General features: G+C 70.1%; 195 protein-coding genes, 1 tRNA gene and 3 rRNA genes (2 of these 199 cut by a window edge). 62 read left to right on the top strand and 137 right to left on the bottom strand.

Going from position 1 to position 230,686, the window contains the following annotated elements:
• Nucleotides 1-739, top strand: the 3' portion of a protein-coding gene (locus QNO14_RS02055) for a response regulator transcription factor (RefSeq protein WP_257506572.1). It extends 308 nt beyond the left edge of the window; 739 of the gene's 1,047 nt are visible here — the last part of the coding sequence; its start codon lies beyond the left edge, outside the window; its stop codon occupies nt 737-739.
• Nucleotides 740-933: 194 nt separating this feature from the next.
• Here the strand turns inward: QNO14_RS02055 and QNO14_RS02050 are convergent, their stop codons facing one another.
• From QNO14_RS02050 to QNO14_RS01995, 12 genes are all read right to left on the bottom strand, one after another.
• A complete protein-coding gene (locus QNO14_RS02050; protein ID WP_374113995.1) occupies nt 934-2,391 on the bottom strand; it encodes a glycosyltransferase family 2 protein in 1,458 nt (485 codons plus the stop codon).
• Nucleotides 2,392-2,393: 2 nt separating this feature from the next.
• Complete coding sequence (locus QNO14_RS02045) at nt 2,394-3,170, bottom strand: fructose 1,6-bisphosphatase (RefSeq protein WP_257506571.1); 777 nt, start codon at nt 3,168-3,170, stop codon at nt 2,394-2,396.
• A 756-nt stretch (nt 3,171-3,926) separates the two neighbouring features.
• Nucleotides 3,927-4,625 carry an endonuclease/exonuclease/phosphatase family protein gene (locus tag QNO14_RS02040; protein ID WP_257506570.1) on the bottom strand — a complete coding sequence of 233 codons (699 nt, stop codon included), beginning with the start codon at nt 4,623-4,625 and terminating at the stop codon, nt 3,927-3,929.
• Between the two features lie 145 nt (nt 4,626-4,770).
• Nucleotides 4,771-5,637, bottom strand: coding sequence for a tRNA pseudouridine(38-40) synthase TruA (gene truA / locus QNO14_RS02035; protein ID WP_257506569.1), 867 nt, complete (start codon nt 5,635-5,637; stop codon nt 4,771-4,773).
• 34 nt (nt 5,638-5,671) lie between these two features.
• Nucleotides 5,672-6,517, bottom strand: coding sequence for a universal stress protein (locus QNO14_RS02030; protein WP_257506568.1), 846 nt, complete (start codon nt 6,515-6,517; stop codon nt 5,672-5,674).
• A 201-nt stretch (nt 6,518-6,718) separates the two neighbouring features.
• Entirely contained in the window at nt 6,719-7,741 is a 1,023-nt protein-coding gene (locus QNO14_RS02025; RefSeq protein ID WP_257506567.1) for a GNAT family N-acetyltransferase, read from the bottom strand.
• A 335-nt stretch (nt 7,742-8,076) separates the two neighbouring features.
• A 5S ribosomal RNA gene (gene rrf, locus QNO14_RS02020) occupies nt 8,077-8,193 on the bottom strand.
• A 106-nt stretch (nt 8,194-8,299) separates the two neighbouring features.
• Nucleotides 8,300-11,405 (bottom strand): 23S ribosomal RNA (locus tag QNO14_RS02015).
• Between the two features lie 428 nt (nt 11,406-11,833).
• Nucleotides 11,834-13,355, bottom strand: a 16S ribosomal RNA gene (locus tag QNO14_RS02010).
• Together the 16S, 23S and 5S rRNA genes form the textbook arrangement of a ribosomal RNA operon.
• Nucleotides 13,356-13,864: 509 nt before the next feature.
• Entirely contained in the window at nt 13,865-14,707 is an 843-nt protein-coding gene (locus QNO14_RS02005) for a DUF4184 family protein (RefSeq protein ID WP_257506839.1), read from the bottom strand.
• Between the two features lie 28 nt (nt 14,708-14,735).
• Nucleotides 14,736-16,049 (bottom strand): tyrosine--tRNA ligase, encoded by a 1,314-nt coding sequence (tyrS, locus tag QNO14_RS02000; RefSeq protein ID WP_257506840.1) that lies wholly within the window; start codon nt 16,047-16,049, stop codon nt 14,736-14,738.
• Nucleotides 16,050-16,103: 54 nt separating this feature from the next.
• Nucleotides 16,104-16,445 (bottom strand): VOC family protein, encoded by a 342-nt coding sequence (locus QNO14_RS01995; RefSeq protein WP_257495822.1) that lies wholly within the window; start codon nt 16,443-16,445, stop codon nt 16,104-16,106.
• A gap of 92 nt (nt 16,446-16,537) precedes the next feature.
• On the opposite strand from QNO14_RS01995, the gene QNO14_RS01990 reads away from it, so the two are divergent.
• Nucleotides 16,538-17,134, top strand: a complete 597-nt coding sequence (locus tag QNO14_RS01990; protein WP_257506841.1) for a hypothetical protein — start codon at nt 16,538-16,540, stop codon at nt 17,132-17,134.
• Between the two features lie 269 nt (nt 17,135-17,403).
• Here the strand turns inward: QNO14_RS01990 and rplQ are convergent, their stop codons facing one another.
• The 6 genes from rplQ to infA form a co-directional block, all read right to left on the bottom strand.
• Nucleotides 17,404-18,003, bottom strand: coding sequence for a 50S ribosomal protein L17 (gene rplQ / locus QNO14_RS01985; RefSeq protein WP_257506842.1), 600 nt, complete (start codon nt 18,001-18,003; stop codon nt 17,404-17,406).
• A 77-nt stretch (nt 18,004-18,080) separates the two neighbouring features.
• Complete coding sequence (locus QNO14_RS01980; RefSeq protein ID WP_257495819.1) at nt 18,081-19,070, bottom strand: DNA-directed RNA polymerase subunit alpha; 990 nt, start codon at nt 19,068-19,070, stop codon at nt 18,081-18,083.
• Nucleotides 19,071-19,233: 163 nt separating this feature from the next.
• Nucleotides 19,234-19,632, bottom strand: coding sequence for a 30S ribosomal protein S11 (gene rpsK, locus QNO14_RS01975; RefSeq protein ID WP_023954078.1), 399 nt, complete (start codon nt 19,630-19,632; stop codon nt 19,234-19,236).
• Between the two features lie 41 nt (nt 19,633-19,673).
• Entirely contained in the window at nt 19,674-20,048 is a 375-nt protein-coding gene (gene rpsM, locus QNO14_RS01970) for a 30S ribosomal protein S13 (RefSeq protein ID WP_257495818.1), read from the bottom strand.
• A gap of 149 nt (nt 20,049-20,197) precedes the next feature.
• Complete coding sequence (gene rpmJ / locus QNO14_RS01965) at nt 20,198-20,314, bottom strand: 50S ribosomal protein L36 (protein ID WP_138174654.1); 117 nt, start codon at nt 20,312-20,314, stop codon at nt 20,198-20,200.
• Between the two features lie 70 nt (nt 20,315-20,384).
• Nucleotides 20,385-20,606 (bottom strand): translation initiation factor IF-1, encoded by a 222-nt coding sequence (gene infA, locus QNO14_RS01960; RefSeq protein ID WP_017201569.1) that lies wholly within the window; start codon nt 20,604-20,606, stop codon nt 20,385-20,387.
• A gap of 414 nt (nt 20,607-21,020) precedes the next feature.
• Here infA and QNO14_RS01955 point away from each other — a divergent pair, with 414 nt between their 5' ends.
• Complete coding sequence (locus QNO14_RS01955; RefSeq protein WP_257506843.1) at nt 21,021-21,989, top strand: hypothetical protein; 969 nt, start codon at nt 21,021-21,023, stop codon at nt 21,987-21,989.
• A 140-nt stretch (nt 21,990-22,129) separates the two neighbouring features.
• On the opposite strand, the gene QNO14_RS01950 is transcribed toward QNO14_RS01955, so the two are convergent.
• From QNO14_RS01950 to QNO14_RS01760, 39 genes are all read right to left on the bottom strand, one after another.
• Nucleotides 22,130-22,807: a DsbA family protein gene (locus QNO14_RS01950; protein ID WP_257506844.1), complete on the bottom strand. Its 678-nt coding sequence runs from the start codon at nt 22,805-22,807 to the stop codon at nt 22,130-22,132.
• 9 nt (nt 22,808-22,816) lie between these two features.
• Nucleotides 22,817-23,647 carry a type I methionyl aminopeptidase gene (gene map / locus QNO14_RS01945; protein ID WP_257495814.1) on the bottom strand — a complete coding sequence of 277 codons (831 nt, stop codon included), beginning with the start codon at nt 23,645-23,647 and terminating at the stop codon, nt 22,817-22,819.
• Between the two features lie 5 nt (nt 23,648-23,652).
• Nucleotides 23,653-24,243, bottom strand: a complete 591-nt coding sequence (locus QNO14_RS01940) for an adenylate kinase (protein WP_257506845.1) — start codon at nt 24,241-24,243, stop codon at nt 23,653-23,655.
• Nucleotides 24,240-25,565, bottom strand: coding sequence for a preprotein translocase subunit SecY (secY, locus tag QNO14_RS01935; protein ID WP_257495811.1), 1,326 nt, complete (start codon nt 25,563-25,565; stop codon nt 24,240-24,242). The genes QNO14_RS01940 and secY overlap by 4 nt, the downstream gene beginning before the upstream one ends.
• Nucleotides 25,566-25,664: 99 nt before the next feature.
• On the bottom strand, nt 25,665-26,174 hold the full coding sequence (rplO, locus tag QNO14_RS01930) for a 50S ribosomal protein L15 (protein ID WP_257495810.1): 510 nt from the start codon (nt 26,172-26,174) through the stop codon (nt 25,665-25,667).
• A complete protein-coding gene (gene rpmD, locus QNO14_RS01925) occupies nt 26,174-26,359 on the bottom strand; it encodes a 50S ribosomal protein L30 (protein WP_023954062.1) in 186 nt (61 codons plus the stop codon). The genes rplO and rpmD overlap by 1 nt, the downstream gene beginning before the upstream one ends.
• Entirely contained in the window at nt 26,359-27,039 is a 681-nt protein-coding gene (rpsE, locus tag QNO14_RS01920) for a 30S ribosomal protein S5 (RefSeq protein WP_374113662.1), read from the bottom strand. The genes rpmD and rpsE overlap by 1 nt, the downstream gene beginning before the upstream one ends.
• Nucleotides 27,036-27,395 (bottom strand): 50S ribosomal protein L18, encoded by a 360-nt coding sequence (rplR, locus tag QNO14_RS01915; protein WP_257495808.1) that lies wholly within the window; start codon nt 27,393-27,395, stop codon nt 27,036-27,038. The genes rpsE and rplR overlap by 4 nt, the downstream gene beginning before the upstream one ends.
• Before the next feature lie 2 nt (nt 27,396-27,397).
• Nucleotides 27,398-27,934 (bottom strand): 50S ribosomal protein L6, encoded by a 537-nt coding sequence (gene rplF, locus QNO14_RS01910; RefSeq protein WP_257495807.1) that lies wholly within the window; start codon nt 27,932-27,934, stop codon nt 27,398-27,400.
• A 5-nt stretch (nt 27,935-27,939) separates the two neighbouring features.
• Nucleotides 27,940-28,338 carry a 30S ribosomal protein S8 gene (gene rpsH, locus QNO14_RS01905; protein WP_257495806.1) on the bottom strand — a complete coding sequence of 133 codons (399 nt, stop codon included), beginning with the start codon at nt 28,336-28,338 and terminating at the stop codon, nt 27,940-27,942.
• A 134-nt stretch (nt 28,339-28,472) separates the two neighbouring features.
• On the bottom strand, nt 28,473-29,063 hold the full coding sequence (gene rplE, locus QNO14_RS01900) for a 50S ribosomal protein L5 (protein ID WP_257495805.1): 591 nt from the start codon (nt 29,061-29,063) through the stop codon (nt 28,473-28,475).
• Nucleotides 29,064-29,065: 2 nt separating this feature from the next.
• The gene (gene rplX / locus QNO14_RS01895; RefSeq protein ID WP_257495804.1) at nt 29,066-29,425 is read right to left on the bottom strand and encodes a 50S ribosomal protein L24; all 360 of its coding nucleotides are present in this window, start codon (nt 29,423-29,425) and stop codon (nt 29,066-29,068) included.
• Nucleotides 29,426-29,427: 2 nt separating this feature from the next.
• The gene (gene rplN, locus QNO14_RS01890; protein ID WP_191719471.1) at nt 29,428-29,796 is read right to left on the bottom strand and encodes a 50S ribosomal protein L14; all 369 of its coding nucleotides are present in this window, start codon (nt 29,794-29,796) and stop codon (nt 29,428-29,430) included.
• 34 nt (nt 29,797-29,830) lie between these two features.
• Nucleotides 29,831-30,151 carry a 30S ribosomal protein S17 gene (rpsQ, locus tag QNO14_RS01885; RefSeq protein WP_257495803.1) on the bottom strand — a complete coding sequence of 107 codons (321 nt, stop codon included), beginning with the start codon at nt 30,149-30,151 and terminating at the stop codon, nt 29,831-29,833.
• Nucleotides 30,151-30,465, bottom strand: coding sequence for a 50S ribosomal protein L29 (gene rpmC / locus QNO14_RS01880; RefSeq protein ID WP_257495802.1), 315 nt, complete (start codon nt 30,463-30,465; stop codon nt 30,151-30,153). The genes rpsQ and rpmC overlap by 1 nt, the downstream gene beginning before the upstream one ends.
• Nucleotides 30,465-30,884, bottom strand: a complete 420-nt coding sequence (rplP, locus tag QNO14_RS01875) for a 50S ribosomal protein L16 (protein ID WP_029145865.1) — start codon at nt 30,882-30,884, stop codon at nt 30,465-30,467. Before rplP ends, rpmC begins: the two co-directional genes overlap by 1 nt.
• Complete coding sequence (gene rpsC / locus QNO14_RS01870; RefSeq protein WP_257495801.1) at nt 30,884-31,645, bottom strand: 30S ribosomal protein S3; 762 nt, start codon at nt 31,643-31,645, stop codon at nt 30,884-30,886. The genes rplP and rpsC overlap by 1 nt, the downstream gene beginning before the upstream one ends.
• Nucleotides 31,645-32,043, bottom strand: a complete 399-nt coding sequence (gene rplV / locus QNO14_RS01865; RefSeq protein WP_257495800.1) for a 50S ribosomal protein L22 — start codon at nt 32,041-32,043, stop codon at nt 31,645-31,647. The genes rpsC and rplV overlap by 1 nt, the downstream gene beginning before the upstream one ends.
• Before the next feature lie 26 nt (nt 32,044-32,069).
• The gene (gene rpsS, locus QNO14_RS01860) at nt 32,070-32,351 is read right to left on the bottom strand and encodes a 30S ribosomal protein S19 (RefSeq protein WP_135063327.1); all 282 of its coding nucleotides are present in this window, start codon (nt 32,349-32,351) and stop codon (nt 32,070-32,072) included.
• Nucleotides 32,352-32,363: 12 nt separating this feature from the next.
• Nucleotides 32,364-33,203, bottom strand: coding sequence for a 50S ribosomal protein L2 (rplB, locus tag QNO14_RS01855; RefSeq protein WP_257495799.1), 840 nt, complete (start codon nt 33,201-33,203; stop codon nt 32,364-32,366).
• A gap of 25 nt (nt 33,204-33,228) precedes the next feature.
• On the bottom strand, nt 33,229-33,540 hold the full coding sequence (rplW, locus tag QNO14_RS01850) for a 50S ribosomal protein L23 (protein WP_257495798.1): 312 nt from the start codon (nt 33,538-33,540) through the stop codon (nt 33,229-33,231).
• Nucleotides 33,537-34,199, bottom strand: a complete 663-nt coding sequence (gene rplD / locus QNO14_RS01845; protein ID WP_257495797.1) for a 50S ribosomal protein L4 — start codon at nt 34,197-34,199, stop codon at nt 33,537-33,539. Before rplD ends, rplW begins: the two co-directional genes overlap by 4 nt.
• Nucleotides 34,200-34,201: 2 nt before the next feature.
• Nucleotides 34,202-34,861, bottom strand: a complete 660-nt coding sequence (gene rplC / locus QNO14_RS01840) for a 50S ribosomal protein L3 (protein ID WP_257495796.1) — start codon at nt 34,859-34,861, stop codon at nt 34,202-34,204.
• Between the two features lie 8 nt (nt 34,862-34,869).
• Nucleotides 34,870-35,178 (bottom strand): 30S ribosomal protein S10, encoded by a 309-nt coding sequence (rpsJ, locus tag QNO14_RS01835; protein WP_022895514.1) that lies wholly within the window; start codon nt 35,176-35,178, stop codon nt 34,870-34,872.
• Nucleotides 35,179-35,567: 389 nt separating this feature from the next.
• A complete protein-coding gene (locus QNO14_RS01830; RefSeq protein ID WP_257506847.1) occupies nt 35,568-43,433 on the bottom strand; it encodes a prealbumin-like fold domain-containing protein in 7,866 nt (2,621 codons plus the stop codon).
• A 261-nt stretch (nt 43,434-43,694) separates the two neighbouring features.
• Nucleotides 43,695-44,081 (bottom strand): Rv0909 family putative TA system antitoxin, encoded by a 387-nt coding sequence (locus QNO14_RS01825; protein WP_257506848.1) that lies wholly within the window; start codon nt 44,079-44,081, stop codon nt 43,695-43,697.
• 114 nt (nt 44,082-44,195) lie between these two features.
• Nucleotides 44,196-45,389, bottom strand: coding sequence for an elongation factor Tu (tuf, locus tag QNO14_RS01820; RefSeq protein ID WP_257495793.1), 1,194 nt, complete (start codon nt 45,387-45,389; stop codon nt 44,196-44,198).
• Between the two features lie 155 nt (nt 45,390-45,544).
• The gene (gene fusA / locus QNO14_RS01815) at nt 45,545-47,659 is read right to left on the bottom strand and encodes an elongation factor G (protein ID WP_257495792.1); all 2,115 of its coding nucleotides are present in this window, start codon (nt 47,657-47,659) and stop codon (nt 45,545-45,547) included.
• Between the two features lie 101 nt (nt 47,660-47,760).
• On the bottom strand, nt 47,761-48,231 hold the full coding sequence (gene rpsG / locus QNO14_RS01810; protein ID WP_257495791.1) for a 30S ribosomal protein S7: 471 nt from the start codon (nt 48,229-48,231) through the stop codon (nt 47,761-47,763).
• Nucleotides 48,232-48,236: 5 nt separating this feature from the next.
• Nucleotides 48,237-48,605: a 30S ribosomal protein S12 gene (gene rpsL, locus QNO14_RS01805; protein WP_257495790.1), complete on the bottom strand. Its 369-nt coding sequence runs from the start codon at nt 48,603-48,605 to the stop codon at nt 48,237-48,239.
• Nucleotides 48,606-48,843: 238 nt separating this feature from the next.
• The gene (locus QNO14_RS01800) at nt 48,844-50,472 is read right to left on the bottom strand and encodes a DUF5684 domain-containing protein (protein ID WP_257506849.1); all 1,629 of its coding nucleotides are present in this window, start codon (nt 50,470-50,472) and stop codon (nt 48,844-48,846) included.
• 120 nt (nt 50,473-50,592) lie between these two features.
• On the bottom strand, nt 50,593-51,255 hold the full coding sequence (locus tag QNO14_RS01795) for a spermidine/putrescine ABC transporter substrate-binding protein (RefSeq protein WP_257495788.1): 663 nt from the start codon (nt 51,253-51,255) through the stop codon (nt 50,593-50,595).
• Nucleotides 51,256-51,331: 76 nt separating this feature from the next.
• Entirely contained in the window at nt 51,332-51,805 is a 474-nt protein-coding gene (locus tag QNO14_RS01790) for a DUF6121 family protein (RefSeq protein ID WP_257506850.1), read from the bottom strand.
• Nucleotides 51,805-52,896: an MFS transporter gene (locus QNO14_RS01785; protein ID WP_257506851.1), complete on the bottom strand. Its 1,092-nt coding sequence runs from the start codon at nt 52,894-52,896 to the stop codon at nt 51,805-51,807. Before QNO14_RS01785 ends, QNO14_RS01790 begins: the two co-directional genes overlap by 1 nt.
• 113 nt (nt 52,897-53,009) lie before the next feature.
• The gene (locus QNO14_RS01780) at nt 53,010-53,606 is read right to left on the bottom strand and encodes a hypothetical protein (protein WP_257506852.1); all 597 of its coding nucleotides are present in this window, start codon (nt 53,604-53,606) and stop codon (nt 53,010-53,012) included.
• Nucleotides 53,607-53,742: 136 nt separating this feature from the next.
• Nucleotides 53,743-57,618, bottom strand: coding sequence for a DNA-directed RNA polymerase subunit beta' (locus QNO14_RS01775; RefSeq protein WP_257506853.1), 3,876 nt, complete (start codon nt 57,616-57,618; stop codon nt 53,743-53,745).
• Nucleotides 57,619-57,689: 71 nt separating this feature from the next.
• The gene (gene rpoB, locus QNO14_RS01770) at nt 57,690-61,190 is read right to left on the bottom strand and encodes a DNA-directed RNA polymerase subunit beta (RefSeq protein ID WP_257506854.1); all 3,501 of its coding nucleotides are present in this window, start codon (nt 61,188-61,190) and stop codon (nt 57,690-57,692) included.
• Nucleotides 61,191-61,759: 569 nt separating this feature from the next.
• The gene (locus QNO14_RS01765; RefSeq protein WP_257506855.1) at nt 61,760-63,403 is read right to left on the bottom strand and encodes a 5-oxoprolinase subunit B/C family protein; all 1,644 of its coding nucleotides are present in this window, start codon (nt 63,401-63,403) and stop codon (nt 61,760-61,762) included.
• Nucleotides 63,400-64,155: a LamB/YcsF family protein gene (locus tag QNO14_RS01760; RefSeq protein WP_257506856.1), complete on the bottom strand. Its 756-nt coding sequence runs from the start codon at nt 64,153-64,155 to the stop codon at nt 63,400-63,402. Before QNO14_RS01760 ends, QNO14_RS01765 begins: the two co-directional genes overlap by 4 nt.
• A 128-nt stretch (nt 64,156-64,283) precedes the next feature.
• Between QNO14_RS01760 and QNO14_RS01755 the strand changes: the two genes are divergently transcribed.
• Nucleotides 64,284-66,062: a dipeptide ABC transporter ATP-binding protein gene (locus tag QNO14_RS01755; RefSeq protein ID WP_257495780.1), complete on the top strand. Its 1,779-nt coding sequence runs from the start codon at nt 64,284-64,286 to the stop codon at nt 66,060-66,062.
• Nucleotides 66,063-66,111: 49 nt separating this feature from the next.
• Here QNO14_RS01755 and QNO14_RS01750 read toward each other — a convergent pair whose 3' ends face one another.
• The 3 genes from QNO14_RS01750 to QNO14_RS01740 all read right to left on the bottom strand — a co-directional run bounded on the left by QNO14_RS01750 (nt 66,112) and on the right by QNO14_RS01740 (nt 69,840).
• Nucleotides 66,112-67,071 (bottom strand): ABC transporter permease, encoded by a 960-nt coding sequence (locus QNO14_RS01750; protein ID WP_374114013.1) that lies wholly within the window; start codon nt 67,069-67,071, stop codon nt 66,112-66,114.
• Nucleotides 67,068-68,072 carry an ABC transporter permease gene (locus tag QNO14_RS01745; RefSeq protein WP_257495779.1) on the bottom strand — a complete coding sequence of 335 codons (1,005 nt, stop codon included), beginning with the start codon at nt 68,070-68,072 and terminating at the stop codon, nt 67,068-67,070. The genes QNO14_RS01750 and QNO14_RS01745 overlap by 4 nt, the downstream gene beginning before the upstream one ends.
• A gap of 91 nt (nt 68,073-68,163) precedes the next feature.
• Nucleotides 68,164-69,840, bottom strand: coding sequence for an ABC transporter substrate-binding protein (locus QNO14_RS01740; protein WP_257506857.1), 1,677 nt, complete (start codon nt 69,838-69,840; stop codon nt 68,164-68,166).
• A 162-nt stretch (nt 69,841-70,002) separates the two neighbouring features.
• Here QNO14_RS01740 and QNO14_RS01735 point away from each other — a divergent pair, with 162 nt between their 5' ends.
• The 3 genes from QNO14_RS01735 to QNO14_RS01725 all read left to right on the top strand — a co-directional run bounded on the left by QNO14_RS01735 (nt 70,003) and on the right by QNO14_RS01725 (nt 72,390).
• Nucleotides 70,003-70,866 carry a spermidine synthase gene (locus QNO14_RS01735; protein WP_257495777.1) on the top strand — a complete coding sequence of 288 codons (864 nt, stop codon included), beginning with the start codon at nt 70,003-70,005 and terminating at the stop codon, nt 70,864-70,866.
• 481 nt (nt 70,867-71,347) lie between these two features.
• On the top strand, nt 71,348-71,872 hold the full coding sequence (locus tag QNO14_RS01730) for a hypothetical protein (RefSeq protein ID WP_257495776.1): 525 nt from the start codon (nt 71,348-71,350) through the stop codon (nt 71,870-71,872).
• 29 nt (nt 71,873-71,901) lie between these two features.
• Nucleotides 71,902-72,390 carry a SprT-like domain-containing protein gene (locus tag QNO14_RS01725; protein WP_257506858.1) on the top strand — a complete coding sequence of 163 codons (489 nt, stop codon included), beginning with the start codon at nt 71,902-71,904 and terminating at the stop codon, nt 72,388-72,390.
• 11 nt (nt 72,391-72,401) lie between these two features.
• On the opposite strand, the gene QNO14_RS01720 is transcribed toward QNO14_RS01725, so the two are convergent.
• Nucleotides 72,402-73,040, bottom strand: a complete 639-nt coding sequence (locus QNO14_RS01720) for a 2-phosphosulfolactate phosphatase (protein ID WP_257506859.1) — start codon at nt 73,038-73,040, stop codon at nt 72,402-72,404.
• 9 nt (nt 73,041-73,049) lie between these two features.
• Entirely contained in the window at nt 73,050-75,530 is a 2,481-nt protein-coding gene (locus tag QNO14_RS01715) for a glycoside hydrolase family 3 protein (protein ID WP_257506860.1), read from the bottom strand.
• A gap of 66 nt (nt 75,531-75,596) precedes the next feature.
• On the opposite strand from QNO14_RS01715, the gene QNO14_RS01710 reads away from it, so the two are divergent.
• Nucleotides 75,597-76,115, top strand: a complete 519-nt coding sequence (locus QNO14_RS01710) for a hypothetical protein (protein WP_257506861.1) — start codon at nt 75,597-75,599, stop codon at nt 76,113-76,115.
• Nucleotides 76,116-76,119: 4 nt separating this feature from the next.
• On the opposite strand, the gene QNO14_RS01705 is transcribed toward QNO14_RS01710, so the two are convergent.
• The 4 genes from QNO14_RS01705 to QNO14_RS01690 form a co-directional block, all read right to left on the bottom strand.
• Nucleotides 76,120-77,613: an ABC transporter permease gene (locus tag QNO14_RS01705; protein WP_374114014.1), complete on the bottom strand. Its 1,494-nt coding sequence runs from the start codon at nt 77,611-77,613 to the stop codon at nt 76,120-76,122.
• Complete coding sequence (locus QNO14_RS01700) at nt 77,610-78,398, bottom strand: ABC transporter ATP-binding protein (RefSeq protein ID WP_257506862.1); 789 nt, start codon at nt 78,396-78,398, stop codon at nt 77,610-77,612. Before QNO14_RS01700 ends, QNO14_RS01705 begins: the two co-directional genes overlap by 4 nt.
• A gap of 82 nt (nt 78,399-78,480) precedes the next feature.
• Nucleotides 78,481-79,137: a response regulator gene (locus QNO14_RS01695; protein ID WP_257495770.1), complete on the bottom strand. Its 657-nt coding sequence runs from the start codon at nt 79,135-79,137 to the stop codon at nt 78,481-78,483.
• On the bottom strand, nt 79,134-80,294 hold the full coding sequence (locus QNO14_RS01690) for a sensor histidine kinase (protein ID WP_257495769.1): 1,161 nt from the start codon (nt 80,292-80,294) through the stop codon (nt 79,134-79,136). The genes QNO14_RS01695 and QNO14_RS01690 overlap by 4 nt, the downstream gene beginning before the upstream one ends.
• 501 nt (nt 80,295-80,795) lie before the next feature.
• Here QNO14_RS01690 and QNO14_RS01685 point away from each other — a divergent pair.
• Entirely contained in the window at nt 80,796-82,289 is a 1,494-nt protein-coding gene (locus QNO14_RS01685; protein WP_434543513.1) for a CoA-acylating methylmalonate-semialdehyde dehydrogenase, read from the top strand.
• A 21-nt stretch (nt 82,290-82,310) separates the two neighbouring features.
• On the opposite strand, the gene QNO14_RS01680 is transcribed toward QNO14_RS01685, so the two are convergent.
• The gene (locus QNO14_RS01680; protein WP_257506864.1) at nt 82,311-83,261 is read right to left on the bottom strand and encodes a diacylglycerol/lipid kinase family protein; all 951 of its coding nucleotides are present in this window, start codon (nt 83,259-83,261) and stop codon (nt 82,311-82,313) included.
• A gap of 126 nt (nt 83,262-83,387) precedes the next feature.
• Here QNO14_RS01680 and QNO14_RS01675 point away from each other — a divergent pair, with 126 nt between their 5' ends.
• Nucleotides 83,388-84,827 (top strand): DUF6421 family protein, encoded by a 1,440-nt coding sequence (locus QNO14_RS01675; RefSeq protein WP_257506865.1) that lies wholly within the window; start codon nt 83,388-83,390, stop codon nt 84,825-84,827.
• Nucleotides 84,828-84,897: 70 nt separating this feature from the next.
• Here QNO14_RS01675 and QNO14_RS01670 read toward each other — a convergent pair whose 3' ends face one another.
• Entirely contained in the window at nt 84,898-86,259 is a 1,362-nt protein-coding gene (locus QNO14_RS01670) for an MFS transporter (RefSeq protein ID WP_257506933.1), read from the bottom strand.
• A 307-nt stretch (nt 86,260-86,566) separates the two neighbouring features.
• Here QNO14_RS01670 and QNO14_RS01665 point away from each other — a divergent pair, with 307 nt between their 5' ends.
• On the top strand, nt 86,567-87,634 hold the full coding sequence (locus tag QNO14_RS01665; RefSeq protein ID WP_257506866.1) for a threonine aldolase family protein: 1,068 nt from the start codon (nt 86,567-86,569) through the stop codon (nt 87,632-87,634).
• Here QNO14_RS01665 and QNO14_RS01660 read toward each other — a convergent pair whose 3' ends face one another.
• The 12 genes from QNO14_RS01660 to QNO14_RS01605 all read right to left on the bottom strand — a co-directional run bounded on the left by QNO14_RS01660 (nt 87,635) and on the right by QNO14_RS01605 (nt 99,366).
• On the bottom strand, nt 87,635-88,081 hold the full coding sequence (locus QNO14_RS01660; protein ID WP_257506867.1) for a GNAT family N-acetyltransferase: 447 nt from the start codon (nt 88,079-88,081) through the stop codon (nt 87,635-87,637). It abuts the gene before it with no gap.
• A 225-nt stretch (nt 88,082-88,306) separates the two neighbouring features.
• Nucleotides 88,307-89,548, bottom strand: coding sequence for a four-carbon acid sugar kinase family protein (locus tag QNO14_RS01655; RefSeq protein ID WP_257506868.1), 1,242 nt, complete (start codon nt 89,546-89,548; stop codon nt 88,307-88,309).
• The gene (locus tag QNO14_RS01650; RefSeq protein ID WP_257506869.1) at nt 89,545-90,432 is read right to left on the bottom strand and encodes an NAD(P)-dependent oxidoreductase; all 888 of its coding nucleotides are present in this window, start codon (nt 90,430-90,432) and stop codon (nt 89,545-89,547) included. Before QNO14_RS01650 ends, QNO14_RS01655 begins: the two co-directional genes overlap by 4 nt.
• 62 nt (nt 90,433-90,494) lie before the next feature.
• The gene (locus tag QNO14_RS01645; RefSeq protein ID WP_257495761.1) at nt 90,495-91,868 is read right to left on the bottom strand and encodes an MFS transporter; all 1,374 of its coding nucleotides are present in this window, start codon (nt 91,866-91,868) and stop codon (nt 90,495-90,497) included.
• Between the two features lie 154 nt (nt 91,869-92,022).
• Complete coding sequence (locus QNO14_RS01640; RefSeq protein WP_257506870.1) at nt 92,023-92,793, bottom strand: SDR family NAD(P)-dependent oxidoreductase; 771 nt, start codon at nt 92,791-92,793, stop codon at nt 92,023-92,025.
• A gap of 10 nt (nt 92,794-92,803) precedes the next feature.
• Complete coding sequence (locus QNO14_RS01635) at nt 92,804-93,781, bottom strand: 3-hydroxyacyl-CoA dehydrogenase family protein (protein WP_257506871.1); 978 nt, start codon at nt 93,779-93,781, stop codon at nt 92,804-92,806.
• 26 nt (nt 93,782-93,807) lie between these two features.
• Nucleotides 93,808-94,761, bottom strand: coding sequence for a sugar phosphate isomerase/epimerase family protein (locus QNO14_RS01630; RefSeq protein WP_257506872.1), 954 nt, complete (start codon nt 94,759-94,761; stop codon nt 93,808-93,810).
• A 122-nt stretch (nt 94,762-94,883) separates the two neighbouring features.
• Nucleotides 94,884-95,612: a GntR family transcriptional regulator gene (locus tag QNO14_RS01625; RefSeq protein ID WP_257495757.1), complete on the bottom strand. Its 729-nt coding sequence runs from the start codon at nt 95,610-95,612 to the stop codon at nt 94,884-94,886.
• Complete coding sequence (locus QNO14_RS01620) at nt 95,609-96,406, bottom strand: triose-phosphate isomerase family protein (RefSeq protein WP_257506873.1); 798 nt, start codon at nt 96,404-96,406, stop codon at nt 95,609-95,611. The genes QNO14_RS01625 and QNO14_RS01620 overlap by 4 nt, the downstream gene beginning before the upstream one ends.
• Nucleotides 96,399-96,854 (bottom strand): ribose-5-phosphate isomerase, encoded by a 456-nt coding sequence (locus tag QNO14_RS01615; RefSeq protein ID WP_257506874.1) that lies wholly within the window; start codon nt 96,852-96,854, stop codon nt 96,399-96,401. Before QNO14_RS01615 ends, QNO14_RS01620 begins: the two co-directional genes overlap by 8 nt.
• Nucleotides 96,854-98,581, bottom strand: coding sequence for a dihydroxyacetone kinase family protein (locus QNO14_RS01610; protein WP_257506875.1), 1,728 nt, complete (start codon nt 98,579-98,581; stop codon nt 96,854-96,856). Before QNO14_RS01610 ends, QNO14_RS01615 begins: the two co-directional genes overlap by 1 nt.
• 119 nt (nt 98,582-98,700) lie before the next feature.
• Nucleotides 98,701-99,366 (bottom strand): NUDIX hydrolase family protein, encoded by a 666-nt coding sequence (locus tag QNO14_RS01605; RefSeq protein WP_257495753.1) that lies wholly within the window; start codon nt 99,364-99,366, stop codon nt 98,701-98,703.
• Nucleotides 99,367-99,416: 50 nt separating this feature from the next.
• On the opposite strand from QNO14_RS01605, the gene QNO14_RS01600 reads away from it, so the two are divergent.
• Nucleotides 99,417-100,082 (top strand): alpha/beta hydrolase, encoded by a 666-nt coding sequence (locus QNO14_RS01600; protein ID WP_257506876.1) that lies wholly within the window; start codon nt 99,417-99,419, stop codon nt 100,080-100,082.
• Here the strand turns inward: QNO14_RS01600 and QNO14_RS01595 are convergent.
• On the bottom strand, nt 100,067-100,420 hold the full coding sequence (locus QNO14_RS01595) for a hypothetical protein (protein ID WP_257506877.1): 354 nt from the start codon (nt 100,418-100,420) through the stop codon (nt 100,067-100,069). The two genes, QNO14_RS01600 and QNO14_RS01595, sit on opposite strands and share 16 nt — an antisense overlap.
• A gap of 291 nt (nt 100,421-100,711) precedes the next feature.
• On the opposite strand from QNO14_RS01595, the gene QNO14_RS01590 reads away from it, so the two are divergent.
• The gene (locus QNO14_RS01590) at nt 100,712-102,394 is read left to right on the top strand and encodes an ABC-F family ATP-binding cassette domain-containing protein (RefSeq protein WP_257506878.1); all 1,683 of its coding nucleotides are present in this window, start codon (nt 100,712-100,714) and stop codon (nt 102,392-102,394) included.
• 153 nt (nt 102,395-102,547) lie between these two features.
• Here QNO14_RS01590 and QNO14_RS01585 read toward each other — a convergent pair whose 3' ends face one another.
• Nucleotides 102,548-102,961 (bottom strand): GreA/GreB family elongation factor, encoded by a 414-nt coding sequence (locus QNO14_RS01585; protein ID WP_257495749.1) that lies wholly within the window; start codon nt 102,959-102,961, stop codon nt 102,548-102,550.
• A gap of 251 nt (nt 102,962-103,212) precedes the next feature.
• Here QNO14_RS01585 and QNO14_RS01580 point away from each other — a divergent pair, with 251 nt between their 5' ends.
• Both QNO14_RS01580 and QNO14_RS01575 read left to right on the top strand, forming a co-directional pair.
• Nucleotides 103,213-108,033 carry an Lhr family ATP-dependent helicase gene (locus tag QNO14_RS01580; protein WP_257506879.1) on the top strand — a complete coding sequence of 1,607 codons (4,821 nt, stop codon included), beginning with the start codon at nt 103,213-103,215 and terminating at the stop codon, nt 108,031-108,033.
• Complete coding sequence (locus tag QNO14_RS01575; protein WP_257506880.1) at nt 108,026-108,799, top strand: DNA-formamidopyrimidine glycosylase family protein; 774 nt, start codon at nt 108,026-108,028, stop codon at nt 108,797-108,799. Before QNO14_RS01580 ends, QNO14_RS01575 begins: the two co-directional genes overlap by 8 nt.
• A 7-nt stretch (nt 108,800-108,806) precedes the next feature.
• On the opposite strand, the gene QNO14_RS01570 is transcribed toward QNO14_RS01575, so the two are convergent.
• The gene (locus QNO14_RS01570) at nt 108,807-109,439 is read right to left on the bottom strand and encodes a YitT family protein (RefSeq protein WP_257495746.1); all 633 of its coding nucleotides are present in this window, start codon (nt 109,437-109,439) and stop codon (nt 108,807-108,809) included.
• A 97-nt stretch (nt 109,440-109,536) separates the two neighbouring features.
• Here QNO14_RS01570 and QNO14_RS01565 point away from each other — a divergent pair, with 97 nt between their 5' ends.
• Genes QNO14_RS01565 through QNO14_RS01555 form a run of 3 tightly spaced genes read left to right on the top strand, consistent with a single transcriptional unit; the run spans nt 109,537 to nt 111,474 of the window.
• Nucleotides 109,537-109,944, top strand: a complete 408-nt coding sequence (locus QNO14_RS01565; RefSeq protein ID WP_257495745.1) for a transferase — start codon at nt 109,537-109,539, stop codon at nt 109,942-109,944.
• Nucleotides 109,945-109,993: 49 nt separating this feature from the next.
• Nucleotides 109,994-110,728: a LysR family substrate-binding domain-containing protein gene (locus QNO14_RS01560; protein WP_257495744.1), complete on the top strand. Its 735-nt coding sequence runs from the start codon at nt 109,994-109,996 to the stop codon at nt 110,726-110,728.
• A gap of 20 nt (nt 110,729-110,748) precedes the next feature.
• Nucleotides 110,749-111,474, top strand: coding sequence for a glutamine amidotransferase-related protein (locus tag QNO14_RS01555; RefSeq protein ID WP_257506881.1), 726 nt, complete (start codon nt 110,749-110,751; stop codon nt 111,472-111,474).
• Nucleotides 111,475-111,502: 28 nt separating this feature from the next.
• Here the strand turns inward: QNO14_RS01555 and QNO14_RS01550 are convergent, their stop codons facing one another.
• From QNO14_RS01550 to xylA, 9 genes are all read right to left on the bottom strand, one after another.
• Nucleotides 111,503-112,336, bottom strand: coding sequence for a TspO-related membrane protein (locus QNO14_RS01550; RefSeq protein WP_257506882.1), 834 nt, complete (start codon nt 112,334-112,336; stop codon nt 111,503-111,505).
• Between the two features lie 57 nt (nt 112,337-112,393).
• Complete coding sequence (gene treZ, locus QNO14_RS01545) at nt 112,394-114,154, bottom strand: malto-oligosyltrehalose trehalohydrolase (protein ID WP_257506883.1); 1,761 nt, start codon at nt 114,152-114,154, stop codon at nt 112,394-112,396.
• Complete coding sequence (gene treY, locus QNO14_RS01540; protein ID WP_257506884.1) at nt 114,151-116,520, bottom strand: malto-oligosyltrehalose synthase; 2,370 nt, start codon at nt 116,518-116,520, stop codon at nt 114,151-114,153. Before treY ends, treZ begins: the two co-directional genes overlap by 4 nt.
• On the bottom strand, nt 116,517-118,727 hold the full coding sequence (gene glgX, locus QNO14_RS01535) for a glycogen debranching protein GlgX (protein WP_257495739.1): 2,211 nt from the start codon (nt 118,725-118,727) through the stop codon (nt 116,517-116,519). Before glgX ends, treY begins: the two co-directional genes overlap by 4 nt.
• 69 nt (nt 118,728-118,796) lie before the next feature.
• Nucleotides 118,797-119,291, bottom strand: a complete 495-nt coding sequence (locus QNO14_RS01530) for a glutaminase (RefSeq protein ID WP_257506885.1) — start codon at nt 119,289-119,291, stop codon at nt 118,797-118,799.
• Entirely contained in the window at nt 119,288-120,142 is an 855-nt protein-coding gene (locus QNO14_RS01525) for a transposase (RefSeq protein WP_257506886.1), read from the bottom strand. The genes QNO14_RS01530 and QNO14_RS01525 overlap by 4 nt, the downstream gene beginning before the upstream one ends.
• A 33-nt stretch (nt 120,143-120,175) precedes the next feature.
• A complete protein-coding gene (locus QNO14_RS01520; RefSeq protein ID WP_257506887.1) occupies nt 120,176-120,859 on the bottom strand; it encodes a GTP pyrophosphokinase in 684 nt (227 codons plus the stop codon).
• Between the two features lie 178 nt (nt 120,860-121,037).
• Complete coding sequence (gene xylB / locus QNO14_RS01515; protein ID WP_257506888.1) at nt 121,038-122,360, bottom strand: xylulokinase; 1,323 nt, start codon at nt 122,358-122,360, stop codon at nt 121,038-121,040.
• Between the two features lie 88 nt (nt 122,361-122,448).
• Nucleotides 122,449-123,636: a xylose isomerase gene (xylA, locus tag QNO14_RS01510; RefSeq protein ID WP_257495734.1), complete on the bottom strand. Its 1,188-nt coding sequence runs from the start codon at nt 123,634-123,636 to the stop codon at nt 122,449-122,451.
• 165 nt (nt 123,637-123,801) lie between these two features.
• Between xylA and QNO14_RS01505 the strand changes: the two genes are divergently transcribed.
• Nucleotides 123,802-124,938, top strand: a complete 1,137-nt coding sequence (locus QNO14_RS01505) for a DUF916 domain-containing protein (RefSeq protein WP_257506889.1) — start codon at nt 123,802-123,804, stop codon at nt 124,936-124,938.
• Nucleotides 124,939-125,066: 128 nt separating this feature from the next.
• On the opposite strand, the gene QNO14_RS01500 is transcribed toward QNO14_RS01505, so the two are convergent.
• Together QNO14_RS01500 and QNO14_RS01495 are read right to left on the bottom strand one after the other, a co-directional pair.
• Nucleotides 125,067-127,223, bottom strand: a complete 2,157-nt coding sequence (locus QNO14_RS01500) for an endo-1,4-beta-xylanase (RefSeq protein WP_257506890.1) — start codon at nt 127,221-127,223, stop codon at nt 125,067-125,069.
• 197 nt (nt 127,224-127,420) lie between these two features.
• Nucleotides 127,421-127,585, bottom strand: a complete 165-nt coding sequence (locus tag QNO14_RS01495) for a hypothetical protein (RefSeq protein ID WP_257506891.1) — start codon at nt 127,583-127,585, stop codon at nt 127,421-127,423.
• Nucleotides 127,586-127,741: 156 nt separating this feature from the next.
• Here QNO14_RS01495 and QNO14_RS01490 point away from each other — a divergent pair, with 156 nt between their 5' ends.
• Together QNO14_RS01490 and QNO14_RS01485 are read left to right on the top strand one after the other, a co-directional pair.
• Nucleotides 127,742-131,986 (top strand): endo-1,4-beta-xylanase, encoded by a 4,245-nt coding sequence (locus QNO14_RS01490; protein ID WP_257506892.1) that lies wholly within the window; start codon nt 127,742-127,744, stop codon nt 131,984-131,986.
• A 104-nt stretch (nt 131,987-132,090) separates the two neighbouring features.
• On the top strand, nt 132,091-133,260 hold the full coding sequence (locus QNO14_RS01485; protein WP_257506893.1) for an ROK family transcriptional regulator: 1,170 nt from the start codon (nt 132,091-132,093) through the stop codon (nt 133,258-133,260).
• Here QNO14_RS01485 and QNO14_RS01480 read toward each other — a convergent pair.
• Nucleotides 133,257-133,976, bottom strand: coding sequence for an NRDE family protein (locus tag QNO14_RS01480; RefSeq protein ID WP_257495728.1), 720 nt, complete (start codon nt 133,974-133,976; stop codon nt 133,257-133,259). The two genes, QNO14_RS01485 and QNO14_RS01480, sit on opposite strands and share 4 nt — an antisense overlap.
• A gap of 53 nt (nt 133,977-134,029) precedes the next feature.
• On the opposite strand from QNO14_RS01480, the gene coaBC reads away from it, so the two are divergent.
• Complete coding sequence (gene coaBC / locus QNO14_RS01475; RefSeq protein ID WP_257506894.1) at nt 134,030-135,262, top strand: bifunctional phosphopantothenoylcysteine decarboxylase/phosphopantothenate--cysteine ligase CoaBC; 1,233 nt, start codon at nt 134,030-134,032, stop codon at nt 135,260-135,262.
• On the opposite strand, the gene QNO14_RS01470 is transcribed toward coaBC, so the two are convergent.
• Complete coding sequence (locus tag QNO14_RS01470; protein ID WP_257495726.1) at nt 135,259-135,396, bottom strand: hypothetical protein; 138 nt, start codon at nt 135,394-135,396, stop codon at nt 135,259-135,261. The two genes, coaBC and QNO14_RS01470, sit on opposite strands and share 4 nt — an antisense overlap.
• A gap of 110 nt (nt 135,397-135,506) precedes the next feature.
• Here QNO14_RS01470 and QNO14_RS01465 point away from each other — a divergent pair, with 110 nt between their 5' ends.
• Nucleotides 135,507-135,845 carry a DUF7882 family protein gene (locus QNO14_RS01465; RefSeq protein WP_257495725.1) on the top strand — a complete coding sequence of 113 codons (339 nt, stop codon included), beginning with the start codon at nt 135,507-135,509 and terminating at the stop codon, nt 135,843-135,845.
• 4 nt (nt 135,846-135,849) lie between these two features.
• Here the strand turns inward: QNO14_RS01465 and QNO14_RS01460 are convergent, their stop codons facing one another.
• From QNO14_RS01460 to QNO14_RS01445, 4 genes are all read right to left on the bottom strand, one after another.
• Nucleotides 135,850-136,167 (bottom strand): DUF7882 family protein, encoded by a 318-nt coding sequence (locus QNO14_RS01460; RefSeq protein ID WP_257495724.1) that lies wholly within the window; start codon nt 136,165-136,167, stop codon nt 135,850-135,852.
• Between the two features lie 4 nt (nt 136,168-136,171).
• Nucleotides 136,172-136,501 (bottom strand): DUF7882 family protein, encoded by a 330-nt coding sequence (locus QNO14_RS01455; protein ID WP_257495723.1) that lies wholly within the window; start codon nt 136,499-136,501, stop codon nt 136,172-136,174.
• Nucleotides 136,502-136,569: 68 nt separating this feature from the next.
• Nucleotides 136,570-136,809: a hypothetical protein gene (locus tag QNO14_RS01450; RefSeq protein WP_257495722.1), complete on the bottom strand. Its 240-nt coding sequence runs from the start codon at nt 136,807-136,809 to the stop codon at nt 136,570-136,572.
• A gap of 85 nt (nt 136,810-136,894) precedes the next feature.
• Nucleotides 136,895-137,404: a MarR family winged helix-turn-helix transcriptional regulator gene (locus QNO14_RS01445; RefSeq protein WP_257495721.1), complete on the bottom strand. Its 510-nt coding sequence runs from the start codon at nt 137,402-137,404 to the stop codon at nt 136,895-136,897.
• Nucleotides 137,405-137,534: 130 nt separating this feature from the next.
• Between QNO14_RS01445 and QNO14_RS01440 the strand changes: the two genes are divergently transcribed.
• Complete coding sequence (locus tag QNO14_RS01440) at nt 137,535-140,012, top strand: MMPL family transporter (RefSeq protein ID WP_257506895.1); 2,478 nt, start codon at nt 137,535-137,537, stop codon at nt 140,010-140,012.
• A 61-nt stretch (nt 140,013-140,073) separates the two neighbouring features.
• Entirely contained in the window at nt 140,074-141,546 is a 1,473-nt protein-coding gene (locus QNO14_RS01435) for an alanine/glycine:cation symporter family protein (protein WP_257495719.1), read from the top strand.
• A 1-nt stretch (nt 141,547) separates the two neighbouring features.
• On the opposite strand, the gene QNO14_RS01430 is transcribed toward QNO14_RS01435, so the two are convergent.
• Nucleotides 141,548-142,249, bottom strand: coding sequence for a DUF899 domain-containing protein (locus QNO14_RS01430; protein ID WP_257495718.1), 702 nt, complete (start codon nt 142,247-142,249; stop codon nt 141,548-141,550).
• Nucleotides 142,250-142,322: 73 nt separating this feature from the next.
• On the opposite strand from QNO14_RS01430, the gene QNO14_RS01425 reads away from it, so the two are divergent.
• Together QNO14_RS01425 and QNO14_RS01420 are read left to right on the top strand one after the other, a co-directional pair.
• Nucleotides 142,323-142,970 (top strand): TetR/AcrR family transcriptional regulator, encoded by a 648-nt coding sequence (locus QNO14_RS01425; RefSeq protein WP_257506896.1) that lies wholly within the window; start codon nt 142,323-142,325, stop codon nt 142,968-142,970.
• A gap of 197 nt (nt 142,971-143,167) precedes the next feature.
• On the top strand, nt 143,168-145,603 hold the full coding sequence (locus tag QNO14_RS01420; RefSeq protein ID WP_257506897.1) for a LuxR family transcriptional regulator: 2,436 nt from the start codon (nt 143,168-143,170) through the stop codon (nt 145,601-145,603).
• A 1-nt stretch (nt 145,604) separates the two neighbouring features.
• Here the strand turns inward: QNO14_RS01420 and QNO14_RS01415 are convergent, their stop codons facing one another.
• Genes QNO14_RS01415 through QNO14_RS01400 form a run of 4 tightly spaced genes read right to left on the bottom strand, consistent with a single transcriptional unit; the run spans nt 145,605 to nt 149,899 of the window.
• The gene (locus QNO14_RS01415) at nt 145,605-146,147 is read right to left on the bottom strand and encodes a YaeQ family protein (protein ID WP_257495715.1); all 543 of its coding nucleotides are present in this window, start codon (nt 146,145-146,147) and stop codon (nt 145,605-145,607) included.
• A gap of 37 nt (nt 146,148-146,184) precedes the next feature.
• Nucleotides 146,185-147,351 carry a thiolase family protein gene (locus tag QNO14_RS01410; protein WP_257495714.1) on the bottom strand — a complete coding sequence of 389 codons (1,167 nt, stop codon included), beginning with the start codon at nt 147,349-147,351 and terminating at the stop codon, nt 146,185-146,187.
• A gap of 59 nt (nt 147,352-147,410) precedes the next feature.
• Nucleotides 147,411-149,258 (bottom strand): YhgE/Pip family protein, encoded by a 1,848-nt coding sequence (locus QNO14_RS01405; protein ID WP_257495713.1) that lies wholly within the window; start codon nt 149,256-149,258, stop codon nt 147,411-147,413.
• Nucleotides 149,255-149,899, bottom strand: coding sequence for a P-loop NTPase family protein (locus QNO14_RS01400; RefSeq protein ID WP_257495712.1), 645 nt, complete (start codon nt 149,897-149,899; stop codon nt 149,255-149,257). The genes QNO14_RS01405 and QNO14_RS01400 overlap by 4 nt, the downstream gene beginning before the upstream one ends.
• Nucleotides 149,900-150,081: 182 nt before the next feature.
• Here QNO14_RS01400 and QNO14_RS01395 point away from each other — a divergent pair, with 182 nt between their 5' ends.
• On the top strand, nt 150,082-151,803 hold the full coding sequence (locus tag QNO14_RS01395; protein WP_257506898.1) for an FAD-dependent oxidoreductase: 1,722 nt from the start codon (nt 150,082-150,084) through the stop codon (nt 151,801-151,803).
• Nucleotides 151,804-151,873: 70 nt separating this feature from the next.
• On the opposite strand, the gene QNO14_RS01390 is transcribed toward QNO14_RS01395, so the two are convergent.
• The 5 genes from QNO14_RS01390 to QNO14_RS01370 all read right to left on the bottom strand — a co-directional run bounded on the left by QNO14_RS01390 (nt 151,874) and on the right by QNO14_RS01370 (nt 158,447).
• Nucleotides 151,874-153,274 carry an HNH endonuclease signature motif containing protein gene (locus QNO14_RS01390; protein ID WP_257506899.1) on the bottom strand — a complete coding sequence of 467 codons (1,401 nt, stop codon included), beginning with the start codon at nt 153,272-153,274 and terminating at the stop codon, nt 151,874-151,876.
• A gap of 108 nt (nt 153,275-153,382) precedes the next feature.
• A complete protein-coding gene (locus tag QNO14_RS01385; RefSeq protein WP_257506900.1) occupies nt 153,383-155,017 on the bottom strand; it encodes an MFS transporter in 1,635 nt (544 codons plus the stop codon).
• A 62-nt stretch (nt 155,018-155,079) separates the two neighbouring features.
• Entirely contained in the window at nt 155,080-156,648 is a 1,569-nt protein-coding gene (locus QNO14_RS01380) for an MDR family MFS transporter (protein ID WP_257506901.1), read from the bottom strand.
• Nucleotides 156,649-156,750: 102 nt separating this feature from the next.
• Nucleotides 156,751-156,972 (bottom strand): putative acetyltransferase, encoded by a 222-nt coding sequence (locus QNO14_RS01375; protein WP_257506902.1) that lies wholly within the window; start codon nt 156,970-156,972, stop codon nt 156,751-156,753.
• Complete coding sequence (locus tag QNO14_RS01370; protein ID WP_257506903.1) at nt 156,966-158,447, bottom strand: SDR family NAD(P)-dependent oxidoreductase; 1,482 nt, start codon at nt 158,445-158,447, stop codon at nt 156,966-156,968. The genes QNO14_RS01375 and QNO14_RS01370 overlap by 7 nt, the downstream gene beginning before the upstream one ends.
• Nucleotides 158,448-158,496: 49 nt before the next feature.
• Here QNO14_RS01370 and QNO14_RS01365 point away from each other — a divergent pair, with 49 nt between their 5' ends.
• On the top strand, nt 158,497-158,907 hold the full coding sequence (locus QNO14_RS01365; RefSeq protein WP_257506904.1) for an NUDIX hydrolase: 411 nt from the start codon (nt 158,497-158,499) through the stop codon (nt 158,905-158,907).
• A gap of 48 nt (nt 158,908-158,955) precedes the next feature.
• Here QNO14_RS01365 and QNO14_RS01360 read toward each other — a convergent pair whose 3' ends face one another.
• Nucleotides 158,956-159,150, bottom strand: coding sequence for a hypothetical protein (locus QNO14_RS01360; RefSeq protein ID WP_257506905.1), 195 nt, complete (start codon nt 159,148-159,150; stop codon nt 158,956-158,958).
• Nucleotides 159,151-159,314: 164 nt separating this feature from the next.
• Here QNO14_RS01360 and QNO14_RS01355 point away from each other — a divergent pair, with 164 nt between their 5' ends.
• Nucleotides 159,315-160,862 (top strand): apiosidase-like domain-containing protein, encoded by a 1,548-nt coding sequence (locus QNO14_RS01355; RefSeq protein ID WP_257506934.1) that lies wholly within the window; start codon nt 159,315-159,317, stop codon nt 160,860-160,862.
• On the opposite strand, the gene QNO14_RS01350 is transcribed toward QNO14_RS01355, so the two are convergent.
• Genes QNO14_RS01350 through QNO14_RS01340 form a run of 3 tightly spaced genes read right to left on the bottom strand, consistent with a single transcriptional unit; the run spans nt 160,846 to nt 164,188 of the window.
• Nucleotides 160,846-161,946 (bottom strand): glycosyltransferase, encoded by a 1,101-nt coding sequence (locus QNO14_RS01350; protein WP_257506906.1) that lies wholly within the window; start codon nt 161,944-161,946, stop codon nt 160,846-160,848. The genes QNO14_RS01355 and QNO14_RS01350 overlap by 17 nt on opposite strands.
• The gene (locus QNO14_RS01345; protein WP_257506907.1) at nt 161,943-162,965 is read right to left on the bottom strand and encodes a hypothetical protein; all 1,023 of its coding nucleotides are present in this window, start codon (nt 162,963-162,965) and stop codon (nt 161,943-161,945) included. The genes QNO14_RS01350 and QNO14_RS01345 overlap by 4 nt, the downstream gene beginning before the upstream one ends.
• Nucleotides 162,966-163,021: 56 nt before the next feature.
• Nucleotides 163,022-164,188, bottom strand: coding sequence for a glycosyltransferase family 4 protein (locus tag QNO14_RS01340; protein WP_257506908.1), 1,167 nt, complete (start codon nt 164,186-164,188; stop codon nt 163,022-163,024).
• A 178-nt stretch (nt 164,189-164,366) separates the two neighbouring features.
• On the opposite strand from QNO14_RS01340, the gene QNO14_RS01335 reads away from it, so the two are divergent.
• From QNO14_RS01335 to QNO14_RS01310, 6 genes are read left to right on the top strand one after another with little or no spacing between them, the layout of a single operon-like run.
• On the top strand, nt 164,367-165,959 hold the full coding sequence (locus QNO14_RS01335) for a tyrosine-protein kinase domain-containing protein (RefSeq protein WP_257506909.1): 1,593 nt from the start codon (nt 164,367-164,369) through the stop codon (nt 165,957-165,959).
• A 53-nt stretch (nt 165,960-166,012) separates the two neighbouring features.
• A complete protein-coding gene (locus QNO14_RS01330) occupies nt 166,013-167,488 on the top strand; it encodes a sugar transferase (RefSeq protein ID WP_257495698.1) in 1,476 nt (491 codons plus the stop codon).
• Nucleotides 167,489-167,534: 46 nt separating this feature from the next.
• Entirely contained in the window at nt 167,535-168,383 is an 849-nt protein-coding gene (locus QNO14_RS01325) for a sugar phosphate nucleotidyltransferase (protein ID WP_350338822.1), read from the top strand.
• Between the two features lie 10 nt (nt 168,384-168,393).
• Entirely contained in the window at nt 168,394-169,410 is a 1,017-nt protein-coding gene (locus QNO14_RS01320) for an NAD-dependent epimerase/dehydratase family protein (RefSeq protein WP_257495825.1), read from the top strand.
• A complete protein-coding gene (locus QNO14_RS01315; protein WP_257506911.1) occupies nt 169,407-169,979 on the top strand; it encodes a dTDP-4-dehydrorhamnose 3,5-epimerase family protein in 573 nt (190 codons plus the stop codon). Before QNO14_RS01320 ends, QNO14_RS01315 begins: the two co-directional genes overlap by 4 nt.
• A complete protein-coding gene (locus QNO14_RS01310; RefSeq protein WP_257495695.1) occupies nt 169,976-171,280 on the top strand; it encodes an NAD(P)H-dependent oxidoreductase in 1,305 nt (434 codons plus the stop codon). The genes QNO14_RS01315 and QNO14_RS01310 overlap by 4 nt, the downstream gene beginning before the upstream one ends.
• Before the next feature lie 27 nt (nt 171,281-171,307).
• Here QNO14_RS01310 and QNO14_RS01305 read toward each other — a convergent pair whose 3' ends face one another.
• Entirely contained in the window at nt 171,308-172,408 is a 1,101-nt protein-coding gene (locus QNO14_RS01305; RefSeq protein ID WP_257506912.1) for a glycosyltransferase family protein, read from the bottom strand.
• A gap of 123 nt (nt 172,409-172,531) precedes the next feature.
• Here QNO14_RS01305 and QNO14_RS01300 point away from each other — a divergent pair, with 123 nt between their 5' ends.
• The 7 genes from QNO14_RS01300 to QNO14_RS01270 all read left to right on the top strand — a co-directional run bounded on the left by QNO14_RS01300 (nt 172,532) and on the right by QNO14_RS01270 (nt 183,391).
• Nucleotides 172,532-173,005, top strand: a complete 474-nt coding sequence (locus QNO14_RS01300) for an acyl-CoA thioesterase (RefSeq protein WP_257506913.1) — start codon at nt 172,532-172,534, stop codon at nt 173,003-173,005.
• Nucleotides 173,002-174,195: a MalY/PatB family protein gene (locus QNO14_RS01295; RefSeq protein WP_257506914.1), complete on the top strand. Its 1,194-nt coding sequence runs from the start codon at nt 173,002-173,004 to the stop codon at nt 174,193-174,195. The genes QNO14_RS01300 and QNO14_RS01295 overlap by 4 nt, the downstream gene beginning before the upstream one ends.
• A gap of 192 nt (nt 174,196-174,387) precedes the next feature.
• Nucleotides 174,388-176,331 carry an N-acetylglucosamine-specific PTS transporter subunit IIBC gene (nagE, locus tag QNO14_RS01290; RefSeq protein ID WP_257506935.1) on the top strand — a complete coding sequence of 648 codons (1,944 nt, stop codon included), beginning with the start codon at nt 174,388-174,390 and terminating at the stop codon, nt 176,329-176,331.
• Nucleotides 176,332-176,489: 158 nt separating this feature from the next.
• Nucleotides 176,490-177,959, top strand: coding sequence for a DUF3375 domain-containing protein (locus QNO14_RS01285; RefSeq protein ID WP_257495690.1), 1,470 nt, complete (start codon nt 176,490-176,492; stop codon nt 177,957-177,959).
• Complete coding sequence (locus QNO14_RS01280) at nt 177,952-178,695, top strand: DUF4194 domain-containing protein (RefSeq protein WP_257506915.1); 744 nt, start codon at nt 177,952-177,954, stop codon at nt 178,693-178,695. The genes QNO14_RS01285 and QNO14_RS01280 overlap by 8 nt, the downstream gene beginning before the upstream one ends.
• On the top strand, nt 178,692-182,051 hold the full coding sequence (locus QNO14_RS01275) for an ATP-binding protein (RefSeq protein ID WP_257506916.1): 3,360 nt from the start codon (nt 178,692-178,694) through the stop codon (nt 182,049-182,051). The genes QNO14_RS01280 and QNO14_RS01275 overlap by 4 nt, the downstream gene beginning before the upstream one ends.
• Before the next feature lie 65 nt (nt 182,052-182,116).
• Nucleotides 182,117-183,391 carry a phosphotransferase gene (locus QNO14_RS01270; RefSeq protein ID WP_257506917.1) on the top strand — a complete coding sequence of 425 codons (1,275 nt, stop codon included), beginning with the start codon at nt 182,117-182,119 and terminating at the stop codon, nt 183,389-183,391.
• A gap of 33 nt (nt 183,392-183,424) precedes the next feature.
• On the opposite strand, the gene QNO14_RS01265 is transcribed toward QNO14_RS01270, so the two are convergent.
• From QNO14_RS01265 to QNO14_RS01230, 8 genes are all read right to left on the bottom strand, one after another.
• Nucleotides 183,425-183,901, bottom strand: coding sequence for a MarR family winged helix-turn-helix transcriptional regulator (locus QNO14_RS01265; RefSeq protein ID WP_257506918.1), 477 nt, complete (start codon nt 183,899-183,901; stop codon nt 183,425-183,427).
• Complete coding sequence (locus QNO14_RS01260; protein WP_257506919.1) at nt 183,882-185,588, bottom strand: DHA2 family efflux MFS transporter permease subunit; 1,707 nt, start codon at nt 185,586-185,588, stop codon at nt 183,882-183,884. Before QNO14_RS01260 ends, QNO14_RS01265 begins: the two co-directional genes overlap by 20 nt.
• A 140-nt stretch (nt 185,589-185,728) precedes the next feature.
• Nucleotides 185,729-188,023, bottom strand: coding sequence for a maltose alpha-D-glucosyltransferase (gene treS, locus QNO14_RS01255; protein WP_257506920.1), 2,295 nt, complete (start codon nt 188,021-188,023; stop codon nt 185,729-185,731).
• A gap of 106 nt (nt 188,024-188,129) precedes the next feature.
• Nucleotides 188,130-188,276: a hypothetical protein gene (locus QNO14_RS01250; RefSeq protein ID WP_257506921.1), complete on the bottom strand. Its 147-nt coding sequence runs from the start codon at nt 188,274-188,276 to the stop codon at nt 188,130-188,132.
• 157 nt (nt 188,277-188,433) lie between these two features.
• Complete coding sequence (locus QNO14_RS01245) at nt 188,434-191,154, bottom strand: TIM barrel protein (RefSeq protein ID WP_257506922.1); 2,721 nt, start codon at nt 191,152-191,154, stop codon at nt 188,434-188,436.
• A 22-nt stretch (nt 191,155-191,176) separates the two neighbouring features.
• Nucleotides 191,177-192,940 carry a thiamine pyrophosphate-binding protein gene (locus QNO14_RS01240; protein WP_257495682.1) on the bottom strand — a complete coding sequence of 588 codons (1,764 nt, stop codon included), beginning with the start codon at nt 192,938-192,940 and terminating at the stop codon, nt 191,177-191,179.
• A complete protein-coding gene (locus QNO14_RS01235; protein WP_257495681.1) occupies nt 192,937-193,833 on the bottom strand; it encodes a citryl-CoA lyase in 897 nt (298 codons plus the stop codon). Before QNO14_RS01235 ends, QNO14_RS01240 begins: the two co-directional genes overlap by 4 nt.
• The gene (locus QNO14_RS01230) at nt 193,830-195,281 is read right to left on the bottom strand and encodes an aldehyde dehydrogenase family protein (protein ID WP_257506923.1); all 1,452 of its coding nucleotides are present in this window, start codon (nt 195,279-195,281) and stop codon (nt 193,830-193,832) included. Before QNO14_RS01230 ends, QNO14_RS01235 begins: the two co-directional genes overlap by 4 nt.
• Nucleotides 195,282-195,540: 259 nt before the next feature.
• Here QNO14_RS01230 and QNO14_RS01225 point away from each other — a divergent pair, with 259 nt between their 5' ends.
• The 3 genes from QNO14_RS01225 to QNO14_RS01215 are packed head-to-tail and all read left to right on the top strand — an operon-like array spanning nt 195,541 to nt 197,964.
• On the top strand, nt 195,541-196,197 hold the full coding sequence (locus QNO14_RS01225) for a TRAP transporter small permease (RefSeq protein ID WP_257495679.1): 657 nt from the start codon (nt 195,541-195,543) through the stop codon (nt 196,195-196,197).
• A 3-nt stretch (nt 196,198-196,200) separates the two neighbouring features.
• Complete coding sequence (locus tag QNO14_RS01220) at nt 196,201-197,481, top strand: TRAP transporter large permease (RefSeq protein WP_257506924.1); 1,281 nt, start codon at nt 196,201-196,203, stop codon at nt 197,479-197,481.
• Between the two features lie 9 nt (nt 197,482-197,490).
• A complete protein-coding gene (locus QNO14_RS01215) occupies nt 197,491-197,964 on the top strand; it encodes a type II 3-dehydroquinate dehydratase (protein WP_257506925.1) in 474 nt (157 codons plus the stop codon).
• Between the two features lie 7 nt (nt 197,965-197,971).
• Here the strand turns inward: QNO14_RS01215 and QNO14_RS01210 are convergent, their stop codons facing one another.
• Nucleotides 197,972-199,066, bottom strand: coding sequence for a Gfo/Idh/MocA family protein (locus QNO14_RS01210; protein ID WP_257506926.1), 1,095 nt, complete (start codon nt 199,064-199,066; stop codon nt 197,972-197,974).
• 300 nt (nt 199,067-199,366) lie between these two features.
• Here QNO14_RS01210 and dctP point away from each other — a divergent pair, with 300 nt between their 5' ends.
• Nucleotides 199,367-200,422 (top strand): TRAP transporter substrate-binding protein DctP, encoded by a 1,056-nt coding sequence (gene dctP / locus QNO14_RS01205; RefSeq protein ID WP_257495675.1) that lies wholly within the window; start codon nt 199,367-199,369, stop codon nt 200,420-200,422.
• Nucleotides 200,423-200,495: 73 nt separating this feature from the next.
• On the opposite strand, the gene QNO14_RS01200 is transcribed toward dctP, so the two are convergent.
• Together QNO14_RS01200 and QNO14_RS01195 are read right to left on the bottom strand one after the other, a co-directional pair.
• Nucleotides 200,496-201,230 (bottom strand): IclR family transcriptional regulator, encoded by a 735-nt coding sequence (locus QNO14_RS01200; protein WP_257495674.1) that lies wholly within the window; start codon nt 201,228-201,230, stop codon nt 200,496-200,498.
• 36 nt (nt 201,231-201,266) lie between these two features.
• Nucleotides 201,267-202,025 carry an IclR family transcriptional regulator gene (locus tag QNO14_RS01195; protein ID WP_257506927.1) on the bottom strand — a complete coding sequence of 253 codons (759 nt, stop codon included), beginning with the start codon at nt 202,023-202,025 and terminating at the stop codon, nt 201,267-201,269.
• Nucleotides 202,026-202,275: 250 nt separating this feature from the next.
• On the opposite strand from QNO14_RS01195, the gene QNO14_RS01190 reads away from it, so the two are divergent.
• Together QNO14_RS01190 and QNO14_RS01185 are read left to right on the top strand one after the other, a co-directional pair.
• Entirely contained in the window at nt 202,276-203,190 is a 915-nt protein-coding gene (locus tag QNO14_RS01190) for a shikimate dehydrogenase (protein WP_257506928.1), read from the top strand.
• Nucleotides 203,183-203,836 (top strand): TetR/AcrR family transcriptional regulator, encoded by a 654-nt coding sequence (locus QNO14_RS01185; RefSeq protein ID WP_257495670.1) that lies wholly within the window; start codon nt 203,183-203,185, stop codon nt 203,834-203,836. The genes QNO14_RS01190 and QNO14_RS01185 overlap by 8 nt, the downstream gene beginning before the upstream one ends.
• Here the strand turns inward: QNO14_RS01185 and QNO14_RS01180 are convergent.
• The 3 genes from QNO14_RS01180 to QNO14_RS01170 form a co-directional block, all read right to left on the bottom strand.
• Nucleotides 203,825-205,195: a DUF916 domain-containing protein gene (locus QNO14_RS01180; protein ID WP_257506929.1), complete on the bottom strand. Its 1,371-nt coding sequence runs from the start codon at nt 205,193-205,195 to the stop codon at nt 203,825-203,827. The two genes, QNO14_RS01185 and QNO14_RS01180, sit on opposite strands and share 12 nt — an antisense overlap.
• A gap of 92 nt (nt 205,196-205,287) precedes the next feature.
• A complete protein-coding gene (locus QNO14_RS01175) occupies nt 205,288-205,893 on the bottom strand; it encodes a hypothetical protein (protein ID WP_257495668.1) in 606 nt (201 codons plus the stop codon).
• Nucleotides 205,894-205,975: 82 nt separating this feature from the next.
• Nucleotides 205,976-208,954, bottom strand: a complete 2,979-nt coding sequence (locus tag QNO14_RS01170; RefSeq protein WP_257506930.1) for an outer membrane protein assembly factor BamB family protein — start codon at nt 208,952-208,954, stop codon at nt 205,976-205,978.
• A gap of 338 nt (nt 208,955-209,292) precedes the next feature.
• Between QNO14_RS01170 and QNO14_RS01165 the strand changes: the two genes are divergently transcribed.
• The 3 genes from QNO14_RS01165 to QNO14_RS01155 all read left to right on the top strand — a co-directional run bounded on the left by QNO14_RS01165 (nt 209,293) and on the right by QNO14_RS01155 (nt 212,865).
• Nucleotides 209,293-211,320, top strand: coding sequence for a ThuA domain-containing protein (locus QNO14_RS01165; RefSeq protein ID WP_285184366.1), 2,028 nt, complete (start codon nt 209,293-209,295; stop codon nt 211,318-211,320).
• Nucleotides 211,321-211,450: 130 nt separating this feature from the next.
• Complete coding sequence (locus tag QNO14_RS01160; RefSeq protein WP_257495427.1) at nt 211,451-212,191, top strand: IclR family transcriptional regulator; 741 nt, start codon at nt 211,451-211,453, stop codon at nt 212,189-212,191.
• A complete protein-coding gene (locus tag QNO14_RS01155; protein WP_257507028.1) occupies nt 212,191-212,865 on the top strand; it encodes an IclR family transcriptional regulator in 675 nt (224 codons plus the stop codon). The genes QNO14_RS01160 and QNO14_RS01155 overlap by 1 nt, the downstream gene beginning before the upstream one ends.
• Nucleotides 212,866-212,888: 23 nt before the next feature.
• Here the strand turns inward: QNO14_RS01155 and QNO14_RS01150 are convergent, their stop codons facing one another.
• Entirely contained in the window at nt 212,889-213,332 is a 444-nt protein-coding gene (locus tag QNO14_RS01150) for a MarR family winged helix-turn-helix transcriptional regulator (protein ID WP_257507094.1), read from the bottom strand.
• A gap of 104 nt (nt 213,333-213,436) precedes the next feature.
• On the opposite strand from QNO14_RS01150, the gene QNO14_RS01145 reads away from it, so the two are divergent.
• On the top strand, nt 213,437-214,354 hold the full coding sequence (locus QNO14_RS01145) for an alpha/beta fold hydrolase (RefSeq protein WP_257507029.1): 918 nt from the start codon (nt 213,437-213,439) through the stop codon (nt 214,352-214,354).
• Nucleotides 214,355-214,377: 23 nt separating this feature from the next.
• Here the strand turns inward: QNO14_RS01145 and QNO14_RS01140 are convergent, their stop codons facing one another.
• Both QNO14_RS01140 and QNO14_RS01135 read right to left on the bottom strand, forming a co-directional pair.
• Entirely contained in the window at nt 214,378-215,274 is an 897-nt protein-coding gene (locus QNO14_RS01140) for a DUF808 domain-containing protein (RefSeq protein ID WP_257507030.1), read from the bottom strand.
• A 254-nt stretch (nt 215,275-215,528) separates the two neighbouring features.
• Nucleotides 215,529-215,948, bottom strand: a complete 420-nt coding sequence (locus QNO14_RS01135; protein ID WP_257495423.1) for a glycosyl-4,4'-diaponeurosporenoate acyltransferase CrtO family protein — start codon at nt 215,946-215,948, stop codon at nt 215,529-215,531.
• A 246-nt stretch (nt 215,949-216,194) separates the two neighbouring features.
• Here QNO14_RS01135 and QNO14_RS01130 point away from each other — a divergent pair, with 246 nt between their 5' ends.
• Entirely contained in the window at nt 216,195-216,686 is a 492-nt protein-coding gene (locus QNO14_RS01130) for a GNAT family N-acetyltransferase (RefSeq protein WP_257507032.1), read from the top strand.
• A gap of 63 nt (nt 216,687-216,749) precedes the next feature.
• Here QNO14_RS01130 and QNO14_RS01125 read toward each other — a convergent pair.
• Nucleotides 216,750-216,840, bottom strand: a tRNA-Ser gene (locus QNO14_RS01125).
• 106 nt (nt 216,841-216,946) lie between these two features.
• On the opposite strand from QNO14_RS01125, the gene QNO14_RS01120 reads away from it, so the two are divergent.
• The 5 genes from QNO14_RS01120 (at nt 216,947) to radA (ending at nt 222,292) form a co-directional block, all read left to right on the top strand.
• Nucleotides 216,947-217,450 carry a MarR family winged helix-turn-helix transcriptional regulator gene (locus QNO14_RS01120; RefSeq protein WP_257507033.1) on the top strand — a complete coding sequence of 168 codons (504 nt, stop codon included), beginning with the start codon at nt 216,947-216,949 and terminating at the stop codon, nt 217,448-217,450.
• A 41-nt stretch (nt 217,451-217,491) separates the two neighbouring features.
• Nucleotides 217,492-218,292: an SDR family oxidoreductase gene (locus QNO14_RS01115; RefSeq protein ID WP_257507034.1), complete on the top strand. Its 801-nt coding sequence runs from the start codon at nt 217,492-217,494 to the stop codon at nt 218,290-218,292.
• 150 nt (nt 218,293-218,442) lie between these two features.
• Entirely contained in the window at nt 218,443-219,840 is a 1,398-nt protein-coding gene (locus QNO14_RS01110; protein ID WP_257507035.1) for an MFS transporter, read from the top strand.
• A 63-nt stretch (nt 219,841-219,903) separates the two neighbouring features.
• On the top strand, nt 219,904-220,857 hold the full coding sequence (locus QNO14_RS01105) for an L-lactate dehydrogenase (RefSeq protein WP_257507036.1): 954 nt from the start codon (nt 219,904-219,906) through the stop codon (nt 220,855-220,857).
• Nucleotides 220,858-220,927: 70 nt separating this feature from the next.
• Complete coding sequence (gene radA / locus QNO14_RS01100) at nt 220,928-222,292, top strand: DNA repair protein RadA (protein WP_257507037.1); 1,365 nt, start codon at nt 220,928-220,930, stop codon at nt 222,290-222,292.
• A gap of 6 nt (nt 222,293-222,298) precedes the next feature.
• Here radA and QNO14_RS01095 read toward each other — a convergent pair whose 3' ends face one another.
• The 3 genes from QNO14_RS01095 to QNO14_RS01085 form a co-directional block, all read right to left on the bottom strand.
• Entirely contained in the window at nt 222,299-222,718 is a 420-nt protein-coding gene (locus QNO14_RS01095) for a dehydrogenase (protein WP_257507038.1), read from the bottom strand.
• A gap of 258 nt (nt 222,719-222,976) precedes the next feature.
• Nucleotides 222,977-223,654, bottom strand: a complete 678-nt coding sequence (locus QNO14_RS01090) for a hypothetical protein (protein WP_257507039.1) — start codon at nt 223,652-223,654, stop codon at nt 222,977-222,979.
• A 49-nt stretch (nt 223,655-223,703) separates the two neighbouring features.
• Entirely contained in the window at nt 223,704-224,204 is a 501-nt protein-coding gene (locus tag QNO14_RS01085) for an amino-acid N-acetyltransferase (protein WP_257495414.1), read from the bottom strand.
• Between the two features lie 138 nt (nt 224,205-224,342).
• Here QNO14_RS01085 and QNO14_RS01080 point away from each other — a divergent pair, with 138 nt between their 5' ends.
• Nucleotides 224,343-226,853 (top strand): circularly permuted type 2 ATP-grasp protein, encoded by a 2,511-nt coding sequence (locus QNO14_RS01080; protein WP_257495413.1) that lies wholly within the window; start codon nt 224,343-224,345, stop codon nt 226,851-226,853.
• Nucleotides 226,850-227,731: a transglutaminase family protein gene (locus QNO14_RS01075; protein WP_257507040.1), complete on the top strand. Its 882-nt coding sequence runs from the start codon at nt 226,850-226,852 to the stop codon at nt 227,729-227,731. Before QNO14_RS01080 ends, QNO14_RS01075 begins: the two co-directional genes overlap by 4 nt.
• A gap of 66 nt (nt 227,732-227,797) precedes the next feature.
• On the opposite strand, the gene QNO14_RS01070 is transcribed toward QNO14_RS01075, so the two are convergent.
• Nucleotides 227,798-230,323 (bottom strand): ATP-dependent Clp protease ATP-binding subunit, encoded by a 2,526-nt coding sequence (locus QNO14_RS01070; protein WP_257495411.1) that lies wholly within the window; start codon nt 230,321-230,323, stop codon nt 227,798-227,800.
• A 185-nt stretch (nt 230,324-230,508) separates the two neighbouring features.
• Between QNO14_RS01070 and QNO14_RS01065 the strand changes: the two genes are divergently transcribed.
• A protein-coding gene (locus QNO14_RS01065; protein ID WP_257507041.1) for a DUF2975 domain-containing protein crosses the window boundary here: on the top strand, nt 230,509-230,686 show its beginning. Its footprint extends 446 nt past the window's final position; only the first 178 of its 624 coding nucleotides appear in the window; it begins with the start codon at nt 230,509-230,511; its stop codon lies beyond the right edge, outside the window.

Below are 230,686 nucleotides of genomic sequence, written 5' to 3'. Positions count from 1 at the left end.
CGAGTACATCAACAAGCCGTTCCGCCCCCGCGAGCTGCGCGCCCGCATCGAGGCGCTCCTGCGCCGCCCGCGGATCGGCGGCAACGCGCCCGCCGCACCCCGCCAGGACCAGGTGGGCCCGTCGTTCCCCGGAGCCCGGCGGGCGCCCTCGACGGGCGCGGCGATGCGGCCCGCGCCGCCGGAGACGATGGTCGAGTACAGTCCGCATCCGGGCGCCCTGGTGGGGTCGGGTGTCGGTGCCGCGGCGGGATCCGCGACGGGGGCGGCATCCGCTCATCCGGTGCAGCCGGAGCGCTCCCGGCTCGGCGCCGCCGGCGATTCCCGCCCGGTTGTCGTCGCGGCCACGGAGGGCCCGCAGTCCGGCGACGCCCTGGCCACGCAGCAGACGGTGGCGGCGCGGGGCGCCGAGACGCTGGTCCACCGGGACCTCGAGCTCGATCCGTCGACGCGCATCGCGGTGGCAGCCGGCCTGCAGCTGGAGCTCACCCGTACCGAGTTCGACCTGCTCTCGACGCTGATGGAGTCGAAGCGGCGCGTCCGCAGCAAGGCCGATCTGACCCTGGTGCTGCGCGGGGAGTCGTACGTGACGAGCTACTACGTCGGCGAGGCCGACAAGCGGGCCATCGAGGCGCACATGACGAACCTGCGCCGCAAGCTCGGCGACAACCCCTCGAACCCGCGCTACATCGAGACCGTGCGCGGCGTCGGCTACCGCATGACCTCGGAGGCCATGGCCTGACCCGTGCGGTGCCCGCGCGCCGTGCGGTGCGCGGCCCACCCACGGCCCACGCCCCGGTGAGACGAATGCTGGGCGCCGAGACGATGGTTGTTTCCCACTGTCTCGGCGCCCAGCATTCGTCTCAGCGACTTCTGGGTCGCGCGGTCGTAGTGCGGGCCGCGCCGCGACGGCCGCGCGCGGCGCAGGGAGACGCGTCAGACGGCGTAGCCCTGGTGGCGCCGCAGCAGCTTGAACACCATCCCGAGGGTCTGCAGCACCGTGACGATGCCGACGACCGGCCAGCCGATCCACAGGATCGTCGACTGCACCCCCGGTCCCAGCATCGACCAGATCGCGCCCATCGCGACGATCACCGCGATGAGCAGCACGAGTGGCATCCAGTGGGCTGAGCCGCCGCCGCGCTCCGCGCGCGCCTGCATGGCCCAGTTGTCCACCCTCTTACGGGAGAGGAACCGGGTCCACGACCGCAGGAAGTGGCTGATGCGGATCCACATGAAGATCTCCGCGGGAAAGAGCAGCGCGGCGAACGCGATGTCGCGGCCGTTGCGGTTCTTCATCGAGTAGGCGACACGCAGGTTCAGCAGCGTCGCGACGACCGGCGGGATCAGCCACAGCGGCGAGAAGATGAAGGCGCCGATCGACAGCGATCCGGCGAGCAGCGACAAGAAGGCCACGCGCACGAACAGATTCGTCAGCATGCCGAGGTTCTCCCACCAGCGCAGCCGCAGGTTCGGATGGAACGGCTGCCCCTTGGTGTCGCCGCGCTGCCCTGGCCACATGAGCTCGATCGATCCGTAGGTCCACTTCACCTGCTGGGCGTCGTACCCGCGCAGGGTGGTCATGCCTCCGACGTCGGCGCGGGCGAAGGGGCTGATCTTGGTGAGGTAGCCGGCGCTCTTGATCTGCAGCGACAGCAGCGAGTCCTCGACCTCGCTGTCCTTCACCCAGGGGCTCGTCTGGTGGTTCGCCGTCATCACCTGCCGCAGGGCCGTGGTGGAGAAGATCGAGAGCTGTCCCCCGAGCACCGCCATGTTGCGCCCCCGCAGCAGGTTCTGCAGGTTGAAGGCGGCGAACTGGGTGCGCTGACCGGCGATGAGGAACTTCGCCACGAGCCCCTTGATGGGACGGTCATCGATCGAGTAGATCGCCGAGATGCCGCCGATGCGCGAGTCCGACATCGCTTCGGTCTCGAGGTACTCCACGGCGTGCGGGTCGGCCATCGTGTCGCCGTCGACCCCCAGCAGGTAGTCGTACCCCTCGACCAGCGCGTAGCCGTAGTTCAGCGCGCCGACCTTCTTGTCGGGGTTCTGACCGATGTCGTGCACGAACACCTCGGTGAACTGCTGACCCAGATCGGTCGTGATCTCGTGCGGGCCGGCGAACTGGGAGGCGATCTTGACCGTGGCATCCGTCGTGTTGTTCACGACGACGTGGATCACGTCCGGCACACGCGTCTGCGCGAGCAGCGACTGCAGCACCGCGCTGATCGACTCCTCCTCGTTGTAGGCGGGGATCACGCAGCCGATCGTCGAGCGGTGACCCGTCGCGTTCTCGAGCACCGCGGCGAAGTCGTCGGCGAGCGCCGACGGTCCGGCCGGCAGCGGAGCGGACAGCTCGGTGGATGCCGACGGCCGCTGGCCGCTGTACGCCAGGGTCACGGCGTGGGGCCTTCGCTGGAGCCCCCGGCGCCGGAGCCGGTGCTGGTTTCGGCGTCGGCCTCGGCCTCGGCCTGCGGGAAGATCGTAATGGGGAGCTGGTGGTAGACCGTCTGCTGCGCGAACGACGTGTCGTCGTCGGCCGATCCCTCGACCCAGACCGACAGCTGGAACTGCAGGGTCACCCCGAACGTGTCGGGCGGCAGCTGGTTGATCGTCGTCTCGGGCACGTGCAGCCCGCCCTGGTAGCTGTTGAGCAGCAGCCCGCGCTCGGAGCGCAGCGTGTCGCTCGGCACGAGCGTGCGCGGGTCGGCCGCGAACTGGAAGGGCGTCGACACCTGGCCTCCGCTCTGCGCGGTCTGCGAGGTGATCGCGATCTGCGAGATGTAGACGCGGCGCTTCTGGGTGAGCACGGCCTTGTCGTCGACGCGGTGGTCGTACACATTGACGGCGAAGCCGAAGGTCTTCTCCCCCATCGGCATCCACTCGCGCGTGCGCTTGGGATCGGCAGCCCACACGTCGAGCCGCACCTCGAGGTCCTCGGCGACGTCGGAGGTAAGCGAGACGGAGCCGTCGTCGGTGAACAGCGACTCGAACGCGGTCTCGGGGTCTGCTGAGGGCACCGACACCTGCGACACGCTCTCGGTGCCGCCGGACGGGGCGCCGTTGAACGCCTCGAGCAGCGGGGTGCACCCGACCAGGGGCAGCGTGACGGCGAGCGCGAGGGCGAGCGCGGTGAGCGGACGGGCGGGACGGATTGAGCGGGGGGTAGCCATACGAGACCGTTCTGAGCGGGGCGCGGGGGCGCGCGTCGAGAGCCGACCGCGCACGGTTTCGGGTTCGTGGGGGGTCGGTGTCTGAAGCCTAGGTTCGCGCGTCGCCGCAGAATCGGCCGATGGCGGAGCCTTGCCCGTTTCTTGCGGCGTTCTTGTGGGAGCGATTCCAGGTCCTCGGCGCCGAAGGCAGCGGATGCCAGGGGGCGTTGTCCTACGCGTCTGTCGCCGTCAGCGCGGCGTGCGGGGCCAGGTCGGCGCGTCCGCCGCGCAGCGAGACGCTGATTGCCGGTCCCATCCGCGTCATCCGCGATGCGGAGTGCGCACCAGAACGGTCGTGACGGCCCCTGCCGGCCCCGTGAAGCCTCGAAAAGCCGGGTCCGACCTCAAGCCCCGCTCAACGAGCATGGCGGTGCCTGCGGCCCGCGGATGGCCGCACAGCGCCGATCGTCTCCCCGCAGACGCGCGCGTTTCCTGGGCGGCGGGGCGAAGTGCGGCGGAAACGAGCGGCCTGGGTGCGGTGGTTAGCTGAGATCCCCGCAGTTCTAGCGCAACTTTGGCGCAAGACGCTCAAGCGTCCTGCGGGGGCCGGTTCAATGGCGGAGTGGCGACGTGGGGATCGTCCCACAGGGGGAATGCTGTCAGCCGGCCGCGAAGGTGGGGGGTCCGGTCGGCTGCGGCATCCACGTGCGCGAGCGTGGCGTCGGGGGGCGCCACGCCGCGCACGTCAACACCCCGAACGACAACGGCGTCGCGCGCTCAGGCGGCGCCTTCGCTGGCTCGCGCCACCGCCGACGGCGTGGCCGTCACGAGGATCGGCAGGTGGTCGCTGCGGCCCTGCGGCAGCGTCGTGACCCGCTCGATGTCGAGGCCGACCGACGTGGCGAAGTCGTAGTGACCACGGAAGAACTTGTACCGCGTGTAGGTGCGCACGTCGCTGAGCGTCAGCTCGTAGCCCGCCTCGCGCACCCGCTGGCCCAGGTGCTCTTTGAACACCGGGTAGTTGTAGTCGCCGACCATGAGGATCGGCAGCGATTCACCGAGGTTCGCGAGCTCCGTCAGCGCCGCCTTGATCTGGTGACGGCGCAGCGAGTTGAGCGCCGTCAGCGGGGCGGCGTGGAACGACGCGACGATGAACTCGCGGTTGTTGTCGATGTCGCGCAGGCGCACGCCCAGCATGCGCTCCTCCGCGGGCTTCAGCACCCGATCGTGCAGCGACTTCTTGAGCGACATCGACCGCGCCTCGAGGGCGTGGAAGGTGTTGGCGCGGTAGTAGACCGCCAGCCCCAGCCGATTGCGGTGCGTGGAGCCGGCCAGCTTCAGCCCGCCGATCTGCGCGGGCAGCTCCGCCGTCACCGCTTCCTGCAGGCAGAGCACGTTGGCGCTGTGACGTTCGACCAGGTCCGCCAGCTCGCCGGCGGCACGATGTTTACGCAGGTTGTACGAGATCACTCTCATGGTGCTTCCAGCGTAGGCCTGCCGCCTGGCCTCCCGGTGACGGTTGCGCGTGCGTCGGCTGAGAGGTAACCCGCGCGGGCGGCGCCGGCGGGCGGGCGGGGTGCGCGCGCGGGCGGCGGCGGGCGGCGTGCGGGCGCTGCGGCCGCTACTCGGCGTCGCGGCGGTTGCGGGTCTGCGCGGCGCGGGCGGCGAGCAGGTCATCGGCCGGATACCCGACCTCGGTGAGCGTGAGCCCGCGCGCGGCGAGCACCTTGAACTCGCTGGTGCGCACGCCCTCGTCGCGCAGCTCGACGACGTCGGCCGGGCTCAGGCGTCCCTCCCCCACCGCGACGCACGCCCCGACGAGCGCGCGCACCATGCTGTGGCAGAAGGCGTCCGCCTTCACGTGTGCGATGAGCACGCCGGCGCCGTCGCGGCGCCACTCGAACTCGAGAAGCGTGCGGATCGTCGTCGCCTCGTCGCGCGGCTTGCAGTACGCCGCGAAGTCGTGAAGGCCGACGAGCGAGCGCGCGGCGGCATCCATCGCCGTCACGTCGAGGCCGGCGCGCACCGTGGTCGTGCGATGCCGCTCGAGCGGGTCGTACCCGGTGACCGTGTCGGCGATGCGGTACTCGTAGCGACGGCTCGTCGCCGAGAACCGGGCGTCGAATCCCTCCGGGGCGATGCTGGTGCGGCGCACCACGACGTCGGGGTACTGGCCCAGCACGCCCCCGATGCGGCCGGCGAGCGCCGCCACGCGCGCGGAGTCGTCGGCGCCGCCCTCGACGCCGTCGCCGCGGCCGCGACGGGCCTGCAGCCGGGCGACCTGCGCGTCGGTCAGATCGAGGTGCGCCACCTGACCGGTCGCGTGCACGCCGGCATCCGTGCGTCCGGCCACCACGAGCCGCGGCTCGCCGCCGAGGATGCGCGTGATCGCCTCTTCGATCGTCCCCTGCACGGTGCGCAGCTGCGGCTGCCGGGCCCACCCGCGAAAGTGCGTGCCGTCGTAGGCGATGTCGAGACGGATGCGCACCACGACAGCCTACTCAGCCGTCCCCGCGCCCCGCTCAGCGGGTGACGACGGTCACGGTCGCGAGGCGCTGCAGGACCTCGTGGCTGACGGATCCGAGCAGGAACCGCGCCAGCGCGTTGCGCCCATGCGTGCCGATCACCGCGAGCTTGGCGGTGGCCGCGAGGTCGTTGATGACCTCCGAGGGGTGGCCCTCGACCGCCTTCTCTTCGATGACGAGGTCGGGGTACTGCGACCTCAGACCCGCGAGCGACAGCGCCAGGCGCTCCTCGGCCGCGCGCTGCATGTTCGCGAGGTACAGGTCGGGATAGACCATGGGCGCCGTGCGCGGCGTGACGACGGGCGTCCAGACGCACACGGCCGTGAGCGGCTCACCCAGCCGGTCGGCTTCTGCGGCGGCGAAGCGGATCGCCCCCTCGGACACCGGCGAGCCGTCGACGCCGACCACCACGCCGCTGCGGTCGTGGATCTCGATGTCGGGCACGACCACCACGGGGCAGTGGGACCCCGCCACGATGCGGATGCCGTGCGCCCCGCGAGCAGGCCCCGACTCCGGCCCTCGGTAGTCGCTGCCGATGACCAGCAGCTCCGCCTTCTCGGATGCCGCCGCGAGCGCGGTGACGGGATTGCCGGCATCCACCCGCGTCGTCACCTGCACCCCCGAGCCGGCCACGCGCGCGGCCTCGTCTTCGAGCATGCGGTTGGTCGCGTCGAGCACCACATCCATCACGGCGCCTTCGCCGACGGTGCCGACGGCGCCGCCCACGACGCTCAGCAGCTCGACCCGGTGGCCGCGATGATGCGCTGCGCGGTCCACCGCCCAGTCGACGGCTCGGCGGGCGGCGGGAGCTCCCGTGACGCCCACGACGATCGTTTCGCTCATGTCAGCCTCCATCGGATCGCTGCGCCTGCCTCCATCGGACCGGTGCGCCTGCGGCCAGCCTACGGCGCGACACCCCCGCGCGTCCCGGGGTCGGCCGTGGATATCCTCGGCCGGCCCCGTGGCGCGGTGTGCTGGTGACCGCGCGGCAGCGCTGGGGCTGGTGCTGGGGGCTGGCTCCGCTGGGGCGCGGCATCCGCCCCTCTAGAACTCGCGCACGAGCACGCGCTCGCGTTCGGTCGCGACGAAACCCAGACTCTCGTAGAGCGAGTGGGCGCCGGTCGGGCTCTCGGTGTCGACGTCGAGCACGGCCTTCTCGAGGCCCGCGGCCGCCGCCGCGCGCAGCGACTCGGCGATGACGAGCGGTGCGAGGCCCCGCCCGCGGTGCGAGCGCACGACACCGATGAGGTCGATGTACACGTGGGACGCGCCGAGCGCGGCCCAGTCCTCCTCGTTCACGGAGCCGAGGCAGAACGCGACGATGCGATCGCCGTCGAGCACGAGGGTCGACAGGTCCGGGCGCAGGAACGGGCCGCCCACGAACTTCTGCCAGGTCTCGGGAGCGCTGGGGAGGCTGCCCCAGTGGTCGCGGAAGGCGTCGTTGCGGGCCTCGAGAGCGTCCAGCGCACGCTCGGAGCTGTACGGGACGAGCACGAAGCCGTCGGGGGTCTCCCGCGCCGGGATCGGTTCGGAGAGGTCCCGCTGCATGGTCGTGAACCAGCGTTGCACCCGCAGCCCGTGGCGCTCGAGGAGCGCGGCCGCGTCGTCGTTGGCGCCCTCGGCGTAGGCGCGGACGGTGCCGGGAAGGGTGGACCCGGATTCGGCCAGCCGGCGCACCGCCTGGGCGTACTGCCACTGCACCACCTGGGTGCCGACCCCGCGCCGCCGCCATTCGGGGTGCACCTCGCCGGCGATGTCGACCTGCACGCGGACGTCGCGCGAGGGGTGCACGAAGGCGCTGCCGTAGGCCACCGGCGTGCCGTCCGCGGCGAACCCGATGACGGTGTCCCGGCTGTGGTCGATGTGCGACATCTCGAAGGTGTCGGCGATGTCCTCGCGGGGCATGCTCCACGTGGGGTGGTCAACGCGACCGGCCGCGGTCGAGATGCCGTGCATCGCGTCGATGTCCTCGGGGGTGGCCATGCGCCAGGTCGGCACGTCGGGATGCTGCGGCATCGCCGGCTCCGGTGCGAGGCCGATTCGGTCGGCAAGAGTCTGCTCAGTCACCACCTCACGCTATCGTCCCCGCGCCGAGTGAGTATTCGTGGACGCGAGTGAGTATTCGCGGGCGCGAGTGAGTATTCGTGGACCCGAGTGAGTATTCGTCGCCGCGAGTGAGTATTCGTCGCCGCGAGTGAGTACCGGACTGCGGCCGCGGCATCCGCTCGGTGGACGCAGATGGCGCCCTCCGCGCCGCGGATGGGTACAACTGCGGCGACCGCGGTCAGTGGATGCCGCGGGGCGCAGCGGGGCCCAACGCAACGCGGCGCGCGGGGCATCGCAGAAACGACGCGTTAACGAGAGAAAGCCACCCAACATTGGGTGGCTTTCTCACGGAAGAAGTCCGGCGGTGTCCTACTCTCCCACAGGGTCCCCCCTGCAGTACCATCGGCGCTGAGAGGCTTAGCTTCCGGGTTCGGTATGGGACCGGGCGTTTCCCTCTCGCTATGGCCGCCGAAACACTATTGATGTTTCAGTCTGCACACAACAAAAGATTGTTGTTATGCGGTTCTCGACCGTACATCGAGAACCACTCAGTGGACGCGTAGCACCTCAAACGGGTGTGTTATCAAGTCATCGGCTTATTAGTACCAGTCAGCTGCATGCATTGCTGCACTTCCACATCTGGCCTATCAACCCAGTAGTCTGGCTGGGAGCCTCTCGCCCGAAGGCATGGAAGTCTCATCTTGAGGCCGGCTTCCCGCTTAGATGCTTTCAGCGGTTATCCATCCCGAACGTAGCTAATCAGCGGTGCTCCTGGCGGAACAACTGACACACCAGAGGTTCGTCCAACCCGGTCCTCTCGTACTAGGGTCAGATCCTCTCAAACTTCCTACGCGCGCAGCGGATAGGGACCGAACTGTCTCACGACGTTCTAAACCCAGCTCGCGTACCGCTTTAATGGGCGAACAGCCCAACCCTTGGGACCTACTCCAGCCCCAGGATGCGACGAGCCGACATCGAGGTGCCAAACCATGCCGTCGATATGGACTCTTGGGCAAGATCAGCCTGTTATCCCCGAGGTACCTTTTATCCGTTGAGCGACAGCGCTTCCACAAGCCACTGCCGGATCACTAGTCCCGACTTTCGTCCCTGCTCGACCTGTCAGTCTCACAGTCAAGCTCCCTTGTGCACTTACACTCGCCACCTGATTGCCAACCAGGTTGAGGGAACCTTTGGGCGCCTCCGTTACTTTTTGGGAGGCAACCGCCCCAGTTAAACTACCCACCAGGCACTGTCCCTGAACCGGATTACGGTTCGAAGTTAGATATCCAGAGTGACCAGAGTGGTATTTCAACAATGACTCCACACGAACTGGCGTCCATGCTTCAAAGTCTCCCACCTATCCTACACAAGCCACACCGAACACCAATACCAAGCTGTAGTAAAGGTCACGGGGTCTTTCCGTCCTGCTGCGCGTAACGAGCATCTTTACTCGTAATGCAATTTCGCCGAGTTCGCGGTTGAGACAGTTGGGAAGTCGTTACGCCATTCGTGCAGGTCGGAACTTACCCGACAAGGAATTTCGCTACCTTAGGATGGTTATAGTTACCACCGCCGTTTACTGGGGCTTAAATTCTCAGCTTCGCCTTGCGGCTAACCGGTCCTCTTAACCTTCCAGCACCGGGCAGGCGTCAGTCCGTATACATCGTCTTGCGACTTGGCACGGACCTGTGTTTTTAGTAAACAGTCGCTACCCACTAGTCTCTGCGGCCTCCAAACGCTTTCGGAGCAAGTCCTAATACGTCGAAGGCCCCCCTTCTCCCGAAGTTACGGGGGCATTTTGCCGAGTTCCTTAACCACGATTCTCTCGATCTCCTTGGTATTCTCTACCTGACCACCTGAGTCGGTTTGGGGTACGGGCGGCTAGAACCTCGCGTCGATGCTTTTCTTGGCAGCATAGGATCACCCACTTTTTATCCGCATCGTGTCTCAGCCTTAATGAGTGACGGATTTGCCTATCACTCGGCCTACGCACTTGCCCCGGGACAACCATCGCCCGGGTTGGGCTACCTTCCTGCGTCACACCTGTTAATACGCTAACCGCACCAGCATGGGGTCGTGCGCTAGCTCCAACGTTCTCACCCCGAAGGGATCGAATCAGAGGAATTCGGGCACTTAGCACCACTGGATTAGCTTGGGCGGTTCTTCGCCGGTACGGGAATATCAACCCGTTGTCCATCGACTACGCCTGTCGGCCTCGCCTTAGGTCCCGACTTACCCAGGGAAGATTAGCTTGACCCTGGAACCCTTGGTCTTTCGGAGGACGTGTTTCTCACACGTCTTTCGCTACTCATGCCTGCATTCTCACTCGTGTAGCCTCCACGGCTGGTTCACACCGCCGCTTCGCTGGCCACACGACGCTCTCCTACCCATCAACACGGCTGGACCACGAAGGCCTACCAATAATGTCAATGCCACAACTTCGGTGGCGTGCTTGAGCCCCGTTACATTGTCGGCGCGGAATCACTTGACCAGTGAGCTATTACGCACTCTTTCAAGGGTGGCTGCTTCTAAGCCAACCTCCTGGTTGTCTAAGCAACTCCACATCCTTTCCCACTTAGCACGCGCTTTGGGACCTTAGATGGTGGTCTGGGTTGTTTCCCTCTCGACTATGAAGCTTATCCCCCACAGTCTCACTGCTGCGCTCTCACTTACCGGCATTCGGAGTTTGGCTGACGTCAGTAACCTTGTAGGGCCCATCGGCCATCCAGTAGCTCTACCTCCGGCAAGAAACACGCAACGCTGCACCTAAATGCATTTCGGAGAGAACCAGCTATCACGAAGTTTGATTGGCCTTTCACCCCTATCCACAGCTCATCCCCTCAGTTTTCAACCTAAGTGGGTTCGGTCCTCCACGACGTCTTACCGTCGCTTCAACCTGGCCATGGATAGATCACTTCGCTTCGGGTCTAGGACATGCGACTGAATCGCCCTATTCAGACTCGCTTTCGCTACGGCTACCCCTCACGGGTTAACCTCGCCACATATCGCTAACTCGCAGGCTCATTCTTCAAAAGGCACGCTGTCACCCCTACTAAGGAGGCTCCAACGGTTTGTAAGCAAACGGTTTCAGGTACTATTTCACTCCCCTCCCGGGGTACTTTTCACCTTTCCCTCACGGTACTTGTCCGCTATCGGTCATCTGGGAGTATTTAGGCTTATCAGGTGGTCCTGACAGATTCACACGGGATTTCTCGGGCCCCGTGCTACTTGGGATACTCTTCGCGTCAAGAGAGGCATTTCGACTACGGGGTTCGCACCCTCTATGACCAGGCTTTCAATCCTGTTCGTCTATACCTTCTTGTAACGCCGACAGATCGGCAGAACTGTCTGAAAAGTCCCACAACCCCGAATACGCAACTCCTGCCGGATATCACACGTACTCGGTTTAGCCTGTTCCGGTTTCGCTCGCCACTACTAACGGAATCGCGGTTGCTTTCTCTTCCTGTGGGTACTGAGATGTTTCACTTCCCCACGTTCCCTCTACCCGCCCTATATATTCAGGCGGGAGTCACTGGGTCGGCACGCCGCCCAGCGGGGTTTCCCCATTCGGAAATCCTCGGATCAAAGTGTGCTTATCCACTCCCCGAGGCTTATCGCAGATTGCTACGTCCTTCTTCGGCTCCAGATGCCAAGGCATTCACCGTTTGCTCTTAAAGACTTGAAAATCACATGAGTTTGAATCAAAACTCGAAACCCAGACTCAAAAGAGCCTGGATCGAAATTGACTAATGATCTTTAAGATCATCGATCGAAACAATCCCGAAGGATCATCTCGAAGATGCTCGCGTCCACTGTGTAGTTCTCAAAGTACGGGCGGTACCCACCCCGCCTGCCGGCAAGCCGACAAACAAAAGCAGGTCCAGAGGATTCGTCTGGCACTCAACCCGAAGGTCAGTGCGCATCCGGTCCCTCAGGACCCAACAGCGTGCATGTACCGGCAACTCCCCCCGAACCGTTCCAGCCGCAAGCGGCGTACTGAGTCCAAAGATCATCACTGGCACCAAGTCAAATGTTCCACCCATGAGCTACCGGCGAGAACGTATGTCTCGATCCGGCGCCTGGACACCCCAAAGGGTGCCAGATGCTCCTTAGAAAGGAGGTGATCCAGCCGCACCTTCCGGTACGGCTACCTTGTTACGACTTAGTCCTAATTACCGATCCCACCTTCGACGGCTCCCTCCACAAGGGTTGGGCCACCGGCTTCAGGTGTTACCGACTTTCATGACTTGACGGGCGGTGTGTACAAGACCCGGGAACGTATTCACCGCAGCGTTGCTGATCTGCGATTACTAGCGACTCCGACTTCATGAGGTCGAGTTGCAGACCTCAATCCGAACTGGGACCGGCTTTTTGGGATTCGCTCCACCTCACGGTATTGCAGCCCTTTGTACCGGCCATTGTAGCATGCGTGAAGCCCAAGACATAAGGGGCATGATGATTTGACGTCATCCCCACCTTCCTCCGAGTTGACCCCGGCAGTATCCCATGAGTTCCCACCATTACGTGCTGGCAACATAGAACGAGGGTTGCGCTCGTTGCGGGACTTAACCCAACATCTCACGACACGAGCTGACGACAACCATGCACCACCTGTTTACGAGTGTCCAAAGAGTTGACCATTTCTGGCCCGTTCTCGTATATGTCAAGCCTTGGTAAGGTTCTTCGCGTTGCATCGAATTAATCCGCATGCTCCGCCGCTTGTGCGGGTCCCCGTCAATTCCTTTGAGTTTTAGCCTTGCGGCCGTACTCCCCAGGCGGGGAACTTAATGCGTTAGCTGCGTCACGGAATCCGTGGAATGGACCCCACAACTAGTTCCCAACGTTTACGGGGTGGACTACCAGGGTATCTAAGCCTGTTTGCTCCCCACCCTTTCGCTCCTCAGCGTCAGTTACGGCCCAGAGATCTGCCTTCGCCATCGGTGTTCCTCCTGATATCTGCGCATTCCACCGCTACACCAGGAATTCCAATCTCCCCTACCGCACTCTAGTCTGCCCGTACCCACTGCAGGCCCGAGGTTGAGCCTCGGGATTTCACAGCAGACGCGACAAACCGCCTACGAGCTCTTTACGCCCAATAATTCCGGATAACGCTTGCGCCCTACGTATTACCGCGGCTGCTGGCACGTAGTTAGCCGGCGCTTTTTCTGCAGGTACCGTCACTTTCGCTTCTTCCCTGCTAAAAGAGGTTTACAACCCGAAGGCCGTCGTCCCTCACGCGGCGTTGCTGCATCAGGCTTTCGCCCATTGTGCAATATTCCCCACTGCTGCCTCCCGTAGGAGTCTGGGCCGTGTCTCAGTCCCAGTGTGGCCGGTCACCCTCTCAGGCCGGCTACCCGTCGACGCCTTGGTGAGCCATTACCTCACCAACAAGCTGATAGGCCGCGAGCCCATCCCAGACCGAAATTCTTTCCAGCTGCTGACCATGCGGTCGCAGCTCGTATCCAGTATTAGACGCCGTTTCCAGCGCTTATCCCAGAGTCCGGGGCAGGTTGCTCACGTGTTACTCACCCGTTCGCCACTGATCCACAGAGCAAGCTCTGCTTCACCGTTCGACTTGCATGTGTTAAGCACGCCGCCAGCGTTCATCCTGAGCCAGGATCAAACTCTCCGTAAAAGAAATTTGCCGACACAACCGGAATAAGGTCGTGTACAGCGAGTTTGAACTGACCAAATGGATGTCATTACTGACTTATCCGTTGCCGACCCCCATAAAGGGAATCGGACTTTGATCCAAAGGAATCTCACCCGGTAAAAACCGGGACGAGGTTATTTGGCATTTGACAAGTGCACGCTGTTGAGTTCTCAAGGATCGGATGCTCCTCCGGTCAGGCCTGTTGAGCCGTACCCGAAGGGCGTGTGATCGTGTTGTGTGATTCGAAGTGCCAGGTCGGCGCTTCGCCCGGCTTTCGCCGAGCAGTGGTCCCTGACCTGGTTCCTGCGAACCGGAGTCCCATACTAGCACAGCCTCAGCGAGGTGAACCAGTGTGGGGGATGTTGACTGCATGAGAGGAGCGGGGCCTTCTCGGCCTCTTCGCTTTCCCCTTTGGGGCCAACAGAGAAAACATTACGCCGGATCCGGGGGTCCGGCAAATCGGGCCCGCCTCCCGGGCGTGTCGCCCGGAATCACGCGGAAGTCGGCCCCACCCCTACAGGCGCCGAACCGCGCCTGCGCACCCGCGCCCGCAGCATCTGGACGACGACGGCGAGCACCAGCGTGACCGCTCCCCACAGCCCGCAAGCCGGCGGCAGCACCCGGTACGCGAGGTGCGCGACGGTGAAGTCCTCGGAAAACGGGCCGTAGCGGGCGAGTCCGATCCCCCACGCCGAGAGGAGCGTGACCGGCAGCGACAGCCACCACGCCCATCGAACGAATGCAGGGAGCACCGATGCGCCGGGCATCACCGCACGGCGGCGGCGCAGCCAGAGCAGCGCCCACACCCCGATGACCGCGAGCCCGACCACACCCGAGACGTACTGGATCCACCGGAACCCGGTGAACGGTCCCCATACGCCATCCAGACCCGGGATCAGGCCGACGCCCCAACGGCCTCGGTGCGTGAAGGCATCCCACACGATGTGGCTGACGACGCCCAGCAGCAGCGATGCCACGAGCAGCAGCGGGTAGCCCCTCCCCCGTGAGCTGCCGGGGAGCAGTCCCACGGCGTCCCGGGCAGCGGACCCTGCCGGCATGTCCCACTCCGCCGGCAGCCGGGCGGCGAGCCACCGGGGCGACAGCTCGCGCACCGCCGGACGCAGCAGGCACCGCCACACCAGCAGCAGCGCGAAGGCGACGAGCACGGTCGCGGCGAGCCCGGTCCACGAGTGCGTGGCGGCGTAGGTCAGTGGCGTCCCCCGCAGGAAGAGCGGCAGGTCGGGGGTCATCGCCCCGATGGCGATCGCCGCCGGGACGAGCGGCGTGCGCACGAACGGCAGCGCGACAAGGGCATGGCTCGGCGTGAACGGCATCCCTCGACCAGCCCCGTCGCCGCCGCGCTCAGCCGGCGGTCGGGGAGACGAAGAGCCCGGCGAGCGTCTTCTTGCCGCGTCGCAGCACCGACACCCCGCCCGGCAGACCGCCGGTCACCGGCGTCCCCTCGTCTTCGACGCGGATGCCGTCAAGCGTCACCCCGCCCTGTGCGATCGCACGACGCGCTTCCGAGAGACTCGCGGTGAGCCCGGTCTCGACGAGCGCCTGCGCCACCGTCGTCTCCGCCGGGACCTCGGCATTCGGCAGCTCTTCGAGGGCGGATCGGAGGGTTGCGGCATCCAGCTCCGTCAGATCGCCCTTGCCGAACAGCGCCTCGGATGCCGCGATGACCGCGGCGGTCGCGTCCGGTCCGTGCACCAGGGTCGTCACCTCGAGCGCGAGCCGCTTCTGGGCAGCCCGGCGGAACGGCTCCTCGGCCACCAGCCGCTCGTACTCGGTGATCTCGTCCCGGGTGAGGAACGTGAAGATCTTGAGGCGGTTCACCACGTCGGCGTCGTCACTGTTGAGCCAGAACTGGTACATCCGGTACGGGCTGCACATCTCGGCGTCGAGCCAGATGGCGTTGCCCTCGCTCTTGCCGAACTTGGTCCCGTCGCTGTTGGTGATCAGCGGCGTGCCGATGGCGTGCACCGAGACGCCCTCCACGCGGTGGATGAGATCCGTGCCGCTGGTGAGGTTGCCCCACTGATCACTGCCGCCGGTCTGCAGCACGCAGTCGTACTGGCGGTAGAGCTCGAGGTAGTCCATGCCCTGAAGGATCTGGTAGCTGAACTCGGTGTAGCTGATGCCGGCATCCGAGTTCAGCCGCGCCGCGACCGCGTCCTTCTTGAGCATGGTGCCGACGCGGTAGTGCTTGCCGACCTCGCGCAGGAAGTCGATCGCCGACAGCGGCGCCGTCCAGTCGAGGTTGTTGACGATGCGCGCGGCGTTGTCGCCCTCGAAGCTCAGGAACCGCTCGACCTGGCCGCGCAGGCGCGTCACCCACTCGGCGACCACCTCGGGAGTGTTCAGGGTGCGCTCCGCACTGGGACGCGGGTCTCCGATCAGCCCTGTCGAGCCGCCGACGAGTCCGAGCGGGCGGTGCCCGGCCAGCTGGATGCGCCGCAGCACCAGCAGCTGCACGAGGTTTCCGAGGTGCAGGCTCGGGGCGGTCGGGTCGAACCCGCAGTAGTAGGTGATCGGGTCGCCGGCGAGCAGGTCGCGCAGCGCCTGCTGATCGGTGGACACGTGCACGAGCCCTCGCCAGACGAGCTCATCCCACACGTTGTCGAACGAGGGGTCGATCGCGGGTTCGGCGATCGTCAAGGCTTCGGTGGACACGCGTTTCAGGCTACCAGCGCCGGGGCGCCGGGCCGGGCCGGTCAGCCGGGCCGGTCAGGCCGCCGACACTTCGTCGTACAGGCCGATCAGGTTTCCCTCGCTGTCGCGGATGTACGCCCACCGCGACGTCTCGTCGAGCGGTTGGATCGCCCCCAGCAGCTCGCCGCCGCGGGCCACCGCGAGAGCCACGGTGTCCTCGATGCGGTCGACGGTGAAGACCACGGTCGGATGCGGGGCGGTGCCGCGCTGATGCAGGTCGCCGTTGACGCCCTCGCCTTCGGGCTGTCGCAGCACGCCCATGTCGTCGCCCCACGGTTCGTACTCGAACCCGAGGACCTCCCGGTAGAACGCCTGCGCGCGGCCGATGTCGTCTGCGGGGATCTCGAAATGCTCCATTTTCGCCATGGTCAGAGAATGGCCACACCGACACGTCGGGGCAAGAGGCGATTCTCGCGGGCGTGCGGGAGGTGCGTGCGAGACTGTGCGCCATGCCGGTCGTCTTCCCCGAAGCCCTCGTCGCCGCGTTCATCGCGATCTTCCTGTTCGTCGCGCTCGGGGCGGCCCTGGCCCTGGTCGTCGTGAACCTGCGCCGGCCGAGGAACACCACCCTGGCCATCGCCGCCGGCATCCTCGTGCTGTGCCTGCTGGTCGTCACGGTGCTCCCGTGGAACGTACCGGGGCTCTTCGGGCTCGTCGTCGCGCTGCCGGCGGTCGTGCTGGCCGTGCTCGGCGGCGACCCGGTCGTGCGCCGGGTGCTGGCGATCGCGACGCACGGCACCGTGCGGGAAGGCATTGCCGGCGGCATCCTCGTCTCAGCCCGGCCGGATGCCGGGGACGATCCGGAGGCGGTACACGAGATCCTGCGCGGCGGCACCACGATCGGCTACCTCGAGCGGCTGGGCGTCGTGCTCGGCATCATCGCCGGATTCCCCGAAGCCATCGCGGTCGTGGTGGCGCTCAAGGGCATCGGCCGGTTCTCCGAGCTGGCGACACCGGCCGCGCGCGAGCGCTTCATCGTGGGCACCCTGGCCAGCCTCCTGTGGGCCTGCGTCCTCGGCGCGATCGTCCGTCTCGCGATCTGGTGAGGCCCGGCGGCTGACGGGCTCGCGGGTGCTGCTGACACGGCAGGCGCCGAGGCCCGCGTGCGCCGACTCCTCACGAACCGCTCCAGAACGGGCGGAACGACCGCGTACCCGCGCCGCCCGCACCGATCTTGAGGAGTTACGACGACCGACCGCCGCGCACCCGGCCCGCGGATGCCCCGACGAAGGCCCCGGGAACGCCGCGAGGCCCGCTCCTGACGGACCAGGGGCGGGCCTCGACGTGCACGGCCGGCGCGAACCGGCCTACGCGGTCACTCGGACTTCGCGGGAGCCTCGACAGCGTCCTCGGCGGCGGCCTCAGCGGCAGCGCCCTCCTCGGGCGACTCGGCGCCGGCCTCGGCGGCCGGGGTCTCCTCGGCGGCGGTCTCCTCGGCGGCGGTCTCCTCGGCCGGAGCCTCCTCGACGGCGGCGTCCTCAGCCGGAGCCTCGGTCTCGGCGGCCGGAGCAGCAGCGGCAGCGCCCGACTTCTTCGCCGACTTCGGCTTCGGGTTCACCGGCTCGAGCACGAGCTCGATGACGGCCATGGGGGCGTTGTCGCCCTTGCGGTTGCCGATCTTGGTGATGCGGGTGTAGCCACCCTCGCGCTCGGCGACCTGGGGTGCGATCTCGGTGAAGAGCGTGTGCACGACGGTCTTGTCGCCGATGACCGACAGCACCCGGCGACGGGCGTGCAGGTCGCCGCGCTTGGCGAACGTGATGAGGCGCTCGGCCAGCGGACGCAGGCGCTTGGCCTTGGTCACGGTGGTCGTGATCGAACCGTGGGTGTACAGCGCTGCGGCGAGGTTCGCGAGAAGCAGACGCTCGTGGGCGGGGCCGCCTCCGAGGCGGGGACCCTTGGTGGGCTTGGGCATGTCAGTTACTCCAGTAGGAAAGAAGAGGGGGTCGGATGCCGCGACCCGGCGTCACGCCGAGCCGCGGTCTCCGCTAATCAGATGTTCTCGTCGTCGTATCCGCCGTAGAAGTGCGCACCGTCGAACCCGGGGACCGAGTCCTTCAGCGACAGGCCGAGCGAGACGAGCTTGTCGCGCACCTCGTCGACCGACTTCTGACCGAAGTTGCGGATGTTCATCAGCTGCGTCTCCGACAGCGCGACGAGCTCCGAAACCGTGTTGATGCCCTCACGCTTCAGGCAGTTGTACGAGCGCACCGAGAGGTCGAGGTCCTCGATGGGCATCGACAGCTCGTTCGAGAGCACGGTCTCGACCGGCGCGGGGCCGATCTCGATGCCCTCGGCCTCGACGTTCAGCTCGCGGGCGAGGCCGAACAGCTCGGTCAGGGTGCGACCGGCCGAAGCGACGGCGTCGCGCGGGGCCATCGAGGCCTTCGTCTCGACGTCGAGCACCAGCTTGTCGAAGTCGGTGCGCTCACCGGCACGCGTGGCGTCGACGCGGTAGCTGACCTTGAGCACCGGCGAGTAGATCGAGTCGATCGGGACGACCCCGGCCTCGGCGTACTCGTTGCGGTTCTGCGTGGCCGAGACGTAGCCGCGGCCGCGCTCGATCGTCAGCTCCAGCTCGAACTTGGCGGTGTCGTTGAGGGTCGCGATGACCAGCTCGGGGTTGTGCACCTCGACACCGGCCGGAGCGGAGATGTCCGCCGCGGTGACCTCGCCGGCACCCGTCTTGCGCAGGTACGCGGTGATGGGCTCATCGCGCTCGCTCGAGACGACCAGCTGCTTGATGTTGAGGATGATCTCGGTGACATCCTCCTTGACGCCGGGGATCGTGCTGAACTCGTGCAGCACGCCGTCGATGCGGATGCTGGTGACGGCCGCGCCGGGAATCGACGACAGCAGGCTGCGGCGCAGCGCGTTGCCGATCGTGTATCCGAACCCGGGCTCCAGCGGTTCGATGATGAACCGGCTGCGGAACTCGCCGATCTTCTCCTCGGTCAAAGTGGGACGCTGTGCGATGAGCACGATGTGTTCCTTTCAATCACGTGACCGCTATATGACACGTGTGTGTGGTGAGGTGTTGAGTTGTCGTCGGATGCCGCGCGTCGCGGCATCCGGGAAGCGTGCGTGCCACGGGGTCGGAGCGGGACCGCGCATCTGCGGGTCCCGCTCCGGAGTCGGTCGTGGATCAGACGCGACGGCGCTTCGGCGGACGGCAGCCGTTGTGCGCCTGCGGGGTGACGTCCTGGATGGACCCCACCTCGAGGCCGGCGGCGGTCAGCGAGCGGATCGCGGTCTCGCGGCCCGAGCCCGGACCCTTCACGAAGACGTCGACCTTCTTGACGCCGTGCTCCTGAGCCTGGCGCGCAGCCGACTCCGCAGCCATGCCGGCGGCATAGGGGGTCGACTTGCGCGAGCCCTTGAAGCCCACGCCACCGGACGAGGCCCAGCTGATGACAGCGCCGGACGGGTCGGTGATCGAGACGATCGTGTTGTTGAACGTCGACTTGATGTGGGCGTGGCCCAGCGCGATGTTCTTCTTCTCCTTGCGACGCGGCTTGCGCGCGGCGCTCTTGGCCTGTGCCATGTTTCTGCGTTCTCCCTAAATCCTGGGGCGCCGGCGGAGGCCTAGCGCGCCTTCTTCTTGCCGGCGACCGTGCGCTTGGGGCCCTTGCGGGTACGCGCGTTGGTCTTGGTGCGCTGGCCGCGCACCGGCAGGCCGCGGCGGTGGCGCAGGCCCTCGTAGGAACCGATCTCCACCTTGCGGCGGATGTCGGCGGCCACCTCGCGGCGAAGGTCACCCTCCACCTTGTAGTTGCCCTCGATGTAGTCACGGAGCGCGACGAGCTGGTCGTCGGTGAGGTCCTTGACGCGGATGTCTCCGCTGATGTCGGTCGCCGCGAGGATCTCGAGCGAACGGGTACGGCCAACGCCGTAGATGTAGGTCAGGGCGATGACCACGCGCTTATCGCGCGGGATGTCGACGCCGGCAAGACGTGCCATGCGGCTCTCCTAGGAGTGAGTGGAGGTGTGGAGCAGGATCGGTGCCCGGGCCTCCGCCCCGAGGTGTCCCCTCTTGCGAGGTTCTGATCCTGCCGTGTGTGTTGTTCAGTTGTACGTCTGGTGGAAGGGATGCCGCGGCATCCCCTCGATCAACCCTGGCGCTGCTTGTGGCGCGGGTTGGACTTGCAGATGACCATCACGCGACCGTGGCGGCGAATGATCTTGCAGTGGTCGCAGATGGGCTTGACGGAGGGGTTGACCTTCATGATTTTTCCTGTTCGCTGTCTTCGCCGGGCAGGGCACAGGCATGCCCTGGGGCGTTACTTCTCGACCGGTCTAGCGGTAGCGGTAGACGATGCGACCGCGTGTGAGGTCGTACGGGCTGAGCTCGACGACAACGCGGTCCTCGGGGATGATGCGGATGTAGTTCTGCCGCATCTTGCCCGAGATCGTTGCGAGCACCTTGTGTCCGTTGCTCAGCTCCACGCGGAACATCGCGTTCGGGAGAGCCTCGGAGATCACACCCTCGATCTCGATGACACCGTCTTTCTTCGCCATACGCTCGCTTACAGTTATGCGGACCGGTCGGTCTGCGGTGGATGGGATTCGGTGCGGCGACACGCCAAAGCGGGCGCAACGCACCAAACGTCAAGCATACGTGGTAGTGCCGCGCGCGGCAACTCGGGCGTGTCGTCCGGCGCGTCGCGGGGCGCGGTCTGTGCCGGGTCTGCCGGCGTCGCCGCCCGGGCGGGGGCGGTTGCGGCATCCGGACCTCCCCCCTCCGCGAGAAACCACTTTTCGGACGAGACACCACGCAATGCACGGTTTCTCGTCCAGAACGTGGTTTCTCGATGCACGGCCGGCGTCGGGCGGTTCGCGGCGTCTCCTCCACAGGCCGCAGGGGCGCGAGTTGTTCACGGAACGGGGATGCCGCGGTGAGGGCGGATGCCGTCGGTGCGCATTCTGGGGAGCATGACATCGCCGCAGGTCGCGCCCTCCCCCGTGCTCCTGACGCTGCAGTCCGACGCGCTGCGGGCCGGCCTGCGGGTGCGGGACGGTGCCGGCTACGTGCGGGTGCGCTCCGGCGTGTACGCGCCGCGTGACGCGTGGGGGTGCCTCACACCCTGGGAGCGGTATCGCGCTCGCGTACACGCGTTTCATTGCAAGCATCCGGATGCCGTGCTCGCGCTCGAATCCGCCGCCGCCGTGCTGGGGCTGCCGGTGTTCGGAGAGCCTCGAGACATTCACGCGTACGACCCCGCACGCGCCAGCTCGCGACGCTTCGGCGACGTCTGCGTGCATACCAGCACGGAGAGCAAGCCCGTCGAATCCAGGGACGGCATGCTCATGACATCGACGGCGGCCACGGCCGTGGACCTCATGCGGGTGCTTCCCCCGGCGTTCGGCCTCGCGGTCGCCGATGCCGCCGTTTCCGCGCAGCGCGCCGATGCGGCATCCGTCGATCTGCTGCGGGAGTTCGCCGGGTCACAGGCGAACCGCCGCGGGAGCGCACGGCTGTCGCTCCTGTTCCCGCTCGTGGATCCGCGCGCCGAATCGGCCGGCGAGACCGTCAGCCGCGCCGTCATCGTCTGGCTCGGCTACGAGCATCCTGAGCCGCAGGTCGTCTTCGTCGCCGAAGGTGCACGCGATCGCGTGGACTTCTTCTGGCGCCGCGCGAGCGTGATCGGCGAATCCGACGGCTACGGCAAGTACCTCGGCACGGACGAGGCCGAGATCGTCAGGCGGGTGATCGACGAGAAGCAGCGCGAAGACCGTCTGCGCCGCCAGGTTCGCGCCTTCGCGCGCTGGGATTGGCGGGCCACGATGCTGGTGGACCCGCTGAATGAGCGCCTCGGCCGCGCGGGCGTGCCGCGGCAGCGCCCTGCGCAGCGTGCGTTGCTGGCGACCCTGCGCCGCAACCCGCGGTCACTGCCGCGGTGACAAACCACTTTTCGGATGGGAAACCACGCAATGCGCGATGTCTCATCCAAAACGTGGTTTCTCGACGATACGAGGCCGCGAGGCCGCGAGGCAACGAGGCAGCGAGGCCGCGCCGGCGCCGGGCCGGACGCGCCCGCGCGTCAGCCCAGGCGGTCCGTCAGGTCGGCGGCCACGTCACCCGTGATGGTGACGTATTCGCCGTTGACCAGCATGCTCGGGGTGCCGGCCTGGCCCTGGTCGTTGGCCGGAAGGTTCTCCGCCTGCGACAGCGCGAACTTCGCGTGCGTCTGATCGGCGATGCAGTCCCCGGCGTCGGGGGCACCGGCATCCTCAGCCAGCTGAGTGAGCTTCTCGTTGGTGAGCCCCTGGCCGGTCGGGTGCAGCGCGAACACGGAGGTCATGAAGTCGTACGCGGCCTGGCCGCCGGCCTCTTCGGCGACGCAGTACATCGCGCTGGCCGAGCGGGCCGAGAACTGCGTGCCGGATGCCGCGTTCAGGCTCGCCAGCGCCACCGGCTGCAGCCGCAGCGTGATCTCGCCGGAGTCGACGAGCTCTGAGATCGCGGGACCGTACAGGTCCTCGAAGTCCTGGCAGTGGGGGCAGTAGAAGTCGGCCCAGACCTCGACCTCGTCCGGACCGTCGCCCACGATGATCGCACCGGTCTCGGACTCGACCGCGGCGGACTCGGGCGCTGCGGCCGGCGACGTGGCGGAGCTGTTCATCCACCACACGAGAGCGCCGACGCCGACGAGCACGACGACGACCGCCACACTCACCCAGATCGCGAACCAGTTGGTCTTGTTGCCTGCCGCTGCCACGAGCTGCCCCTATCCGATCTCGCGCGGGACCACGCCGAACGGCGCCAGACCCGCGGCTCCTCCATCGGGCGCCGTGAGCACCCAGATGCCTCCATCATGCACGGCCACGCTGTGCTCCCAGTGGGAGCCGGCGGAGCCGTCGACGGTCGAGACGGTCCAGTCGTCGTCCTCGACGAAGGTCTCCTCGCTGCCGGCGACGACCATCGGCTCGATGGCGAGACACAGTCCCGGCTTCACCTCGGCGCCGCGGTCGGCGACGCGGTAGTTGAACACCGACGGCGCCTCGTGCATCTTGCGGCCGATGCCGTGGCCGACGTAATCGCGCAGGATGCCGTAGCCCTCGCCCGACCGCTCGATGTAGCCCTGCACCGCGTCGCCGATCTCGCCGACGTGCTTGGCATGCGCGAGCGCGGCGATGCCCGCCCAGAGCGATCCGCGCGTGACCTCGGAAAGGCGCTCGCGTTCGGCCACGAGCTCGGGCCGCGACGGGTCGGGCACGACGACGGTGATCGCCGAGTCGCCGTTCCAGCCCTGGTACTGGGCGCCCGCGTCGATCGAGACGATGTCGCCGGGCTCGAGCACGCGGTCGCTCGGGATGCCGTGCACCACCTGCTCGTTGACCGACGTGCAGACGGTGTGGCGGTAGCCGCGCACCAGCTGGAAGTTCGACTCCGCACCGCGGGCGCGGATGACCGCGCTTGCGGCGGCATCCAGCTCGAGCGTCGTCACCCCGGGGGCGACCAGTGCGCGCACGGCATCGAGCGCCGCGGCGGTGATGCGGCCGGGTTCGACCATGGCCCGCAGCTGTGCGGGGGACTTGTAGATGGAGCGGCGCAGCACGTCGGTCAGGCGCCGACGAGGTCGCGCGCGGCCAGCGCGGCGCGGATCCGCTCGGTGATCTCGTCCAGCGTGCCGACGCCGTCGATCGTGTCGACGATGCCGCGATCGCGGTAGACGTCGAGGATGGGCGCGGTCTCGCGCTCGTAGATCGACAGGCGGTGCGCGATGACGTCTTCGGTGTCGTCGGTGCGGCCCTGCTCGGCGGCGCGCAGCGTCAGCCGGGAGATGCTCTCGTCGCGCGGGACGTCCAGCTGGATGACGCCGGTGAGCTCCTCGCCGCGGCCCGAGAGGAACGCGTCGAGGTCTGCCACCTGACCGAGGTTGCGCGGGTAGCCGTCGAGCAGGAAGCCGCCGGCGGCGTCGTCCTGCGCGAGGCGGTCGCGCACGATGGCGCTGGTCAGCTCGTCGGGCACCAGGTTGCCGGCCTCGATGATGGCCTGCACCTGCTTGCCGAGGTCGGTGCCCTCCTTGACGTTCGCGCGGAACACGTCGCCGGTGGAGATGACGGGGATCCCGAGCGACTCGGCGATGCGCACGCCCTGCGTGCCCTTGCCCGAGCCCTGCGGTCCGACGATGAGAAGACGGGGCGTTGTCATCGGAGAAGCCCTTCGTAGTGGCGCTGCTGCAGCTGAGCGTCGATCTGCTTGACCGTCTCGAGACCCACACCGACGATGATCAGGATCGACGCACCACCGAACGGGAAGTTCTGGTTGGCACCGACGGTCGCGAGGGCCACGAGCGGGATGAGGGCGATGAGGCCCAGGTAGATCGATCCCGGCAGCGTGATGCGGGTGAGCACGTAGTCGAGGTACTCGGCGGTGGGACGGCCGGCACGGATGCCGGGGACGAAGCCGCCGTACTTCTTCATGTTGTCCGCCACGTCGACCGGGTTGAACGTGATGGCGACGTAGAAGTACGTGAAGCCGACGATGAGGAGGAAATACACCGCCATGTACAGCGGGTGGTCGCCGGTGGTGAAGTACTGCTGGATCCACGCCACCCAGCCGGGGACGTTCCCCTCGGCATCGGGCGTCTGGTTGAACTGCGCGATGAGGGCGGGGATGTACAGCAGCGACGAGGCGAAGATGACGGGCACGACGCCGGCCATGTTGACCTTGATGGGGATGTAGGTGTTGGTGCCGCCGTAGGTGCGGCGCCCGACCATGCGCTTGGCGTACTGCACCGGGATGCGCCGCTGGGACTGCTCGACGAAGACGACGAGCGCGACGGTCAGGATGCCGACCGCGAGCACCAGCAGGAAGATCTCGAAGCCGCGGGCCTGCCAGATCGACCACATGGCCGAGGGGAACGTGGCGGCGATCGAGGTGAAGATGAGCAGCGACATGCCGTTGCCGACGCCGCGCTCGGTGACGAGCTCGGCGAACCACATGATGAGGCCGGTGCCGGCGGTCATCGTGATGATCATCAGCAGCTGCGCCCACCACGCGTCGTTGGTGAGCACCTGCTCGCACTCGGCGATGCCGGTGATGCCGAAGAGCTGACCGCTACGGGCCACCGTGATGAGCGTGGTCGACTGCAGCAGGGCGAGGGCGATGGTCAGGTAACGCGTGTACTGCGTCAGCTTGCCCTGGCCGGCCTGACCCTCCTTGTAGAGCGTCTCGAAGTGCGGGATCACCACGCGCAGCAGCTGCACGATGATCGTGGCCGTGATGTACGGCATCACACCCAGCGCGAAGATCGACAGCTGCAGCAGTGCACCGCCGGAGAAGAGGTTCACGAGGGACAGCAGGCCCTCGGTGTTGCCGGACTGCGCAAGGCAGGACTGCACGTTCGGGAAGTCCACGAACGGCGTCGGCACGTGGGCGCCCAGGCGATAGACGGTGATGATCGCGAGCGTGAAGCCGATCTTCCGCCGCAGGTCGGGTGTGCGGAAGACCCGCGCGATGGCGCTGAACAAGTCGGATTCCTCCAGTGAGATCGGCGGCGGCTACGAGGCGCGCCGTCAACCAGAGTACGGCACAGGGGCCGGAGCATCGCTCCGGCCCCTGTGGCGTGATTACTTGATGGTGCCGCCTGCTGCGACGATCTTCTGCTCCGCGGAGCCCGAGACCTTGTCGACGGAGACGTTCAGCGCAACGGAGATGTCTCCGGTGCCGAGCACCTTGACCTTCTCGTTCTTGCGCACGGCGCCCTTGGCGACCAGGTCGCCCACGGTGACGTCGCCACCCTGCGGGTACAGCTCGGCGAGCTTCTCGAGGTTGACCACCTGGTACTCGACGCGGAACGGGTTCTTGAACCCGCGCAGCTTCGGAGTGCGCATGTGCAGCGGCATCTGGCCGCCCTCGAAGCCGACCTTCACGCTGTAGCGGGCCTTCGTGCCCTTGGTGCCACGACCCGAGGTCTTACCCTTCGAGCCCTCACCACGACCGACACGGGTCTTCGCCGTGTTGGAGCCGGGGACCGGACGCAGGTGGTGGACCTTCAGCACGCCGGGGCGCGATGCCGCGGCATCCTTGGCGGGCGCAGCCTTCGCGGCCGTGCCCTTCTTCTCGGCCTTCTCAGCCATTAGTCGATCTCCTCAACCTTGACGAGGTGGGCGACGGTCTTGACGTAACCGCGCGTCTGCGCGTCGTCGGGACGGACGACCGAGTCGCCGATCCGCTTGAGACCGAGGCTGCGCAGCGTGTCACGCTGGTTCTGCTTCTCGCTCACCTTGGACTTGACCTGCGTCACCTTCAGACGGGCAGCCATCAGGCACCTACCTTCTTCGCCGCAGCGGCCTTGGCCTCGTTGCGGATGATGATCGCCGGAACGACCGCGTCGTAGTCCAGCCCACGACGGGCGGCGACGGCACGGGGCTCCTCGAGGCTCTTCAGAGCAGCGACCGTCGCGTGCACGATGTTGATCGTGTTCGACGAGCCCAGCGACTTCGACAGCACATCGTGGATGCCGGCGCACTCGAGCACGGCACGCACCGGACCACCGGCGATGACACCGGTACCGGCGGCAGCCGGACGCAGCAGCACGACACCGGCAGCGGCCTCACCCTGCACGGGGTGCGGGATGGTCGAGCCGACGCGGGGCACGCGGAAGAAGTTGCGCTTGGCCTCTTCGACACCCTTCGAGATCGCCAGGGGGACCTCGCGGGCCTTGCCGTAGCCGACGCCCACGAGACCGTTGCCGTCGCCGACCACCACGAGGGCGGTGAAGCTGAAGCGGCGGCCACCCTTGACGACCTTCGACACGCGGTTGATCGTGACGACGCGCTCGAGGAACTGGCTGTCGTTGCGGTCGCGCGAGTTGCGGTCGCGGGTCTGGCTGCGCTCGCGACCACCGCGGCGGGGCTCGCGCTCCGCCGCTGCCGTCTCGGGCGCGGCCGCGGCCGCAGCCGGAGCGGTTTCGGTCACTTCGTTCTCCTTGTTCTCGCTCACAGGTTCAGGCCTCCCTCGCGGGCGCCGTCGGCGATCGCGGCCACACGACCCGCGTAGCGGTTGCCGCCGCGGTCGAACACGACGTCGACGACGCCGGCTGCCTTCGCGCGCTCGGCGACGAGCTCGCCGACCTTGCGGGCCTTGGCGGTCTTGTCACCGTCGAAGCCACGCAGCTCGTTCTCGAGCGTCGAGGCGGATGCCAGGGTGTGACCCTTGCTGTCGTCCACGAGCTGGACGAAGACGTGACGGGCCGAACGGGTGACAACGAGACGCGGACGCGCCTCGGTGCCGACGACCTTCTTGCGCAGACGCGCGTGACGACGCGCGCGTGCGACGGACTTGGAAGTCACAGCCATGGTTACTTACCAGCCTTTCCGGCCTTGCGCCGAACGACCTCGCCGGCGTAGCGCACACCCTTGCCCTTGTACGGCTCGGGCTTGCGGATCTTGCGGATGTTGGCGGCAGCCTCACCGACGGCCTGCTTGTCGATGCCGCTCACGGTGAGCTTGTTGTTGCCCTCGACCGTGAACGTGATGCCGGCCGGCGGGTCGACCAGCACGGGGTGCGAGAAGCCGAGGGCGAACTCGACCGAGCTGCCCTTCTGAGCGACGCGGTAACCGGTGCCGACGACCTCAAGGCCCTTGGTGTAGCCCTGGGTGACGCCGATGATGTTGTTGTTGATGAGCGTGCGGGTCAGGCCGTGAAGCGACCGCGACTCGCGCTCGTCGTCGGGACGGGAGACCAGAACCTGGTTCTCCTGCACCGCGATCTCGATGGGGCGCGCCACGGTGAGCTTGAGCTCACCCTTGGGGCCCTTGACGGAGACATCCTGTCCGGAGACCTCGACGGTCACGCCGGCGGGGATGTCGATGGGAAGACGACCGATGCGGGACATTCAGATCACCACACGTAGGCGAGGACTTCCCCGCCGACGCCCTTCGACTCGGCCTGGCGGTCCGTGAGGAGGCCAGAGGAAGTGGACAGAATAGCGACGCCGAGGCCGCCGAGCACCGTGGGGATCTCGGTCGAGCGTGCGTACACGCGCAGACCCGGCTTCGACACGCGCTTGATGCCGGCGATCGACCGCTCGCGGTTGGGGCCGTACTTGAGCGTCAGCGTGATGGTCTGGCCCACGCGCGCGTCGGTGACCTCCCAGCCGGCGATGTAGCCCTCCTGCTGGAGGATCTCGGCGATGTGAGTCTTGAGCTTGGAGCTCGGCATGGACACGGAGTCGTGGTGCGCCGAGTTCGCGTTGCGCAGACGGGTCAGCATGTCTGCGACCGGGTCTGTCATTGTCATGAGTTGTTCCTTTGTTCACGAGGTTTCGGATGCCGTTACGCGACAGCCGACCTTCGATGACGGGCGGTGTTCAGTTGTGAGGGCGTTTGGCCCCGGACCGCAGGGTCCGAGACCAAACGCCCAAGCTTATCCGATTACGCCTGAGCGTCGTCGGTGCGGAAGGGGAAGCCGAGCTGACGCAGCAGCGAGCGGCCCTCCTCGTCCGTCTTCGCCGTGGTGACGACCGTGATGTCGAAGCCGCGGACGCGGTCGATCTTGTCCTGGTTGATCTCGTGGAAGACCGACTGCTCCTGAAGGCCGAACGTGTAGTTGCCGTGGCCGTCGAACTGCTTCGGGGACAGCCCGCGGAAGTCGCGGATGCGGGGCAGCGCGAGGTTCACGAGGCGGTCCAGGAACTCCCACGCACGGTCACCGCGGAGGGTGACGTGCGCGCCGATGGCCTGACCCTCGCGCAGCTTGAACTGCGCGATGGACTTGCGGGCCTTGGTGACGACCGGCTTCTGGCCGGTGATCTTGGTGAGGTCGTCGACCGCACCATCGATCACCTTGCTGTCACGCGCAGCCTCACCGACACCGGTGTTGACGACGACCTTGACGATCCCGGGGATCTGCATGACGTTCGCGTAACCGAACTCCTCCTGCAGAGCCTTCTGGATCTCGTTCTTGTACTTCTGCTTCAGGCGGGGCTGGATCTTGCCAGCCTCCACGGCAGGTGCAGTGCTCATTCTCAGAGGTCCTTGCCTGACTTCTTCGCGTAGCGCACGCGGACCGTGCGCTTGACGCCGTTCTTGGTCTGCTCCTCGACGCGGCTGCCGATGCGGGTCGGCTTCTTCGTCTCGGGGTCGACCAGGGCGACGTTCGAGATGTGGATGGGGGCTTCGAACGTCTCGAGGCCACCCGTCTTGGTGCCGCGCTGGGTCTGGCCCACGCGGTTGTGCTTGGTGACGTAGTTCACGCCTTCGACGATGACGCGGTTGCGCTCGACAAGGACCTCGAGGACCTTGCCCTGCTTGCCGCGGTCTCCGCCGCGCTCGGGCTTTGCGCCCGAGATGACCTGAACCAGGTCGCCCTTCTTGATCTTCGCCATGATCAAATGACCTCCGGGGCGAGCGAGACGATCTTCATGAACTTCTTGTCGCGAAGCTCACGACCGACGGGACCGAAGATGCGGGTGCCGCGGGGCTCCCCGTCGTTCTTCAGGATCACGGCGGCGTTCTCGTCGAACTTGATGTACGAGCCGTCGGGACGACGGGTCGACTTGACGGTGCGCACGATGACGGCCTTGACGACATCACCCTTCTTGACGTTTCCGCCGGGGATGGCATCCTTCACCGTGGCGACGATGATGTCGCCCACGCCGGCGTACCGGCGAGCAGAGCCGCCGAGCACACGGATCGTGAGCAGCTCCTTGGCGCCGGTGTTGTCGGCCACCTTGAGTCGGGATTCGTTCTGAATCACTTGTTACTCCTTGGATTCCAAGAAGGCCGAAGCCTTACTTGGCCTTCTCGAGGATCTCGACCAGGCGCCAGCGCTTGGTGGCGCTCAGCGGGCGGGTCTCGTTGATGAGCACGAGGTCGCCGATGCCGGCGGTGTTGCCCTCGTCGTGGGCCTTGACCTTCGACGTGCGGCGGATGACCTTGCCGTAGAGCGGGTGCTTCACGCGGTCCTCGACCTCGACGACGATCGTCTTGTCCATCTTGTCGCTGACGACGTAGCCGCGGCGGGACTTGCGGTACCCGCGGGCGTTCTCGTCACGCACGTCGTGCGCGGACGACTCGTGGCCCTTGGGGGTGTTCTCGGTGGTCTCAGCCATCACTCGGCCTCTTCCTTCACGGCCTCGTCAGCGGCATCCGCCTTCTTGGCCTTCGTCTTCTTCGCCTTCGTCGCGGTCTCGACGGGTGCGGGCGTGGCACGAATGCCGAGCTCGCGCTCGCGGATCACGGTGTACAGCCGCGCGATGTCGCGCTTGACCGCACGGATGCGGCCGTGGCTGTCGAGCTGGCCGGTGGCCGACTGGAAGCGCAGGTTGAACAGCTCTTCCTTGGCCTTGCGCAGCTCCTCGACGAGGCGCTGGTCTTCGAACGTGTCGAGCTCGCTGGGAGCGAGCGTCTTGGTACCGACGGCCATTACGCGTCGCCCTCCTCGCGCTTGATGATGCGTGCCTTCAGGGGCAGCTTGTGGATGGCACGGGTGAGTGCCTCGCGAGCAAGCTGCTCGTTGACGCCGGCGACCTCGAAGAGGACACGACCCGGCTTGACGTTTGCGACCCACCACTCGGGCGAGCCCTTACCGGAACCCATGCGGGTTTCGGCCGGCTTCTTGGTCAGCGGACGGTCGGGGTAGATGTTGATCCACACCTTTCCGCCACGCTTGATGTGACGGGTCATCGCGATACGAGCGGACTCGATCTGACGGTTCGTCACGTAGGCCGGGGTCAGGGCCTGGATGCCGAACTCGCCGAAGGAGACCTTCGTGCCGCCGGTGGCCTGGCCGGAACGGCCCGGGTGGTGCTGCTTGCGGTACTTGACCTTGCGGGGGATAAGCATTACGCCGATGCTCCTTCTGCGACGGGGGCGTCGTTGCGCGGACCACGACGGCGGTCGCCGCCACGGTCGTCACGGCCACGAGACGCCTTCGGGGCGTTGGCCTGCTCGCGAGCGAGCTCCTTGTTGGTCAGGTCGCCCTTGTAGATCCAGACCTTCACGCCGATGCGGCCGAAGGTGGTCTTCGCCTCGTAGAACCCGTAGTCGATGTTCGCGCGCAGCGTGTGCAGGGGCACACGACCCTCGCGGTAGAACTCCGAGCGGCTCATCTCGGCGCCGCCGAGGCGGCCGGAGACCTGGATGCGGATGCCCTTGGCGCCGGCACGCTGAGCGCCCTGCAGGCCCTTGCGCATCGCGCGGCGGAACGCCACACGTGCGGAGAGCTGCTCGGCGATGCCCTGCGCGACCAGCTGAGCGTCGGCCTCGGGGTTCTTCACCTCGAGGATGTTGAGCTGGATCTGCTTGCCGGTGAGCTTCTCGAGGTCCGAGCGGATGCGCTCGGCCTCGGCGCCACGGCGACCGATCACGATGCCCGGGCGGGCGGTGTGGATGTCCACGCGGACACGGTCACGGGTGCGCTCGATCTCGATGTTGCTCACGCCGGCGCGGTCGAGCTGCGTCAGCAGGAGCTTGCGGATCTTGATGTCCTCGGCGACGTAGTCGGCGTAGCGCTGGCCCGGCTTGGTCGAGTCGGAGAACCACCGCGACACGTGGTCGGTGGTGATGCCGAGGCGGAAGCCGTACGGGTGAACTTTCTGTCCCATTACTTGCTCGCCTTCTTGCTGGTCGTGGCGGGGGCAGCATCCTGGACCTCGGGGGTCGCCAGCTGCACCGTGATGTGGCTGGTGCGCTTCTTGATCTGGAAGGCGCGGCCCTGAGCACGGGGGCGGAAACGCTTGAGCGTCGAACCCTCGTCGACGTACGCGTTCTTCACGTACAGGTCCTGGTCATCCAGGTACTCGCCGTTCTTGTCGGCAGCGACGCGGGCGTTCGCCATCGCGGAAGCGACGAGCTTGTAGATCGGCTCGGACGCACTCTGCGGCGCGAACTTCAGGATGGCCAGGGCCTCCTGAGCCTGCTTGCCCTTGATGAGAGCGACGACACGACGAGCCTTCTGAGGGGTCACGCGGATGTGTCGCACGCGGGCGATGGAATCCACCATCTCTCTCTCCTCTCTGCGCCACCGCGTCAGCGGCGGCGGCCCTTCTTGTCGTCCTTCACGTGGCCGCGGAAGGTGCGGGTGGGCGCGAACTCGCCCAGTTTGTGGCCGACCATGGTCTCGGTCACGAACACGGGGATGTGCTTGCGACCGTCGTGCACGGCGATGGTGTGACCCAGCATTGCCGGGATGATCATCGAACGGCGCGACCAGGTCTTGATGACGTTCTTGGAACCGGCTTCGTTCTGCGAGACGACCTTGCGAAGCAGGTGCTCGTCGACGAAGGGGCCCTTCTTGAGGCTACGAGGCATCTTCCTCTACTCCTACTTGCGCTTCTTGCCGGCGTTGCGACGGCGGACGATGTACTTGTCGCTTTCCTTGTTGGCGTGGCGGGTGCGACCCTCAGCCTGGCCCCAAGGAGAAACGGGGTGACGACCACCGGAGGTCTTACCCTCACCACCACCGTGCGGGTGGTCGACAGGGTTCATCGCGACACCGCGGACGGTCGGGCGGATGCCCTTCCAGCGGTTACGGCCTGCCTTGCCCCAGTTGATGTTCGACTGCTCGGCGTTGCCGACCTCGCCGATCGTGGCGCGGCAGCGTGCGTCGACGTTGCGGATCTCACCCGACGGCAGACGAAGCTGCGCGTAGGGGCCGTCCTTGGCGACGAGGCGCACCGAGGTGCCCGCCGAACGCGCCATCTTCGCGCCGCCGCCGGGGCGGAGCTCGATGGCGTGGATGACGGTACCGGTGGGGATGTTGCGCAGCGGCAGGTTGTTGCCCGGCTTGATGTCAGCGCCGGCACCCGACTCGACGATGTCGCCCTGCGCCAGCTTGTTCGGCGCGAGGATGTAACGCTTCTCGCCGTCGAAGTAGTGCAGCAGCGCGATGCGTGCGGTGCGGTTGGGGTCGTACTCGATGTGAGCGACCTTGGCGTTGACGCCGTCCTTGTCATTGCGACGGAAGTCGATGACGCGGTACTGGCGCTTGTGGCCACCGCCGATGTGGCGGGTGGTGATGCGGCCCTGGTTGTTGCGACCACCGGTCTTGGAGAGCGGGCGGAGGAGCGACTTCTCAGGCGTCGATCGGGTGATCTCGGCGAAGTCGGCCACCGACGAGCCGCGGCGACCCGGGGTCGTGGGCTTGTACTTGCGAATAGCCATGTTCTCTAGTCCTCTGTCCCGACCGTCAGCCGACTGCCGTGAAGATGTCGATGGTGCCCGACTTGAGCGTCACGATGGCGCGCTTGGTGTCCTTGCGCTTGCCCATCCCGAAGCGGGTGCGACGTGCCTTGCCGGGGCGGTTCAGGGTGTTGACCGAGGCGACCTTGACGTTGAAGATCTTCTCGATCGCGAGCTTGATCTCGGTCTTCGACGCACGGGGGTCCACGAGGAACGTGTACTTGCCCTCGTCGATGAGCCCGTAGCTCTTCTCGGAGACGACCGGCTTGAGGATGATGTCGCGCGGGTCCTTGTTCACTGCGATGTTCGCGGTGGTCATGCCGAGACCTCCTCGGTGTTGGCCTTCTTCGACGCGACGAACGCGTCGTAGGCGGCCTTGGTGAAGACGATGTCGTCGGAGACGAGCACGTCGTAGGCGTTGAGCTGGTCGAAGGTCAGCACGTGGACGTACGCGAGGTTGCGCACGCTCTTGACGGTGATCTCGTCGGTGCGGTCGATGACCACGAGCACCCGCTTGGTGGCGGTCAGCCCCGAGAGCACCGCAGCAGCGGCCTTCGTGGAGGGAGCACCGTCGATCGCGAACGAGTCGACGACGTGCAGACGCTGCCCGCGAGCGCGGTCGCTGAGCGCGCCCAGCAGGGCGGCGGCGACCATCTTCTTGGGGGTGCGCTGCGAGTAGTCGCGCGGCTTCGGGCCGTGCACGATGCCACCACCGGTCATCTGGGGTGCGCGGATCGAGCCCTGACGGGCGTTACCCGTGCCCTTCTGCTTGAAGGGCTTGCGGCCGGCACCGGAGACCTCACCGCGACGCTTGGTCGAGTGGGTGCCCTGGCGTGCCGCGGCGAGCTGCGCGACGACGACCTGGTGGATCAGCGGGATGTTCGTCTTGACGTCGAACAGAGCGGCGGGCAGCTCCACGGAGCCGGCCTTCTTGCCGTCGGCCGTACGGACGTCGAGCGCGAGAGTCGAGTCAGCCATGATCAGGCACCCTTCACTGCGTTGCGGACGTAGACGATGCGGCCACGAGCACCGGGGACGGCGCCCTTGACGAGCAGCAGACCCTTCTCGGCGTCGACGGCGTGCACCGTGAGGTTGAGGACGGTCACGCGCTCGCCACCCATACGGCCGGCCATGCGCATGCCCTTGAAGACGCGGCTCGGGGTCGACGATGCGCCGATGGAGCCGGGCTTGCGGTGGTTGCGGTGCGCACCGTGAGACGCCGAGACGCCCTTGAAGTTGTGACGCTTCATGACACCCGCGGTGCCCTTGCCCTTGCTGGTGCCGACGACGTCGACCAGCTGGCCGGCCTCGAAGGTGCCATCCACCGTCAGTTCCTGACCGAGTGAGTAGTCAGCAGCGTCGGCGGTGCGCACCTCGGTGAGGTGGCGACGGGGGGTCACGCCGGCAGCCTCGAAGTGGGCCGTCTGCGGCTTGTTGACCTTGCGGGGGTCGATCTGGCCGTACGCGATCTGAACAGCCTTGTAGCCGTCCTTCTCGGGCGTGCGGACCTGGGTCACCACGTTGGGTGCGACCTCGATCACGGTGACGGGAACGAGCTTGCCGTTCTCGTCCCAAACCTGGGTCATGCCGAGCTTCGTGCCCAGGAGACCCTTCGAAACCTTGTTGTTGATGTCAGCCATGTCGGACCTCAGAGCTTGATCTCGATGTTGACGTCGGCCGGCAGGTCGAGACGCATCAGCGAGTCGACGGCCTTGGGCGTCGGGTCGATGATGTCGATGAGGCGCTTGTGGGTGCGCATCTCGAAGTGCTCGCGGCTGTCCTTGTACTTGTGGGGCGACCGGATGACGGCCACGACGTTCTTCTCGGTCGGCAGGGGCACCGGGCCCACGACCGTCGCGCCCGCACGGGTCACGGTGTCGACGATCTTGCGTGCCGACGTGTCGATGACCTCGTGGTCATACGACTTCAGGCGAATGCGGATCTTCTGTCCCGCCATTGTCTGCTCACTCTCTTTCTCGCGTCTTACGTCTCACGGGTCATGAGCGCATTGGACGCACGGTGGCGCGGAATTGCGCCTGGCACTTGTCACCACGCGAGGTGGGGATGCTGCACCGCTGTTCTGCTGTCAAACCGCACGCCGATCGGCCTGCGGCTCCTCACTCCCCCGTGCGCATGGAATGCGACCCGCCGGAGCGGGTCGGGTTTGTGGGATGTGGTGTTCTGCTGCCCGCGGCCTAGGACCCTGCGCGTATCGCGCCGCCTATGCACTGCCGTGACAGTGATCCGGGGCACGCAGAGCGACCACCGGAATGTGGAACTTCACTAGTGTACGCGTCGCCCGGGCGTGTCGCAAACTCGGGCGTGTCGGCGAACCCGCCCGACAGGTCAGGCCTCGTGGCGTCTGCGGCGAAGGAGCATCAGCAACAGGATGCCACTGATCAGCGCCGTCCCACCCAGCCAGGTGGCGGCAACAGGGAGGGTGCCGCCGGTCCCGGCGAGTCCGGGTCCGGGTGCCGGTGCGGGACGGAGGACCGGCACCGCACAGCCGCTGTCGGAGACCACCCCGCCGGGGTGCGTCGCGATGGCGGTGTTGAAGAATCCGCCGCCGTCCTCGGTGCACACCAGCGCGCTGGAGGGCAGCGGGTCAGCGACCGAAGCGGCATCCACCCGGTAGGTGTAGGTGTCCACACCGCCCGCCGGGATCTGCACGTCGGCGACGTTCGGGGACCCGACCCAGCCCTGCGCGATGATGGTGAACGCCGCGTCGAACTCCGGTGCGTCGGCGAGGGTGTAGGTCGTCGGCTGCAGCCCCGGGTTCGTGACGGTCACGACGTAGTCGATGCGCCACCGCCCATCGCCCAGATCACTCACCGTGCCGTCGGACTTCTCCAGCTGCACCGGCACGACGACCAGTTCGCTGCAGTCCTCGTCCGACGACTCGAATGCGCCGTTGTCCACCCTCGCGGTGTTCCAGACGCCGCCTTGCTCGGGCGTCTCGCCGCAGATGAGCGCATCGGGATCGGCACTCACGACGCTCACCTGACCGCTCACGGTGTAGGTGTGGGTCGCCCCGTCGGGAAGCAGGCCCGTCGCAGCCGTCGGCTGCTGCGCGCCGTCCCAGTCGGCGGCGAGCGCTGCGGTGCCTGCACCGGCCGGCTCGACCGTCGGACCGGTCACGGTCCACGGCGTCACGAGGGCGATCCCGCCGCTGAGCGGCTCGGGACGATCCTCCAGCGTGTACGCGACCGTCACACCGCTGGTGTTCGACACCTCAACCGCGTAGGAGACGATCCAGATGCCTGCGCCGAGCGGGGTGGGAGCCTGGGCGGTCTTGGTGACCGTGGGGCCGCCCGGCTCGGCGCAGCCGTCGTCCTGGTCCGTGCCGCCGGGGAAGACGACCGTGACGCCGTTGAAGAAGGCTCCGCCCTCGCCGGGTTCGCACGTCAACGACGGGTCCTCGGCGTCGGGGTCGATGGATGCCACGACCCGGAAGGTGTACTCGGCGCTCCCTCCCGCGGCAAGCGGGCTGTTCTCCGCCGGGGCGGTGCCCACCCACTCCCCGGAGACCAGGACGATGCCCTCGCCCAGGTCGGGGGTGTCGGTGAGGGTGTAGACCGTCGCGACGGTGTCGCTGGTGTTGGTGACGGTCACGACGTAGTCGATCTGCCACTGGCCGTCGGGCAGCTGCTGCGCGGCCCCGTCGCTCTTGTCGACGGTCACCCCGGCGGTCCTCACCGTGACGCAGCCTTCGGCATCCACCACGATCTCGCCCGAGGTGACGCCGGCGGTGTTCACGATTCCGCCGCCCGTCGCGCACTCCCCCGGGTCCGTCACTTCGACGGTCGGGCGCAGCACGCCGTTGACGGTGTACTCCAGGGATGCCGCAGGCTGCAGCTCTCCGGTGAACACCTCCGCGGTCTCGCCCGGCGCCGCGGTCGCGGTCGTCGGGGCCGGCGCCTCGCCGACGGCGGCGATGGTCCACACGTCGCCGTCGAGCTCCCAGCCGCCGGGGACGCTCGGGAGCGTATCGGTCAGCGCTGCCTGCACCGCCACCGCACCCGGGTTGCTCAGCGTCAGCGTGTACGACACGTTCCACGAGGCGTCGGGGTTCTGCGTGGCGGGGTCGACGCCGGTCTTCACCAGGGTCGGGAACGCCGGCTCGCCGCAGCCGAACACGGTCTGGTCGTCCTCGCCGGTGGCCGACAGCGTCGCGGAGTTGAGGAATCCGCCCGCCGTGGGCACGCCGGGCGCGGTGTCGCACCGCCAGGCGTCGCCGTCCTGGGTGCCGTCGGCGATCGTGGCTGTCACTGTCACCGTGTAGGTGTGGGTCGCGCGCGCCCCCGGGTCACCGCTGGTCGGCAGCGAGACGTCGGTGGCAAGGGTGGCGGTCCCGGCCGGCAGCGTGAACTCGCCCGAGGTGCCGTCGGGGCCGGTCCAGCTGGCCGCTGTCGGCGTGATCCCTTCGCCGTACTGCAGCGCGTCGGCGAGGCTGTAGATGAACGTCGAGGTATCGGAGTTGTTCGTGACCACGATGTCGTAGGAGATGGTCCACGTGCCGTCGGCGTTCTGCACCGGCGAACCGTCCGTCACCTGCTTGTCGATCGTCCCCTCCGCCCGGATCGCCGTGTTGACGATCTCGCAGGTGACGTCGACGCCGAGGCTGAGTCGCACGACTCCGGCCGAGACGAGCGGGTAGGCGGCACCGCCGTCGGTCTCGACGCAGGCCCAGTCACCGGCGGTGTATCCGGATGGCCCGAACGTCTCCGACAGTGCGTAGTCGACGTCGGCGGCGACCTGCCCGGACACCGCGGCGGTGGTCGTCCCGGTGCGGGTGCCTTCGCCCGACAGCAGGGGGTCGCTCTCGCCCGCGACGGCGTTGAGGGTCCACAGCTCGGGCGTGGCCGTGCCGACCCCGTCCAGGTTGTCGACGTTCTTCACGAGCGTGAGCGTCGGGGCGATCGCCGCGTTGGTGAACGTGCACGTGACGGCCTGACCGTTGGCGATCGTGACCACAGGCGAGTCGAGGGTCACTCCGCCGGTGTCGCAGGACAGCGCGGTCCACGCGTAGTCCTCGATCTGGTCGATCTCGTTCAACGTGTAGCTGCCGGCAGGCACGGCCTGGGTCTGGGCGTGGTCGAAGGCGATCACCTCGCCGGTGGCGTGCTCCGCGGTGAGCCGCTGGTCCCAGTCGGACGGTACGGCGCTGCCTCCCAGCGTGTTGTCGACGTCCTTGACCAGGGTGAGGGAGCCGGGCACGTCGGTGTTGCCGAACGTGCAGGTGACGTCCTCGGCCAGGCCCAGGGTGAGCGTCGGCTCCTCCGGGGACGTGGTCGCCCCGTTGTCGCAGACGAGCGATGTCCACTCATAGCCGTCCGGGCCGCCGGATTCGGCGAGGGTGTACTCCGCGCCGGCCGGGACCGCGACGGCGGTGACGGCGGGCGTGCCGGTGACGCCGCTGAGTGCGGGCCCGCCGGGGGTGCTCGCCGCGAGCGTCCACTCGGTGGGCTCCGCAGTGCCACCGTTGGCGTTGGTGACGGTCTTCACCAGCGTCAGCGTGGGTGCGACATCGTCGTTGGTGAACGTGCAGATCACGGCGTCGCCGTTGGCGACGGTCACGGTGGGCGATTCCGGCGTCGCCGACCCGGAGCTGCAGCCCAGGTCCGTCGGCTCATAGCCGTCCGGTCCGCCCGTCTCGGCGAGCGTGTACTCGCCGGCTGCCACCTGCTGGGACACATCGTGGTCGAAGGCGATGGCCGCGCCGTCGGTGGGCTGGGAAACCAGGGCCTGGTTCCAGTCGGTCGGCACGGCGGTGCCGCCGTCGTCGTTCACGACCTGCTTGAGGAGCGTGAGCGTTCCCGGCACGTCGTCGTTGACGAACGTGCAGGTGACGTCCTCGTCCAGCGCCAGGGTCAACGTCGGGTCGGCCACCGAGGCATCGGCCCCGTTGTCGCACGAGAGCGAGGACCAGTCGTAGCCGTCCGGTCCGGTCTCGGCGAGCGTGTACTCGCTGTTGGCGGGGACGGTGACCGCGGTGACCGCCGCGGCGCCGGTCGCACCCGACAGGTCCGGTCCGCCCGGGGTCGTCGCCGACAGCGTCCAGTCGGTCGCGGCCGCGGTGCCACCGTCGTCGTTGGCGACGGTCTTGACGAGGGTGAGCGTGGGCGCGATGTCGTCGTTGACGAAGGTGCAGGTGACGTTCTCGCCGTTGGGTACGGTGACCGTCGGCGAGGTCAGGGAGGTCTGGCCCGTGGTGCAGGACAGGCCGGTCAACTCGTAGCCCGCGAGCTGGTCGGTCTCGGCGAGGGTATACGTTCCGCCCGGCACGCCGATCGTCTCGCTGTGGTCGAAGACCAGGGTCTCGCCGGTGGCGGGCTGCGCGGTGAGGCGCTGATTCCAGTCTTCCGGCGCGGCCGTGCCCCCGTCGTCGTTGACGATCTCCTTGACCAGGGTGAGACTGCCGGCGAGGTCGGTGTTGCTGAAGGTGCACGTGACGTCCTCAGCGAGACCGAGGGTCAGCGTCGGGCTCTCCGGAGAGATCTCGGCGCCGTTGTCGCACGAGAGCGCGACCCAGTCGTAGCCGGTGGGCCCACCGCTCTCGGCGAGCGTGTAGGTCGCGCCCGCCGGGACGGTGACGCCGGTGACGGCAGCGGCTCCCGAGACGCCCGTGAGGTCCGGCCCCCCGGGGGTGGTCGCCGACAGCGTCCAGTCCGTCGCCACGGCCGTCCCGCCCTGGGCGTTCGTGACCTCCTTGACCAGCGTGAGGGTGGGGGCGACGTCGTCGTTGACGAACGTGCAGGTGACGGCCTCGCCCACCTCGAGGGTCAGCGTCGGGCTCGACGGCGACACGGCCGCCCCGTTGTCGCACGTGAGCGACTCCCACGTGTAGCCCTCGGGACCCGTCTCGGCGAGGGTGTACGGGACGCCGCCGAAGACGGGCGCCGCGGTCACCGCCTCCGTGCCGGTGACGCCGGTGACCTCGGGCTCACCCGGACTGGTCGCCGACAGCGTCCAGTCGGTGGCGGCGGCGGTTCCGCCGTCGTCGTTGGTCACCGTCTTGACGAGGGTGAGCGTCGGAGCGACGTCGACGTTGACGAAGCGGTAGGTGTTCGTGCCGAGCGCCGGCACGGTCACCGTTGGGTCCACCGTGACCCACGCCCCCGCCACCAGCTGCTCCAGTGCGAACTGGCGGTACCCGGGGCCGCCGCCGGCTTCGGAGAGCGTGTAGCTCTGGCCGGGCCTGACGGCGAAGGCGTTGTCCGCGGTCGCGCTCGGGGCGCCGGTGACGGTCGTCGGCGTCAGGCCGGACACGCCCTCACCGGGGTCGGCGGTGAGGTCCCAGGCGTCGGCGGTGAGAGTTCCCCCCTCGTCGTTGATCACCTGCTTGAGCAGCACCATCGTGGCGGTCTGGTTCGTCGCCGTGCAGGTGACTTCCTGCCCGAGCGACACGGTGACACCGCCGTCCGCGCCGTCGTAGTCACCGCCGCCCTCCACGACGCAGTCCCAGCTGCCGGTGGCCCCCTCGATCAGCGTGGCCCCCTCCTCGACGGTCTGCACGTACGTGGCCGGCCCGGTCTCGGCGAGCAGGTACCGCACGCCCGGGGTCACCGGCGCGGTCGTCCCGCTCACGCCCGACGGGCCATCGAGGCCGGTGCCGCCGATCGGCGATGCGGTGAGCGTGAAGCCCTCGACGGTCGCGTCGCCGTTCTCGATGGACTTCACCAGCGTGAGCGACGTGACGCACGTGACGGTGTTCGTCACGGTCACCACGTTCGGGTCGTCGGCGGTGATGACGTGATCGCCGGCGCCGCTGGAGACGTTGGTGCAGCCTGAGGGCAGGCCACTCACCTCCTCGCCGATGACGACGGTGTCGCCGACGGTGTACTGCGGGTAGGTGGTGCCGAAGGTGCGCGGCTGGCCGTCGAGGGTCAGGTCGGCGTTTCCGACCGGCTGCGTGCCGTCCTCATAGGGCACGCCGTCGACGACCCACGCCTTGTCCACACGCAGCGACACCGTGGGATCCGGCGCCCGGTTGTACACGGTGCACGTGACGATGCCGCCCTGCAGTGCGGCGGTCGTGAACCCCAGCTCGCCGGCGTTGGTGACGGGCACAGCTGTGCCTGCGTTGTCCGTACAGGCGGCGTTGGCGCCGTCCTGCTGGACGAGTTCGAATCCCGCCTGCTGGGTCTCGGTGACGGTGACGTCCGCGGTGCCGCCGGCGGCGATGCCGTTGGCGGCGAAGCTGACAGCGCCGGTTTCGTTGGTCTCAGCGGATGCCGGGTCGACGGTGACACCCTCGGCCTCGGTGGTCGCATCGAAGGTCCATCCCGGAGTCGGGACGGCGTCGGAGATGTCGCCTTCTGCGGGAATCACGAGCTTGGTGACGTTGACGGTGCCGGCGCACTCGCCCAGCGCCCTCTCCTCGAGGAACGCCCGCAGATCCTCGTACCCGTCGACCAGGAAGTAGTCCTGCCCGACGGTGGGTCCTGAGATCGCCTGCAGGTTCTGCTCCTCGCCGGCCGACGCCGGTCCGATGCCCACGCCGACCACGCTGGTGCCGCGTTCGATCTTGAGCGCGTTGGCAGAGGCGACCGCATTCTCCATCTCGACGAAGCGGGTGCGGTTGCCCGGACCGGACGGCGCACCGCCGGTGCCGGTTCCGGGCGCGCTGTAATAGGTGGGGCTGCCGTCGGTGAGCACGAGCAGCACGTCGAGCGTGTCGGCCGTGCTGGCCCCGGCGACCTGCCAGAGCCCCTGGTCCCAGTTCGTTCCCTGCTCCCACCCCCCGGTATTGACGACGGTCAGAGCGTTCGCCTTGGCGCGCACCGTGGCAGCCCCCGCGGCGGTCGACACCGGCGTGAGCGGCAGGGTGGTGTTCGCGGCGCCCACGGCCGGCGCGCCGCCGGCGAAGGTCCAGATGCCGATCGAGGACGGAGTCCCCTCCAGGGTGTCGACGAACCCCGCCGCCGCGTCACGCAGGTCCTGCTGGGAGCTCGCCAGGGAGTTGGAGAGGTCCACGAGCAGCCCCACGCGCAGCCCGCAGGTCTGTGCCAGCGTCGGGTTGATCGCGGCGTTGGCCCATTGGCTGCCCCGCGCCTGCAGGTTGGTGTTGCCGCCGGCCTGCTGCGGATAGGTCACCGTCTCTCCTGCGGGGATCACGGCGGTTCTCAGCCGGTACGGCTGCTGGGTGGCCGACGCCGAAGTGCCGACGTCGAAGCTGTCGATGATCCGATAACCCTCAGGTGCCGCCGTCTCGACGACCCAGTACTGGGCACCGGAGGGCACGCTCACCTCGCAGAGCCCGTCCGCGCCCGTCTCGCAGGTGCCCACGAGGTTGGCCGGGTCGGTGTCCGGCTCGGTCTCCGTCCCGCCGCTGTAGACAGAGAACGTCGCGCCCGCCAGCGGCGCGACGGTCTGAGCGCCGGTGCGCTCGCCGCCCTTGCTCAGCACGAGCGTGCCCGGCGCGGTGGAGGTGTGCGTGAAGGTGCACGAGGCGACGAGCGATTGGTTCGCCGTGCCGATGTACTGCACCAGCGCCTCGGCCTCGGTGAACTGCAGGCGGGTGCCTCCGCTGGTGTCGTTGAGGAAGCAGCTGAGCGTGGTGGTGTAGTCGTCGGTGACGCCGGGGGTTCCGATGGCCTCGAGCGTGTACGAGCCGGGCTTGGCGACACGGCGCGTCTGCCCGCTGGTGAAGTCGTACCAGTCGGCGGAGCCGACGATGTTGGCGCGCAGCGCCCAGTCGGCGGGCGTCGCCGAGCCGCCTTCGACGACGTTGACGATGTTGAGGGTGCCGCAGACGGAGTTGCCCCCCGCACAGTCGCTGACGGCCGCCAGCGGTGTGACGATCCCGGGTTCCTCCGCGAGCGGATCCGCCTCTTCGGGAGCGGCCGGCGATTCCGTGGCCGGCGGGTCGGTGGTCCCGGGCTCGGCCGGCGCGGGCGCCTCGGGCTCGGGCTCGGGAGCGGGCTGCTCCGGGGCGGGCTGTTCGGGGGTGGGAGCGGGGGCCTGCGGGGCAGGTGCCTCCGGCGTGGGTGGTGCGGGAGTCGGCTGTTCGGGCGCGGGCGACTCCGTCGGCGTCGGCGGGGTCGGGGGCACGACCGCGGCCACCGCTGCGCCCGCGGGCGCGTTCGCGAAGGCCAAGGTGGCGATCAGCAGCGCGGTCAGCGTGACGCGCGCGCTCCGCCCCGCAGGTCGCTGCCACAGCGCCCGTCGTTCTGCCCGCTGCTGATTCCGGACACGCCGAATACCGCTCATCCCAGACCCTCGTCGCTCTCGTCGACGTACGGGCAGCCCCGAAGCGGACTCCCAAGACACGTGTTCCTCTGCGACATGTGGCCCCCCAGGACCGCCTGCAGCACGAGCTCATGCACAAGCTACAAACCGCCTTTGAGACCGTCAAGGCCCCTAGTTGATCGTGGCTGCGCACGACGACGCCCCCGGGAGGATCCCCCGAGGGCGGCCGACGAGAACGGGGATGCCGCATCGCCGCGGCATCCCCGTCCGGGTGAGTGGTCGTCAGGCGATGCCTGCTGCCCCCGGCGCGTCCGCCGTGGGATTGTCGTCGGCGGCGGGCTTGTCTGTGGCCGGCTTGTCCGCGGCGGGGGCGGGGCTCTGCGCGTCCTTCGCAGCCGCGTCGGCCGAGGAGGCCGCTTCGGCACCGCTGCCGCCCTCGCTGGCGCCGCCCGCGTTGCCGCCGCCCACGGCGCCGTCCACCTTCTCCCGCACGCTGTCGACCTTGGCGTGGGCCGACTCGGGCGTGATCTTCTTGACGAACTCCGCCGCCGCGTTGATCACACTGTCGCTGACGTGCTCGGCCTTGTCCGAGCGCAGCGCCTGCTCGATCTTCTCCTTGTTCTGCTCGAGGAATTCCTTGCTCTTGTTCACCACGTCGTCGATGCCCATGGGTTCCCCCTGTCGGTGCGCGGACGGTCCGCTCGCGTTCATCATGTCCCCGCCCCCGGACGCACGAAACCCCCCGGATCGCTCCGGGGGGTTTCGTGAAGGAACTCGGAAGAGTTACTTGATGATCTTGGTCACCGTGCCGGCGCCGACGGTGCGGCCACCCTCACGGATCGCGAAGCCGAGGCCCTCTTCCATGGCGATCGGCTGGATCAGCTCGACCGTCATGTCGGTGGTGTCGCCGGGCATGACCATCTCGGTGCCCTCGGGCAGCGAGATGACGCCGGTGACGTCCGTGGTGCGGAAGTAGAACTGCGGGCGGTAGTTCGTGTAGAAGGGGTTGTGACGGCCACCCTCCTCCTTGGAGAGGATGTACGCGGTGCCCTCGAAGTCGGTGTGCGGCGTGACCGAACCCGGCTTCACGATGACCTGGCCACGCTCGACGTCGTCACGCTTGGTGCCACGCAGGAGCAGACCACAGTTCTCGCCGGCCCAGGCCTCGTCGAGCTGCTTGTGGAACATCTCGATACCGGTGACGATCGTCTTCTGCGTCGGGCGCAGACCCACGATCTCGACCTCGGAGTTGATGGCCAGCGTGCCGCGCTCGGCGCGACCCGTGACGACCGTGCCACGGCCGGTGATGGTGAAGACGTCCTCGACGGGCATGAGGAACGGCTTGTCCTTGTCACGCACCGGGTCGGGGATGGACTCGTCGACGGCCTCCATGAGCTCGACGATCGACTGCACCCACTTCTCGTCGCCCTCGAGAGCCTTCAGGCCCGAGACGCGAACGACGGGGGCGTTGTCGCCATCGAAGTCCTGCGAGGAGAGAAGCTCGCGCACCTCGAGCTCGACGAGCTCCAGGATCTCCTCGTCGTCGACCATGTCCGACTTGTTCAGCGCGACCAGCAGGTACGGCACGCCGACCTGCTTGGCGAGCAGCACGTGCTCACGCGTCTGGGCCATCGGGCCGTCGGTCGCCGCGACCACGAGGATCGCGCCGTCCATCTGAGCGGCACCGGTGATCATGTTCTTGATGTAGTCGGCGTGACCGGGCGCGTCGACGTGCGCGTAGTGGCGCTTGGGGGTCTCGTACTCGACGTGCGAGATGTTGATCGTGATGCCGCGCTGACGCTCCTCGGGGGCCGAGTCGATCGACGCGAAGTCGCGCTGCACGTTGGTGGCCGACGGGTACTTGTCGGCGAGCACCTTGGAGATCGCCGCGGTCAGCGTGGTCTTGCCGTGGTCAACGTGACCGATGGTTCCGATGTTGACGTGCGGCTTGGTCCGCTCGAACTTGGCCTTAGCCACTGGGTCCTCCTCAGGACAGTCGTGTAGTGCAACGGGCGCTGGATTGCGACCGGGGCGCTACGGGGATTTGTTCAGTCTAGTAGACGGGTGGATATTCAGTTGGGTGGATGCCGGGAGCTCACCGCGAAGGTGAGGCGAGCTCCCGGCCCCCAGGGTTATTCGCCCTTGTTCTTCTGGACGATCTCGTCGGCCACCGCGCGAGGAACCTCGGCGTAGCTGTCGAATTCCATCGAGTAGACGGCACGGCCCGAAGTCTTCGAGCGCAGGTCGCCGATGTAGCCGAACATCTCGGACAGCGGAACGAGCGCCCGCACGACCTTGACGCCTGCGGCATCCTCCATCGACTGGATCTGGCCGCGACGCGAGTTCAGGTCGCCGATGACGTCGCCCATGTACTCCTCGGGCGTACGCACCTCGACGCTCATGAGCGGCTCGAGGATGACGGGGTTCGCCTTGCGCAGCGCCTCCTTGAAGCCCATGGAGCCGGCGATCTTGAACGCCATCTCCGAGGAGTCGACGTCGTGCGACGCGCCGTCGAGCAGGGTCGCCTTGACACCCACGATGGGGTAGCCGGCGAGCACGCCGACGTTCATGGCGTCCTGGAAGCCCTGGTTGGTCGGCTCGATGTACTCGCGCGGGATGCGGCCACCGGTGACCTTGTTCTCGAACTCGTACGTCTTGTCGGCCGTGACCTCGAGCGGCTCGATCGCGAACTGGATCTTCGCGAACTGACCCGAGCCACCGGTCTGCTTCTTGTGGGTGTAGTCGTGACGCTCGACGGCCTTGCGGATCGTCTCGCGGTACGCCACCTGCGGCTTGCCGACGTTCGCCTCGACGCGGAACTCGCGCTTCATGCGGTCCACCAGGATGTCCAGGTGCAGCTCGCCCATGCCCTTGATGACCGTCTGGCCCGTCTCGGGGTTCAGCTCGGTGCGGAAGGTCGGGTCCTCTTCGGCCAGCTTCTGGATCGCGAGACCCAGCTTCTCCTGGTCGGCCTTGGTCTTCGGCTCGATCGCGACCTCGATGACGGGCTCGGGGAACGTCATCGACTCCAGCACGACGGGCTGCGCCGGGTCGGCCAGGGTGTCACCGGTGGTGGTGTCCTTGAGGCCGATGACGGCGTAGATGTTGCCCGCGGTGACCGAGTCGACCGGGTTCTCCTTGTTGGCGTGCATCTGGAAGATCTTGCCGATGCGCTCCTTCTTGCCCTTGGTGGAGTTGACCACCTGAGCGCCCGAGTCCAGGTGACCGGAGTACACGCGGATGTAGGTCAGGCGACCGAAGAAGGGGTGAACCGCGACCTTGAACGCCAGCGCGGCGAACGGGTCGTTGGCGTCGGGGTGGCGCTCGATGATCTTCTCTTCGTCCTTGGGGTCGTGCGCCTCGATGGCGGGCACGTCCAGGGGCGAGGGGAGGTAGTCCACGACCGCGTCGAGCATCGGCTGCACGCCGCGGTTCTTGAACGCCGAGCCGCAGAGCACGGGGTACAGGTCACCGTTGACGGTGAGCTTGCGGATCGCACCCTTGATCTCGGCGAGCGTGAGCTCCTCGCCGCCGAAGTACTTCTCCAGCAGGACCTCGTCGGTCTCGGCGACGGTCTCGAGCAGCTTCTCGCGGTACTCGGCGGCACGGTCGGCGAGGTCGGCGGGAATCTCCTGCACCTCGTACTTGGCGCCCATGGTGACGTCACCCTTGGAGTCGCCGGGCCACACCAGAGCACGCATCTCGACGAGGTCGATGACGCCGACGAAGTCGTTCTCCGCACCGATCGGCAGCTGCAGCACGAGGGGCTTGGCGCCCAGGCGCTTGATGATGGTGTCGACGGTGAAGTAGAAGTCAGCACCCAGCTTGTCCATCTTGTTGACGAAGCAGATGCGGGGGACGTCGTACTTGTCGGCCTGACGCCAGACGGTCTCGGACTGGGGCTCGACGCCCTCCTTGCCGTCGAAGACGGCGACGGCACCGTCGAGCACGCGCAGCGAACGCTCGACCTCGACCGTGAAGTCGACGTGGCCGGGGGTGTCGATGATGTTGATCTGGTTCTTGTTCCAGAAGCAGGTCACGGCGGCAGACGTGATCGTGATGCCGCGCTCCTTCTCCTGCTCCATCCAGTCGGTGGTCGACGCGCCGTCGTGCGTCTCGCCGAGCTTGTGGTTGACGCCCGTGTAGAAGAGGATGCGCTCGGTCGTCGTCGTCTTGCCGGCATCGATGTGGGCCATGATGCCGATGTTGCGGACCTTGTTGAGGTCGGTGAGCACGTCTTGTGCCACGGGGTGTCCTTACGTTTCGTTGCGGATGTCGCGGGGTGCTGGCCCCACCGACGGGCCCAGGGGCCGGATCTTCATCCGACCCCCGGACCGTCGACGGAGGTTTACCAGCGGTAGTGGGCGAAGGCGCGGTTCGACTCGGCCATCTTGTGGGTGTCCTCACGGCGCTTGACCGCGGCACCCAGGCCGTTCGAGGCATCCAGGATCTCGTTCTGGAGGCGCTCGGTCATCGTCTTCTCACGACGACCCTTCGCGTAGCTGACGAGCCAACGCAGCGCCAGCGTGTTGGCGCGGTGAGGCTTGACCTCGACCGGCACCTGGTAGGTCGAGCCACCGACGCGGCGGCTCTTGACCTCGAGGGTGGGGCGCACGTTGTCGAGCGCCTTCTTGAGGGTGGCGACGGCGTCCTGGCCGTTCTTGGCCTCGACACCGCGCAGGGCGGTGTACACGATCGACTCGGCGATGGACTTCTTGCCATCGACGAGGATCTTGTTGACGAGCTGGCTGACGATCGGTGCGCCGTAGACCGGGTCGTTGACGACCGGGCGCTTCGGGGCGGGTCCCTTACGAGGCATCTAACTCAACCCTTCTTCGCGCCGTAGCGGCTGCGGGCCTGCTTGCGGTTCTTCACGGCCTGGGTGTCCAGGGCGCCACGGACGATCTTGTAACGGACACCCGGAAGGTCCTTCACACGACCGCCGCGCACGAGCACCAGCGAGTGCTCCTGCAGGTTGTGGCCCTCACCGGGGATGTAGGCGGTGACCTCGGTGCCGTTGCGGAGCTTGACACGGGCGACCTTGCGCATCGCCGAGTTCGGCTTCTTGGGCGTGGTCGTGTAGACGCGGGTGCAGACCCCGGCCTGCTGCGGGTTCGACTTCAGGGCGGGAGCCTTGGTCTTGACGACCTTCGGCGAGCGACCCTTGCGAACCAACTGCTGAATGGTTGGCACGTTCTCTCCTTGTAATGCTGCACGGTGACAGCGTCGTGGTTTCACCACAGATCCACCGGCGCGGCGCGAGTCGGCCGAGCGTTTGTGAGTGGATATGCCGTGGGGGTGGCCTGTTCGCAGACCGGTCCCTCAGGTGCGGCGCGTTCCGTGCCCGTCCCGTACCACGGCACGACACAGAGCGCGCAATGCGCACACCCGCTCCATGATACGCGCGCGGGGCCAAGCGGTCAAACGGCCGTCACCCGTCGGTGCGCACGAGCCGGTAGGCGGCGTCACCGAGCAGGAACCGCTCCCCCGGCGCGAGCTCCGCTCCGGGCTCCGCCTCGACCTCGGTGCCCATGAGCGTCGGCAGCATGACGCCGTTCGTCGAGCCGAGGTCGCTGATGCTCCAGCGATCGCCGCGCAGCTCGAGCCGCGCGTGGGTCTTGGAGACCGTGCGGGTGTCGTCGGGGACGGCGACCAGCTGGGCACCGCGGTGATCGGGGTCGGACGCCGGCTGGCGCCCGAGGATGACGACGTCGGCGGTGAGGTCGATCGCCGGTCCCGATGCCGGCTGCAGCGCCCAGACCACGCGACGGCGGCGGGCGATCACGGTCTGGTCGACGAAGTCCTCGGGCTCCCCGGCACGCGTCACGTCGCCCCGCGCCGCGCGGGGTGCGCCGGCCACCGGGGCGCCGGCGACCGCCGAGACCTCGTCGGCGGTGTCGAGCGGGAACTCCGGCCCCGGCAGGGCGGCGTCCCGCCGGGGTGCGGCGGGCGCGCGCGTGACGCGCAGCGCGGGGTCGATGTCGACGGGGGCGGTGCGCAGCCGTGCCCGGGCGGCCGGTGCGGCCACGGGGGCCGGCTTCTCGGCGACATGCGGCGGCGCGGTGTCACCGGTGCGCGAGCGCTCGGGACCGGTCGCGCCGTCGTCGACCAGAGCGGGCAGGCCCGTCGCCACGGGGCGGGCTGGCACGGGCTGGCCCTCGGGCGGCTGGGAGATCGCAGACACCTCGTCGAACCCACTCGCCCACCGCTGGTCGAACGACGTGGGGGCGGGGGCGGCGGGATCCGCTGAGGGAGCGGGTGCGGGGGCAGGCGCCCAGGGAACCGGATCGGACGACGGCGCATCGGGCACTCGTCGTGCGGGGGCGGCGTCCGCAGCCGGGTCGGACGCCGCGGCGTCGAGAGCGACCGCTGCCACGGCGACCCGCGTGACGGGGGCGGTCGGCACCCGCGTCGGCGGCGGCGCCCATGCCGAGGGCGCCGCGACCGCGGGGCCCGCTTCCTGCACTGCTGACGCCTGCTCGCCCGACGGCGCGTCCGGCGCCGACGGCGCGTCCGGCACCGACGGCACCGACGGCTCGTCACCGGCGACGGCGGCCGCCGGCAGGGCGACCGGCACCGCGACGGCGGGCCGCGCACGGGCATCGTCGGCAGCGCCCGATCCGGCGGAGACGGCGTCGTCGTGGCGGCCGGTACGGGCGTAGGCCGGTGCGCTCACGGCATCCGTCTTGCGCCAACGCGCGACGCCGAACCCGACGACGCTCGCCCAGACCGGGAACAGCACCGCAGCGAGCACCGTCATCCCGCCGCCGAGCCCGAAGGCCCGGTTGATGCGATGCACGGCGATGACGGTGGCGACCCAGAACGCCACCACACCCACTCCCGGGATCAGCACGAGCAGGAACAGCCACCCGGACATGCCGGCGACCATGAGCAGCGTCACCTGGTTGACGATCGGGACCCAGGCCCGCCAGGTCTCCTGGCCGATCTTGCCGAACACGGCCGACAGCGCCAGGGCGGTCCACACGTACACGGCGACGATGGGGATCACCCCGAGCAGCAGCACGAGCACGAGGGGGGCGGTCGAGAAGCTATCGGACACGATGATCTCGGACGCGACGCCGCGCCCACGCCTCCTCCCAGACAAGCCGCGCGGAAAGCCCCGCGACGCACGATGCCTCCACCCTAGAGCCCGCGACAGCCCCGTCGTGACGCGGGTTCGTCACGATGGCTCCGCGCCGCCCAGCTCCGGGCCGAAGGGTGCGTCGAGCGAGCGGGTCAGTTCATCGAGCATCGCGGCGATCTGGGGTTCGACGTACTGCGCCACACCCGCCTGGATGCGCAGGCGGTGGCGCAGCAGCACGGCGCAGATCTCCCGGCCGATCATGTTGGCGTAGTCGTCGGCCAGGCCCACCTCCTGCCGGAGCGCCGCCTTGGCCTCGGGACTGAGAGGAGGCAGCTCGGGCACGTTCGCCTCGGCCTCCTCCGCCATGCCGGCGATGGTGAACAGGAACGGGGCGCCGGGGACGGGCTCGGGATCCAGCGGCAGCCCTTCGAACTCGGGCTCCAGGTTCTCGGCGGGGCGGTAGCTGCGCGCGCGGTTGCGGGCCGCCTGGTGGTCGAGCTCGGCCTGCAGCATCGGCAGGTTCTGCGAGGTGTACTCGGCGACGGCGTGGTCGACGATGGTCTTGATCCGCGTGGAGAGCCCGTGCTGCACACCGTGCGGGACGTCGGAGCCCAGACCCGCGGCCGAGAGCACGGGCGAGCCGAAGCACCGCCGGCACGGGGCGATGCGGCCGCGGTGCGTGGCCGGCTCCCAGCGCGGCAGCCAGCGCAGCCAGGCATCGACGGCCTGGCTGACCTGCGTCTCGAGCGAGCGCTCCACTGTCACATTCTCGCCTGCCGCGGCCCGCGACGCACGGTGCGCCCCGCCGCGACCCTGCTGCGGATCTGCGCGGCGATCACTCGTCCTCGTCGTTCTCCCAGGGCCAGCGGGGCCGTTCGGCCCGCGTGCGCACCAGCGCGACGGCGACCCAGCCCGTCACCGCTCCGACGGCGGCGACCACCACGGCGAACCACGACAGCACGAAGCTCCCCGTCAGCGCCGCGAGGATCCCCGCGTCGACACCGGCGATAACGACACCGACGACGAGACCCACGACGTAGCCGAGGAAGGCCATCAGGGCCGTCAGCAGCGCAGCGCCGCCGTACGACGGACGGGGCACCCGCAGCAGAAGGGCCAGCACGAGCGCGACCGCCGCGACCGAGACGGTCGCCCCCACGACGCCGGGGATGACCCCGGCGCCCGGGGCGACGAGCACGTTGCGATCGGTGACGAGGCTCGTCACCCCCAGCCCGCAGACGAGGAGTGCGAAGTACCCGACCAGCGCGAAGACGATGGCCGTCGCCGGCGGCATCCCTTCGCGCTCGGGCATCAGGGGCGGTAGAGCTGCGGACCGGCTTCGAGCGTGCGCTCGTACTCGCGCTGCGCCTCGGCGTTCAGCTCGGTGACCCGGCGGCCGCGCGCGGCGACCCAGGCGCCGAACCAGATGGTCAGCTCCCGGCCCAGGATGAAGGCGGTGGCCGCCAGCGGCACCAGCAGCTGCTCATCGACCAGCTGACCGGCCTGGCTCGGAGACAGCAGCCAGAACGGTGCCTGGAAGAGCTGCCCCAGCAGGTGTCCGCCGTACGAGGCGACACCCACCAGCAGGCCGAAGATCACCCAGTGACCCCAGCGACCGCGGTTGATGACGGCGCCCAGCAGCCAGAACGCGAGGAAGAACACCACAACGGGCACCCAGAACGCCCAGGTGGCGAGGGTGGCCAGGGTCACGTCCACGAGGTTCTCGCTCGTGACCTCACCCTCGATCGCACCGAAGCCGAGCCACGCGGCGAGATACAGCACGGCGAAGGCGACGGCGGCGACGAGGCCGATGGCGCCCGCCGCGCCGCGGTTGCCACGGAGGCGCGGCGCCTCGGGGGCCTGCACGAAGATCGGCTGCGGGGCGGACGGGGCGGCGGAGCCACCGGTCGGCTCGCTGCGGGTGAGGACGGGCGAGTCGTACGGCACGGCGGCGGGCGGCTCGTACGCGTCGGTCGCGGCAGAGCCGGAGGTGGCCGCCGGCGCGTCGTAGGTCGCGACACGCTCGGTCGAGGCGCCCTCGGAGACGTCGTAGACGGGGCTGGTGGCGGCGGCATAGCCCGAGGAGCTGGCCGGCTGCGCGTCGGTCATGTCGCGCACCGGGACCACCGGCTCTGCCGGGTCGTAGCCGGCGGCGGCATAGTCGTCGTCGCTGGGCTCGTAGTCGGGCGACAGCGGGTCGCGGGTGGTGGGTGCTTCGGTGGGCTCCGCCACGGAGGCGGCCGACGACGCGGACGGCGCCGACGCGGGGTCGGTGGGGTAGCCCTCGGCGGTGGCATCGCGGCCGGCGGCTTCGGCCTCGGCCAGACCCTCGTGGGCGCGTCCGACGACGTCGTCCACCGAGGTGGGTTCCTCCACCGGCTCGCCGTACTTCGGGTCGGTCATGGGATGCACTCCTCCTGCGGGGGCACGTGCCACCGCAGTGCCGAGGCTAACGCGCACACCGCCCGGGGCGGCGCAGGCGTGCCGTCGTGTGTCGTACTCGTGCCGCGATGCGCTCAGCCGTGCCAGACCGCCTCGGCCACGCGGGAGGCGTAGCGCTCGGGATGCCACGCGGTCTCGACCGTCGACAGCCACCGGCCAGCGTCGAGCTCCAGGGTCTCGAAGACCTCGCCCTCGGCCCGGGTGCAGCGCAGCCGCTCCCCGGCCACCGGGCCGCAGCCGTATCCGAGACCGGGCAGCATCGACTGGGCGAGCGCCCCGGCATCCTCGGCGGTGTCGGCGAGCGTGGTGACGATGGTGCCCGTCTCGGAGGTCCAGGTGCACGTGAAGCGCACCTGCGGAGCGAGCGCCTCCACGAGCTCGACGGCCGCGACGGCCGGGGCGGACCGGTCCTCGTGGAGCTCGGACCCCGGCTCCCACGACAGACCCGCCCAGAGGGCGTCGGAGTACAGCCGGCGGCAGTCGACGGGCCCGTCCATCGGATCGGCGTCGCCGCCGGGATCCGCGGCCGACCCGCGCAGGGTGTCCCCGGCGGCACCCACGACGACCGGGAACATCGGCCACGCGAGCCACACGAGGGCCGCCACCACCCCGACGCTCAGGATGCCGAACGTCCACGCCAGCCAGGGACTGCGCTCACCGATCCGGGACATCGCTCACCTCTGCGCCCCACGGTAGTGGGCGGCGGGGGCCCGGCGCCACGGCGCGCGCACGACGAAGCGCCCCCGGGTGACCGGGGGCGCTTCGTGTCACTGCGGGTGCGGGGCCGCCGGAGCGGCCCCGCACGCATCAGTTGTAGGTGCCGGGCGTGAAGTCGTCCGTCGAGAAGCTGTCGAAATCGACGTAGCTCAGGTCGGCATCGCTGTACGTGCCGTCCGAGGCGAAGATGCGGTTGGGGTACCGCTCGCTCTTGGCCTCTTCCGTCGCCTCGACGGCGACGTTGCGGTACTTCGCAAGTCCCGTTCCGGCGGGGATGAGCTTTCCGATGATGACGTTCTCCTTGAGACCGACCAGGGGGTCGCTGCGACCCTCCATCGCCGCCTGCGTGAGCACGCGGGTGGTCTCCTGGAACGAGGCGGCCGACAGCCACGATTCGGTCGCGAGCGACGCCTTCGTGATACCCATCAGCTCGGGGCGACCCGATGCGGGACGCTTGCCCTCGGCCACCGCTTCGCGGTTCATGTTCTGGTAGCGCTTGAAGTCCACCAGCTCACCCGGAAGCAGCGTCGTCTCACCGTGGTCGACGACCGTCACCTTGCGCAGCATCTGGCGCACGATGACCTCGATGTGCTTGTCGTGGATCGGCACACCCTGCGAGCGGTAGACGCCCTGCACGCCGTTGACGAGGTACTTCTGCACCTCGCGGGCACCCATGACGCGCATGACCTCCTTGGGGTCGAGCGTGCCGACCTGCAGGGGCTGACCGACCGTGACGTGCTGGCCGTCCTCGACCAGCAGCGTCGCGCGCTTGAGCACGGGGTAGACGTGCGGCTCGTCGCCGTTGTCGGGCGTCAGGATGACCTTCTTGGCCTTGTCCGTCTCGTCGATCGTGATGCGTCCGGCGGACTCTGCGATCGGCGATGCGCCCTTCGGGGTGCGCGCCTCGAACAGCTCCTGCACGCGGGGCAGACCCTGCGTGATGTCGTCGGCCGAGGCCGAACCACCGGTGTGGAACGTACGCATCGTCAGCTGCGTGCCGGGCTCACCGATCGACTGGGCGGCGATGATGCCGACCGCCTCGCCGATGTCGACGATCTTGCCGGTGGCCAGCGAACGGCCGTAGCAGTTCGCGCAGACGCCGACAGCCGAGTCACAGGTGAGCACCGAGCGGACCTTGATGGTCTCGACACCGGCCTCGACCAGCTTGTCGATGAGCACATCGCCCACGTCGTCACCGGCAGAGGCGACGACCGTGCCCTGGGCGTCGACCACGTCGGCGGCGAGGGTGCGGGCGAACACGGAGTTCTCCACGTTCTCGTCGCGGCGCAGCGCACCGTCGGCACCGGGAGCCGCGATGGTGAACTCCAGGCCCTTGTTCGTGCCGCAGTCCTCCTCACGGATGATGACGTCCTGCGAGACGTCCACCAGGCGTCGGGTCAGGTAACCCGAGTCGGCGGTACGCAGGGCGGTGTCGGCCAGACCCTTACGGGCACCGTGGGTGGCGATGAAGTACTCCGCCACCGACAGGCCCTCGCGGTACGAGGAGATGATCGGACGCGGGATGATCTCACCCTTGGGGTTGTTCACCAGGCCTCGCATACCCGCGATGTTACGGATCTGCAGCCAGTTACCACGGGCGCCCGAGCTGACCATGCGGTTGATGGTGTTGTCGGCCGGGAAGTTGTCCCGCATCGCCTTCTGCACCTCGTCGGTGGCCTCGGTCCAGATCTTGATGAGCTCCTGACGACGCTCGGCGTCGGTGGTGAGGCCCTTCTCGAACTGCGCGGTGACCTTCGCGGCCTGCTTCTCGTAGCCGGCGACGATCTCGGCCTTGTTCGGCGGGGTCAGGATGTCGCTGAGCGCGACGGTGACACCGGAACGGGTGGCCCAGTAGAAGCCGGCATCCTTGATGCGGTCCAGCGACGCTGCGACCTCGACCTTGGGGTACTCCTCGGCCAGCTTGTTGACGATCTGCGACAGCTTGCCCTTGTCAGCCTGCTCGCGAACGAACGGGTAGCCCTTGGGAAGGGTGTCGTTGAAGATCGCCTGGCCGAGCGAGGCGTCCACGAGACCGTGACGCTCGTAGCCGTCGGGCGCTTCGCCCTCGAGGAACGACAGCCCGCGGATGCGGATGCGCACCTTGGCCTGCAGGTCGAGGGTGCCCTCGTCCTTGGCCAGGATCGCCTCGCCGACGGAGCCGAACACGCGACCCTCGCCGGTGGCGCCCTCCTTGACCGTGGTCAGGTGGTGGAGGCCGATGATCATGTCCTGCGAGGGCAGGGTCACCGGACGGCCGTCGGACGGCTTCAGGATGTTGTTCGACGCCAGCATCAGGATGCGGGCCTCGGCCTGGGCCTCGACCGACAGCGGCAGGTGCACGGCCATCTGGTCACCGTCGAAGTCGGCGTTGAACGCGGCACACACCAGCGGGTGGAGCTGGATGGCCTTGCCCTCGACGAGCTGCGGCTCGAACGCCTGGATGCCGAGGCGGTGAAGCGTCGGCGCACGGTTCAGCAGCACGGGGCGCTCGCGGATGATCTCCTCGAGCACGTCCCAGACCTCGGGACGCGTACGCTCGACGGCGCGCTTGGCGGCCTTGATGTTCTGGGAGTGACCCAGGTCGATCAGGCGCTTGATGACGAACGGCTTGAACAGCTCCAGCGCCATCTGCTTGGGCAGGCCGCACTGGTGCAGCTTGAGCTGCGGTCCGACGATGATGACCGAACGGCCCGAGTAGTCCACGCGCTTGCCGAGCAGGTTCTGACGGAACCGGCCCTGCTTGCCCTTGAGCATGTCGGACAGCGACTTCAGCGCACGGTTGCCGGTGCCGGTGACGGGACGACCGCGGCGGCCGTTGTCGAACAGCGCGTCGACGGCCTCCTGCAGCATGCGCTTCTCGTTGTTGACGATGATGTCGGGGGCACCGAGATCGATCAGGCGACGGAGGCGGTTGTTGCGGTTGATCACGCGGCGGTACAGGTCGTTCAGGTCGCTGGTCGCGAAGCGGCCACCGTCCAGCTGCACCATGGGGCGCAGCTCCGGCGGGATCACCGGGACGACGTCCAGCACCATGGCGGCCGGGCTCATGCCCGTCGACAGGAAGGAGTTGACGACCTTCAGGCGCTTGATCGCGCGGATCTTGCGCTGACCCTTGCCCTCCGAGATCTGCAGGTGCAGGTTCTCGGCCTCGGCGGCCAGGTCGAAGTCCTCCAGGCGGCGCTTGATGGACTCGGCGCCCATGTGGGCCTCGAAGTACTGGCCGAAGCGGTCCTGCAGCTCGTAGAAGACGTCGTCTTCCTGCTTCAGGTTTCCGACCTCCAGGGTGCGGAACTCCTCCCAGACCCGCTCGAGCTTCGAGATCTGCTCGTCGAAGTTCTTGCGGATGGATGCCATCTCCTTCTCGGCGGCATCCTTGACCTTCTTCTTCTGGTCGGCCTTGGCGCCCTCCGCCTCCAGGGCGGCGAGCTCCTCTTCCAGCTTCGCGAGGCGCGCGGCGACCCGGGAGTCGCGGCGGTCGCCGAGGTTCTTCATCTCCAGGCGCAGGTTCGACTCGTGCGTCGGCAGGTCGCGGTGACGCGCCTCCTCGTCGACCGAGATGACCATGTAGGCGGCGAAGTAGATGACCTTCTCAAGGTCCTTCGGCGCCATGTCCAGCAGGTACCCGAGGCGCGAGGGAACGCCCTTGAAGTACCAGATGTGGGTCACGGGCGCGGCGAGCTCGATGTGGCCCATGCGCTCGCGACGGACGGAGCTCTTGGTGACCTCCACGCCGCAGCGCTCGCAGACGATGCCCTTGAAGCGGACCCGCTTGTACTTGCCGCAGGCGCACTCCCAGTCCCGGGAGGGACCGAAGATCTGCTCGCCGAAGAGGCCGTCCTTCTCCGGCTTCAGCGTGCGGTAGTTGATGGTTTCGGGCTTCTTGACCTCGCCGAAGGACCAACGGCGGATGTCGTCGGCGGTGGCAAGACCGATCCGAAGCTCATCGAAAGATGTTGCGTCGAGCACTAGTTCTCCTGTGTCTCAGAAAGTTTTCGGTGATCGGGTGGCCGCAGGGCGGCCACCCGTGATCGTCCGGGTCAGATCTCGTCGATCGACGTCGACTCGAACCGGGTGGAGATGTTGATTCCGAGCTCCTCCGCGGCGCGGAACGCCTCGTCGTCGCCGTCGCGGAGATTGACCGCCGTGCCGTCGGCCGAGAGGACCTCGACGTTCAGGCAGAGCGACTGCATCTCCTTCATCAGAACCTTGAAGGACTCGGGGATGCCGGGCTCCTGGATGTTCTCGCCCTTGACGATGGCCTCGTAGACCTTGACGCGGCCCACGATGTCGTCGGACTTGATCGTGAGGAGCTCCTGGAGCGCGTATGCGGCGCCGTAGGCCTCGAGGGCCCACACCTCCATCTCACCGAAGCGCTGGCCACCGAACTGCGCCTTACCACCCAGCGGCTGCTGCGTGATCATCGAGTACGGACCGGTGGAGCGCGCGTGGATCTTGTCGTCCACGAGGTGGTGCAGCTTCAGGATGTACATGTACCCGACCGAGATCGGGGCCGGGAACGGCTCGCCGGAGCGGCCGTCGAACAGCAGCGTCTTTCCGGTGGAGTCGATCAGACGCTCGCCGTCGCGGTTGACCAGGGTCGAATCCAGCAGACCCGCGATCTCCTGCTCGAACGCACCGTCGAACACCGGGGTGGCGACCTTGGTGCCGGGGGCTGCCTCGAAGGCCTCCTGCGGCAGGTTGCCCGCCCACTCCGGAGTGCCCTCGACCTTCCAGCCCTGCTGGGCGATCCAGCCGAGGTGGAGCTCGAGCACCTGCCCGAAGTTCATGCGACCGGGGATGCCGAGCGGGTTCAGCACGACCTGCACGGGCGTGCCGTCCGCGAGGAACGGCATGTCCTCGACGGGCAGGATCTTCGCGATGACGCCCTTGTTGCCGTGACGGCCGGCGAGCTTGTCGCCCTCGGTGATCTTGCGCTTCTGAGCGATGTAGACCACGACCCGGCGGTTGACGCCGGAGCCGAGCTCGTCGTCGCCGTCCTCGGCGTTGAACTCCTTGACGGCGATGATGGTGCCCTGCTCGCCGTGGGGGACCTTCAGCGACGTGTCGCGCACCTCGCGGCTCTTCTCGTTGAAGATCGCGCGCAGCAGACGCTCCTCGGCGCTCAGCTCGGTCTCACCCTTGGGCGTGACCTTGCCGACGAGGATGTCACCGGGGCGGACCTCGGCGCCGATGCGGACGATGCCGCGCTCGTCGAGGTCCTTCAGCAGCTCGGGGCTGACGTTGGGGAGGTCACGGGTGATCTCCTCCTTGCCGAGCTTCGTGTCGCGGGCGTCGACCTCGTACTCCTCGATGTGGATCGAGGAGAGGGTGTCGTCCTTCACCAGGTCCTGGCTGAGGATGATCGCGTCCTCGAAGTTGTGACCCTCCCACGTCATGAACGCGACGAGGAGGTTCTTGCCGAGCGCGAGCTCGCCGTTCTCCGTCGCCGGGCCGTCGGCGATGACCTCGCCGGCCTCGATGCGGTCGCCCGCCGAGACGATGACGCGCTGGTTGTAGCTGGTGCCCTGGTTGGAGCGGTCGAACTTGCGCAGGAAGTAGTCCTGCGTGCCGCCCTCGTCCAGCTGCACGGTCACGACGTCTGCCGAGACCTCCATGACGACGCCGGACTTCTCAGCGGTGACGACGTCACCGGCGTCGATGGCCGCGTAGCCCTCCATACCCGTGCCGACGACGGGCGACTCGCTGCGCAGCAGCGGGACAGCCTGACGCTGCATGTTCGCACCCATGAGGGCGCGGTTCGCGTCGTCGTGCTCGAGGAAGGGGATGAGCGAGGTCGCGACCGACACCATCTGGCGCGGCGAGACGTCCATGTAGCCGATCTCGTCGGCGGGGAAGAGGTCGACCTCGCCACCCTGGCCGCGACGGGCGAGCACGCGCTCGTCGGCGAAGGCGCCGTCTTCCTTGAGCTCCACACCGGCCTGAGCGACGATGTAGTCGCTCTCCTCGCTGGCGGTGAGGTAGTCGATCTGATCGGTGACCCGGCCGTCGACGACCTTGCGGTACGGCGTCTCGATGAAGCCGAACGCGTTGATGCGGGCGAACGACGCGAGCGAGCCGATCAGGCCGATGTTCGGGCCTTCCGGGGTCTCGATCGGGCACATGCGGCCGTAGTGCGACGGGTGGACGTCGCGGACCTCGACGCCGGCACGCTCACGGGACAGACCGCCGGGGCCCAGCGCCGACAGGCGGCGCTTGTGGGTGAGCCCCGCGAGCGGGTTGTTCTGGTCCATGAACTGCGACAGCTGCGACGTGCCGAAGAACTCCTTGATCGCGGCCACGACGGGGCGCACGTTGATCAGGGTCTGCGGCGTGATCGCCTCGATGTCCTGCGTGGTCATGCGCTCGCGGACGACGCGCTCCATGCGCGACAGACCGGTGCGGACCTGGTTCTGGATGAGCTCGCCGACCGCGCGGATGCGACGGTTGCCGAAGTTGTCGATGTCGTCGATGTCGAGACGGATCTCGGCGGGCTGTCCGTTGCGGACGCCGTCGAACGTGGCGTCGCCGCGGTGCAGGCGCACGAGGTACTTGATCGTCGCGACGATGTCGTCGACGGTCAGGACCGAGTCGCTCAGCGGCTTGTCCAGGCCCAGCTTCTGGTTGATCTTGTAGCGACCGACCTTCGCCAGGTCGTAGCGCTTGGAGTTGAAGTAGAAGTTGTCCAGCAGCGCGCGGGCGGCCTCGGCGGCGACCTGCTCGCCCGGACGGAGCTTGCGGTAGATGTCGCGGAGCGCGTCTTCCTTCGTGAGGATCGTGTCCTTCGACAGCGTCTCCTCGATGGAGTCGAACCCGGCGAACTCCGCCATGATGTCCTCGCTGGAAAGGCCGAGGGCCTTCAGGAACACCGTGACGGACTGCTTGCGCTTGCGGTCGATGCGCACGCCGACCTGGTCGCGCTTGTCGATCTCGAACTCGAGCCACGCACCGCGGCTGGGGATGACACGAGCGGAGACGATGTCCTTGTCGGACGTCTTGTCGGGCGTCTTGTCGAAGTAGACACCCGGCGAACGCACGAGCTGCGAGACGACGACGCGCTCGGTGCCGTTGATGATGAACGTGCCCTTGCCGGTCTGCAGGGGGAAGTCGCCCATGAAGACGGTCTGGGTCTTGATCTCACCGGTGAGGTGGTTCATGAACTCGGCCTCGACGTACAGCGGGGCGGCATACGTCTTGCCGCGCTCCTTGCACTCCTCGATCGAGTACTTCTCGGGCTCGAGATACGGGTTCGTGAACGACAGCTGCATCGTCTCGCCGAGGTCCTCGATCGGCGAGATCTCCTCGAAGATCTCCTCCAGACCGCTGATCTCGGGGACATCGGTGCGGCCCTGGGCCTGCGCCTCGGCGACGCGTGCCTTCCAGGCGTCGTTGCCGACGAGCCAGTCGAAGGACTCCGTCTGCAGCGCCAGGAGGTCGGGGACCTCCAGCGTGTCGGAGATCTTCGCGAACGACAGGCGTGATGCGCCGCGTCCGTTCTTGAGGTTGGTGGTGGGGTTGGATGCGTTGCGCGCAGCAGCCAAGGGGATTACCTCCGTGGGCCCGGGAAGGGCTCGTTTTCCTTGTCGTCAGGTGGAGTGCTCCCCTCGAATCCCGAAGCCTGACGACCGCACGCCGCCGTGAAGCGGGGGAACGCAGGCACAGCCGACCACCATATGAGGGCAAGGGGAAGGGAGCGCAAAGAACAACTATATGCCGAACGACGCGCCATGTCCAGCCTGATTCTTGACGAGGTCTGGATGCTGCGGTATAACCGCGCGGCATCCTCTGATTCTGGGGGGTGAACCTGGTGTCCGGCTGGGCGCCGGGCGCGCTTGTGCCCGGAACAGGAGATATCGCGGAGACAGGACGTTCCGGCGGCGTGCGTCCTGTGCCGGTGACATCTCCTGTGGCGGAGGGCGGGGCGTGGCCGGTGGGGTGGCCGGTGAGGGGGTGGCCCCGGGTGGCTGGCCGGTGAGGGGTGGCCGGTCTGGGGTGGTGCCAGGCATGGCATCCCCGGAACAGGAGAAATCGCGGGTACAGGACGATCCGGCCGGGTTTGGTCCTGTGCCGGGGAGATCTCCTGTTGCGGGGGCGGGCGGGGAAGCGCCCGTCAGCGGACGGGGCGGGCGTGGCGGAACCGCACCTGCCGGCCTGGCAGGGCCTGCGCGAGTGCGTCGAGGGCGGCATCCGTCGCGACCGCGATGACGGGGTAGCCGCCGGTGACCGGGCCGTCGGCGCACAGGATCGTGGGGCGCCCGCCGGGAGGCACCTGCAGGGCGCCGGGCACCATGGCCTCGCTGGGCAGCTCCCCCGTGCGGATGCGGGTCAGCGCAGGACCGTCGAGGCGGATGCCGACGCGGTCGGCGTCGGCGGTGACGGTCCAGGTGGACCCGTAAAGGGTGTCAAGCGCCGCCGGCGCGAACCAGTCGGCGCGGGGGCCGGGCGCGAGGTCGAGGTCGAGCACGCCCTCGGGCGGCGGTCCCCACGGGTGCAGCCCCAGCGCCGGGATGCCGCCGGCGGTCGCCGCCGCAACGCCCAGCACGTCGCCCGTCGCCAGGGGCGCAGGGCCCAGGCCGGCCAGCACGTCGGTGGCACGCGACCCGGCCACGACGTCGCCGTCGAAGCCACCCCGGACGGCGACGTAGGCGCGGGCGCCGCGCGCGAACGGCTCGAGGTGCAGCTCGGCGCCCGCGGGCCAGGAGAAGGGGACGTACGGGTCGGCAGCCCGACCGTCGACCGTGACCACGCCCCAGGCGCCGGTCACCACGCCGACGAGATCGCGGGTCGCGCGCAAGCGGCATCCGCCGACGGTGACCTCGATGGCCGCGGCGTGCTCGTCGTTGCCGACCAGGCGGTTCGCGGTGCGCAGGGCGCCGCGGTCCAGCGCGCCGGAGCGGGCGATGCCCTCGGCGGCGTGCCCCGGTCGCCCGAGGTCCTGCAGGGTGGCGAGCGGGCCCGGCGCCACGACCTCGACGGACGTGCGCGCCGCGGGGCGCGCCGCGGGGCGCGCCGCGGGACGTGTCGCGGGGGCGGCCCGCGCCGCGGGGCGCGCCGCGGGGCGCGCCGCGGGACGTGTCGCGGGGGCGGCGTGACCCGTGCCGGCGCGAGCCGGCGTGGGTTCCGGCGCGGCAGCGTGGCCGGCCGCAGCGAAACGCACGCGGCTGCCGGGGGTCAGCAGCACCGGCGACGCCGCGGCGGGGTCGAACAGCGGCGCGTCGGTGTGGCCGATGATCCGCCACCCGCCGGGCGTCGCGCGGGGGTAGGCCCCGGTGAAGCCGCCGGCGAGCCCCACGCTCCCGGCGGGCACGCGCGTGCGTGGTGTCGGCAGCCGCGGCACGTCGAACGGCCAGTCGGCGCTCACGAGGTACCCGAAGCCGGGCGCGAAGCCGGTGAAGGCGACCGTCCACACCGCGTCGCGGTGGCGGCGCACGAGCGCGTCGACGGTGACGCCCAGCGCCTCGGCGGTGTCGGCGAGGTCCGGGCCGTCGTATCGGATCGGCACCACGACGTCACCGGCGCCCGCGGTGGTGTGCGGAGCCGGCGGCGCGTGGAGGATCCACGTGCGGGCAGCCGTGACGGACAGCACCGCCGGATCGACCTGCACGAGCACGGTGCGGGCGGCCGGAACGATGTCGACGACGCCGGCGGGGCGGGAAGCCCGCAGCCGGGCATGCAGATCGCGGGCCTGGTCGAGCGAATCGGCCTCCGCCAGCAGCGCCGTCGCGCCGAACGGAAGGATGCGCGGCGCGCTCACCACGGCGCCCGCACCGCGACGCCCTCGGCGGTGAGCGCCCGGCGCGCGGCGAGGGCCATGGCCACCGCTCCCGGGGAATCCCCGTGGACGCACAGCGAGGCGGCATCCGTCACGAGCACCGTGCCGTCGACGGCCACGACCTCGCCCTGGATCGCGAGGCGCACCGCACGCTCGGCGACCTCCGCGGCGCCCTGCAGCAGCGCCCCCGGCTCGCCCCGCGGCACGAGGGTGCCGTCGGCGCGGTAGCCCCGGTCGAGGAACGCCTCCCGCACGAAAGAAAGCCCTGCGGCCGCCGCGGCCGCGGCGATCTCACCGTCCAGGCCCAGCACCGGCACGGCCCGCCCCAGTCGCGCGGAGAGCTCGGCGACGGATGCCGCCACCGCCTCGGCCGCGCCGCGCTCGGCGGACACCGCGTGGTACAGGGCGCCGTGGGGCTTCACGTAACGGATGTCGGCCCCGGCCGCGGCGAGCGCGTCGAGCTGCGCGGTGACGTCGGCACGCAGCTGGGCGGCGCCGACGGTAATGCGCACGCGGCCGAAGTTCGCCGTGTCACGGAAGGACGGATGCGCCCCCACCGCGACGGATCCCGCCGCGGCCGCGGCCACCGCCACGCGCATCGAGGCGTCGTCTCCGGCGTGGCCGCCGCACGCGATGCTGGCGCTGGAGACCACGGCGAACATCGCGGCGTCGTCCGCCGTGGGCTCGCCCCGGACCGTCTCGCCGAGATCGGCGTTGAGGTCGATCGCGTGCATGCGACCACGGTAGTGCGCGGGGCGGCCGGCCCGCCCGGCCCGTAGGGACTGCGCCGCACGTTACGAGTCCGTAAAGCCTGCCGCGCGGGCGGTGCGCCGCACCCCCGCGGCACGGCAGGATGGACCGCATGCCCCAGGATGCCGCGCCGCTGCTGCAGGTCCGCGATCTCGCCGTCGACTTCCGCACCATGGACGGATCCGTCCGTGCCGTCGAGAACGTCGAGTTCGACCTCGCCGCCGGTGAGACCCTCGCCATCGTCGGTGAATCGGGTTCGGGCAAGTCGACGACGGCCATGGCGGTCATCGGGCTGCTGGCGGGCAACGGTCGCGTGGCGGAGGGCAGCATCCTGCTCGACGGCGAGGATCTGGTCGGCGCCACCGAGTCCCGGATGCGCTCGATCCGCGGCGAGTCCATCGGGCTCGTCCCGCAGGACCCGATGTCGAACCTCAACCCGGTGTCGAAGATCGGCACCCAGATCGCCGAGACCCTGCTGGCGCACGGCATGGCGACCCGCGGCGACGTCGACCGCAAGGTCGTCGAGACCCTCGCGGCGGCCGGCCTTCCCGATGCAGAGAAGCGCGCCAAGCAGTACCCGCACGAATTCTCCGGCGGCATGCGCCAGCGCGCCCTCATCGCGATCGGCCTGGCCTGCAACCCGCGCCTGCTGATCGCCGACGAGCCGACGAGCGCGCTGGACGTCACGGTGCAGAAGACGATCCTCGATCAGCTCGGCCGCATGACCGGCGAGCTCGGCACCGCCGTCATGCTCATCACCCACGACCTGGGCCTCGCGGCCGAGCGGGCGTCGCGGGTGATCGTGATGCACCGCGGCCGCATCGTCGAGCAGGGACCGGCGCGACAGATCCTCGAGGACCCGCAGGCGGAGTACACCAAGGCCCTCGTCGCCGCCGCGCCTTCGGTGGCCGCCGTGCGCCTGCGGCCGCAGGTCTTCCGGCGCCCGGATGCCGCAGGCTCCGATCCCGCGTCGGCCACCGGCGCCGCGTCCACCGGACCGGCACCGATCCCGACGGCGCGGCCGGCGGCCGTCCCGAGCGGGACCAGCGCCCCGGCCACCACGGCGCCGCGCACCCCGGCGTCCGATGGAGCGCCCGCCCCGGCCGACAACATCCTCGAGGTCGAGGGACTCACGAAGGTCTTCCCGGTGCGCGGGAGCAAGGACGACTTCGTCGCGGTGAAGGACGTGTCGTTCGCGATCCCCCGCGGCGAGACGGTGGCCGTGGTGGGCGAGTCCGGGTCGGGAAAGACCACGACGGCGCGCATGGTGCTGAAGGTCGTCGAAGCGACCTCGGGGTCCATCCGGTTCGACGGCCAGGACGTCGCGTCGTTGAAGGGGCGCGAGCTGCGCACCTTCCGGCAGCGGGTGCAGCCGATCTTCCAGGACCCGTACTCGTCGCTGAACCCGATGTTCACGATCGGGCGCATCATCGAAGAGCCGCTGACCTTCTACAAACGCGGCTCCGCGAAGGACCGCGCCGCCCGCGTGCGACAGCTCATGGACGATGTCGCCCTCCCCCAGTCGATGCTGCGCCGCTACCCCGCGGAGCTCTCCGGCGGTCAGCGCCAGCGCGTCGCGATCGCGCGGGCACTGGCCCTGTCGCCCGACCTCATCGTGTGCGACGAGCCGGTCTCGGCGCTGGACGTGCTGGTGCAGGCTCAGATCCTGACGCTGCTGGGCGACCTGCAGCGCGAGTACGGGCAGAGCTACCTGTTCATCTCCCACGACCTCGCCGTGGTGCGCCTGATCAGCGACTACGTCTGCGTCATGAAGGACGGCGCGCTGGTGGAGGCCGCCAGCTCCGAGGAGATCTTCACCAACGCCCGCGACCCCTACACCCGCAAGCTGCTGGCATCCATCCCGGGCAACGAGCTGGACATCGCCGTCTGACCCGAGCGGATGCCGCGCCAGGCGGCGCCAGTCCCGGCCCCGGCCGGGCTCAGCGTGCGCGGGTGCGCGGGTCCATCGCCTCACGCAGCGACTCGCCCAGCAGGGTGAACCCGAGCGCCGTGACGGCGATGCAGATGCCGGGGAGGAACGCCAGCCACGGCGCGATGGCCAGCTCCGCCTGGGCGTAGGTGAGCATGCGGCCCCACTCCGCCGTCTCGGGGCGCCCGCCGCCGAGGCCGAGGAACGACAGCGCCGCGGCGTCGATGACGGCCGTCGCGAGGGTGAGCGTCCCCTGCACGATGACCGGGCCGACGCTGTTGGGCAGCACGTGGCTCATCGTGATGCGACCGCGGCCGAGGCCGAGGGTCTGGGCGGACAGCACGTAGTCGCTCGAGCGCTGCTGCAGCATCGAGGCACGCAGGAGCCGCGCGAAGATCGGCACCTGCGACGCTCCGATGGCGACCATCACCGCGAGCTGCGACTGACCGAGCACGGCGGCGATCGACACCGCGAGCAGCAGGGTCGGCACGGACAGCAGGATGTCGACGAAGCGCATCACGATGTTGTCGACCCAGCCGCCGAAGGTGCCGGCGATGAGCCCCAGCAGCGCGCCGCCGGCGAGGCCGATGGCGGTGGAGATCACGCCGATGAGCAGTGACGCCTGCGCACCCCAGATGAGCTTGGAGAGCACATCGCCGCCGAAGCGGTCGAGCCCGAGCGGGAACTCCGCGATCTCTCCGGGGCCGGGGATGGAGGTCGGTGTGATCGAGCGGGCGCCGGGAAGCGCCGTCTCGGGGTACGGGGCGAGCCACGGCGCGAGCACCGACACCGCGACGAAGAGGAAGATGATCGCCGCGCCGATCCAGGCGGTGGGGTTGCCCCGCAGCCGCCGGAACACGTCCCGCCAGAAGCCGCCCTGGGTCTTGGCGGCGAGCAGTTCGTGGTCGACGACGAGGTTATCGTCGACGGGTCCGCCGCTCGGGGCGGGGGGCAGGATGGCGGAACTCACGAGACCCTCACTCTCGGGTCGATGAAGCTGTACGAGATGTCCACGAGCAGGTTGATCAGCGCGTACGCGATGGCGATGAAGATGATGAAGCCCTGCAGCACGGGGAAGTCCCGGGTGAAGATCGCGCGGGAGAGGAACGACCCGATGCCAGGGAAGGCGAACACCGTCTCGGTGAGGATCGCCCCCGACAGCAGCAGGCCGACCTGCAGACCCACCGTGGTGATCACCGGGAGCATGGCGTTTCGCAGGATGAACCGGTCGCGCAGCGTCTGCCGCGACACGCCCTTCGCCTTGCCGGTGCGGACGTAGTCGGCGTTCTGCACCTCGAGCACCGAGGCCCGGGTGATGCGCACGATGATCGCGAGCGGAATGGTGCCGAGCGCGATGGCGGGCAGGAGCAGATGCAGCAGAGCGTCGCCCGCGGCATCCCATTCGCCCGTCAGCAGCCCGTCCAGCACGTAGAACCCGGTGTAGTGGGTCGCGTCGATGCGCGGGTTCTGCCGCCCGTCGCTGGGGAGCCAGCCCAGCTGCACCGCGAAGACGTACTTGAGGATGAATGCCAGGAAGAACACCGGGATCGTGATGCCGACCAGGCTGAACACGACCGCCGCGTGGTCGGTGAACTTTCCGTGGCGGCGCGCCGCCCAGTACCCGAGCGGAATGCCGATGCCGACCGCGATGATCAGCGCCAGCAGCGACAGCTCGATGGTCGCCGGGAAGCGGCGGAAGAACTCCTCGGTCACCGGGCGCGCGGTCTGCAGCGAGACGCCGAAGTCGCCGGAGAGGAGCCGCCCCATCCAGATGAGGTACTGCTCGAGGATCGGCCGGTTGAAGCCGTAGAGCTCGTTGATGCGATCGACGGCCTCAGGCGTGGCCCTCTCGCCGAGGAGGGCCACCGCGGGGCCGCCGGGCAGCGCCCGGACCCAGAAGAACAGCAGCAGGCTCAACCCGAAGAGGGTGGGGATCAGAAGCAGCAGCCTCTTACCGATGGTGCGCAGCAAGGCGTGGGTCCTTCGTCGTTTCGGCGTCGGAGTGCGGTGCGGGAGGAGGGGATGCCTCATCCCGCACCGCACATTACGGCACAGGCCGCGCTTACTCGGTCAGGACGATCTCGCTGAAGACCTCGTCGTTGACCGGGCTGGCCGGGTAGCTCTCGACCCGCGGGTCGAAGGCAAGCGTCGGCGCCGGGTGGGCCAGGGGCACGCCCGGGATGAAGGTCGCGACCATCTCGTTGATGTCCTCGTAGAGAGCCGACTGCTCCTCGAGGCTCGGGATGCCACGGGCCTCCTGCAGCGCCTGGAACAGCTCCGGGTTGTCGAAGCCCCACTCGGCCGACTGCGCTCCGAAGAACACGCCCACGAAGTTGTCGGTGTCGTTGTAGTCGCCCGTCCAGCCGAGCAGGTGGATGCCGTGCTCGGTGCCGCCGGTGATGAGGTCGAGGTAGTCGCCCCACTCGTTGGAGACCGGGTTGGTGACGACGCCGACCTCACCCAGCTGAGCCGAGAGCACGGTGAAGATCTGCTCCGGGTCCGGCATGTAGGGGCGCGAGACGTTGACGGGGTAGTTGAACGTCAGCGTGAGCGGGTTCGCCTCGGTGTAGCCGGCCTGCGCGAGCAGCTCCTCGGCCTTCGCGGGGTCGTACTCGTAGGTCGTGACGTCGCTGTTGTAGCCGTTGACGGTGTCGGGCATGAACTGCGTCGCCTTCTCGGTGCCCTCAGGGAGCACCTGGGAGATGAGCGCGTCCTTGTCGATCGCGTACGACAGCGCCTCGCGCACGACCGGGTCCTGCAGCTCGGGCACGGCCTGGTTGAAGGCGAGGTAGAGGATCGTGAACGGCGGCCGCGAGACCATCGTGAAGCCGTCCTCTTCGAGGGCGGCGGTGTCGGCGGGCCCGACGAGGTCGTAGCCGTCGATCGAGCCGGCCTCGAGCGCCTGACGGCGAGCGGTCGGGTCGTCGATCACGCGGAAGATGATCTCGTCGATCTGGCCGGTGTCACCCCAGTAGTCCTCGTTGGCGGTGAGGGTGAGCTGCTCGCCCGGCGCCCATTCCGAGAAGACGTAGGGTCCGGTGCCCGACGGGTGCCCCATGGCGTACTCCGACAGGCTCGGGGCCTCGGCGGTGCCGCCGACCTCGTCGGCTGCGAACTCCTCCATCGCGGCAGGGCTCTGCATCGAGAACGCGGGGAGCGACAGCGCGGGGATGAATCCGGCGAAGGGCTGGTTGAGCGTGACGGTCGCCGTCGTCTCGTCGTCGGCCGTGCAGGAGGCGTAGACCGCCTCTTCGGGGCTCGACGCGTAGCCGCGGAACAGCTTGTTGTAGTAGTAGCCCAGCGCTTCGCTCGCGGCCAGGCCCTCCCAGTTGTACCAGCGGTCGAAGTTGGCGCAGACGGCCTCGGCGTTGAACTCCGTGCCGTCGTGGAAGGTCACGCCCTCCTTGAGCGAGAACGTGTGCGTGAGGCCGTCCTCGGAGGACTCCCACGACTCGGCGAGCAGGGGCGCGGGGTCGGCGGTGCCGGGTTCGGTGCCGACGAGACCCTCGAAGATCTGGCGCGAGACCCGGAAGGTCTCACCGTCCTGCGCGAAGGCGGGGTCGAGGCTGGCCGGGTCGGCGGATGCGCCGAAGACGAACGTGCCGTCGACCTCGGCGTCGGTGGCGGCGTCGTCCGTGCCGGCGTCGCGCTGGCTCGAGCAGCCCGACAGCACGAGCGCGGCCAATGCCACGCCGGCGGCGGCCGTCAAGGCTCCGCGTCGGTTACGTGAATGGAGCATGGGTGGTGCACCTTCCTGGAGGCAGGGCCGCCGAACCGTTCTGGGCGACGGGTCGGCAGGTGATGATCCTCGACGCTACCGGTGCAGCGCATCCCGGTTGATTACACCTTTGTCTCGATCCTGTTTCGGCGGCGGCGGGCCGGGCGCCGGTAGCGTGGAGGCATGGCGCGCGCGAGCATCGAGGAACCGGCCCCGCAGGCACGCCTGTCCGACGGCACGATCGCCCGCATCGTGCCGTCGCGGTATGTCTCGGGCTTCGAGCTCGACGTCGACGGCACCCCGCAGTCCCACGTGGACCTCGACGATCCCACGCACCTGCATTTCGAGTACGTCGCCCGGATGGGTGCCGTGATCGACAGGCTGCGGATGCCGGGGCAGCCCCTCTCGGCGGTGCACCTGGGCGCGGGCGCGCTGACCCTCCCCCGGTACATCGAGGCGACCCGCCCGGGGTCGCGGCAGCAGGTGATCGAACTCGAGCAGGCCCTCGTCGACCTCGTGCGCGCGGAGCTGCCCCTCCCCCGTGGGGCCCAGGTGCGCGTGCGCATCGGCGACGCCCGCGCAGGTCTGGACCGGCTCCCGCCGGCCCTGCGCGGCAACGCCGACCTGCTCATCTCGGACGTCTTCGCGGGCGCCCAGACCCCCGCACACCTGACGACGGTGGAGTTCTACCGCGCGGCATCCGCCGTGCTCGCCCCCGACGGCGTGCTGCTGGTGAACGTCGCGGACGGGTCGGGCCTGGCCTTCGCCCGCCGTCAGGTGGCGACCGTGCGGGAGGTGTTCGCACACGTGATCGTGCTGGCCGAGGTGCAGCTGTTCAAAGGCCGCCGATTCGGGAACCTCGTGATCGCGGCATCGGCGTCGCCCCTTCCCACCGAGTGGCTGCCGCGGCTCATGGCCGCGGGTCCGCACCCCGCCAAGGTGGCCGAGGGCGCGGAGCTGGACGAGTTCGTCCGGGGAGCGCGGGTGGCCACCGACGCCGATTCCACCCCGTCGCCGAAGCCCGCGGCATCCGTCTTCGAGCGCTGAGGGGCTCGCGGGGGGGGGCGCTCGCCACAGCTTCGGAGAAAGCCGGTTCCTCGGAGCCAAACCGCCATCCGTCTCCGGAGACACGGAGATCTCCGAAGAACGGGCGGCGCGGGCGGGGGGGGCGGCCTCAGCAGCAGCATCCACACCACAGCTTCGGAGAAAGCCGGTTTCTCGGAGCCGAACCGCCATCCGCCTGCGAAGACACGGAGATCTCCGAAGAACGGGCGGCGCCGGCGGGGGGCGGCATCAGCAGCAGCATCCACACCACAGCTTCGGAGAAAGCCGGTTCCTCGGAGCCAACCTGAGATCCGGGCCCGAGAAAGCGTAGATCCCCGAAGAACGGGCGGGCACCGCACGCCGGGCGGGGGTCGAAACGGGCGGATGCCGGGACCGGATGCCGCGCGCGCGGCGTGCCCTCGGGCGGCTTTCGCCTCGGCGGGTGACACTGGACAGCGCGAGCCGCGCACGGAAGGAATCGATCGTGAGCTACATCCTCGGATACGACCCGGACACGCTGCGCGAGCAGGTGGATCCGGACCGCTGCCAGGAGCGCCTCGACGAGATCGGCGAGCAGCGGAGCCTGGCGGCGCTGCTGGAGCGCGTGTGGCTGCTGAAGGTGCTCGACCGCCTCGACGAGGCGCTGCTCATCTCCGAGCAGTCAGTGCGACTGGCGCGCATGGCGGGCACCCGCAAGGACCTGTTGCGCGCCCGCGTGCTGCATGCGACGGTGCTGCAGTTCCGGGGCGCCTACGCCGCCGCCGAGCAGGAGCTGACGACGTGCGCCCAAGAGGCGGACGGGCAAGGATGGGCGGCGGTCGGCGCCTTCGCCTACCAGCACCGCGGCAAGGTGCACTTCGACGCCGGGGACTTCGTCTCGGCCCGCGCGGACTTCAAGCGCGCCCTGTTCCTCCGCCAGGAGGCAGGAGCCCCCGAGGACCAGCTCGAGTCCACACTCCTGGCGATCGACGCCGCAGAGCGACGCCGCGGCCGGGTGCTCACGGCCTGAGTGTCGTAGGTACGTTCTACTCTTCGGTCATGTCGGACCTGCAAGACGTGCGCCGCATGGCGCAGCAGCTCATCGCCCTCCACCTCGACGACTCGTGGTCGTTCGTGTTCGACCACGCGAAGCGACGAGCGGGGCTGTGCAACTACGGCGAGAAGCGCATCAGCGTCTCGCGCTACCTCTCCGCCCGCTATGACGACGAGACCAACCGGCAGACGCTGCTGCACGAGGTCGCCCACGCCCTCGCCGGCGCGGCGGCCGGTCACGGTGCGACCTGGCGGCGCACCGCCCGGCACATCGGCTACTCCGGCGGCACCACCCACCACGGTGAGCCCGCGAACGACCTGGCCCCCTGGGTCGGAGTGTGCCCGGCCGGCCACACCGCCTACCGGCACCGGCGCGTCACCCGCGCCACGTCGTGTGCGAAGTGCGCGCCGACCTTCGACGAGCGGTTCCTGTTCCAGTGGCGGCGGCGGGAGATCACCCCCGCCACGCGACTCGCGGCGCTCACGCCGCGCTGACCCGGCGGCGCTCAGTACCGCTCGAAGACGCCCGCCCGCAGCACGGGCACGACGTCCACGGCGTCCAGTTCGGCAGCCCCGCGCACCTCGTCGCCACGGCCGCGCTCGAGCAGCTCCTGCCCTGAGCCACTGGCCGTGAGAAGGTGACGCACGGCACCGCGCAGGCCCCGCAACGCCTCGCAGGCGGCCGCCGCCTCGGGCGAGGAGTGGTCGAGCCCCCGCAGGGCCAGGGCGTCGATCACGGCGCCCGCCCCCAGCTGGTCCTCGACCGCGAAGCGCAGCGGCGCCCCCGGATCGGCGCCCGCGAGCTCTCCCGCCGCGAGCACGGCGACGCTCGTCCGCGCGCCCCGGCGCATCTGCTCGGCCAGCACGGCATCGGCCACCGCCGACGCGTTGCGCAGGCACCCGAGCAGCACCGTGGTGCCGGTCGAGGCCAGCGCACCGGCGAGCGCCGCCCCGTTCCACGAGCCCGCGTGCGCCGCCTCGGCGAGGGATACGGACTCCCCCGCCGCCACCCGATCGGCGACGGTGGTGCAGAACCGCAGCACGTCGACGACGACGGTGACGTCCGCCGGCTCCAACCGCCGCCGCCCGGCATCCCCCCACTCGAAGCGCACCTGGTAGCGGGACTGGTCGAACGGGTTGGGCATCGCTCCAGGCTACGCGTCGGTGCGACGCCCCAGCACGGGCGCGAGCGCCAGCGCGAGGCCCAGCACGTTGCGCGCGCCCCGCTGCAGCTCGCCGATCGTGAGCCCGTCGGGGCGGGCGAGCGACTGCAGGATCGTCTCGTCCGCATACGCCTGCGGGCCGTCTGCCGTCTTCACGCCGCCGGGCATGAGCACGTCCACCTGGGCGCGCACCCGGTAGGCGTTGTCCTCGAGCGCGGGGAAGTCGGGATCGACGGCATCCTCCATCCACCAGTCGGTGATGACGCAGCCGGTGTAGCCCCACTCATCGCGCAGGATCGTCGTCACCAGGTCGTGGTGGTAGTGCGACCACACGCCGTTGACCTTGTTGTACGAGGTCATGATGGTGCGCGGCTCGGCCTCGGCGACGCACAGCTCGAAGCCGCGCAGGTAGATCTCCCGCAGCGCCCGCTCCGACACACGGGAGTCGTTGCGGGTGCGGTTGGTCTCCTGGTTGTTGGCGGCGAAGTGCTTCGGGCACGCCGAGACGCCGACCGACTGCACGCCCTGCACGATGGCGGCACCGAAGCGTCCGGTGACCAGCGGATCCTCCGAGAAGTACTCGAAGTTGCGGCCGCACAGGGGGTCGCGGTGGATGTTCATGCCGGGGCTCAGCAGCACGTCCGAGCCCTTCTGCAGCATCTCCTGGCCGTGCAGGGCCGCGAGCTCGCGCACGAGCGGGGCGTTCCACGTCGACGCGAGCGCGGTGCCCGAGGGCAGCAGCGAGGCGTAGGCCGACAGGCGCAGGCCGCTCGGACCGTCGGTGGTCGTGATCGGGGGCACGCCCTTGGCGCGGAGCGACTCGGACACCCCACCGAGCACGCCCGCGTTGCCGGGGGCACCCAGCGGGCTGTGCATGGTCACGTCGCCGCGGGCGAGGAGCGACAGCTCCTCTGCCGTCAGCTGCGCGATGAAGTCGTCGAGGGTCGCCGTGCCGCCCGCGACGTCGTCGAGGGTGATGCCGCGGTCGCCCGTCATGGGGATCTCGGCGGGCAGACCCGCGAGCACCCGCTCGCGGCGGTCGACGGCCGCCAGCGGCACGTCCTCCCATGCCACGACGGCGGCGCCCGACGCGTCACGGGCGAGCGTCATGCGCGAGAACGGCTCCCGGGCGGCGGCGGCCTCGGCCACCTGCCGCACGACCCGCAGGTCGTCGATCGGCACGGTGAGGGCGAGGGATGCCGAGCGCACGTCGGTGCCGACGAAGACGCCGTGATCGCCGGGTTCCAGCACGAAGGCGCTGCGGTGACCGGTGACCCCGGAGTCGTCGTACGACGCCACGTCGGCGAGGCGGAATTCCAGCGTCAACCGCTCGGACTCCCCCGGCGCCAGCAGGCGCGTCTTCGCGAACGCGGCGAGCGACCGGGCGGGCTTGCCGAGGCGCCCGTCGGGAGCGGCGACGTAGGCCTGCACCGTCTCCTTGCCACTGAAGGTCGCATCGGTGTTGCGCACCTCGACGGTCACCCGCACGGGCGCGGCATCGCTCGTCGCGGCATCCGTCGTCGCTTCGACGACCGTGACATCGAACGCGGCGTAGCCGAGGCCGAACCCGAAGGGGAACTGCACCCGGTCCTGGGCGAACGTCTCGAAGTAGCGGTAGCCGACGAAGACATCCTCGGCGTAGACGTTGACGTCGGGGTCGCCGAAGTAGGGCGCGCTGGGGTAGTCCTCGTACGAGAGGGCGATCGTGTCGGTGAGCTTGCCGCTGGGGGCGATCTCGCCCGCCAGCACGGCCGCGACGGCGCGCGCACCTTCCATGCCACCCTGCCAGGCGTACAGCACGGCGCCGATGCGCTCGCCGTAGCCGTCCAGCCACGACAGGTCCATGACGTTGCCGGCGTCGATCACCACGACCGTGCGGGCGAACGACGCCGTGACGAGGTCGAGCATCGTGCGCTCGTCGTCGGTGAGGTAGAAGCTCCCCGGCTCCCGCACGCTCTCGCGCGCCTCGCCGGCCGCGCGGCCGATGACGACGACCGCGGTGTCGGCGCGCGTTGCGGCGGATGCGACGACGTCGGCATCGAGCGGCATCTCGGGGAAGTGGTGGGGCCACTGGCCCCACGTGCCCTCGTACGAGGGCCGGTTCGCCGCCGTCCACGCCGCGTAGTGGTCGGCGACCTCGCCGTCGACCTGCACCCCCGCATCGCGCAGACCCGCCAGGAGGTTCCAGACGTAGGGCACCTTCACGTCGCCGCCGGAGCCGTAGCCGACGGCGAACCAGTCGATCTGCACGCGACCGAACACCGCGACCGAGCGCTCGGCACCGAGGGGCAGCACGCCGTCGTTGCGCAGCAGCACCACACCCTCGGCCGCGGCCTGGCGGGCCACACGCGCAAGCTCCGGGTCGAGCGTCGGATCGGTGTCCAGCAGCAGCGCCGAGATCTGGGCGACCGACTCGACGGGGGGCTGCGCGTGGGAGCGGTCGCCGGACTCGGTGGCGGGATTGGTGGGCATCAGTGTCCTCAGGATCGCATCATGGCGTGGGAGCGCTCCCACAACGTCTGGTGGAAGACTACCCGAATGCGCATCATGTTGAAGGTGATTCTGGACTGCGACGCCGACGCCGCGTGGCGGGCGCTGCACTCCCCCCGGGCGGTGGCCGAGCTCTACGGCCCGCTCCTCGAGATGACGCCGATGGATGCCGGGGGCCTGCCGACCCGGCTGGAGTCGGGAGCCGACGTACCGGTGCAGCTGCGCGCGGCCGGGGTGGGCCTCGGGCAGCAGCTCATCCACGTGAGCGATCGCCGTGCGGAGGACGCGCGGGGCGAGGTGCGGATCCTGCGCGACAGCGGCATCCCCCTCACCGGACCCCTCTCGGCCCTGGATGTCTGGGACCACCAGATGGCGGTCTCGCCGGCACCCGGCGACCCCGACCGCACGCTCTGGCGCGAGCGCCTGGTGATCGGGGGAGCGGCTGCTCCCGCGCTCTGGCCGGTGCTCTGGACCGTCTGGCAGTGGCGGGCGGCGCGCCTGCGCACGCTGGCGCGCACGTGGGCCTTCGACCCGCCCGCGGCCGAGGCCCCCGCCACCGAGGCCTGACGCCTTACTCCGCGAGGGCGGCGACGGGCGCCACGCGGGTGGCGAGGCGCGTGGGCACCACGGCCGCCACGAGGGTCAGCACGGCGGTCGCGGCCACCACCACGAGCACCGGCAGCAGCGGCACCGCCGGGGCGATGAAGGTCGGCGCCTCCCACGCGGGCGGGATCCGCACCGAGCCGAGCACCGACTGGGCACCCACCCAGCCGTAGGCCACCCCGAGCAGCAGCCCGAAGGCCAGCGCCGTCACCGTGACATGGGCGGCCTCCAGCAGCACCATCCGCCGCACCTGGCCGGCGCTGAGGCCCAGGGCACGCAGCAGCCCCAGCTCCCGCCGCCGCTGCACGACCCCGATGGTCAGCAGGTTCACCAGGCCCACCCCGGCGATCACGGCACTGACCCCCACCAGCGCCATCATCACGGCCGCGAACGAATCCATCATCCCCGCGAACGCCGGATCCACCTCGCCGCCGGCCGAAACGGCGACCAACGTCTTCACGGACTCGGCCGCCACCGCGAACATCGTCACGAGCGCCACGCCCATCACCACGCCGATCGCCATGCGGCTGGAACGCTCGGGGTACCGGAGCGCATTCTCGGCAGCGAGCCGTGCGGGCACCGACCGCCCGAACGCTCGCGCGCTCAGTCGCAGGAGCGGTGGCATCACCGCAGGTGCGGCGAGGGTGAGCCCCGTGAACGACAGCAGCCCGCCGGCGAAGGACACCACGACGCCCAGCGGCGTGACGAACCCGGTGACGACGCCGAGTGCCAGCAGCGCCGCGCCCAGGCCCAGCAGAGTGAATGCCGCGACGCTGCGGCCGCGTCGGCGGGCGACCTGCTCGCGCGTCGCCTCGACCGATCCGCCGAGCGCCTGCAGCGGCGTGACCGCCAGCACACGACGGGAGCCCGCCCACGCCGCCGCCCAGGTGGTCAGCGCCACCGCGATCGCCGGGAGCAGCAGTACGGGCTCGGCAACGACGTAGGAGCTGTCGACGCCGACCAGCCGGTCGAGCACCGGCACCGCCGCGATGCACGCGGCCGTCCCGAGCACCAGTCCGGCGAACGCGCCGAGCGCGCCGACGATGAGGCCCTGTCCGGCCACCTCCGCGCGCTGCGCGCGTGCCGAGGCGCCGATCAGCCGCATCAGTGCGATGGAGCGCGTGCGGCCCGCCACGATCGTCGCGAACGTGTTGGCGGTGACCATCGCGCCCACATACACCGCCACGCCCGTCAGCAGCACGCTCAGGATGCCGATGACGATCGCGAGCGTCTCGGAGTCGCCGAAGTACGGGTCGGAGCGCAGCACCGCGGCGAGGTACCCCGTGGCCGTCAGCAGCGCGACGCCGAACGCGGCCGAGATCGCCGCGACCAGCACGGTGGCGCCCATGCCCCGCTCCCGCAGCCAGGCCAGACGACCGGATGCCGGCCGCGATGCGGGCGCGATCCCGCGTCCTGCGGCCGGGCGATCCGCCACGCCTGCGGGCTCGACGAGCGCGGTCATGACCGCACCCCGGCGCCGGCGCCGGCGCCGGCGATTTCGGCGGCCAGCATGAAAGCCGAGATCTCCTCGGCGGTCTGCCGGGGCTTGTCGGCGACGATGCGGCCGTCGGCCAGGTGCAGCACGCGGTCGGCGTGGGAGGCTGCGACGGGGTCGTGCGTCACCATGGCTATCGACTGACCGTGCGAGCGCGCGGCCGTGGCCAGGAGCGCCAGCACCTCGCGGCCGCTGCGCGAGTCGAGGTTGCCGGTCGGCTCGTCGGCGAAGACGAGATCGGGGGCGGTCGCCAGCGCCCGCGCAATGGCGACGCGCTGCTGCTGACCGCCCGAGAGCTCATGCGGGCGGTGGCCGAGTCGGGCGCCGAGCCCGAGCGTCTGGACAAGGCCGTCGATGCGGGCACGCTCGACGGCGCTCGGCCGCCGGCCGTCGAGGTCGAACGGCAGCAGGATGTTGCCGATGGCGTCGAGGGTGGGAACCAGGTTGAACGCCTGGAAGACGAAGCCGACGCGCCGGCGGCGCAGCACCGTCAGCTCCAGGTCGCTCAGCCCGGTGATCTCGGTGTCGCCGATCCAGGCGCGCCCGGCGGTCGCGGCATCCAGCCCCGCCATGATGTGCATGAGCGTGGACTTGCCCGAGCCGCTCGGGCCCATGATCGCGGTGAACTCGCCCCGGCGGATGCCGACGTTCACGCCGTCGAGGGCGCGCACCGCAGTGCCGCCCTCGCCGTAGGTCTTGGTGAGGCCCTGCACGCGGGCGGCGAGCCCGAGCTCTGTCGTGGTGATCTCCATGCCATCGACGCTACGGACGCGCTCCCCTGCGCCGCGTCGGCCGCGCGGCTGCTGCCGCATACATCGCGAGGATGATCCGGCGTCAGACCAGACCGTGCTCGAACGCGAAGACCACCAGCTGCACGCGGTCGCGCAGGCCCAGCTTCGCGAGGATGCGACTGATGTGGGTCTTCACCGTCGCCTCGGAGAGGAACTCCCGACCGGCGATCTCGGCGTTGCTGAGCCCCCGGGCGGCGAGCGCGAAGATCTCCTTCTCGCGATCGGTGAGCGAGGCGAACTGCGGCGGCACGGGCCGCGTCGGCTCGGCGAAGTGGGCGAAGAGGTCACGCGTGGCCGAGGCCGCGATGACGGCCGAGCCGGCGTGCACCGAGCGGATCGCGGCGAGGAGGAACTCCGGCTCGGCGTCCTTCAGGAGAAAGCCGCTCGCCCCCTGCCGGATGGCGCGCGCTGCGGCCTCGTCGAGGTCGAAGGTCGTGAGCATGACGATCCGCGGCGGCTCGCCGTCGAACACCGGGTCCACCAGCAGCTGCGCGGTCGCCGTCAGCCCGTCCATCACCGGCATCCGGATGTCCATCAGCACGACGTCCGGCCGCGTGTGCCGGATGATTCCGATCGCTTCCTGCCCGTCGGAGGCCTCTCCGACGACCTCGAGGTCGGGCTGGGAGTCGACGAGCATGCGGATGCCGGCGCGGAACAGCGCCTGGTCGTCGACGAGCACGACCCGGATGGGCGCGCTCATGACGCGCGGCCGATCGGGATCGTGGCGCTCACCACGAAGGATCCGTCTTCGGCGGCGGCGTCGAGTGTGCCGCCGACGAGCAGCGCGCGCTCGCGCATGCCGATCAGACCGTGCCCGCGGACCGGTTCGTCGGGTGCCACCGAGTCGGGAAGGGGATTCTGGACGTGCAACGTCACCCGGTCAGGATGCCACGCCAGCCGCACGGTCACAGAACCGCCGCTGCCATGGCGCAGCGCGTTGGTGAGGGCCTCCTGCAGAATGCGGTACACCGCCAGCTGGATCGCCGCGGGCGGAATGCCCTGCGGCGTCGGCTCCACGTCGACACGCAGGTCGACACCCGCCGAGCGCACCTGGGCGTACAGCTCCTCGAGGTCGGCGATCGTCGGCTGCGGCCCCTCGCCCTGGCTGTGACGCAACTGCGTCAGCAGCAGGCGCACGTCCGACAGCGCCGAGCGGGCGGTGGTCGCGATGGTGCCGAGCGCTGCGGTGGCCGCCTGCGGATCGGCCGCGGCGGCGTAGCGGGCGCCGTCGGCCTGTGCGATGACGACGGCGAGCGAGTGGGCGACGACGTCGTGCATGTCGCGGGCGATGCGCACCCGCTCCTGCTCGGTGACGGTCTCGGCCTCGGCCGCTTCCTGCGCCTTGCGGTTCTCGCGGGCACGGATGCCGGTGCGCACCAGGGCGCCGATGGTCCACCACAGTCCCAGCCCGAACGCCGCAGCGATGAGCAGGGCGACGGCGGTGGGCAGGTTCGACCAGCTGAGGGTGTTGAACCCCGGCAGCGGGCCGAACAGGTAGACGGTGATCACGACGGCGCCGAGGATCGACGAGGCGAGCCCGGCCCAGAACACCCGCCGCGACCCATAGGCGGCGGTGGCGTACAGGACGGCGAAGATGGCGATGTCGGCGAAACCCGGCGGGCGCAGGAACCCCATCTGCAGGATGGCGCCGGCCCAGGCCACGCCCAGCGCGAGGGCGGGCGAGATTCGGCGCACCGCCAGCGCGGTCGCCATGAGCAGGACCAGCAACGTCGAGGACAGGGTCGCGTACGCGTCGGTCGAGGAGCTCACGAGTTCGTACGGCAGCGCGACGAGGGCGAAGAGCCCCGCGACGATGACGTCGACGACGATCTGATAGGGCTTCAGGACTCGGAACACCCCTCGACGCTACGGGAGGCGCGGGGGCCTCGCGTCCGCCGCGGGATGTATCCCGCCGCCCCCACCCCGCGCTGCTCGAGTGTCACGAATGGCGGATGCCGCGGACGAGGACTGTGCGCACGCGACACCGGAACAGCGCGATGGGGTCGACGCGGGCACCAGCCGCCGCCCGTGGCCCCGCGCTGCTCGAGTGTCACGAATGGCGGGTGCCGCGGACGAGGACTGTGCGCATGCGACACCGGAACAGCGCGATGCGACACCGGAACAGCGCCACGCGACACCGGAACAGCGCGACGCGACACCGGAACCGCGCGGTGCGGGCGGGGCAGCGTCCAGTAGCATCGCCGTACCGGAGACCGGTCGACGAGGACCGACGCCCCGGCACAGCACGCGCTGCGCCGGCATCCGTCCGTCCCCTCGCCGCCGCCGGCCCGTCGAAGCCGACAACGCGGCTCCGACCCGACGCGGATGCCACACCCCGGCATCCGGAAAGGACAGGACGTGACCGACATCCTCGACCACTGGGTCTCCGGCAGCACCTGGGCGGGCACCGCCACCCGCACCGCCCCCGTCTACGATCCCGCCCGTGGAATCGTGCGCCGCGAGGTGCGCCTGGCCACCGCCGCCGACGTCGACGCCGTGGTCGCCGCGGCATCCGACGCCTGGCAGGACTGGCGGGATGCCTCGATCGCCCGGCGTACCGCCGTGATGTTCGCGTTCCGAGAGCTGCTGAACGCCCGCAAGGACGAGCTGGCGCACATCCTGACCGCCGAGCACGGCAAGGTGCTCTCCGACGCGCACGGCGAGATCGCCCGGGGCATGGAGGTCGTGGAGTTCGCGTGCGGGCTCGGGCACCTCACCAAGGGCGCGTACTCGGAGAACGCCTCCGGCGGTGTCGACGTCTACACGCTCCGCCAGAGCCTCGGGGTCGTCGGCATCATCAGCCCTTTCAACTTTCCCGCGATGGTGCCCCTGTGGTTCTTCTCGGTGGCGATCGCCGCCGGCAACGCCGTCGTGCTCAAGCCCAGCGAGAAGGACCCGACGGCGGCGAACTGGCTGGCCGCGCTGATGCGCGAGGCCGGCCTGCCCGACGGCGTCTTCAACGTCGTGCACGGCGACAAGGAGGCCGTCGACGCGCTGCTCGTGCACCCCGACGTGCGGGCGATCTCCTTCGTCGGCTCCACCCCCATCGCGCAGTATGTGTACGAGACCGCGACGGGCCAGGGCAAGCGGGTGCAGGCATTCGGCGGCGCCAAGAACCACATGCTCGTGCTCCCCGACGCCGACCTCGACCTCGTCGCCGACGCGGCCGTCAACGCCGGGTTCGGCTCTGCCGGCGAGCGCTGCATGGCCGTGTCGGTGGTGCTGGCGGTCGACTCGGTCGCCGACGACCTCGTGGACAAGGTGCGCGAGCGCATGGCGACGCTGCGCACCGGCGACGGGCTGCGCGGCTGCGACATGGGTCCGCTCATCACCGGCGCCCACCGCGACCGCGTCGCGTCATACATCGAGCGCGCCCCGGCCGACGGCGCCACGGTCGTCGTCGACGGCCGCGGCGTCGAAGCCGACGGCGATCCCGACGGGTTCTGGCTCGGGCCCACCCTCATCGACCGCGTGCCGACGACCTCCTCGGTGTACCGCGACGAGATCTTCGGCCCGGTGCTGTCGATCGTGCGCGTCTCCGGCTACGAGGAGGGACTCGAGGTCATCAACGCCAGCCCGTACGGCAACGGCACGGCGATCTTCACCAACGACGGCGGTGCCGCTCGGCGCTTCCAGCGTGAGGCCCAGGTGGGGATGATCGGGATCAACGTGCCGATCCCGGTGCCGGTGGCCTACCACTCCTTCGGGGGATGGAAGGCGTCGCACTTCGGGGATGCCAAGGCGTACGGCCCGCACGGGTTCGACTTCTTCACCTCGGAGAAGGCGATCACCAGCCGCTGGCTCGACCCCTCCCACGGCGGCCTCAACCTCGGGTTTCCGCAGCACGACTGACCGTGCCGCGCGGATCGGGCGTCAGGGGGCGTAGACGCGCAGGCCGGCGGGGACGGCCCGCACCTCGAGTGTGAAGCCGGACTGCGGGGCCTGTTCGAGTTCGCCGTCGTGCACGTACGAGCCAGGGGCCTTCCCCGGCTGGACGCGCGCCTTCCAGCGGCCCGTGACCTGCCGCTCGAAGTGCGATGCCGGCGGCACCACGTGCAGCAGCCGCAGCAGCCGCAGGGTGCGGCGCCCGAACGCCAGCGACGCCATGGCGCGCAGCCGCGAGCCGCGAGCATGGTGCAGGCGCACGTCGAGCACCGGGTCGTCCAGCGTCACGCGCTGCATCATGGCGTGCCGATGCGGGTTGTTGCGCCCCACCCCGACGAACACCGACCACACCGTGGCGGTGCGCCCCTCGTGGGTCACGCGCACGGGGCGCGCGTGCCGCAGGGCGGCGACGATCGCGGCCACCCCGCCGAGCCACTTGCCGAGGCTCGCGCGCTCGGTGCGCTCGGCGAGGAACTGCGGGTAGTTCCCCAGCGACACCGCGTTGAGCACCGTGATCGGGTCGCCGTCGTCGACACAGACCTCCGCCACCACCACCTCGCGCAGCCGCCCGGCGGTGAAGGCCGCCAGCGCGGCATCCACGTCGTCGATCCCGGCGGCGCGGGCGAAGTGGTTGTAGGTGCCGCCGGGGACCACCAGCAGGGGCACGCCGTGACGCCGGGCCAGATGCGCCATCCGCGAGACCGATCCGTCCCCGCCGAGCACCCCCAGCGCCCGCGGCCGGTCGTCGCCGGCCATCGCCGCGTCCACAGCGTCGGCGAGGTCGTCGTCGGGACCGAGCTCGACGAACCGCGCCCGTGGCAGGCGCCCACGGATCACCGGCAGCGGATCGGCGCGCAGCACCGCCTCGCCGGCGCCGCTGTTCGCCATCAGCAGCAGCCCCTCGCCGTCGGGACGGGCGGGGGAGGTGTGGTCGGGCATGCCCGCGACGCTACCGGTGCCGCACGGTCGACGAGGCCACTTGACAGCGCATGGATAGGCTGGGCCGCACCCTGACACACACCGGCGCGCCGATGCGCCGGCCGACCCCGAAGATCGGAGGTTCCCATGTCCATCAAGGCCGCCACCACCCGTGAGCGCAAGGCCATCGTCGGCGAACCCGAGGTCGTCGAGGACGGGCGGGCCGTCGGGGTCGAAAGCTCGACCGAGTGGCTCGCGCTCAAGCGCGCCGCCACGGCGCTGCAGAGGCTGCAGGCGCAGGACGGATCGGTCCCGGACCCGGCCGACCACGCCGCAGCCGAGACACTCGTCGCCGAGATCGCCGACGCGATCGACGCCCTCGCGCCGCGGTTCCCGCACGACGCGGAGTACCTCTCCGCCGCCGTGGCCGACTTCGACCGGTGGGCCGCCGGCGGATTCGGCGTGCCGGACTTCCTCGACTCGCTGGTGGCGTTCCAGCCGCAGCGCCGGCGGGTCGACGGCATCCGCCATCTCGTCGTCTTCCCGATGTACACCCAGAACGGCTCGCGCAGCCGGTTCGTCGAGGCGGTGCTGGCGGAGGTCATCTGGCCGGAGTTCATCGCCGACCTCGAGACCCGGTACACCAACGGCCTCTTCGTCTCGCTGCGGCTCGTGGACTTCACCCCGGGGTACGACACCAACTCGGCGGTGCTCTTCCCCGAGACGGTCGCGATGCGCGAGATCCCGGCGTTCACGTGGGGCGCGATCTTCCAGGACCGTGAGGCGGCACGCTACCGGCGCGTCGTGCGCGCGGCATCCGAGATCACGAAGCTCGACCTGCCCGCCGAGGCCGCCCGGCTGCTCGAGGATCAGCAGCTGGCGGAGGAGACGTTCGTCATGTGGGACCTCATCCACGACCGCACCCACATGCGCGGCGACCTGCCGTTCGACCCGTTCATGATCAAGCAGCGGATGCCGTTCTTCCTCTACTCGCTCGAGGAGCTGCGCTGCGACCTCACCGCGTTCCGGGAGTGCGTCGGCATCCAGCAGGAGCTGCAGGCGCGGGTGGATGCCGGAGAGCACCTCTCCGCCGCCGAGGCCGAGACCCTGCAGCACGCGGGCCTGGTGCAGTACGCGGTGATCTTCGACCGGATCTTCCGGTTCGCGATCACCGGCGGCCGGGTGCGCAACTACGACGGGCTGGGCGGCCAGCTGCTGTTCGCGTGGCTGCATCAGCGGGGCGTGCTGCACTGGACCGACACGGCGCTGGCCTTCGACTGGGACGAGGTGCCGGCGGCCGTCGTGGCGCTCGGATCTGCGATCGACGAGCTCTACTGGCAGTCGATCGACCGGCCCAAGGTCGCGCACTGGCTCGCCGCGTACGACCTCGTGCGCGCCGTGCTGACCCCGCACCCCGCCTCGGCGTGGGCGCGGGGGCTGCCCCACGAGGTGCTCGCGGGTGCGCCGAAGGGCTACACCGACGCGGTGCTGGACGACGAGTTCCCGCTGTCGATGTTCTACGAGGCGCTGGAGAAGAAGATGCGCGACGTGATCGCCTCGACCTCCGGCATCCGCGGCACGGACTGACGCCGCCCGGGTCGCCTGCCCCGCCCGAGAAACCACTTTTCGGATGAGAAACCGCGCAACGCGGTGTTTCTCATCCGGATTGTGGTTTCTCGGCGGGCTGCGGCGCGGCGGGCGCGGCGGGGTCGGGCACGGTGGCGGTGGGCTCACCGGCGTAGAACGCCGACAGGCGCCGATACGAGCGGGACGCGAACGCCAGCACACCGGCGATCACCATGATCACCCCCGCGACGAGGAACACCAGGGCGATGCCGCGGGCCTCACCGTCACCGAGCACCGGCCGCCATGCCTGGGCGCCGGCATCCGTCGCCAGGTGCGGGATGATCCAGAACTCCGCGATCGGCGCGATGAGAAAGGCCGTGACGGGGGCCGAGGCCGACTCCAGCGCCTGCGCGAACCCGAAGACGCGCCCCTGCCGCTCGAACGGCACGACCTTCTGGATCACCGTCTGCTCCGCCGCCTCGGCCGCGGGGATCAGCGCCATGTAGAGCAGGATGCCGGCGGCGTAGAGCCACCACCACTCGCGGATCGTGAAGAGCGCCCCCAGCACCCCCATCGCGATGACCGCGAGCAGGAGGGTGCGCACGGGATTGCGTCCGAGCCCGCGCGCGGCGATGACGATGCCGCCCAGGATGAACCCGACGGAGCTCACCCCGAGCACGACGCCCCACACCTCCACGGGGAAGAGCGTGAGGCCGTACGGGTCCATCAGCGCCATGTAGACGCCGCCGATGAGGTTGTTGAACGTCGAGAAGAGGATGAGGGCGAACAAGCCTGGCACCCCCGCGATCGCGGCGATGCTGCCGCGCAGATCGACCTTCGGCGCGTGGCCGTCGACGGGGGCGGGCTCGTTCTCCGGGATGCGCAGGAAAACCAGGTGCACCAGGGCCGCGGCGGTGACCGCGATGGCGAGGAGGATCGTCCACCCCATGCCGAGCAGGCCGATCGACAGACCCGAGAAGACGCTCGTCACGATGAACGCGATCCCCTGCACCGTGCCGACCATGCCGTTGGCGTTCGCGTGCCGCTCGGTGGGCACGAGCAGGGTCACCGTCGTCGACAGCGCGATGTTGCGCATGTTCTCGATGACGCCGCCGAACAGCACGATCGCCGAGAACACCCAGAACCAGGGCCTGCCGAGGTCGATGAGGGTGGATTCGGGGAAGAGCAGATACAGGATGCCGGCGACGATGAACGCGGTGAGGGTCACGAGGCTCGAGCCGATCATGACGCGGTGCTTGCGGTGCCGGTCGACGAGGGTTCCGAAGGGGATGGAGAGCGCCGCGACGAAGAGCATGTACGCGCCGCCGATGAGGCCGGTCGCCAGCACCGACCGGGTCTCGAGGTAGGCCCAGAAGACCAGCGCGAACCAGAGGAAGCTCGTCGTGATGTTCGCCACCGCGGTGTTGACGAGCACCTGCACGAACACGCGCATGCCGCCGGGCGGCGCGAGCGGTGAGGCGTTCCCGGCGGCCCCAGCCGGGACGGCGTTCTCGGCCATGGGGGCGAGGGTAGTCACCGGCGCCGACGTATGCCAGGGGAACGCGTACACAACGTCGCTGTTTCGGCGGGCGCCACGACACCGAGGCCGGATTCGGCGATGCCGCGCGCGGATTGGCGACGTTGTGCACGCGGCATCCGTCCCCCGGCCTTGGCGGGACCGATCACACGGCTGTCGGGGACGACAGTGTGATCGCGCGGCTGGCCGGCGCGGCGGCAGCGCCTCACTAGGCTGAGGGACCGTGACGACCCTCCACGACACCGCCGTCCGCGGCTTCGCCAGCGACAACTACTCCGGCGTGCACCCCGAGGTGCTCGCCGCCATCGCCGCGGCGGGCGGCGGCCACCAGATCGCCTACGGCGACGACGACTACACCGCTGCCCTGCAGCAGGTGTTCGCGCGGCACCTCGGCGACGGCGTCGAGGCGTTCCCGGTGTTCAACGGCACCGGCGCGAACGTCACCGGCCTGCAGTCGATGCTCCCCCGCTGGGGTGCGGTCATCGCGGCATCCACCGCGCACATCAACGTCGACGAGGGCGGGGCGCCGGAGCGGGTCGCCGGCATCAAGCTGCTCACCGTCCCGACCGACGACGGAAAGCTCACCCCGGAGCTGGTCGACCGCGAGGCGTGGGGCTGGGGCGACGAGCACCGCGCCCAGCCGCTGGTCGTGTCGATCACGCAGTCGACCGAGCTCGGCACCCTGTACACCCCGGACGAGATCCGCGCCCTCGCCGACCACGCGCACGCGCGCGGCATGCGCCTGCACCTCGACGGCGCCCGCATCGCCAATGCCGCAGCCGCGCTGGACCTGCCGCTGGCGGCGTTCACCCGCGACGTCGGTGTCGACGTGCTGAGCTTCGGCGGCACCAAGAACGGCGCCATGATCGGCGAGGCCATCGTGGTGCTCGACCCCGCGGCATCCGAGGGTCTGCGCTACCTCCGCAAGCTCAACATGCAGCTGTCATCGAAGATGCGCTTCATCTCCGCCCAGCTGATCGCGCTGCTCGACGGCGACCTGTGGCTGCGCAACGCGCGCCACTCCAACGCGATGGCCGCACGCCTGCGCAGCGCCGTCGAGGCGGGGATCGCCGACGGCACGATCCGGGGCGTGGAGTTCACCCAGCCCACCCAGGTCAACGGCGTCTTCGCGACGCTGCCACCGGGGGTCGCCGACCGGCTGCGCGAGCGCTTCCGCTTCTACGACTGGGATGCCACGCGTCGCGAGGTGCGCTGGATGTGCTCGTTCGACACCGAACCGGCCGACGTCGACGCGTTCGTCGCGGAGCTGTCCCGCCTCACCCGCGGCTGACTACGCGCTGACTCCGGCGGCCCGGGTCATCGGGACGTGCGGAATGCCGTCTTCGACGAAGACCTCCCCGGAGCGGGCGAAACCGAACCCCTCGTACCAGCGCTCGAGCTGCAGCTGCCCGTCCAGGACGATCCGCTGTCCGTCGGATGCGGCGATCGCGCGCCGCATGAGTTCCGCGGCGAGGCCACGACCGCGAGCCGCCGCGGCGGTCGCGACACGTCCGATGCGTGAGCCGTCCGCCTCCTTCAGGAGCCGCAGCGTCGCGAGGACGTCGCCCTCGTCCTCTGCCCAGTACAGGCGAGCGCCCGGCTCGACGTCCCTGCCGTCGAGTTCTTCATACGCCGCCCCCTGCTCGACGACGAACACATCCACTCGGAGCTTGAGGATCGAATACAAGCGGACGGGATCCATCTCGGCAGGGGATGCCTCATGGAAGCTGACGGGCACGTCGAAGACTCCTTCTTCACCGGGGGACGCCCCCGATTATTTCAGCTCTGCTCCGGGGGCCGCTTCCCGCACCGGCCGAGACGCCCCGAGAAACCACGTTTCGGGCGGGAAACACCGCGTTGCGTGGTGTCTCATCCGAGAAGTGGTTTCTCGACGCGTGGGGGGGGCGGCGGGCGGGCGGGGGCGGGGCGGGCGGGCGGATGCCGCGGCGGGCGGAGCCGGGCGTCAGCGGCCGAGGGCCTCGACCACGTCGACCAGGGTCGACGGACCGCCGACGTTGCCGGGGACGACGACGTACAGACGGTCCTCCCCCTCGGCCGAGACGAGGTCCCACACCGACACCCCCGGCAGCACCTGCCCGCGCACGCGAGCGCGGGTGGCACCCACACCGGTGCGGGCGAGCTCTGCCGACGTGATGCCGCCCTTCGCGACGACCGCCTCGACCTCGGGCACGAGTATCCGCACCGCGGTGGTGAGGGCGCGCATCACCAGCTGGCCGTGACGAAGCGTGTTGTGCTCGGGCCGCCGCTGCCGCTCGGTGGAGATCAGCGCCAGCCCCGTCTCGGCGAGGCGCTGACGGGCCTCGGCAGCGGCGGCGCGCCCGGCGGCGTCGGGATCGGCGAACGCGTCGGCGGTGGCGATGACCACCGCCGGACCGTGACGCACCTCGAGCCGGGCGAGCTGGGCCGACGCGCCGGCGGTGTGCGAGCCGCAGGCCACGAGGGTGGGAGCGGGACCGGCCACGAGCGGGGTCGGCAGCAGGCCGTGCGAGGCGACGCCGGCGAGCGAGGCGGCGAGGGGAGCGGCGCTGCGCACGACGACGTCCCTCCCGGCCGCGCGGGCATCGCGGATGCCGGCGGCGATCAGGTCGATGTCCGCATCGCTCTCGGCGTCGGGAACGATGACCCCGCCGGCGGGCGCCGCCGCGATCGCACGGGCGACCCCGCCCGCCCGCACCTCGGCCAACGGCACCGAGACGGCGGTGCGCCCCGACTTCTCGGCGACGTAGTCGACCAGCACCCCGGTGGTGAACGGGAACACCGGGTCGTCGGCGTACTCGGTCTCGTGCGCGGGCACGACGTCGTCGCCGATGCGCACGAGGTGCACGCCGTCGACCGTCGTGCGGCCGCCCGCGGGGAAGGCGGGGCAGAACACGATGACCGAGTCGGGTTCGACGAACTGCTCGGTCTCGGCGAACACGTGCCCGCGCAGGGTCGAATCCCCTCGCAGCACGAACTGCATCTCCTCGCCGAGGGCGGCCGCCGCGGCAACGGCGGCATCGCGCACCTCGCGGACGAGGGCGACGGCGGCATCCTCGTCGATCGCCCGCGAGTTGGTCTGGACGTAGACGCTGTCGGCTTCGGCGAGCGCCGACCGGATGCCGTCGGCGTCGATGTCCAGCAGCACGTCGACCCCCGACGCGGACTGCGTGCCGGTGGGGTCGTCGTCGAGCACGACGGTCTTCATCGCTCGCCCTCCGACCCGGCGGCGACGCGGTAGGTCTGGATGACGCTCGAGTCGTCGTGGGTGGTGAGCCCCAGATCGGCGGCGGCCAGAAAGCGGCCCCGGGCCGCCTGCAGCACGGGCAGGTCGATGCCGGCGGCTTCGGCCGCGTCGGCGACGAGCCCGGTGTCCTTGACGAAGATGCCGACCTGGCTGAGCACCGGGGCGTCGTCGGCGAGCATCCGCGGACCCCGGTCGCCGAGCATGAAGGATGCCGCCGCTCCCCCGCCGACGACGTCGAGCACGAATGCGGGGTCGAGCTCCAGCCGCTCGGCCAGCGCGAGCGCTTCGGCGGCGGCGGCGATGTGCACGGCGCACAGGTGCTGGTTGACGACCTTGACCGACTGCCCGGCGCCGGGTTCCGCGCCCACGACGCGGGCGGTGCCCAGCGCCTCGAGCACGGGGCGGGCAGCGGCGATCGCGGCATCCGAGCCGGAGACGAACAGCACGAGGTCGCCGCGGCCGGCGCGGGCGACCCCGCCGCTGACGGGGGCGTCGACGACGGCGCCTCCCGCGGCGGAGATGCGCTCTGCTTCGGCGCGCACCGCGTCGGGGCCGACCGTGGACGAGACGACCCAGGTGCGGTCTGCGACGACGCCGGCGGCGAGCGCGGCATCCACGACCGACGCCAGCTGCGCGGCAGTGGCGACCATGACGACGACGACCGACGAAGCACCGATCCCGGTGACGTCGGCGACGGTCTCGATGCCTGCCGCCGCGGCGCGCTCCCGGCCGGCGGGGGCGGGTTCGACGCCGACGAGCGGCATGCCCGCCCGGACGATGCTCTGGGCCATCGGCAGGCCGATGGCGCCGAGACCGACGAAGGCGACCTGCGAGTGCGTGTCCATGCGCTCGATCCTCTCTGTGAACCAGCGCGGGGTGCGCAGGAACGCGCACCCCGCGGGTGGTGTCAGTGGCCCAATACCGTGGGCTCGTCGTGCAGCAGGTCATCCGCCTTGGAGCGGAAGAACCGGGTGCAGAGCATCATGATCGCGGCCAGGAACGCGAACACACCCAGCGACACGACGCCCCACGCACCGGACTCGGTCGGGACCGCCTCGTTGATCGCGTTGCGCATGATCGGCGCCACGAACCCGCCCAGGTTGCCGAGCGAGTTGATGAGGCCGATACCGGTGGCCGCGGCCGCGCCGACGAGGAACGCGGTCGGGAAGGACCACGTGATCGGACCGGTCGAGAGGAACGAGGCGACGGCGACGGTGATCGCGGCGATGCCCAGCAGGGCGTGACCGTTCGCGCCGGCCCATGCCGAGACGAAGATGGCGAGGCCGGTGATGACGAAGAACGACGCGCCCCACGTGCGGCGGCGCCGCAGGGTGTTGGCGTGCTTTCCGACGTAGTAGCAGGCGAACAGGCCCACCGCCCACGGGATCGCCGTGACGAGTCCGACCTCCCAGCCGACGTCCCGGCCGATGAGTCCGGCGACCTGCTGGGGGAGGTAGAACGTGGTGCCGTAGACCGCGATCTGCAGGCAGAAGTAGATGACGGTGAAGTACCAGACCTTCCAGTTGATCAGCGCCGAGCCGATGCCGCGGGGACCGTCGTTGTGCTTGATCGCATCCTCGTGTTCCATGACCGCCTTCATGGCGGCCTTCTCCTCGACGTCGAGGAACTTCGCCTTCTGCGGCGAATCGACGAGGAAGAACACCGCGGCGATGCCGGCGACGACGGCCAGCATGCCCTCGACGAAGAACATCACCTGCCAGCCGGCCCACGGCGTGAACTGCTCGCCGAAGCTGATGAGGCCGCCTGACAGCGGTGCGCCGATCATCTGCGAGAACGGCTGGGCGAGGTAGAACAGCGCGAACATCTGCACGCGGCGCTTGTTGGGGAACCACTGCGCCAGGAACATGATGACGCCGGGGAAGAGCCCCGCCTCGGTGACGCCGAGGAGGAAGCGCAGCCAGACGAACATCGTGTCGTTCGTCACGAAGGCGAACGCCGACGCGACGATGCCCCAGGTGATGGCGATGCGGGCCAACCAGAACCGGGCGCCGAACTTGTCCAGCAGCAGGTTCGAGGGGATCTCGAAGATCGCATAGCCGATGAAGAAGATGCCGGCGCCCAGCGCATAGGCTCCGGCGGTGATGCCGCGGTCGACCGACAGGGCCTCCTCGGCGAACCCGACGTTCGTGCGGTCCAGGAACGCGACGAAGTACAGGATGATGAGCATCGGCATCAGGCGATAGGTCGCCTTCTTGATACCGCTGTCCAGATGAGGGTTGTCGAGCAAAGCGCGCGCGGCGGCGCTATCTGAGGTGGACACGGACGACTCTCCTTCGAGCAGTGGTGTGCGGCGGTGGGTCCGGCTCAGCCGATGAGGCCGGGCAGGATGAGCGCGACGCCGACGGCGACGCAGACGACCCCGATGACGAGGTAGGCGATGCGGCCTTTCGACCAGGAACGTGACATGGAATGCCTCAGTGCATGTACAGGCCGCCGTCGACGTTCAGGGTCTGGCCCGTCACGAATCCGGCGTCTTCGCTGATGAGATACGCCACCGCGGCGGCGATGTCGCGGGGGGTGCCGATGCGCGCCAGCACACCGTCGGCGGCCATGGCCTGCTTGCGCTCCTCGGTGAGCGTGCCGCCCATGATGTCGGTGTCGATGGGGCCGGGGGAGATCACGTTGGCGGTGATCCCGAGCGGCCCGAACTCGCGCGCGATGGAGCGCATGAGCCCGATGACGCCCGCCTTCGATGCGGAGTAGGGGGTCTTCGAGAAGGTGCCGCCGCCGCGCTGGGCCGACACCGACGAGATGCCGACGATGCGGCCGACGCCGGAGGAGACGAGGGATGCCGCGACGCGCTGGGTCACCCAGTGCACGCCCTCGAGGTTGACCCCGAGCACCCGGTGCCATTCCTCAGGCGTCACCTCGAGATAGGGAACGGGCGACGAGACGCCGGCGAAGTTCACGAGCGCCACCAGCTGCGGGAGCTTTGCCTCGAGCTCGTCGACGGCGGCGATCGCCTGCTCGCGGTCGGCGAGGTTCGCGCCGACACCCACGGCCTTGACCCCGTGTTCGTCGGCGACGTCGGCCGCGGTGGCCGCCGCCGCCTCGCCGTCGACGTCGATGATGCCGACGTTCCATCCCAGCTCGGCAAGGTGGTAGGCGGTCGCCCGGCCGATGCCGCGGGGGCTCGCGGCGCCGGTGAGGATGACCGTGCGGTCAGCGGGGAATGCGGATGCCATGGGGATCCCTTCAGCGGCTCTCGGCGGCGGGGTGGATCGGGGCGGGCCCGAGCTCGTCGACCAGCTTCTTCATCGCGACGTACGCCTTGTTGCGGTAGGCGATGAGCTCGGGGGTGCGCTCGGCGGGCACGTCGAGGAACCCGCCGCCGGACTTCGTGCCGAACTTGCCTGCGGCGACGAGGTCCTCGAGGATCTGCGGGGTCGCGAAGCGCTCGGGGAACTCCGTCTGCAGCGATGCGTAGCAGAAGGCGTAGACGTCGAGCCCGGCCATGTCGGCGATGGCGAAGGGGCCGAAGAACGGCAGGCGGAAGCCGAACGTGGTGCGGACGATCGTGTCGATGTCCTCGGGCGTCGCGACCCCCTCCTCGACGAGCTGCGTCGCCTCGTGGAACAGCGCGTACTGCAGCCGGTTCAGCACGAAACCGGTGGCGTCCTTGACGCGGGCCGTCTCCTTGCCGGTCGCGGCGACGATCTGCTCGACGACGGGGATGACGGCGGCATCCGTGCCCGCATGCGGGATGAGCTCGACGCCGGGGATGAAGGGGGCGGGGTTGGAGAAGTGCACGCCGAGGAAGCGCTCCGGGTGGCTGACGGCCTCGGCCAGCTTTCCGATGAGGATCGTCGAGGTGTTGCTGCCGATGATCGCGTCGGGTGCGGCGGCGTCGCTGATGCGGCGCAGTGTCGCGTGCTTGATCTCGATCTTCTCCGGCACGGCCTCTTCGATGAAGGAGGCGCCGGCCACGGCATCCTCGATCGTCGCCGCCGTGACACGCTCGGCGATCACCGCAGCCGCATCGGCGGGGAACAGTCCGTCGGCGGTGAACTGCTCCGCCTCGGCGATGAGTCGGTCGCGGTTGCCCTGCGCGATCGCGATCTCGACGTCGGCGATGCGCACGTCGGCGCCCGAGAGCGCGAGCACCTGGGCGATGCCGCCGCCCATGTAGCCACTGCCGATCACGGCGTAGACGGGGCGAGAGATTTCGGTCATATCGGTCTCCTTCGTCACTGAAGCGGTCAGTCGCCTGCGGGCTGGGGCAGCAGCGACTGCAGATAGGTGCGGTTGGCGGCGCACACCCCGAGGCTGTCGCCACCGTACTGCTCCATGAGGAACGGGCCGCGGAAGCCGACCTCGATCGCGAGCGAGACCATGGCGCGGTAGTTGATGAGGCCCTGCTCCATCGTGGTGGGGACCGACGTGAACCAGCTGCCGTCGAGGGCCTCGTCGCGGGTGTAGTTCTTCACGTGCCAGTAGTTGGCGTACGGCAGCGTCTTCTCGTGCATCTCGCGCCAGTCCTCGATGGGCCGGTGCAGGCGGATGAGGTTCGCGATGTCGGGATTGAGGCCGACGTTGTCGAGGCCGATCTCCTCGATGAGGCGCACGGCGCTGTCGGCGGTGCCGAGATAGGTGTCCTCGTACATCTCCAGCGACATCGGCAGGCCGACGGATGCCGCGTGCTCACCGAGCTCGCGCAGCCGCCGCACCGCGAGGGCGCGGGTGTCGGCGTCGTCCGGGTCGACCGGGCCGGGAGCGGTCCAGAACCACAGCGCATCGCGCTGGGCCTGGGTGAAGGGCTGGTGCAGCCCCGTCGAGAAGACCTGCAGCCCCAGCTCCGCGGCGGCGTCGATGGTGCGGTGCGCGTAGGCGAGGTTCTCCTCGCCGCGGCCCGGCTGAATGACGCTCTGCCGCTGGACGTGCACCGAGATGGGCGTCACACCGTACGAGCGGGAGATCTCGAGCAGCTCCTCACGCCGGGAGGGCGTCAGATCCGCCGGACGGATGTGGCTGTCGGCGAGTTCGATGGCGGTGAAGCCGAGCCGGGCGACCTCGGCGAACAGCCGGTCCCACACCTCCGGGGCCGCGTCATGCAGCGCCGTGCCCTCACGATCCACCGGGGAGAACCCGTGCATGCAGACGGCGATGGGCCAGGTCTGGCTGTCGAGGGTGCGGGGAGAGGAGGAATCTGTCATGACGGCTCCGTTGACGCGTCGGCGCGACTTCGTTGTGCGTTTCCTCGATCCTACAGGAAAGAGGGTGGGTGGGGAAGAGCGGCTTTCCCCCGTCCGACGGCTCCGCGGAGATCTCTCGGGCGTCAGCCCGCGCGCTCGACATCGAGCGACCGCGAGCGCACCAGCTCGATGTGCCGGCGCATCGCCTGCTCCGGTGCGCGGGCGTCGTCGCCGGCGAACGCGTCGACGATGGCCGCGTGCTCGGCGATGGCCTCGCGCACATCGGTGACACCGTACAGCGCCGCCTGCCGCATGCGGTGCAGCTGAGCGCCGAGGGTCTCCGACATCTCCGTGAGGTAGTGGTTGCCGCAATGGTCGAACACGACCCGGTGGAAGGCGGCATCCGCGGCGAAGTACGCCGTCATCAGGGCCACGTCGGTGTCGCCGACGGACATCGCCTCGATCACCCGCTCACCCGTCTCGCGATGGTGCGCCTGCGCGCGGCGCAGCTCCTCGAGCATCGATGCGGGGGCGGGCGTGGCGAGCCGGGCGGCCGTGGACTCGAGCATGAGACGCGCGTCGAACAGCTCCGCGAGCTGGGAGGGACGCAACGGCGGGGCGACCCGGTAGCCCTTCAGCGCCTCGCGCGTCACCAGACCGGTGCGCTCGAGCTGCACCATCGCCTCTCGCACCGGCGTCGGCGACACGTGCAGCTGGCGCGCGATCGTGTCGATCGACAGCCGTGCACCCGGCGCCACGTCGCCGCTGAGCAGCAGCTGCAGGATGCGCTCGTAGACGTGGTCGCGAAGCCCTCGCCGTTCGATCGTCCCGGTGAGGCCGTCGAGGCCCCCGGTCTCCTGCTCCATCGTCATCGTGCTTCCTCCAGACGCCGTGCCGCGAGGGGCGCCGCCTCGTCGAGTATCGCGCCGAACGCGCGCGGGTCATGGGCGAAGCGCCCCAGGAACAGTCCGTCGACCGCATCGGCGACGTTCCCCAGCAGGCCCGGTCCCGCGCTTCCCCCGTAGATCACCGAGGCCTTCTCCGGGGCGCCGGCCAGGTGGCTGCGCAGCGCCGCGCAGACCCGGCGGATGTGGGGGGCGCCGGCCGGCTCGGCTGCGCCGATCGCCCAGAGCGGCTCGTAGGCGATCACCACCTCGCCGTGAAGGCCTGCGGCGCGCGCCGCGGCGAGGCCGGACTCGATCTGGCGCACCACCTCGGCCACGGCGTCCGTGGCATCCTGCCGGTCCGCCTCCCCCACGCACAGGATCGGCACGAGGCCGTGGCGCTGGGCGGCGAACACCTTGGCCGCGACCACGTCGTCGGTCTCGCCGAAGAGCCGGCGCCGCTCGGCGTGCCCGACTTCGACGAAGCGGCATCCGAGCTCCGCCAGCACGGCGCCGCTCACCTCCCCCGTGAAGGCGCCCTCGTCCTCGGTGGCGATGTCCTGCGCGCCGACGGCGAGTCCCACCGGCGCGCCGATCTCGACGCAGGCGGGGATGGACGGGTACTGCGGGATGACGAACGCGGTCACCCCGGTGGCCGGTTTCGCACGCAGCAGGTCCGCCACCTCGCGCGCCCACGCCACGGTGCGGGCGTGGGAGAAGTACATCTTCAGGCTCGAGCCGACGAGCATCGGCACCCCTTCCGCAGTCGGGGAGTCAGACACCTTCGTAGGCGCAGATCTCCTGCACCTTCTCGGCCGAGGCGCCTTCGGCGTCGAACGTGTACGTCAGCCACTCGCGGACCAGGCGCCGGGCGAGCTCGAGACCGACCACGCGCTGCCCCATGCACAGCACCTGGGCGTTGTTCGAGAGCACCGCGCGCTCGACGCTGTAGGGGTCGTGTGCGGTCACCGCGCGGATGCCGGGCACCTTGTTCGCCGCGATCGCGACCCCGAGCCCGGTGCCGCAGATCAGCAGCGCCCGGTCGGCGTCACCGGCGGCGACGCGCTCGGCCGCGGCGATCGCGATGGCGGGGTAGTTGGTGTGCCCGTCGGCATCCACCCCCACGTCGACCACGTCGGCGACGAGGTCGTTGGCCTCGAGGTCGGCCTTGAGACGTTCCTTGTACTCGAAGCCCGCGTCATCCGAGCCGATCACCAGTCGCAGAGCCATCAGTTGTCCTCCTTCAGGACGTCCAGAACAGTATGTGTCACCAGCGCGAACGACACCGCGCCGGGGTCGGGGGTGCCGAGGCTCTTGTCGCCGTGCGACCGCGCCCGCCCCAGTTTCGCCGTCATCTCGGACGTGCGCTCGGCCGCGGTGGTGGCGACCTCGGCCGCGTGCGCCCAAGCGACCGCAAGCGCATCACCTGCGGCTACGCGCTCGGCGAGGTCGTCGGCGAACGGCACGATCGCATCGACCATCGTCTTGTCGCCGGGGCGTGCCTTGCCGAACGCCATGACGGCATCCTTCATTCCCGTGACGCCCGCGACGACCTGGGATCCGGTCACGGCGTCGTCGTCGCCGAGCGCGCCGCCCAGCGCGATGAGCATCTCGCCCCAGATGGCTCCCGAGGTGCCGCCGCCCTTGTCCGCCCAGGCGTCGCCGGCGTGCTGCAGGGTCGTGCGGGCGCCCGCCCCGGCATCGGCCGCCGCGGCCGCAGCCTCGGCCGCGGCGCGGCTGCCCCGCTGCATGCCGATGCCGTGGTCGCCGTCGCCGGCGACGCGGTCCAGCCGGCCGAGCTCATCGGCGTGCGCGTCGAGCATCGACGCCACCCCCGTCACGACGCGGGAGATCACCGCCGCGGCCCGCCGCGAGGCGTCGCCGGCCGCGCCGATCTCGCGCGTCTCGTCGAGCGCCGCGAGCTCGTCGTCGGTGACGGCACGGCGCTCCCCCACCGTGCCGCGGCGGAATGCCGGGGTGTCGCAGGGCGCCAGCCAGAAGCGCTCCAGCTCGTCGTCGAGCCACACGAGCGTGAGCGAGGCGCCGGCCATGTCGAAGCTCGTGCAGAACTCGCCCACCTCGGGGGAGACGACGGTGGCGCCGGCGTCGGCCAGCAGTCGGGCCACCGAGCGGTAGACGACGAAGAGCTCCTCGTACTTGACGCTGCCCAGCCCGTTGAGGATGGGCACGACGCGAGCACCCGGCAGGGTCACCCCGTCGGGAAGCTCGTCCAGGAGCTTGTCGAGGAACATCTCGGCAAGTCCCGCTGCCGTCGGCACGTCGACCTCGTCGATGCCCGGTTCGCCGTGGATGCCGAGCCCCACCGCCATGCGCCCCTCGGGCACGTCGAACAGCGGCTCGTCCGCGCCGGGCAGCGTGCAGCCGCCGAAGGCGACGCCGAAGGAGCGGGTGCGGGCGTTGGCGTGGCGCGCAAGCCGTTCGACGTCGTCGAGGTCGAGGCCGGCCTCGGCGGCCGCGCCGGCGACCTTGAAGACGACGAGGTCGCCCGCGATGCCGCGGCGACGGTCGAGCTCGTCCTTGGGCGCGCTCCACACGTCGTCGGTCACGACCACGGTGCGGCAGTCGATTCCGGCCTCCCGCATGCGCTCCTGCGCCTGCCCGAAGTGCAGCACGTCGCCGGCGTAGTTGCCGAAGCTCAGCAGGACGCCCCGGCCCTCATGGGCTGCGGTGGCCACGGAGTGCACCTGGTGCGCCGACGGCGAGGCGAAGAGGTTGCCCATGGCCGCGCCGTGCGCGAGCCCGGGCCCCACGAGCCCGCCGAACGCGGGGTAGTGCCCGCTGCCGCCCCCGATGACGACCGCCACGGTCGGCTCGGCACCTCGGGTGGCCCGCACCACGCCGCCGACGACGGGGCGCACCCACCGCGACGATGCGGCGGCGAAGCCCTCGATCATCTCGGCGGCGAAGTCGTCCGGGTCGTTGAACAGGCGCGTCATTGCGTACTCCTCTGGCGGGACGGAACCATCGCGTCGATCCTATTGGAAATGGGATCGATCGGCCAGGGATGTTCCGGCATCCCCCGCCCTGCCCGTCAGGCGCCCGCGCGCGCCGCGCCTCAGCGCAGAGCGCCCACCGAGGCCAGTGCCAGCCGCACGAGGGTGCCGCGGCCGCCCTCCATCTCGGCCGACACTGCGTCGCTGGCGGCCTCCTGCGGCGTCATCCAGGTCACTTCGAGGGCGTCCTGCCGGGGCTCGCAGGTGCCCGACACCGGCACGACGAACGCCAGCGAGACCGCGTGCTGGCGGTCGTCGTGGAAGGCGCTGACGCCGGGGATCGGGAAGTACTCCGCGACCGTGAACGGCACCGGCTGCGGTGGCAGCAGCGGAAAGGCCATCGGCCCCAGGTCGTTCTCGACGTGACGGAACAGGGCGTCGCGCACCGTCTCGCCGTATCGCACGCGGCCGGAGACGATCGTGCGGGTGATCTCGCCGAGCGGGGTGGCCCGCAGCAGGATGCCGACCTCGGTCACCGCGCCCACACCGTCGGTGCGCACCGGCACCGCCTCGACGTAGAGCATCGGCAGGCGCCGGCGCGCCTCGGCCAGCTCCACCTCGCTCAGCCAGGCGGGATTCTGCGCGGAGCCGGAGACGGGCGACCCGAAGCTGCTGCCGCCGAGCGGATGACCCGGACGGTCGAAGGGCGCACCCCCCTCGCGGAGAGGGTCGCGCGGCGAATCGTCGTCGCGGTCACCGGGTTCGGGGTCGGGGGTTCGGACGGCCATGCCTCATGTATACCAACCCGGTGTCGGTGCGCCCTGTCAGGATGGAGGGCATGGTCGCCATCCCCGCCCTCGATCCCGACGCCGTGCGCTGGTCGGTGGGCCCCGCCGAGCGCGCCGGCCGTCCCCTGCTGGTGCTGCTGCACGGGTACGGATCCAACGAGGACGACCTGTTCTCGTTGGCACCGCACCTGCCCGCCGACTTCGTCGTCGCGGCCGTGCGCGCGCCGTTGCCCCCGCCCTTCCCCACGCCGGGCTACTCGTGGTACCCGATCGAGGGGCTCGAGAGCCGTCGGCCCGACGATGTCACGGCGGCGGCCGAGCGGTTCGTGCAATGGCTGGATGCCGAGACCGACGCGGCATCCGTCGGTCTTCTGGGGTTCTCGCAAGGCGCGTCGGTCGCGCTGCAGGCGCTGCGGCTGCGCCCCGACCTCGTGTCGTTCGCGGTGAACCTCAGCGGGTACGTCGCGCCCGGCTCGCTCCCGGGCGACGCGCGCCTGGCCGAGCTGCGGCCGCCGGTGTTCTGGGGACGCGGCACCGGTGACGACGTGATCCCGCCCGCGCTCATCGACCACACGGTGCAGTGGCTCCCCGATCACGTCGATCTGAGCGGCCGGGTGTACACGGGCCTTGCCCACAGCGTCTCGCAGGAGGAACTGGACGACGTCGTGACCTTCCTGCGCAAGCGCCTCGAGGCCGCAGCTCACTCCCCGTCGTAGCGGTCGGGGTCGACGTCCAGCCTGTCCCCCGGTCCGATCGCGCCGTTCCCATCGACCACGTGCCGGTCGCCCATGATGAGGCGCTCCTCGCGCTCCTCGCGCGTCTCGCGCGTCTCCCGCGTCTCCCGCGTCTCCGCGGAAAGCGGGGAAGCCGCCGGCGCGGGGCTGCTCTGGGCCACCTCGCCGGGGTCGAGGTCCACCGACGGTGCGAACGCGACGGCGAACACCACCGCGAAGCACAGGCCCAGGCCGACCCCGAGCGGCACGCTCGCCAGCGTCGCCCCCATCGCGGCGCCGATCGCGGCGCCGATGACAGCGGCGAATGCCCACGCACGCACGGCGGCCGCCCCTTCCCCCTGCCGCGCGTCCCCCATGCCGGGAACAGTAGCCCGCTCCGGGCCGCGGGGCTATGCTGTCCGCGTCCCTGTCCCCCAGGTGAGGAATGAAATGACGGAGATCGTCGCGGCCGCGCAGTTCGCGCGCTGACCGTCGATCCCTTCGACGAGGAAGCGCATCCCTGCGCTGACCCGTCGATCCCGTCGCCCCCGGCATGGAGCCTCCGCCCGCCGTGACCGCGACCTTCGTGTCAGCGCGCCCCTGCATCGCAGGGCTGGCACCGAAGGATCCTCATGCACCTCCCTCTCCCTTCCCCATCGGTCCTCCTGGACCGCGTCTCGTTCGCCTGGCCGGACGGCACCCCCGCGCTCACCGAGATCTCCGGCGCTTTCAGCACCGGCCGCACCGGGCTCGTCGGGCGCAACGGCTCCGGCAAGTCCACGCTGCTGCGGCTGATCGCCGGCGCTGCGGCTCCGACGAGCGGTCATCTCGCCGTGAGCGGCGACGTGGCCTGGCTGCCGCAGACCCTCACCCTTGCCGTCGACCGGCCGGTCGTAGATCTGCTGGGCGTGGGCTCGGCGCTGCGGGCGGTGCGGGCTATCGCATCCGGCGACGTCGACCCGGCCCACTTCGACGCCGTCGGCGATGACTGGGACGTGGAGTCCCGCGCCGTCGCGGCCCTGGCCGACGCCGGGCTGCCCGCGGACGCGCTGGAGCGCCGGGTCGGGGAGCTGTCGGGCGGCGAGGCCGTGCTCACGGCGGTCGCCGGCATCCGCCGACGCCGTGCGGCGGTGACGCTGCTGGACGAACCCACGAACAACCTGGACCGCGACGCCCGGGCCCGGCTCACGGCGATGGTGCGCGACTGGCCGGGAGCGCTCATCGTCGTGAGCCACGACACCGCGCTGCTGGAGACGATGGACGAGACCGCAGAGCTCTACGCCCAGACGCTCTCGACGTTCGGCGGACCGTACTCGCGGTGGCGCGAGGCGAACGAGCGCGAGCAGGCCGCCGCCCGACAGGCCGAGCGGGCCGCCGCCCAGGTCGTCCGCCGTGAGAAGCGCGACCGCATCGGGGCCGAGTCCACGCTCGCGTCGCGGGCGGCGATGGGGAGCAAGGCCCGGCGCGAGAAGCGCGTGCCGGGGATCGTCGCGGGCAACCGCGCGCACGCCGCGCAGGTGTCGGCGGGAAGACTGCGCGGCATGGTCGCCGACCGCGAGGCCGAAGCGCGCGCGGCGCTGGATGCCGCGGGGCGCCGGGTGCGTGACGACGCCTCGGTGCACATCGATCTGCCCGATCCGGGGGTCCCCGCCTCGCGGCGCATCGCCACCCTCGGCGACGGCGAGCGGTCCTGGGTGCTGAAGGGCCCCGAGCGCACGGCGCTCGTGGGGCCGAACGGCGCAGGCAAGACGACGCTGGTGGAGCAGCTCGTCGTGGCCGGCGATGCGGCCGGCGCCGTGCACAACGTCGGCATCCCGCGCCAGATCGCGCCCAACCCGGCCGCATCCGACCACCCGCCGCCGCATCGGCGACGTTGTGCACACGCCGCCGCGCACACCGACCGCATCGGCTACCTGCCGCAGCGCATCGACGGCCTCGACGACGCCGCGTCGGTGCTCGACAACGTGCGGGCGGCGGCGCCGGGCGTCGCTGCGGCGGAGCTGCGCAACCGGCTCGCCCGCTTCCTCATCCGCGGCGCGACCGTCGGCCGCCCGGTGGCGAGCCTCTCAGGCGGTGAGCGCTTCCGCGTCGCCCTGGCCAGACTGCTGCTGACCGAACCGCCGCCGCAGCTGTTGATCCTCGACGAGCCGACGAACAACCTCGACCTCGACACCGTCGACGCGCTCGTCGAGGCGCTCGCCGCCTATCGCGGCGCCGTGCTCGTGGTGAGCCACGACGACGCGTTCCTCGAGAGGCTGCACCCCGACCTGGTGCTGCAGCTGAACGCCGACGGCGCCCTCCGCGAACGCGGGTGAGGCCGCACACGCGGCCGCCGCCCGCCGACCCGGGCGTGCACAACGTCGCCAATCCGGGGCCGCAAGCGGCCGGGACCGCCCCGTTGCGCACGATACGGCGCGCAACGGCGACGTTGTGCTTGCGTCCGCCGCTCGGCGGGCGCGAGACCGGGCTCAGGCGAAGGGAACGGCCGAGACGACCGCGACCTCGAGGGTCGAGCCGTTCGGCGCGGCGAAGCTGACGGTGTCGCCGACGTAACGGCCGGTGATGGCCGTTCCCAGCGGCGACGACGGGGAGTAGACGTCGAGGTCGACCTGCCCGCCCTGCTTCACCAGCTCACGACTGCCCAGCAGGAACGTCTCCTCCGAGCCGTCGCGCGTGAAGCGCACCGTCACCGTCATACCGGGCTCGACGAGTCCGTCGTCGGGCTTCGTGCCGACCTCGGCGCGGCGGATCAGGCTGCGCAGCTCGACCTGGCGCGCCTGGTCGGCGTCACCCTCGGCCCGCCGGCTCAGTTCATCCAGCTCGCTCTGCAGCGCGGCGAGCGCCGCCGCGGTCATCCACACGGTTTCCTGCTCGTTCGACATGACTGTCCCTTTCCGCACTGACAAAGATCTTCCAGCCTATCGCCCCGGCGCTCGGAAAACGAACGCGGAGCCGGGGGTTGCTCGCCGCCGACCGGCCGCAGAACAGGAGGACTCCCCGCGACAGGTCGTTTGCGGCGGAATCGTCCTGTGCCGGTGAGATCGCCTGTGCTGCGGCAAGCGCCACACCCCGTGGCGGACGCCGCGGCGTCAAGACCTGCCCGATTGTCGGTGGTCGGGGAGAGGATAAGAGAGTGGACGACGTGCTCGCGCGATTCGGTCCTGCCACGCAGGACTGGTTCCGCAGCGCCTTCCCCCGGCCGACCGACGCGCAGATCGGTGCATGGGACGCGATCTCGCACGGCAAGCACGCGCTCGTCGTGGCCCCGACCGGCTCCGGCAAGACGCTGTCGGCGTTCCTGTGGGCCATCGACCGCGTCTTCCACGAGAAGCCTCCACCGGCGGATGCCGGCAACGGCGCTTCCCCCGCGCCGCGCGGCCGGCGTGCCCGGCGGGAACCGTCGACCGGCACGAGCGTGCTCTACATCTCGCCGCTGAAGGCGCTCGGCGTCGACGTCGAGCGGAACCTCCGCTCCCCGCTCGTGGGCATCGGGCAGTCCGCCCGGCGGCTGGGCCTCACCGTTCCCGAGGTGACGGTGGGCGTGCGCTCCGGCGACACGCCGTCGAGCGACCGCCGCAAGCTCGTCGCCGACCCTCCGGACATCCTCATCACCACCCCCGAGTCGCTGTACCTCATGCTCACCAGCCAGGCCGGGCTGACGCTGCGCAACGTCCACACCGTCATCGTCGACGAGGTGCACGCCGTGGCAGCCACTAAGCGCGGTGCGCACCTGGCGGTCAGCCTCGAACGCCTCGAGGCCCTGCGACGGGAGCACGCCGAGGATGCCGCGACCCTCGCCCCCGCCCAGCGCATCGGCCTGTCGGCCACGGTGCGCCCGATCGACGAGGTCGCCCGGTTCCTCGGGGGCTCGGCGCCGGTGGAGATCGTTGCGCCGCGGGCGACGAAGGCGTTCGACCTGCGCGTCGTGGTGCCCGTCGACGACATGCTGAACCCGCCGCCTCCCCCCGGCGCGGCCGAGCCGCCCGACGCCGCCGCCGACGACGACGCCGCCAAGACCGACGCGGGCGGCGACGGCGACTGGTTCGCGCCGTCGGCCCGGCCCCGGCCGACGGGGGAATCCACCGAGGCGACCGGGTCCGTCTGGCCCCACGTCGAAGAGGCGATCGTCGACCGCATCCTGGCGCACCGCTCGACCATCGTCTTCGCCAACTCCCGGCGCCTCGCCGAGCGCCTCACCGGGCGCCTCAACGAGATCTACGCGGAACGGCTGGGCCTCGAGCCGCCCGCCCCCGCCGTCCCCGCGCAGATGATGGCACAGGCGGGCTCGACCGCCGGGGTCGAGCCGGTGCTCGCGAAGGCGCACCACGGGTCGGTGTCGAAAGAGGCGCGCGCCCAGGTCGAGGACGAGCTGAAGTCCGGGCTGCTGCGCTGCGTCGTGGCGACGAGCTCCCTCGAACTCGGCATCGACATGGGCGCGGTGGATCTCGTCATCCAGGTCGAGGCGCCGCCGTCGGCGGCATCCGGTCTGCAGCGAGTGGGTCGCGCCGGCCACCAGGTGGGCGAGGTGAGCCGGGCGGCCCTCTTCCCCAAGCACCGCGGCGATGTGCTGCACACCGCGGTGGTGACCGAGCGCATGCTCGCCGGTCAGATCGAGGCGATCGCGGTGCCGCAGAACCCGCTGGACATCCTGGCCCAGCAGACGGTCGCCGCCTGCGCCATCGGCCCGATAGACGTCGAGGGCTGGTTCGACACCGTTCGCCGCAGCGCGCCGTTCCGCACGCTCCCCCGCTCGGCATACGAGGCGACCCTCGACCTGCTGGCGGGGCGCTTCCCCTCGGACGAATTCGCCGAGCTGCGGCCCCGCATCGTCTGGGACCGCGACCACGGCACGCTCACCGGACGCCCGGGAGCCCAGCGCATCGCCGTGACGAGCGGCGGCACGATCCCCGACCGTGGCCTGTTCGGCGTGTTCGTCGCCGGAGAGTCCCGCAACGCCCGCGTCGGCGAGCTCGACGAGGAGATGGTCTACGAGTCGCGCGTCAACGACGTGTTCACCCTCGGCACGACCAGCTGGCGCATCGTGGAGATCACCCACGACCGCGTCAACGTGGTCCCCGCGTTCGGGCAGCCCGGCAAACTGCCGTTCTGGCACGGCGACGGCCTCGGTCGTCCGGCCGAGCTGGGCGAAGCCCTCGGCAGGTTCTCGCGCGAGGTCTCGGCGGCACCGCACGACAAGGCCGTCGCACGCCTGACCGAGTCGGGTCTCGACGACAACGCCATCGGCAACCTGCTCGGCTACCTCGCCGAGCAGCGCGAAGCCACCGGGAGCCTGCCCACCGACCGCACGCTCACCGTCGAGCGCGGCCGCGACGAAGTCGGCGACTGGCGCATCATCCTGCATTCCCCGTACGGCATGCACGTGCACGCGCCGTGGGCGCTGGCGGTCAACGCCCGCATCCGTGAGCGCCTGGGCGTCGAGGGCGCGGCGGTCGCGAGCGACGACGGCATCATCGCGCGTGTGCCGGATGCCGCGACCGAGCCGCCCGGCGCCGACCTCTTCGTCTTCGACCCCGAGGAGCTCGAGCAGATCGTCACCGACGAGGTCGGCGGCTCGGCCCTGTTCGCCTCGCGCTTCCGCGAGTGCGCGGCGCGGGCCCTGCTGCTGCCGCGCCTGAATCCGCAGAAGCGCGCGCCACTCTGGCAGCAACGCCAGCGGTCGGCCCAGCTGCTGGAAGTCGCGCGGCGGCATCCGACGTTCCCGATCATCCTCGAGACCCTCCGCGAGGTGCTGCAGGACGTCTATGACCTCCCCGCCCTGCTGCGCATCGCCCGGTCGATCGGCGACCGCCGCATCCGTCTCGTCGAGACGGACCCCGCCTCGCCGTCGCCCTACGCCCGCGATCTGCTGTTCGGCTACGTCGGCGCGTTCATGTACGAGGGCGACTCGCCGCTGGCCGAGCGGCGCGCCGCCGCCCTGTCGGTCGACCCGGCCCTGCTGGCGGAGCTGCTCGGCAAGATCGAGATGCGGGAGCTGCTCGACCCCGACGTCATCGCGCAGTTCGAACGGGAGGTGCAGCGGCTCGACCCCGAGCGTCGCGCCCGCGGTGTCGAGGGCGTCGCCGACCTGCTGCGGCTACTCGGCCCCCTGGACGCCGCCGAGGTCGCCGACCGGCTCGACGTCGAAGGCGCCGGCGACGGCGCCGCTGCCGCCGAAGCCACCGGCCACCTCGAGTCGCTCGTGCAGACACGGCGGGCGATCCGCGTCACGATCGGCGGGGCGGAGCGGGTGGCGGCGATCGAGGATGCCGCGCGCCTGCGCGACGCCCTGGGCACCGCCCTGCCCGTCGGGCTCCCGACGGCGTTCCTCGAGCCCGTCGCCGATCCGCTGGCCGACCTCGTCGCCCGGCACGCCCGCACGCACGGGCCGTTCCGCGCGTCCGACGTCGCCGTGCGGCTCGGGCTCGGGCAAGCCGTCGCCCGGCAGGCACTGCAGCGACTGGAGTCGCAGGGCCGGGTCCAGAGCGGCTTCTTCCTCCCCGACCCGGGTGGACGCGGCACGACGTCCGCGGCGGCGGACGAGGGCGAGTGGTGCGACACCGAGGTGCTGCGGCGGTTGCGCATGCGATCGCTCGCCGCGATCCGCGGCAGCGTGGAGCCGGTCTCGCCCGAGGCGTATGCGAGGTTCCTGCCGGTATGGCAGCACGTCACCCGCCCCCTCGAAGGACTCGACGGGGTCGTCGCGGTCGTCGAGCAGCTCGCCGGCGTGCCCATCCCCGCCAGCGCCTGGGAGTCCCTCATCCTGCCCTCGCGGGTGCGCGACTACGCCCCGGGCATGCTCGACGAGCTGACCGCGACCGGTGAGATCCTCTGGTCGGGTCACGGATCGCTTCCCGGACGCGACGGCTGGATCGCCCTGCACGTCGCCGACACGGCGCCGCTGACCCTGCTCGCGCCGGACGACGACGCGGAGACGGGCGAGGCGGATCCCGACGCCCTCGCCGAGCGCATCGTGGCCGCTCTGACCAGCGGCGGAGCCTACTTCGCGTCGCAGCTGCGTCAGCTGACGGATGCCGAGAACGAGCAGTCCGTCATCGAGGCGCTCTGGGATCTCACGTGGCGGGGCCGCGTGACCAACGACACGTTCGCCCCGGTGCGCACCCTCCTCGGCGGCGGCTCGCAGGCCCACCGCACCGCCCGCCGCACGCCGCGCGCGCGGCTCTATCGCGGCATGGCGCTCCCCCGCCCCGGCGCCACCCCGCCGCGTCCGCCCGCGCTCGGCGGCCGGTGGTCGCTGCTGCCCGAGGCCGAGCCGGATGCCTCGGCGCGTGCGACCGCCACCGCGAGCCTGCTGCTGGACCGGTACGGCGTCGTCACCCGCGGCAGCGTGCAGGCCGAAGGGGTGCCCGGCGGCTTCGCGCAGACCTACCGGGTGCTGGCGGGCTTCGAAGAGGCGGGCCACTGCCGCCGCGGCTACGTCATCGAGAAGCTCGGCGCGGCCCAGTTCGCCGCCTCGGCGACCGTCGACCGCCTGCGGGAGTTCGCCGGCCTCTCCGATCCCGCGCCGCTGAAGGCCGTGACCCTGGCCGCCACCGACCCCGCCAACCCCTACGGCGCGGCACTGGCGTGGCCGCCGCTGGACGGCGTCACCCACCGGCCCGGCCGCAAGGCGGGGGGCCTCGTCGTGCTCGTCGACGGGGCGCTCACGCTGTACCTCGAGCGCGGCGGCCGCTCGGCGCTGGCCTTCACCGACGACGAGGCGCAGCTCGCCGCCGCCGCCGCCCACCTCGCCGAGACATCGCGCACGCGACGGCTGGACACCCTCACGATCGAGCAGGTGAACGGCGAGTTCGTCTACGGCACCGCCGTCGGCCGTGCGCTGCGGTCCGCCGGCTTCGTCGAGGCGACCCGCGGACTCACCCTGCGCAAGGTCACCGCGGGCACGGCGCTGCGCCAGCCGCAGGCCACCGCGCACACCGGGGCCGCGGATGCCTGAGGGCGACACCGTGTACCGCACCGCACGGGCGCTGAACGAGGCCCTCGCCGGCCACGAGATCACACGGTTCGACATCCGGGTCCCCGGCAGCGCCACCGTCGACCTCCGCGGCGAGACGGTGAGCGAGGTGGTGCCGCGCGGCAAGCACCTGCTGCTGCGCGCGGGCGGGGCGACGCTGCACTCCCATCTCAAGATGGAGGGCGAATGGCACGTCTATCCCGCGGGCGGCCGCTGGCGGCGGCCCGGGCACACCGCGCGCGCGATCGTCGGCAACGAGCGGGCGGATGCCGTGGGGTTCGACCTCGCGATGGTGGAGGTGCTGCGCACCGCCGACGAGGCACGCGTCGTCGGCCACCTCGGTCCCGACCCGCTCGCTCCGGACTGGGACGCGGCCGAGGCGGCACGACGCGTGGGCGGCGACCCCCGGCCGGTGCATGTGGCGCTGCTGGATCAGCGCAACGTGGCGGGTCTCGGCAACGTCTACGCCAACGAGGTGCTGTTCGTCCGGGGCATCCTGCCGGCGACGCCGGGGACCGAGGTCGACGCGCCGGCGCTCATCGACACGGCCGCGCGCATGATCCGCGCGAACCGCGACCGCTCCCGCCGGGTCTTCACGGGCGACGCCCGGCCGGGCCGCGGCATGTGGGTCTACGGTCGCGAGGCGAAGCCCTGTCGCCGCTGCGGCACGCCGGTGGGGGCCGGGACCCTCGGCGCGCGACCGACGGCCGAGCGCAACGTCTTCTGGTGTCCCGTCTGCCAGCGCTGACCGCAGGTCACCGCCCGATGTAGCGCCCCGGCCGGTGGTTCAGCGCCAGCACGAGGTTCAGCAGCACGGCCCCCGCCGCACTCATCACGACGTTCGGCCACGGCACCACCAGCAGCGCTGCCAGCACGACGAGCAGGTCGAAGATCATGAGGGTCCAGCCGGCACGGAAGCCGGTGGCATCCTGCACGACGAGGGCGACGATGTTGAAACCGCCGAGGCTCCCGCCGTGGCGGAAGACGATGAGCAGGCCGATGCCGGCCATGAGGTTGCCGGCGAGTGTGCCGTACACCGGGTTGAGCTCGCCGATGACGAAGAACGTCTCGTGCACGACCGAGAATCCCGAGACGAGGGCGATGGCGACGAGGGTGCGCAGGGTGAAGTCCCACCCCTTCTTCCAGACCGCCAGCACCGCGAACGGCAGGTTGATGACGGCGAACAGCACCCAGAAAGGCACCTCCGACGCGAACCCGAGCAGCAGCGACAGTCCCGCGGTTCCACCGGTCACCGCGTGCGAGGCGTTCAGCAGGAACAGCCCGAAGGATGCCGTGAACGTACCGGTCAGCATGCCGAGCACGTCCTCGCCCACGCTGTGCCTGGTGGTCTTCTCGTCGAACACCAGCGAGGGCCCCGTATCGGTCACCCCCACATCATCGCAGGACGACCAGGTGGGGGAATGAATCCGGGCCGGGCCGGGTTGTCTCTAGTCCGGCGCCAGACGGGTGTCGCAGGAGGGGATTGTGGGCAAGAACTACATCGACATCGAGAACGACCGTGGCGAGACGCTGCGCTATCGCAAGCACGTGAACGGGCGCGGGTTGATCGCGCACGGAGCCAAGGTGCACGCGACCGCGCTGGTCGAGGCGGGCGCATATGTCGAACCCGGCGCGGAAGTCGCCGCGGGCGTACGCATCCGCCGCGGGGCGTGGATCGAGCCCGACGCGGTCATCGGGCCGAACTGCGAGATCGCAGAGCTCGCGCACGTCGGCTCAGGCGCCGCAATCGGCGCGGGAGCGAAGATCGGCATCCGCACAACGGTCGGCGCGCACGCGCAGGTCGCCACCGGGTCGCTGATCGGCGACGGCGAGATCGTCGGCGACGGCGAACGGGTCGCCACCGACCGCCGGGGACTGCGCCTGGCCGCCTGACCAGGCTCTCAGCCCCGTGGTCGCCCTCCGCGGCGGCTACGCTCGGACCATGGCACGAAGCGGCGGTCCCCGATCCGGCGGGGCTCCCAGGCGCCCCGCGAGGCGACCACTGAAGGGTCAGCCGCAGAGCCCGCCGAAGCGCTCGCGCACCCCGTCGTCGTCTGCTCCCCCCGTCGCGCCACCGCCGGAACGCGGCCCGTTCCGGCTCGGCGCGATCCCCGGCGCCACCCCTGGCAAGTGGATCGATGTGTGGTCGGAGCGCATGCCGCACAACCCCCTGGAACTCGTGCCGCTGACGGTGGCCGGTCAGGCGGCGGCTCTCGCGACCGGCGAGGTCGACGCCGCCCTGGTGCGCGTTCCCGTCGACGCCGACGGGATCTCGCTCATCCCTCTCTACGAAGAGCGCCCGGTGGTCGTGTGCGCCGCCGACTCGCACCTCACAGCGGCTGACGAGCTGACGCTCGACGACCTCGCAGGCGAGATCCTGCTCATCCCCCGTGACGCCGTCTTCGACATCGCGGTTCCCGGCGCGGTGTCCCCGGCATTCGCCCCGCCCGCTGACACCGCGGAGGCGGTGGAGACCGTGGCCGCCGGCGTCGGCATCCTCATCGTGCCGATGTCGCTGGCCCGACAGCACCGGCGTCGCGACGTCACCTCGCGACCGCTGCGCGACGGGCCGGTGTCGCCGGTGGCCCTGGCCTGGCCGACCGAGGCGACCACGCCGCTCGTCGAGGCGTTCATCGGCATCGTGCGCGGCCGCACCGCGAACTCCTCCCGCGGCTGAGGCCGCCGTAGAATCGTCGCATGGCCCCGCTCGCATACGTCTGCGTGCGTCCGCAGGCGGGCGCGGCGGCCGGTGAGTTCGCGTCGTTCCGCTCCGCGATGCGCCGCGACGACCTCGCCCAGCTCGATCTGGTGCGAGGCCCCCTGCCGGACGACGTCTTCGACCGGTACGCCGGGTTCGTCGTCGGCGGCAGCCCGTTCAATCTGACCGACCCCCGCTCCAGCAAAACCGACGTGCAATTGCGGGTGGAGGCGGACCTCGAGCGCATCGCCGAGCGCGCGGCCGCCGCCGGCACGGCGGCGCTGTTCACCTGCTACGGCATCGGCATCGTCACCCGCATGCTCGGCGGCGAGGTCACCCGCGCGTATCCCGAGGACACCGGGCCCAGCTCGGTGCGGCTCACCGACGAGGCCGCGCAGGACCCGCTCTTCGGCATGCTGGCGGATCGGTTCACCGCCCTCACCGCCCACAAGGAGGGTGCCGGCGTCACGCCGCCCACGGCGACCCTGCTGGCGACGAACGAGACGTGCCCGGTGCAGGCCTACCGTGTGGGGGACCGGCTGTACGCGACGCAGTTCCACCCCGAGCCGACCGGGCCGGCCTTCACCGAGCGCATGGCCGTCTACCGTGACGACGGATACTTCACCGCCGGCGATTACGACGCGATCGCTGCCCGCGTGATCGCGGCCTCGCTCTCGGAGCCCACACGGCTGTTGCGGTCCTTCGCCGCCCGGTTCGCAGGCTGACGCCCGGGACGGACGCGCACGGCGACGATCAGGCGCGGTTGCGGGCGAAACGGACCGCGGTGATGACGATCGGGGCGAGCACCACGACGGCAGCGGCGATCCATGCGCCGATCGCGATCGGCTCGCTCATCGGCTCGTCGCTCCAGCGGCCGATCCCGATCCAGGTGAGCCCCCAGCCCATCGCCAGTCCCGGGGCGAGGCGACCGCGCCCGCCGAGGGCGATGCCGATGCCGACGAGCGCCACCACGGAGATCACCGCGATCGCGACGGGGTCCGCAGCGTCCGCCCACGACGGCGGCGCGATGGAGGTGAGCCAGGCCGCGGAGTTCGCCACGGTCGCCAGCGCCACCCAGCCGAGGTGGAGCCCCACGGTGATGTCGGTGAAGAGCGCCTGCCGCACGCCGCGCGGCGGTCGGCGCACGGCGAGGCGGAATGTCCACGCTAGGGCTGCCAGGAGCAGCACGATGACGAGCACCGTGAGCGGCAGGGTGGTGAACTGTGCGGCGACCAGCCACAGGCCGTTGAGCACGGCGGTGACGGCGATCCACCAGCCGAGCAGCCGCTGGCGGTCGTCCGCGCGCTGCGAGGGCAGCGCCTGCCACACCGCGTAGGCGACCATCAGCACGTAGATGACGCTCCAGATCGAGAACGCCTGGCTCGCGGGGGCGAGGTAGGAGGCGTCGGAATCGAGGGCACCCCCCTGCAGGTCCTCGACCGGTCGCCCTCCGAGAGCCCCCACGCCCACGACCGCGGCGATGAGCATGAAGCTCACGGCGCTGATCACGCCGATCTGCCGACCGAGGTCGGCAGGCCGGGTCTGGGGAGGCGGGGCGGTCGTCCGGGAAGCCGTGTGAACGCTCATCGACCCAGGCTAAGCGCCGCTGCGCCCGACGGCGGAGGGGTTGACAGCGTCAGCCTGTCAGCCTTGCGGCGGACCGATCACGACAGCCGCCTCCGGCGCCACCGTCACGACGCCCGCAGCCGGCGCCACGGCGCCCTCACCGGGGTCCGTGGCGAGCAGCACCGTGTCATCGGGTCCGGTCGACGCGTGCCAGGGCTCCGCCGACAGGTTGACCAGCACCGTGAGCGGCCCCCGGCCCAGGCGGAACCGGCGACCGCCGGCGATCTCCACCGCATCGGCGGTGAGGGCACCGAACGAGGGGTCGGTGAGCTCGGGCCGCTCCCGGCGCAGGCGCGCGAGGTCGCGGTACAGCTGCAGCAGTCGGCGGTGCGGCCCGGACGCGGCGTCGTCGGGGTCGATCTCGGACCAGTCCAGCTTCGAGCGCTCGAACGTGGCCGGCTCGTTGGGATGCGGGACCAGCGACTCGTCCCACCCCATGCGGGCGAACTCCTCGGTGCGCCCCTTCGCGGTGGCCTCGGCCAGCTCGGGCTCGGGGTGCGACGTGAAGAACTGCCACGGGGTGCTCGCCCCCCACTCCTCCCCCATGAACAGCATGGGTGTGCCGGGTGCGGTGAGGGTGAGCACGGCGGCGATCGCGAGTCGCTCGGGCGACAGCGTCGCGGTCAGACGGTCGCCGGCCGCCCTGTTGCCGATCTGGTCATGGTCCTGGGCGAAGGTCACCAGGCGCCACGCGGGCACCTCTTCGGGGATCGGGTGCCCGTGGCCGCGGCCACGGAACGACGAGTGCGTGCCGTCGTGGAAGAACCCCCGCGTCCACACCTTCGGCAGGGCCTCGAGCGCGGCGAAGTCCTCGTAATAGCCGGCCGTCTCCCCCGTGAGGGCGACGTGCACGGCGTGATGCCAGTCGTCGCTCCACTGCGCGGTCAGACCGTAGCCGGCCGCCTCGCGCGGCAGGATCAGGGTGGGGTCGTTCATGTCGGACTCGGCGATGAGCGTGAGCGGGCGCCCGACGTGGGCCGACAGCGCGTCGGCGGACTCGGCGAGTTCGCGCAGGATGTGCTTCGGGCCGTCGTCCAGCAGGGCGTGCACGGCATCCAGTCGCAGACCGTCGACGTGGTGGTCGCGCAGCCACATCAGCGCGTTCTCGACGATGTACGCGCGCACCGCGGGCTGGTCGAGGGCGACGCTGTCGCCCCAGGTGTTGCGGCTCGCGTCGCGCAGGTACGGACCGAACTCCGGCAGGTAGTTGCCGCTGGGACCCAGGTGGTTGTAGACGACGTCCTGGATGACGGCCAGACCCGCGGCGTGCGCGGCATCCACGAATCGCTGGTAGGCCGCGGGCCCGCCGTACGCCTCGTGCACGGTGTACCAGAGCACGCCGTCGTAGCCCCAGTTGTGCACGCCGGTGAAGCCGTTGACCGGCAGCAGCTCGACGTGCGTGACGCCGATGTCCACGAGGTGCCCGAGGCGGCCGATCGCGGCATCCAGGGTGCCCTCGGGCGTGAAGGTGCCGATGTGCATCTCGTAGATGACCCCGCCGGCGAGCTGCCGCCCGGTCCACGCGGAGTCGGTCCACTCGAACGTGGTCGGGTCGAAGTAGGCGGACGCCTCGTGCACGCCGTCGGGCTGCCGCCGCGACCGCGGGTCGGGGCGCAGGTCATCGCCGTCCCCCAGCACGAACCCGTACCGGTCGCCGTCGGCCAGTTCCACATCGGCGGTCCACCAGCCGCCGTCGCCGACGGCCAGCTCCACATCGGACGATCCCGGCCGGCGCAGGCGAACCCGCTCTGCCCTCGGCGCCCACACGTCCACGCTCATCGCGTATCCCCTCTCAGCAGCGCGACCGGGTATGTCCCCAGCAGGTCGCGCAGTGGCACCTCGCCCCCGGCGAGGGTGCGTCCGGTGATCTCATCGCGCCACGTGCCCGACGGCAGCAGCACCGCGGTGTCGCCCCAGCCGCCCCGGGCCGCGAGGCCCACCGGAAGCCGGGTCGCGACCGTGATCGCCCCACCGCGGTCGAACGCGACGACGTGATCGGATGCCGCGCCGACCGCGACCACCGGACGGTACCGCGTGAACAGCTCTCGCCGGTCCCGGCGCAGTCGCAGCGCCCGCGACACCACGAGCAGCTTCGCCGCGCCGGATTCGTCGACCGGCGGCATCCACCCGCCGTCGATGCGGCCGAGCAGCGCCCGGCGAGTGGAGAAGTCCACGGCGCGCCTGTTGTCGGGATCCACGAGCGAGGTCTCCCACAGCTCCGACCCCTGGTAGACGTCCGGGGCGCCCGGTGCGGTGAGCTGCACGAGCTTCGCCGACAGCGAGTTCGACCACCCGGGCCCGGAGACCTCGGCGACGAATTCCTCGACGAGCGGCCGCGCGGCTCCGAAGGCGGCATCGACCACAGCGTGCATCCGCTCCTCGAAGGCGGGATCAGGATCCCACCATCCGGTGCGCTCGGCCGCTTCGCGGGCCGCCTTCTCGGCGTAGGCGTGAAGGCGCTCAGGGGTCGCCGGCCACGAGCCGACGACGGCCTGCCACAGCAGGGAGTCGAAGGGTCCGTGACCGCTGGATGCCACCGCCCGCAGCCGCTCGAGCACCTCGGCCCAGCGGTCGGGCATCTCGGCGAGCACCGACAGGCGCGCCCGCACGTCCTCGCCGCGCTTGGTGTCGTGCGTCGACAGCGACGTCATCGCGTGGGGCCACTGGGCGTGGCGCCTGGCCTGGGCGGTGTGGAACCCGTCGACGTCGAGCGAGAACACCGACGGGTCCCCGCCGACCTCGGTGAGGGTGCCCAGCCGCGTCATGCGGTAGAACGCGGTGTCCTCGACGCCCTTGGCCATGACGGGCCCGGTGGTCTGCATGAACCGACGCGCCAGCTCGGTGCCCGGTTCGGCGAGGCGCTCGACGAGCAGCTGCGCGAGGTCGGCCACCTCGGGTCGGCGTCGCGCCGTCTCGGCGAAGGCATGGTCGAGGTGCTCGCGGCCTGCCGGCAGGTACGAGCGGTAGACCGGGAAGTTCGTCAGCAGCTCCGCGAGGGTGTCGACGAGCTCGGCGTCGTCGGCATCGATCGCAGGGCCGGGCGAGCCGCGCAGCACGCGCACCAGCCGCGCGATCTCGGCCCGCTGGATCGTGTCGGCGATCATGCGCTTGGTGTCGTGCATGAGATCGGCGTACCCGGTGAGCGCGCCCAGCCCCGTCTCGGCGCGCAGGGTCGCATCGAGGGCGTCCAATCGCGCTTCGCCGGCCGGATCGATGAGCAGACGGTCCACCTCGGCCATGGCGTCGTATCCGGTGGTGCCGGTCGTGCGCCACCATGCCGGCAGGGCCTCGGGATGCTCGGTGGCGGCGTGCTCGAGGATCTTCTCCACGAGCACCGGAAGGCCGCCGGCTGCCTCCGCCAGGCGATCCAGGTACGCGCCGGGGTCTGCCAGGCCGTCGGGGTGGTCGATGCGCAGTCCGTCGACGAGCCCCTCCCGCACCCAGCGGAGGATCTCGGCGTGCGCCGCGTCGAAGACGTGCGGCAGCTCGACGCGGACGCCCGCCAGGGTCGTGACGGCGAAGAAGCGGCGGTAGTTGAGCTCGGCAGCCTCCCGTCGCCAGAACATCAGCTCCCAGTGCTGGCGCTCGAGCACGGCGGCCACGTCCGCAGGGTCGATGCCGTCGAGGGACCCGGGGGCGAGGGGCAGGGCGTGGTCGAAGTAGCGCACGAGCCCGGCATCCGCGTCGACGACGAGGTCACCCGCGGCCAGCACCTCGTCGAGCTCGGCGCCGAGGATCGGCACGCGCACGCGGCCGCCGCCGTACTCCCAGTCGATGTCGAACGCGTCGGCGTGGGCGCTTGCCTGGCCGTTGCGCAGGACATCCCACCACCAGGGGTTCTCGGCGGGCTGCGAGATCCCCATGTGGTTGGGGACGATGTCCACGAGGATGCCGAGGCCGGCAGCCCGCGCTGCGTCGACGAATCGCTGCAGTCCCGCGGCGCCGCCGCGTGCCGGGTCGACCTGCGAGGGGTCGACGACGTCGTACCCGTGGTCGGAGCCGGGGGTCGCCCTCAGCAGCGGCGACAAGTAGGCCCAGTCCACCCCGAGGTCGCGCAGGTAGTCGGTGACACCGGCCGCCGCATCGAGGTCGAACGACTCACGGATCTGCAGTCGGTACGTCGAGACGGGACGCCGCTCGGTCACCGGCCCGCCTCGTCCTTCGGCGAGGCGGCGGGGACCTCGTCGATCACGCCGGTGTTGGTCGCCAGCGACGCCGCGACGGAGTGATCGACCTCCTGCTCGGGGCCGGAGTGCTCGCGCAGCACGACGAGCGCCTTGCCCTGCACCTGCACGGTGGCACCCGGGTCGATGGGAGCGCTGTCCGCCAGCTCGCCGGCCGTGTCGACCATGATGTCCCAGTGCGGGGCGAACTCGGGGTCCGGGATGAAGAAGTCCACGGCCTCGTCGCCGGCGTTGAACAGCACGAGGAAATGCTGGTCGCGGATGGGTTCACCGCGCCGGTCGCGCTCGCGGATGCCGTTGCCGTTGAGGAACATGCCGATGGCGCGGCCGAAGCCGGAGTCCCAGTCGTCGGGCTGCATGCGCGTGCCGTCGGGGCGCAGCCAGACGATGTCGGGGATGGGCGCACCCTCTTCCTGGCGCACCGGGCGGCCGTTGAAGAACCGACGGCGCCGGAAGGCGGGGTGCTCGCGCCGCAGCCGGGCGAGGGCGGAGGTGAACTCCACGAGCGGCTGGTCCACGGCATCCCAGTGCACCCACGTCAGCGCGTTGTCCTGCGCGTAGCCGTTGTTGTTACCCTGCTGCGTGCGGCCGAGCTCGTCGCCGTGCAGCAGCATCGGCACGCCTTGGCTCAGCAGCAGCGTCGCGATGAAGTTGCGCTGCTGACGCGCCCGGGCCGTGAGGATCTCTGGGTCGTCGGTCGGGCCCTCGACGCCGAAGTTGGACGAGCGGTTGTGCGATTCGCCGTCGCGGCCGTCCTCGCCGTTGGCGTCGTTGTGCTTGTCGTTGTACGACACCAGATCGCGCAGGGTGAAGCCGTCGTGGGCGGTGACGAAGTTGATGGATGCCACCGGGCGGCGACCGGAGTGCTCGTACAGGTCGGCGGAGCCGGTGATGCGCGACGCGAACTCGGCCAGGGCCTGCGGCTCGCCGCGCCAGAAGTCGCGCACCGTGTCGCGGTACTTGCCGTTCCACTCCGTCCACTGCGGGGGGAAGTTTCCCACCTGGTAGCCGCCGGGGCCGATGTCCCAGGGCTCTGCGATGAGTTTGACCTGCGAGACCACCGGATCCTGCTGCACGAGCTCGAAGAACGCCGCCAGCCGGTCGACGTCGTAGAACTCGCGGGCGAGGGTCGCCGCCAGGTCGAACCGGAACCCGTCGACGTGCATCTCGAGCACCCAGTAGCGCAGCGAATCCATGATCATCTGCAGGGTGTGGGGGCTCCCGACGTTGAGGCTGTTGCCGGTGCCGGTGTAGTCGGTGTAGTACCGCTTGTCGTCGTCTTCGAGCCGGTAGTAGGCCTCGTTGTCGATGCCGCGCATCGACAGCATGGGTCCGAGGTGGTTGCCCTCTGCGGTGTGGTTGTAGACGACGTCGAGGATGACCTCGATGCCGGCCGCGTGAAGGGCCCGCACCATGCCCTTGAACTCCTGCACCTGCTGGCCGCGCTGACCGGTGGCGGAGTAGGTGTTCTGCGGGGCGAAGAACGAAATGGTGTTGTAGCCCCAGTAGTTCGACAGCCCCTTGTCCTGAAGGGTGGAGTCGTTGACGAACTGGTGCACCGGCATGAGCTCGATCGCCGTGACCCCGAGCTTCTTGAGGTGCTCGATGATGACCGGGTGCGCAATGGCGCTGTAGGTGCCGCGGATGTCCTCGGGGATGTCGGGGTGCAGCTGGGTGAGCCCCTTGACGTGCGCCTCGTAGATGAACGACTCGGCATACGGCGTCTTGGGCTGCCGGTCCCCCGACCAGTCGAAGAAGGGGTTGACCACGACGCCCTTCATCATCTGCGCGGCGGAGTCCTCGTCGTTGCGGCCGTCCGGGTCGCCGAAGGGGTAGCTGAAGACCTCCTGGCCCCACTTCACCTGCCCGTCGACGGCCTTGGCGTAGGGATCGAGCAGCAGCTTGTTCGGGTTGAAGCGCTTGCCCGATGCCGGGTCGTACGGCCCGTGCACGCGGTAGCCGTAGCGCTGGCCCGGCTGCACGTTGGGCAGATACGCGTGCCACACGAAGGCATCGACGTCGACGAGTTCGACGCGCGTCTCCTTGCCCCGATCGCCGAAGAGGCAGAGTTCGACGCGCTCGGCGCCTTCGCTGAAGAGCGCGAAGTTCGTTCCGTTACCGTCGAACGTCGCGCCCAGTGGATACGCAGAGCCTGGCCATGAATGCACGGGGCAACACTAGACCGACGAAAACTCCCCCCGGAGGACTTGACAAACGCGCCGCGCACCCCGGTTTGCTCAGGACGCGCCCTGCGGAGGCTGCCGCAGCAGGTCGATGCGTTCGCCGAGATAGTCCGCCAGGGGCCGGTACCCGCCTGCCGCGCTCCAGCGCACGCTCGGCACGCCGTCGCGCAGCGCCAGCGGACCGGATGCCTCGCCCCGCGCGACCGCGTCGAGGTCGAGCACCCGCCATCCGATGTGCACGACCTCCCCCTCGGCGAACCCGCCGCGGAAGGCCGCCGCCTGCCGCTCCGCCCGCTCGCGCTGGGACTGCGCGGTGTAGCCGCGCCGCGCCTCCTGTCGGGCACGCACGATCTCTCCGGTGGCGAGCACCGCGTCATCGGTCACGAGCAGCACGCCCAGGTGCCAGCCGTCGCCGACCGGGGTGATGCGGGGCGCGCGGGCGAAGCCGAGCAGGCGCCGCACCGTGAGGGGAGATCCCAGTCGTTCGCGCGGGGCGCCCACCAGACGGCGACGGGCATCGGCGAAGACGTCGTGGAGGGAAGCGGTCATGACGGCCTGGCGCCCGTCTCGTCGAGTGCTGCGTGCGCCGTGTCGACACCGCGCTGCGCGGCGCGCGCCGCGGCGGCCGCCTGCTCGCGCTCGGTCTCGGCCGCGGCCACGGCCGACTCCGCCGTGGCCGCCTCGGCGCGGACGCGCTCGAGGTCGGCACGCAGGTCCGCCTCGCGCTCCGCGAGGTGATCCGCGCGCTCCCGCGCCTTCTGCACCGTCGCCTCGACGCGGGCGAGGCGACGGCTCGCCTCGGATGCCTCACGCTCCGCCTCGCGCACCGCCTTCTCGGCGGCGCGGCGCGCACGGCGCTGGGCCAGGTCGTCGCGGGGAGGTGCCGGACGCTCCGCCACGCCCGGGATCGAGCCGCCCACGGCGTCGGTCAGGTCCACCGGATCCACCCCGGTCGCTACCAGTGGGCGCACGAGACGCCCCGTCATCACGGCAGCGGCCGCCGCCGGGTCGCGCACGGCGGCATCGATGGTCGATTCGACGTCGGAGGCGGCGGCGTCGCTGACCGAGACCCCGCGATCGCGCGCCAGGTCCACCGCCTGCCGTGACAGCGCGGCGACGAGGGCCCGGCGCTGCCGGCTCAGCCGCGTCATCTCTGCGGCATCCAGGTCGTCCTGCGCCTCGCGCAGCGCCGCGGCGAGATCCAGGGCCTCCCCCAGCTGCCCCTCCTGCACGAGCAGGTCGACGGCGTACGCCGACACGATCGGCTTGCGCAGCGCCCGCACCGCCTTCGCGAGCTTCGGCTCGGCGGCGGCGGCGCGCGCGTTGCGGGCGGCGGTGAACTCCGCCGGCGGCAGGGCGTACAGCTGCGCCGCCACGTCGTCGAGGTCCTCGTGCGCCACCCGCCCATTCTGCCCGGCCGCGGGCGGCGACGCTCAGACGGCGCGCATGTGCGGCGGGCGCGCCGGGCCGTGCAGCTCTTGGTGCAGCCGCTGCATGCGCGCATCGAGCGCCGAGGCGGAGTCTGCGGCATCCTTCAACTCCGCCAGCAGGGAATCGGGCACCTGCTGGTCGTACTTGTAGTAGATCTTGTGCTCGAGGCTCGCCCAGAAATCCATCGCGATCGTGCGGAACTGGATCTCCACCGGCACCTGCACGGCGCCGGTGGACAGGTACACCGGCACCGAGACGATGGCGTGCAGACTCTTGTAGCCGTTGGGCTTCGGTTCGGCGATGTAGTCCTTGACCGCCATCACCGTGATGTCGGGCTGCGCGGTGAGCAGGTCGAAGAGGCGATAGGCGTCGGCGCGGAAGCTGCAGGTGATGCGCACTCCGGCGATGTCGGTGATGTGCGCACGGATGCTGTCGAAGTCGGCCTCGACGCCCTTGCGCACGACCTTCGCCACCAGGCTGTCGGGGGACTTCACACGGCTGGTGACGTGCTCGATCGGGTTGTAGTCGTGCATGTGCGAGAACTCCTCGCGCAGGATCGAGATCTTCGTCTCGACCTCGTGCAGCCCGAACCGGTACTCCAGCAGGAACCGCTGCAGGTCGTCGCGCAGCTCTCGCAGCTGCTGCGCCGAGAAGGAGACGGGCTGCTCGCCCACCGGGGTCGCCATACCCCGACCCTATGCCGCCGGCTGAGGTGTCTGCTGTGAACCGCCGCCGTCGGTGGCGCGCGCCGTGCACAACGTCGCCGGTCGGGCGGGAGGCCCGGCCGGATCACGCCGTCGGCACGGTCGCCGGCCCGGATCGCCGACGTTGTGCACGCGCCGCCGGCGGGCCCCCGACCCGGGATCAGCCGGTGACGAGCCCGGCGGCCTGCCGCGCGGCGCCGAGCGCGACGTACTCGCCCGGCTCCGGAGCCTCCACCGGAATGCCGAACACCAGCGGTGCGATCTCGCGCACCGCCTGCGACCGCGCACCGCCGCCGATGAGCAGCGCGCGCTGCGGCTCGACGCCGAGCCCGCGCAGGGCATCGAGCCCCGCGGCCAGGCCCGAGAGCATGCCCTCCACCGCGGCCCGCGCCAGGTTCTCGCGCGTCGTGGATGCCAGCGTCATGCCGGTCAGCGACGCCGTGGCGTCGGGGAGGTTCGGGGTGCGCTCGCCCTCGAAGTACGGCACGAGGGTCAGTCCTCCCGCTCCCGGGGCCGCTGCCAGCGCCAGTCGCGACAGCTCGGCGTGATCGACGCCCAGCAGCCGGCCGATCGCGTCGAGCACGCGCGCGGCGTTCATCGTCGCGACGAGCGGCAGGAAGTGCCCGTCGGCCGAGGCGAAGCCGGCCACCGTGCCGGTGGGGTCCACGGTGCGCTCGGGCGTGACGGCGAACACCGTGCCACTGGTGCCGATGGACACGACCACGTCGCCGGTGCGCGCGCCCGCTCCCAGGGCGGCCGCGGCGTTGTCGCCGGCACCCGCACCCACGAGGCGGCCATCGCCGTCGGTCACGCTCTCGCGCGGCCCCAGCACCCGGGGCAGCACAGCGTCGTGCCCGAGCGCCGCGACCAGCAGCTCGCGGTCGTAGTCGCCCGTCTCGGGGTTCCAGTAGCCGGTGCCCGAGGCGTCGGAGCGGTCGGTCACGAGCTCGTCGAGCACCGGGCCTCGCGGCGACTCGCCCTCGGGCCCGAAGCCGCGCAGGCGCCACGTGAGCCAGTCGTGCGGCAGGGCGACGGCCGCCACGCGGGCGGCGTTGTCGGGCTCGTTGTCGCGCAGCCAGCGCAGCTTGGTGATGGTGAAGGATGCCACCGGCACGAGGCCGGTGCGCCGGGCGAGCTCGTCGGCGCCGAACTCGGCGATGAGGTCGGCCGCGGCGCCCGCCGAGCGGGTGTCGTTCCACAGCAGCGCGTCGCGGATGACCCGCCCGTCGGCGTCGAGGGCGACCATGCCGTGCTGCTGGCCGCCGACCGCCCACGCCGCCACGGCGTCGGCGGCGCCGGGCACGCCCAGGCCCCCGGCGTCGGCGATGGCCGCCTGCAGGGCCTCCCACCACGCGGCCGGGTCCACCGAGGTGCCGTCGGGGTGCGCGGCGCGCCCCTCGCGCACGATCGCACCGGTTGCGGCGTCGGTCACGACGACCTTGCACGACTGCGTCGACGAATCGACACCCATCACCAGCGTCATGCCGGCATCCTCTCTCTGGTGCCCCACGGCACGGACGAAAGGGACGGATGCCGCCTCACGCGGCATCCGTCCCCCTTCGGGATCTGCGTCAGCGAGCGCCCATCAGGTGCTCGGTGGCCAGCTGCTGCAGCCGCACGAAGCCGAAGCCCTTGCCGCCGAAGTACACCTCGGGGTCGAACTCCTCGTATGCGGAGCGGTCGGCGAGGAAGTCGTCGTAGGACTCGCCCTCGTTCAGCGTGGGCACCGACAGTTCGTCGACGCGCGACGCGGCGAGCGCCTCCTGCACCTCGGGGTCGGCGCGGAAGGCCGCGGCGCGCTCCTTGAGCAGCAGGTAGGTGCGCATGTTCGCGGCAGCCGAATCCCACACGCCGTTCTCGTCCTCGGTGCGCGACGGCTTGTAGTCGAAGTGACGGGGGCCGTCGTAGGCGGGCACGCCGCCGGGGCCGCCGTTCTCGAGCAGGTCGACGAGGGCGAACGCGTTGTGCAGGTCGCCGTGACCGAACACGAGGTCCTGGTCGTACTTGATGCCCCGCTGGCCGTTGAGATCGATGTGGTAGAGCTTGCCGTGGTACAGCGCCTGCGCGATGCCGGCGGCGAAGTTGAGCCCGGCCATCTGCTCGTGCCCGACCTCGGGGTTGAGGCCGACGAGCTCCGGACGCTCGAGCGAGTCGATGAAGGCCAGCGCGTGACCGAGGGTCGGTAGCAGGATGTCGCCACGAGGCTCGTTGGGCTTCGGCTCGATCGCGAAGCGGATGTCGTAGCCCTTGTCGGTGACGTAGTCGCCGAGCAGGTTCACGGCCTCGCGGTAGCGCTCGAGGGCGGCGCGGATGTCCTTCGCGGAGTCGTACTCCGCACCTTCGCGGCCACCCCACATCACGAACGTCTTCGCGCCGAGCTCCGCACCGAGGTCGAGCTGGCGGAAGACCTTGCGGAGGGCGAAGCGGCGGACGGCCCGGTCGTTGGAGGTGAAGCCGCCGTCCTTGAACACGGGGGCGGAGAACAGGTTGGTCGTCACCATGGGGACGATGAGGCCGGTGTCGTCCAGCGCGCCCTTGAGGCGGTCGATCTGCGTCTGACGCTCGGCGTCGCTGGAGCCGAAGGCGAACAGGTCATCGTCGTGGAACGTGAGGCCGTAGGCGCCGAGCTCCGCGAGCTTCTCGACGGCGTGCACGACGTCGAGGGCGGGCCGGGTGGGGCCGCCGAAGGGGTCGGCGCCGTTGTAGCCGATCGTCCAGAGGCCGAACGAGAACTTGTCGTCGCGGGTGGGGGTGGGCATGACGCTCCTTCGTTGGTGGCGCTAAATGTTGCTGACGACAACGTATACCGGAACGGATGCCGCGTCCAGCCCATCGGCCCGCATCGCGGACCCCGAACGTTGACCATGGCGGCAGGCCACCCTAGGGTCGCGTTTACATCGCGCACTCCCGATCGAAGGGCACCTGTGAACAAGACCGTGTCGCTGCTCGCCGCGACGGTTCTGGTGGCTCTCGCCCTGGCTCCCGCCGCCGGCGCCGTTGCCGCCACCGAGGGCACCGACGGCGCGACGACCTGGTCGATCCAGCCGGCGGGGGCCGACGGCGCGGACGCGCGGGTCTCGCTGCGGCACACCATCGATCCCGGCTCGAGCGCACAGGACTCCGTGACGGTGACGAACTTCAGTGAACAGCCGGCCGCGTTCAACGTCTATGCGAGCGACGGGATCATCTCGGACAGCGGCGACTTCGATCTGCTTCCCCCCGGCGAAACGCCCGTCGACGGCGGGTCATGGGTCAGCGTCGAGCCCGTCGAGGGCTCCACCCCGCGCGCCGAAGGCGGACAGGTCATCGCGCTGGATGCCGGAGCCGCCGTGACCCTTCCCGTCACCATCGCGGTCCCGGCGGATGCCTCCCCGGGCGACCACCCTGCCGGCATCGTCGCCGAGCTCGTGCAGGAAGTCGGCGACGCCGTGCAGATGACAAGCAGGGTCGGCGTGCGCGTGCACCTGCGCGTCGCGGGCGATGTCGTTGCGGCGATCACCCCCGAGGAGGTGACGGCGGCGTGGCAGCCCTCGTGGAATCCCTTCGCCCCCGGCGTGGTGCAGGTCGGATACGCGCTCGTGAACGACGGCAACGTCAGACTCGGCGCCTCGACGGTCGTCGACGTCGCGGGATCCTTCGGGCTCGGCGCCGCCAGCGCGACGGCGGAGACCCGCGAGATCCTGCCTGGCCGCCGCGCGGTGTCGAGCGTGGAACTGACGGGCTGGCCGCTCGTGTTCGGATGGGGCGAGGTCACCGTCACCCCCCTGGTGGTGGGCGAGGACGACATCGCCGCTCCCACCGAGACGGCATCCACGACCTTCACCGTCTGGACGATCCCCTGGGCGCAGCTCGCCCTCCTCGCGCTGCTCGTGGTCGCGTTCTTCGTGATCCGCCGCCAGCGGCGCCGATCGCGCGCGCTGATGCAGGCGCGCATCGACGCCGCCGTGGCCGAGGCCGTGGCATCCGCTCCCGCTTCCGCATCCGGATCCAGCCCCGCCGAACCGGAGGAGGCTGCAGGCCCCACGACCGCCGGCGCAGCGCGCGGCGGCGCCGCAGACTGACGGAGTCGGCGCGCGACAGCAGGCCGCGCGCGGCCGTCCGGTGGAATCGCGGATGGCCCACCGACGGCACGCGAAAGGGGGGTGGATGCCGTCGGGCCGGCTTCCACCCCCCTTTGCGTGTCCCGGTGTCAGTCCACCGGGAACAGCGACACCGTGAGGGTGCCGCGGTAGGTGCCCGGCGCCGTGCCGACGGGCACGTCGAGCACGAGGCCGGCGCTGAGCTGCGTCGACCCGTACCGACCGTCCGCCGTGGCTGCGGCCAGGCGCTGCGCGGTGGCCAGACCCGGCCCGTTGCTCAGCACCGTCGGGACCCATGCGCCGGCGGTGACGCCGGGGCGCGGGGTGAGCACCTTGGGCGTCCAGCCGAGGTGGTCGGCCGTCAGCGTGCGCTCACCGGAGACGAGGGAGGTCGACTGGCCGGAGGTCGACCACCCGCCGTCGCTCGCCTGCTCGTCGTTGCGGGAGTCGGTGACGGTGATCGTCGGCAGCGAGCCGGTGAAACGCAGCCGGTCGCCGGCGTTCTGCGCGGAGTCCAGCTTCACCCCGTCCCCGTAATCGGCCACCGTGAGCGACAGGCTCCCGGGCTCCGAGGCCTCGGGCACGGTGGCTTCGATCGGGATGCCGTCGCCGTCGGCCGCATCGCGGTCGTACCAGCCCTGCGGGTCGGACACCGCCCACATCGCCAGCTTCTCCGACCAGTCGCCGTTCAGCAGCAGCGGGTTGTGCGTCGCACGCCAGCTGCGCTGGTCGTTCAGGCCCCAGAAGGTGACCCGGTCGATGGCGTCGGCGTACTTCGTGTAGACGGAGAAGTACTCCGCGAACCGCTGCGCCTGGATCTCTTCGAGCTCGGCGCGATGCGAGATCTTGTCGACCCAGTAGGTGAACTCGCCACGCGAGATGCGGTCGCGCACCTCCGGGTCGTTCAGGTCCCGGTAGTTCGCCGCGTTCGAGGTCTCGGGCTCGGCGTTCCACGCCTCCCAGACCATGAGGTCCAGCTCACTGATGGCGACCTTGAGGCCGGCATCGATGATCTGCTGGATCGTCGCCTCGACCGACGCGGCGTTCGAGCAGGCGCCCGCCTGCCACGACTCGGCGTCCTCGTCGACGAGCCCGCCCAGCTGTGTGCGGTCCCCGCACGCGAAGGCCGGGGTCTGGTTGATGTAGTTGTGCGACTGCATGCCGATCGTCTCGATGAGCGGCCGCGGGTCCTCGGGGTACTCGGCGGCGTACCGGGCGTTGAGGTCTTTGGCCATCGTGACGGCCGCGCGGCCCTTGCCCGCCGACTGGAACATGTTGAAGTCGTTGTACTGCAGGTTGACCTCGGGGCCGTACTGGCGCGCGAACACGAACGCGTCGTAGATGAAGTCGCCGGCGCTCTCCCCCGCGTCGACGTCGGCACCCTCGGAGTACACCGTGTACCAGTTCGACTGTCCGCCGTTCGGGCCCCCGCGCAGGAAGTCCTCCCAGTTCTGCGTCTCGGGGTCGAAGGATTCCAGCCCGTCGACGAAGGCCTCGTTGACGACGTCCCAGGTCGGCACGCGGCCGCTGAAGTGCGTGAGCACCTCTTGGATGTAGCGACGCATGTTCTCGCGGGCGAGCTCGCGCGTCCCGCCGGTCGTGCCGGAGTTCAGTTTGGGCGGCGACTGGCCGTGCCACACCAGCACGTGCCCGTGCACGGTGGAGCCGCGGGCGATGGTCTCGTCGACGAACCGGTCGGCCTCACCCCAGTTGAACGTGAACGCCCCGGTGGTGTCGTCGATGTTGGCGTTGGGAAGCAGCGACTCGGGCTTCATGGCGTTCTCGGCCGTCATCACCTCGAAGTCGCGCTCGATCCGCTCCGACGCCGGCGAGCCCGCCTCGTAGGTCTGCGGTCCCGACCAGATGTTGCCCATCTGGAACAGCCCGTCGTAGACCTCCTTCAGGGGGCGCGCCTGCGGCCGGAACGACGTGTCGATGACGACGTCGGATGCCGGCATGGTGAACGAGTCCAGGCGCGCTCGGAGCCAGTCCAGCTGCTCCGAGGTCCAGCCGCCCCAGACGTTGCCGGCTGCCGGCATGGCGTCCAGCTGCACGGTCTCGCCCGCAGCGTAGGTGCCGGCGCCGGTGGTCTGCCCCTCCCCCGTCACGCGGATCTCCACGTCATACGTCTCGGCGGCCTGAGCCGGAACAGCCAGCCCGGTCAGGGCCAGCGCCAGCGCGGCCGCCGCGGCGACCCCGCCCGCTGGGCGCCGCAGGCTGCGGCGGTCGGTTCCGGCGCGAGCGCGGCGGAATGGTGGATATTGCATCGTGCGACCTCTTCCTTGAGTCCCGATGAGCGGGGTGTCACCCCCCGCGAGGTCGTCCGAACGTAACCACGGGCTCGCGCCTCGTCAAACGTTTTCGACACCGTCGAGCGCCCCGTTGACGCGGTTCCCTGGCGGGCGTAGCCTCTCGTGTCCTTACTCGCCCGCAGCGACGAACGACACCGTGACGTCGGCCGTCATCACCACGGCGTTGACAGCGCGAACGCCGCGAAGAGCACCGCCACGTGTGCCAGCACGACGTCGGTGGTGAACGTGACGACCGGCACCGCGAGAACGAGGTGCGACAGCGCCCCGAAGGTCACCAGCGGGCGGGCGGCGGCGAGCCGCGATGCCGACGGCCGCATCTCGCCGCTGTACTACTGCCACGCGTCCCCGGGAGATGTGGCCGTGTTCGAAAACCCGGGCGGGGTTTCGTAACGGTTCGATAACGCCCTGCCGCGCCGTCACGGGATGCGGATATGTTCGGCCGCACCACAAATCGATGCGCAAAGGAGCGCCCCGTGTCGCGACGTCCTCTTCGGTCCACTATCGGTGCAGCCGTGGCGGCCGCCCTGGTGTTCACCCCGCTCCTCCCCGCCGCTTCCGCCACGGCCGCACCGACGGTGGTGTTCGCCAGTGACTTCGAGTCCGGAGCCGTCGCGCCCTGGACGGGCCGCGGCAGCGCCATGCTCGCCGTGAGCGACGATGCCCGCAGCGGCGCCCAGGCGCTCAGCGTCACCGGGCGCACCGAGGGCTGGCACGGGCCGCAGGCGCCCGCCGCGAGCGTCTTCACGGCGGGCACCGTCGCCTACACCGTCTCGGCGTGGGTCAAGCTCGTCGACGGGCAGCCGGCCGCCGACCTCAACCTGGGCGTGCAGCAGCCGAACGTGACGCAGGCACCCGACTGGAACGAATACCCCTGGGTGGGCGGCCGCGTCACCGCGACCGACGCCGAGTGGGTCGAGCTGACCGGCACGTACACCCCGACGGAGGGGAACCCCCCGGCGGCGCTGTACATCGAGTCCGCCTCGGCGGACGTGCAGTTCCTCGTCGACGACGTCGTGGTTACCGCGGCCGCGCCCGACGACGGCTCCGCGGTGGCGCCGGGCGGTGCGGTGAACCCGACCACGACCCCCGTCACGCGCGCCGAAGGCACCGGCAACGTCTCGGCGCTGACCTTCGACGACGGCCCCAACGGCGCGACGACCGCGGCACTCCTGGACTACCTGCGCGACAACGACCTCCCCGCGGTCTTCTGCGTCATCGGTCAGAACATCCAGCAGCCCGGCGGCGCCGAGCTCGTGCGCCGCATGGTCGCCGAGGGCCACACCCTGTGCAACCACACCACGAGCTATGCCGACATGGGCAGCTGGAGCGCTGCCGCCATCCGCACCGACCTCGAGGAGAACCTGCGCATCATCCGCGCTGTGCTGGGCGACCCGGCAGCGCCCGTGCCCTACTTCCGTGCCCCCAACGGCAGCTGGGGCGCGACCCCGGGCGTCGCCGTCGCGCTCGGCATGCAGCCCCTCGGCGTCGTCAACACGATCAACGACTGGTCGGAGACCAACGCGGCCGTCCTCACCGAGAACCTGCGCGCGGCGATGAAGCCGGGCGAGCTCGTGCTCGTGCACGACGGCGGCGGGAACCGCGAACCGTCGCTGCAGGCCGTCACCACCGTCGTCGACGAGCGCCTCGCGGCGGGCTGGACCTTCGCCCTTCCCGCCGCCGCCCCCGCCGCGCCCCCGGCCGGCACCCTGATCGCGGCCGACTTCGAGGACGAGGACCTCTCCGGATGGACGCCTCGCGCCGGCTCCGGCGCCTCCGCGCCGACGGTCGCCGTCGTCGCGGGCGGCGCGGCAGACACCGCATACGCCGCCCAGGTCTCGGACCGCACCCACGAGGGCGACGGCATGCAGATCGATGTGACGGACGTGCTGCAGGCCGGCGCCACCTACGCCTTCGAGGCGCAGATGCGCTTCGCCCCTGGCGGCGACCCCGGCCAGGGCCTGTCGGTGTCGATGCGCACCGTCAACGGCGCCGACACGACGTACACCAACCTGATCCAGGCCGAAACGGTGACCGCGACCGGGTGGACCACCGTCGCCGGCCAGTTCACCGTGCCGGCATACGACACCGCCGCCGAGCTGTACGTCGAGGCCCGCTACAACAGCGGCAACACCTCGAGCTTCCTCGTGGACGAGATCACGGTGACCGCCCCGCAGCCGAGCGCCGTCGACACGTCGCTCACGCCTCTGAAGGACACCGTCGACTTCCCCGTCGGCGTCGCGATCGACTCCCGCGAGACCACCGGCGACGCCGCCACCCTGCTGACCCACCACTTCTCGCAGATCACCGGCGAGAACCACATGAAGGTCGAGGCCTGGTACGACGACGAGCAGAACGTCGGGCGTCACCCGCAGGCCACGGCGCTGCTGGACTTCGCCGTCGCGAACGACCTGCGCCTGTACGGTCACGTGCTGCTCTGGCACTCGCAGACCCCGGACTGGTTCTTCCAGCAGGACGGGCGCGATCTCACCTCGTCCGAGGCCGACAAGCAGGTGCTGCGCGAGCGGCTGGCCACGCACATCGACGCAATCGCGCGCTCGATCGCCGATGACTACGGCCTGTTCGGTTCGGCGACGAACCCGCTCGTCGCGTGGGACGTCGTCAACGAGGTCGTGGCCGACCAGGAGACTCCGGACGGCCTGCGCACGAGCCGCTGGCACGACGTGCTGGGCGAGGAGTACATCCACCTCGCGTTCGAGCTCGCCGACGAGGCGTTCAACGAGACCTACGCCGCCCCCGGCACCGACCGCCCGGTGAAGCTCTTCATCAACGACTACAACACCGAGCAGGACCGCAAGGGCGCCCAGTACGAGGCGCTGGTGCGGCGCATGGTGGATGCCGGCACGCCCCTGGACGGCGTCGGGCACCAGTTCCACGTCTCGCTGAACACCACGGTCGCGTCCATGGAGGCCGCTCTCGCGCGCTTCTCGGGGATGGGGCTCCTGCAGGAGGTCACCGAGCTCGACGTCACCGTGAACCCGGCGACCGAGGCCAACCTCGTGCGGCAGGGGCACTTCTACCGCGACGCGTTCGGGCTGTTCCGCGACTATCACGCCGCCGCACCCGCCGACGAGAAGCTCTTCGCGGTGACGGTCTGGGGTCTGACCGATGACCGCTCGTGGCGCTCCGAGCAGATGCCGCTGCTGTTCGACGCGCAGCTGCAGGCCAAGCCCGCCTACTACGGCGCGATCGGCGACGACGAAGGCCTGCCCGGGCTCATCACCAACGCGAACGTCTTCGCCGGTGACGTGCCGCTCGCCGACGGCTTCGAAGACGCGGCCGAGTGGCGGAACCTCCCCGAGAACCCTCTCACCGGCGACGCCGGTGGATTCCAGACCCGATGGAGCGACGACCACCTGACGGTCCTCGTGCGCAGCACGGTCGCACCCGAGCGGGTGGAGTTCACCTACCGCGGTGAGGAGTCGGCCTACACGCCGGGTGCCGCGTCGGGCCCGGCCGGACGCACGGTCGAGGTCGACGGCATCCACTACACCGTTGTGCATCTTCCGCACAGCGGGGTGACGGTCAACTCGACCGCGGCGTTCGACGTGCGCGTCGTCGCCGACGGCGGCGTCGCGGGCGGGTGGAACTCCCCCGGCTCCACCGGCCAGCTGACGTTCTTCGGCCCGCTCGCGACCCTGCAGGTTCCCGAACTGCCCGCCCCGGTGGTGAACGCGCAGATCGACGACGTGTGGCAGCGCGCGGCGGCGGCGACGACGGCGACGACCGTGGAGGGCAGCCCCGACGGCGCGACCGCCGAGGTGCGCACCCTCTGGAACGGCAACACGCTCTACGCCCTCTTCGAGGTGACCGACCCGGCACGGGACGCCACCAACAGCGACCCGTGGAACCGCGACGGCGTGGAGCTGTTCCTCGACCTCGGCAACAACAAGAACGGCACGTACGGGCCCAACGACACGCAGATCCGCATCACCGCGGACAACCAGCTGTCGTTCGGCTCCGGCAACGCCGCCGGCCAGCTCGCACGGGTGACCGCCAGCGCCACAGCCGACACCGAGACCGGCTACATCGTCGAGGTCGCCATCAACCTCGTCGGGCAGTCGGGCGGGCAGAGCGATGTGCCGCTCGGCGGGCTCGGCACGTTCCACGGCATCGACTTCCAGGTCAACGACGGCCGCGCCGGTTCCCGGTACGCCGTGCACACGTGGGCCGAGCCGACCGGCACGGGGTACCAGAACACCGCCCGCTGGGGCGTCGCCGAGCTGGTCGCGGCTCCGACCGACCCGATCGACCCCGGCACCGACCCCGGCGAGCCCGGCACCGACCCCGGCACCGACCCCGGCACGGGCACGGACTGGGCGACCATCGACGTCCCGACGTCGGTCACCCAGGGCGGAACCCTGCCGGTGACGGTCTCGGGCCTGACCCCGGGCCAGCGGATCTCGGCGACGCTGTTCAGCGACCCGATCGTGATCACCGGCATTCCGGCAGCGGATGCCGCGGGACGGACGTCGTTCTCGGTGGCGATCCCGCGGAACCTGGCGCTCGGCGAGCACACCCTGGTGATCGAGTCGGCGGGACTTCAGCCCCTCTCGACGTCGGTGCTGGTGGTGGCGCCGCGCCTGGGTGACACGGGCGCCGAGGTGCCGTGGGGCATCGCCCTCGCGGTGGCCTTGGGCCTCGTCCTTGCCGGACTCGTCGCGATCCGCCGGCCCCGTCGCGGCCCCGCCCGGGCCTGAACCCGACGCGGGCCCTCGAGGAGCTTCCTCGGGGGCCCCGCGTCGTTTTCGGGTACGCCGCAACAAAAGCCGGCGCGCGTGGCGCCGTCACCTAGGGTGGTGCCGTGACCGACTCCCACACACCCGGCGACGGCGTGCGGCAGCGCAACCTGTCCCGCCTCCTGCGCCTCGTGCATCAGGGCGGCCCGCTCTCCCGTGCGACCCTCACCGAGGCGACCGGACTCAACCGCTCCACCATCGCCGACCTCGTGTCCGAACTCGCCCGCCGCGAGCTCGTGGTCGAGCAGGCACCCGCCGCCGCCGGACGGGTGGGCCGGCCCTCACCCGTCGTGGCGGCATCCGCCGACATCGTGGCGATCGCCGCGAACCCCGAAGTCGACGCGCTCGAGATCGCCGCCATCGGCCTGGACCGGAGCGTCCGCCTGCGGGAGCGCATCGACCTCGACCACCTCGCGACTCCGGAAGAGATCGCGGACCTGCTCGCCGAGCGCATCGCCCGCTGGCGTGGTGACACCCTGGCATCCGCCCGGACCGTCGCCGTCGGGCTCGCCGTGCCCGGTCTCGTCCGCACCCTCGACGGACTCGTGCGCACCGCACCGCACCTCGGGTGGACCGACGCGCCCGTGCGAGACCTGGTGTCCCAGGCCACGGGGCTCCCCACCGCCGTCGGCAATGACGCCTCGCTGGGCGTCATCGCCGAGCACCTCTTCGGCGCCGGCCGCGGGGTGGACGACCTCGTCTACCTCAACGGCGGCGCGAGCGGCATCGGCGGCGGTCTGATCGTGCAGGGGATGGCCGTGGGCGGCGCGGGCGGCTACGCCGGTGAGTTCGGGCAGAACCGCCCCGGCATCGCCACCGTCACCGATCGCCGCGCCGGCGCGGGCGTGCTCGAAGACGAGGTCAGCCGTGCGCGGCTGCTCGCGGTGGCGGGCCTCGCCTCGGCCGATGAGCCGACACTCGCGGCGGTGCTCCACACCAGCACCTCGCCGTCGGTGACCGAGGAGGTGGCGCGTCAGCGCCGCATCCTTTCGACGGCGCTGGCGAACGCGGTCAACGTGCTGAACCCGTCGGTGGTCGTGCTCGGCGGCTTCCTCGCCACCCTCGCGGGACCGGATCTCGACGGGCTGCTGCAGGCAGTGCGTGCGCAGGCGATGCCGGCGTGCGCGGAGGATCTGGAGATCCGCCCCGCCCTGCTGGCCGAGGACCGCCTGCTCGTCGGGGCGGCGGAGGCGGCGTTCGACGGCCTGCTGCGCGACCCCACGACGCTCGCCTAACCCCGCCCCTCGAGCGCCTCGCGCCGCCAGACCCCCGGACGGTCGAACGCCCCGTAGCGCACCTCCACGCCGTCGGTTCCGACGGTCGCCGTGCACAGCAGCAGCGAGAGCGTGGCGTACCCGAACGGGCGGTTGTCGCGGATGATGGCGCGGTCGTCCTGCGGCGCGAGGGCCGCCGACTCGTCGAGCACCGCGAGCCACCCGTCGAACCCGCCCGTCGGCGGCCCGGCCGCACGGAAGTGATCGAGCCAGGCGTCGACGCGGGCGGTCGTGCGGTCGTCGACGTCATCGTGGGCGACCATGTGGATGCCGGGCGCAAGCGGCTGCTCGCGTCGCACCAGGCCGTCCCACGACACGACGCGCACTCCCTCGGGGTCGACCTCGACGAGGTTGAACCCGCGCGTGGTCGGCACCGCTTCGGGTGGGTGTCCCCCGATCGACTCGAGCACCAGGGTGCCGCGGGTCGTCACCTCGTCGTCGGTGCGGTCTGACCGGTCCTCGCGATTGAGCACGACGGCCAGCCGTCGGCGCTGCGGATCGGCCGCGAGCCATGCGCCGCCGGCGCGGCGATCCCTCACCCCGATCGCGCCCGGGTGCGATGCCGGCCACCACGGTCCGGGGCGGTCCCATGCCCTCGCCGGATCCTCATCGCGCACGGCGATCAGCCGCACCGGTTCGTCTGACGTCTCGGGTACCGCGACGATCACCGTGCACATCCGTGTGTCTCCCTTCGCCGCCCCGCGTGCCGCGCACGTGCAACAATCGAGCCGTGTTCGTCGTGGTCGGAGTGACCGGTGGCATCGCCGCCTACAAGTCGGTGCATCTCGTGCGTCTCCTGGTCCTGGACGGTCACGACGTCCATGTGCTCCCCACCGACGCCGCGCTGCGCTTCGTCGGCCGTCCCACGTGGGAGGCCCTCAGCCGCAACCCCGTGACGACCTCGCTGCACGACAACGTGGCTCAGGTGCGCCACGTCGCGCTCGGTCAGCGCGCCGACCTGATCATCATCGCACCCGCCACGGCCCACACGCTCGCGAAGATGGCGGCGGGCCTCGCCGATGATCTGCTGGGCACCACCCTGCTCGTCACCCGGGCGCCGGTCGTGGTCGCCCCGGCAATGCACACCGAGATGTGGCAGCACCCCGCGACGCGGCACAGCATCGCGGTGCTCCGGGAGCGCGGGGTGCATGTCGTGGGCCCCGGTTCGGGCGCGCTGACGGGAACGGACGCGGGCGAGGGACGCATGAGTGAGCCGGACGAGATCTTCGCGTCCGCAATGGCCGTGCTGCAGGCGCATGCCGACCTCGCCGGGCTGCGGGTCGTCGTCAGTGCCGGGGGCACGCGCGAGCCGCTGGACCCCGTGCGCTTCCTCGGTAACCGCTCGAGCGGGCGGCAGGGCGTCGAACTGGCGTTGGCGGCCGTGGCGCGCGGCGCCGACGTGACTCTGGTGACCGCGCACGTCGACGGCGACGCGCTGTCGCCGGCATCCGCCGACCCTCGCATCCGCATCCGCGCGGTCGGTACGGCGCGCGAGCTGCAGCACGCCATGGACGACGAGTCCGAAGGCGCCGATGTGCTGGTGATGGCGGCGGCGGTGGCCGATTACCGTCCGTCCCAGGTCGCGACCGCCAAGCTCACGAAGGAAGACGGCGACGGCACGCTGACGCTGCGGCTGGTCGAGAACCCCGACGTCGTCGCCGGCCTTGCGGCACGCCGCCGCGAGGGGCAGACCGTGGTGGCGTTCGCCGCCGAGACCGGGTCCGACGCCGCCGAGCGGCTCGAACGTGCGCGCCGCAAACGGGAGCGCAAGGGCGCCGACCTCCTGGTACTCAACGAAGTGGGCTGGGAGCAGGGTTTCGAGGCGACTTCCAACGCCGTGGTGATCGTCGGCGAGAACGGCGACATCGTCGGTGAGGCCGCGGGGACCAAGCGCATGACGGCGGACGCGGTGTGGGATGCGGTGGTGGCCCTGCGCCGAGACCCCGGTTCGCAACCCGGTTAGCGGTCCCGCGGGCGGCGGCGCACCCGCGGAAGCAATTCGCCGTCGACCACGTCGAACTCGGGAAGGTCGGCGAACAGCGCTTCAGCGCTGGCCTGCGTCTCGGCCGGGCTCGGCTCGTCTGCGGGATCGCGCATGGGGGACACCTCCTCGGTCACTCCACCATGCCCCGCGACAGGATCACCGCGTGCGGTCTTGACAAACAGCGGCACGTGCCTGACGCATCCGCGTTGGGTACTCTGGCGCCGTGGGCACCATGTTCTACGGCGGCGAGATGACGCCGATCCGCATCGATGACCGCGCGCTGGCGCACCTGAAGGTGGTCATCGCGACCAAGCTGCGACGTGGCGAGAGCTTCACCGTGTCGTGGCGCCACGCCGCCGACGAGCCGCCCGGCCGCAGCACCATCTGGGTGCACCCGTCGATCCCGTTGCGCTTCGTCTTCGACGATCCGGAGCCCGCGGTCCTGAGCCGCGCCTGGGTGGAGGAACTGGCCAACTCCGCGAACTCGTCCGGCGGAATCATGCTCGTTCCGGAGCAACTCGACACGAGTCCGGCCGCGCCCGGGGCGACGCCGCAGCGCTGAGCCGTCAGCCCTCTTCGACCAGCGAATCCTCGCGCGGCTCGGGCACCACACTGAGACCGCTGGGGCCGCTGGCTGCCTGCATGAGGGCCTCCACCCACGCGCGGTTGATGCGCGGGGAGCGGCTGCCGTGGAAGAGGAACTGCAAGGGCACCGCGGGGTGGATCCAGAAGCTGCGGCGGTCGCTGCCGGTTCCTGCGTCGACGTCGAACATGAACGGCTCGCCACGGCGCAGCTTGTTCATGAACACGATCCGCAGGTGCGCGAGGGTGCGGTCCTCAACCTCCACCGAGTTGCTGACCGTGTCGTAGATGAATCGCCCCATGCGGTCAGCGTACCGGCCCGATCACCGGCTCCGGGACCGTGTCGTCCAGGGCGACGGACAGCCCGCCGGACGAGTTCGCCGCCGTGGCGAGATCGCGGATGACGTCGGGGTTGAGTACCTCGGGGTCGTCGGAATCGAAGACGAAGCGGAGCGGAATCGAGGGCTCCAGCCAGATCGTGCTGCGTCCGCCGCGTTCCTCGGGGGCGTGCTGCCACGACAGGGTGAAGCTCTCACCACGCCTCAGCTTCGTCGCGATGACGACTTTCAGGTGAGCGAGAAGACGGTCGGGAATCTCCACGCGTGCCGCGTTCATGCCGTAATACAGGTCACCCATGGTGTGCCTCGTCCCCCGTTTTGCTTGAACGCCAGATTACTAGGTTGTCTAGCGAAATGGCGAGCGTATCAGGCAGGGACGTCGCCGAGCATCTCACGCGCGCCGTCCTCCACCGCGGTGGGGATGACGAGCGGCCTGCCCGCGCAGAACGCGTCCCATTCCCGCACGAGCAGCGCCTCGATGCGGGCCGTGGCGACCCCCGGGAACTCGGCAGCCAGGCGAGAGGCGGCGGCGGCGAACGACACCACGGCGATACCGTCGACCTGCAGCAGGGCGCCGTCGGTGGGAGCGGATCCAGCCTCGTTCACCAGCCCATGGTTTCACGCCGGGCCGGAGCAGTCGAATATCAATTCGACGGGTAACTCCGCTGCCGAGTTACTAGTCGGAATCGGCCTATTCCTGCGGTTCCACCTGGTCCACGGCGTCCTGCAGCCGAGCGAGGCACTCGATGACGGTGCGACTCTCGTCGGGCGTCATGTCGCGCACGGCATCCATCATGCGCGCGTGCATCGTGCCGAGCGTTTCGCGCACTTCCTGGTCGGATTTCTCGGTGGCGATGACGTGGATGCTGCGGCGGTCCGTCGGGTGAGGACGACGCACGATGTGACCGGACTTCTCGAGACGGTCGATGATCGCCGTCGTCGACGCGGTGGACACCGCGAGGTAGCGCGCCAGTTCAGACGGGGAGACGCGGCGGTCCTCGGCCTGGGCCTTCAGCAGGTAGCGCAGCACGAGCAGCTCGTTCTCGCCCATCGACATGGCCTCGCGAGTGCGCCGGCGCATCGCCAGTTCGGCGGCTCGGTAGACGCGGAAGGCCTGCAGCACCTCCACGGCACGACGCTGACGGTCGTCGTCGCCGTCGCGGTACCAGTAGTGAGCCGTCGCGGCATCGGGGTTGGGCACGTCGGAATCTTATTGCACGGGTTCCCGGCGGGGAATCGACGGCCCCCGCGGCCGTGGCCTCCTCCCCAGCGCCTAGATTGGAGTCCGGCCCGCTGCCGCGCCTCCTGTCCTCTGTCGAAAGGCTCCCTCCGTGGCCAATCTCCTCTTCCGGCTGGGTCGCTTCAGCGCTCGACGCGCCTGGACCGTCATCGTGGGCTGGCTTGTCGTCCTCGGCCTCGCCGGCGGGGCCTTCCTCGCCTTCGGCGGCTCGCTGGCATCCAGCTTCGGCATTCCCGGCACCGAGACCGAACGCGTCAACGACCAGCTCTCCGACACCTTCCCCGACCTGACCGGCGCGAGCGCGACGGCGGTGTTCACCGCCATCGACGGCGCGGAACTGACCGGCGAGCAGCAGCGAGAGGTGTCGGCGCTGCTGCAGGAGGTCGCCGACATCGAGGGCGTCGCCGCCGTCACCGACCCCTTCGAGGTCGAGGCGGAGCGCGCGACGCAGGCCGAGCAGCTCGAGACCGGCCGCGACCAGCTGCAGGACGGCATGGCCGCGCTCGACGCCGCCCAGGCGCAGCTGACGGCCGGTCAGCAGCAGCTGGATGCCGCCATCGCGCAGGCCCAGGCGGCGGGCTTCTACGACATGGCCGCCGCGCAGTTCGACCAGCAGCAGGCGCAGCTGGACGCCGCCGCCGCAGAGATCGAGGCGGGCCGCACCCAGATCGCGGAGCAGACGCAGCAGCTCGACGAGGGCGCGGCCCTCATGAGCCTCGCCGATGAGATCCGAGTCGTCTCCGCCGACGGCGCGACCGCGCTCGCGGCGATCCAGTTCGACCAGACGATGTTCGACCTGCCCGAGTCGACGAAGGGTGAGGTCGCCGACCTGCTCGACGGCGCCGACATCCCCGGCGTCGAGGTGGACTACTCCTCGACGATCGCCGCGACGACCGAAGGGCTCATCGGGGTCGGCGAGATCGTGGGCGTCGCCATCGCGGGCCTCGTGCTCCTCATCATGATGCGGGCTCTGCTCCCGGCCGTCACGCCGCTCATCAGCTCCGTCGTGGGCGTGGGCGTCGGCGTCGCCGGTTCCCTCGCCTTCTCGGACGTGGTCGAGATGGCATCGGTCACGCCCATCCTGGGTGTCATGCTCGGCCTCGCCGTGGGCATCGACTATTCGCTGTTCATCATGAACCGGCATCGCCGGCAGATGCTGGCGGGCATGTCCGTTCCGGAGTCGGTGGGGCTGGCCAACGGCACCGCGGGCAACGCCGTGGTGTTCGCCGGGTCGACCGTGATCGTGGCGCTGGCGGCGCTGCTGGTCACCGGCATCCCGTTCCTCGGCGTCATGGGCATCGTCGGCGCAGTGTGCGTGCTCATCGCGGTGCTCGTCTCGGTCACCCTGACCCCCGCGCTCCTCGGTCTCATCGGCATGCGGGTGCTGACCCGCAAGGCGCGTGCGACCGTGGGGCACCCCGACCACACCAGCCCCGAGATCACGCCCATGCGCACCTCCCGCGCGGTCGGGGCCGCGGCGCTCGCCGTCATCGCGCTCCTCATCGTGGCGATCCCGGCGCTGTCGATGCGCCTGGGACTGCCCGACGGCTCCAGCGAGGCCACCGACACCCCGCAGTACCGCGCGTACACGACGGTGGCGGAGGAGTTCGGCGCGGGACAGAACGGCCCCCTCCTCGTCGTGGCCGAGACCCCGGAACCGGTCGCGGAGGCTGATGAGGTCGCGACGCAGGTGAAGCTCGGAACGATCCTCGCCGACCAGGACGACGTGGTGGCGGTGGCCCCGGTCGCCGTCTCGGACGACGGGCGGGTGTTCGCGTTCCAGGTCATCCCCGCCGAAGGCCCCAACAGCGAGAGCACAGAAGAGCTCGTGCACGAGCTGCGCGACATGTCGCCCGTGGACGGCGGGGTCACCCTCGGCGTTGCGGGCCAGGCCTCGGGCAACATCGACGTCTCGCAGAAGCTCGCCGACGCGCTGCCGGTCTACCTCGCCGTCGTCGTTGGCCTGTCCCTCCTCATCATGATCCTCGTCTTCCGCTCGCTGCTGGTGCCGCTCATCGCCACGGCGGGGTACGTCCTGTCGCTGTTCGCGGCGCTGGGCGCGGTCACCGCGATCTACCAGTGGGGCTGGCTGGCGGACCTCTTCGGCGTGCACGACCCTGGCCCCGTGCTGAGCTTCGCGCCGATCATCATCATGGGCGTGCTGTTCGGGCTCGCCATGGACTACCAGCTCTTCCTGGTGTCCGGCATGCGCGAGGCCTACGTGCACGGACTGCCGGCACGCGCCGCCGTCGTGGCCGGGGTGCGCGGCGGCAGGGCGGTGGTCACCGCGGCGGCCATCATCATGATCGCCGTGTTCGGCGGCTTCGTCTTCAGCCACCTCGGCATGGTGCGCCCCCTCGGCTTCGGCCTCGCGATCGGCGTGCTGTTCGACGCCTTCGTCGTGCGCATGATGCTCGTCCCCGCACTCATGCACCTGTGCGGGAACGCCGCCTGGTGGCTGCCGAAGTGGCTCGACCGCATCATGCCCGACGTCGATGTGGAGGGCGCGGCGCTCGAGCGCGAGCACCCCGTCCACGGCGTCGCGGCGCCCGAGCCGGCGCAGCGGTAGCGTCTCGGGCGCCGCGGCGCCACCGGTCGAAACGGCACGCCACCCGAACGATACTGTCGGGATGGATGCCGTGAACGATGCCGTCCTCGCCGCCGGCGATTCCCTCTGGACCTGGGCGGTGCTCCCCATCCTCGCGGTGCTCGGGGTGTACTTCACCGTGCGCTCCGGGGTCGTGCAGCTGCGCCTCATCCCGGAGATGTTCCGCACCCTCGGGGATCGCACGCCCCGCTCCGAGGACGGCACCCCGCAGTCGGTGTCGGCGTTCCAGGCGTTCACTCTCTCCGCGGCATCCCGCGTGGGTGTCGGCAACATCGCCGGCGTCGGCACCGCCATCGCCATCGGCGGTCCCGGTGCGGTGTTCTGGATGTGGACGATGGCGTTCATCGGCGGCGCGTCGAGCTTCGTCGAGTCCACCCTCGGCCAGCTGTTCAAGGTGCGCGACGCCGACGGCTTCCGTGGCGGCCCCGCGTACTACATGCAGTACGGGCTCAAGGCGCGGTGGATGGGGATCGTCTTCGCCGTGATCCTCATCGTCTGCTTCCCGTTCGCCTTCAGCTCGCTGCAGGCCAACACCATCAGCGCGACCGTGTCGTCGAGCTTCGGCGGCGACGTCTCGTGGGTGCCGTGGGTGGTCGGCGCGGCACTGGCGGCCCTCACCGGCCTCGTGGTGTTCGGAGGTCTCCGCCGCATCGCCCACGTCACCCAGGCCGTGGTGCCCGCGATGGCGCTGGCCTACCTGCTGCTGGGTCTGGTCGTGGTCGCCTTCAACATCGAACGGCTCCCCGAGGTCTTCGTGTCGATCTACGCCCAGGCGTTCGGCTTCAACGAGGTGGTCGGCGCGACGCTCGGCGTCATCATCATGAACGGCGTCAAGCGCGGGATGTTCTCCAACGAGGCCGGACTCGGCTCGGTGCCGAACGCCAGCGCGACCGCGGCCGTGACGCACCCTGTCAAGCAGGGCCTGGTGCAGACGCTGGGCGTCTACTTCGACACGCTGCTGGTGTGCTCCATCACGGCTTTCATCATCCTCGTCTCGACGCCCGACCTCGAAGGCGCCGAGCGGGGCATCGGGCTGACCCAGGATGCCATCGTGGGGACCCTCGGCCCCTGGTCGAACGCGATCCTCAGCATCATCATCTTCCTGCTGGCGTTCAGCTCGATCCTCGGGAACTACTACTACGGCGAGTCGAACATCGAGTTCATCTCACCGAAGCGGCGCTTCCTGCAGACGTACCGCGCACTGGTGGTGCTCGTGGTGTTCCTCGGATCCATCGCCTCGGCCGACCTCATCTGGAACACCGCCGACGGCATCATGGGCATCATGGCGCTGGTGAACCTCGTGGCGATCGCCCTGCTGTCGGGGCTCGCGTTCCGGCTGCTGCGCGACTACACCCAGCAGCGCCGCGCGGGCCGGGACCCGGTCTTCACGCGCGATCGCCTTCCTGGCGTCACCGGCATCTCGTGCTGGGAGGACGAGCACACCGTCACCGGGGTGATCCCCGTGGTCACGGGCGACAGGCACCCGCACCGCTGATTCAGCCGGGGCCGTACCGGCGCGCGATGTCGGGCGAATCCAGCCATCCGGAGTAGGTCGGCGACTGCGGCCATCCCGGAGGAGAATCCTGCCACTCCTCCTGGCGCCCCCAGGGCAGGATGTCGATCAGGGGGAAGATGTGACTGAGCTGCTCCGTCCCCCGTCCGTCGGTGTGCCACGTGCGGTAGACCGTGTCGCCGTCGCGGAGGAACACGTTCACCGCGAACCCGCCGCCGGCAGGCGCGCCGACATCGGCGCCGAAGTCGCTTCCCGCCGTGGAGTACCAGTCCATGCGGTTGCCGACCGTCTCGCGATACGCCAGCGCCTCGCCGATCTCCCCCTGCGTGACGATCACGAACCGGGCGTCGTACGGCTCGAGAAAGCCCAGCCGCGTGTACTGCGACGTGTGACCGGTGCAGCCGCCGCACTGCCACGCCGCACCGTCGCGCCACATGTGGTGGTAGGTGATCAGCTGGCTGCGCCCCCCGAACACATCCACCAGGCGCACGGGTCCCTCGGCGCCGACGAGGGTGTAGTCCGGCATCTCGACCATCGGCAGCCGACGCCGCTGCGCCGCGATGGCGTCGAGCTCGCGCGTGGCCGCCTTCTCCCGCACCCGCAGCGCCGCCAGCTGCCGCTCCCATGCCTCGCTGTCGGCGACCGGCGGCAGGCCCGGTCGCTGGGTCATCGCTTCACTGCTCATGTCCCCTCCCCAAAGTGTACGGTGTGCACATGTTATGTTGACAGCGTACACATCGAGCAAGGAGCGTCAAGGGATGCCAGTGGCATCGTCCCCCGATACCGCGCGAGCGGCGTACCACCACGGCGACCTGCGCAACGCGCTGCTCGACGCGGGCCTCGAACTAACGCGGGGAGGCGGCCCCGATGCCGTGACCGTCCGGGAGGTCGCGCGCCGAGCAGGCGTCGTGCCGACGGCGGTATACCGCCACTTCGCCGACCGCGACGCCCTGGTGGCCGCCCTCGCCCAGCGGGTGCAGCAGCAGGTCGCCGAGCGCATGCGTGAGACGGCCTCACCCGACGAGCATTCCGCGGGACGCGCGGGGTCGGCTCGGGGGCGCCTCCGCGCCGTCGGCCTGGGGTACATCGGCTTCGCCCTGGCGGAGCCGGGCTGGTTCGCACTCGCCTTCGGCAGCGCGAGAGCACTCCCCGACGCGGTCGACCCCGCCGCGCTTCCGGCGCCGCTGGCGATGCTGGTCGGTGCGCTGGACGACCTCGTCACCGAGGGTGCGCTGCCTGCCCGGAGTCGTCCGGGCGCCGAATGGCCCTGCTGGTCGACGGTTCACGGGTTCGCCCTTCTCGCCCTGCACGGCCCGCTGCGCGCCCTCTCACGCGACGCGCTGTGGACAGCGGCGGAGCGGGCGGTCGACACCGTCATCGACGGACTGCTGGTCCCGGCGGGCTGAGCGCGGCGCTTTCCACCCTGCCGGACTCCCCACGATCACGGCAGGGTGGTCGCAGCCCCCCCAGGCATCAGACGAGGCGACACTGCCTCGTCGTTCTGATGTGCCTTCATCCTGCCCGCCCGGCATCTGCCACAATCGGGTGCGGCGCACCTGGTTTTGTGCGCAGAGCAATGGTGCTCACCTCGGAAGGGATGCCGATGACGGCTTGGCGACGTGTGCGCACTCCGCTGCGCGAGGCGGAGGTGCTCGCGCAGGCCGCCGAGTGCAGCCGGCACCGACGCGGGCTGCTGGTGCTGAGCGCACCCGGTGATGGTGCGACGCGTTTCGCCTCGGACGTCGCCACGCGGCTGCGCATCGCGGGCCACCACGTCGTGCGCAGGGACGACCTCGATCGCACCGACGCCGACAGGCCTCTCGCCACCCCGCCCGACGCCATCCTGATCGCGTCGGCCCGCGTGGGAGCCCCCGTGCACCCCGACATCCAGCGCGCCGTCGCCGCGCGCACCCGCACGGTCACGGTGGCGGCGCTCACGCGCGCCGAGACGGCCGACGTCGTGCGGCGGGCGATCGACAGCCCGCCGTCGGCCCGTCTCGTCGAGGCACTCTGGCGCAGCGGGCACGGAAACCTCACCGCCACGAAGATCGCCTACGACGAGTTCCACCGCCGCGGCTGGGTGGCCGTCACCCACGGTCACGCGCACCTGACCGTGCCGGTGAGGCAGGCGCTCGAAGCCGTGGTCGCGAACCCCGACCGGTGGGCGGAGCCCGACGATCAGGCGGTGCTGACGGCGCTCGCGATCGAGCCGCGGCTGACACTGAGCGACATGATCGGCCTGCACGGCGCCGCCGCGTCGCAGCGCCTGCTCGATCGCGGCCTGATGCGCGTGCGACGGGACGCCGACGGCGACGGACCGCTGAGCGTGCATCCGCCGCTGGTGGCCGATGTGCTGCGCACGCGGTGCGTCACCCCGCGGCTCGGCGACGAGCTGCAGGCGATGGCGGCTCTGGCGGATGCCGCGGGCCGGCTGCCCACCCTCACCTGGTGGTCGCTCTCCCACGGGCAGCCGGTGGCGACCGAGGCCGCGGTCAGAGCCGCCCGCCTCGCGTACTCGGTGCACGACTACGCGACCGGCGCGAAGGTCGTCAGCGCCGCGCTGCAGCGTGACGCGGACCTGCCTCCGAGGCTCCGCGCGGCGCTGCTGCTGACCCAGGGGCAGTGCCTGCGCATGCTGGAGCGCCTCGGCGAGGCGGACGCGGTCCTGTCCGAGGCATCCGCTCTCGTGACCGGCACCGCAGCGTCGGCGGAAAGCGTCGACACCGCCCTGGCGGGAGAGATCGCGGCGGCGCGCGCCGACCTCGCCCATTACCAGGACCGCTCCCCCGACCGTGCCCTCGCGCTGCTGTCGGAGGCGGAGGAGATCGCCGCGCGAGCGGGTGACGAGGCGCAGCGTTGTCTGCTCGCCGCTCTCGCGGTTCTGCACCTGTCGTACGCCGGCCGCTTCCGCGAGGCGGTCGCCCGACGTCTGGCGCTGCCGCACGATCCCCCCGGTGTGCTGGTGCGGCGCATCGACGCGCTGCAGGCGGTGGCGCTGGACGCCCTGGGCCGCGGCGACGAGGCGGTCGTCATGATCGGTCGACTGGATCGCCGGGCCGAGAGCGCCCCTGTCGGCGAGTGGGCCACCGAGGAGCACCTCTCCGCGCGCTTCGTGGTCGTGCTGCACTGCGAGGGGGTCACCGCCCTCGCGCGCGAACTCCCCCGTTTCGCCGCCGTCGACGGCGACGACCGCATCCGCATCGACCACGGCATGCGCTGCCTCGCCGACGCCGAGCTCGCCCTGGAGGTCGGCGACGTCTCAGCGGCGCTGGCGGCCGCTGAAGACGCCCGCAACACGATCGAGCGCGATGGGCCCGAGGACTATCTGGCCCGCGCCCTGTCCCTGTGTGCGCTGGCGCTGGCGTACCAGGGGCGTGACGCGGAAGCCCGCACGCACCTGGCGCGCCTCGAAGCGCTGCCCGGGGCGACGAACGCCGCCGTCGGGCCCGACATCCGGGCGGCGGTCGCCGGGACGCTGACGACGCTGGGCGACAGCGCCGCCGCACTCGCGGTCTGCCGTGGGCTGGTCGCGGAGGGCCTCGTCGGAGCCGCGGCGCGCGGCGCGATGGCCGGCGTCCTGCGTCGGAACGCGCAGCTGTGCGCGTTCGCGGCCGACCTGCCGATCACCGGCGCCGTACCGCTGCTGATGCAGAGCCTCGCACGCACCGTGCTCGCCCCCTCGGCACGCGAGGCGCTGCGCATCGGCCGCGACGCCGCCGCGGCCGGCCAGTTCGCCCTCGCCCACGCCGCCGGCTCGCTCGCTCGCGACCAGGGCGCGCCGGGATCCGCCGCGCACGGCGAGGCGACCCGGCTCATGTCCGCGGCTGCGGGGTATATGCGGGGATCGGCCGCCGAGCTGCAACCGCCCGTCGCGTCACTGACCCGCCGCGAGAGTCAGGTCGCCGAACTCATGTCCCGGGGACTGAGCAACGCCGAGATCGCCCAGAGCCTGCAGCTGTCCAAGCGCACCGTCGAGGGGCATATCAACCGCCTCTATCACAAGACGACCCCCGGGGGCGGGGCGGCGTTCACACCCTGAACTATGCGGCGAGGGCGCGCCGGTGGATCTGCGAGGTCAGCGACACTCCGTTCAGGTCGAGGTAGACCTGTCCCTCGGTGACCGACAGCGTGGCGGTGTTGCGCCGTGCGATCAGGGCGGCGGCCGCGTCGACGAACCCGGGGTCGAAGCTGTGCAGATCGATCGACTCGGGCCGGTGGATGGGCTTGCCCGCCCACAGCGCCAGCAGCTTCTCGGGATCGCGGTGGGTGTACACCGCGGTGCGATCGGCCAGTTTGCTGCCATAGTGCAGGCGCGCGGCATCCGGAGATCCCACCTCGATCCAGGCCGTGATGCGTCCGGTCAGGTCGCGCACGAGCACGGCGGGCTCGTCGGTGGCCGAGATGCCCTCACTGAACGCGATGCCCTCCTCATACTCGAGGCAGTACGCCAGCAGCCGCGTGACCATGAAGGCGTCGGTCTCGGACGGATGGCGGGCGACCCGCAGCATCAGCTCGTCGTAGACGCCGCGGTCGACGTCGGCCAACTGCACCGTGAAGGTGTGGATCACTGCGCCGATGGCCATAGGGATCGAGCCTACGCGGCGCAGGGCACCGCTGCTGTCAGAGCCGCTCGATGATGGTGGCGTTGGCCATGCCCCCGCCCTCGCACATCGTCTGCAGCCCGTAGCGACCACCGGTCGCCTCGAGGTGGGCGAGCATCGTGCCGAGCAGCCGCGTGCCGGAGGACCCCAGCGCGTGCCCGAGGGCGATGGCGCCGCCCCACGGGTTGAGCCTCGCCGGGTCCGCCCCCGTCTCGGCCGCCCAGGCGAGCGGGACCGATGCGAACGCCTCGTTGACCTCGTACACGTCGAGGTCGTCGATGCCGAGGCCGCTGCGCTCGAGGATGCGGGCGGTCGCCGGGATGGGGCCCGTCAACATCATGAGCGGGTCGTCACCCACGACGGCGAAGGAGTGGAACCGCGCGCGGGGGGTGAGGCCGAGGGCCGCCGCCTTCTGCTCGCTCATGATGAGGGCGGCCGAGGCGCCGTCGGTGAGGGGCGAGGAGTTTCCCGGGGTGATCTTCCACTCCACGTCGGGGAAGCGCGCCGCGTAGGCCTCGGTGCGGAACGCAGGCGACAGGCCCGCCAGCGCCTCGACGGTGGTGCCCGCACGCACGGTCTCGTCGGCGGCGAGGTCTCCGATCGGGAGCAGCTGCGACGCGAACCGGCCTTCGACCGCGGCGCGCGCGGCGCGCTCGTGGGATGCCGCGGCGAACCGGTCGAGCTCGTCGCGGCTGAGGCTCCACTTCGCGGCGATGAGTTCCGCCGACACCCCCTGGTTCACCAGGCCCTCGGGGTAGCGCGCGTGCAGGCGGGGAGAGAAGGGGGACCCGCCCGCCGCCGCGGCGCCCAGCGGCACGCGGCTCATGGACTCGACCCCGCCGGCGATGACGATGTCGTACGCGCCGGCGATGACCCCCTGCGCCGCGAAGTGGGCAGCCTGCTGGCTCGACCCGCACTGGCGGTCGACGGTGGATGCCGGCACGGTCTCGTCGAAGCCCGCCGCCAGCACGGCCTGGCGCGCGACGTTGCCCGACTGCTCGCCGACCTGGCTGACGCAGCCCAGCAGCACATCGTCGATCTGCCGGGACTCCAGCCCGTTGCGCTCGAGCAGCGCCGCGAGCACACCGGCGGCGAGGTCGACGGGGTGAACCCCGCTCAGCGCACCACCGGGCTTCCCGCGCCCCGACGGTGTGCGCACCACGTCCACGATCACGGCGGTCGCCATTGCGGTCCTCCTTCGCACCCGCGCCGGCCATCGTGGCGGCGCTCGTCTGCAACGCTAGCTCAGCCCAGGATGCTCGGCTCCAGGTCGCGCAGGGCCCGGAAATGCGTCTGCCGCGTCACGCCGATGGCGGCGATGGCGAATGCCGCAAGCAGCCAGGTCAAGAGCACGGCGGCATCCAGCACGGTGCGGCCGAGGTCGCCGCCGTACATGAACTGGCGCATGCCGTCGACGACGAAGCTCATCGGCAGCACCTGATGCAGCGCGGCCAGGGGGCCGGGGAGGGTCTGCCACGGGAAGGTGCCGCCGGCGCTGACCAGCTGCAGCACCATCAGCACGAGCCCGATGAACTGGCCCACCTCCCCCCACCAGACATTGAGCGCAAGGATGATCGCGGTGTAGGTGAGGGTCGCCAGCAGCATGATGCCGAGGGTGCCCAGCGGATAGACCATGGGAAAGCCGAGGGCGTAGACGAGCACCAGGAAGAGCAGGCACATCTGCAGCACGCCCAGCAGGCCAGGGGTCAGCCACCCCGCCAGGGTGATGCGCACCGGGGAATGGAGGGCCGTCACCGCACGGCGGGAGATGGGCCGCACGATGAGGAACAGCGCGTAGATGCCGATCCAGCCGGCGAGCGCTCCGAAGAAGGGCGCGAGGCCCGCGCCGTAGTTCGCCGCCTCCGCCGCGGCGGTGGTGTCGATCGCGATGGGGTCGGCGATCGTGCGCGCCTGCGCGCTTCGGACGTCCTCGCTGCTGTCGGGGATCTCCTGGGCGCCGCTGACCAGCGCGTCGCGCAGCTCCACGGTGCCCGAGGAGAGCGTGGCGGCGCCGTCGCGGAGGGTGCCGGTGCCCGTCGACAGCTCCTGCAGCCCGGAGCCGAGGGTCCCCAGGCCGTCACGCAGCGTCACCGCGCCGTTGGCCACCTCGGTGCTGCCGCTGGCGAGCTGGTCGATCTGGCCGACGACCTCCTGCACGCGCTGGTCGCCCGCGCGGATCGTCGCGCCGACGACGTCGAGCCGTGTCAGCACCGCGTCGACGGTCGCCTGGTCGAGCCCGAGCGCGAGCAGGTCGGTGGCGATGTCGGCCCGCGCCTGCGGCAGGTCGGCGGTCAGCTGGTTGACCACCGCTCCGACCCGGTTCGCGGCGGCGGCCAGTTCGTCATCGCCGGCGGCGACGCGGGCCGCGCCGTCGGCGAGCGCGGCGGCGCCGTTCTGCAGCTGCACGGTCCCCTCGACGGCGCTCGCGGCCCCTTCGACGAGGCGCACGGTGCCATCCGCGAGTTCGGCGGCGCCCGTGACGAGTTCGTCGGCGCCCTGGCCCGCCTCGACGATCTTGCCGCGGATGGTCGAGATGGAATTCAGCAGCGTGGTGGCCGCTTCACGCCCGACCTGCTCGGCGACGCTCGTGCGGACGCGATCCACAGCCTGGGTCGCGATGCTGCTGGCCAGGTAGCTGTTGGCGTCGTAGGTCTCCAGCAGGATGTCGGCCTGACGGGGGTCGTCGCCGGACACCGACTCGATGGCGGCGGTGAAGTCGGCGGGGAGGGTGATGGCGAAGTCGAATTCGTCCCGCTCCAGTCCCTCCTTCGCCTGGGCGGCCGAGACACGATGCCAGTCGAAATCGCGCCCCTTGATGAGCTCATCGGCGACCTCGTCGCCGATGTTGCGCGCCGGGGTGTCGCCGTCGGCGGGGACGCCCTCGTCGGCCACGACGAGGGCGACCGGGATGTCGGGGAGCTTCGCGTACGGGTCCTGGTTGGCCCAGAGGTACAGCCCGCCGTAGAGGATCGGAACGATGATGAGGGCGAACAGCGCGAGGGCCGACAGCTTCGTCGACACCAGGCGCCGCAGCTCGGCGAGGATCATCTGCGGCACCTTCAGGTGAGGCACCCGGATCGGCGCGGCCCTCATGAGCGGCCGCCTTGGGACTGCGCATCGCCGCTCTCGCGGTCGGTGTCGTCGGTGATCGCCCCGATCACCTTCGCCGAGGAGTACCCGGCGATCATGAGCATCGCGAACCCGCGATCGGCGAGGGAGAGAGCCTGATCCCACCAGATGCGGGGGTCCCCGCCATGCCGGTCGGGCGCGACGACGACGAGCCCCTCGACGTCCGGCCGCAGCACGGCCAGCTCGATGAGCAGGTGCATCCGGGCGCGGGGTGTCACGGTGGCGATGGGGCGGCGCAGCAGGTGGTCCAGGTGCTGCTGGCTGAGCCAGCGGTGCACGGCCCTGCGGCCGGACGCGCGGCCCGCGAACATCAGCTCTTCCGCCGTGACGGCGCCGACCGTGACGCGGGGGGCAGGTTCGGAGATTTCCGGGGCATCCACCAGCGCGACGCGTCGGCGCAGGTCGGCGGCGTCGGCCATGCCGTCGATGTCGATCGTGCCCTCGTCGGGCTTCATCCGGCCGGAGGCGAGCATTCCCAGCACGGTCGGGCGCTGCTCGGTCTCGGCGCGGGCGAAAACCGCCTGCCCCGTCTGGAACGTGACGTCGGTCTGCGGCAGGACTTCGCCCTCGTGCCCTTTGCTGACTCCGCGAAGCTCGATCTTCATGGCGTACCCTCCCGATGCTGGGGTCCCACCGCCGCGACCAAGCGCGCCGCCGGAACCCGAGTCTGCATCGCGAGCCCCGCCCCGTCCAGACCCCGCAGGCCAGCCCCACACCGATTTGCTCTCGCGCGGCGCGCGAGCGAGAATACCCCTGGGGGTATAACTCCCGAGGAAGTGAGCACCCGATGACTGCACCCACAGACCGCACCCCGCACGCCCCGACGACCGGTCCGCGGATCGTGATCGTCGGGGGCGTTGCCGCCGGCATGTCAGCGGCCACGCGCCTGCGCCGCCTGGACGAGACGGCGCAGATCGTCGTGTTCGAGCGCGGCCGGCATGTGAGCTTCGCGAACTGCGGGCTGCCGTACTACGTGGGAGGGGTGATCACCGAGCGCGATGCCCTGCTGCTGCAGACGCCCGCCTCGCTGCGCGCCCGGTTCGCGCTGGACGTGCGGGTCGAGCACGAAGTCCTCGGCATCGACCGCGCAGCGCGCACGGTCACGGCTCGCGACGCCGTGACCGGGGCCACGGTCGTCGAGCCCTACGACCACCTGATCCTCGCGACCGGGGCCGCCCCGCGCGAGCGCGCCACGGCGAGCGCCGGCGCCCCTGTGGTGGCGACCCTCCGCACCGTCGACGACGTCGACCGGATCACGGCGGTCCTGGCCGAGATCGGCGACCGCTGCGGCCGCGCCGTCGTCATGGGCGCCGGTTTCATCGGCCTGGAGGCGACGGAGAACCTCGTGCGCCGGGGCCTGGACGTCATCCTTGTGCAGCACGGCGCCCGCCCCTTCATGCCGCTGGACCCCGAGATGGCTGCGGCCGTCATCGAGGCGCTCGCCTCCCATGGCGTCGATGTGCGCACCGCAACGACGGTCGACACCCTGGATGCCGCCGGCGCCCACCTCTCCGATGGCACGGTCGTCGCGGCGGACCTCGTCGTGGACGCGCGCGGGGTCGCCCCGGCCACGGACCTGGCCCGCACGGCGGGGCTGGCGATCGGCACCGCCGGCGGCGTCGTGGTCGACGGGCACCAGCGCACCGAGGATCCGCGGATCTTCGCCGTCGGCGACGCGGCCGAGAAGACGGATGCCGTCTCGGGCGCGGCGACGCTGGTCACGATGGCGGGGCTGGCCAACCGGCACGGGCGCTCCGCGGCTGATGTCATCGCCTGGGAGAACGGGCGGCTCGACACCGCTCCCCGGCCTGCGGCGCCCGCTCTCGGTACCGCGATCATCGGGCTGTTCGACGTGACGGTGGCGATGGTGGGCTGGAGCGAGCAGCGCCTGGTCGCGGCAGGCCGCGCGCACCGGGTGATCCACACCCACCCCACCGACCACGCCGGTTACTACCCGGGGGCCGAGCGCATGGCGATGAAGGTGATGGTCGACCCGCTGTCCGGGCTCATCCTCGGGGCGCAGATCGTCGGCGGGAAGGGCGTGGACAAGCGCATCGACGTCATCGCGACGGCGATGCACGCGGGGCTGCCGGCGGCGGAGCTGGCGCACCTCGAGCTCGCCTACGCGCCGCAGTACGCCTCGGCGAAGGATCCCGTGAACATGGTCGGCTACATCGCCGAGAACCTCGCGGCCGGTGTCAGCGACACCGTGCAGTGGCATGAGCTGGCCGCGGCGGTCGCCGGCGGCGCGACGCTCGTCGACGTGCGCTCGCCGCAGGAGTTCGCTGCGGGCGCGATCCCGGGCAGCATCAACATCCCGGTCGACGCGCTGCGCGAAGGCGCGTCGACCCTGCCGGAAGGCGAGCTGATCGTGCACTGCCAGGTCGGTCAGCGCGGCCACACCGCCGCCCGTATCCTCGCGCAGCTCGGCCGTCGGGCGCGGAACCTCGACGGTGGATACCTCACCTGGAAGGCCGGCGCCGCCGTCACCGCGCTGCAGCCGGCCTGACCCTCGCGAGGCCGATAGTGCGCACCTGGCCCGCCCACCCGCTGTCGCGGGAGGGGGCACCGCACACGCGTCAGAAGGGTGGCGGCGCGCCTGCCGCGATCGCCGCGGTGAATTCCAGCGCGCGACGCGGGACGTCGGGGTAGACCCGGCCGGCGGGACTCGTCCACTCGAGCACTCCCCCGGGCCGCTGCACCACCGTCCACGCGGAGTGGTGCTTCAGCATGTGATGTCTGCGACACAGGTGCGCGAGGTTGTCGCATCGGGTGGGTCCGCCGTGTGCGTGGTCGACCGTGTGGTCGATGTCGCAGATCCACACGTCGGACCGACAGCCGGGGAACCGGCAGTGCTCGTCGCGCGCCCGCAGCTGCCGACGCTGCGCCAGGCTCGGCCGGTAACAATCGGTAGCCCCCACGGCACCCGTGGTGCTGTCCATGAAGAGGCGATCCCACGAGGAGGCTCCGCCCGCGAGATGCCGAGCGGTCTCGGCGTCGAGGGGGCCATGCCCCGGGATCGATGCGGGCGCGTCGCCGCCGGCCAGCGTCGCTGCCGGCACGGTGACCTGCACATGGGCCACGATCGCCTCGGTCTCGCAGATCGTCGCGTCGGATGCTTCAGCCGTCGGATGGCCGGTGAGCAGGAGATCCGCGAACACATCGGCGCGCCGCTGGTCGATCGTGCGACAGTCGGCAGGCTCGCCCCCGGCATCCGGCACGCTCGTCGCGACACCGGGCTCACCACCGCTCGTCACGCGCCCGCCTGACGCCCGCCCGCCAGGCGCCTGCCCACCGCCGGCCCCACGTTCGAGCGCCGCTGCATCCCGTAACGCGCGTGCGGTGCGGTGGACGCGGTCGTGGATGCCGTGCGCCAGCACGGCAGGAAGCAGCGCGACGAGTTCCGCCATGCCGTCCTCGAGGTCTCGCACCCACACGCGCCGTGCCGCCGCCGCGTCGGCGTGCCGCTCGGTCAGCGGCGCCGGGTCGATGCGCTGCGCGAGCGTCACGATGATCGGACGCGCCCGGCCCGGGGTCTCCCGCTCGGCCACCACGAGTGCCGCCTGCTCGAAGAGGCCGCGCGCCTCGGCGTCGGCGATGCGCGACCCCGCTTCGTCGATGACGCGCACGTGCGCCATGTCGATGCGCCCTTGGTGCAGAGCCGCGATGACCGCGGGGAAGGCGACCAGCAGCGCCGCCGCCTGATGGATGCGGCCCTGCATGCCGCGGTCGGAGCGACGCAGCGCCGCACCGACCTCGGCTGCGATCGAACGCAACGGCAGTTCGCGCTCGCGCTGCGCCGACACCGGAATGCGTTCGGTCTGCTCGGCGGCGATCGCGCCCGCGCGCCCCAGCAGCTGCATCTCGCGCGCCTGCAGCGACGCCATCGCCCGGCGGTTCTCCTCGAGCCCCGCCACCACGTCGCGCATCGACAGTGCGTCGAGCGGGCCTGTGGGGGGAGGAGCGGAGGAGGTGTCCATGAGGCGATTCTCCTCGGGGCCTCCGACATCGGAACGATGCAAAGGGCTGGTCAGCAAGGGATTGTGGATACCCTTCGATGACGATTCCCTGTGGAGAAGACGCCGCCGCTACCCCGCCCCGCGCTCCGCCGCCGCCGATCCGACCCCGAGCCCCGCGGACGCCGCGCGCTCCTCACGCGCACGCCGCTCGAGCGGGATCGTCGTGAGAAGACCCACGAAGAGCGCGGCGACCGCCACCCACGCGGCTACCGAGACGCCCTGGGTCAGCGCCTCGCGCGCGGCGTCGGCGATCGGGGCAGTCGCCGGGCTCTCACTCAGCCGTCCGATGAGGGCGCCGGCGGAGGAGGAGACGGCATCCACGAGCTCTCCCACCTTCGGATCCGCGGCGATCTCATCGCTCAGGCGCGACTCGGTGCCGATGCGCAGCGTCGTGAACAGCGCGGTCCCGAGCACGGCGATGCCGAGCGCGGAACCCACCTGGCGCGACGTCGACTGCACCGACGAGGCCTGTCCCGACTTCTCCACCGGCACGTCGATGAGGATGAGCTGGGTCAGCTGCGCCGTGGCGAACCCGACGCCCATGCCGTAGAAGAACAGCGGAACGCCGGTGACCCACAGGGTGGAGTCGGGGCGGATGAGCAGGGCGAGCGCAGCGAGCGAGATGATCTCCAAGAGCACACCCAGGCGCACCATCTGCACCGGCGACAGGCGCTTGGACAGCGACTGGATCGACCCGCTCGCCAGGAACGATCCGACGGCGAGGGGCAGCAGGGCGAGCCCCGCCTGCAGGGCGTTCATGTCCCGGGCGTACTGGAACCACAGCGGCAGCGAGAGGATGAGCCCGAACTCCCCGAGCGAGACGGTCAAGGCGGTGATGTTGCCGTTCGCGAACGTGCCGATGCGGAACAGCGACACGTCGATGAGCACCGACTTGCGCGCGGCCACCCGCGCGCGCTCCCGCCACACGAGGGCGGCGAGCACCAGGAGCGAAAGGACGAACAGCACCGGAATCACGCTGAAGCCGCCGAGGCTGAACGGCGCCGAGTCCGTCGCCTCCCACCACCCGTAGGCGCGCCCCTCGATGAGGGCGAACACGAGCAGGCCGAACCCGAGCACCGACGTGGCCACGGCGATCCAGTCGCTGAAGCGCTCGGCGCCGCGCTGGCGGGACTCGGGAACGCAGATCATCACGCCGATGACGACGAGGATGCCGAAGGGCAGATTGATCCAGAACGCCCAGTGCCACGAGAGCGCGCTGGTGAGCCAGCCGCCGAGCACCGGCCCGACGGCGGCCATGGATCCGATCGTCGCGCCCCACACCGCGAAGGCGATGCCGCGCTCCTTGCCGCGGAACGTGGCGTTGAGGAGGGCCAGGGTCGTCGGCAGGATCATCGAGCCTCCGACGCCCTGCAGCGCGCGGGCGGCGATCAGCCACGTGCCGTCGATGGCGAACGCGCAGAGGATGCTCGAGGCGACGAACACCACCACTCCGATGACGAGCAGCCGGCGGCGGCCGAGGCGGTCACTCGTCGTGCCCCACACCATGAGCAGCGCGGCGAAGACGAGCGTGTAGACCTCCTGCACCCACTGGATCTCGGTCGTGGTGAGATCGAGAGACTCGACGATGCTGGGGACCGCCACCGAGACGATCGTCGAGTCCATGATGATCAGGGCCACGGCGAGGGAGATGGCCGCCAGACCCCACCAGCGCAGGCGCTGATAACGCTCGACGTCCTGGGTCACGTCGGGTCACACTACGCCTGCAGGGGCGAGTTCGTGACCGCACACCGCGATCTGCTCCACCGTCAGCGGTCCCGCCGCGCCGCGAGGCCGGCCTTGTCGGAAAGGCGGATCTCCTTGAGGAAGAACGCCACCACGAACCCCGCGGCACCCAGCGGCACCAGGTACCAGAACGACGTACCGAGGGCGTCGGCGTAGGCCTCGACGACGCTGTCGCGCAGCCCGGCCGGCAGGTCCCGCACAGCCGAGGGTGTGAGCGACTCCGCCCCGAAACCGGACGGCACCTGAGACCGGGGGATCTGGCTGATCGTCTGGTCGAGGTCGCCCCGGAGCGAGCTGGTGAAGGCGGTGGAGAACAGGCTCGTTCCCACCGCCGCGCCGATCTCGCGCAGGAAGTTGTTCGTCGACGTGGCAACGCCGATGCGTTTGGGGTCGACCGCATTCTGGGCCGCGATGACGAGCGTCTGCATCACGAAGCCGAGTCCGAGCCCCAGCACGAAGATCATCGCGCCGAAGAGGACCATCGACATGCCCGCCGACAGCTGGGTGAGCCACAGCAGGCCCAGCGTCGCGACGCCGAACCCCGCGATCGGGAACACCTTGTAGCGACCGGTGCGGGTGATGAGAAGCCCCGACGTCAGCGCGGTGAGCATCAGCCCGACCGTCATGGGCAGCATCAGCAGCCCCGAGTCGGTGGCGCTGGCCCCCTCGGCCATCTGCAGGAAGGTGGGAAGGAACGTCAGCGCGGCGAACATCGCGATGCCGAGGAAGAGCGAGAGCGTGGCGGCGACGGCGAACGTGCGGCTGCGGAAGATGTCCAGCGGCACGATGGGGTCCTCCACCCTCGACTCGACGAACAGGAACAGGACGAACGCCAGCACGGTCGCGCCCAGCAGGGCGAGAAGCCCCGGGTCGGTCCAGTCGTACGACGTGGTGTGCGTGAGCGAGGTCCAGCTGGTGAGCAGCACGATGCCCGCCGTCGTCGCGGCCAGCAGCACCGCCCCGACGAGATCGAACCGGCGGCGGCTGCGGTGCTCGGGGATCCTCAGCGTGAACCATGCGATGATCAGCGCCGCCAGTCCGACCGGCACGTTGAGCCAGAAGCACCAGCGCCAGCCGGGACCCGACGTCAGCCACCCGCCGAGCAGCGGGCCGGCCACCGTCGCGACGCCGAACACCGCGCCCATCGGACCCATGAACTTGCCGCGCTCCCGCGCCGAGACGATGTCGGCGATGATCGCCTGCGACAGGATCACCAGCCCGCCCGCGCCCAGTCCCTGAAACGACCGCCAGACGATGAGTCCCTCGAACGACCCCGAGAGCGCAGAGCCGGTCGAGCCGACGACGAACAGGCCGATGGCGAGGAGGAAGGGGGCGCGGCGGCCGAAGAGGTCGCCGACTTTTCCGTAGATCGGCATGACGATGGCGATGGCGAGCAGATAGGCCGTGACGATCCACCCCTGCTCATCGGCGGCGCCGAGGTCTCCGACGATCGTCGGCAGTGCCGTGCTGACCACCGACTGATCCAGCGCCGAGAGGAACATGGCCGCAAGGAGCGCGGCGAAGATGACGTAGACCTGCCGCTTGGTCAGGTCCACCCCGGGGCGATCGATGGACGACGCGGAGGCGCTCACGCGTACGGTCTAGCACGGATGCCGCAGGGCAAGAAGGACCCCGCGCGGCCGCCATCGCCGCCCGTGCCGGAGCACAGAAGCGGCAGGAGCGCGTCGCGTCCGTCAGTCCGTCGGTGCGCGCCGTAACCGCGGCACGGGCGGCGGCGGCACCTGCTTCGCGGCGATGATCGCACCGCGCGGGATACGCTCGACGCCGCGTTTGCCGTCGACGACGACCGTCGTGGCATCCGCGCTCAGCAGCTCGCCGAGCGCATCGGTGGCCTGCCCGGTCGGCAGCAGATAGCGCACCACGACCCGGTGGCCGGGCGCGGGCAGGTTCACCATGAGCCGGGAGCGTAATCCTTGAGGAACACCCCGAACAGGTCCTCACCGGCCTCGCCGCGCACGATCGGGTCGTAGACCCGCGCGGCGCCGTCGACGAGATCGAGAGGCGCGTGGAAGCCCTCTTCGGCGAGGCGCACCTTGGTAGGGTGCGGCCGCTCGTCGGTGATCCACCCGGTGTCGACGCTGGTCATGAGGATGCCGTCGCTCTCGAACATCTCCCGCGCACTGGTGCGCGTGAGCATGTTCACCGCGGCCTTGGCCATGTTGGTGTGCGGGTGCCCCGGGCCCTTGTACCCGCGGCCGAAGACGCCCTCCATCGCGCTGACGTTGACGATGTAGGTGCGCCGCGCCGGGCTCGCCGCCAGCGAGGGCCGCAGCCGAGACACCAGCAGGAAGGGCGCGGTGGTGTTGGCGAGCTGCACCTCGAGCATCTCCAGCGGATCGACCTGCTCGACGCGCTGGGTCCAGGAGTTGATGCTCTCGAGGTCGGGGATGAGCCCCCCGGCGTCGATCGCCGTGCCGGCGGCGAGCCGCTCGAGCGAACTCGACCCCGCCGTCATCGCCTGCTCGGTCAACTCGTCGGCGCGGGATGCCGCTGCGGCCAGGATCGGATGGGCACTGACCGACCGCTCCAGGGCCTGCGGATGCCGGTCGTTGGTGTGCCCGAAGGTGACGAGCTCCGGCAGCGGCCCGTCGGGCAGCGGTGCCAGTTCGGCATCCACCAACGGCTGGTAGGCCCCCGGCGAGCGCCGGACGGTCTGCGTGGCGTTGTTGATGAGGATGTCCAGGGGCCCTGCGGCCGCGACGTCATCGGCGAGGCCGATCACCTGGGCGGGGTCACGCAGGTCGATGCCGACGATCTTCAGGCGGTGCAGCCAATCCGCGGCATCAGGCAGGCTGCTGAAGCGGCGCACCGCGTCGCGCGGGAAGCGCGTGGTGATGGTCGTGTGGGCGCCGTCGCGCAGCAGACGCAGCGCGATGTACATGCCGATCTTGGCCCGGCCGCCGGTCAGCAGAGCGCGACGCCCGGTGAGGTCGGTGCGCGCGTCGCGCTTGGCGTGGCTGAGGGCCGCGCACGCGGGGCACAGCTGGTGATAGAACGCGTCGACCACCGTGTACGGCTGCTTGCAGATGTAGCATCCCCGCGCCTTGAGGAGCGTGCCCGCCGTCGGGGCGGTCGTGGCGGTGGAGATCGGGATGCCACGGGTCTCGTCGTCGATGCGGTCGGGGGCGCCGGTGGCGGTCGCGGCGACCACCGCACGGTCCGCCTGGGCGATCGCGTCGCGGATCTCGCGCCGGCGCACCTTCTTCACGGCCTTGAACATGGCGGCGGTGGCCTGACGAACGGCGATGTAGTCGGGGTGGTTCTGGTCGACCCGGTCCATCTCCGCCAGCACCCTGAGGGTGGTCTGCAGGTCGGCGGGATCGATCCCGCTCGGGGGCACGTCGGACGGGGCGGGTATCGCGGGGGGCACACGGAATTCTACGACGGGCGCGATGGGCGAAACCTGTTACCGTGCCGAGGTGACCCCCGCGAACGACAGCGCGCCGCGCCGCATCCACGTGTCGGCCGCCGTGATCGTCGACGCCGAGGGGCGTCTGCTGCTGGTGCGCAAGACCGGCACGACGGCGTTCATGCAGCCCGGCGGCAAGCCCGAGCCGGGCGAGACGCCGGCCGAGACCCTCAGCCGCGAGCTCGCCGAGGAGATCGGCGTGCGGGTGGAGCCGTGCGACCTGCAGCCGCTCGGCGCGTACACCGCCGCCGCCGCGAACGAGCCCGGCTTCGTCGTCGTCGCCGACGTCTTCGGGGCCGACATCGGCCCGCAGCATCCGCGCCCGGCGGCCGAGATCGCCGAGCTTCGCTGGGTGACGCGGGCGGATGCCGCCGACCTCGAGATCGCACCGCTCGCGCGGCAGTACTTCCTCCCGGGCTGAGCGCTGCGGCCGGCCTGCCGCCCTGCCCGGCGCGCCTCGGGACGGCCGTCAGCCGTCTCTGTCGTCGCTGCGGTGATCGGCTCGTCGCGGGGGCGTCTCCCCGGTGCGGCGTGCGTGCCAGCTGCCGAAGAACCTGCTGTCCTCGTCGCTGCGGCGCACGACCCGGCCCACCACCAGCGCCACGCCCAGGCCCACCACGACCCACACCGCCACGAGCACGATGACGAGGGCGATCTCGGTCATCGGTCCTCCTGCGGCGCTGCGAGAACCCGAGCGGTGTCCTCGGTCCCGCGAGGGCTCCCTCGCGCGACACTGCCAACTTACTGGTCGGCGCGGGGATGACCGTGACACACCCCGCCGTTGCGTCAGTCCGGATGGGCGCGCCTCCCCCCTAGCATGGTCGCGTGATGTCACACCCGGATGGGGACGGACAGGGACGATCAGCGCAGGGGGAGCGCGCGGACGTCGGGCGTGCCCGAGAGTCGGCGCCGCCGACGCGCACGCCGCGCACCTTCGACCGCCGCAGCGTGCTGCGCTACGGCCTCATCGGCGCCGGGGGTGTGGCCGTCGCCGCTCTGGGCGGCTTCGCCATCGCGCGCAGTCAGGAGCCGGGGGTCGCACCGACGACCCCTCGCCCCACCCCTTCCGGCGGCGCCACGTCCGCGGGCACAGCCTTCCCCGTCGGGGTCTCGGACACCGGTCGGGGCTTCGTCGACGCGCAGGGCCGCACCTTCGTCTACCTCGCGGACACGGCGTGGACAGCCCCCAGCCGCATGACGCGCGAGGAGTTCGAGAGGCTCGCGACAGCGCGGCGCGACACCGGGTACACCGCCCTGCAGATGTCGGTGCTCGACTTCTCGCCGCAGGCCGACAACGCCCACGGCCACGCCCCCTTCACGGCGACGGGAAGGCTCGACTCGCCGCTGACCTCTGCCGACGGCGACGACTACTGGGGGCACATCGACTGGTGCCTGCAGACCTGCCGGGACCTCGGGCTCGTGGCCTGCCTCGTCCCCTCGTGGTACGGCGGATGGGGCGATGCGTGGCGCGGCCACCTCACCGAGCGCCGCGCCGGCAGCTATGGGAGCTTCCTCGCAGAACGCTACGGTCATCTCGACCACGTCTGGTGGCTGCTGGGGGGCGACAACGAACCGGATGCGACGGACCAGTCGACCGCCGGCGTGCCCAGCGGGCTCGAAGAAGGTCCGGTCATCGAAGAGACGATCGCGATGGGCCGGGCGCTGCGGGAGGGCGCATCGGTGCCGCAGCTGATGTCGTACCACACCGCCCGGGGCCTGACCGCGGAGGAGTACTTCGGCGACGAGGACTGGTACACGATCTCCGCGGCGTACAGCGGCGCGTACCCTGCCGTCGAGGTCGCCGCGGAGTACGCCCGTGACACGGTGAGACCCGTCGTCCTCTGGGAGGCCTACTACGCGCAGCGGGACGAGGAGCCCCTGCTCGACCGCCGCGCCGTCCGGGCCCAGGCCTATCACGCCCTGTTCGCCGGTGCCGCCGGCTTCGCGTATGGGCATTCCACGGTGTGGCCTGTGGGCGACGGCTGGGAGCGGGCCCTCACGCACGACAGCGCGCGAGACATCGGCACGCTCGCGTCGCTGCTCCACCGCCACGCCGACGCCGAGCTCACGCCGGTCACGGCCGACAGCCCGGCCGCCGGCCTGCTCCCGGACGGCTACGGCACGGTCGAGAGCACCTCCGCCGTCAGCGCGGCGACGCTGCCGGAGGGTCGCGGTGCGCTGGCGTACTTCGGCGAGCCGCGCCGCACCGTGCGGGTGGACACCACGGCGGTGCACCCGACGGCCGCGTTCGAGATCCGGTGGGCGGACCCTGCCACGGGGGAAGAGCTCTTCGTCTCGTCGGGCACCACGGGGGCGGACGTCACCGTGGGGTGGCCTCCCACCTGGATCGACGGGGTGCTCATCCTGCGGCGTTGACCCCCACGGCGCCCTGCCGCATGCGCTGGTAGATCCCGATCGACGCCGGCCCTAGGGCGGAGTCCGACAGCCGCTCGGGCTGCATCGCGCGGGCGCGCCTGCCGAGCCGGCGCCTCTCTTCGGGATCGTCGACGAGCCGCGTGACTGCGGCGACCATCCCGTCCAGACCGTGGCAGAGGTATCCCGTCTCACCGTCCACGATCACGTCGCGGTTGCCCACGATGTCGGTGGCCACGGCGGGGATCCCCATCACCTGCGCCTCCATGAGCGAGATCGGCATGCCCTCCCACCTGCTGGGGAACAGGAACACGTCGGATGCCGCGAGCTGGGAGACCACCTCGTCGTGCGGGAGCCACCCCGTCACCCGCACCGGCGCGTCGCCGATCCAGCGCTCCCGCGCCTCGGCCGAGCCGTCGCCGATCCAGACGAACTCCGCCCGGCCGGCGAGCGCCCTCGCGATGTCGGCGAACCGGTCCGGACCCTTCTGCTCCCCCAGGCGGCCGGACGCGACGACGACCGGCCGGCCGGCCGCGCCGCCCGACGCCGCGGGGAGTCCCTCCACCGGTATCCCGTTCCGCAGCACGTGCCGCCGCGATCCCCGCAGGCGGTCGCGGGCGACGGCATCCTCGGATTCCGATACGAGCACCAGTCCCCCGCATCGCGGTTCGAGCACGCGCTCGAGCGCCAGCGCGGCGACGTTGCTGATCCGGGAGGAGGACTCCCGGAGGAACGCGAAACCGTGGGGCGAGTACGCCACGACGCTGCCGCGCGGCGCGACCCGCCCGAGCCGCCCGGCGATGCCCGCGAACGTCGAGTGCAGGTGCACGACGTCGACGTCGTCGTCGAGGCGGCGGATGGCGCGGTGCAGCGTCTGCAGCGCCGGAAGCCGGCCGCGGTAGGCGAGCTCCACCCGCCGCACGTCGGGGTGGAACCGGGCCCGCAGCTCGTCGGACGAAGGCACGGTCGCCTTGACGGGATACATCACGGAGATGTCGTGCCCCAGCGCCGCCTGGCGCGCGGACAGCGCCAGCACTGCCGCGAGAACCCCGCCGACGAGCGTCTCCGTGACGTGGACGATCTTCACGAGCGCACTCCCGTCCGCTTGTCGGTCGCCACGAACAGCGCGAGGAAGAGCGGCAGCTGCGGCGTGATATGCCGCATGTACGACCCGAAGTCCGGCTCGAAGACCGTCTGCACCATGAGGAACGCCAGCAGGAACGCCAGCGGGATCACGCCGGGGCCGGGCCTGCCGACGACGCGCGCGGAGCGCAGCGCGACCAGCACCCAGCACAGGGCGACGAAGAGCCCGGTGACCATCTGAAGGGGATCTCCCGACAGGACGAGGGTCACCGGAAAGGCGATCGCCAGGATCATCACGACCGCGTTCAGCCACTGGGCGGCGAGCGACTCCCCCGGGATCAGGTCGTCGATGCGGGTGGAGCGGTCGATGTCCAAGGCGTTGTTGATGTCGGTGCGGAAGAACGTGAGTTCGGCGCCGAGCACCAGATTGAACGCGAGGGTCATCGCGGCGAACCCGACCATGACGACGGGAACGAGCAGCCACGCCGAGCGCAGCCGCGGGATGAGCACGCGCAGGGCGAGGTAGAGCACGAGCACCAGGAACCAGTACTGCCGCACGAATCCCGCGTAGAGCAGGGCGAGGCAGATCCAGGTGGCCTCGAGGACCCAGGAGCGGCGCGCGAGTATGAGCACGATCACCAGCGGCAGCACGAAGAACTCTTTCGAGTACTGCGAGAGATAGACCGCCCCCAGCAGCAGCGAGCCGGCCACCACCACCAGCTCCGGGAAGGACATGGCGGGGATGCCGCGCCAGGTGATGGCGATGACCACCCCGGCGGCGAACACCGCGTAGGCGAGCACGGGGAACAGGTCCGGGATGTCGGCCAGCCCGGTGACCCGGTACAGCCAGCCGGTGGTGCCGTACGAGCTGGGCCCGTCGACGCGGATCGTGCCGGCGATGAAGCGGCGGATGATCGATTCGTCGAGGAACAGCTTGGCGGGCAGCATCGCGTGGCTGCGGGCGGCGACGATGGCGCCGAGGACGAGCGCCGCGCACACCAGCCAGTACTTGAGCGCATCCATCGGGGGCCCGCCGCCGGGGGGCCGTGTCTGCGCCTTCCGACGCTCGGACAGGGCCGTCATGGGCGCTGACCGGCCAGCCCGGTGGCATCCGCCGGCGAGCGACTCGACACCGATGCCACCACCGCCGCGAGTTCATCCGCCCGCGAAGCCCAGTCGTAGGCGCGCACGCGCGCCAGCGCGCGTTCCGTCAGGCGGGACCTCAGCGCCGGGTCGGCATGAAGGTCGGCGACCGCCTGCGCGAGCGCCCGCGGATCGCCCGCGGGGATGAGTACCGCGCCCCCGATGTCGGTGGCGAGCTCGGTCTGTCCCGGAACGCGCGTGACGACGGCGGGCGTACCGGCCGCAGCGGCTTCGATGACCTTGAACGGGGACACCCCGGTGGCACTGGCGGCGACGTCGCTCCGGGTCGCGAGCGCCATCTCTGCCCCGGCGACGATCGCCGCCACCTCGCCCTTCGAGCGGCGTCCGAGGTAGCGCACGCGCGGGTCGGTGCTGTCGGCGACCTCACGGGCGAGCGGTCCGTCGCCGATCACCGTGAGCCCGAGGCCGGCCGGCCAGCGCGGGTCGGCGAGCGCCTGCAGGATCGTGTCCACCCCCTGCCAGGTGGCCATGTTGCCGAAGAACACCGCGTACGGCTCGTGCGCGCGACCAGCGTGCGCGCGCGCCTGCTCGAACAGCGGCAGGTCGACGCCGTTGGGAATGACGGTGACGGTCGACTCGCTGCCCGTCCCGCGCACGGTGCCCACCCACTCCGCCAGCCCGACGCTCGGGGTCACCACCGCCGTCGCGTCGCGGATCGAAGCGAGCGCGAGTTCGGTCAGCCACGGCGCCCGGCGCGTCCACGGGTTGGAGTCGTACAGGTCGTCGAGGTTGCCTTGGACGAAGAGCACGAGGGGCCTCCCGCGACCCGTCCACCGCCGACTCACCAGCGCCACGAACGGGCTCCACCGCGCCAGCAGCACACCACGCGGCCGGGCCAGCCTCGCCCGTCCGACCACCGAGACGATGCGCCAGGGCTTCCGCAGCCGCCCCGGCAGCCACGACGGCCCGTCGGTCGACCGCGTGATCACCCGCAGCTCGAACAGTTCCGGGGCGAGACGCGCGACGGTTCCCCGCAGGTGGGCGCCGGCCGCTGTGGAATCCGTCGTCGACTCGACCCACAGCAGGGTGAGCCGGGTCTTCTCCCCGGTCAGCCCGCTCGGCGCAGAAACGTCGTGACGCATGGCAATCCCCCAGAGTGCGGTGCGGTGCAGTGCGGTCGGGGGGCGCGCCCGGTCACACTATCCGAAAGGCCCTATCACAGAAAGCCCTTGCGCAGCCCCCATCCGGTGCGTATCGTCGCGGCATGCCGGGGGGCAAGCTGGGGCCGTTCTCCGTCGTCGCCTACATGATGGGGAATGTATGGGCAGTCGTGATTACGCGCGCATCCTGCGGCGGTCGTGGATCCTGATCCTCGCCGTGACGCTCGCGGGGGTGCTCGTCGGATGGATCGCTGCGGCGACCACGAAGCCGGTGTACTCGGCGACCAGCGCGGCACTGGTCACGAGCGAGACCGGGGCGAGCGTCAACGAGCTCACGCAGGGCAATGCCTTCACCGAGCGCCGCGTCAGCACATACGCCAGCCTGGCCACGGAGCCGATCGTCACGTCCCGCGTGATCGAGGAGCTGGGTCTCGACCTCACGCCGGAACAGCTCGCCGCACGCATCGAGGTGTCGATTCCGCTCGACACCACGATGCTCGAGGTCACGGCCAGCGGGACATCGCCGCGCCTGGCCGCGAGCGTTGCGAACGCCGTCATCACGAACCTGTCCGTCGTCGTCGCAGAGGTCGAGACCACCACCGTTCCCGGCGGGGCGGCCGTGCCGCCGGCACCCGACGGCACGCCGCCCGCGGCGATCACCCCGGTGAAGATGACGCAGGTGCGCTTCGCCGAGGCGCCCGCGGCGCCGGTCAGCCCGAACCTGCTCCTGAACCTCGGCATCGGCCTGTTCGCGGGACTGGCGCTGGGCACACTGGCGGCGATCCTGCGCGAACTCATCGACACCCGGGTGCGCTCGACCGAGGACATCGAAGCGGTGACCGACGCCCCGCTCGTCGGGGCGATCCCGCAGATCTCCCGCGGACGCAGCGAGGCCGTCCTCGTCGACGACGGCCTCGGGACCCCGACGGCGGAATCGTTCCGGATCCTCCGCACCAACCTGCAGTTCCTCGACATCGACGGTCCCGCGACCTTCGCGATCACCTCCGCCGGTCCCGGCGACGGAAAGTCGACGGTGGCGCTGAACCTGGCCAGCTCGATCGCTGCCAACGGGTCACGAGTGCTGCTGGTCGAAGCGGACCTGCGTCGCCCGCAGATCCACGAGTACCTCTCGCTGGAGGGGGCCGCGGGGCTCACCGACGTGCTCATCGGTCGCGCGCTGTTCGCCGACGTCGTGCAGACCTGGGGATCGCCGAACCTGCACGTGCTGTCGTCGGGCCGCGTGCCGCCGAACCCGAGCGAGCTCCTGGGATCCCAGCACATGCGCGAGCTGATGGCCCACGTGCAGGAGATGTACGACGTCGTGCTCTACGACACGCCGCCCCTCCTGCCGGTGCCGGATGCCGCGATCCTCTCGCGCAGCGTCGGGGGCGTGCTGCTGGTGATCGCCGTCGACCGCACGCGCCGTGACGCCATCCGCGCGGCGACCGCCTCTCTCGACAAGGTCGGAGCCCGCCTGGCCGGCACGGTGGCGAACCGCGTCACCGCGCGCGGCGCGACCAGCTACCTGACGCAGTCCTACCTGTCCATCGAGCCTGACGACGAGCCGGACGGCACGCAGACGGCGCTGCTGGACTTCTCCGACATCGACGACCTCGATGGGGTCGAGACTCAGCCGGAATTGAGAAGCATGCCGGGGGGCGTGGCTTCCAGGTCCGGTGAGCGCATGCTCAGGAACTCGCGTGCGCGGTTCCGGGGGTCGCGGAGGGACGGCGCCGCCGAGACGCTGCCCTGAACGCGCCCGTGGGGAGGCGCCCACTGAACGTACGCGAACCTTTGGGGGGGAACGTGGCATTGAATCCGTTGGCGGCGCTGTCGACCGCAGAAGCAACGGCGGTCGACTGGCAGCTCGCGTACCGCCGCATGCTGTGGCTGTCGGACTCCGTGGTGGTCATCATCGCGGTCTTCCTCTCGCAGTACGTCTGGTTCTCCGCGACGGGCGAAAGCGTCACGCAGCGGGTGGACGAGACCGCCTTCACCTACACGTGGGTCTCCGTTGCGCTCATCCTGGGCTGGCAGCTGGCACTGGCGATCTCGGGATCCCGCGGCGAACGCGTCGTCGGAATGGGGATGTCGGAATACCGGCTCGTGATCAGCTCGGCGGTGTACCTCTTCGCGGTCGTGGCGGTGGTGTCGTACCTCACGATGACGCCGGTCTCGCGCGGTTACATCCTGCTGGGATTCCCGCTCGGCCTCGCCGGTCTTCTGATCACGCGCTACCTGTGGCGCCAGCGACTCAAAGCGCACCGGCGGGCGGGCCGCGGCATGGCGCGGGCGCTCGTGATCGGCGATGACGAGGAGAACGCGCGCATCACGGCGGAACTCGACCGCAACCCCGAGGCCGGCTATGTCGTCGTCGGTCTCAGCGGGCCGGGAAGCCGCTCGGACTACACCTGCCGCGGCGCGAGCGTTCCCTTCCTGGGGCCGGCGGACGACGTCATCATGATGATGTCGATGGTGGATGCCGACACCCTCATCGTCGCCAGCGACGCGGCGTTGCCCGTGCGCAAGGTCAAGGAGATCAGCTGGCGGCTGAAGGCGGGCCGGCAGCACCTGATCCTGGTGCCGAGCCTGACCGACATCGGCGGCCCGCGTCTGCACACCCGGCCGGTCGCCGGGCTTCCCCTGGTGCACGTGGAGACGCCGCGCTACACCGGCCGTCAGCGCGTGGTCAAGCGCACCCTCGACGTCGTCGGATCCCTGATGCTGCTCATCCTGCTCGCTCCCCTGTTCGCGATCCTCGGGACGCTGGTCAGGGCGTCCAGCACCGGCCCCGTCTTCTACCGGCAGGAGCGGATCGGGCAGGAGGGGCGCCCCTTCCAGCTCATCAAGTTCCGCACGATGGTGCCCGACGCCGACGACATGCTGACGCAGCTGCTCGCCGAGCAGGGCAAGGACGACGCGCCGCTGTTCAAGATCGAGCAGGACCCGCGCATCACGCCGATCGGGCGCGTGCTGCGCAAGCATTCGCTCGACGAGTTCCCGCAGCTGCTGAACGTCCTGTTCGGGGATATGAGTCTGGTGGGGCCTCGGCCGCAGCGTTCCGGGGAGGTGGCGTTCTACGACTTCGCCGCCGAGCGGCGGCTGATCGTCAAGCCCGGCATGAGCGGCCTCTGGCAGGTGAGCGGGCGGTCCGCGCTGTCGTGGGAAGAGGCGCTGCGGCTCGACCTGTACTACGTCGAGAACTGGTCGCTCCTCGGCGACATCGGCATCCTGCTGCGCACGTTCCGCGCCGTCCTCGCCCCCGGCGACACGGCCCACTGACCATCGCCATCGCGATGACACCCCGGTCGCCGGCGACGCCGACCATATGAGAGAGGAGCGCGCCGACATGGCGGCTGAACCGACAACCGAAGTGCCCCCGAAAGCAGATGTTCCCGTCGTCATCCTCTGCGGGGGCATGGGAACCCGCATCCGGGAGGCGAGCGAGAAGCTGCCCAAGCCCCTGATCGACATCGGGGGCAAGCCGATCCTCTGGCACATCATGAAGACGTATGAAGCGGCCGGATTCCGCCGCTTCATCCTGTGCCTCGGGTACAAGGGCGACCTGATCCGCCGTTTCTTCCTCGACTACGGCAAGTTCGAGCGTGACTTCACCGTGCGCCTGGGCGGCGGCGACGAAGCGGTGGACTGGCACGGTCACACCCCCTCCGAGGACTGGGAGGTGACGCTCGTGGAGACGGGGCTGCTGACGGGCACCGGCGCCCGGGTGAAGCGGGTGCGGCAGTACCTCGACCAGCCGTTCTACATGATGACCTACGGCGATGGCATCGGGAACGTCGACCTCGACGCGCTGTACCGGCAGCACGTCGCGAGCGGCAAGATCGGCACCGTCACGGGCGTCCACCCCACGAGCCGCTTCGGCGAGATGCATGTCGACGGCGATGAGGTGACGGAGTTCAACGAGAAGCCGACCATGGCCGACGGGTGGGTGTCGGGCGGGTTCTTCGGGTTCCGTCGAGAGATGGTGGACACCTATCTCGACGACGACCCCGACCTGCTGCTGGAGAAGAAGCCGCTGCAGACGCTCGCCGCGGACGGCCAGATGGGCGTGTACCGCCACGACGGGTTCTGGATGGGCATGGACACCTACCGTGACTGGACCGAGCTCAACCAGCTCTGGGACACCGACCGGGCGCCATGGAAGGTGTGGTCCTGACGTGAAGGTGATGGTCACGGGCACCGAGGGATACCTCGGCTCGGTGCTGGCACCCGAACTCGCCCACGCCGGACACGACGTCGTCGCGGTGGATACCGGCTTCTACAAGGCGGGCTGGCTCTACAACGGCGTCGACTTCACGCCGAAGACCCTGGTGCAAGACGTCCGCCGGCTCACGGCCGACGACCTGCGCGGTGTCGACGCGGTGGTCCACATGGCGGAGCTGTCGAACGACCCCCTCGGGGAGTTCAACCCCGCGTTGACACGCAGCATCAACCACGGGGGCTCCGTGCGGCTGGCCACCCTCGCGAAAGAGGCCGGTGTGGGGCGGTTCGTCTACATGTCGTCCTGCAGCGTCTACGGCGTCGCCGAGGGCGTCGTCGACGAGAGCTCGCCGATCGACCCGCAGACCGTCTACGCCGAGTGCAAGGCGATGGTCGAGCGCGATGTGCGGCCGATGGCCGACGCGTCCTTCAGCCCGACCTTCCTGCGCAACGCGACGGCGTTCGGTGCGTCACCGCGCATGCGCTTCGATCTCGTGCTCAACAACCTCGCGGGTCTCGCGTGGACGACGAGGCGCATCGCGATGACCAGCGACGGCACGCCCTGGCGTCCGCTCGTGCACGCGCTGGACATCGCCCGGGCGATACGGATGACCCTCGAGGCCCCCGCCGACGCGGTCAGGGGTCAGATCTACAACGTCGGATCCGACGAGCAGAACTACCAGGTGCGGGAGATCGCCGAAATCATCGGCGACGCTCTCCCCGAGGCCGAGCTGAGCTTCGGCGCCAGCGGCGGCGACAACCGCAGCTACCGGGTCTCGTTCGACCGCATCCGCGAGGTGCTTCCCGGCTTCGAGTGCGCCTGGAACGCGCGCACGGGTGTCGAGCAGCTGCTGTCGGTGTTCGAGGCCGTGGATCTCGACGCCGACCTGTTCCTCAGCCGGGGCTTCACCCGACTGGCCCAGCTCGACTACCTGCGGCGCACCGGCCAGGTGGACGACGAACTCTTCTGGAGGATGCCGTGATCCTCACCCCCACCCCGATCGCCGGCGTGGCGATCATCGACCTCGAGCCGCGGCAGGACGACCGGGGCTTCTTCGCCCGGTCGTTCGATCGCGAGGAGTTCGTCCGGGCAGGGCTGAATCCGCACGTGGAGCAGGCCAACATCTCGTTCAACCACCGCGCCGGGACGCTGCGCGGCATGCACTTCCAGGTGGCACCCCACCCCGAGAGCAAGCTCATCCGCTGCACACGAGGAGCGATCGTCGACACGATCGTCGACATGCGGTGGGGCTCACCCACCCGCCTGCAGCACGTCTCGGTCGAACTCACCGCCGACAACCGGCGTGCCCTCTTCGTCCCGGCCTACTTCGCCCACGGCTACCAGACCCTGGTCGACGAGACCGAGGTGACCTACATGGTGAGCGGGGCATACGCACCCGGCGCCGAGCGGGGCCTGCGCCACGACGATCCGGCGCTGGGGCTCTCCTGGCCGCTCCCCGTCGCGGACGCGTCGACGAAGGACCTGTCCTGGCCGCTGCTGGAGAGCTGGTCGCCGCAAGAACTCGCCGCCGTCTCGGGCGACACGACATGATCATCATCGACACCGCCCTGCAGCAGCGCGAGGCCGAGGGGCGCCCCATCGGGGTCGCCGTCGTCGGCGCCGGCTTCATGGGACGGGGGCTCATCAACCAGATCACGAACAGCGTGCCGGGTATGCGCGTGAGCGTCGTGGTCAACCGCACGCTGGAAAAGGCCGAGGCCGCCCTGCACGAGGCCGGGGTCACCGATGTCCGGCGCGCGACGACCGCCGCGGAGGTCGATGCCGCGGTCGCCGCGGGGGCGGTCGCGGTCACGAGCGACTTCCGCGCCGCGAACCACGCGGCATCCGTCGACGCCGTGATCGAGGCCACCGGAGCCGTCGAGTACGGCTGCCACGTGGTGGTGGACGCCATCGGCGCGCAGAAGGACATCGTGCTGATGAACGCCGAGGTGGACGGCACGGTCGGCCCGATCCTGCACCGTCGCGCGAAGGATGCCGGGGTGATCCTCACCGGATGCGACGGGGACCAGCCCGGAGTCGAGATGAACCTCGTCCGCTTCGTGCGGGGCCTCGGCCTGCGTCCCCTCGTCTGCGGCAACATCAAGGGTCTGCAGGACGAATACCGCACCCCCACGACCCAGGCCGCCTTCGCCGCCAAATGGGGTCAGGACCCCTACATGGTCACGAGCTTCGCCGACGGCACCAAGGTGTCGTTCGAACAGGCGATCGTCGCGAATGCGACCGGCATGACCGTCGAACGGCGCGGCATGCGGGGAGCGGACCACCATGGCCACGTCGACGAGCTCACCGGGGCGTACGACGTGGCGGACCTCGAGCGCCGCGGCGGCGTCGTCGACTACGTCGTGGGCGCCCAGCCCGGGCCGGGGGTGTTCGTCCTGGCCACCCACGACGACCCGAAGCAGCGGCACTACCTGAATCTGTACAAGCTCGGCGAAGGGCCGCTCTACAGCTTCTACACGCCGTACCACCTCTGCCACTTCGAGGTGCCGAACACGGTTGCCCGCGCGGTGCTCTTGCGCGATGTCACCCTGCAGCCGCTGGGCGCGCCCACCGTCGAGGTGGTCGCCGTGGCCAAGGAGGATCTGCCTGCGGGCACCGTCATCGACGGTCTGGGCGGGTACCACACCTATGGAGTGGCGGAGCGGGCGGACGTCACGGCCGATGAGGACCTGCTCCCCATCGGGGTGGCCGAGGGATGCCGAACGGTGCGTGACATCCCGAAGGATGCCGTCCTGACCTACGCCGACGTCGAGCTGCCCGAGGGCAGGCTCGTCGACCGGCTGCGGGCCGAGCAGGCTGCGGAGCTGCCCGCAGCGCGGGTGCCCGCGTGAAGTGACCGGTCATCGGTGCACGCGTCGCTACCGCGAGGGCGCGTGCACCGGCACCTCCTCCAGCAGCCGGCCGAGCGCGGCACCGGACACGGCGGCCGAGAACCGGTCGACGAACACCCGGCGGATGGCCGCTCCCAGCGCGACGGGGTCTGCCGCCCGAATGCGGCGCGCGACCTCCTGAGGGTCGCTCCAGTCCTCGATCGGCACATACGCCCCCGCGCAGTACTCCTCGATGACGGGGGTGGGCGTGGCGACCACCGCCACGCCGAAGACGGCAGCCTCGACGATCTTCGAGGGGAGCTGGTTGCGGGCCGCGCTGCTGGAGGGGTCCTGGGGCACCAGCGTGAAGTCGATGTCGGCGTACACGTCTGACAGTGCGGCCTCCGCACCGATCGAATGCCACGTCGCTCCCCCGCCGGCGGGGCGGAACGAACCCGAGAAGCTCGAGAAGTGGATCTCGGGCATCGCCTCCACGAGGGCGAGCACCTTGTCGGCGCCTTTGTGCGGACGCACCGTGCCGAGATATGCGAGCCGCAGCGGGCCGGCGGCGCGCCCCTCGCGCTCGGCGACGAGCCAGGCATCGGGACGGGCGTGCGGCACGATCGCGGACGACCGCCGGGCGAGGTCGCGCGCCAGGTAGGTGTGCTCGAGCGTGCGGCTGGAGAACGTGTAGCCGTCCGCTGCGCGCGCGGTGCGGGCCTGCGCCCTGCGCACCTGCGTCGGCGATTTGCGGTGCAGCACGTTGAGGTGGACGGCCGTCTTCCACGATTTCGCCACCTGCTCGCGCATGAGGCTCACGTCGTCATCGTCGAAGTCGGCGATGACGACCGTGTTCGCCCGCCCCGCCAGAGCGGAGGCGATGCGGTCCAGCGGGGAGATGCCCTTGGATATCCACACCAGCACCGGTTCGTCGGCAGCGGCCTCCCGGATGCGGGCGATGAGTGCAGCGGGGTCCCTGCCGTCGAAGCCCCGGATGTCCAGGTCGAAGTGCCGTGCACCGGTCCACACCGGCCCGTCGTCCACCGCCCACAACTCGGTGGTGGCGCGCTCTGACCCGACGACTGCGAGACTGATCGCGCGCCCCAGCGAGTTCGTGACGGCGGACTCCGCAATGACGAAGATTCTCATGCACGCCCCCCGACGCTTGCACCACCTGCGTGAAGACGCAGGGGTGACAACCCACCCCAGAGCATGGCACGTCCGCCCGGCGGAGGACAGCCTCACGAAGGCGACAGGGCGTAGCGTGGAAGCATGACGAGCACGGATGAATCTGCCTGGTACTGGTCGGAGGAGGGCGTGAACTTCCACACCCGCAAGTGGGTGCGGCCCGAGGATCTCAACGCCAACGGCACGCTCTTCGGCGGCAGCCTGCTGCGCTGGATCGATGAGGAAGCGGCGATCTACGCCATCATCCAGCTCGGCAACTACCGCGTGGTGACGAAGTTCATCTCCGAGATCAACTTCGAGGCCTCGGCCCTGCAGGGCGATCTCGTCGAGATGGGACTCACCGCGACCCACTTCGGCCGCACGTCGCTGACCATGCGCGCGGTGGTGCGCAACATGATCACCCGCCAGCGCATCCTCACGATCGAGAAGATCGTGTTCGTGAGCCTGGACGACGACGGCAAGCCCAAGCCGCACGGCTTCACCGACATCACGTACGACCGCGACCGCATGCCGCACGAGCACCCGGGCACCGGCGCGGTGAAGCTGCCCACGACATGAGCACGCCTGGGCACCCCGACTTCGACGCCATCACCGAGGACGACCTGCGCGCCGCCGGCAGCGTCAAATGGACGACATTCCCCGACACCATCGGCGCGTTCGTCGCCGAGATGGACTTCGGGCTCGCCCCCGCGATCAACGACACCCTCACCGGGGCGCTGGACCGCGGGCTCACCGGCTACCTGCCCGCGCAGGTCGCCGGCGACATGGCCGCGGCGACGGCGGACTGGTACGCCGACACGTACGGCTGGGCCGTGCCCGCCGAGCGCGTGCACCACGTGCCCGACGTCATCGCCGCCTTCGAGCTCGCGATCGAGAAGTTCACCCGGCCCGGCAGTGCGATCATCGTGCCGACCCCGGCATACATGCCGTTCCTCTTCGTGCCCCAGCTGCATGGGCGCGAGGTCATCGAGGTGCCGAGCGTCGAGATCGACGGGCGCATGACGATGGACCTCGACGCCATCGGCCGCGCCTTCGACGACGGCGCCGGCATGGTGGTGGTGTGCAACCCGCACAATCCGCTCGGCACCGTGTTCCGCCGTGACGAGCTCGTCGCGCTGTCGGAGGTGGTGGCGGCCAAGGGGGGCAGGGTGTTCTCGGACGAGATCCACGCCCCGCTCGTGTACCGGCCGGCCACGCACGTTCCCTACGCCTCGGTGTCGGACGCCGCCGCCGCGCACACCCTCACCGCGGCATCCGCGTCGAAGGCGTGGAACCTGGCAGGGCTGAAGTGCGCGCAGGTGATCCTCTCCAACGACACCGACGCCGACGCCTGGGAGACGTTCGGACCCTGGGCGGGGCACGGGACCTCCACCCTCGGGGCGCTGGCGAACACCACGGCGTACAGGGCAGGGGCCGGGTGGCTCGAGGACGTACGGGGCTACCTCGACGGCAACCGCCACCTGCTGGCCGACCTGCTCGCCGAGCACGCGCCGAGGGCGCGGATGATCCTGCCCGAGGGCACGTACATCGCGCTCATCGACTTCCGCGCGTACGGCATCGAGGGCGATCTCGGCGAGTGGTTCCGCGGGCACGCCCGTGTCGCCATGACCGACGGTGCCGCCTGCGGGCAGGCCGCAGTCGGGCACGTCCGATTCGTGTTCGCGCTGCCGCGACCGCTTCTGCGCGAGGCGGTGTCGCGGATCGGGCGCGCGCTCGACGAACGGGCCGCCGGCTCCGACGCGGCCTAGGACGATCGAGCCGGCCACGCCCGGCGGTCGGGTCGCGCCCGAGCAGCGCGCCTCGACGCGGGCGGTGCGCGGGCGGGATCGTCACGTCGCAGAGGGTTGAGGTGGCGAGCCCGGATACGCTTGGATGATCCGCGTGCCGCGCATCGGCATGTCCTGTTCGCCCAACCCGTGATGGAGGCAGATGTGAGGTTCATGCAGCGGCTCGGCCGATCGATCATGCTCCCGGTGGCCGTGCTGCCGGTGGCGGCGATCCTCTCGGGCATCGGTTACTGGATCACCTCGGCCGCGGGGGCCAACATCGCCTCCGCGTTCCTGAGCGCGGCCGGCGGCGCCCTCCTCGACAACATCGCCCTGCTGTTCGCGGTCGGCGTGTCGATCGGCATGGCCACGAAGGCCGATGGCACCGCGGCCCTCGCGGGCCTGGTGTCGTGGCTGGTGGTGACCACCCTGCTCAAGCCCGAGACGGTGCTGCTGTTCACCGGCGTGGGCGACGTCAATGAGGTGGACCCCGCGTTCCTGCGCGTGCAGAACGTGTTCGTCGGCATCATCTGCGGTCTCATCGGCGCGTGGTGCTACGACCGGTTCAAGGACACCAAGCTCCCCGACGCGCTGTCGTTCTTCTCCGGCAAGCGCTCGGTGGCGATCGTGACCGCCGGCTTCTCGCTCGTGCTGGCGATCGTGCTGTTCTTCGTCTGGCCGTTCGTCTACGGCGGGCTCGTCGGGTTCGGCGAGTGGATCGTGACGCTCGGCCCCCTCGGCGCGGGCATCTACGGGTTCTTCAACCGCCTGCTCATCCCGGTGGGCCTGCACCACGCTCTGAACTCGGTGTTCTGGTTCGACGTCGCCGGCATCAACGACCTCAACAACTTCCTCGCCGGTGAGGGCACGTACGGCGTCACCGGCCAGTACATGACGGGCTTCTTCCCCGTGATGATGTTCGGCCTGCCGGGCGCCGCGCTCGCGATGTACCTGACGGCCAAGACGACGCGCAAGAAGCTCGCCTACGGCATCCTGCTCTCGGGCGCCTTCGCCTCGTTCTTCGTCGGCGTCACCGAGCCGCTCGAGTTCGCCTTCATGTTCCTCGCCCCCGTGCTCTACATCGTGCACGCGCTCTTCATGGGCATCTCGATGGTGATCAGCGCGATCCTGCCGGTGCGGATGGGCTTCGGATTCTCGGGCGGCTTCATCGACCTGGTGCTCAACTGGACGAACCCCATGGCAGAGAACCCCTGGCTCATCCCGGTCATGGGCGTGTTCTGGTTCCTCATCTACTTCGGTGTCTTCTACTTCTTCATCAAGCGCTTCAACCTGAAGACCCCGGGCCGCGAGGACGACGAGATCCTCGAGGAGGACACCGAGTACGACACCCGCGGCGGCAAGGACGACGCCTACCTCGTCACCGGCGCCCGCTTCATCGACGCCCTCGGCGGCAAGGAGAACATCGTCGAGCTCGACAACTGCGCGACGCGCCTGCGCATGGAGGTCGCCGACGTCAGCAAGGTCGACGACACCGCACTCAAGCGTGCCGGTGCCGCCGGCACCATGAAGCCCGGCGGCAAGGCCGTGCAGGTCGTCTACGGGCTGAACGTGCAGTTCGTGAAGGATGCCATGGAGGGCCTCATCTCGGGGCGCGCGCAGGTGCCGTCCGGCGCCTCGCCTGAGCGGGCCTCGACGTCCGCCGCGGCTCCCCTGGACGCAGGCGGCGGCGGTGTGCTGACCGACGCCCGCCCCACCACCCTGCGGCTGCGTCAGCCCGTCGCCGGCCGGGTCGTGCCGCTGTCGGACGTGCCCGACCCCACCTTCGCCGATGGGCTCATGGGCCCGGGCGTCGCCGTCGAGCCGACGGGTGACACCGTCATCGCACCGGCCGCCGCCACGGTGGGGGCGACGTTCGACACCGGCCACGCCATCGCGCTCGTGCTGGGCGACGGCACGGAGCTGCTCATCCACGTGGGCATCGACACCGTGGCGATGAAGGGCGACGGGTTCCAGACGCTGGTCGAGAAGGGCCAGCGGGTGAGCGAGGGCACGCCGCTGCTTCGATTCGACCGCGGGAAGATCGCCGCCGCGGGGCACCCGGCGATCACCGCGATCGTGGTGCTCAACAACGCCGGCGCCACCGTCGAGCTGCGGTAGGCCCGCCGCGCCCACGCGGGCGCGGACCCGCGAAAAACCATGATCCGGCTGGGACACCACGCGCCGCGGGGTTTCCCAGCCGGATCGTGGTTTCTCACCGGCGGGGGCCGCGGTCCGGGCGAGGGCGGAGTCGGGGCGGTCAACTATCCTGGGGAGTGATGTCGAACACTCGCGCTGAAGCCGCGTATCAGCGCTCGGTGGCAGCCTTCCGCAACCCGACGCTCGACCTGCTGCATGGCCGCCACGCCCCCTTCGTCGTCGCCGTCCTGTCGATCGTCTTCACCGCCGACCGCCCCGCGGTGGCTGTCGCCGACGCCCACGCCGAGATCGGCGAGGCGCTCGAAGAGCTGCGGGCCGCCGGCTACGACGAGGACGATCGCCGACTCCCCGCCGGCACCGCCCGTGACATCTGCCGGCACTGGGTGCGCGTCGGGTGGCTGGCGCCGCAGATCGAGAACGACGTCGAGGTGTACCGGCTCACCGCGCACGCGGTGGGCGCGCTCGACATCGCCGGACGCGCCGGCGGCGGGCGGGCCCGCGTGTCACGGTCTCGGGTGCGCACGCTCCTCGAGGCCGTCGAGCGGCTCGCTCGCGATGCCGAATCCGACCCCGAGCAGCGCATCGCGATGCTGTTGGCGGAGCGCGAGGCCCTCGACGCCGAGATCGAACGCATCCGCAACGACGAGGCCGACCCCGTCGACGACGAGCAGCTCTTCGAAGAGGCCGAGAACGTGCTGCACCTCGCCCGGGAGCTCCCCGCCGACTTCTCGCGGGTCGCCGAGTCGATCAAGGCGATGCAGCGCGACGTCGTCGCGGACCTCCGCCGCGATGTCCGCCCGACGGGAGAGATCCTCCGGGAGTACCTGCAGCGTGGCCGGCACGTCATGCAGGCGACCCCGGAGGGCCGTGCGTTCGAAGGCGCCCTGCGTCTCATCGGCGACGCCGAGAACATCGACCGCCTCACCGGTCAGCTGCATGCCGTGCTCGCCCAGCCGTTCGCCCGGCTCATGGCCCCCGGCCAGCGTGCCGACCTCGACGCCATCGGACGTCAGGTCGAGAAGGGCGTCCAGGAGGTGCTCACGGCACAGCGGCGGGCATCGCAGGTCATCACCGCCCAGGTGCGCACGCACGACCCGGCGCGGGACCGTCAGGTCGACGAGCTGCTGCGCGGCGTCATGTCGGGCCTGCAGCTGTGGATGCAGCGCTCGAAGCCGAGCGACCGGGTCGAACCGCTGCACACCTTCCCCGTCGCCGACGTGGGTCACCTCCGCCGATCGCTGAGCGACCTGCGACCGCCCGGGGCGCCCGCACCCCTGCCGGAGCCCGGAGACGTCGAGTTCGTGGATGCCGACACGCGCGCCTGGGGCGGCCCCCGCTACGCGGAGCTCGAGGCGTACGTCGCGACCCTCGGCGACCGGTTCGACCTCGCCGCCGCCTTCGAAGGCGCCGCCGAGGGCACCCGCCGGCCGGTCGACCTGCTGGGGCTGCTGGAAATCGCCCACCGCAACGGCATGACCGAGAGCGACGAGGTCTCCGTCGCCGAGGCGCGACGTCCCGACGGCACCAGTCGTCGGTTCGCCTTCGGCGCCGTCACCGCCAGAACCGTGAAAGAACCGACCCATGACTGAGCCCACGATCGCCCCCGACGCCACGGACGACGAGCCGTTCATCGCCCCCGTCGCGATGGAGCACGACCCCGACGAGCTTTTCGCCGGCGACGTCGGCGTGCTCGACGCCGCCGCGCGGCGCGTGCTCGTGCGCCTGCTGCAGCGCCGGTTTCTGCTCGCCGATCGCAACCGGGCCGAGTGGACGGTGCTGATGGACCACCGGCACGCGATCGAGTCCCGGCTGAACGACCTGTTCGTGCGTCTCGTCGTCGACCACGACCGCGGGGTCGCATACAAGGAGCAGGTGCGCTCGGACGAGCTCGAGATCCCCATCCTGCTGCGGGACGAGGCATACTCCCGCGCCGAGACGCTCGTGCTCGTGCACCTGCGCACCGTCTATCAGCGCGAGAGCACCGCGGGGGAATCCTCCGCCCGCGTCGACATCGAGGACATCGAGCAGACCGTGCTGACCTATTTCGCCGAGGCCGACGGCAGCACCGCCCGCCGCCAGAAGGCGATCCGGGCCGCCGTCGCCCGGCTGCGCCAGGACGGCATCATCGAGGAGGAGTCCGAGGGGCGCTACCTCATCAGCCCGCTCGTGGAGATCCTGCTCAGCGCCGATCGCCTGCGCGAACTGCGTGACTGGCTCGCCGACCAGACGTCGCGCGCCGGCACGATCGACCTCGACGACGACACCGACGACACCGGGGACCCCGACGACGTGGACGCCGAGACCTTCGCGGAGGCCGCACGATGACCATGCTCGACACCCTCTTCGGCCTCATCCCCGCGGCATCCCGAGGGCAGCAGTGGGTGGCCGATGAGCTGCAGCTGGTGAACTGGGGCGGCTACGACGGCGCCCACCGGGTGCGTTTCTCTCCGACGGCGACGCTGCTCTGCGGAGGCTCCGGCTCGGGCAAGTCGACCCTCATGGACGCCTACGTCGCGCTCATGATGCCGCATACGACCCCGTTCAACGGCGCCTCCAACGGCGCCGTCGTGGGGCGCCCGCGCGGCCAGGAGCAGCGCAACATCCTCTCCTACGCCCGGGGCAAGACCGACGAGACGCGCACCGACGACGGCACGAAGGTGACCGTGCTGCGCGGCGACGGCGTCGACACCTGGAGCGCCGTGTCGATGACGTGGCTCGACCACGACGGATCGCGCTTCACGGCGGTGCGCGCCTGGTACATCCCCGCCGGTGCCCGGCTCGTCGAAGATACCGTGCGGGTGCGCGCCACGGTGGCCGGGCCCTTCGACCTCAGTTCACTCGAGGACGCCGCCCGTCAGCGCCTGACGGATGCCGCGGTCAAGAGCGCGGGGCTCGACACGGTGGCCACCGACCGCGAGTTCTCCGCACGTCTTCACGCCGTGCTCGGCATCGGCGCCGCGGGGGCCGGCGCCAAGGCGATGAGCCTGCTCGCCCGCATCCAGGCCGGTCAGCAGATCACGACCGTCGACGACCTCTACAAGCGGATGGTGCTCGAGGAGCCCGAGACGATGGCCACCGCCGACGCCGTCGTGGCCCACTTCGACGGGCTCGAGAGCACCCGCAGCCGCATGCTCACCGCGCAGCAGCAGGTGCGTGCGCTGCAGCCCATCCGCTCGGCGCGCGCACGCATCGAAGAGGCCGCCGAGCGGCTGCGCGTGATCGACGAGATCGGGCGATTCAGCGAGCCGGACTCGCTGGCCACCCTCTGGCGTGCCTCACGCCGCCTCGACCTGCTGCGCGACGTCGAAGCCGAGCTGCAGTCGGCCACACGCGCCGCCGACGCGAAGGTCCGCGAGCAGCAGGCGCTGGCGGATGCCGCCGACATCGAGCGCGAGGGCCTGGGCGAGGTGCTGCGCGCCGCGGGCGGCGACCGGCTCGAGACCGCCCACCGCGAGCTGCGCGGCCTCGAGCGCCGCCTGATCGACGTCGCGCGGGAGCGCGAGCGGCTCGACGCCGCACTCGGCGTGCTGGAGGTGCAGGTCGCTTCCGCGCGGGAGTTCGAGGCGCTGGCCGACCGCGCCCGGCGGGCGCTCGCGGATCCCGACGCGAAGGCGACGCTGCGGGAAGCCTACGGAGAGGCGATCAGCGCGAGGAACGCGCGCGCCGCACGGATCACCGAACTCGAGGCCGAGCGTCGCGAGGCTGCAGGGCGCCACGACAACATCCCCGCCCGGCTGCGTGAGTCCCGCGAGCTGCTGGCACGCGCTGCGGGCCTCTCCTCCGATCGGCTGCCGTTCGTCGGCGAGCTGATCGAGGTGCGCACCGAGTTCGAGCCGTGGCGCGAGGCGTTCAACCTCGCCCTCGGTGGTTTCGCCACGACGCTGCTCATCGACACCGCGCATCTGCCGGCGTTCCGCGCCGCCATCGAATCCGTCCGCACGTCCGAGCGACTGCGCTACGAGGGGGTGCACACGGGACTGCCCGAGGGCGCCGCCGGCGACCCGCAGACGCTTCCCGGGCGGCTGGACTACCGCAGCAGCCCGTTCACCGGCTGGCTGCAGGACGAGCTCTCCCGGCGCTTCGGGTACGTCTGCGTCGACACGTCGGCGGATCTCTCGGCGCACCGGATGGCGCTGACGATCGCCGGTCAGACCTCGCAGGGCGCCCGCGGCGCGCACGGTGGGCACGGCCGTCGCAACGTGCTCGGCTTCTCCACGGACCGCCGCGTCGGCGAGCTCGACGCTCAGCTCGGGGCCGCGCGGGCCGAACTCGAGATCGCGCAGGCGGCCACGCTGGAAGCGGCCGCGGAGCTCGACGCACTCGACGCGCGGCGCGCGGCGTTCGAGAAGATCCAGGACCTCACCTGGGAGCAGGTCGACGTGGCATCCGTCGAAGCGGAGCGCGAGCGTTGGACCGCGATCATCGACGAGGTGACCGCCGAGAACCCGACGATCGCCGGCATCCAGTCCCAGATCGCCGCGAAGCGCTCCGAGGCGGCCGAGCTTCGGGAGGGCATCGGCCGCGCGAAGGCCGAGCAGCAGCGTCTCGCCGACGCGTGGGCCGCCATCACCGACGAGGTCGACACCGCCCAGGCCGCGGTCGACGCTGCCGAGGATGCCGGACGGGCGCTGACCGACGATCAGGCTGCGTACCTCGACGGGCAGTTCCTGCTGCCGGAGGGCGCCGGCTCCGCCACGCGCATGCAGGACCTGGCGCGCTTCGACGCCGCGCTCGACTCGGCGTCGCGGCGCTTCGCCGAAGATCAGCGTGCCGCGCAGGAGGCGGTGGGCGACCAGCGCGAGAGCCTGCGGCGCACCTTGGCGGGCTTCCTCGACCGGTGGCCGAACCCCAATCTGCTCGCCGACCCCGACCACTCGCTGGCCGACTTCGAGCGGATCCTCACGGAACTCGAGACCAGCGGGCTGCACGAGCTCGAGACCGAGTGGCGCGACAGCCTGCTGAAACTCTCGGGCAACGACCTCACCAACCTGGACTCGACCCTCAGCCGGTCGTTGCGCGAGATCCGCGACCGCATCGAGCCGATCAACCTGATCATGCAGGACCTCCCCTTCTACGACGACGACCATCGGCTGCAGATCACTCCGCGCGAGACCCAGTCCGAGGCGCGCCGCCGCTTCCGTAAAGAGCTGCGCGAGGTCCGCGCGCTCATCGATGCGGCGGCCACCGACGAGGACCGTGAGCGCGTGTACGTGCGCATGTCGCGGCTCATCGACCGGCTGCGCCGCACCGCGCCGGACTTCGCGGAGCTCGTCGACGTGCGCAACCACGTACGGGTGAGCGCCGAGCGTGTGCACGCGGTGACGAAGCAGCACGTCGCGCTCTACGACCACATCGGCGAGAAGTCCGGTGGCGAGTCGCAGGAGCTCATCGCCTTCATCGTCGGCGCGGCACTGCGCTATCAGCTGGGGGATGCCGGGTCCCAGCGCCCGCGCTACGCCCCGGTGTTCCTCGACGAGGCGCTCATCAAGGCCGACGCGCACTTCACCAAGCGCGCGATCGGGGCCTGGCGGGGCCTGGGGTTCCAGCTCATCATCGGCGCGCCGAACGACAAGTACAGCGCCATCGAGCCCCACGTCGACGTCGAGTACGACATCCTCAAGGACACCCACGGCCGGTCGTGGGCGAAGCCGAAGGTGGGCCTGGCCGCCGACGCCCGCTGAGCCCGGGCGCGCGGCGCGAGATGGCGCCAGTACTACGCGAACCGCCCGCAGGTCCAGTCCTTTCCGTGGCGACCCGATTCGCGCCATGGTGGAGCGTGCAGTTCACGGATGAAGACCTCGGCGCCTGGGTGGTGCGCCAGCGCTGGTACGCGGGCAAGAGCCACGTGCCGCGCTTTCGCATCATCGACGCCGCCCCCGCCCCCGAAGCCACGCGCTACCTGCTGATGGACGACGCAGGATCGGTGCCGGCGCTCTACCACGTGCCCCTGACTCTGGTCGGGTCGCCCCCGAAGGCGGGAGACCCGCTGGCCCACTCCGACGACGGCTATCTGGTGGATGCCACGGGGCATGCGCCCTACGCCCTGTCGCTGCTCGCACAGATGGGCGTCGATACCAGCCGGGTGACGGGGTCGCGCGTGCTCACCGGCGAGCAGTCCAACACGTCGATCGTCTTCGACGAGGATGGGCGGCCGACCATCATCCTGAAGCTCTTCCGCACCCTTCACCACGGCGAGAACCCCGACGTCACGGTGCAACGTGCGCTGAGCGCAGCGGGGTCGCCATATGTGCCGCGGTTCCTCGGAAGCCTCGACGCGGAGTGGCCGGACTCCGGACGCGAGTCCGGCGTCGCGCGGGGCACCCTCGGTTTCGCCCAGGACTTCCTCCCCGGCGTGCAGGACGGCTGGGCGGTCGCGCTCGAGGCGGCACGGGAGCGGCGCGACTTCACCGCCGCCGCACGGGCGCTCGGCACCGCCCTCGCCGGAGTGCACGCAGCCCTGGGCGCGAGCCTGGGCACCGTGGATGCCGGCCCCGACGACGTGGCATCCACGGTGAGCACCTGGCGGCGCAGGCTCGCCACCGCCGCCGCCGAAGTGCCGGCCGTGGCCGACCGGATGTCCGCGATCGACGCCGTCTACCAGTCCGCACTCGAGCGTCCCTGGCCGCAGCTGCAGCGCATCCACGGCGATCTGCACCTCGGCCAGGTGCTCGCCGTGCAGGACGGCGGATGGCGCGTTGTGGACTTCGAAGGCGAGCCGCTGCGCCCCATGCCGGAGCGCGCGATCCCCGATCTGCCGCCCCGCGACGTCGCCGGAATGCTGCGCTCGTTCGACTACGCCGGCGCGGTCGGGGGCGGGACCGACGCGGCCGATTGGGCACACGCGTGCCAGTCGGCATTCGTCGACGCATACAGCGGCACGGAGGGCGCGATCGAGCTCGACCCCGTGCTGCTGAATGCGCTCGTGCTCGACAAGGCGGTCTACGAGTCGACCTACGAGGCACGCAACCGCCCGGACTGGCTGCCCGTGCCGCTCGCCGGAATCGACGCCGCCCTGGCCTGAGTCCCCCGGTGACGGAGGCAGCGGGGCTTCGGGTCAGATCTCAGACAGCAGTCGGAAGACCTTCGACGCTGCTCGGATCTCCGCAACGCTGAGCTCGCCGATCTCCTTGCGCATGCGCGCGGCGTTCTGCTCCGACAGCGCACGCAGGGCGGCGGACGCTCGCGGTGTCGCGCTGAGCACCCGCAGTCGCCCATCGCGTTCATCGGGTCGAGACTCGAGCAGGCCGGCGCTCTCGAGCATCCGCACCTGGCGGCTGATGACGGACTTGTCCATGTCCAAGCGTTCCGACAGCTCGTGCGCGTGGGTCGTGCCCGCCTGATCGATGAACATCAGCAGCTTGTACCCCGTGACCTGCAGGTCGGGGTGGAGACTGGCCGCCGACTCCTTCCACAGGGAACGCACGCGGGCCAACGCCAGGTTCATGTGGCCTCGCAGGTCAGCGAGCGCCTGCTCCACCTCTGGGGCCGCTTCAGCCTCGGTGAGGATCATCTCAGCGCTCGCGGCGCTCATCCGTGCGCTCGAGGACCGACACCGAGCCCGTCGAGGTCGCCGTCGTTTCACCGCCCGAGACGCGCCCGCCCTCGGCCGACCCGCCGACCTCGGCCTCCGCGACCTGGATGACCGATTCTTCCGCCTGCTCGCGGAGATGCTCCGCGGCGGTCATCGTCGAGAGCGGCTTGTTCTTGACGAAGGCGATCGCGATGATGCCGATGACGGCGAGCGGGATGGCGATGATGAACGCATCGGCGATTCCATGCCCGTAGGCTCCCTCGACGATCGTACGGAGAGACTCCGGCAAGGCTCCCACCTTCGGGACGTCGCCTGCCCCCAGGTTCTTCAGCGCGGTGAGCTCCGCCTCCGTCGAGGGGATGAAGTCGCCGAGGCCGTCCGCGATGTAGGTGCCGACGTTCGTGGACAGCAGCGATCCCATGATGGTGACGCCGATGGTCCCCGCGATGGTGCGGAAGAAGTTCACGTTCGACGAGGCGGCACCGAGCTGCTGCGGTGCGGTGTCGTTCTGCACGATCAGCGTGAGGTTCTGCATGACCATGCCCAGGCCCGCGCCGAGCACGAACATGTACACCGCCACCAGAGCGAACGGGGTGTCGTAGCGCAGTGTCGCCATCAGGCTCACCCCGATGGTGGCGAGAACGGATCCCGCCAGCATCCACCCCTTCCACTTGCCGAACCGGCTCACGAGCTGGCCGATGATGATCGACGCGCCCATCTGGCCGATGATCATCGGAATCGTCATGAGACCGGATTCGGTGGGTGTGGCGCCACGAGCGAGCTGGAAGTACTGAGCGAGGAACACCGATGTGGCGAACATCGACACGCCGATGGCGACCGATGCGACCACAGACAGCGTGAAGGTGCGGTTGCGGAACAGCGACATCGGAACGATCGGTTCCTTGACGAAGAACTCGACGGTGATGAAGCCGGCGATGCCCAGGCCCGCGGTGACCGCGAGAAGGATGCTGGTCGTCGAGTCCCAGTCGAACTGGCTACCGCCCATCGAGACCCAGATGAGGAGCGTCGAGACGCCCACCGTGAGCAGCACGATGCCGAAGTAGTCGATCGAGACCCTCCCCCGCTGCGGTTTGGGCAGGTGCAGCGTGAACTGCAGCAGGACGAGCGCGACGACGGCGAAGGGCACGCCGACGAAGAAGTTGGCGCGCCAGCCCCACGCGTCGGTGAGCAGTCCACCGAGCAGGGGGCCGCCGATCGTGCCGAGCGCCATGATGCCGCCGACGACGCCCATGTACTTACCGCGCTCGCGCGGGGAGATGATCAGCGCCACGGCGATCATGACCAGCGACATCAGGCCGCCGACGCCGATGCCCTGCACGACGCGGACCGCGATCAGCATGTTCGTGTCGGTGGAGAACCCGGCGATGACGGTTCCCACGGTGAAGATGATGAGCGAGACCTGGATGAGGATCTTGCGGTCGACGAGGTCGGCCAGTTTGCCCCAGACGGGCGTCGAGACAGCGGTCGCGAGGAGGCTCGCCGTGATCACCCAGGTGTACTGGGACTGGGTGCCACCCAGATCGTTGATGATGACCGGCATGGACGTCGACACGATCGTGCCTGACAGCACGGCGACGAACATGCCGACGATGAGGCCGGAGATGGCGGTGTAGATCTCGCGCGCGGAGCGCTTCGTATCCGGTGTCGCTGACGACGCGTTGCTCAAGTGAGACTGCTCCCGTGGTAGAAGTTGATGAGGATCAACTATATGCCATTAGTTGCGATCAGGCAACTATTGCCCCACGTCAACTAACTGCGGAAGCGTCGAGCAGATCGCCGGGATCGACGCCGCCGCTCTGGCCTGCGTCACTCCGGCGCGGGCGCCGCCGGCGTCAGCGTGAGGAACATCGCCCCGTAGGCGGACAGCGAGACCGAGAAGCTCCGCAGGTCATCGACGCGCCCGACGGTCTCCCCAGACGCTGCGTCGACGACGACGCTCTCGGGCACGAGGTGCTCCGAGCGCACCGTGCCCTCGGTGGGCTCGGCGGCGAAGTTGAGCACGGTGACCTGGATCGGTGCGTCCGCGTCGGCGTCGCCGTCATCCAGACGGTGCACGAGCACGAGCATCCCCGCGTGCGCGACCTCGGGGATGTCCACCTGCGTGGCCGTCGCGATGCCGGACTCCCGTCGCAGGTCGAGGATGGCGGCCAGGCGCGAGGCGAACGACTCGGGGTCGTCCAGCTGGGCGGGAAGCGGTCCGTAGAGGGCACGACCACGCGGCATCCCTGCCGCGGAGCGCGTCGCCCCCGGGTCGACGTCGAGCAGGTCGTGCGCGCCGCGCTCGATCCACCGTGTGTCGCCCGCCGCGAGCAGGTCGGCGACCTCCTCGCTCGGGATCGTGAGCATGCCCACGAGGTCCCAGCCGGACAGGGCGAAGACGCCGGGCTGCCAGGCGTTGTACGCGCAGAGGAGCAGGTGCGCGTCCCGGATGGCCGGGACGTCGGTCTCTTCGATGTCGGCGAGTCGTTCGATGCCCCGCGTCGCCGCGATGAGCGAGGTGCTGGTGCAGGCGATGCCGTTCTGGGTGAAGACGCGGTTGTAGTCCGCCGTGCCGGTCAAGCTCTCGGTGAGCTCGGCCCGCACCACCTCGGCGAGATGACCGCCGGAGATCTCCTCGCCGCGGAAGCGGTAGAGATCGTCGCCGTGCCGGGTCGCCCAGTGCACGAGCTCATAGGTGAGCTCGTCGTGGTTCTGCATCCCGTGCACCAGCTGCACCGGCTGCACGCCGAGCTCGAGCGATGTCCGCAGCGCAAGCCGCAGGAACTCCGTCTGCCCTGTCGCCAGAGCGTGGTGATAGCCGGGACGACCGACGAAGTCGTAGGAGAGATCGGCTCCGACGGCCGCGGTGTCGCGGATGTCCTCCATCGTCAGATTGAGCTCCTGGAAGGTGAACCCGCCGACTTTTCGCACCATGCCGGCGATGATGTGGTTCGCGGCGTGCGAGAGCGGATGCCCCTCCGACCACGCCGGACCCCCGGCGGTCTTCTCCACGCCGAGGAAGCCGTTGGCATCCAACCGCAGGGCGCTCGTGCCGAGCTCACCGAGCGAGTGCAGAGCGTCGCCGATGACCAGGCGCATGCCGGCGAACGTGGGGTCCAGCCAGTTGATCGACGGCTGTCCCTGCTTGAAATAGTGCAGGTAGACCCAGCGGCGTGTGATGCCGTCGGGGCCGATGACGGGTGCCGTCGCGCTCCAGTTCGTCTCCTTCACGCCCGGCGTGTAGAAGATGACGCGCTGGAGAGCGCCGATGATGTACCCGCGCTCCGCGAGCTCCTGCTCGGTGGCGAGGTCAAGGTTGACGCTGTCGACACCCTCGGGCACGTCGGGGAGCAGACCCCAGTCCTCGGGGGCGATTTCGACCATGTGGTAGATGCCGGGGTAGTCCTTGAACCCCATCTCGGCGAGCCGGAAGTCGGCTCCCTTGCCGGTGTGCCCGGGCACGATGTCGTCGATGACGCTGCCGCCGTGACCGTCAGCGGCGTCGCACAGGGCGCGGAACTCCTCCTCGGTGCCGAAGGCGGGGTCGATCTCGGTGCTGATGCGGTCGAAGTGGCCGTCGACGCTGGGCGTCTCGCGCCAGCCTGCGATGCCGCCGGCCCGCTTCACCGGACCGGTGTGCACCGCGTTGATCCCGATGCGCTCGAACGCCGACCACAGCTCGTCGTCGCCCAGCGCCGCCAGGAACGACTGCCCCGGACGGGTGATGAGCGAGATCGGGTACGCCGTGAACCAGACGTCGGTCGCCGCGATCGCGCGCCGGGCGTCGGGGCGTGCATAGGGGTTGCGCCACATCGCCGGCTGTCCAGCGAGCTGGCGCGCGAGCACATCGGCATCCTTCAGCATCGACTGCCGTACGAGCCACTCGACGTACGACGGGTTGGTGCCGTTCGCCGTGCGCGGGTCGGTCTTGATGCGACGCACGCTCCCCCCGCGGAACTGGTCGCGTGGCCGCAGTCGCCTCGGCCGGGCGGGATAGCGCTGCTCGTCGTAGCTGATCTCGGCCTTCTCGAGGTCAGCGTCCTCACCGCCCTCAGCGTCGATCCCGGTCAGGTCGATGGGGCCGGTGTAGAGGTCCTCCGGCCGAAGGTCGTCGTGCGCCATCGTTCAACGCTACGGGATGGCGCCTTCCGAAATCGGGACTGGTGCCGGGCACCGGGAACCACTATGAGAGCCGCGCCCGGGAGCGCGCGGTGCGCGGTGCGCCGCGTCAGCGTTCCGAGCGGCGCGCGAACGGCCCGGGCTCGTCGTCGTGGGTGTCGTCGTCGGCGGCCTGCACCGCAATCGGCGGCACCCCCGCCAACAGCGCCACGAACCTGCCCCACCAGCCTGACGAGCGTGCCTTGTCTCGCGCCATCTTCGTCTCCTTCGCCGATGAGGCTCACGGTACCGCAGTCCGCGTCGCGGGGGTGTCGCCGGCGGGCAACGCGCAACGCGGGGAGTTCCATCACGGTCGCATCCGGCCGCGCGGTGCGGCAGCCCCCCGGGCGCCATCCTCTTCCGGGAGCCGGGGCTCACACGAGCGCGTCGACGGCGTCGAGGTGGCGTCGCGCCGCATCGATTGCCAGGCGGGCATGCTCTTTAGGGCCCACCTGGGCCACGAGCATCGCGCGCGGGATCTCGAGCGCGTACGGAATGCCGTCTGGCAGTGCGGACAGGATGCCGCGCATGTCGAGTCCGCCCTCGCCGGGGAACAGTCGCTCGAAGCGGGCAGTGTGGATCAGCCCACTCGTCGTGTCGGGGATCTCCGCCGGCGCGTCACACACGTGCGCGTAGTGGAACCACTCCTGCGGCAGCTCGCGCAGCTCCTCGACACTCGAGCCCGATCGCGAGAAGTGGAGGAGATCGATCAGAAGCCCGGCATTGGGCTGCGCCGCGGCGCGCAGCACCCGCACAGCCTCAGCCAGGTCCGGCGTCTCGGTCCACGAGGGGAATTCGAGGTCCATCGTCAGCCCGAGAGGAGCGGCGAGCTGGCACAGCTCCGCGAAGCGATCCGCCTTGCGCGAGAAATCGGAATCGGGCAGCTGGGTGATGACATGGCGAGCTCCGAGCTCGGCGCCCGCCTCGAGGAATCGCAAGTAGTCGCGTGGGTTGTCTCCTGATGTCACACGCGCCAGCTCTATGTCGAGCACCTCGACGCCGGTCGCTGCGAGGTGGGTCTTCGTCGCGCGCATGAGCGCCGGGTCGGAGGCCAGCGGGTAATGCGGTTCCTGCGTCGTGACTTTCGTCATGCGCAGGCCCACATAGCGATATCCCGCCGAGGCGGCGGCGTCGACGAGCTCGGGTGGGGTCAGGCTCAGCGCGGTCAGATGCGCGAGCGAATAGTCGCGTTTCTGCTCCCCCGATCCCGAGGAGGGCGGACTGCCCAGGGTGCGCATCCGTTGGCGACGGTGGGCAGCCATGCGCAGCGGGACGGTGTGCCGGTCGCCGAACCCGTCGTAGCCGTCGATGCGCTGCACGACTTCGAAGAAGACGCGTGAGCCGACCATCTCCGTGAAGAAATGCAGCACGGCACCACCCTCATCACGGTGGTAGAGCACAGAGTGCTCGCGCAGGAGGTCGACGAGTCCGGGCGCGAGCTCGAACCGGGCGTCGAGGTCGTCGTAGTAGTTGTCGGGGATGCTGAGGATCGAGGCGCCGCGTTCACGCAGGGCACGCGCGCAGTCGATCGCGTCATCGGTCGAGAACGCGATGTACTGCGGGCTGGACACGGCGGGCGCCCAATCCCCGCGGCGCAGCGGCGTCGTGCTGAGGACCACCCGCACGCGCTCGTCACGATCGCGCGCGGACCAGGTGCGGACCAGACCGAACGGCGCGGTGATCTCGCCGGAGACGCCCTCGACCAGCCCGAGGACCGTGCGGAAGAATAGGGCGGATTGATCGAAGTCGTCGATGGCCTCCGTGATCGCCACATGGTCGACATCGCGCAGCAGCGGGGATTCCGGGAGCGGCTCCCCTGTCGGGTCGAAGTCGGTCAGCCAGGTGCGGCCTGCGTCGGGGTCGCAGAAGAACAGCGACGCACCCCCCGGCGTCGCCACCGACGCGATGTCGATCTCGTGCGGGCCACGGGGCCGGGCGAGCTTGGGCGCCAGCAGGCTCTCCGCGCGGAGCATCGAGGCCGCGGGGTCGACGCTCTCGACGGCCAGCGCGCTGATCGCCGCCGTCGCCGGGGGGACGGATCTCTCAGGTCCGAAGTTCAGCAGCACCCGGGCGCCGCCCTGCTCCCACAACTGCACGGGCTTGGAGCGATGCCGACCGGTGTGCGCGAAGCCGAGGGCGCGCAAGGCGCGCGAGAGAAGCGGTCCGGAGATGTCGTCGACGGCGAGTTCCGTGAAGGCGAAGCCGTTCAGGCGAGGCGCCGGTGGAAGGTCGGACGCGGACGGCTGGGCGGCGGGCACGTCGCCCGACGCCGCCGTGATCGCCTCGGTGAGAACGCGGATCGAGCGCATCGCGTCCGTCGCGGCGTGGCGAGGATCCTCCTGCTGGTAGACGTCGTTGAACACCTCCAGCGCGACGGGACCGTCGTAGCCGGTGCCCTGCAGCTGGGCGAGGAAGCCGGCGACGTCGAGCGAACCCTGCCCCGGGAACAGGCGGTGGTGCAGGCTCCACTCCGGCACGTCGATGTTCGGGCGCGGCGCGTCGGCGAGCTGCACGTGGAAGACCTTCTCGGTCGGGATGCCGGCGAGCGCCGCGGCCGAGTTCTCGAGGGAGAGCACGTGGAAACTGTCGAGGCAGAGCCCCAACGCCGCATGGTCGACCCGCTCGACGAGCTTCCACGCCTGCGCGTGACTGCGCACCCGGCCCCACGGCACGGCTTCGTAGGCCAGCCGGAGCCCTCGCGCGTGAGCCCGCTCCGCGAGCGTGCGCAGCTGGTCGACCGCGCGCTCCTCGTCGTCCAGTCCTTCCGTGGTCCTCTCCGAGCAGCACACGAGGACGCGCGCGCCGAGCTCGCCGAGCAGGTCGAACTTGCGCTCCGCCCTGCGCAGCTGACGATCGAACGCCTCCGCCGGCACGGTCTCGACGTGGAACGGCTGGTACACGTCCACCGCCAGGCCGAGCCCGGCCGCCTCGGCCGCCAGGCGCCGGGGGGACCAGGACGACATGAGGAGGTCGTACTCGAGCATCTCCACGCCGCCGAATCCGGCCTCGGCGGCGGCGTTCAGCTTGTCTTCGAGCGTGCCCGCCAAGCACACGGTCGAGATGAGCACGTCGCGTGCGCGCGGGGTGATCGTCATGGTCGAACCGCCGATCTGCCGGTCAGTGGGTGGCGACGTGCTCGATCGTCTCGCCCGGGGAGTAGATGTCGAGGATGTTCCAGTGGCCCGTGGTCGGGGTGGGCACATTCACCATCGACACGTCGATCACCACGGGCCCGCCGGCGGCGATGGCGCGCTCGAGGGCCGGCTTGAACTCCGCGGCGGACTCGATCTTGATTCCGGTGACCCCGTAGGCCTCGGCGATCTTGGCGAAGTCGGTGTACATGGGGTCCTCCGCGCTTCCGAACACCGTTCCGTATGTGGTGTCGAACGCCGCCTTCTCCAGCCCCGCAATGGTGCCGAACGCGTTGTTGTTCATCACGACCCAGACCACCGCGACGTTCTCCTCGCGGGCCGTGGCGAGAACGGCGGGGTTCTGGCCGAACCCCCCGTCGCCGACGAGCGACACGACCACCCGGTCCGGGCATCCGATCTTCGCCCCGACGGCGGCCGGAGCCCCGAACCCCATCGTCGCGAAGCCACCGGGCGTGAGGAAGGTGCCGGGAGTCAGGATGTCGAACTGCTGTCCCACACCGTTCTTGTTCCAGCCGACGTCCGTGGTGATGATCGCGTCGCCGGGGAGGACCTCCCTGGTCTCGGAGAGGATGCGCTCGGGGCGCATGGGCCACGCATCGGATGACTGCGCCTCGACGTTGCCGCGCCGCACCGCGTCGCGGCTCGCGGCGATCTGCGCCACGAGCTCGGGCCGCTGCACGCCCTCGGGCGCCAGTCGGCGCGCCACGCGAAGAAGCACCGCCAGCGCGGATTTGAGGTCGGCGAGCGCGCCGATCTCCAGCGGATAGTTACGACCCAGCTCGGCGGGATCGATGTCGATCTGCATGAGCCTGGTCGCCGGGATGTCGAAGGTGTACTCCGGATACCACGAGCTCGAATCGGCTTCGGCGAACCGGGTGCCCAACGCGAGGATCCAGTCGGCTGTCCGCGTGGTCTCATTCGTGAAGGCCGTGCCCCAGAACCCGGTCATGCCGAGCACGAGGGGATTGTCGTCCGGCACCGCGCCCTTGCCCATCAGGCTGTGAGCGACGGGGAGCGACAGATGCTCCGCGAACTCGACGAGTTCCGGTGACGCCCCCGCGCCGATGATCCCGCCGCCGACGTAGAGCACCGGGCGATCGGCCTCGAGGAGGTTCTGGACGATGCGTTCGGCGGCCGCCTCGTCGAGGCTCGGCTTCACGAGAGCACGCGTGCCGCTGATGACACGGTCGAAGGACTCGACCTCGACGTGCGCCGAGAAGACGTCCATGGGCACGTCCACGAGCACGGGACCTGGTCTCCCGCTCGCCGCGAGGGTGAACGCCTTGTCCAGGACCTCGGCGACCAGCTGTGGCTTGTCGACCCGCCACGCACGCTTGACGAACGGGCGGTAGATCTCGTACTGCGCGGCATCGGCGTGGAGGTTGACCTCCTGGTGGGGGTGCTTGCCGTAGTAGTGCGAGGGCACATCGCCGGCGATGACGACCATCGGGATCGAGTCGAGCGCGGCGTTGGCCACCCCCGTCGCGGCGTTGGTCAGTCCCGGCCCCAGGTGCGTCAGGACGACGGCCGTCTGCTTCGTCGCGCGGGCGTATCCGTCCGCGGCGTGCGCGGCGATCTGCTCGTGGCGCACGTTCACGAAGGCGATCCGGTCGCTCTTCTCGAGGGCCGCCAGCAGCGCGATGTTCGTGTGGCCGCACAGGCCGAAGACGTGCGTCACGTCACGGGATTCGAGATATCGGGTGATCTGGTTCGAGACGAGATCCTTCATGAGCGGGGCCTTCCTTGATCGTCATTGCGCGGAACCGGCCGGTGGGCGGGTCCGGTGTAGGTGTAGCCGAGGGATTTCGGCATCGGGCCCTTGATACGGCCGCCCTGCTTCATCTGCTCGCTGGCATGGGCGAGGATGCCGACCGAGCGGGCGAGGATGAAGACACCGCGCCCGAGCTCGGGGGGTAGCCCCAGCTCGCAGTAGATGACCGCGGTGACCCCGTCGACGTTCATCGGGATGGGTGCGGCCCTGCCGGAGCTGATCGCATCAGCCACCGCGCGGCCGATGGCGGCGAACCTCCCGCCGACGATGCCCTCGGCGACCGCGTCATCGACCAGCGACAGAAGCCTGGGGGTGCGGGGGTCGAGGGGATGGAAGCGATGCCCGAAGCCGGGGACGTAGCGTATGCCGGCATCACGCCACCGCTGAAGCACCCGGTCGACCGCCTGGTCGAGGGCGCCGGTTTCCTCCATCTCCGCGTCGATCTCGAGATACAGCTCCATGCACTGCTGGCCGGGTCCGCCGTGGATGTCGTCGAGCACGTTGATCGCCGAGGCCATCGCCCCGTTGACCGGCACCCCACAGGTGACCGCCATCCGCGCGATCGCGATCGACGGCGCCTGCGGGCCGTGGTCGACGGATGCCACCAGAGCCGCCTCGAACAAGGCGGCGTGGGCACGCGACGGCAGCTCTCCCCGCAGCATCAGCCAGATCGTGTCGACGAAACCGACGTTGCCGATGAGCTCCTCGATGGGATAGCCGCGCAGGGCGATCTCACCGGGGTGGATGTCGATGATGTCGGTCTGCCACCACTGCCGAGCCTCCGCGACGAGGGCTTCGGCGTCGGGTTGCGGCGACGTGACGGCAGCGTCGCCGTCCAGGGACGCGCTCATGCGGCGGAGACCGCGTCCGCGCCGGTCGCCTCGAGCGCGGGATCGTAGAAGTCGCCGAAGAGCGCCTCGTCGGAGGGACGGTCTTCCGCGATCGTGCGCGAGACCCAGGTGGTGTTGAGGTAGTGGCGAAGGGACACGTTCTCCGACGTGATGTTCCCGCCCCACGTTCCGCAGCCCATCGAGGACGTCATGGGCATGCCGTTCGTGAACGACCCCGCGTTGGCCTTCGAGTTGGGCTGGCGGACCATGATCCGCGACACGGGCATGTGGCGGGCGAAGTAGTCGATGTGCGCGTCGTCGGTGGACGCGATGCCGCAGGAGTGGCCCTTCCCGCCGATGTCGTAGAGCCGCTTCGCGACCTCCACTCCGTCCTCGAACGTCCCCTCGTAGGCGTGCACGGCCATGAGAGTCGTCAGCTTCTCCTTGCAGAACTGGTGCTCCTCACCGATCCCGTCGCCTTCGACGACGATGAACTTCCTGTCGTCGGGGATCTCGAAGCCCGCCGCCCGCGCGAGCGCCTGCGGCGACACCGCGACGGTGTCGGCCAGCCGATGGCCGTCGGCATCCCACATCACCCGTTGCAGGGCGGCGCGCTGCTGCGCATCGGCGAGATACGCGCCTTCGGCTTCAAGCGCCTGGAGCATGGCCTCGTAGCGGGATCGCGGAACCAGCACGTTGCCATCCGCTGAGCATCCCGAGCCGAAGTCCGAGGTCTTGGAGAGCATGCAGTTGCGTGCCGTCTCCGCCAGATCGGCCGTCTCATCGACGAACTCGGTCGCGTTGCCCGCCCCCACGCCGTACGCGGGCGTGCCGGAGCTGTACGCGGCGCGCACGAGACCCTGGCCACCGGTGGCGATGACGAGGTCGGAGCGACGCATGATCTCCTGGGATGCCGCGAGACTCGGCAGCGTGATGCACTGGAGGATGTCGGCCGGTGCACCTTCGGCCTCGAGTGCCTCCCGCATGAGCCGAACCGTCTCGAAGGTGGTGCGCTTCGAGCGCGGGTGCGGTGAGAACACCACGACGTCCCGTGCCTTGATGGCATAGATCGCATTGCCCGCAGGAGTGAGGTCGGGGTTGGTGGTGGGGACCACGCACCCGATCACGCCCGCGGGTTTGCCGTACTTGACGAGCCCTCGCTCGACATCCTCCTCGATGATGCCGACCGAGGGAGAGCGGAGCGCGTCGCGGAGCACACCGCGGATCTTCATGCGCTTGTTCATCCGGCTGTCGAAGTCGCCGAGACCGGATTCCTCGATCCCCATCTCCACGAGCCGGTGGAAGGCCGAACGGTTCGCCACCGCCCACGCGACGGCGCGGATCAGGCGATCGACGCGCTCCTGGTCGTAGGTCTCGATGATCTTCAGCGCCGCCTGGGCGCGGGCGAACACGTCGTCGAGCTCAGCCTCCTGCTCGCTCGACAGCGCCTTCGATGTAGATGCGGTCATGACAACTCCGTCCGTCGGCTCTGACACCGATCGCATGCTATTCACACGCGGACTTCGCCGACAAAGCCCGTCCCACTGGGCAGAAATGCCCCGGCACCGTCGTCGTGTCGCTGCGGGACCGGTGTCCCATTCGGCGAGACTCGGCTATGCAGCCCCCTGCAGGCAGACCAGAGTCTCTGGGGCGTGGCATCTGAGCGCGCACCGCCTGCGGACCGGCAAGGAGATCGGCAATGGGGCCAGACACGTCGGAGGTGACGTCATGACCGACGAAGAGCGCGCGTTCGATGCGCCTGAGGATCCTCCCCGCGCGGAGGGCGCTGAGTCTCCTGCCGCGGAGAAGCCCGCGCTCGAGGACTCCATCTTCCCGCCCACGAGGACCTTCTACACCGCACCGAAGCTGAACGAGGGGGTTCCCCCTGACCCGGCCTTCATCAGAGCCCTCTCTGCTGTCGAGATCACCATCGGCGTGACGCTGTTCGCCTTGATCGTCTTCGGCGTGATGTACCAGGTGCTGGGACGCTACTTCCCCGCCGTCAGCTGGGTGGGAGCCGGCGAGCTCGCGCTCCTGTCGATGATCGCGCTGACCTTCATCACCGCCGGCTATCTCGTGGGGCGCAATGGCCACATCGTGCTCGAGATCTTCGATGAGATGCTCGCCGGGACCCGGTGGTTCGTGGCACTGCGCGTCGTGTCCGCCGTGATCATGGTGCTCACGAGCCTGGCGCTCGCCTACGAGGCGTGGGTGAAGATCGACACCGAGTGGGGGAGGCTGAGCGCCGCGATGCACGTGCCGATGGGTGTGCTGTACGTGTTCGCTCTGGTCGGCTTCCTGTCGGCCGCCGTGCAGTCCGCCTTCAAGATCCCTTTCGCCGCCCGCCCGGAGCGCAAGCTCGACATCGACGAGATGGAGATCTGAGTCGTGGACCTGTGGCTCTACATCCTCTTGTTCGTCGTGTTCCTGTTCTTGCGGGTTCCTGTCGCCTTCGCCATGATCGCCGCCAGCCTGCTGTACTTCTACAGCCAGGGCCTGTCAGCGGGATACGCCCTCTCCTCCATGGTCAACGGCATCAACAGCTTCCCGCTGCTGGCCGTGCCGCTGTTCATCTTCGTCGGCAGCATCGCCAACAACCTGGGGATCGCGACACGGCTGTACGACCTGGCCCGCGCCCTGCTTCCGCGGCTGCCGGGCAATCTCGCCTACGTCAACCTCGGCACCGCGATCGGCTTCTCCTGGATCAGCGGCTCCGCCCTCGCGGACGCGGCATCGACCAGCAAGCTGCAGATTCCGCAGATGCTCAAGGCGGGGTACCCCTACGGGTTCTCGGCCGGGCTCACCGCGTCCGGCTCGCTGATGAGCACGGTCATGCCCCCGAGCATCCCTGCCGTCCTCTTCGCTGCGACCGCCTCCATCTCGACCGGCGCGTTGTTCGCCGGATCGATCATTCCCGCGATGATGATGGCCGTGGGATTCGCCGCCTACATCTTCATCTGGGTTCGGCGACACCCGGAGATCGCGGGCAGTCGCCCGTTCGACGGCGGCTTGCTCGGTCGGGCGGCGGTCCGCGTGATCGGGCCCGCGATGCTGCCGGTGATCATTCTCGGCGGCATCTTCAGCGGGTGGTTCACCCCCACCGAGAGCGCCGGAATCGCGTCGGTGTACATGCTGGCGCTCGGTCTCATGTACCGCACGCTCAACTGGCGGGTCTTCTGGAAGTCGGCGAAGGAGACGGTCGTCATCTCCGGCGGCATCCTCCTCATCCTCGGAGCATCCAACCTCATGGGCCAGGTGCTGGCCCGCGAGCAGGTGACCCGCGCGCTCGGCGAGTGGCTGACGGGCATCACGGACAACCCGATCGTCTTCCTGCTCCTGCTGAACGTGCTGCTGATCCTCCTCGGCATCCCCCTCGAGGCGGCTCCGGTGATCCTGGTGCTCGTGCCCATCCTCATGCCGATCATCGGCGAATACGGAATCGAGCCCGTCCAGCTGGGCGTCATCATGATCCTCAACCTGATGATCGGGTCTCTCACACCACCAGTCGGCGCGGTTCTCTTCGTGGTCGGCTCGATCACGCGGCGTCCGATGGGAGAGCTCTTCCGAGGGATCCTCCCTTTCCTGATCCCTCTCGGCATCGTGCTGCTGCTGCTCACCCTGTTCCCCGTCATCGTCACGGCGCTGCCGACGCTGCTCGGACTGCTGTAGCCCGCCGCCGTGGCGGATACGAAAGCAGGCATGGTGCCCGGACGGCTGTTCGTGCTCAACGGGCCGAATCTCAACATGCTCGGGCTGCGAGAGCCCGGCGTGTATGGACGAGCGACCATCGAGGACATCGAGGCATGCTGCCGACGGACGGCCGCTGAGCTCGGATTCGACGTCTTCTTCGGACAGACCAGCGCTGAGCACCAACTCGTGGACTGGGTGCACGACGCGTTCCGTCAGTCGGCAGCCGTTGTGATCAATCCCGCGGGCTACAGCTTCACCTCGGTCGCTCTGCTCGATGCTCTGCGTATGCTCGAGACCCCCATCGTCGAGGTGCACATCACGAACATTCATTCACGGGGCGAGGTCTATCAGAGGTCGCTGGTGTCGACGGTCGCGGGCGCCGTGATCGCCGGCGCCGGGCCATACGGCTACGACCTCGCGATCCGAACGATCAGCCGTCTGACCCGGGAGGCTGTGGTCTGATCGGTGTCTACGTCTCTGCCCCCGCTCGTGATGCGAGGGCCGCTCGGAAGCGAGCGAGATCAACGGGCTCACCGGTGCGGGCAGAGGAGGCGATCGCCTCGACGAGTGCCAAGGTGCCGAGCGCATCGGCAGCGGAGATCAACGGCTCTGCGGCGCCGACCGCCACATCGATGAAGTGATCGAGCTGTGCCTCGAACGAATTCCGAGGGCTTGCGGACAGATGAGTGCGTGAAAGCGGCGAATGCCAGTCCGGGGAGACCCCCGCGTCATAGGAGAACCTGGCGAGATTGGGCAACGACAAGGCGCCGCGCGTGCCGACGACGCGATAGGCGTCCATGTCCGGGATGAACGGGAACGCCGCAGCATCCTCGGTGGCCTGATCCCAGCCCCACGGTGAAACCCCGGCATCGGATGCCAGAAAGCTGCCCATCACGCCGCTCTCGAATCGCAGATTCACCGAGACGGTGTCCTCGACGTCGAGACCGCGGGCATGTCTGCTCGACATGGCCTGGACCTCGGCGGGTTCGCCGAAGAGATGGCGCAGCAGATCGAGGTCGTGCACGAGGTTGATCAGTGTGACCCCAGCGCCGGGCTCGCTGTGCCAGGGCGTGTCCGTGAAGTACGCGTCGTCCTTGCGCGCCGACCACATTCCGCTCACCGCGACGACCTGACCGATCTCGCCGGCGTGGATGGCGGCACGCGCCCGCGCAATCGCGGGATGATGCCTGCGCTGGTGACCGACGAGCAGGCGCGCGCGCTGCCGCGCGACCGTGTCCGCCAAGCGCAGCGCAGCCGAGTACGAGCTCGCCATGGGCTTTTCGAGGAGGACGGCGGCTCCGGCCTCGATGCATTCTCGAGCGGTGTCCACGTGGGCCGCGTTGGGGTTGGCGACCACGACCGCGTCAGGGTGCACGGTATCGAGCATTGAACGGGTCTCGCTGAACACGGGGCAATCCAGCCCGGTCAGGGCGTCCGCGCGGGGATCGACCACGGCGACCAGTTCGGCGCGCGAAGATCCGCGGATGAACCCGATGTGCTGACGCCCCATGAACCCGGCGCCGACCACCGCGATACGGACGATCTTCGAGCCGGCTGAGATCATCGTGCTCCAGACCCTCGTGAACGGACATCGTGCAGCGACGATAGGTCACCGGCCGCCCGCCCCGGGGGGTCCGTTCCATTCACCGACCGGCACGGTCACGTCGGGGGCGCCCATGTTCCATTCGTCGGGACATCGCTTTGCGAACGTTTCGAAGTCGGTCAGAGTCGGCACTGCCAGCGTGCTGGAGCGTGGCACCGTAGACGAAGGGACCGACACGGTTCGAAGAGTCTTCGAAACTCTGCCGCCGCCCAGTCCTATACCCGCACCGCACGAAGACGTGCGAACGAAAGAGGAGAGCCCATGGGCAGCAACCGATCGGTCCGTCGAAGCCGTTACGCCGTGGCGGGGCTCGCAGCAGCAGCCCTCGTCGTCACGGGCTGCTCCGGAGGCGGGAGCCCGCAGGCGACGGACGCGGCCCCGGAGGAGGCGAACGAGCCGGTCACCCTCACCGTCGCGACCAGCCAGAACGAGCAGACACCCAACTATTACTGCGGAGTCGAGGTCCTGAAGGAAGAACTCGAGGGAGCCGACATGGGCTTCACCGTGGATCTCTTCCCCGCCAGCCAGCTCGGCCCCGACGCGGATCGATTCCCGCTGGTGCAGGCCGGTGACATCGACATCGATCTGCAGGGCGCGTCAGCGCTGAGCTCGACCTTCGAACCGATCGGGGTCGTCGACGCTGCCTACGCCTTCGACGACGTCGATCACGCCTTCAAGTGGATCGATGAAGGCTCCGAAGAGCTCTTCTCCTCGTTTCACGAGGCCACCGGCGTGAGGATCGTGGACGGCTGGTTCTTCGGGAACCGGACCTTCACCACCAAGGACCTCGAGGTGAGGAGCCCTGCTGACCTCGGCGGTGCACCCATCCGGTTCCCCAATTCGCCGCAGTTCCTCGCCAACGCCGAGGCGCTCGGGGTGACCAGCCCCGTCTCGGTCGCCGTGGAGGAGGTCTATTCGGCGCTGCAGCAGGGGATCGCGGTCGGGCAGGAGAACCCCATCGTGGCAACGCGTTCGTCGAGCTATGACGAAGTGCTCAACACGATCGTGCTCAACGACCACAACATCGGCATCCACTGGCTCATCGTCAGCGACAAGACCTACGACAAGATGAACGACGAGCAGGCCGCGCTGCTGGAGCAGACTCTCCACGACATCCGCCCGGACAACCGCGCGTGCGTCGAGGAGTCGACCGAGGAGATCCTGGACGAGTACCGCGGCGATAGCGCGTACACGGTCATCGAGAAGGAGGACATCGACATGGATGCCTTCATCAGCCAGGCCGAGGAGTTCTTCGGCGGCTATTACTCCGGCGACACCCTGACCGCCTACGAGGCGATCCGCGACATGGCCGGCTGACGCCACGCACCCGGGGGGGGGTGGGGGTGGGTGCCTGCGGCATCCACCCCCACCCGTCTGTCCGCGATCGTTTTCAGCCCATGCGACCGACCACCGCGGCTCGCTGCGAGAGGGTCGCCGCCGCGGCTCGCACGGCTGCTGCCAGGTGATCTCCCCGGATGTCGGCGGACGCTCCCGCAACGGAGATCGCGGCGAAGGGCTCACCTCCTGCAGCCACGACCGGGCTGGCCATGCAGGAGCGACCGATCACGCATTCTTCCCGCTCTGCGGCCACGCCCGCTCCTCTGACCTGCAGCAGCTCCCGCGAGAGCGCATCGGAATCCGTGATCGTGTGCGCCGTTCGCGCGACCAGCCCGCCCCGGATGACCCGTTCGACGACATCCGGCGGAGAAAAGGCCAGGATGGCCTTTCCGACGGCCGTCGCATGAGCAGGGAGTCGTCCGCCGATCCTCGCGTGCGGACGAATCGCCGGCTCGCTTCGCGCTATGGCCAGGAAGACGACGTCCGTTCCGTCGAGCACCGCCAGCTGGACGGACTGGGACGTGAGGTCTCGCAGCCCAGCCATCACGGGGTACGCGAAGTGACGCAGCTTGCGCGGCTGCGGAACCGTCTGCCCGAATTCGAACAGCCTCGCTCCGAGGTAGAACGTATCGCCCTCGCGGTCGAGCATCCCCTGCTCGACGAGCTCGCCGGCAATGCGGGAGACGGTCGATTTGGGAAGGTTGGCGTGCCGCGCGAGCTCGGAGACCCCCAAGCCCTCGTCGTACTCACCGAACGCGTCGAAAACCGCCGTGATGCGATCGAGCACGCTGACCGCGTTGGTCCATGCCGCAGACCGCATGACCTAGGCCGGCGCCAGGCGCCGCGTGACGTTGCTGCTGGCGGCGCGCACCAACGGCGCGACGCCGTGGGGGTCCATCACATCGCTGGGGCCCGCGAGCGATATGGCCCCGAGCACGACGCGATCGGGCGAGAGAACGGGGCTCGCCACAGCCGCGATGCCTGGGTACGACATCTCGATGTCCATCGCCACGGCGGCTGCGCGCACGTGCGTCAGCTCCTCGCGGAACCTGCGAGCGGCGACGGCGACGAGCGGCGCGCTGATGCGGTTCACGATGCGTTGATCATCGCAGAACGCCAGATACGCCTTTCCGCTGGCGGTGGTCAGTACGGGCGACCTCATCCCCGCCACCGTCGGCAGCGTCGGAAGTCGACCGGGAACGGCGGCCAGCGACACCATGTCGTCACCCTGCTGGATCCAAAGGACTACCCGCTCTCCAGTGGTCTCGCGAAGATTCCGGATGACAGGTGCGGCGGCGCCGATCAGACGGCGTGGCAGACTCGCCCGCGCTCCGAGCTCGAACAGACGAAGGCCCAACACGATCCCCTCGTCCGTCCGGGCGAGGTAACGCTGAGCGGTCAGCTCGGTCACGAGTCTGGACACGGTCGACTTCGGCAGTCGCGTCCGCACGGCGATATCGGTGATCGACGCGCAGCCGTCAGACTCCTTCACCGCGTCGAACACCGCGATGATCCTTCCGAGCAGCGACTTCGGCGCCTGTGCGACCGTGTCGGGTGCGTTCCATTCGGCGAGACTCGACATCGAGCATCCTCTTCCACAGGGTTGAATCGGCTTTGATCACCCCGTATTGCGAACGTACTGGTTAGTACGTTTCCAGGCAATGCCGAATTCGACCCAGATGAGCGCCAGCGCCGGCACTCCGAGAGGATGTCATGCGAATGTCCCCTACGACGCGCCGCCTGACCGGTGCACCCGTGGAGAAGCGCACCGCACCGCACCGGAGTCCGAGCACCGCGGCGGCAGCCGGCGACGGCCGCGTCGTGGAGCGCGCATGAGGACCCGCGCCGCCACGGAGCGCGCGCAGGCCAAGCACCTGGTGGGACTCATCGGGGAAGGGATCGGCTCCTCACTGACTCCGCCTTTGCATGAGGTGGAGGCCGCCGCGCTCGGGCTCGACTACGAGTACCGCGTTCTGGATCTGCTCACCCTCGGTCGGGCGCCTGAGGACCTGGGAGCCCTGATCGCCGACGTCGTCGCCGAGGGGTACGACGCCGTGAACATCACCCATCCATGCAAGCAGATCGCCTACCGGCTCGTGGACGAGGCGGACGATGACGCACAGCGGCTGGGAGCGGTGAACCTCGTCCTGCTGCGCGAGGGGCGCACCATCGGCTACAACACCGACTGGATGGGTTATCGAGACGGCCTTGTCGCCGGGCTTCCCCGCGCCTCATTGGCGCTCGTCGTTCAGCTCGGCTGCGGTGGCGCGGGAGCCGCCACCGCCTATGCGCTCCTGATGTGCGGTGCGGTCGACCTGCGGCTGGTAGACGCGGATGAGCGCCGCGCGCAGGATCTCGCCGACACGCTGCAGGAGCTCTTTCCCTCAGCACGGGTGCGCTACACACCGGCGGTGGACCTCGGGGACATCCTCGCGGTCGCCAGCGGGGTCGTGCATGCGACCCCGCTGGGCATGACGCATCACCCCGGAGTCGCCTTCGATGTGGAGCGCCTGGGGGAGGGCACCTGGGTCTCGGATGTGGTCTATCGTCCCCTTGAGACGGAGCTGATCCGCAAGGCGGCGCAACGCGGTCTTCCGGTGCTGGACGGAGGCAGAATGGCGGTGGGTCAGGCCTTTGCAAGCATGGAGATCATCACGGGGGTTCGTCCCGACCGCCAACGGATGGAGCGGCACTTCCGCTCGCTCATCGAGCACGAAAGCGGAGCATTCGGAGTGGCGAATGGTTGAGGCGGAAGAAGCGGCCGCGCAGGCCACGACGCCCCGCGCGATCCGAAGCCAGGAGGATATCCTCGAGGTCGCCGTGGCCGAATTCGCTGCGAATGGGTACGCGGGGGCCCGCGTCGATGAGATCGCGGCGCGCACGCGGACGACCAAGCGGATGCTCTATTACTACTTCGGGTCGAAAGCGGGACTTTACCTCGCCGTCCTCGAACGCGTATATGCCCAGATCCGTCAGGTCGAGCGCGACATCCGGGTCGATGAACTCCCCGCTGACGAGGCACTGCGCACCATCGCGGTGGCAACCTACGACCATCACACGACCCATGAAGCGTTCATCAAGCTGGTGAGCATCGAGAACATCCACCAGGCGCAGCATCTGCGCAGGTCCGAGACGATCCTCCGTGAGAACGCGACCGCGATCACACTCCTGGAGGAAGTGATCGAGCGAGGCGTCGATGCCGGGCTCTTCCGCAGCGACGTCGACGCCGTCGACGTGCACATGATGATCAGCGCCTACGCATGCTTCCATGTGGCGAATCGACACACGTTCGCCGCGATCTTCGACCGCGACATGCTCGCTCCCGCCCTGCAGGAGCCGCACCGCAGGCTCATCGGCGACATGATCGTGGCCACGATGACGTCAGGGCGCTGAGCCGCGTCCCGGGCTTCGGAGCCGGGTACTCACGACATAGGCGGCCGCGCCGACACCCATCACGGCGAGCCCGATCCCCGCAAGCGCGGTGAAGTCAGGCGCGTTCGGGCGGGGCAAGGAGACGTCGCGGTCGACCTGAGCCGGCGGAGCCACGGGGGCCACGGGGGCCACCTCCGGCGTGCGGGCGATCTCCACGTGGATGACGACGCCGTGGGGTCCGCGAAGGTCGGCGTCGTCTGCGGCGGATGCCGGGGGCGCGCCACCGACCGGGAGAGCGATGGCCAGGAGGACGACGAGCACGATCACCGGCGCCCCGCGTCGCGACGACCGTGCGGAACCCGCAGATACGGACTCTCGGCCTTCCTGCCGGGCCTGTTCGATGAGGGCGCTGACGAGGCGCTCGCGGCGACGGCGGTCCCGCCACATGAGCCAGATCAGCAGGGCCGCCAACGCAATCGCAGCGAGCTGCGCCCACGGGATCGCGACCACGACAGATGCCGCCGACGCGGAAGCCGTTTCTCCGGCGGCGAGTTCGTCGCTCACGCCCGTCGCGGAGGCGACCACCTTCGTCGAGTAGGCGAAGAGCGGCCAGACCGACGACACGCGCACGGTCCCGGATCGGCTCTCACCGGGTGCCATCTCGGCGATCGGCTCCCCCGCCACGGTGAAGGACACCAGGCCGAACAGCGCGCTCGCCGCGACCTGCGGGGCGACGGCGAGCCGCGTGTTGCCCGTGTTATCGATGGTGTAACCGATGTCCAAGCGTCCCGGATCGAAAGGATTCCACGACCCGGTGAAGGTGCCGGTCGACTCGACGGCAAGACTGGGCGCGAGTTCACCCGTCACGCGTGTCATGACCCGGAATCCGACGCGGGATTCGATACCGAACTCGCCATTCGAGCTCGTGCGGATGCTCGATGCGACGCCCCCTGGGTGATCCCCCGGCGTCGCATCGTCGGGCACCGTGATGGTGAACGGGACGATCGCGTCACCGCCCGAGGGCACCTCGACCTCATCGGGCAGCTCGATCCAGGTGCCGACGCCGACGGACTCCTGATCCGCGGTGAGCATGTTGAACCGGCCGGTCTCCGTGAAGTAGCCGTCGGCAGCCGACAGCCGGAAGGTCACCGTCGACGCGCTGAGGTTCCGGACCAGGAGATGCTCGACGACGCTCTCCCCCGGCTCGAGTTCACGCTCGATCCACGCGCGGCCGTCTTCGCCGGCCCCGTCACTGGGCCTCATCGACCACGTGACGTCGCCGTCGGGCTGATCATCGGCGTACGCGGCCGGGGCCGAGGGAATCGAGAGCAGCGCAAGGGCGAGCGCTGCGATCGCGATGCGAGGGAGGAAGCGGTTCATTCGGACCTTCGGGAGGGGCGGGGGCGCGACGGTGCGAGGACATGAGGATGCGGCGAGGGCGCCGCCCCCAGGCAGCACCCCCGCCGCGACCGTCACTCGAAGAGCGACAGGGTGAGCACGGACGTGTACGACCCGGCATCCACCTGCGTCGCATCGACCTTCAGCTGCAGTCCGGCCGTCGCGCTCCACGAGCCCTGCGAGTAGGTGTCGACCTCATCCCAGTTGACGTAGAGCAGCTCCCCGTCTGCGAAGGCGAGACCCTCGCTGCCGGGGTCGTCCACCACGGTCTCGATGTCGCCGCCGGGCTCCACCGCGGGGCCGTAGTCGCCGACGAGCATCGGCGTCCACCCGAGATGCTCGGCACCGATCATGCTCGCCCCCGAGACGAAGTCGCTCGCGGTGCCGTGCACCGCCCACGGCGCGCCGGGCACCACCGAGCGGGTGTCCGTGACGGTGACCGTCGGCAGCTGGCCGGTGAACTCTCTCACCAGCGGGTCGCCGCTGTCGACCTCCGTCAGTGTCGTCTCGGCAGCGGCGACGGTCATCGCCAGCACCCCCGAGGGGTAGCGGTCGGTGACCTCGACGTTGATCTCGACCTCGTCGGTCTCGTCCGCGGCGGCCACAGCCGTGCCCGCCGACGCGAGGAGCAGCGCGCCGAACGCGACGGCACCCGCCCGTGTGAGAATGGTTCGGTTCATCATTGAATCTCCTTTGTCTGATCGATCGGTTCGTCCCAGCCGTCGTGGCACCTCAGGCGGGAACAGGGGTGCAGCGGCGACATCAGCCGGCCGGGAAGGCCTCGAAGCCGGCGGTCTTCGTTCGGGTGAGCGTCCTGCCGTCGATGCTCGCCGTCGCCGTGACCGTGACCTCACCGGCGGTGATCGATGCCCCGCGGGTGTTGAGCGACACCGAGACCGTCCGGCCGGGCGCGACGTCGGTGAACGTCTTGTCGCCGAACGGGCTCGAGATGACGATGTCCACCGGGACCGTCGCATCGTTGAGAGCCGATACCGAGAGGTACACCTTGCCCGCCAGCGACCGCGGCGTCGTGGTCACGTGCAACGTGTCCTTCGACACGGTCACCGTCGCGGTGGAGGTCAGCTGCCGCTGCACCCCCGAGGCGTCGATGGTGTTCAGCCTGACCGTCAGGTCCGTCTCGCCGACCGGCACGTTGTGGTCGAGGGCCGCCGCATCGAACTCGAGGATGAGGTGGTCGCCTTCGGCCGTCACGTTCGACGCAGGGATGGGCGACACCGACAGTGGCGCCACCACAACCGCTCCGCTGTCGTACGCGTGTCCGGCCGGCAGGTCGAACCGCGCGGAGACGGTTCCCCTCACGTCGGTGAACAGTCCGGAGGGGGAGCCCAGCGAGAGTCGATCGGGCGTGAACGTCAGGGCAGCGGGCTGCGCCTGCGGCTCGAGGTAGACCTCGATCTTTCCGGTGGGTCGCGGATCGGTGCAGTCGTTGAAGAAGTACTCACCGGCACGGTCGAACGTGTGCTCGTAGGTCTCCCCCGGCTGCAGCCTGGCGTTGAACTCCCCCTCGAAGAACTGCGTCGCGCAGTGGGGCTTGAGGTTGGGGAAGTTCGGGAAAGTCTCCACCCCCGGGTTGCGGAAGGTGACCGTCGTTCCGACCGGCACCCGCAGGTGAGTCGGCTGCATGGCGCCGGTCGCGACACTGTCCTGCGCCGCTGCGGTGTCGTCGGTACGGCTCGTGCGAGCGAGAAGCACCGTGTTCGCGACCGTCTCGCCGGCGACGGCGGAGCCACCCACGGGACGTCGGATCGTCAGCGGCGCGGTATCGGGACCTTCCTGGCTCCCCGAGTCCGCGGTGTAGCTTCCGCCGAGCTTGAAGGCCCAGAGCGAGTCTCCCTGCGTGACGGATCCGCCATACGGATTGGTCGATCCCGCTGCGAAGACGGCGATGTACTGCTCCCCGTCGACCTCGTAGGTCACGGGAGCCGCCGCGATGCCGGAGCCGGTCTGGAATTCCCACAGGACATCGCCTGTCGTGGCATCCATGATCAGGGCGCGGCCGTCGATCTGCCCGACGACCAGCAGGTCGGAAGCGGTGGTCAGAGGTGACTGACCGTGAGACATGTCGGTCCCGAGGTGATTGGTCCACGCGACCTCACCCGTCGAGGCGTCGTAAGCGAGGATTCCGCCCGTCTGATACTGGCCGATCGCCCGCAGCCCGTTGGCCGATGCGCCGTTGTAATGCGCCACCGGGTTGGTCCCATAGGGGAAGTAGACGAGGTTCGTGCTGTGGCTGTACGACTGGCTCGACCAGTCCCCGCCGCCGTTCTGACTGGTCGTCGACAGGATCGGCGCGTCCCACTGCGGGTCGTACATGCAGCCTTCCCGGTGCCCCGAGGAGCCCTCCGGATAGGTGAGGTAGGGCTCGTCCGCCGCGACATAGCTGTCGGGGTTGAACACGAGGTTTCCTTCGGCGTCGGGCTGGTAGCCGTTGTAGTTCGGCACCGCCCGCCAGGGGTCGCCCGGAATGTTGTCCGTGCCGAGCTTCTCCCACACGACGCACTCCGGCAGCAGGCGTGACGCCGGGAAGGGCTGGGTGTCCGGCTGGCTCTGTCGCGAGTCCGTGATCATCGGCTTCTGGATCACCGGAAGGACCGGCTGCCCGTTCGTCCGGTCGAGCACGAACTGATGCCCGGACTTGCTGCCGTAGAAGACGACCTTGCGCTCCACGCCGTCGACCTCGATGTCGGCGAGCGTCGGGGGGTGGACGTTGTCCATGTCCCAGATGTCGTGGCGGATCGACTGGTAGTGCCATTTGTACTCACCGGTGCCGGCATCCACCGCCACCATGGTGGTGGAGAACAAGTTGTCTCCCGGACGCTGTGACCCGTCTTGCGAGGTGTTGCAGCTGCGGGGGTTTCCGAACGTCATGTAGTACACGTTCAGCTCGGGGTCCACCGCTCCGTGCATCCACGAAGTCGCACCGCCCTCTTGCGCACAGTCCGTCCCGTCAGGGAGCACCGGACCCCACGTCTCGGACGCATCGAAGGTCACCCCGTCGAGCCCGGTGAAGGTCTCGCCACGCTGCGGCCCCCCGAAGAAGTGCCAGAGGTAAGAGCCATCGTCGGCGTCGAGCGCGACGACCGCGCCGCGGTCGCCGTCAGCGGCGTGGGCGAAGACCATCCCGTTGTAGTACACCGTCGCGACTTTGCCGACGCGACCCACGTCTTCGCCTTCCGGGCCCGTCGGCTGGACAGCCCAGACTTCCGCTCCCGTCGCCTGATCGAGTGCGACGACCCGATTGCCTCCCGCGAGGGTGAAGATCTTCCCGTCCCCTGCCGACACCCCGCGGCGTGTCCCCGACAGACCGTACGCGCCGCCCTCCCATTTCCACGCCGGGGCGCCTGAAGCACCGTCGACGGCGATCACCCCGCCGCTCGGGGTGTCCATGTAGATCACGCCTTCGACGACGATCGGGGTCGTCTGCTGACCCGTGTCGTCGGTGGCGGGTGCGACTGCAGAGACGTGCGTGCGCCAGGCCGGGGCGAGTTGATCGAGATTGTCCTTCGCGATCTGAGTCAGACCGGAGTAGTGCTGGTTGCCGAGGTTGCCGCCGACCGTGGGCATATCGGCACCGGTCGGCTCGAGCCCGGTCAGACCAGCCGGCGGAACGGGTTCGGACCCGCTGCCCACCGCGAGGGCGGGTGAGGTTGAAACTGCGAGCGTCAGCGCCATCGCGCACACGCCCACGGCCCCGAGCTTCGTTCTCCATGTCTTGTGCATCATCTGCTCCTTGATCGCCATCGATCGGACGGATGGCGGTCTGGGGCCGCCGCGCGTCTTGTGGGTGAAGCCGGGTTGCCGAACTGGGATCGGCGACCTGGGCCAGCGCTCGGGAGACTAGACCGGGCTTTTTCTCAGGGGCAACCGAACGGCCCACCGAGTGGCACACGTCCGGCGGACGACCCTCGGCGCCCGGCGCGCGCGAGAGATGGGAGGGCCTTCGGCCTACTGGGTGGGACGTCCTTTGCCCCCGCATCGGGCGCGTCCTACCGTCGTGCCGAGCCGGAGCGCTCCGCGCCTGCAGCGCTCGAGGCGTCAGCCCGATCAAAGGAGATCAGATGAAATCGCTCATATACTCGGGGGTCGCGCTCCTCGCAGCAGCGACGCTCGGGACCGGCATGCTGGTCGGCGGACCGGCCCCGACCAGCAACGACCGCCCCGCACGGGTGGCGGTCAGCACCGTGGCGACCGACCCCACCTACGGGGTGTGTCGTGGGATTGATCCGGAGTGTTACACCGATGGTGGGAACGGGTGGGTCGAGGGCGAGGAGAAGCGCGTCCTGATCTGGAGCCGCACCGCGGGTCCGCGTCACGCCCACCTGGGCACGGCGCTGCCGGCCGGTGTGAACCCGCCGTTGGGTGAGAACAACATCGCGCAGGCCGCGCTCAAGGCCTGGCTCGAAGAACGCGGCATCAAGGTGGACTACACCGAGGACCTGGCCGAGTTCACGGACCTGGAGCGTTACCACACGGTCATCAACCTCAGCGGAAACCGGGACACGTTCGACAACGCCGCTCAGGACCGGTTGACCGCCTACCTCCGTGACGGCGGCGGCTTCGTCGGCATCCACAACGCGTTCGGCGCCGAATACGACTGGCCGTACTACGAGGGCCTGCTCGGCGGAGCGAACTTCCTCAACCACGGTCCGAACCGTGAGGGAACCGTCGAAGTCATCAACGACAAGGACGTCTCCACGTCGTTCATGCCGGAGACCTGGCCCTTCAAGGACGAGTGGTACAACCTCCGCCCCTACCCGTCCAACGTCAACGTGCTCCTCGAAGTCGACCAGGCCACAAGCGAGGTGCGACCCGATGGCCACGGGGCAGAACACCCCGTGAGCTGGTGCCAGTACTACGACGGCTCCAAAGCATGGCTGACCACCCTCGGCCACGACGTCGCCGCGTGGACGGACGCACCCCTGCCCGGAGACGAGTTCTTCAAACAGCACGTCCTCGCCGGCATCGAAAGCACCATGGGCGTCTCCCCCTTCTGCGCGCCGGCGACGGATGCCCCCGAGGTGACGGTCACGCCGCGCACGCTCTCGTCCAAGGCGTACCTCTCGGTATCGGTGCGCAACCCCTCCGATGTACCGGTCTCCGTGAAGGTGCAGGCGTCGTTCGGATCGAAGTCGTTCGCGAACGTGCGCCCCGGCGCGACCGTGGCTGCCTCCCTCAACTCGCGGGTGATGCCGCTAGCGGCGGGATCGGTCACCGTGACGGTGACGGGACAGCGCAACGGCGAGACATTCACCGAGACGGTGGTGACGGATTACGGGGCCTACTACGGGGTGTGTCGTGGGATTGATCCGGAGTGTTACACCGATGGTGGGAACGGGTGGGTCGAGGGCGAGGAGAAGCGCGTCCTGATCTGGAGCCGCACCGCGGGTCCGCGTCACGCCCACCTGGGCACGGCGCTGCCGGCCGGTGTGAACCCGCCGTTGGGTGAGAACAACATCGCGCAGGCCGCGCTCAAGGCCTGGCTCGAAGAACGCGGCATCAAGGTGGACTACACCGAGGACCTGGCCGAGTTCACGGACCTGGAGCGTTACCACACGGTCATCAACCTCAGCGGAAACCGGGACACGTTCGACAACGCCGCTCAGGACCGGTTGACCGCCTACCTCCGTGACGGCGGCGGCTTCGTCGGCATCCACAACGCGTTCGGCGCCGAATACGACTGGCCGTACTACGAGGGCCTGCTCGGCGGAGCGAACTTCCTCAACCACGGTCCGAACCGTGAGGGAACCGTCGAAGTCATCAACGACAAGGACGTCTCCACGTCGTTCATGCCGGAGACCTGGCCCTTCAAGGACGAGTGGTACAACCTCCGCCCCTACCCGTCCAACGTCAACGTGCTCCTCGAAGTCGACCAGGCCACAAGCGAGGTGCGACCCGATGGCCACGGGGCAGAACACCCCGTGAGCTGGTGCCAGTACTACGACGGCTCCAAAGCATGGCTGACCACCCTCGGCCACGACGTCGCCGCGTGGACGGACGCACCCCTGCCCGGAGACGAGTTCTTCAAACAGCACGTCCTCGCCGGCATCGAAAGCACCATGGGCGTCTCCCCCTTCTGCGCAGGATGACGGCTGTGAGCGCCCCTCGCTGAGGTGCGCATCGGGGGCTCGGGCAGGCATGACGTCTGCCCGAGCCCTCGGTCGTTCCACTCAGTGGGACGTTTCGGGTCCGGTACGCGACCGGATGGATACTCCACACATGCGTTCCGCTGTCGGATGCGAGCGCGTATCGGTGCTCGACCGCATCCTCTCCATCCTCAACGCCGTACGCGAGGCGGGGGGATCGACCACGATCGCTCAGCTCGCTGTCTGCACCGGCCTGCCGAAGTCGACGGTGTCGCGTCTGGTGGGCGAGCTGGTCCGGCAGCGGTACCTCACGCGTACAGACCGACAGGTCGAGATCGGGTTGCGGCTGTTCGAGTTCGGGGCGCGCGCGTCCACGCCGCGCCGCCTTCGCGCGGCGGCGATGCCGGTCCTCGCGGAGCTGTACAACGCGACAGGCGAACACCTCAATGTCGCGGTGCGCGAGGGGAGCGACATGCTCTCGGTCATCTCCGTGCAGGGACGGCTGCATCCGTCACCGTCGCGAGCAGGAGCGCGGGTGCCATCGGCGACCACGGCCTTGGGCAAGGCCGTCCTGGCATTCACGCTGGATGAGATCGGCGGGACGCACATCGGCGCGCATCTCGATGCTCGTCAGCGCGACCTGCTCGAGCGGGAGTTCCCGAGCATCCGCGCGGACGGTGTGGCTCTGGACCGGTGCGAGACGTTCCCGGGTGTGGTGGGAGTGGCAAGCCCTGTCCTCTCCCCCGACCGCGTGCCTGTCGCGGCGATCTCCGCTGCCGGCCCCGTCGACGACATGGACCCGCGGCGGATAGCGCCGCTCGTGCGCCACGCCGCGCTGGTGCTGACGCGTCGCCTGGCGTCGGCGACCCACTGATGGACGCCGACGGCGGCGACTCCCTGAGTGTGCTCGACCGTGTCACCGGGGTTCTGCGGGCGTTCGACGCGGACGATGGCGGGGTCAGCCTGTCGGAGCTCGCCCGCCGCTCCGGCCTGCCGAAGTCCACCGTGTCCCGAGTCGCGGCGGCGCTCGTCGAGCACGGATACCTCGAACGAGACGGGCGGATCCTCCACCTGGGACTGCGGGTGTTCGAGCTGGGCCAGTTGGCGCGGGACCCACGCGACCTGCGCGTCGCTGCACTCCCGGCCATGCTCGAACTGCGAGAGCGCACCGGGGAGGGCGTTCACCTCGGCATCCTTGACGGGGATGAGCTCGTCTGCGTCTCGGTCCTGCGCGGCCGCAGCGGTATTCCGTCCGGAATACGGGTGGGAGCGCGACTCCCGGCGCATCACGCGGCGCCCGACGTGATCGTCGTGGACCGTCACCCGCAGCCGCTCAGTGGCCAGGGGCGGGGTGGGGACGCCCAGGCAGGCGGCGGTGTGTCCTGCGCATCGTGCGTCTTCGGAGAGCCCGGCAGTCAGGTCGAGGGCGAGATCTGTGTCTTCAGCGGACCCGAAGGGTTCGACGCCGGCAAGATCGCTCCCCTTCTCCGCGCCGCGGCGAAGTCGCTCACGCGGCGACTGTCCCGCGGAACGTTCCCCCGTCACTGAGGCGCCTGCCGCCGCGTCGTCGACTACCCGACGCTCGATCCCCGCACGCCGTTCGGCGCCGTGATCGCCTCGAGCGCCTCGATGACGGCATCCGCGTTCTCCCTGCCGACCGCATCGCGCCACCGCTGATAGAGGGAGTCGAACCCGCGGGCGCCGATGGCGATGGCGTCGTGGCCGCGCTCGGTGACGACGAGGCGTTTGCGGCGCGCGTCAGCCGGGTCCGACGTGCGCTCGACGTAGTCCAGTGCCTCGAGGGCCGCGATCGTCTTGGCGGCAGCCTGACGGGTGACACCGAGGGCCCTGGCGAGTTCCGCCGCATTCGCGGCTCCCCCGTCGATCGCCTGCATCGCGAACTCATGGGCGACGCTGAGGTCGGCGTGACCCTCGCGCGCGAGGTCCCCCTGAACGGCGTCGACCATCGCGTCGAAGGAGCGGTACAGCAGCTGGGCGAAGCGGGCGCCGGTCATCTTCTCCACGCGTCGACGGTACCGCGGGACACGAGATCTTGACAACACGGTTGTCAAGATCTATCTTGACAACCCGGTTGTCATTCCGAGAACAGGAGCACGACATGAACGCGACGCGCGCACCCCATGGCGCATCGATCCCGCAGGTCGAACACCACACGGCGGAAGTGAACGGCACGACCCTGCACTATGTATCTACCGGGGATGCCGGCGCACCGCCGATCGTCCTCTTGCACGGGTTCCCGGAATCCTGGTGGGCCTTCCACAAGGTCATCCCGCTCTTGTCGTCACGACTGCGCGTCTACGCCGTGGACCTGCGCGGCTTCGGGGACTCCGCTGTCGCCGAAGAGGACTTCTCGAGCACCACGGCCGCGGAGGATGTGCATGCGCTGATCGCCACCCTCGGCATCGGCCCCGTGCACGTCGTCGGGCAGGACATCGGCGGCGGCACCCTGTACCGGCTGGCGAGCGACCACCCGGAAGACGTGCGGAGCATCACCGCGGTGGAGATGGGTCTTGCGGGGTTCGGCCTGGAAGCCTTCGGCGACATCACGCACGGCGGCTCGTGGCATATCGGCGTGCTGGCGGCGCCGGGTATCGCTCGCATGCTCTTCACCGGCCGCGAACGCGAGTTGCTGGAGACGTGGGCGTTCCCCTCGATGACGGCCGTGGCGGGATCGATCAGCAGTTCGGACGTCGAGGAGTTCAGCCGCGGCTACGCGCGCGAGGGTGGGTGGAACGGCGCGGCGGGCCTGTATCGGTCGATGCTGTCGGAGGGCGAGGATTTCCGCTCCCGCAGCGCGACTCCCCTGCAGGTGCCCGCTCTTGCCATCGGCGGCTTCGGCGGACGCTTCACCGCGACGACCCTCGAGCAGATCGTCGACGGGCCGATCGCGCACGTCGAGCTCGAGGGGGTGGGCCACTACGTCGCCCTCGAGGCTCCGGAGGCCATGGCTGCCGCGATCCTCGAGTTCGTCACCGGGCTCGCCCCTCAGGACGCCAGGTTCCCCGCGAGCGCCTAGAGCACCGCGGTCTCGGGCGCAGACTATGCGGTGGTGTGCGGCGCCGCCGCCGGGCGCTTCACCACTCGGGAGATGCCGGCGATGACGAGGACGATGACCAGTCCGAGGGCGAGGCCGAAGACGGCGGAGATCAGCGTGTCCACGACCCAGACGACGACGGGACCCGCGGCTTCGACCGCGTGGGTCGCCAAGTGCAGGAGGTCGTAGGGTCCCGCCCACAGCGTCTCCGCGAGATTCGCGATCACGAGGTGGCCACCGACCCAGAGCATGGCCACGGTGCCGATGACGCTGATGACCCGGAAGACGGCGGGCATGGAGGCGACGATCCGCACGCCGGTGCGCCGCACGCGGCGCGACGCGCTCTTCATGAGCCGCAGCCCGACGTCGTCGATCTTGACCAGCAGCGCAACGGCTCCGTAGACGACGATCGTCATCGCGAGACCGATGACCACCAGCGCGCCGAGCGTCATCCAGATGCCGAAGTCCGGGTCCAGGTTCGCGAGGGAGATGAGCATGATCTCGGTGCTGAGGATGAGGTCCGTGCGCACCGCGCCGAGCACAAGCTTCTTCTCATCGCGCGGCTCGTCGTCGGCGTGCGCGTGGTGCTTACCGAACCACTCGAGGACCTTCTCCGCCCCCTCGTAACAGAGGAAGCCGCCTCCGATGATCAGAAGGAACGGCAGCACCCACGGCGCGAACGCGGTGAGCAGAAGCGCGATCGGGATGATGATGACGAACTTGTTGACGAGGCTGCCGAGGGCGATCTTCCACACGACGGGCAGTTCGCGGGCGGGGGTGATCCCCTGCACGTACTGAGGTGTCACCGCGGCGTCGTCGATCACGACGCCCGCGGTCTTCGCGCTGGCTTTGAGCGCGGCTGTCAGGATGTCATCGACGACGGCGAGGAGTCCGACCGACATGTGTGACCTTCTCTTACCGGAGGACGTGGCGGCGACGCGCCGGGCACGAGGGCGCTGTATACGCCCCGAGCGAGGATATCCCCTCGCGGGCGCAACTCTCGACGCACCACGGAGGCGACGGCGCGGCGGGGCGGGCGCCCCGATCGCACCCCGGCTCGAGGTGCGGCAGTGCACCGCAACGCTGATCTCGGACCCAGGCGGCAGCTTCCTCGGCGAGGATTCCGCCGGCCGGACGGCGCGGGCGAGGGACTGAGTTACGCCCGAGATCCTCGCGCCTCATGGATTCCGTCTATCCGACGAAGATTTACCAGCTGAAGCATGATCGGATATGCATGGAGCGGTACTGATGGAAGAAGAATCCACAGCGAGGCTTCCATATAGCCCGCAGACAGGGCAATCGCAGCGATGACGACGTGGACGAGCAAGCCACAGCCATGACCAACTGCCGCTGATCGCAAGTCGAAGGCCAGCTGCTGCAAGTCGGACGGCTTGGTGACAGGCTTTCGCATGTTCAGCACGAGGGCGTTCCATCGGATGAATGTGAGAATCCGGTCGAAAACCTTCACACCAAGAGCGGCGAACAAGCGGTTGCTTCGGGCTGAGATCCTGAAAGCTCCTGCCGGAATCCTCTTTGCCAGTTCGGCGCCTATGAAAATAGGGAATGCGAACGACATGAGGGCAACACAAAAAGGGAAAGCCCCATGCTCCGGCCCGATGCTGGACCACAGTGACGTCGTCATGACACTGATTGCGCCGAGCACAATGATTATGGCCACCATGCGGGTTTCGCCCCTCGATCGCGATGCACTCGACAGTCTTCGCCTCTATTGAACCCGTTTTCGCGCGGTCGAGTTCCACGAGGGCGCCCCGGCGCATCCGCACGGTCGACGTCGACGCCGCGTGCGTTGCAGGATGGGGAAGTGGCTGTGCGCATCGAGAAGGTCCCCGTCGACGACGCGCGCGCCGTCGCGCTGCGCGGGATGTTGGACGACGAGCTGACCGTTCGGTACGGGCCGGTGACGACCGGCGAGGATCCGGAACTCACCGCGGCGCGCAGGGAGGCACTGCGCGTGCGCCCCGACGACGTCATCGCGACCTTCCTCGCGCTCGATGAGGACGGCACGCCGCTCGGGCACGTCATGCTTCGCCGCCTCGGCGCGGACGTCGAGCTCAAGCGGCTCATCGTGCCCGCCGTGGCACGGCGCCGGGGCGTCGGCCGGGCCCTGACGGCCGCTGTCATCGAACGAGCCCGTGCGGAGGGCGCACGCCGCGTCATCCTGCAGACCGGGAGGCCGCAACCCGAATCGATCGCGCTGTACACGGCCGCAGGATTCACGCCGATCCCCGTGTACGAGCCCTACGTCGCGTCGATGCCCAGGTCGCTGTGCTTCGAGCTCGCTCTGGCACCCTGACCGCCGCCGCTGCGGGGACAGCCCGAACAAGAAGAAAACCCCCGCCGCAGCAGGGGTTTTCAGTGGCGGTGACGGTGGGATTTGAACCCACGGTAGGGGGTTACCCTACACAACTTTTCGAGAGTTGCACCTTCGGCCGCTCGGACACGTCACCGCGGACAATCGTACGCGAGACGGGCCGACGCCGCCAATCGAGCCGGCCTGGCCAGGACAGCCTCCTCTTAGTTGCCTGGGGCAACCACTCGGCGTAGAGTCTGATCATGGATGGGACGACGGCGGACCCCACCCCGGAAGGGGTCCTCCTGACGTCGCTGACGCAGTTGATGGCCCAGTGGACCTCGCTCACGCGGCAGACTGTTGTCGCCCGTGAAGCGGGACTGACCATCGATGCCGGCGACATCCGCCCCATCTACACCCTGGGCCGGGTCGGTCCGATTCGCGCGGGCGACCTCGCCGCCGATCTGCGGCTGACCCGGCCCACCATGAGCAAGCAGCTCGCCCGCCTCGAGACGGCCGGACTTGTGACCAAATCGCCCGATCCCGACGACGGGCGTGCGAGCATCGTCGCGCTCTCCCCGGAAGGCGAGCACGTGTTCGCCCTCCTGGTCCAGCGCGGTCGCGAGATGGTCGACGAGGCGATGCGGGGGTGGGATGCCGCGGAGCGCGGCCGCTTCGCCGCCCTCACCGCCCGGTTCGTCGAAGCCGCCATCGGCACCGACGCCGATCAGCCCGGCGCACCCACGTCCGACGACCCGTCGGCCTGAAGACGGCCCCACCCGAGGCCCGAAACACAAAGGAGGCAACCATGCCCCGCACCTATGTCGTCACCGGATCAGCATCCGGCATCGGCGCCACCACCGCTCAGCTGCTGCGTGACCGCGGCGAGCGCGTCATCGGAGTCGACCTGCGCAATGCCGACGTCGAGGCCGACCTGTCCATGCCCGCAGGGCGCACCGATGCCGCGGCGAAGGCCGTCGAGCTCGCCGGCGGCACCGTCGACGCGGTCATCGCCTGCGCCGGCATCTCGGCGCCGATCGCCAAGACCATCTCGGTGAACTTCTTCGGCGTCACCGAGTTCCTCGAGGCCCTGCTGCCCGCGCTGACGAAGTCCGACGCCCCCCGCGTCGCGGTCGTCTCGTCGATGGCGTCGTTGCAGACCAACTCCCCCGAGATGGTCGAGGCCGCCCTCGCCGGCGATGAGGCACGCGCACTCGAGATCGCCGAGGGCCTCGCCGCCCAGGGCCCGCAGATCGGTTACCTCGTCTACCCGTCGTCCAAGCGTGCGCTGTCGCGCTGGGTGCGCCGGGAGTCGATCACGCCCGCCTGGGCCGGCGCCGGCATCCCCCTGAACGCGGTGGCGCCCGGCACCGTCATCACGCCGATGACCGCCGACCTGCTGAAGACGCCCGAGGGCGCCGCGATGGTGGACGCCTCGGTCCCCATGCCGCTGAACTACCACCAGCCGCCCGAGTCGATCGCGAACCTGCTGATCTGGCTGACGAGCCCGGAGAACACCCACCTCGCCGGCCAGGTCATCTACAACGACGGCGGCGCCGACGCGTCGCTGCGCGGCGATGACATCTGGAGCTGGGCCGACCAGAAGTGATCCCCGGTGTCGGATGCCACCCCCTGGCATCCGACACCCTCCCCTGAACGCGTTCGGTCGCGTTCATGTGGCAGTTGCTGTCGCTCTGGCCCCCCACAGGCGACAACAACTGCCACCCCAGCACCCCAACCGCGGGTCTAGCGTGGGCGCATGCCCGAGACGATGGACCGCCAGCAGCGACTGGTCGTGACCATCGCGGTGCTCGCCTCGTTCGTGGCGTTCCTCGACGGCAGCATCGTCAACGTGGCCCTCCCCGCCATCGGCCGCGACCTCGGCGGAGGCCTGACCACCCAGCAGTGGACCGTCGACGCGTACCTCATCACCCTCGGCTCACTCATTCTGCTGGCGGGCTCGGTGAGCGACGCCTTCGGCCGCATCCTGGTGCTGCGCATCGGACTGATCGGATTCGGGGTGGCATCCGTCGCCATCTCCCTCGCCCCGGATCCGGTGACCCTCATCATCGCCCGCGCGGTGCAGGGCGCGGCCGGGGCCTTCCTCGTCCCCAGCTCCCTCGCTCTCATCACTTCGAGCATGCGCGGTCCTCTCCAAGCCCGCGCCATCGGCATCTGGACGGCATTGACGACGGCTGCCACCATCGGCGGGCCGCTCGTGGGCGGCCTGTTCGTCGACTACCTGTCGTGGCGCTTCGCCTTCGTGGTCAACATCGTTCCGATCGCGGTGACCCTGTGGCTGCTCCCCCGCCTGGCCCTCCGCGACGTGCGCCGCGAGGATGCCGCGATCGACTGGACCGGTGCGATGCTGTGCACCCTGGGCCTGGGCGGCATGGTGTTCGCCCTCATCGAGCAGCCGAATCTGGGGTGGGGGTCCCCGGCGATCTGGATGCCGCTGGCGCTGGGAATCGCGCTGTTCGCCGCCTTCCTGGTGCGTCAGCGCACGACACGGCACCCGATCCTGCCCCTGGGTCTCTTCCGGGTGCGCAATTTCTGGACCGGCAACGTCGCCACCGCGTTCATCTACGGCGCGCTGACCCTCAACGGCTTCGTGGTCGGGGTGTACCTGCAGCAGGGCGCCGGACTGTCAGCGACGCTGGCGGGTCTGGCCACCATTCCGACGACGGTTCTGCTCGTGGTGCTGAGCTCCCCGATCGGAGCGCTGGCCGGGCGCCTCGGTCCCCGCCTGTTCATGACCGTGGGGCCGCTGCTCATGGCCGCCGGGTCGCTGCTGCTGCTGACGGTCTCGGCGGACTTCGACTACTGGTGGCAGGTGCTGCCCAGCATGATCGTGTTCGGCCTGGGCCTCGCGGTCACCGTGTCTCCGCTGACCGCTGCGATCCTGGGCGCCATCGAGCCGGCTCGCTCCGGCATCGCGTCGGCGGTCAACAACGCCGTATCGCGCGTCGCCGGCCTCATCGTCATCGCCATGCTGGCCGCCATCGTCGGGGGGTCCCTCAACCTCGGGGGCTTCCACCGCGCCGCGCTGGCGACGGCGGCGCTCATGGCCGCCGGCGGGCTCGTGTCGTTCTTCGGCATCCGCAATCCGCCGCGCGCTCCCGCCGCCGCGACCGGCGCCGGGGCCGCCGCATCTTGACGCCGGCACTGTCGTTCGGTGCACCGGTAGTCAGCGGCATCCTCCCCTGCAAGACTGAGGCCCATGAGCGCGATCGAGAATTCGAAACTGACCGTCGTCGGCGCCGGCAGCGTCGGCTCGTCCACCGCCTATGCGGCCCTGATCCGCGGATCGGCGCGCCACGTCGCGCTGTACGACATCGCGGCGGAGAAGACCGAGGCCGAGGTGCTCGACCTCGCCCACGGCACCCAGTTCACCGGCACGAGCGACATCATCGGCGGCGCCGACATCTCCGTCGCCGAAGGCTCGCACGTCATCGTCATCACCGCAGGCGCGAAGCAGAAGCCCGGGCAGACGCGCATCGAGCTCGCCGGCACCAACGCCAACATCCTCAAGTCCATCGTGCCGCAGCTGCTCGAGGTGGCGCCGAAGGCCGTCTTCGTCATCGTCACCAACCCCTGCGACGTGCTCACGGTGCTCGCCCAGGAGGCGACGGGCCTTCCGCCCGAGCGCATCTTCTCCTCGGGTACGGTGCTCGACACCTCGCGCCTGCGCTGGAAGCTCGCCCAGCGCGCCGGCGTCTCGTCCTCCAGCGTGCACGCCTACATCGTGGGCGAGCACGGCGACACCGAGTTCCCGCTGTGGTCGAAGGCCTTCATCGGCACCGTCCCGATCCTCGACTGGGAGACCGAGGGCCACCCGCGCATGACGGTCGACGAGCTCGACCAGATCGCGGTGGACGTGCGCGACGCGGCGTACAAGGTCATCCAGGGAAAGGGCGCCACGAACTACGCCATCGGCATCACCAGCGCGCGCATCGTCGAGGCGATCCTGCACGACGAGCACGCGGTGATGCCGGTGTCGACGGTGCTCGACGACTTCCACGGCGTCTCGGGCGTCGCCCTCTCGGTGCCGTCGATCGTCAGCGCGAGCGGCGCGAAGCCGATCCGCGAGACGTCGTTCTCGCCGAGCGAGCTCGGCCTGTTCCGCCGTTCGGCCGACGCCCTGCGCCGCGTCGCCGATGATCTGCGCGCCTGACCGCGGGCGGCCTGCCGCCACCTGTGGGATGGATGCCGCCGGTGTCGGCGGCTCCGCATAGCCTGAAGGCATGGCCACCCGACGCCCCACGACCGCCGCACCGTACCGATGCACGGAGTGCGGCTGGACGACCCTGAAGTGGGTCGGCCGCTGCGGCGAGTGCCAGCAGTGGGGCACGGTGGTCGAAGGGGCCGAGCAGACCGGCATCGTCCGCACCATCACCCCGGTCGCTCCCGGAGCCGCACGCGCGGCCCGGCCCATCACGCAGGTGCAGACGCAAGAGGCGGCCCGCACCACCAGCGGCATCGGCGAGTTCGACCGGGTGCTGGGCGGCGGTCTCGTCCCGGGCGCGGCGATCCTCTTGTCCGGCGAGCCGGGGGTCGGCAAGTCGACGCTGCTCACCGAGGTCGCGGCGCAGAGCGCGCGGGTGGGCCGGCGCGTGCTGTACGTCAGCGCCGAGGAATCACTCGGGCAGGTGCGCCTGCGCGCCGAGCGCACCGGGGCCCTGCACGACGAGCTCTATCTCGCGAGCGAGACCGACCTCGCCACGATCCTGGGGCACGTCGACGAGGTGAAGCCGCAGCTGCTCATCGTCGACTCGGTGCAGACGGTGTCATCGTCGATGTCCGACGGCATGGCGGGGCACCCCGGGCAGGTGCGCGAGGTGGCATCCACTCTCATCCGCGTCGCCAAAGAGCGTGACCTGCCCGTCATCATCGTGGGGCACGTGACGAAGGACGGGTCGATCGCGGGCCCGCGCATCCTCGAGCACCTCGTCGACGTCGTCTGCCACTTCGAGGGCGACCGGCAGACGTCGCTGCGCTTCGTGCGGGCGCTGAAGAACCGCTTCGGCGCCACCGATGAGGTGGGGTGCTTCGACATGACCGGCGCCGGCATCACCGAGGTCTCCGATCCCAGCGCGCTGTTCCTCGGTCACGGCTCCCGCGAGGCGGGCACCTGCGTGACCGTCGCCCTGGAGGGCCGCCGGGCGCTGCCGGTAGAGGTGCAGGCGCTGACCATGAAGACCGGGGCTCCGAACCCGCGGCGCATCGTCAGCGGGGTCGACGGCGCCCGCGTCGCGATGATCCTCGCGGTGCTCGAGAAGAAGGCCGGCATCACGGTTTCCGACCAGGACGTCTACGTGTCCACCGTCGGCGGTGTGCGGCTCACCGAGCCGGCGGCCGATCTCGCGATCGCGCTGGCCGTCGCGAGCGCCGTGAGCGACCGCGCGCTGCCGGCGAAGGTCGCCGCCATCGGGGAACTCAGCCTGGCGGGCGAGATCCGCGCGGTGACCCAGACCGACCAGCGCCGCAGCGAGGCTGCACGCCTCGGCTATCGCACGGTGCTCGACGCGCGCTGCCGCACCCTGCGAGACGCGTTGCGCGACCTGCCGCGCCTGCACCGACCCGGCCCCGGCGACGAACCCGAGTTCTGACCCGGCTCACTCGGCGGGGGCTTCGGCATCCAGCGCCGCGATGAGATCGGCGGGCGATGCCTGCAGCGGATGCGGCCCGGCGATGTCGAAGAACACCGTGGTGATCTCCTCCTCGTGGGCGCTGAGAAAGGCGCGCAACCAGGCCGGGGACTGCAGTGCGACCCCGGGCGGCAGGGTCGCCGGCTTGTGGACGGCGTCGCTGAACAGCAGCAGCGCGACATCGCCGGTGCGCGGGTCGCGGTACGTCCAGACCTCGCCCACGTCGAGCGGGTTGTCGCGCTGACCGGGCCGCATCAGCGGCACGACGGTCGGCCCGTGGCGCAACGCGAACGCGATCGCGGCCATGTCCTGCGTCTGCAGCGCGTCTTGCAGCTGCGGGTTGCGGAACTCGGACGGCGAGCGCTTCGCCTTCTTCTTGCCGGCCATCCCCCCAGCCTACCGAGAGCGAAAGAGAGGGCCCTCTCGGGCCGCCCATTGGGGACTGGGTGACTCGAGAGGGCCCAACGCTCACCGCCGTCGGAAGTTCCCGGTGTGCAACTCTGGGGAGGGTTGCACTCAACTGCTGGGGACAGCGGGGACGACGTGCGGGAGCTGGGTCCAGAATAGTCCACGCTCACGACCGGGGGCTGTCCCCTCTTTGGGGGACATGCATGAGAAAGCTCTCAGATCAAGCCCCCCGGCAGATCAGTTGAGGACGAACTGTCGACTGCCCGACGACTCCACCCCGCCGATCGAGACCTTCAGGTGGAACGACGACCCACCGCCGGGGGCCGTCTGCCGGTCGACGTCACCGCACGTCGAGACAGACGAGCGAGTGCGGTCCCAGGTGAGGGGGGTGACGCTGGTGACGGTCTGTCCAGCGTCGACCGTGACCGTCTGGTCGCTCGGCTCCGTCTGGCAGTCGGTCGAGCGCCACCAGACATCGTCGCCACTGCTGACCATGAAGGTCTGCGTCGTCGTGCCCACGTTGATCGTGCACGGAACCCCACCGGTGTTGGTCAGCGAGATCGACAGCTGCGGGTTCTCGCCCGCGGCATAGGTCTCCTTGTCGGTGATGCCGGCGACCTCCACCATGCCTGCCGTGCAGGCCACGGCGGCGTCGCCCTCCGGCGCGTCAGCCTCTGGCTCTGCCTGCGACGCCGTGGGGCTCGGAAGGGGCGTGGCGGTGGCCGCGCCTCCGGGCGACGACGAGGCCGACGGCGCCGGGTCGGGACTCGGGTCGGTCTGACTCGCGTCGGCGTTCCACGGCTGCCACACCAGCAGCACGATCCCGACGATCACGACGATGACGACCAGCAGCACCGTCAGCCGACGACGGCGGTAGACGGCGGGCGAATGCCTGCGACGGACGGGTTCGGACATGGGTACAAGGCTACGTCGCGGGTGCCGCCACGGCCCGGGGGCGCGCCCGCTACAGCTGCTTGAGCATGCGCGTGTTGCCGAGGGTGTTCGGCTTGACGTGCGCCAGGTCGAGGAACTCCGCGATCCCCTCATCGGGGCTGCGCAGCAGCTGCGAGTAGACGTCGGGGTCGACGATGTGCTCGCCGATCGGCGCGAACCCGCGGGCGCGGAAGAAGTCCACCTCGAACGTGAGGCAGAACAGCCGCGAGAGGCCGAGCGCGCGTGCGTCGTCTTCGAGGCGGTCGACGATGGCGCGCCCGACGCCGCGGTGCAGCCACTCGTCGACGACGATCAGGGTGCGCACCTCACCCAGGTCCTCCCACATGACGTGCAGAGCACCGCACCCCACGAGCTCACCGTCCGCCTCGGCGACCACGAACTGCTGCACCGATTCGAACAGCACCACGATGTCCTTGCCCAGCAGGATCCGCCGCTGCACATACGGCTCCAGCATCGCCATGATGCCCCGCACGTCGGACGTTCGGGCGGCACGGACGGTGAAGCTGGTCACCGTCCCACTTTATCCGGGAAGGACGACGGCGCCGTGGGCGGCGGGGTCGTGGGCGGCGGGCGCGGCGGTCCTCCGGTAAATTCGAACCACGCCCGCCGCCCGGCGCCGCTGCCCCCGAACCGGAGGAGGTCCGCAGGCGTGAGTGTGCTGCGTGACTATGCGACAGCGGTGAGCGAGCCGACGCTGCCGTTCTCCCTGCCCGGCGTCGTCAGCCGATACGACGAAGTCGTCTCTCCCGACGGCGGTCTGCGCCCCGGATGGAAGGCCATGGCGGACCTCGCCCTCGCCCTCACTCCCGACGAGCTGCGCCGCGTCGAGGGGGAGATCAGACGCTTCCTCGCCGACGACGGCGTCACCTACGTGACTGCCGAGGCCGGGGCGCAGCCCTGGCAGCTGGACCCGATGCCGCTCGTCATCGACGCCCCGACGTGGGCGCGGCTCGACGTGGGACTCGCGCAGCGCGCCGAGCTGCTCAACGCCGTGCTCAGCGACCTCTACGGGCCCCAGACCCTTCTGGCATCCGGCGTCGTCCCGTCCGCATGCATCTTCGGCCACTCCGGCTTCGCCAGGCCCGTGGCCCGGCCGGGCGCTGCGAACACGCAGCCGCTCGTGCTGTCGGCCGCCGACCTGGGGCGCGACGCCGACGGAGACTGGCACGTGCTGGCCGACCGCGTGCAGGCGCCGTCAGGACTCGGGTTCGCCATGCAGAACCGCCGGGTCATCGCGCAGGTGCTCCCCGACCTCTACCAGGGCAGCGATCTGCACCGCATGGAGCCGTACTTCTCGGCTCTGCGCGCCGCGCTGCTCGACAGCGCTCCCGGAGTCGCCTCTCCGCACGTGGTCGTGCTCACCCCCGGCCCGCACTCCGAGACGGCGTTCGACCAGGCCTTCCTCGCCAACGCACTCGGCATGCCGCTCGTGCAGGGCAGCGACCTGGTCGTGCGCGACGGCTGGGTGTGGATGAAACCCGCCGGCTGGCCGCACGCCCGGCCGCGCGAGCGCGTCGACGTCATCGTGCGACGAGTGGATGCCGAGTGGTGCGATCCGCTCGAGCTGCGTGCCGACTCCCGGCTGGGCGTCGCCGGCCTGACCGAGGCGGTGCGGCGCGGCCGGGTGCGCCTGGTCAACGGGCTCGGCGCGGGCGTGCTCGAGAACCCCGGACTCATGCCCTTCCTCCCGGCCGCCTGTGAAGCGCTGCTGGGCGAGCAGCTGCGACTGCCGTCGGTGCCGACCTGGTGGTGCGGTGACCCCGACGCGCGCGAGCAGGTGCTCGACCGCCTCGCGTCCGATGACCCCACTCTCCTCGTGCGGACGATCGACGAGCCCCGCGCCCTGCTGGCGGACCTGCCGGCGGCGGAGCTCGCCGCGCTCATCACCGCGGCCCCGCATCGCTACGTCGGCCAGGACGTGCTTCCGCTGTCGCAGGCGCCGGTCTGGGCCGACCGGACGCGCGCCGCTGCCCGCCCGGTCGTGTTCCGCAGCTTCACGCTGCGCTACGGCTCGGCGTACCGCCCCCTCGTGGGCGGACTGGCCACCGTGCGCGCGGGCGAAGAGACCGGCCCGGTGACGAAGGACGTCTGGGTGCTGAAGGCCGCGCCGGACGATCCCGACCAGGGACTCGTCGAGAGCGCGCCGCCGGAGATCGGCCCCACGGTGCCGACTCTCGCACCCCGCGCGCTGGCCGACATGTTCTGGGCGGGGCGCTACGCGGAGCGGGCCGAGGACATGCTGCGCCTGCTGCTGACCGCGCACCACCAGCTGGAACAGCTCAGCCGCCGTCACAGCGCGCAGGCCGCCGAGAGCACCGGCGTGCTGCTGGCGGCACTGCAGCGCCTCGCCGGCATCCGCCTGCCCGACCCCGACGCCGAACTGCGCTCGCTGCTGCTGGATGCCGACCGCAGCGGCAGCGCGGCGCACGCGATCGCCCGGCTGCGCGATGCCCTCGAAGGCGTGCGCGATCAGCTCTCGGGCGACACCTGGCGCGTCTTCTCGAACGTCGACCGGGCGGCGCGCGCGCTTCGCTCCGCCCCGCACGCGCACCGCACCGCGGAGTCCGCCGGCCGCATGCTGACCGCCGTGCTGTCGCTGCAGGGCGTGACGGCGAACATGATGCGCGACCCCGGGTGGCACATGATCGAGGCGGGTCGCCACCTCGAGCGCGGCCTGCAGCTGTGCCATCTGATGATGGCGACCACCACCCGCCGCCGCGCCTACCGCGCCGACCGCGAGGTGCTGGAGGCGACCCTCACGGTCGCGGAGAGCATCGTCACCTACCGGCGCCGGTACCGCGGATCGGTGCGCACCGCCGACGCGCTGGAGCTGCTGCTGTCGGACCGCGACAACCCGCGGTCGCTCGCGTTCTCGCTGGGGGCGATGCGCACGCACCTCGCCGCCATGCCCGCCTCGACCGGCTCCACCCGACCGGAGCGCCTGCTCGAGCACCTCGAGACGGCCCTCGAGCACGTCGACGTGACCGCGCTCACGGCGACCGACGGCGAGCACCGCCCGGCACTGACGGAGTTCCTCGTCAACACGGTCGCCCAGCTCGAGCAGCTCGCCGACGCGGTCGCGCACGTGCAGTTCGAGAGCGGACCGCCGCCGCTGCCGCTGTCCGAGCTCGCCCTCATCGAGGAGCGGACGGTCGCATGAGATACCGCGTCTGGCACCGCACGACCTACACGTACAGCGACCAGGTCGAAGACAGCGTGGGCCTGTACCACCTCGTCCCCCGCGACCTGCCGTGGCAGCAGGTGCATGACCACGCCGTCACGGTGCAGCCGCCGCCCGGCGACATCGACCCCGATGTGGACTACTTCGGCAACGCCGCGACGTATTTCCACCTCACCCAGCCGCACGGCACGCTCGTGATCGAGGCAGCCGGCGACGTCGAGGTGCAGGCGCCGACGTACGACGAATCGGCGCTCGCCCAGCCGTGGGAGCGGGCACGCCCCCTGCACCACCCCGAGGTGCCCGGCGCCTGGCGCGCCGTGGAGTACGCCCTGGAGTCGCCCCGCGCGGCCCATGTGGCCGAGGCGACGGAGTACGCCGCGGCATCCCTCACGCCCGGTCGCCCGCTCGGCGAGGCGGCCACAGACCTCATGCGCCGCATCCACGCGGACTTCGCGTACGACGGCACGGCGACCACCGTCACCAGCACGGTCTCCGACGTGCTGCGGGCGCGGGCGGGGGTCTGCCAGGACTTCGCGCATCTGGCGCTCGCGTGCCTGCGCGCCCACGGCGTGGCCGCGCGCTACGTCAGCGGGTACCTCGCCACCCAGCCGCCGCCGGGCAAGCAGCGGGTCTTCGGCGCCGATGCCTCCCACGCCTGGCTTGCGGTGTGGGTTCCCGGCACCGACGAGTGGCTGGCGATCGACCCCACCAACGACCAGTGGGCGAACGACCGGTACGTCACGGTCGCGTGGGGGCGCGACTACGGCGACGTGTCGCCCGTGAAGGGCATCATCTTCACCGAGGCGAAGAACTCGAGCCTGCGCGTGCAGGTCGACGTCGCTCCGATCGAGGGCTGACAGACAGCGAGAGCGGATGCCGGGTGGCATCCGCTCTCGTCTGTTGCTGGCCCGTGGGCCGGGGTGTTACTCCGCGCCGGCGATGATGTCGGGCGTCGCGGTGATCTCACCGGCGGTGCCGACTCCGACCGCGACCTTCTCGCCGCGCGGGGCGCTCTCGAAGGTGAAGCCGTTGGCGTCGGAACCGACCTTCACGTGGTCGCCCGCGTTGAGCTGACCGTGCAGGATGCGCTCGCTGAGCTGGTCCTCGATCTCGCGCTGCATGGCACGGCGCAGCGGCCGGGCACCGAGGGTCGGGTCGAAGCCGATCTCGATGAGGCGGTCGGTCGCCTCGGGCGACAGCTCCACCGTCATGTCACGGTCGAGCAGGCGCTCGGCCAGCCGCTTGGTGAACAGGCCGACGATCTGACGAAGCTCGTCCTTGTTCAGCTGCGGGAACACGATGATGTCGTCGAGACGGTTGAGGAACTCGGGCTTGAAGTGACGCTTCAGCTCCTCGTCGACCTTGCCCTTCATGCGGTCGTACGAGGTCTGGGCGTTGCCCTCGACCTGGAAGCCCACAGGGCCGCCCGCGATCGCCGACGAACCGAGGTTCGTCGTCATGATGATCACGGTGTTCTTGAAGTCGATGACGCGACCCTGACCGTCGGTCAGGCGTCCCTCCTCCAGGATCTGCAGCAGCGAGTTGAAGATGTCCGGGTGGGCCTTCTCGATCTCGTCGAAGAGCACGACCGAGAACGGCTTGCGGCGCACCTTCTCGGTGAGCTGGCCACCCTCTTCGAACCCGACGAACCCGGGAGGGGCTCCGAACAGGCGGGAGACGGTGTGCTTCTCACCGAACTCGCTCATGTCGAGCGAGATCAGCGCACCCTCGTCGTCGAAGAGGAACTCCGCGAGCGCCTTGGCGAGCTCGGTCTTTCCGACGCCCGTGGGGCCGGCGAAGATGAACGAGCCCGAGGGACGCTTGGGGTCCTTGAGGCCGGCGCGCTGACGACGGATCGTGCGCGACAGCGCCGCGATCGCCTCGTCCTGGCCGATGACGCGCTGGTGCAGCGCCTTCTCCATGAAGACCAGTCGGCTGGACTCCTCTTCGGTCAGCTTGAACACCGGGATGCCGGTGGCCTGTGCGAGCACCTCGGCGATCAGGCCCTCGTCGACGACCGCGTGGCTGGCGACGTCACCCGAGCGCCACTGCTTCTCGAGGCGCAGACGCTCGGCGAGCAGAGACTTCTCCTCGTCGCGCAGGGCGGCGGCCTTCTCGAAGTCCTGGTCCTCGCTGGCGCGCTCCTTGTCCTCGCGGACCTTGGCGATCTTGTCGTCGAACTCGCGCAGCTCCGGAGGGCTCGACAGGATCGACAGACGCAGGCGGGCGCCGGCCTCGTCGATCAGGTCGATGGCCTTGTCGGGGAGGAACCGGTCGCTGACGTAGCGGTCGGCGAGGTTCGCTGCCGCGACGATCGCGCCGTCGGTGATCTGCACCTTGTGGTGCGCCTCGTAGCGGTCGCGAAGCCCCTTCAGGATGTTGATCGCGTGGGGCAGGCTCGGCTCGGCGACCTGGATCGGCTGGAAGCGGCGCTCCAGCGCGGCATCCTTCTCGAAGTGCTTGCGGTACTCATCCAGCGTGGTCGCGCCGATGGTCTGCAGCTCGCCACGGGCGAGCAGCGGCTTGAGGATGGATGCCGCATCGATCGCGCCCTCGGCCGCACCGGCGCCGACGAGCGTGTGGATCTCGTCGATGAACACGATGATGTCGCCGCGGGTGCGGATCTCCTTGGTGACCTTCTTCAGACGCTCCTCGAAGTCACCGCGGTAGCGGGACCCGGCGATGAGCGACCCGAGGTCGAGCGAGTAGACCTGCTTGTCCTTCAGCGTCTCGGGCACCTCGTTCTTGACGATGGCCTGCGCGAGGCCCTCGACGACGGCGGTCTTGCCGACGCCGGGCTCGCCGATGAGGACGGGGTTGTTCTTCGACCGGCGGGAGAGGATCTGCATGACCCGCTCGATCTCCTTCTCGCGCCCGATCACCGGGTCGAGCTTGTTGTCGCGCGCGGCCTGGGTGAGGTTGCGCCCGAATTGGTCGAGCACCGCCGATCCACCCTGGGCGGGCGCGTTCTGCTCGCCGGGGCCGGCGGCGACACCTGCGGGCTCCTTGCCCTGGTAGCCGCTCAGCAGCTGGATGACCTGCTGGCGCACCTTGTTGAGGTCTGCGCCGAGCTTGACGAGTACCTGCGCGGCGACGCCCTCACCCTCGCGGATGAGACCGAGCAGGATGTGCTCGGTGCCGATGTAGTTGTGGCCGAGCTGCAGCGCCTCGCGCAGGGACAGCTCGAGCACCTTCTTGGCCCGCGGCGTGAACGGGATGTGTCCCGTCGGCTGCTGCTGGCCCTGCCCGATGATGTCCTGCACCTGCTCGCGCACAGCGTCGAGCGAGATACCGAGCGACTCCAGCGCCTTCGCGGCGACACCCTCGCCCTCGTGAATGAGGCCGAGCAGGATGTGCTCGGTACCGATGTAGTTGTGGTTGAGCATCTTCGCCTCTTCTTGGGCGAGCACAACCACACGACGGGCACGGTCCGTGAATCTCTCGAACATCGTCGACTCCTCCAAGCGCACAGTTCTGGCGCTTACCAAAAAGGGTAACGACCGGAGGGTCCCCCTATGCCCGTTGTTCGCCACGGGCGGATGCCGGCGTCGGCCCGGTCCGCTGTTGACGGACATATCGAGAATCGATACTGTAACGATGATCGATATTAACGACAATCGTTATGGAGGAAACCATGTCGCACGCCACAGCCACGGGGCGCGCCCTGTCCACCGGTGACCGGTTCGGATTGATGTTCATGATGATCGCGGGGGCGGCCCTCACGGTCGGAACCGTCGTCGCTGCGGTGGCCCGCATCGTGGACGTGCTGACGGCCGAGAGCGTTCAGGTGCTCGCGGAGTTCGTCGACACCC

Source organism: Microbacterium sp. zg-Y625, assembly GCF_030246925.1.
GTDB classification, from domain to species: Bacteria; Actinomycetota; Actinomycetes; order Actinomycetales; family Microbacteriaceae; genus Microbacterium; species Microbacterium jiangjiandongii.
This window is presented reverse-complemented; position numbering and strand designations above follow the sequence as displayed.

Bases quoted from the DNA above. Each gene is read 5' to 3' on its own strand.
- QNO14_RS02045 (WP_257506571.1), bottom strand. From the start codon at position 3,170: ATGGCTACCCCCCGCTCAATCCGTCCCGCCCGTCCGCTCACCGCGCTC.
- QNO14_RS02040 (WP_257506570.1), bottom strand. From the start codon at position 4,625: ATGAGAGTGATCTCGTACAACCTGCGTAAACATCGTGCCGCCGGCGAG.
- QNO14_RS02030 (WP_257506568.1), bottom strand. From the start codon at position 6,517: ATGAGCGAAACGATCGTCGTGGGCGTCACGGGAGCTCCCGCCGCCCGC.
- QNO14_RS02005 (WP_257506839.1), bottom strand. From the start codon at position 14,707: ATGCCGTTCACGCCGAGCCATGCCCTTGTCGCGCTGCCGTTCGTGCGC.
- QNO14_RS01995 (WP_257495822.1), bottom strand. From the start codon at position 16,445: ATGGAGCATTTCGAGATCCCCGCAGACGACATCGGCCGCGCGCAGGCG.
- QNO14_RS01990 (WP_257506841.1), top strand. From the start codon at position 16,538: ATGCCGGTCGTCTTCCCCGAAGCCCTCGTCGCCGCGTTCATCGCGATC.
- rplQ (WP_257506842.1), bottom strand. From the start codon at position 18,003: ATGCCCAAGCCCACCAAGGGTCCCCGCCTCGGAGGCGGCCCCGCCCAC.
- rpsK (WP_023954078.1), bottom strand. From the start codon at position 19,632: ATGGCACAGGCCAAGAGCGCCGCGCGCAAGCCGCGTCGCAAGGAGAAG.
- rpsM (WP_257495818.1), bottom strand. From the start codon at position 20,048: ATGGCACGTCTTGCCGGCGTCGACATCCCGCGCGATAAGCGCGTGGTC.
- rpmJ (WP_138174654.1), bottom strand. From the start codon at position 20,314: ATGAAGGTCAACCCCTCCGTCAAGCCCATCTGCGACCACTGCAAGATC.
- infA (WP_017201569.1), bottom strand. From the start codon at position 20,606: ATGGCGAAGAAAGACGGTGTCATCGAGATCGAGGGTGTGATCTCCGAG.
- QNO14_RS01955 (WP_257506843.1), top strand. From the start codon at position 21,021: ATGACATCGCCGCAGGTCGCGCCCTCCCCCGTGCTCCTGACGCTGCAG.
- QNO14_RS01940 (WP_257506845.1), bottom strand. From the start codon at position 24,243: ATGACAACGCCCCGTCTTCTCATCGTCGGACCGCAGGGCTCGGGCAAG.
- rplO (WP_257495810.1), bottom strand. From the start codon at position 26,174: ATGGCTGAGAAGGCCGAGAAGAAGGGCACGGCCGCGAAGGCTGCGCCC.
- rpmD (WP_023954062.1), bottom strand. From the start codon at position 26,359: ATGGCTGCCCGTCTGAAGGTGACGCAGGTCAAGTCCAAGGTGAGCGAG.
- rplR (WP_257495808.1), bottom strand. From the start codon at position 27,395: ATGGCTGTGACTTCCAAGTCCGTCGCACGCGCGCGTCGTCACGCGCGT.
- rplF (WP_257495807.1), bottom strand. From the start codon at position 27,934: ATGTCCCGCATCGGTCGTCTTCCCATCGACATCCCCGCCGGCGTGACC.
- rpsH (WP_257495806.1), bottom strand. From the start codon at position 28,338: ATGACAATGACAGACCCGGTCGCAGACATGCTGACCCGTCTGCGCAAC.
- rplE (WP_257495805.1), bottom strand. From the start codon at position 29,063: ATGAGCACTGCACCTGCCGTGGAGGCTGGCAAGATCCAGCCCCGCCTG.
- rplX (WP_257495804.1), bottom strand. From the start codon at position 29,425: ATGGCGAAGATCAAGAAGGGCGACCTGGTTCAGGTCATCTCGGGCGCA.
- rpsQ (WP_257495803.1), bottom strand. From the start codon at position 30,151: ATGGCTGAGACCACCGAGAACACCCCCAAGGGCCACGAGTCGTCCGCG.
- rpmC (WP_257495802.1), bottom strand. From the start codon at position 30,465: ATGGCCGTCGGTACCAAGACGCTCGCTCCCAGCGAGCTCGACACGTTC.
- rplP (WP_029145865.1), bottom strand. From the start codon at position 30,884: ATGCTTATCCCCCGCAAGGTCAAGTACCGCAAGCAGCACCACCCGGGC.
- rpsC (WP_257495801.1), bottom strand. From the start codon at position 31,645: ATGGGACAGAAAGTTCACCCGTACGGCTTCCGCCTCGGCATCACCACC.
- rplV (WP_257495800.1), bottom strand. From the start codon at position 32,043: ATGGTGGATTCCATCGCCCGCGTGCGACACATCCGCGTGACCCCTCAG.
- rpsS (WP_135063327.1), bottom strand. From the start codon at position 32,351: ATGCCTCGTAGCCTCAAGAAGGGCCCCTTCGTCGACGAGCACCTGCTT.
- rplB (WP_257495799.1), bottom strand. From the start codon at position 33,203: ATGGCTATTCGCAAGTACAAGCCCACGACCCCGGGTCGCCGCGGCTCG.
- rplW (WP_257495798.1), bottom strand. From the start codon at position 33,540: ATGACCACCGCGAACATCGCAGTGAACAAGGACCCGCGCGACATCATC.
- rplD (WP_257495797.1), bottom strand. From the start codon at position 34,199: ATGGCTGACTCGACTCTCGCGCTCGACGTCCGTACGGCCGACGGCAAG.
- rplC (WP_257495796.1), bottom strand. From the start codon at position 34,861: ATGGCTGACATCAACAACAAGGTTTCGAAGGGTCTCCTGGGCACGAAG.
- rpsJ (WP_022895514.1), bottom strand. From the start codon at position 35,178: ATGGCGGGACAGAAGATCCGCATTCGCCTGAAGTCGTATGACCACGAG.
- QNO14_RS01830 (WP_257506847.1), bottom strand. From the start codon at position 43,433: ATGAGCGGTATTCGGCGTGTCCGGAATCAGCAGCGGGCAGAACGACGG.
- QNO14_RS01825 (WP_257506848.1), bottom strand. From the start codon at position 44,081: ATGGGCATCGACGACGTGGTGAACAAGAGCAAGGAATTCCTCGAGCAG.
- rpsG (WP_257495791.1), bottom strand. From the start codon at position 48,231: ATGCCTCGTAAGGGACCCGCCCCGAAGCGCCCGGTCGTCAACGACCCG.
- QNO14_RS01790 (WP_257506850.1), bottom strand. From the start codon at position 51,805: ATGCCCGAGCGCGAAGGGATGCCGCCGGCGACGGCCATCGTCTTCGCG.
- QNO14_RS01785 (WP_257506851.1), bottom strand. From the start codon at position 52,896: ATGACCGACCCGAAGTACGGCGAGCCGGTGGAGGAACCCACCTCGGTG.
- QNO14_RS01780 (WP_257506852.1), bottom strand. From the start codon at position 53,606: ATGTCCCGGATCGGTGAGCGCAGTCCCTGGCTGGCGTGGACGTTCGGC.
- QNO14_RS01760 (WP_257506856.1), bottom strand. From the start codon at position 64,155: ATGCACGCGATCGACCTCAACGCCGATCTCGGCGAGACGGTCCGGGGC.
- QNO14_RS01755 (WP_257495780.1), top strand. From the start codon at position 64,284: ATGCCCCAGGATGCCGCGCCGCTGCTGCAGGTCCGCGATCTCGCCGTC.
- QNO14_RS01740 (WP_257506857.1), bottom strand. From the start codon at position 69,840: ATGCTCCATTCACGTAACCGACGCGGAGCCTTGACGGCCGCCGCCGGC.
- QNO14_RS01735 (WP_257495777.1), top strand. From the start codon at position 70,003: ATGGCGCGCGCGAGCATCGAGGAACCGGCCCCGCAGGCACGCCTGTCC.
- QNO14_RS01725 (WP_257506858.1), top strand. From the start codon at position 71,902: ATGTCGGACCTGCAAGACGTGCGCCGCATGGCGCAGCAGCTCATCGCC.
- QNO14_RS01720 (WP_257506859.1), bottom strand. From the start codon at position 73,040: ATGCCCAACCCGTTCGACCAGTCCCGCTACCAGGTGCGCTTCGAGTGG.
- QNO14_RS01715 (WP_257506860.1), bottom strand. From the start codon at position 75,530: ATGCCCACCAATCCCGCCACCGAGTCCGGCGACCGCTCCCACGCGCAG.
- QNO14_RS01710 (WP_257506861.1), top strand. From the start codon at position 75,597: ATGCGCATCATGTTGAAGGTGATTCTGGACTGCGACGCCGACGCCGCG.
- QNO14_RS01705 (WP_374114014.1), bottom strand. From the start codon at position 77,613: ATGACCGCGCTCGTCGAGCCCGCAGGCGTGGCGGATCGCCCGGCCGCA.
- QNO14_RS01700 (WP_257506862.1), bottom strand. From the start codon at position 78,398: ATGGAGATCACCACGACAGAGCTCGGGCTCGCCGCCCGCGTGCAGGGC.
- QNO14_RS01695 (WP_257495770.1), bottom strand. From the start codon at position 79,137: ATGAGCGCGCCCATCCGGGTCGTGCTCGTCGACGACCAGGCGCTGTTC.
- QNO14_RS01680 (WP_257506864.1), bottom strand. From the start codon at position 83,261: ATGCCCGACCACACCTCCCCCGCCCGTCCCGACGGCGAGGGGCTGCTG.
- QNO14_RS01675 (WP_257506865.1), top strand. From the start codon at position 83,388: ATGTCCATCAAGGCCGCCACCACCCGTGAGCGCAAGGCCATCGTCGGC.
- QNO14_RS01670 (WP_257506933.1), bottom strand. From the start codon at position 86,259: ATGCGCGTGTTCGTGCAGGTGCTCGTCAACACCGCGGTGGCGAACATC.
- QNO14_RS01655 (WP_257506868.1), bottom strand. From the start codon at position 89,548: ATGAAGACCGTCGTGCTCGACGACGACCCCACCGGCACGCAGTCCGCG.
- QNO14_RS01650 (WP_257506869.1), bottom strand. From the start codon at position 90,432: ATGGACACGCACTCGCAGGTCGCCTTCGTCGGTCTCGGCGCCATCGGC.
- QNO14_RS01640 (WP_257506870.1), bottom strand. From the start codon at position 92,793: ATGGCATCCGCATTCCCCGCTGACCGCACGGTCATCCTCACCGGCGCC.
- QNO14_RS01635 (WP_257506871.1), bottom strand. From the start codon at position 93,781: ATGACCGAAATCTCTCGCCCCGTCTACGCCGTGATCGGCAGTGGCTAC.
- QNO14_RS01630 (WP_257506872.1), bottom strand. From the start codon at position 94,761: ATGACAGATTCCTCCTCTCCCCGCACCCTCGACAGCCAGACCTGGCCC.
- QNO14_RS01625 (WP_257495757.1), bottom strand. From the start codon at position 95,612: ATGACGATGGAGCAGGAGACCGGGGGCCTCGACGGCCTCACCGGGACG.
- QNO14_RS01615 (WP_257506874.1), bottom strand. From the start codon at position 96,854: ATGGCTCTGCGACTGGTGATCGGCTCGGATGACGCGGGCTTCGAGTAC.
- QNO14_RS01610 (WP_257506875.1), bottom strand. From the start codon at position 98,581: ATGACGCGCCTGTTCAACGACCCGGACGACTTCGCCGCCGAGATGATC.
- QNO14_RS01605 (WP_257495753.1), bottom strand. From the start codon at position 99,366: ATGGCCGTCCGAACCCCCGACCCCGAACCCGGTGACCGCGACGACGAT.
- QNO14_RS01600 (WP_257506876.1), top strand. From the start codon at position 99,417: ATGGTCGCCATCCCCGCCCTCGATCCCGACGCCGTGCGCTGGTCGGTG.
- QNO14_RS01590 (WP_257506878.1), top strand. From the start codon at position 100,712: ATGCACCTCCCTCTCCCTTCCCCATCGGTCCTCCTGGACCGCGTCTCG.
- QNO14_RS01585 (WP_257495749.1), bottom strand. From the start codon at position 102,961: ATGTCGAACGAGCAGGAAACCGTGTGGATGACCGCGGCGGCGCTCGCC.
- QNO14_RS01575 (WP_257506880.1), top strand. From the start codon at position 108,026: ATGCCTGAGGGCGACACCGTGTACCGCACCGCACGGGCGCTGAACGAG.
- QNO14_RS01560 (WP_257495744.1), top strand. From the start codon at position 109,994: ATGGCACGAAGCGGCGGTCCCCGATCCGGCGGGGCTCCCAGGCGCCCC.
- QNO14_RS01555 (WP_257506881.1), top strand. From the start codon at position 110,749: ATGGCCCCGCTCGCATACGTCTGCGTGCGTCCGCAGGCGGGCGCGGCG.
- QNO14_RS01550 (WP_257506882.1), bottom strand. From the start codon at position 112,336: ATGAGCGTTCACACGGCTTCCCGGACGACCGCCCCGCCTCCCCAGACC.
- treZ (WP_257506883.1), bottom strand. From the start codon at position 114,154: ATGAGCGTGGACGTGTGGGCGCCGAGGGCAGAGCGGGTTCGCCTGCGC.
- QNO14_RS01530 (WP_257506885.1), bottom strand. From the start codon at position 119,291: ATGACCGCTTCCCTCCACGACGTCTTCGCCGATGCCCGTCGCCGTCTG.
- QNO14_RS01520 (WP_257506887.1), bottom strand. From the start codon at position 120,859: ATGGCGACCCCGGTGGGCGAGCAGCCCGTCTCCTTCTCGGCGCAGCAG.
- xylB (WP_257506888.1), bottom strand. From the start codon at position 122,360: ATGACGCTGGTGATGGGTGTCGATTCGTCGACGCAGTCGTGCAAGGTC.
- xylA (WP_257495734.1), bottom strand. From the start codon at position 123,636: ATGCCCACCCCCACCCGCGACGACAAGTTCTCGTTCGGCCTCTGGACG.
- QNO14_RS01500 (WP_257506890.1), bottom strand. From the start codon at position 127,223: ATGCAATATCCACCATTCCGCCGCGCTCGCGCCGGAACCGACCGCCGC.
- QNO14_RS01495 (WP_257506891.1), bottom strand. From the start codon at position 127,585: ATGCGGCCGTCGGCATCGCGGCTCGCCGCCGCCCGCCCGCTGGTGACC.
- QNO14_RS01480 (WP_257495728.1), bottom strand. From the start codon at position 133,976: ATGTGCACGGTGATCGTCGCGGTACCCGAGACGTCAGACGAACCGGTG.
- QNO14_RS01470 (WP_257495726.1), bottom strand. From the start codon at position 135,396: ATGCGCGATCCCGCAGACGAGCCGAGCCCGGCCGAGACGCAGGCCAGC.
- QNO14_RS01460 (WP_257495724.1), bottom strand. From the start codon at position 136,167: ATGGGGCGATTCATCTACGACACGGTCAGCAACTCGGTGGAGGTTGAG.
- QNO14_RS01455 (WP_257495723.1), bottom strand. From the start codon at position 136,501: ATGGGTGACCTGTATTACGGCATGAACGCGGCACGCGTGGAGATTCCC.
- QNO14_RS01435 (WP_257495719.1), top strand. From the start codon at position 140,074: ATGGATGCCGTGAACGATGCCGTCCTCGCCGCCGGCGATTCCCTCTGG.
- QNO14_RS01430 (WP_257495718.1), bottom strand. From the start codon at position 142,249: ATGAGCAGTGAAGCGATGACCCAGCGACCGGGCCTGCCGCCGGTCGCC.
- QNO14_RS01425 (WP_257506896.1), top strand. From the start codon at position 142,323: ATGCCAGTGGCATCGTCCCCCGATACCGCGCGAGCGGCGTACCACCAC.
- QNO14_RS01420 (WP_257506897.1), top strand. From the start codon at position 143,168: ATGACGGCTTGGCGACGTGTGCGCACTCCGCTGCGCGAGGCGGAGGTG.
- QNO14_RS01415 (WP_257495715.1), bottom strand. From the start codon at position 146,147: ATGGCCATCGGCGCAGTGATCCACACCTTCACGGTGCAGTTGGCCGAC.
- QNO14_RS01410 (WP_257495714.1), bottom strand. From the start codon at position 147,351: ATGGCGACCGCCGTGATCGTGGACGTGGTGCGCACACCGTCGGGGCGC.
- QNO14_RS01405 (WP_257495713.1), bottom strand. From the start codon at position 149,258: ATGAGGGCCGCGCCGATCCGGGTGCCTCACCTGAAGGTGCCGCAGATG.
- QNO14_RS01400 (WP_257495712.1), bottom strand. From the start codon at position 149,899: ATGAAGATCGAGCTTCGCGGAGTCAGCAAAGGGCACGAGGGCGAAGTC.
- QNO14_RS01395 (WP_257506898.1), top strand. From the start codon at position 150,082: ATGACTGCACCCACAGACCGCACCCCGCACGCCCCGACGACCGGTCCG.
- QNO14_RS01390 (WP_257506899.1), bottom strand. From the start codon at position 153,274: ATGGACACCTCCTCCGCTCCTCCCCCCACAGGCCCGCTCGACGCACTG.
- QNO14_RS01375 (WP_257506902.1), bottom strand. From the start codon at position 156,972: ATGGTGAACCTGCCCGCGCCCGGCCACCGGGTCGTGGTGCGCTATCTG.
- QNO14_RS01360 (WP_257506905.1), bottom strand. From the start codon at position 159,150: ATGACCGAGATCGCCCTCGTCATCGTGCTCGTGGCGGTGTGGGTCGTG.
- QNO14_RS01355 (WP_257506934.1), top strand. From the start codon at position 159,315: ATGTCACACCCGGATGGGGACGGACAGGGACGATCAGCGCAGGGGGAG.
- QNO14_RS01345 (WP_257506907.1), bottom strand. From the start codon at position 162,965: ATGGATGCGCTCAAGTACTGGCTGGTGTGCGCGGCGCTCGTCCTCGGC.
- QNO14_RS01340 (WP_257506908.1), bottom strand. From the start codon at position 164,188: ATGCGTCACGACGTTTCTGCGCCGAGCGGGCTGACCGGGGAGAAGACC.
- QNO14_RS01335 (WP_257506909.1), top strand. From the start codon at position 164,367: ATGGGCAGTCGTGATTACGCGCGCATCCTGCGGCGGTCGTGGATCCTG.
- QNO14_RS01325 (WP_350338822.1), top strand. From the start codon at position 167,535: ATGAGAGAGGAGCGCGCCGACATGGCGGCTGAACCGACAACCGAAGTG.
- QNO14_RS01320 (WP_257495825.1), top strand. From the start codon at position 168,394: ATGGTCACGGGCACCGAGGGATACCTCGGCTCGGTGCTGGCACCCGAA.
- QNO14_RS01310 (WP_257495695.1), top strand. From the start codon at position 169,976: ATGATCATCATCGACACCGCCCTGCAGCAGCGCGAGGCCGAGGGGCGC.
- QNO14_RS01305 (WP_257506912.1), bottom strand. From the start codon at position 172,408: ATGAGAATCTTCGTCATTGCGGAGTCCGCCGTCACGAACTCGCTGGGG.
- QNO14_RS01300 (WP_257506913.1), top strand. From the start codon at position 172,532: ATGACGAGCACGGATGAATCTGCCTGGTACTGGTCGGAGGAGGGCGTG.
- QNO14_RS01295 (WP_257506914.1), top strand. From the start codon at position 173,002: ATGAGCACGCCTGGGCACCCCGACTTCGACGCCATCACCGAGGACGAC.
- nagE (WP_257506935.1), top strand. From the start codon at position 174,388: ATGCAGCGGCTCGGCCGATCGATCATGCTCCCGGTGGCCGTGCTGCCG.
- QNO14_RS01285 (WP_257495690.1), top strand. From the start codon at position 176,490: ATGTCGAACACTCGCGCTGAAGCCGCGTATCAGCGCTCGGTGGCAGCC.
- QNO14_RS01280 (WP_257506915.1), top strand. From the start codon at position 177,952: ATGACTGAGCCCACGATCGCCCCCGACGCCACGGACGACGAGCCGTTC.
- QNO14_RS01275 (WP_257506916.1), top strand. From the start codon at position 178,692: ATGACCATGCTCGACACCCTCTTCGGCCTCATCCCCGCGGCATCCCGA.
- QNO14_RS01265 (WP_257506918.1), bottom strand. From the start codon at position 183,901: ATGAGCGCCGCGAGCGCTGAGATGATCCTCACCGAGGCTGAAGCGGCC.
- treS (WP_257506920.1), bottom strand. From the start codon at position 188,023: ATGGCGCACGACGACCTTCGGCCGGAGGACCTCTACACCGGCCCCATC.
- QNO14_RS01250 (WP_257506921.1), bottom strand. From the start codon at position 188,276: ATGGCGCGAGACAAGGCACGCTCGTCAGGCTGGTGGGGCAGGTTCGTG.
- QNO14_RS01245 (WP_257506922.1), bottom strand. From the start codon at position 191,154: ATGACGATCACCCCGCGCGCACGCGACGTGCTCATCTCGACCGTGTGC.
- QNO14_RS01240 (WP_257495682.1), bottom strand. From the start codon at position 192,940: ATGAAGGATCTCGTCTCGAACCAGATCACCCGATATCTCGAATCCCGT.
- QNO14_RS01235 (WP_257495681.1), bottom strand. From the start codon at position 193,833: ATGAGCGCGTCCCTGGACGGCGACGCTGCCGTCACGTCGCCGCAACCC.
- QNO14_RS01230 (WP_257506923.1), bottom strand. From the start codon at position 195,281: ATGACCGCATCTACATCGAAGGCGCTGTCGAGCGAGCAGGAGGCTGAG.
- QNO14_RS01225 (WP_257495679.1), top strand. From the start codon at position 195,541: ATGACCGACGAAGAGCGCGCGTTCGATGCGCCTGAGGATCCTCCCCGC.
- QNO14_RS01210 (WP_257506926.1), bottom strand. From the start codon at position 199,066: ATGATCTCAGCCGGCTCGAAGATCGTCCGTATCGCGGTGGTCGGCGCC.
- dctP (WP_257495675.1), top strand. From the start codon at position 199,367: ATGGGCAGCAACCGATCGGTCCGTCGAAGCCGTTACGCCGTGGCGGGG.
- QNO14_RS01195 (WP_257506927.1), bottom strand. From the start codon at position 202,025: ATGTCGAGTCTCGCCGAATGGAACGCACCCGACACGGTCGCACAGGCG.
- QNO14_RS01190 (WP_257506928.1), top strand. From the start codon at position 202,276: ATGAGGACCCGCGCCGCCACGGAGCGCGCGCAGGCCAAGCACCTGGTG.
- QNO14_RS01185 (WP_257495670.1), top strand. From the start codon at position 203,183: ATGGTTGAGGCGGAAGAAGCGGCCGCGCAGGCCACGACGCCCCGCGCG.
- QNO14_RS01180 (WP_257506929.1), bottom strand. From the start codon at position 205,195: ATGAACCGCTTCCTCCCTCGCATCGCGATCGCAGCGCTCGCCCTTGCG.
- QNO14_RS01175 (WP_257495668.1), bottom strand. From the start codon at position 205,893: ATGAACCGAACCATTCTCACACGGGCGGGTGCCGTCGCGTTCGGCGCG.
- QNO14_RS01170 (WP_257506930.1), bottom strand. From the start codon at position 208,954: ATGCACAAGACATGGAGAACGAAGCTCGGGGCCGTGGGCGTGTGCGCG.
- QNO14_RS01165 (WP_285184366.1), top strand. From the start codon at position 209,293: ATGAAATCGCTCATATACTCGGGGGTCGCGCTCCTCGCAGCAGCGACG.
- QNO14_RS01160 (WP_257495427.1), top strand. From the start codon at position 211,451: ATGCGTTCCGCTGTCGGATGCGAGCGCGTATCGGTGCTCGACCGCATC.
- QNO14_RS01155 (WP_257507028.1), top strand. From the start codon at position 212,191: ATGGACGCCGACGGCGGCGACTCCCTGAGTGTGCTCGACCGTGTCACC.
- QNO14_RS01150 (WP_257507094.1), bottom strand. From the start codon at position 213,332: ATGACCGGCGCCCGCTTCGCCCAGCTGCTGTACCGCTCCTTCGACGCG.
- QNO14_RS01145 (WP_257507029.1), top strand. From the start codon at position 213,437: ATGAACGCGACGCGCGCACCCCATGGCGCATCGATCCCGCAGGTCGAA.
- QNO14_RS01140 (WP_257507030.1), bottom strand. From the start codon at position 215,274: ATGTCGGTCGGACTCCTCGCCGTCGTCGATGACATCCTGACAGCCGCG.
- QNO14_RS01135 (WP_257495423.1), bottom strand. From the start codon at position 215,948: ATGTCGTTCGCATTCCCTATTTTCATAGGCGCCGAACTGGCAAAGAGG.
- QNO14_RS01120 (WP_257507033.1), top strand. From the start codon at position 216,947: ATGGATGGGACGACGGCGGACCCCACCCCGGAAGGGGTCCTCCTGACG.
- QNO14_RS01115 (WP_257507034.1), top strand. From the start codon at position 217,492: ATGCCCCGCACCTATGTCGTCACCGGATCAGCATCCGGCATCGGCGCC.
- QNO14_RS01110 (WP_257507035.1), top strand. From the start codon at position 218,443: ATGCCCGAGACGATGGACCGCCAGCAGCGACTGGTCGTGACCATCGCG.
- QNO14_RS01105 (WP_257507036.1), top strand. From the start codon at position 219,904: ATGAGCGCGATCGAGAATTCGAAACTGACCGTCGTCGGCGCCGGCAGC.
- radA (WP_257507037.1), top strand. From the start codon at position 220,928: ATGGCCACCCGACGCCCCACGACCGCCGCACCGTACCGATGCACGGAG.
- QNO14_RS01095 (WP_257507038.1), bottom strand. From the start codon at position 222,718: ATGGCCGGCAAGAAGAAGGCGAAGCGCTCGCCGTCCGAGTTCCGCAAC.
- QNO14_RS01090 (WP_257507039.1), bottom strand. From the start codon at position 223,654: ATGTCCGAACCCGTCCGTCGCAGGCATTCGCCCGCCGTCTACCGCCGT.
- QNO14_RS01075 (WP_257507040.1), top strand. From the start codon at position 226,850: ATGAGATACCGCGTCTGGCACCGCACGACCTACACGTACAGCGACCAG.
- QNO14_RS01070 (WP_257495411.1), bottom strand. From the start codon at position 230,323: ATGTTCGAGAGATTCACGGACCGTGCCCGTCGTGTGGTTGTGCTCGCC.